This is a genomic window from Bradyrhizobium sp. UFLA03-84 (genome assembly GCF_002289535.1).
GTDB lineage: Bacteria > Pseudomonadota > Alphaproteobacteria > Rhizobiales > Xanthobacteraceae > Bradyrhizobium > Bradyrhizobium viridifuturi.
Genome location: NZ_NSJY01000005.1, coordinates 111,121 through 339,144 on the forward strand (window position 1 = coordinate 111,121; position 228,024 = coordinate 339,144).

The 228,024-nt window shown below is 64.4% G+C and carries 218 protein-coding genes, 3 pseudogenes and 1 riboswitch (1 of these 222 only partly in view); of the genes and pseudogenes, 84 read left to right on the forward strand and 137 right to left on the reverse strand.

The genetic code is table 11. The features are described 5' to 3' along the window. Positions 1-695 precede the first annotated feature (695 nt). The gene (locus CK489_RS42580) at positions 696-830 is read right to left on the reverse strand and encodes a hypothetical protein (RefSeq protein WP_283807245.1); all 135 of its coding nucleotides are present in this window, start codon (positions 828-830) and stop codon (positions 696-698) included. A gap of 440 nt (positions 831-1,270) precedes the next feature. Further along, positions 1,271-2,374, reverse strand: coding sequence for a DUF1236 domain-containing protein (locus CK489_RS03300; protein ID WP_095731300.1), 1,104 nt, complete (start codon positions 2,372-2,374; stop codon positions 1,271-1,273). A gap of 866 nt (positions 2,375-3,240) precedes the next feature. Here CK489_RS03300 and CK489_RS42100 point away from each other — a divergent pair. After that, positions 3,241-3,444 (forward strand): annotated as a pseudogene (locus CK489_RS42100) (hypothetical protein); the annotation flags it as partial. A 219-nt stretch (positions 3,445-3,663) separates the two neighbouring features. Here CK489_RS42100 and CK489_RS03310 read toward each other — a convergent pair. From CK489_RS03310 to CK489_RS03345, 7 genes are all read right to left on the reverse strand, one after another. Next, a complete protein-coding gene (locus CK489_RS03310) occupies positions 3,664-4,860 on the reverse strand; it encodes an ATP-binding protein (protein WP_143278091.1) in 1,197 nt (398 codons plus the stop codon). A 398-nt stretch (positions 4,861-5,258) separates the two neighbouring features. Beyond that, complete coding sequence (locus CK489_RS03315) at positions 5,259-6,365, reverse strand: hypothetical protein (protein ID WP_143278092.1); 1,107 nt, start codon at positions 6,363-6,365, stop codon at positions 5,259-5,261. A gap of 382 nt (positions 6,366-6,747) precedes the next feature. Continuing rightward, positions 6,748-7,299 (reverse strand): hypothetical protein, encoded by a 552-nt coding sequence (locus tag CK489_RS42860; protein ID WP_502694099.1) that lies wholly within the window; start codon positions 7,297-7,299, stop codon positions 6,748-6,750. Positions 7,300-8,250: 951 nt separating this feature from the next. Beyond that, positions 8,251-9,114, reverse strand: a complete 864-nt coding sequence (locus CK489_RS03330) for an intradiol ring-cleavage dioxygenase (protein WP_095731303.1) — start codon at positions 9,112-9,114, stop codon at positions 8,251-8,253. A gap of 428 nt (positions 9,115-9,542) precedes the next feature. Next, entirely contained in the window at positions 9,543-11,123 is a 1,581-nt protein-coding gene (locus CK489_RS03335) for a 4-hydroxyphenylacetate 3-hydroxylase family protein (protein WP_050629800.1), read from the reverse strand. Between the two features lie 21 nt (positions 11,124-11,144). Beyond that, positions 11,145-11,549 carry a nuclear transport factor 2 family protein gene (locus CK489_RS03340; protein WP_050629801.1) on the reverse strand — a complete coding sequence of 135 codons (405 nt, stop codon included), beginning with the start codon at positions 11,547-11,549 and terminating at the stop codon, positions 11,145-11,147. Continuing rightward, positions 11,546-12,103, reverse strand: coding sequence for a flavin reductase family protein (locus tag CK489_RS03345; RefSeq protein WP_050629802.1), 558 nt, complete (start codon positions 12,101-12,103; stop codon positions 11,546-11,548). The genes CK489_RS03340 and CK489_RS03345 overlap by 4 nt, the downstream gene beginning before the upstream one ends. Positions 12,104-12,390: 287 nt before the next feature. Between CK489_RS03345 and CK489_RS03350 the strand changes: the two genes are divergently transcribed. Together CK489_RS03350 and CK489_RS03355 are read left to right on the forward strand one after the other, a co-directional pair. After that, complete coding sequence (locus tag CK489_RS03350; protein ID WP_198960819.1) at positions 12,391-13,305, forward strand: LysR family transcriptional regulator; 915 nt, start codon at positions 12,391-12,393, stop codon at positions 13,303-13,305. Positions 13,306-14,524: 1,219 nt separating this feature from the next. Then, positions 14,525-15,121: pseudogene (locus CK489_RS03355) on the forward strand (sigma-70 family RNA polymerase sigma factor); the annotation flags it as partial. Between the two features lie 52 nt (positions 15,122-15,173). Here the strand turns inward: CK489_RS03355 and CK489_RS03360 are convergent. After that, positions 15,174-18,026, reverse strand: a complete 2,853-nt coding sequence (locus tag CK489_RS03360) for an ATP-binding protein (RefSeq protein ID WP_095731306.1) — start codon at positions 18,024-18,026, stop codon at positions 15,174-15,176. A gap of 356 nt (positions 18,027-18,382) precedes the next feature. Here CK489_RS03360 and CK489_RS03365 point away from each other — a divergent pair, with 356 nt between their 5' ends. The 17 genes from CK489_RS03365 to CK489_RS03445 all read left to right on the forward strand — a co-directional run bounded on the left by CK489_RS03365 (position 18,383) and on the right by CK489_RS03445 (position 37,302). Further along, on the forward strand, positions 18,383-18,778 hold the full coding sequence (locus CK489_RS03365) for a DUF302 domain-containing protein (protein WP_094194125.1): 396 nt from the start codon (positions 18,383-18,385) through the stop codon (positions 18,776-18,778). An 88-nt stretch (positions 18,779-18,866) separates the two neighbouring features. Beyond that, positions 18,867-19,580 (forward strand): response regulator transcription factor, encoded by a 714-nt coding sequence (locus CK489_RS03370; protein ID WP_502694100.1) that lies wholly within the window; start codon positions 18,867-18,869, stop codon positions 19,578-19,580. 58 nt (positions 19,581-19,638) lie between these two features. Then, complete coding sequence (locus tag CK489_RS03375) at positions 19,639-20,076, forward strand: response regulator transcription factor (protein WP_050629898.1); 438 nt, start codon at positions 19,639-19,641, stop codon at positions 20,074-20,076. Beyond that, a complete protein-coding gene (locus CK489_RS03380; protein WP_095731307.1) occupies positions 20,069-22,180 on the forward strand; it encodes a PAS domain-containing sensor histidine kinase in 2,112 nt (703 codons plus the stop codon). Before CK489_RS03375 ends, CK489_RS03380 begins: the two co-directional genes overlap by 8 nt. Positions 22,181-22,361: 181 nt before the next feature. Beyond that, entirely contained in the window at positions 22,362-23,312 is a 951-nt protein-coding gene (locus tag CK489_RS03385) for a helix-turn-helix transcriptional regulator (RefSeq protein ID WP_050629896.1), read from the forward strand. Between the two features lie 49 nt (positions 23,313-23,361). Further along, positions 23,362-24,312, forward strand: coding sequence for a helix-turn-helix domain-containing protein (locus tag CK489_RS03390; RefSeq protein WP_198960821.1), 951 nt, complete (start codon positions 23,362-23,364; stop codon positions 24,310-24,312). A gap of 102 nt (positions 24,313-24,414) precedes the next feature. Beyond that, positions 24,415-24,711 carry a hypothetical protein gene (locus CK489_RS03395; protein ID WP_094194122.1) on the forward strand — a complete coding sequence of 99 codons (297 nt, stop codon included), beginning with the start codon at positions 24,415-24,417 and terminating at the stop codon, positions 24,709-24,711. Positions 24,712-24,825: 114 nt separating this feature from the next. Continuing rightward, the gene (locus CK489_RS03400) at positions 24,826-26,031 is read left to right on the forward strand and encodes an NAD(P)/FAD-dependent oxidoreductase (protein ID WP_095731309.1); all 1,206 of its coding nucleotides are present in this window, start codon (positions 24,826-24,828) and stop codon (positions 26,029-26,031) included. Positions 26,032-26,103: 72 nt separating this feature from the next. Continuing rightward, on the forward strand, positions 26,104-26,898 hold the full coding sequence (locus CK489_RS03405) for an acetoacetate decarboxylase (RefSeq protein WP_095731310.1): 795 nt from the start codon (positions 26,104-26,106) through the stop codon (positions 26,896-26,898). A gap of 32 nt (positions 26,899-26,930) precedes the next feature. Then, the gene (locus CK489_RS03410; RefSeq protein ID WP_095731311.1) at positions 26,931-28,112 is read left to right on the forward strand and encodes a DUF3734 domain-containing protein; all 1,182 of its coding nucleotides are present in this window, start codon (positions 26,931-26,933) and stop codon (positions 28,110-28,112) included. 26 nt (positions 28,113-28,138) lie between these two features. Then, positions 28,139-29,287, forward strand: a complete 1,149-nt coding sequence (locus tag CK489_RS03415; protein ID WP_095731312.1) for an HlyD family secretion protein — start codon at positions 28,139-28,141, stop codon at positions 29,285-29,287. A 40-nt stretch (positions 29,288-29,327) separates the two neighbouring features. After that, entirely contained in the window at positions 29,328-30,947 is a 1,620-nt protein-coding gene (locus CK489_RS03420) for an MDR family MFS transporter (RefSeq protein ID WP_095731886.1), read from the forward strand. A 27-nt stretch (positions 30,948-30,974) separates the two neighbouring features. After that, a complete protein-coding gene (locus CK489_RS03425; protein WP_095731313.1) occupies positions 30,975-31,439 on the forward strand; it encodes a carboxymuconolactone decarboxylase family protein in 465 nt (154 codons plus the stop codon). 42 nt (positions 31,440-31,481) lie between these two features. Continuing rightward, complete coding sequence (locus CK489_RS03430; RefSeq protein WP_050629890.1) at positions 31,482-32,264, forward strand: 3-hydroxybutyrate dehydrogenase; 783 nt, start codon at positions 31,482-31,484, stop codon at positions 32,262-32,264. A 53-nt stretch (positions 32,265-32,317) separates the two neighbouring features. Further along, positions 32,318-33,028 (forward strand): SDR family NAD(P)-dependent oxidoreductase, encoded by a 711-nt coding sequence (locus tag CK489_RS03435; protein WP_050629889.1) that lies wholly within the window; start codon positions 32,318-32,320, stop codon positions 33,026-33,028. 126 nt (positions 33,029-33,154) lie between these two features. Then, a complete protein-coding gene (locus tag CK489_RS03440) occupies positions 33,155-34,360 on the forward strand; it encodes a threonine/serine exporter family protein (RefSeq protein WP_245350242.1) in 1,206 nt (401 codons plus the stop codon). Positions 34,361-35,013: 653 nt separating this feature from the next. Beyond that, positions 35,014-37,302, forward strand: a complete 2,289-nt coding sequence (locus tag CK489_RS03445; RefSeq protein ID WP_095731315.1) for a tetratricopeptide repeat protein — start codon at positions 35,014-35,016, stop codon at positions 37,300-37,302. A gap of 82 nt (positions 37,303-37,384) precedes the next feature. On the opposite strand, the gene CK489_RS03450 is transcribed toward CK489_RS03445, so the two are convergent. The 14 genes from CK489_RS03450 to CK489_RS03515 all read right to left on the reverse strand — a co-directional run bounded on the left by CK489_RS03450 (position 37,385) and on the right by CK489_RS03515 (position 50,259). Next, positions 37,385-37,828, reverse strand: coding sequence for a nuclear transport factor 2 family protein (locus tag CK489_RS03450; protein WP_050419411.1), 444 nt, complete (start codon positions 37,826-37,828; stop codon positions 37,385-37,387). Positions 37,829-37,868: 40 nt separating this feature from the next. Then, on the reverse strand, positions 37,869-38,606 hold the full coding sequence (locus CK489_RS03455) for an alpha/beta fold hydrolase (protein ID WP_095731316.1): 738 nt from the start codon (positions 38,604-38,606) through the stop codon (positions 37,869-37,871). 85 nt (positions 38,607-38,691) lie between these two features. After that, entirely contained in the window at positions 38,692-39,690 is a 999-nt protein-coding gene (locus tag CK489_RS03460; RefSeq protein WP_158226404.1) for a SphA family protein, read from the reverse strand. A gap of 149 nt (positions 39,691-39,839) precedes the next feature. Beyond that, a complete protein-coding gene (locus tag CK489_RS03465; protein ID WP_095731318.1) occupies positions 39,840-40,838 on the reverse strand; it encodes an AraC family transcriptional regulator in 999 nt (332 codons plus the stop codon). 241 nt (positions 40,839-41,079) lie between these two features. Next, positions 41,080-42,408, reverse strand: coding sequence for an amidase family protein (locus tag CK489_RS03470; protein WP_095731319.1), 1,329 nt, complete (start codon positions 42,406-42,408; stop codon positions 41,080-41,082). Positions 42,409-42,438: 30 nt separating this feature from the next. Next, positions 42,439-43,122: a DUF2848 domain-containing protein gene (locus CK489_RS03475; protein WP_095731320.1), complete on the reverse strand. Its 684-nt coding sequence runs from the start codon at positions 43,120-43,122 to the stop codon at positions 42,439-42,441. Next, complete coding sequence (locus tag CK489_RS03480; RefSeq protein WP_095731321.1) at positions 43,106-43,798, reverse strand: ABC transporter ATP-binding protein; 693 nt, start codon at positions 43,796-43,798, stop codon at positions 43,106-43,108. Before CK489_RS03480 ends, CK489_RS03475 begins: the two co-directional genes overlap by 17 nt. Continuing rightward, a complete protein-coding gene (locus tag CK489_RS03485) occupies positions 43,798-44,544 on the reverse strand; it encodes an ABC transporter ATP-binding protein (RefSeq protein WP_095731322.1) in 747 nt (248 codons plus the stop codon). Before CK489_RS03485 ends, CK489_RS03480 begins: the two co-directional genes overlap by 1 nt. Beyond that, positions 44,541-45,464: a branched-chain amino acid ABC transporter permease gene (locus CK489_RS03490; protein ID WP_095731887.1), complete on the reverse strand. Its 924-nt coding sequence runs from the start codon at positions 45,462-45,464 to the stop codon at positions 44,541-44,543. Before CK489_RS03490 ends, CK489_RS03485 begins: the two co-directional genes overlap by 4 nt. Beyond that, entirely contained in the window at positions 45,464-46,363 is a 900-nt protein-coding gene (locus tag CK489_RS03495; protein WP_095731323.1) for a branched-chain amino acid ABC transporter permease, read from the reverse strand. Before CK489_RS03495 ends, CK489_RS03490 begins: the two co-directional genes overlap by 1 nt. A gap of 36 nt (positions 46,364-46,399) precedes the next feature. After that, the gene (locus CK489_RS03500; protein ID WP_245350243.1) at positions 46,400-47,761 is read right to left on the reverse strand and encodes an ABC transporter substrate-binding protein; all 1,362 of its coding nucleotides are present in this window, start codon (positions 47,759-47,761) and stop codon (positions 46,400-46,402) included. Positions 47,762-47,852: 91 nt separating this feature from the next. After that, positions 47,853-48,233, reverse strand: coding sequence for a cupin (locus CK489_RS03505; protein WP_050629883.1), 381 nt, complete (start codon positions 48,231-48,233; stop codon positions 47,853-47,855). 17 nt (positions 48,234-48,250) lie between these two features. Next, the gene (locus CK489_RS03510; RefSeq protein WP_095731324.1) at positions 48,251-49,720 is read right to left on the reverse strand and encodes a 4-hydroxyphenylacetate 3-hydroxylase family protein; all 1,470 of its coding nucleotides are present in this window, start codon (positions 49,718-49,720) and stop codon (positions 48,251-48,253) included. A gap of 20 nt (positions 49,721-49,740) precedes the next feature. After that, complete coding sequence (locus CK489_RS03515) at positions 49,741-50,259, reverse strand: flavin reductase family protein (RefSeq protein WP_050629881.1); 519 nt, start codon at positions 50,257-50,259, stop codon at positions 49,741-49,743. A gap of 153 nt (positions 50,260-50,412) precedes the next feature. Between CK489_RS03515 and CK489_RS03520 the strand changes: the two genes are divergently transcribed. After that, entirely contained in the window at positions 50,413-51,018 is a 606-nt protein-coding gene (locus CK489_RS03520; RefSeq protein ID WP_050629880.1) for a MarR family winged helix-turn-helix transcriptional regulator, read from the forward strand. Positions 51,019-51,054: 36 nt separating this feature from the next. On the opposite strand, the gene dhaK is transcribed toward CK489_RS03520, so the two are convergent. The 14 genes from dhaK to CK489_RS03590 all read right to left on the reverse strand — a co-directional run bounded on the left by dhaK (position 51,055) and on the right by CK489_RS03590 (position 64,022). Further along, positions 51,055-52,038 (reverse strand): dihydroxyacetone kinase subunit DhaK, encoded by a 984-nt coding sequence (gene dhaK, locus CK489_RS03525; RefSeq protein WP_095731325.1) that lies wholly within the window; start codon positions 52,036-52,038, stop codon positions 51,055-51,057. 32 nt (positions 52,039-52,070) lie between these two features. Then, entirely contained in the window at positions 52,071-52,493 is a 423-nt protein-coding gene (locus CK489_RS03530) for a hypothetical protein (protein WP_074125948.1), read from the reverse strand. After that, positions 52,486-54,105, reverse strand: a complete 1,620-nt coding sequence (gene ptsP, locus CK489_RS03535; RefSeq protein WP_095731326.1) for a phosphoenolpyruvate--protein phosphotransferase — start codon at positions 54,103-54,105, stop codon at positions 52,486-52,488. Before ptsP ends, CK489_RS03530 begins: the two co-directional genes overlap by 8 nt. A gap of 1 nt (position 54,106) precedes the next feature. After that, positions 54,107-54,409: an HPr family phosphocarrier protein gene (locus CK489_RS03540; RefSeq protein WP_430649194.1), complete on the reverse strand. Its 303-nt coding sequence runs from the start codon at positions 54,407-54,409 to the stop codon at positions 54,107-54,109. Positions 54,410-54,441: 32 nt separating this feature from the next. Next, positions 54,442-54,834: a dihydroxyacetone kinase phosphoryl donor subunit DhaM gene (gene dhaM, locus CK489_RS03545; RefSeq protein WP_095731327.1), complete on the reverse strand. Its 393-nt coding sequence runs from the start codon at positions 54,832-54,834 to the stop codon at positions 54,442-54,444. Next, complete coding sequence (gene dhaL / locus CK489_RS03550) at positions 54,831-55,454, reverse strand: dihydroxyacetone kinase subunit DhaL (RefSeq protein WP_050629874.1); 624 nt, start codon at positions 55,452-55,454, stop codon at positions 54,831-54,833. The genes dhaM and dhaL overlap by 4 nt, the downstream gene beginning before the upstream one ends. 21 nt (positions 55,455-55,475) lie before the next feature. Continuing rightward, a complete protein-coding gene (locus tag CK489_RS03555; protein WP_095731328.1) occupies positions 55,476-56,501 on the reverse strand; it encodes an ABC transporter ATP-binding protein in 1,026 nt (341 codons plus the stop codon). Beyond that, the gene (locus tag CK489_RS03560) at positions 56,494-57,591 is read right to left on the reverse strand and encodes an ABC transporter ATP-binding protein (protein WP_095731329.1); all 1,098 of its coding nucleotides are present in this window, start codon (positions 57,589-57,591) and stop codon (positions 56,494-56,496) included. Before CK489_RS03560 ends, CK489_RS03555 begins: the two co-directional genes overlap by 8 nt. Before the next feature lie 4 nt (positions 57,592-57,595). Next, complete coding sequence (locus tag CK489_RS42865) at positions 57,596-57,724, reverse strand: hypothetical protein (RefSeq protein WP_371817950.1); 129 nt, start codon at positions 57,722-57,724, stop codon at positions 57,596-57,598. Between the two features lie 68 nt (positions 57,725-57,792). Further along, the gene (locus tag CK489_RS03570) at positions 57,793-58,755 is read right to left on the reverse strand and encodes a carbohydrate ABC transporter permease (RefSeq protein ID WP_021076440.1); all 963 of its coding nucleotides are present in this window, start codon (positions 58,753-58,755) and stop codon (positions 57,793-57,795) included. Continuing rightward, positions 58,752-59,684 carry a carbohydrate ABC transporter permease gene (locus CK489_RS03575; RefSeq protein ID WP_245350283.1) on the reverse strand — a complete coding sequence of 311 codons (933 nt, stop codon included), beginning with the start codon at positions 59,682-59,684 and terminating at the stop codon, positions 58,752-58,754. The genes CK489_RS03570 and CK489_RS03575 overlap by 4 nt, the downstream gene beginning before the upstream one ends. A 110-nt stretch (positions 59,685-59,794) precedes the next feature. Further along, positions 59,795-61,156 carry an ABC transporter substrate-binding protein gene (locus CK489_RS03580; RefSeq protein WP_095731331.1) on the reverse strand — a complete coding sequence of 454 codons (1,362 nt, stop codon included), beginning with the start codon at positions 61,154-61,156 and terminating at the stop codon, positions 59,795-59,797. 498 nt (positions 61,157-61,654) lie between these two features. Next, complete coding sequence (locus CK489_RS03585) at positions 61,655-62,038, reverse strand: c-type cytochrome (protein WP_095731332.1); 384 nt, start codon at positions 62,036-62,038, stop codon at positions 61,655-61,657. A 16-nt stretch (positions 62,039-62,054) separates the two neighbouring features. After that, positions 62,055-64,022, reverse strand: a complete 1,968-nt coding sequence (locus tag CK489_RS03590) for a thiamine pyrophosphate-binding protein (RefSeq protein WP_095731333.1) — start codon at positions 64,020-64,022, stop codon at positions 62,055-62,057. A 474-nt stretch (positions 64,023-64,496) separates the two neighbouring features. Here CK489_RS03590 and CK489_RS42110 point away from each other — a divergent pair, with 474 nt between their 5' ends. Next, the gene (locus CK489_RS42110) at positions 64,497-64,886 is read left to right on the forward strand and encodes a C40 family peptidase (protein ID WP_244486277.1); all 390 of its coding nucleotides are present in this window, start codon (positions 64,497-64,499) and stop codon (positions 64,884-64,886) included. Between the two features lie 135 nt (positions 64,887-65,021). Then, complete coding sequence (locus CK489_RS40560; RefSeq protein WP_143278094.1) at positions 65,022-65,201, forward strand: hypothetical protein; 180 nt, start codon at positions 65,022-65,024, stop codon at positions 65,199-65,201. A gap of 4 nt (positions 65,202-65,205) precedes the next feature. Here the strand turns inward: CK489_RS40560 and CK489_RS03600 are convergent, their stop codons facing one another. Then, entirely contained in the window at positions 65,206-65,838 is a 633-nt protein-coding gene (locus tag CK489_RS03600; RefSeq protein ID WP_095731334.1) for a TetR/AcrR family transcriptional regulator, read from the reverse strand. A 106-nt stretch (positions 65,839-65,944) separates the two neighbouring features. Here CK489_RS03600 and CK489_RS03605 point away from each other — a divergent pair, with 106 nt between their 5' ends. Then, positions 65,945-66,613, forward strand: coding sequence for an O-methyltransferase (locus tag CK489_RS03605; protein WP_095731335.1), 669 nt, complete (start codon positions 65,945-65,947; stop codon positions 66,611-66,613). A 25-nt stretch (positions 66,614-66,638) separates the two neighbouring features. Here CK489_RS03605 and CK489_RS03610 read toward each other — a convergent pair whose 3' ends face one another. The 3 genes from CK489_RS03610 to CK489_RS03620 form a co-directional block, all read right to left on the reverse strand. Further along, complete coding sequence (locus CK489_RS03610) at positions 66,639-67,976, reverse strand: TRAFs-binding domain-containing protein (RefSeq protein WP_143278095.1); 1,338 nt, start codon at positions 67,974-67,976, stop codon at positions 66,639-66,641. Positions 67,977-67,988: 12 nt separating this feature from the next. After that, positions 67,989-68,573 carry a hypothetical protein gene (locus CK489_RS03615; RefSeq protein WP_198960822.1) on the reverse strand — a complete coding sequence of 195 codons (585 nt, stop codon included), beginning with the start codon at positions 68,571-68,573 and terminating at the stop codon, positions 67,989-67,991. A 110-nt stretch (positions 68,574-68,683) separates the two neighbouring features. Further along, the gene (locus tag CK489_RS03620; RefSeq protein WP_095731338.1) at positions 68,684-69,823 is read right to left on the reverse strand and encodes a patatin-like phospholipase family protein; all 1,140 of its coding nucleotides are present in this window, start codon (positions 69,821-69,823) and stop codon (positions 68,684-68,686) included. 397 nt (positions 69,824-70,220) lie between these two features. On the opposite strand from CK489_RS03620, the gene CK489_RS03625 reads away from it, so the two are divergent. Continuing rightward, positions 70,221-71,654 carry a toll/interleukin-1 receptor domain-containing protein gene (locus CK489_RS03625; RefSeq protein ID WP_095731339.1) on the forward strand — a complete coding sequence of 478 codons (1,434 nt, stop codon included), beginning with the start codon at positions 70,221-70,223 and terminating at the stop codon, positions 71,652-71,654. Between the two features lie 31 nt (positions 71,655-71,685). Here CK489_RS03625 and CK489_RS03630 read toward each other — a convergent pair whose 3' ends face one another. The 3 genes from CK489_RS03630 to CK489_RS03640 form a co-directional block, all read right to left on the reverse strand. Beyond that, the gene (locus CK489_RS03630) at positions 71,686-72,423 is read right to left on the reverse strand and encodes a hypothetical protein (RefSeq protein WP_095731340.1); all 738 of its coding nucleotides are present in this window, start codon (positions 72,421-72,423) and stop codon (positions 71,686-71,688) included. A gap of 109 nt (positions 72,424-72,532) precedes the next feature. Beyond that, the gene (locus CK489_RS03635; RefSeq protein WP_050629915.1) at positions 72,533-72,775 is read right to left on the reverse strand and encodes a hypothetical protein; all 243 of its coding nucleotides are present in this window, start codon (positions 72,773-72,775) and stop codon (positions 72,533-72,535) included. Positions 72,776-72,913: 138 nt separating this feature from the next. Continuing rightward, entirely contained in the window at positions 72,914-73,912 is a 999-nt protein-coding gene (locus tag CK489_RS03640) for an NAD(P)H-dependent flavin oxidoreductase (protein ID WP_502694101.1), read from the reverse strand. 65 nt (positions 73,913-73,977) lie between these two features. Here CK489_RS03640 and CK489_RS03645 point away from each other — a divergent pair, with 65 nt between their 5' ends. After that, positions 73,978-75,540, forward strand: coding sequence for an AMP-binding protein (locus CK489_RS03645; protein ID WP_050629858.1), 1,563 nt, complete (start codon positions 73,978-73,980; stop codon positions 75,538-75,540). Between the two features lie 78 nt (positions 75,541-75,618). Here the strand turns inward: CK489_RS03645 and CK489_RS03650 are convergent, their stop codons facing one another. From CK489_RS03650 to CK489_RS03685, 8 genes are all read right to left on the reverse strand, one after another. Beyond that, entirely contained in the window at positions 75,619-76,569 is a 951-nt protein-coding gene (locus tag CK489_RS03650) for an alpha/beta fold hydrolase (RefSeq protein WP_095731890.1), read from the reverse strand. Positions 76,570-76,770: 201 nt separating this feature from the next. Beyond that, complete coding sequence (locus tag CK489_RS03655) at positions 76,771-78,936, reverse strand: hybrid sensor histidine kinase/response regulator (protein WP_245350244.1); 2,166 nt, start codon at positions 78,934-78,936, stop codon at positions 76,771-76,773. Positions 78,937-79,396: 460 nt separating this feature from the next. Continuing rightward, positions 79,397-80,170 (reverse strand): thioesterase family protein, encoded by a 774-nt coding sequence (locus CK489_RS03660; RefSeq protein ID WP_095731341.1) that lies wholly within the window; start codon positions 80,168-80,170, stop codon positions 79,397-79,399. 95 nt (positions 80,171-80,265) lie between these two features. Beyond that, on the reverse strand, positions 80,266-81,237 hold the full coding sequence (locus tag CK489_RS03665; protein ID WP_095731342.1) for an NAD(P)H-dependent flavin oxidoreductase: 972 nt from the start codon (positions 81,235-81,237) through the stop codon (positions 80,266-80,268). 180 nt (positions 81,238-81,417) lie between these two features. Beyond that, positions 81,418-81,912 (reverse strand): hypothetical protein, encoded by a 495-nt coding sequence (locus CK489_RS03670; protein ID WP_198960861.1) that lies wholly within the window; start codon positions 81,910-81,912, stop codon positions 81,418-81,420. Positions 81,913-82,036: 124 nt separating this feature from the next. Beyond that, positions 82,037-82,618 carry a YqaA family protein gene (locus CK489_RS03675; protein ID WP_095731344.1) on the reverse strand — a complete coding sequence of 194 codons (582 nt, stop codon included), beginning with the start codon at positions 82,616-82,618 and terminating at the stop codon, positions 82,037-82,039. A gap of 63 nt (positions 82,619-82,681) precedes the next feature. After that, positions 82,682-83,095: a phosphoribosyl-ATP diphosphatase gene (gene hisE / locus CK489_RS03680; protein ID WP_095731345.1), complete on the reverse strand. Its 414-nt coding sequence runs from the start codon at positions 83,093-83,095 to the stop codon at positions 82,682-82,684. Between the two features lie 123 nt (positions 83,096-83,218). Then, positions 83,219-83,653 carry a hypothetical protein gene (locus CK489_RS03685; RefSeq protein WP_050629852.1) on the reverse strand — a complete coding sequence of 145 codons (435 nt, stop codon included), beginning with the start codon at positions 83,651-83,653 and terminating at the stop codon, positions 83,219-83,221. Positions 83,654-83,962: 309 nt separating this feature from the next. On the opposite strand from CK489_RS03685, the gene CK489_RS03690 reads away from it, so the two are divergent. The 6 genes from CK489_RS03690 to CK489_RS03715 all read left to right on the forward strand — a co-directional run bounded on the left by CK489_RS03690 (position 83,963) and on the right by CK489_RS03715 (position 91,718). Beyond that, entirely contained in the window at positions 83,963-84,973 is a 1,011-nt protein-coding gene (locus CK489_RS03690) for an ABC transporter substrate-binding protein (protein ID WP_245350245.1), read from the forward strand. A 301-nt stretch (positions 84,974-85,274) separates the two neighbouring features. Continuing rightward, positions 85,275-87,053 carry a glucan ABC transporter ATP-binding protein/ permease gene (locus CK489_RS03695; RefSeq protein ID WP_095731347.1) on the forward strand — a complete coding sequence of 593 codons (1,779 nt, stop codon included), beginning with the start codon at positions 85,275-85,277 and terminating at the stop codon, positions 87,051-87,053. Between the two features lie 202 nt (positions 87,054-87,255). Continuing rightward, complete coding sequence (locus CK489_RS03700) at positions 87,256-88,680, forward strand: D-alanyl-D-alanine carboxypeptidase family protein (RefSeq protein ID WP_095731348.1); 1,425 nt, start codon at positions 87,256-87,258, stop codon at positions 88,678-88,680. 178 nt (positions 88,681-88,858) lie between these two features. Further along, a complete protein-coding gene (locus tag CK489_RS03705) occupies positions 88,859-90,541 on the forward strand; it encodes a long-chain fatty acid--CoA ligase (protein WP_095731349.1) in 1,683 nt (560 codons plus the stop codon). A 25-nt stretch (positions 90,542-90,566) separates the two neighbouring features. Then, the gene (locus CK489_RS03710) at positions 90,567-91,124 is read left to right on the forward strand and encodes a DUF924 family protein (protein ID WP_095731891.1); all 558 of its coding nucleotides are present in this window, start codon (positions 90,567-90,569) and stop codon (positions 91,122-91,124) included. A 108-nt stretch (positions 91,125-91,232) separates the two neighbouring features. Next, positions 91,233-91,718: a peroxiredoxin gene (locus tag CK489_RS03715; protein ID WP_024579081.1), complete on the forward strand. Its 486-nt coding sequence runs from the start codon at positions 91,233-91,235 to the stop codon at positions 91,716-91,718. 209 nt (positions 91,719-91,927) lie between these two features. Here CK489_RS03715 and CK489_RS03720 read toward each other — a convergent pair whose 3' ends face one another. Continuing rightward, the gene (locus CK489_RS03720) at positions 91,928-93,508 is read right to left on the reverse strand and encodes an MFS transporter (RefSeq protein ID WP_198960824.1); all 1,581 of its coding nucleotides are present in this window, start codon (positions 93,506-93,508) and stop codon (positions 91,928-91,930) included. A 179-nt stretch (positions 93,509-93,687) separates the two neighbouring features. Between CK489_RS03720 and CK489_RS03725 the strand changes: the two genes are divergently transcribed. Beyond that, entirely contained in the window at positions 93,688-94,518 is an 831-nt protein-coding gene (locus tag CK489_RS03725; RefSeq protein WP_095731351.1) for an IclR family transcriptional regulator, read from the forward strand. Between the two features lie 41 nt (positions 94,519-94,559). On the opposite strand, the gene rnhA is transcribed toward CK489_RS03725, so the two are convergent. From rnhA to ispH, 3 genes are read right to left on the reverse strand one after another with little or no spacing between them, the layout of a single operon-like run. Next, positions 94,560-95,021 carry a ribonuclease HI gene (rnhA, locus tag CK489_RS03730; protein WP_430649192.1) on the reverse strand — a complete coding sequence of 154 codons (462 nt, stop codon included), beginning with the start codon at positions 95,019-95,021 and terminating at the stop codon, positions 94,560-94,562. Continuing rightward, the gene (locus CK489_RS03735) at positions 95,009-95,989 is read right to left on the reverse strand and encodes a homoserine kinase (RefSeq protein ID WP_095731352.1); all 981 of its coding nucleotides are present in this window, start codon (positions 95,987-95,989) and stop codon (positions 95,009-95,011) included. The genes rnhA and CK489_RS03735 overlap by 13 nt, the downstream gene beginning before the upstream one ends. Before the next feature lie 5 nt (positions 95,990-95,994). After that, on the reverse strand, positions 95,995-96,969 hold the full coding sequence (gene ispH, locus CK489_RS03740) for a 4-hydroxy-3-methylbut-2-enyl diphosphate reductase (protein WP_050629849.1): 975 nt from the start codon (positions 96,967-96,969) through the stop codon (positions 95,995-95,997). Positions 96,970-97,210: 241 nt separating this feature from the next. Between ispH and CK489_RS03745 the strand changes: the two genes are divergently transcribed. Beyond that, positions 97,211-97,903, forward strand: a complete 693-nt coding sequence (locus CK489_RS03745; protein WP_198960825.1) for a DUF1013 domain-containing protein — start codon at positions 97,211-97,213, stop codon at positions 97,901-97,903. A 105-nt stretch (positions 97,904-98,008) separates the two neighbouring features. Here the strand turns inward: CK489_RS03745 and CK489_RS03750 are convergent, their stop codons facing one another. From CK489_RS03750 to CK489_RS03765, 4 genes are all read right to left on the reverse strand, one after another. Then, complete coding sequence (locus CK489_RS03750; protein ID WP_158226405.1) at positions 98,009-99,100, reverse strand: acyltransferase family protein; 1,092 nt, start codon at positions 99,098-99,100, stop codon at positions 98,009-98,011. A gap of 4 nt (positions 99,101-99,104) precedes the next feature. Then, complete coding sequence (locus CK489_RS03755; RefSeq protein ID WP_095731355.1) at positions 99,105-99,377, reverse strand: hypothetical protein; 273 nt, start codon at positions 99,375-99,377, stop codon at positions 99,105-99,107. Between the two features lie 369 nt (positions 99,378-99,746). Next, entirely contained in the window at positions 99,747-101,654 is a 1,908-nt protein-coding gene (locus CK489_RS03760; protein WP_050629846.1) for a propionyl-CoA synthetase, read from the reverse strand. 128 nt (positions 101,655-101,782) lie between these two features. Beyond that, positions 101,783-102,553 carry a hypothetical protein gene (locus tag CK489_RS03765; protein ID WP_502694107.1) on the reverse strand — a complete coding sequence of 257 codons (771 nt, stop codon included), beginning with the start codon at positions 102,551-102,553 and terminating at the stop codon, positions 101,783-101,785. 161 nt (positions 102,554-102,714) lie between these two features. On the opposite strand from CK489_RS03765, the gene CK489_RS03770 reads away from it, so the two are divergent. Then, on the forward strand, positions 102,715-104,259 hold the full coding sequence (locus CK489_RS03770) for a cation:proton antiporter (protein ID WP_095731356.1): 1,545 nt from the start codon (positions 102,715-102,717) through the stop codon (positions 104,257-104,259). A 71-nt stretch (positions 104,260-104,330) separates the two neighbouring features. Then, positions 104,331-105,101 (forward strand): hypothetical protein, encoded by a 771-nt coding sequence (locus CK489_RS03775; RefSeq protein ID WP_095731357.1) that lies wholly within the window; start codon positions 104,331-104,333, stop codon positions 105,099-105,101. Positions 105,102-105,107: 6 nt separating this feature from the next. On the opposite strand, the gene CK489_RS03780 is transcribed toward CK489_RS03775, so the two are convergent. From CK489_RS03780 to CK489_RS03795, 4 genes are all read right to left on the reverse strand, one after another. Continuing rightward, a complete protein-coding gene (locus CK489_RS03780; protein WP_095731358.1) occupies positions 105,108-105,914 on the reverse strand; it encodes an SDR family NAD(P)-dependent oxidoreductase in 807 nt (268 codons plus the stop codon). A 93-nt stretch (positions 105,915-106,007) separates the two neighbouring features. After that, positions 106,008-106,421 carry a DUF1850 domain-containing protein gene (locus CK489_RS03785; protein WP_095731359.1) on the reverse strand — a complete coding sequence of 138 codons (414 nt, stop codon included), beginning with the start codon at positions 106,419-106,421 and terminating at the stop codon, positions 106,008-106,010. Next, the gene (locus CK489_RS03790) at positions 106,382-108,490 is read right to left on the reverse strand and encodes a TRAP transporter permease (protein ID WP_095731360.1); all 2,109 of its coding nucleotides are present in this window, start codon (positions 108,488-108,490) and stop codon (positions 106,382-106,384) included. The genes CK489_RS03785 and CK489_RS03790 overlap by 40 nt, the downstream gene beginning before the upstream one ends. A gap of 151 nt (positions 108,491-108,641) precedes the next feature. Beyond that, positions 108,642-109,589 (reverse strand): TAXI family TRAP transporter solute-binding subunit, encoded by a 948-nt coding sequence (locus CK489_RS03795; protein WP_095731893.1) that lies wholly within the window; start codon positions 109,587-109,589, stop codon positions 108,642-108,644. Positions 109,590-109,736: 147 nt separating this feature from the next. On the opposite strand from CK489_RS03795, the gene CK489_RS03800 reads away from it, so the two are divergent. After that, a complete protein-coding gene (locus tag CK489_RS03800) occupies positions 109,737-111,032 on the forward strand; it encodes an MFS transporter (protein WP_095731361.1) in 1,296 nt (431 codons plus the stop codon). 356 nt (positions 111,033-111,388) lie between these two features. Then, the gene (locus tag CK489_RS03805; protein WP_050629842.1) at positions 111,389-112,603 is read left to right on the forward strand and encodes an EAL domain-containing response regulator; all 1,215 of its coding nucleotides are present in this window, start codon (positions 111,389-111,391) and stop codon (positions 112,601-112,603) included. 14 nt (positions 112,604-112,617) lie between these two features. Here the strand turns inward: CK489_RS03805 and CK489_RS03810 are convergent, their stop codons facing one another. Next, positions 112,618-113,520 (reverse strand): HpcH/HpaI aldolase/citrate lyase family protein, encoded by a 903-nt coding sequence (locus CK489_RS03810; RefSeq protein WP_245350246.1) that lies wholly within the window; start codon positions 113,518-113,520, stop codon positions 112,618-112,620. A 19-nt stretch (positions 113,521-113,539) separates the two neighbouring features. Then, a complete protein-coding gene (locus CK489_RS03815; RefSeq protein ID WP_050629905.1) occupies positions 113,540-114,019 on the reverse strand; it encodes a hypothetical protein in 480 nt (159 codons plus the stop codon). Between the two features lie 204 nt (positions 114,020-114,223). Between CK489_RS03815 and CK489_RS03820 the strand changes: the two genes are divergently transcribed. Next, positions 114,224-114,523 (forward strand): hypothetical protein, encoded by a 300-nt coding sequence (locus tag CK489_RS03820; RefSeq protein ID WP_095731894.1) that lies wholly within the window; start codon positions 114,224-114,226, stop codon positions 114,521-114,523. Positions 114,524-114,638: 115 nt separating this feature from the next. Here the strand turns inward: CK489_RS03820 and CK489_RS03825 are convergent, their stop codons facing one another. Beyond that, positions 114,639-115,835, reverse strand: coding sequence for a hypothetical protein (locus CK489_RS03825; protein WP_095731363.1), 1,197 nt, complete (start codon positions 115,833-115,835; stop codon positions 114,639-114,641). Positions 115,836-116,211: 376 nt separating this feature from the next. Continuing rightward, positions 116,212-116,840: pseudogene (locus CK489_RS03835) on the reverse strand (NUDIX hydrolase). Positions 116,841-116,945: 105 nt separating this feature from the next. On the opposite strand from CK489_RS03835, the gene CK489_RS03840 reads away from it, so the two are divergent. The 3 genes from CK489_RS03840 (at position 116,946) to CK489_RS03850 (ending at position 118,899) form a co-directional block, all read left to right on the forward strand. Continuing rightward, the gene (locus CK489_RS03840; RefSeq protein WP_050629838.1) at positions 116,946-117,371 is read left to right on the forward strand and encodes a PaaI family thioesterase; all 426 of its coding nucleotides are present in this window, start codon (positions 116,946-116,948) and stop codon (positions 117,369-117,371) included. 24 nt (positions 117,372-117,395) lie between these two features. After that, a complete protein-coding gene (locus CK489_RS03845) occupies positions 117,396-118,406 on the forward strand; it encodes an aldo/keto reductase (RefSeq protein ID WP_095731364.1) in 1,011 nt (336 codons plus the stop codon). 292 nt (positions 118,407-118,698) lie between these two features. Further along, entirely contained in the window at positions 118,699-118,899 is a 201-nt protein-coding gene (locus CK489_RS03850) for a hypothetical protein (protein ID WP_050629836.1), read from the forward strand. Between the two features lie 99 nt (positions 118,900-118,998). On the opposite strand, the gene katG is transcribed toward CK489_RS03850, so the two are convergent. Continuing rightward, the gene (gene katG / locus CK489_RS03855; protein WP_095731365.1) at positions 118,999-121,164 is read right to left on the reverse strand and encodes a catalase/peroxidase HPI; all 2,166 of its coding nucleotides are present in this window, start codon (positions 121,162-121,164) and stop codon (positions 118,999-119,001) included. Positions 121,165-121,282: 118 nt separating this feature from the next. Between katG and CK489_RS03860 the strand changes: the two genes are divergently transcribed. Further along, on the forward strand, positions 121,283-122,239 hold the full coding sequence (locus CK489_RS03860; RefSeq protein WP_050629834.1) for a hydrogen peroxide-inducible genes activator: 957 nt from the start codon (positions 121,283-121,285) through the stop codon (positions 122,237-122,239). A gap of 229 nt (positions 122,240-122,468) precedes the next feature. Here the strand turns inward: CK489_RS03860 and galU are convergent, their stop codons facing one another. Continuing rightward, a complete protein-coding gene (gene galU, locus CK489_RS03865) occupies positions 122,469-123,344 on the reverse strand; it encodes a UTP--glucose-1-phosphate uridylyltransferase GalU (protein ID WP_050629833.1) in 876 nt (291 codons plus the stop codon). Positions 123,345-123,494: 150 nt separating this feature from the next. Next, the gene (locus CK489_RS03870; RefSeq protein WP_095731895.1) at positions 123,495-124,784 is read right to left on the reverse strand and encodes an NADH:flavin oxidoreductase/NADH oxidase family protein; all 1,290 of its coding nucleotides are present in this window, start codon (positions 124,782-124,784) and stop codon (positions 123,495-123,497) included. Positions 124,785-124,861: 77 nt separating this feature from the next. Here CK489_RS03870 and CK489_RS03875 point away from each other — a divergent pair, with 77 nt between their 5' ends. The 3 genes from CK489_RS03875 (at position 124,862) to CK489_RS03885 (ending at position 128,700) form a co-directional block, all read left to right on the forward strand. Then, positions 124,862-125,281, forward strand: a complete 420-nt coding sequence (locus tag CK489_RS03875) for a MerR family transcriptional regulator (protein WP_095731366.1) — start codon at positions 124,862-124,864, stop codon at positions 125,279-125,281. 133 nt (positions 125,282-125,414) lie between these two features. Further along, complete coding sequence (locus CK489_RS03880; protein WP_095731367.1) at positions 125,415-126,794, forward strand: lytic murein transglycosylase; 1,380 nt, start codon at positions 125,415-125,417, stop codon at positions 126,792-126,794. 181 nt (positions 126,795-126,975) lie between these two features. Continuing rightward, complete coding sequence (locus CK489_RS03885) at positions 126,976-128,700, forward strand: SGNH/GDSL hydrolase family protein (RefSeq protein WP_095731368.1); 1,725 nt, start codon at positions 126,976-126,978, stop codon at positions 128,698-128,700. 193 nt (positions 128,701-128,893) lie between these two features. On the opposite strand, the gene CK489_RS03890 is transcribed toward CK489_RS03885, so the two are convergent. After that, entirely contained in the window at positions 128,894-129,271 is a 378-nt protein-coding gene (locus CK489_RS03890; RefSeq protein ID WP_050629830.1) for a CsbD family protein, read from the reverse strand. Between the two features lie 61 nt (positions 129,272-129,332). Next, the gene (locus CK489_RS03895; RefSeq protein WP_095731369.1) at positions 129,333-130,067 is read right to left on the reverse strand and encodes an SDR family NAD(P)-dependent oxidoreductase; all 735 of its coding nucleotides are present in this window, start codon (positions 130,065-130,067) and stop codon (positions 129,333-129,335) included. 175 nt (positions 130,068-130,242) lie between these two features. Between CK489_RS03895 and CK489_RS03900 the strand changes: the two genes are divergently transcribed. Both CK489_RS03900 and CK489_RS03905 read left to right on the forward strand, forming a co-directional pair. After that, positions 130,243-131,022 (forward strand): SDR family NAD(P)-dependent oxidoreductase, encoded by a 780-nt coding sequence (locus tag CK489_RS03900; protein WP_198960826.1) that lies wholly within the window; start codon positions 130,243-130,245, stop codon positions 131,020-131,022. A gap of 116 nt (positions 131,023-131,138) precedes the next feature. Next, positions 131,139-132,026, forward strand: a complete 888-nt coding sequence (locus tag CK489_RS03905) for a TauD/TfdA dioxygenase family protein (RefSeq protein WP_050629827.1) — start codon at positions 131,139-131,141, stop codon at positions 132,024-132,026. Positions 132,027-132,240: 214 nt separating this feature from the next. Here CK489_RS03905 and CK489_RS03910 read toward each other — a convergent pair whose 3' ends face one another. After that, on the reverse strand, positions 132,241-132,900 hold the full coding sequence (locus tag CK489_RS03910; protein WP_095731370.1) for a YqgE/AlgH family protein: 660 nt from the start codon (positions 132,898-132,900) through the stop codon (positions 132,241-132,243). 136 nt (positions 132,901-133,036) lie between these two features. On the opposite strand from CK489_RS03910, the gene CK489_RS03915 reads away from it, so the two are divergent. The 3 genes from CK489_RS03915 (at position 133,037) to CK489_RS03925 (ending at position 135,867) form a co-directional block, all read left to right on the forward strand. Then, positions 133,037-133,873 carry a protein-disulfide reductase DsbD domain-containing protein gene (locus CK489_RS03915; protein ID WP_050629825.1) on the forward strand — a complete coding sequence of 279 codons (837 nt, stop codon included), beginning with the start codon at positions 133,037-133,039 and terminating at the stop codon, positions 133,871-133,873. A 280-nt stretch (positions 133,874-134,153) separates the two neighbouring features. Then, positions 134,154-135,548 (forward strand): oligosaccharide flippase family protein, encoded by a 1,395-nt coding sequence (locus CK489_RS03920; RefSeq protein WP_095731371.1) that lies wholly within the window; start codon positions 134,154-134,156, stop codon positions 135,546-135,548. Positions 135,549-135,582: 34 nt separating this feature from the next. Further along, entirely contained in the window at positions 135,583-135,867 is a 285-nt protein-coding gene (locus CK489_RS03925) for a hypothetical protein (RefSeq protein WP_095731372.1), read from the forward strand. An 84-nt stretch (positions 135,868-135,951) separates the two neighbouring features. Here the strand turns inward: CK489_RS03925 and CK489_RS03930 are convergent, their stop codons facing one another. From CK489_RS03930 to cysG, 12 genes are all read right to left on the reverse strand, one after another. Beyond that, the gene (locus tag CK489_RS03930; protein ID WP_021076374.1) at positions 135,952-136,740 is read right to left on the reverse strand and encodes a 3-hydroxybutyrate dehydrogenase; all 789 of its coding nucleotides are present in this window, start codon (positions 136,738-136,740) and stop codon (positions 135,952-135,954) included. Positions 136,741-136,753: 13 nt separating this feature from the next. Further along, positions 136,754-137,923, reverse strand: coding sequence for a DUF3734 domain-containing protein (locus tag CK489_RS03935; RefSeq protein WP_095731373.1), 1,170 nt, complete (start codon positions 137,921-137,923; stop codon positions 136,754-136,756). Positions 137,924-138,029: 106 nt separating this feature from the next. Continuing rightward, on the reverse strand, positions 138,030-138,527 hold the full coding sequence (locus tag CK489_RS03940) for a CAP domain-containing protein (protein WP_050629821.1): 498 nt from the start codon (positions 138,525-138,527) through the stop codon (positions 138,030-138,032). Between the two features lie 278 nt (positions 138,528-138,805). Beyond that, the gene (locus tag CK489_RS03945) at positions 138,806-139,855 is read right to left on the reverse strand and encodes a sulfate/molybdate ABC transporter ATP-binding protein (protein WP_095731374.1); all 1,050 of its coding nucleotides are present in this window, start codon (positions 139,853-139,855) and stop codon (positions 138,806-138,808) included. Continuing rightward, the gene (gene cysW, locus CK489_RS03950) at positions 139,845-140,807 is read right to left on the reverse strand and encodes a sulfate ABC transporter permease subunit CysW (protein ID WP_198960827.1); all 963 of its coding nucleotides are present in this window, start codon (positions 140,805-140,807) and stop codon (positions 139,845-139,847) included. Before cysW ends, CK489_RS03945 begins: the two co-directional genes overlap by 11 nt. Before the next feature lie 8 nt (positions 140,808-140,815). After that, positions 140,816-141,655, reverse strand: coding sequence for a sulfate ABC transporter permease subunit CysT (gene cysT / locus CK489_RS03955; RefSeq protein WP_095731375.1), 840 nt, complete (start codon positions 141,653-141,655; stop codon positions 140,816-140,818). Between the two features lie 13 nt (positions 141,656-141,668). Beyond that, complete coding sequence (locus CK489_RS03960; RefSeq protein ID WP_050628331.1) at positions 141,669-142,658, reverse strand: sulfate ABC transporter substrate-binding protein; 990 nt, start codon at positions 142,656-142,658, stop codon at positions 141,669-141,671. Positions 142,659-142,947: 289 nt separating this feature from the next. Next, on the reverse strand, positions 142,948-143,676 hold the full coding sequence (locus CK489_RS03965) for a phosphoadenylyl-sulfate reductase (protein ID WP_050628315.1): 729 nt from the start codon (positions 143,674-143,676) through the stop codon (positions 142,948-142,950). Beyond that, entirely contained in the window at positions 143,673-144,188 is a 516-nt protein-coding gene (locus CK489_RS03970) for a DUF934 domain-containing protein (RefSeq protein WP_050628314.1), read from the reverse strand. The genes CK489_RS03965 and CK489_RS03970 overlap by 4 nt, the downstream gene beginning before the upstream one ends. Continuing rightward, a complete protein-coding gene (locus CK489_RS03975; RefSeq protein ID WP_095731376.1) occupies positions 144,175-145,830 on the reverse strand; it encodes a nitrite/sulfite reductase in 1,656 nt (551 codons plus the stop codon). Before CK489_RS03975 ends, CK489_RS03970 begins: the two co-directional genes overlap by 14 nt. Before the next feature lie 28 nt (positions 145,831-145,858). Continuing rightward, positions 145,859-146,176, reverse strand: a complete 318-nt coding sequence (locus CK489_RS03980) for a DUF2849 domain-containing protein (protein WP_050628312.1) — start codon at positions 146,174-146,176, stop codon at positions 145,859-145,861. Further along, complete coding sequence (cysG, locus tag CK489_RS03985; RefSeq protein ID WP_095731377.1) at positions 146,173-147,624, reverse strand: siroheme synthase CysG; 1,452 nt, start codon at positions 147,622-147,624, stop codon at positions 146,173-146,175. Before cysG ends, CK489_RS03980 begins: the two co-directional genes overlap by 4 nt. A gap of 244 nt (positions 147,625-147,868) precedes the next feature. Between cysG and cysD the strand changes: the two genes are divergently transcribed. The 3 genes from cysD (at position 147,869) to CK489_RS04000 (ending at position 153,029) form a co-directional block, all read left to right on the forward strand. Next, a complete protein-coding gene (cysD, locus tag CK489_RS03990) occupies positions 147,869-148,663 on the forward strand; it encodes a sulfate adenylyltransferase subunit CysD (protein ID WP_050425832.1) in 795 nt (264 codons plus the stop codon). Between the two features lie 24 nt (positions 148,664-148,687). Then, positions 148,688-150,607 carry an adenylyl-sulfate kinase gene (gene cysC, locus CK489_RS03995; protein ID WP_095731378.1) on the forward strand — a complete coding sequence of 640 codons (1,920 nt, stop codon included), beginning with the start codon at positions 148,688-148,690 and terminating at the stop codon, positions 150,605-150,607. A gap of 259 nt (positions 150,608-150,866) precedes the next feature. Continuing rightward, positions 150,867-153,029 carry a malate synthase G gene (locus CK489_RS04000; protein ID WP_050628309.1) on the forward strand — a complete coding sequence of 721 codons (2,163 nt, stop codon included), beginning with the start codon at positions 150,867-150,869 and terminating at the stop codon, positions 153,027-153,029. Between the two features lie 164 nt (positions 153,030-153,193). Here CK489_RS04000 and CK489_RS04005 read toward each other — a convergent pair whose 3' ends face one another. The 3 genes from CK489_RS04005 to CK489_RS04015 form a co-directional block, all read right to left on the reverse strand. Further along, complete coding sequence (locus tag CK489_RS04005) at positions 153,194-153,349, reverse strand: Thivi_2564 family membrane protein (RefSeq protein WP_021076357.1); 156 nt, start codon at positions 153,347-153,349, stop codon at positions 153,194-153,196. A gap of 113 nt (positions 153,350-153,462) precedes the next feature. Beyond that, entirely contained in the window at positions 153,463-154,092 is a 630-nt protein-coding gene (locus tag CK489_RS04010; RefSeq protein WP_050628308.1) for a DUF2865 domain-containing protein, read from the reverse strand. A gap of 26 nt (positions 154,093-154,118) precedes the next feature. Next, positions 154,119-154,937, reverse strand: a complete 819-nt coding sequence (locus CK489_RS04015) for a L,D-transpeptidase (RefSeq protein ID WP_095731898.1) — start codon at positions 154,935-154,937, stop codon at positions 154,119-154,121. 209 nt (positions 154,938-155,146) lie between these two features. Here CK489_RS04015 and CK489_RS04020 point away from each other — a divergent pair, with 209 nt between their 5' ends. From CK489_RS04020 to CK489_RS04030, 3 genes are all read left to right on the forward strand, one after another. Next, on the forward strand, positions 155,147-156,259 hold the full coding sequence (locus tag CK489_RS04020; protein WP_095731379.1) for an AI-2E family transporter: 1,113 nt from the start codon (positions 155,147-155,149) through the stop codon (positions 156,257-156,259). 144 nt (positions 156,260-156,403) lie between these two features. Continuing rightward, positions 156,404-156,775: an ElaB/YgaM/YqjD family protein gene (locus CK489_RS04025; protein ID WP_050628306.1), complete on the forward strand. Its 372-nt coding sequence runs from the start codon at positions 156,404-156,406 to the stop codon at positions 156,773-156,775. Positions 156,776-156,916: 141 nt separating this feature from the next. After that, complete coding sequence (locus tag CK489_RS04030; protein WP_095731380.1) at positions 156,917-157,366, forward strand: hypothetical protein; 450 nt, start codon at positions 156,917-156,919, stop codon at positions 157,364-157,366. 152 nt (positions 157,367-157,518) lie between these two features. On the opposite strand, the gene CK489_RS04035 is transcribed toward CK489_RS04030, so the two are convergent. From CK489_RS04035 to CK489_RS04055, 6 genes are all read right to left on the reverse strand, one after another. Next, the gene (locus CK489_RS04035; RefSeq protein WP_095731899.1) at positions 157,519-157,911 is read right to left on the reverse strand and encodes a hypothetical protein; all 393 of its coding nucleotides are present in this window, start codon (positions 157,909-157,911) and stop codon (positions 157,519-157,521) included. Positions 157,912-158,265: 354 nt separating this feature from the next. Next, a complete protein-coding gene (locus CK489_RS41655) occupies positions 158,266-158,439 on the reverse strand; it encodes a hypothetical protein (protein WP_167350152.1) in 174 nt (57 codons plus the stop codon). A 136-nt stretch (positions 158,440-158,575) separates the two neighbouring features. Next, positions 158,576-158,761, reverse strand: a complete 186-nt coding sequence (locus CK489_RS04040) for a hypothetical protein (protein WP_050628304.1) — start codon at positions 158,759-158,761, stop codon at positions 158,576-158,578. 80 nt (positions 158,762-158,841) lie between these two features. Further along, a complete protein-coding gene (locus CK489_RS04045; protein WP_245350247.1) occupies positions 158,842-159,756 on the reverse strand; it encodes a DMT family transporter in 915 nt (304 codons plus the stop codon). Positions 159,757-159,833: 77 nt separating this feature from the next. Next, entirely contained in the window at positions 159,834-160,514 is a 681-nt protein-coding gene (locus CK489_RS04050; RefSeq protein ID WP_095731382.1) for a transglutaminase-like domain-containing protein, read from the reverse strand. A gap of 72 nt (positions 160,515-160,586) precedes the next feature. Next, positions 160,587-160,808: a hypothetical protein gene (locus tag CK489_RS04055; protein ID WP_050628302.1), complete on the reverse strand. Its 222-nt coding sequence runs from the start codon at positions 160,806-160,808 to the stop codon at positions 160,587-160,589. A 161-nt stretch (positions 160,809-160,969) separates the two neighbouring features. Between CK489_RS04055 and CK489_RS04060 the strand changes: the two genes are divergently transcribed. Beyond that, positions 160,970-161,224 (forward strand): hypothetical protein, encoded by a 255-nt coding sequence (locus CK489_RS04060; RefSeq protein WP_095731383.1) that lies wholly within the window; start codon positions 160,970-160,972, stop codon positions 161,222-161,224. A 104-nt stretch (positions 161,225-161,328) separates the two neighbouring features. Here CK489_RS04060 and crcB read toward each other — a convergent pair whose 3' ends face one another. Then, positions 161,329-161,715: a fluoride efflux transporter CrcB gene (gene crcB / locus CK489_RS04065; protein WP_050628300.1), complete on the reverse strand. Its 387-nt coding sequence runs from the start codon at positions 161,713-161,715 to the stop codon at positions 161,329-161,331. A gap of 242 nt (positions 161,716-161,957) precedes the next feature. Continuing rightward, positions 161,958-162,018: riboswitch (Fluoride riboswitch) on the reverse strand. Positions 162,019-162,169: 151 nt separating this feature from the next. Between crcB and CK489_RS04070 the strand changes: the two genes are divergently transcribed. After that, positions 162,170-162,601: an energy transducer TonB family protein gene (locus CK489_RS04070; RefSeq protein WP_095731384.1), complete on the forward strand. Its 432-nt coding sequence runs from the start codon at positions 162,170-162,172 to the stop codon at positions 162,599-162,601. Between the two features lie 32 nt (positions 162,602-162,633). Here the strand turns inward: CK489_RS04070 and CK489_RS40570 are convergent, their stop codons facing one another. Both CK489_RS40570 and CK489_RS41660 read right to left on the reverse strand, forming a co-directional pair. Next, positions 162,634-162,828 (reverse strand): hypothetical protein, encoded by a 195-nt coding sequence (locus CK489_RS40570; protein ID WP_128089531.1) that lies wholly within the window; start codon positions 162,826-162,828, stop codon positions 162,634-162,636. After that, complete coding sequence (locus CK489_RS41660) at positions 162,794-162,970, reverse strand: hypothetical protein (RefSeq protein ID WP_167350151.1); 177 nt, start codon at positions 162,968-162,970, stop codon at positions 162,794-162,796. Before CK489_RS41660 ends, CK489_RS40570 begins: the two co-directional genes overlap by 35 nt. Positions 162,971-163,148: 178 nt before the next feature. On the opposite strand from CK489_RS41660, the gene CK489_RS04075 reads away from it, so the two are divergent. Continuing rightward, a complete protein-coding gene (locus CK489_RS04075; RefSeq protein WP_050628298.1) occupies positions 163,149-163,394 on the forward strand; it encodes a hypothetical protein in 246 nt (81 codons plus the stop codon). A gap of 22 nt (positions 163,395-163,416) precedes the next feature. Here CK489_RS04075 and CK489_RS04080 read toward each other — a convergent pair whose 3' ends face one another. The 3 genes from CK489_RS04080 to CK489_RS04090 form a co-directional block, all read right to left on the reverse strand. Beyond that, entirely contained in the window at positions 163,417-163,557 is a 141-nt protein-coding gene (locus CK489_RS04080) for a hypothetical protein (RefSeq protein ID WP_245350248.1), read from the reverse strand. Positions 163,558-164,283: 726 nt separating this feature from the next. Beyond that, positions 164,284-165,165 carry a DMT family transporter gene (locus CK489_RS04085; protein WP_095731385.1) on the reverse strand — a complete coding sequence of 294 codons (882 nt, stop codon included), beginning with the start codon at positions 165,163-165,165 and terminating at the stop codon, positions 164,284-164,286. 64 nt (positions 165,166-165,229) lie between these two features. Next, positions 165,230-165,955 (reverse strand): TetR/AcrR family transcriptional regulator, encoded by a 726-nt coding sequence (locus tag CK489_RS04090; RefSeq protein ID WP_050628296.1) that lies wholly within the window; start codon positions 165,953-165,955, stop codon positions 165,230-165,232. Between the two features lie 116 nt (positions 165,956-166,071). On the opposite strand from CK489_RS04090, the gene CK489_RS04095 reads away from it, so the two are divergent. Further along, the gene (locus CK489_RS04095) at positions 166,072-167,283 is read left to right on the forward strand and encodes a cytochrome P450 (RefSeq protein WP_095731386.1); all 1,212 of its coding nucleotides are present in this window, start codon (positions 166,072-166,074) and stop codon (positions 167,281-167,283) included. 23 nt (positions 167,284-167,306) lie between these two features. On the opposite strand, the gene CK489_RS04100 is transcribed toward CK489_RS04095, so the two are convergent. Both CK489_RS04100 and CK489_RS04105 read right to left on the reverse strand, forming a co-directional pair. Beyond that, the gene (locus CK489_RS04100) at positions 167,307-171,404 is read right to left on the reverse strand and encodes an ATP-binding protein (RefSeq protein ID WP_245350249.1); all 4,098 of its coding nucleotides are present in this window, start codon (positions 171,402-171,404) and stop codon (positions 167,307-167,309) included. Positions 171,405-171,562: 158 nt separating this feature from the next. Next, positions 171,563-172,375, reverse strand: coding sequence for a response regulator (locus CK489_RS04105; protein ID WP_016847263.1), 813 nt, complete (start codon positions 172,373-172,375; stop codon positions 171,563-171,565). A 296-nt stretch (positions 172,376-172,671) separates the two neighbouring features. Between CK489_RS04105 and CK489_RS04110 the strand changes: the two genes are divergently transcribed. Together CK489_RS04110 and CK489_RS04115 are read left to right on the forward strand one after the other, a co-directional pair. Beyond that, positions 172,672-172,875 (forward strand): NepR family anti-sigma factor, encoded by a 204-nt coding sequence (locus CK489_RS04110; protein ID WP_018269610.1) that lies wholly within the window; start codon positions 172,672-172,674, stop codon positions 172,873-172,875. Further along, positions 172,875-173,423, forward strand: coding sequence for a sigma-70 family RNA polymerase sigma factor (locus tag CK489_RS04115; protein WP_024581885.1), 549 nt, complete (start codon positions 172,875-172,877; stop codon positions 173,421-173,423). Before CK489_RS04110 ends, CK489_RS04115 begins: the two co-directional genes overlap by 1 nt. A 114-nt stretch (positions 173,424-173,537) precedes the next feature. On the opposite strand, the gene CK489_RS04120 is transcribed toward CK489_RS04115, so the two are convergent. Then, positions 173,538-176,447 (reverse strand): EAL domain-containing protein, encoded by a 2,910-nt coding sequence (locus tag CK489_RS04120; RefSeq protein WP_095731387.1) that lies wholly within the window; start codon positions 176,445-176,447, stop codon positions 173,538-173,540. Positions 176,448-176,666: 219 nt separating this feature from the next. Here CK489_RS04120 and CK489_RS04125 point away from each other — a divergent pair, with 219 nt between their 5' ends. Further along, positions 176,667-177,032: a methylamine utilization protein gene (locus tag CK489_RS04125; protein ID WP_095731388.1), complete on the forward strand. Its 366-nt coding sequence runs from the start codon at positions 176,667-176,669 to the stop codon at positions 177,030-177,032. A gap of 12 nt (positions 177,033-177,044) precedes the next feature. On the opposite strand, the gene CK489_RS04130 is transcribed toward CK489_RS04125, so the two are convergent. Next, positions 177,045-178,100, reverse strand: a complete 1,056-nt coding sequence (locus CK489_RS04130; RefSeq protein WP_245350250.1) for a hypothetical protein — start codon at positions 178,098-178,100, stop codon at positions 177,045-177,047. Positions 178,101-178,337: 237 nt separating this feature from the next. Here CK489_RS04130 and CK489_RS41220 point away from each other — a divergent pair, with 237 nt between their 5' ends. Then, entirely contained in the window at positions 178,338-178,499 is a 162-nt protein-coding gene (locus CK489_RS41220) for a hypothetical protein (RefSeq protein ID WP_158226406.1), read from the forward strand. Between the two features lie 28 nt (positions 178,500-178,527). Here CK489_RS41220 and CK489_RS04135 read toward each other — a convergent pair whose 3' ends face one another. After that, positions 178,528-179,556 carry a cytochrome-c peroxidase gene (locus CK489_RS04135; RefSeq protein WP_050628292.1) on the reverse strand — a complete coding sequence of 343 codons (1,029 nt, stop codon included), beginning with the start codon at positions 179,554-179,556 and terminating at the stop codon, positions 178,528-178,530. 187 nt (positions 179,557-179,743) lie between these two features. Beyond that, the gene (locus CK489_RS04140; protein WP_095731390.1) at positions 179,744-181,405 is read right to left on the reverse strand and encodes a CHASE domain-containing protein; all 1,662 of its coding nucleotides are present in this window, start codon (positions 181,403-181,405) and stop codon (positions 179,744-179,746) included. Between the two features lie 110 nt (positions 181,406-181,515). Between CK489_RS04140 and CK489_RS41225 the strand changes: the two genes are divergently transcribed. After that, positions 181,516-181,689, forward strand: coding sequence for a hypothetical protein (locus CK489_RS41225; protein WP_157860911.1), 174 nt, complete (start codon positions 181,516-181,518; stop codon positions 181,687-181,689). A gap of 133 nt (positions 181,690-181,822) precedes the next feature. Here the strand turns inward: CK489_RS41225 and ureG are convergent, their stop codons facing one another. The 16 genes from ureG to urtA form a co-directional block, all read right to left on the reverse strand. Continuing rightward, positions 181,823-182,470, reverse strand: coding sequence for an urease accessory protein UreG (ureG, locus tag CK489_RS04145; protein ID WP_050628290.1), 648 nt, complete (start codon positions 182,468-182,470; stop codon positions 181,823-181,825). 159 nt (positions 182,471-182,629) lie between these two features. Then, entirely contained in the window at positions 182,630-183,367 is a 738-nt protein-coding gene (locus tag CK489_RS04150; protein WP_095731391.1) for an urease accessory protein UreF, read from the reverse strand. Continuing rightward, positions 183,348-183,965 carry an urease accessory protein UreE gene (locus tag CK489_RS04155; RefSeq protein WP_095731392.1) on the reverse strand — a complete coding sequence of 206 codons (618 nt, stop codon included), beginning with the start codon at positions 183,963-183,965 and terminating at the stop codon, positions 183,348-183,350. The genes CK489_RS04150 and CK489_RS04155 overlap by 20 nt, the downstream gene beginning before the upstream one ends. A gap of 7 nt (positions 183,966-183,972) precedes the next feature. Beyond that, the gene (locus tag CK489_RS04160) at positions 183,973-184,272 is read right to left on the reverse strand and encodes a putative quinol monooxygenase (protein WP_050628287.1); all 300 of its coding nucleotides are present in this window, start codon (positions 184,270-184,272) and stop codon (positions 183,973-183,975) included. Positions 184,273-184,298: 26 nt separating this feature from the next. Next, positions 184,299-184,598: a putative quinol monooxygenase gene (locus CK489_RS04165; RefSeq protein ID WP_095731393.1), complete on the reverse strand. Its 300-nt coding sequence runs from the start codon at positions 184,596-184,598 to the stop codon at positions 184,299-184,301. Positions 184,599-184,646: 48 nt separating this feature from the next. After that, on the reverse strand, positions 184,647-186,362 hold the full coding sequence (gene ureC, locus CK489_RS04170) for an urease subunit alpha (protein WP_095731394.1): 1,716 nt from the start codon (positions 186,360-186,362) through the stop codon (positions 184,647-184,649). A 36-nt stretch (positions 186,363-186,398) separates the two neighbouring features. After that, the gene (locus tag CK489_RS04175; RefSeq protein WP_095731395.1) at positions 186,399-186,938 is read right to left on the reverse strand and encodes an HD domain-containing protein; all 540 of its coding nucleotides are present in this window, start codon (positions 186,936-186,938) and stop codon (positions 186,399-186,401) included. 167 nt (positions 186,939-187,105) lie between these two features. Next, positions 187,106-187,546: an endonuclease domain-containing protein gene (locus tag CK489_RS04180; RefSeq protein WP_245350251.1), complete on the reverse strand. Its 441-nt coding sequence runs from the start codon at positions 187,544-187,546 to the stop codon at positions 187,106-187,108. A gap of 116 nt (positions 187,547-187,662) precedes the next feature. Beyond that, complete coding sequence (locus CK489_RS04185; RefSeq protein ID WP_076860840.1) at positions 187,663-187,968, reverse strand: urease subunit beta; 306 nt, start codon at positions 187,966-187,968, stop codon at positions 187,663-187,665. Positions 187,969-187,977: 9 nt separating this feature from the next. Next, positions 187,978-188,280: an urease subunit gamma gene (locus CK489_RS04190; protein ID WP_050628284.1), complete on the reverse strand. Its 303-nt coding sequence runs from the start codon at positions 188,278-188,280 to the stop codon at positions 187,978-187,980. 28 nt (positions 188,281-188,308) lie between these two features. Further along, a complete protein-coding gene (locus CK489_RS04195) occupies positions 188,309-189,145 on the reverse strand; it encodes an urease accessory protein UreD (protein WP_095731397.1) in 837 nt (278 codons plus the stop codon). Between the two features lie 50 nt (positions 189,146-189,195). Continuing rightward, positions 189,196-189,891, reverse strand: a complete 696-nt coding sequence (urtE, locus tag CK489_RS04200; protein WP_095731398.1) for an urea ABC transporter ATP-binding subunit UrtE — start codon at positions 189,889-189,891, stop codon at positions 189,196-189,198. A gap of 2 nt (positions 189,892-189,893) precedes the next feature. Further along, the gene (gene urtD, locus CK489_RS04205) at positions 189,894-190,655 is read right to left on the reverse strand and encodes an urea ABC transporter ATP-binding protein UrtD (RefSeq protein ID WP_050628281.1); all 762 of its coding nucleotides are present in this window, start codon (positions 190,653-190,655) and stop codon (positions 189,894-189,896) included. A 4-nt stretch (positions 190,656-190,659) separates the two neighbouring features. Then, entirely contained in the window at positions 190,660-191,829 is a 1,170-nt protein-coding gene (gene urtC / locus CK489_RS04210; RefSeq protein ID WP_095731399.1) for an urea ABC transporter permease subunit UrtC, read from the reverse strand. Continuing rightward, positions 191,826-193,421 (reverse strand): urea ABC transporter permease subunit UrtB, encoded by a 1,596-nt coding sequence (urtB, locus tag CK489_RS04215; RefSeq protein ID WP_095731901.1) that lies wholly within the window; start codon positions 193,419-193,421, stop codon positions 191,826-191,828. The genes urtC and urtB overlap by 4 nt, the downstream gene beginning before the upstream one ends. A gap of 112 nt (positions 193,422-193,533) precedes the next feature. Then, on the reverse strand, positions 193,534-194,862 hold the full coding sequence (gene urtA / locus CK489_RS04220) for an urea ABC transporter substrate-binding protein (protein WP_050628279.1): 1,329 nt from the start codon (positions 194,860-194,862) through the stop codon (positions 193,534-193,536). Positions 194,863-195,395: 533 nt separating this feature from the next. Here urtA and CK489_RS04225 point away from each other — a divergent pair. From CK489_RS04225 to CK489_RS04235, 3 genes are all read left to right on the forward strand, one after another. Continuing rightward, entirely contained in the window at positions 195,396-196,817 is a 1,422-nt protein-coding gene (locus CK489_RS04225; protein ID WP_095731400.1) for a DEAD/DEAH box helicase, read from the forward strand. Between the two features lie 24 nt (positions 196,818-196,841). Continuing rightward, positions 196,842-197,135 (forward strand): translation initiation factor IF-1, encoded by a 294-nt coding sequence (infA, locus tag CK489_RS04230; protein WP_016842649.1) that lies wholly within the window; start codon positions 196,842-196,844, stop codon positions 197,133-197,135. Positions 197,136-197,403: 268 nt separating this feature from the next. Next, entirely contained in the window at positions 197,404-197,616 is a 213-nt protein-coding gene (locus tag CK489_RS04235) for a cold-shock protein (protein WP_016842648.1), read from the forward strand. Positions 197,617-197,790: 174 nt separating this feature from the next. On the opposite strand, the gene CK489_RS04240 is transcribed toward CK489_RS04235, so the two are convergent. The 3 genes from CK489_RS04240 to CK489_RS04250 form a co-directional block, all read right to left on the reverse strand. Then, complete coding sequence (locus CK489_RS04240; protein WP_095731401.1) at positions 197,791-198,438, reverse strand: TadE/TadG family type IV pilus assembly protein; 648 nt, start codon at positions 198,436-198,438, stop codon at positions 197,791-197,793. After that, positions 198,429-198,983, reverse strand: coding sequence for a TadE/TadG family type IV pilus assembly protein (locus CK489_RS04245; protein WP_050628276.1), 555 nt, complete (start codon positions 198,981-198,983; stop codon positions 198,429-198,431). Before CK489_RS04245 ends, CK489_RS04240 begins: the two co-directional genes overlap by 10 nt. Before the next feature lie 158 nt (positions 198,984-199,141). Beyond that, positions 199,142-199,648 (reverse strand): pilus assembly protein N-terminal domain-containing protein, encoded by a 507-nt coding sequence (locus tag CK489_RS04250; RefSeq protein WP_050628275.1) that lies wholly within the window; start codon positions 199,646-199,648, stop codon positions 199,142-199,144. Between the two features lie 303 nt (positions 199,649-199,951). Here CK489_RS04250 and CK489_RS04255 point away from each other — a divergent pair, with 303 nt between their 5' ends. Then, positions 199,952-201,025 carry a phosphatase PAP2 family protein gene (locus CK489_RS04255; protein WP_143278097.1) on the forward strand — a complete coding sequence of 358 codons (1,074 nt, stop codon included), beginning with the start codon at positions 199,952-199,954 and terminating at the stop codon, positions 201,023-201,025. Between the two features lie 42 nt (positions 201,026-201,067). On the opposite strand, the gene CK489_RS04260 is transcribed toward CK489_RS04255, so the two are convergent. Further along, positions 201,068-202,513, reverse strand: coding sequence for a hypothetical protein (locus CK489_RS04260; RefSeq protein WP_095731403.1), 1,446 nt, complete (start codon positions 202,511-202,513; stop codon positions 201,068-201,070). A 24-nt stretch (positions 202,514-202,537) separates the two neighbouring features. Then, entirely contained in the window at positions 202,538-203,368 is an 831-nt protein-coding gene (locus CK489_RS04265) for a sterol desaturase family protein (protein WP_050628327.1), read from the reverse strand. A 279-nt stretch (positions 203,369-203,647) separates the two neighbouring features. Here CK489_RS04265 and CK489_RS04270 point away from each other — a divergent pair, with 279 nt between their 5' ends. From CK489_RS04270 to CK489_RS04310, 9 genes are all read left to right on the forward strand, one after another. Further along, positions 203,648-203,812, forward strand: a complete 165-nt coding sequence (locus tag CK489_RS04270; protein WP_050422174.1) for a Flp family type IVb pilin — start codon at positions 203,648-203,650, stop codon at positions 203,810-203,812. Positions 203,813-203,982: 170 nt separating this feature from the next. Next, the gene (locus CK489_RS04275) at positions 203,983-204,507 is read left to right on the forward strand and encodes an A24 family peptidase (RefSeq protein ID WP_074126882.1); all 525 of its coding nucleotides are present in this window, start codon (positions 203,983-203,985) and stop codon (positions 204,505-204,507) included. Positions 204,508-204,634: 127 nt separating this feature from the next. Next, positions 204,635-205,429 (forward strand): Flp pilus assembly protein CpaB, encoded by a 795-nt coding sequence (gene cpaB, locus CK489_RS04280; RefSeq protein WP_050628271.1) that lies wholly within the window; start codon positions 204,635-204,637, stop codon positions 205,427-205,429. A 17-nt stretch (positions 205,430-205,446) separates the two neighbouring features. Next, a complete protein-coding gene (locus CK489_RS04285; RefSeq protein ID WP_245350253.1) occupies positions 205,447-206,916 on the forward strand; it encodes a type II and III secretion system protein family protein in 1,470 nt (489 codons plus the stop codon). Between the two features lie 8 nt (positions 206,917-206,924). Continuing rightward, positions 206,925-207,677: a CpaD family pilus assembly protein gene (locus CK489_RS04290; RefSeq protein ID WP_095731405.1), complete on the forward strand. Its 753-nt coding sequence runs from the start codon at positions 206,925-206,927 to the stop codon at positions 207,675-207,677. Beyond that, positions 207,674-208,942 (forward strand): CpaE/TadZ family protein, encoded by a 1,269-nt coding sequence (locus tag CK489_RS04295; protein ID WP_095731406.1) that lies wholly within the window; start codon positions 207,674-207,676, stop codon positions 208,940-208,942. The genes CK489_RS04290 and CK489_RS04295 overlap by 4 nt, the downstream gene beginning before the upstream one ends. A 24-nt stretch (positions 208,943-208,966) precedes the next feature. Further along, positions 208,967-210,433 carry a TadA family conjugal transfer-associated ATPase gene (locus CK489_RS04300; RefSeq protein WP_094193933.1) on the forward strand — a complete coding sequence of 489 codons (1,467 nt, stop codon included), beginning with the start codon at positions 208,967-208,969 and terminating at the stop codon, positions 210,431-210,433. 11 nt (positions 210,434-210,444) lie between these two features. Then, positions 210,445-211,422 carry a type II secretion system F family protein gene (locus CK489_RS04305; protein WP_050628268.1) on the forward strand — a complete coding sequence of 326 codons (978 nt, stop codon included), beginning with the start codon at positions 210,445-210,447 and terminating at the stop codon, positions 211,420-211,422. Between the two features lie 9 nt (positions 211,423-211,431). Next, positions 211,432-212,406, forward strand: coding sequence for a type II secretion system F family protein (locus CK489_RS04310; protein WP_095731407.1), 975 nt, complete (start codon positions 211,432-211,434; stop codon positions 212,404-212,406). A gap of 113 nt (positions 212,407-212,519) precedes the next feature. Here CK489_RS04310 and CK489_RS04315 read toward each other — a convergent pair whose 3' ends face one another. Beyond that, the gene (locus CK489_RS04315) at positions 212,520-213,317 is read right to left on the reverse strand and encodes a tetratricopeptide repeat protein (RefSeq protein ID WP_095731408.1); all 798 of its coding nucleotides are present in this window, start codon (positions 213,315-213,317) and stop codon (positions 212,520-212,522) included. A gap of 208 nt (positions 213,318-213,525) precedes the next feature. Between CK489_RS04315 and CK489_RS04320 the strand changes: the two genes are divergently transcribed. After that, on the forward strand, positions 213,526-214,905 hold the full coding sequence (locus CK489_RS04320; protein ID WP_095731409.1) for a leucyl aminopeptidase family protein: 1,380 nt from the start codon (positions 213,526-213,528) through the stop codon (positions 214,903-214,905). Continuing rightward, on the forward strand, positions 214,898-215,740 hold the full coding sequence (locus tag CK489_RS04325; RefSeq protein WP_095731410.1) for a C40 family peptidase: 843 nt from the start codon (positions 214,898-214,900) through the stop codon (positions 215,738-215,740). The genes CK489_RS04320 and CK489_RS04325 overlap by 8 nt, the downstream gene beginning before the upstream one ends. 115 nt (positions 215,741-215,855) lie before the next feature. Here the strand turns inward: CK489_RS04325 and CK489_RS04330 are convergent, their stop codons facing one another. The 6 genes from CK489_RS04330 to CK489_RS04355 all read right to left on the reverse strand — a co-directional run bounded on the left by CK489_RS04330 (position 215,856) and on the right by CK489_RS04355 (position 224,339). Then, positions 215,856-217,481: an ABC transporter ATP-binding protein gene (locus tag CK489_RS04330; RefSeq protein ID WP_095731411.1), complete on the reverse strand. Its 1,626-nt coding sequence runs from the start codon at positions 217,479-217,481 to the stop codon at positions 215,856-215,858. A gap of 3 nt (positions 217,482-217,484) precedes the next feature. Further along, positions 217,485-218,669: an ABC transporter permease gene (locus CK489_RS04335; protein ID WP_095731412.1), complete on the reverse strand. Its 1,185-nt coding sequence runs from the start codon at positions 218,667-218,669 to the stop codon at positions 217,485-217,487. After that, positions 218,669-219,778, reverse strand: a complete 1,110-nt coding sequence (locus CK489_RS04340) for a microcin C ABC transporter permease YejB (protein WP_050628263.1) — start codon at positions 219,776-219,778, stop codon at positions 218,669-218,671. The genes CK489_RS04335 and CK489_RS04340 overlap by 1 nt, the downstream gene beginning before the upstream one ends. A gap of 3 nt (positions 219,779-219,781) precedes the next feature. Further along, positions 219,782-221,653 (reverse strand): extracellular solute-binding protein, encoded by a 1,872-nt coding sequence (locus CK489_RS04345; RefSeq protein ID WP_095731413.1) that lies wholly within the window; start codon positions 221,651-221,653, stop codon positions 219,782-219,784. Positions 221,654-221,670: 17 nt separating this feature from the next. Continuing rightward, positions 221,671-223,575 (reverse strand): extracellular solute-binding protein, encoded by a 1,905-nt coding sequence (locus tag CK489_RS04350; RefSeq protein ID WP_198960828.1) that lies wholly within the window; start codon positions 223,573-223,575, stop codon positions 221,671-221,673. 215 nt (positions 223,576-223,790) lie between these two features. Continuing rightward, positions 223,791-224,339 carry a c-type cytochrome gene (locus tag CK489_RS04355; RefSeq protein ID WP_095731414.1) on the reverse strand — a complete coding sequence of 183 codons (549 nt, stop codon included), beginning with the start codon at positions 224,337-224,339 and terminating at the stop codon, positions 223,791-223,793. A gap of 201 nt (positions 224,340-224,540) precedes the next feature. Here CK489_RS04355 and CK489_RS04360 point away from each other — a divergent pair, with 201 nt between their 5' ends. Beyond that, positions 224,541-225,281, forward strand: a complete 741-nt coding sequence (locus tag CK489_RS04360) for a 3-deoxy-manno-octulosonate cytidylyltransferase (RefSeq protein ID WP_095731415.1) — start codon at positions 224,541-224,543, stop codon at positions 225,279-225,281. Positions 225,282-225,314: 33 nt separating this feature from the next. Then, positions 225,315-226,175 carry a prephenate dehydratase gene (locus CK489_RS04365; RefSeq protein WP_095731416.1) on the forward strand — a complete coding sequence of 287 codons (861 nt, stop codon included), beginning with the start codon at positions 225,315-225,317 and terminating at the stop codon, positions 226,173-226,175. Positions 226,176-226,324: 149 nt separating this feature from the next. On the opposite strand, the gene CK489_RS04370 is transcribed toward CK489_RS04365, so the two are convergent. Next, on the reverse strand, positions 226,325-227,344 hold the full coding sequence (locus CK489_RS04370; protein WP_095731417.1) for an LLM class flavin-dependent oxidoreductase: 1,020 nt from the start codon (positions 227,342-227,344) through the stop codon (positions 226,325-226,327). A gap of 390 nt (positions 227,345-227,734) precedes the next feature. Here CK489_RS04370 and metF point away from each other — a divergent pair, with 390 nt between their 5' ends. Further along, on the forward strand, positions 227,735-228,024 hold the 5' portion of the coding sequence (gene metF, locus CK489_RS04375) for a methylenetetrahydrofolate reductase [NAD(P)H] (protein WP_095731903.1). The gene runs 625 nt beyond the window's last position; 290 of the gene's 915 nt are visible here — the first part of the coding sequence; it begins with the start codon at positions 227,735-227,737; its stop codon lies beyond the right edge, outside the window.

A 228,024-nucleotide genomic window follows, 5' to 3' on the forward strand; every position in this document is an offset into this window, starting at 1 on the left:
AGGATCATGGAGCACGCCCGAGCGTTCGAGCCCATACAGGATGGCCGGATCTACATCGAGAAGATCAAATGGGTAGCAAACGGGGCGAGAAGCTAAATACCTCCGCCAAGCGGACCAGATCCAGGTTGCGCGAGTTGCTTGCCAAATCAAAGCTGGCAAAGCAGGCAGCACCGAAGAAAAAACAGCCCGACCGACGACGTCAGGAGAACAACGACACAAAAAAGTAAGGCCGCCTATTGTGATTCTGTGTGGAAAAGTGGGCCATAAGTTCAACCCATCCCCAAAGAAACGGCCCCAGCGAGGGGCACGCTGAGGCCGCTGTTGTGCTCATCAGTTCAGATGCCGCCCGGCAGGGCGCAGCACCCGAACGCAAGAACAACTCGGCGCGCGCCGCGCCCGTTCCTAAAAGAAAGAAAAGGCCCCAGAGCTTGGAAGCGCCGGGGGCCAAGTTTACACTTTGCGTCCCAACGCTGTCTGGACTGCGCTGGGAGATCAGACAACCCGAGGCGTGCCGCGCCTGTTCCTGTGGTCAAAAAGAAGCGGCCCCAGCACCTCTGGGGGCCGAGAGGCCGGTGCGGGGGCCGTCACTTGATCCGCCGATCATAGTTCTTGGAGGTCGGCAGCCTCGATATTGCGCCCCTCTCTCAGCCTCCCGCAATAGCGCGCTTGCAACAGTGTCCTAGTTCCAACGCCGCTCAATCCTCGGGATGGGGTGTTGCGCCGAAGAACGCAGGGTCCTCTGCGAGGTAGTCGAACACCTCGCCGTAGCTGAGGCCGAGCTTTTCATGGATCAAAGCCCAATGGGCGCCATTCGGGAAGGTCCAGCGCATCGACCTCCTGGATGACCTCACGCACTCGCTCTTTCGACGGGTTGCCCATCCTCCCATCATCAGCGGAAAGGGCGGCTCCGTGAAGAGCCCAAAGCGAGCCTGCGGGAGTGATATCTCTATGCCGCTCTACATCAGGGCCCGCGGCCGAAATGGCTGAACACGCGATCACCCTTGGTTAGTGCTAGTGAGGGACATCCATAGCTGGTGGTCTGCAGTTCAGACCATAGGTCCTGCCGAGCATCCACCCAGAGCGAGAGAAGAGAGAAACGGAGTCATCGCCGCGCTGTTGAGCGACAAAGGCCCGCGAGGCATGCCGCTCCCAAGCACGGCCCTTCGGCGAGGGTACTTTCTCGCGGCCCCCCGCGCCTGCCAGGCTCCAGTCACATGCGAAGGGCCGCTGCGGGCGGCCCTTCCTCGTTCATCCTTTCAGGCCCGAAGGATCAGTCGATCTCTTCGATGATGCGACGCTGATGGGGTTCAACGATGTAGGTGTGACTGTCTCGGTTGATGTATCGGTACTCCCGGAGGGTCGGAGCATCGCGGTAGACCTCTTCCGGGAATGCCTCGATCTCGACATCCTCTGGCACGCGCTCTCCGGTCCGGATTTCGGTCCTAACGGTGCTGCCCGTCGTGCGACGCTCGTGCTCGACCGGACGCGCCTTAACGTGCTTGCGGATCACGTCGCGATCTCGGTCGCTGAACTTCGCCTTGCGCTCCTCGGTGCGCGCCGGCGCGGAAGCGGTCGAACGCCCGGAGTAAGGCAGGACGGTCACGATCTTGTAGCTGGACGGCTCCACGATAACGATCTCGTCCTTCACAAGGACGAAGTCGTAGCCACGATACTGTGGCAGGATTTCTACGACTTCGGCGGGCAGCGGTTGCAGGCGGACGTCGCGCGGCACGACGGTGCCCGCCGAGAGTGAGAAGTTTACGTTGGTCAGCGGCTGAACGTTCAGGTGTGAGATCGACGTGTTGATCCGGGTACGCTGCTGATCGTTGATGTTCACCGATGCGTTCACGTTGGTATTCGCCGAGCGCTCGGCCGTACTCTGCTGATTGTTCGGCTGCTGGGCCGTATTGGTCGACCCGGTACCAGTCGGTGACTGCGCCTGATTGGTTCCTGCGGCGGGCGGATTGGCGCTCTGCGTCTGGGTATTTGAAGGCGTATTGGTCTGCGCCTGGTTGGAAGGCGTCGTGGTCTGGTTGGCTGGCTGGTTGGTCTGAGCCTGGTTCGCCGAGTTGTTCGAGGCCGGGGCTTGCGTGGTATTGGTGGTCGTACCGGAACTGGACGACTGGCTTGCGGCGGGTTGACCATTCGAAGGAGGGGACTGCGTCTGCGCCGAATTCGTCGAAGGGTTGGTCTGCGAAGACGAGCTCGAAGACGGGGTTGATGGCGAAGACGAAGGCGACGTGGTCGATGTGGGATCGTGCTGATGCTGCGCCGTCGGTGCATTCGAAGTTGACGCCGGTGGAGAAGACTGTGCAAAGGCCGAGGTCGCCAGGGCGACTGCGGCGGTCGTGGCCAGGAATAAACGCTTGTTCATGTGAAAACCTCCTAATGCGATCGTTGATCAAACCCTCGACGAGACGCGCGGTTCCTCTTGGGAATTCTCGGCGAAGCCGGATTAAGCCTTCAACGGAAATAGGAGGCGTAACTGCTTTGGCGAACGAGCTAAATTCGGGAATAACAGGAACTTCACTTCGTGCTCCTCGCTTGACCGCCGAGGAGCAATTGCAGCACGCCTTTGCCGATGCCTACGCCGCTCTAAGTCAACGCTTCATTGTGGATGAAGACCGGTTCGACCGGCGCCGCAGTCGCAACTACCGGCGGGCTCGAGAAGGAGCGACCGGAAAACTAGCGAATGCCGGGACCTGCATTCCGCATGCGGGGACAGACAAGCCAATCACCTCGCTAGACAATCAAGCAGCACCGGGGGCTGACGAGCTCGGCGAAGATATAGCTCACGCTGCGTGCCCGGCGGGAGCTGCGCTGCAGCTTCCGTGAAGCGCCTCCTCGGCTAGTCTCTCTTCGAATGTCTTCGTACGTTTGGTTCGATTGCGACGCCTGATAAACATAACGCGGTCCTTCCGCTGGATGACGGCGGGAACGCGGTGACAGCGATCTCATCATTGATGGATGCCGGGGGCTGCACGGTGATGACGAAGCATACGGAGGCTCGCGCCGAATTTCTCCTACCTATGCTAATAAGCAATTGTTTTATTGCGACATACTCAAAAATCTCAAAACACTAATTTCCCGTCTAGTGATGCGGTTGAGCTGGCGGCGTGCGCGGCCGCGGATTCTCCTCGTCGTCCAGCCACCTTTTAAGCGCAGCCATCTGGTGGCAGTGATCTCAATGATGAACCCGCCCTCGACGTGGTGGCCTGGAGAGCGGTAGCTGGCGGCGCCTGCGACACCCATCAGACGGTCGCGCTCGACATCGTGCGCCGGCCGAAGTGGACGCCTATCCATGAGTTGGAGCGATAAATGCGTTTCAAGAACTGCTCGCGCCGGCCTCGGCACCCATTCAAACGGAGCCATCTCGTGGCCTTGCGGACGAACAAGATCTCAACGATGAACCCGCCCTCGACTTGGTGGCCGGGAGAGCGATGAAAGCGCTAACGCTCGTCTCGCATATATGGACTTCGCTGGGAGACGAATCTCAAGTCTTGATCCACCGCCATCGTCTGGAGCCCGTGCATATGCGGCACGTTCACCGGATTGCCCCAAAAGGTTCAAGCGATAGCACCAGTCGCAAGTATTCCGCCACAGATAGCCAAAAGGTCCCGCCTCATTGCGCTTCCTCCCTGTACGGCTATCTCAAAGCATAAATCAGGCTTCAAGCTGCTGCGCATAAGGGACAACGCCGACCCGGACCGCCGGTCCCAGAGCCTTATTGAGAGCGCTGACCATCCGCTCACGGTCTTTCGTACGCGCTTCGCGGGATGCCTCCTGCTGCGCCAGCAGTTTCGTGCGCTGCGTTGCAAGCTGTTTCACACGCGCCTCCCGTTCTTTTCGCAGATCGACTAGGGACATCAGGACGGAAATTTGCTGCGTAAGGTCACTGATGCGCTTGTCGATCGCGCTCGCGCCTTTCTGCTTTTCCTCGATTTTCTGGCGAATATCACGTGCGCGATTTTCGAATCCCGCCTTTTGGCTGGCCGCAGTGGTCTTCCTACGCTCCAATTCGGACGCGATAGACAAGTATTCTTCAAGCGCACCGCGTAGTCGATCGCCGGCCTGCCGTTCCCGCTTTCGTAGGTCCGCCAATTCATCAGCGGTGCCGGCCTGGGCGGGCCACGGCTCGAGGTCCGGCTTGCGCTCGATTATTTCGTCTAGTCGTTGGCTCCAGGTGCCAAGCTGATCAGCGGCACGACCGATCGCCTCGGCACGGACACGCGCTGCGGCAAGTTGCGGCGTAACCTCACCCAAGGCCTTGCGCTGTGCCTCGATTTCCTTGTGCACCTGACTCTGGGCTGCGCTCTGCGCCTTGACCGTCGTCAACTGCGCCTGAAGTTTCGGGAGCTCAGCAGTCTTCTCGGCAATGTCATCGATCTCCGCCAGTAGCGTTCGGATCTCTGACGTAGCCGACCGGATTCGTGCCGCGCCCGTACTCTCAGCAAGCCGTTGCGCCTCGGGCGCGAGGAAGCCATCCACCAGACGCAGGCGCGATTGCGCTTGGAGGCCGATGGTCTCGATCTCAGCCTGCGAAAATACGAAGGGGCTCGAGAATTCGTCAGAAGCATCGGGTTCGATATCTTGGGCCGTTCGGGAAACCTCTACGCGGTATTTGCCATCTGTCAGCACAATCGAGACACGTCCGTCGCCCAGAACACCCAAGGCGTGCTCTGCCGCCTCCTGCTCCCCAGGGTCGGTGTACGAACTCGCGCCCAGGCAGAAGCGCAACAGCTCGATAACCGAGCTCTTGCCGGTTCCACGTCCGCCAATAAGTACGTTCAGCTTCGGATCAAATTGCTGATCGAAGCCATTGAGGATACCACCCTCAATCCGCACCGATTCAATCCACACGAAATGTCCCTTCTTGCCTTAAGGGGCCTGACTGCCAAAGCCACGAGTCGAGTCGTCGCTGCAAAATCCTACCTCGATAGGCGGCCACATTGGAATGGCCAGAAATCCCCGTATTTTCATCTACATGCTAACTCCGACCCCGGATAGCCAACGCCAATTGCCTCCCTGCGAGTTGCGCAGCGCGTTGTCAATCGGCGCGCAAGCGTGTCTTGGCCTCCGACCTCGCGTTGGTCAGTTTTGTCTCGTCTACCCGTTTATCGACGGGCCAGGCGGTCCATCATTCATCTATAGGATCGAACATAACAAGTACGAATGTGCGCGCTTGCACATGCCTGCTGCGACCACGCTCTTGGTTTTCCGATTGGCCGCACGAAAAAACGCGACGCAAGACCCGTCGTCTAGCGCGCCGCCTCTATCGAGAGGGCCATCTCGTCGACGGTGCTCTTGAAGCGCGCCGGATCGTGTAGGGCGGCCTTCACTTCTTCCGCCCATTCCGATCTCGTCGACATCCACTCGACCATCTTGTCGGCATTGATTCCGCGGTTGCGGACAAGATAGAGCGACGAGATCTTAGCCGGCACCGACTCGCGCACAAAGTTGGCGCTCTCTGGATGGATCATTGAGAACACGCGCCAAGCCCGGGAAACGGCAATCAGTTGCCCATCTCCCGCGAGCTTGGACAACATCTCGAGAATGGGCCCCGACGGCGTGATGTGCATCTCGGAACCTTTGCCGAGGACGGCCTCCGCCACACGCATAGCCTGCTCGACTCCGGTTGCGGAGAGCGCCACGGCGAGCGCTTCGATCGCCTCGTCGCCTCCGACGCCAGCGAAATACTGCGCGCGGTCGGTGAACCCTCTGGCCGCGTGCGCGGCGACCTCGTCCTTGTCCGCAGGCAAAACCCGCAGGATGCCGTCTTCGTATTCGAATATGCCGGCCGCTACGAGGGAGGCCAAATCCTTCTCGAACCGAGGATGCTCCGCATCGACGCCGAAAAGACTTGCCGTGTCGCCGGAAACGACGAGCGCTAAGGTGTCCGGTTCGAGCTGCGGGATCAGTCTCTTGCTGCCTTTTCCTCCGAGCAAGAGAGAGACGACCATCGATTCCCGCAACCGCTGTCCCGGACCGGAGCCAGGCCGAAGCAGAGCTGACTTGCTTCGGTGAATGACGGACGACGAGAACACGTAGGGCACGACGGCGCGATAGTAGTTGTGCGAGAGTCCTTCGCCGTCCACTGTCTCCTGATTCCTCTCATCCAACCAAAACAATACGGGTATCCAGCATGGCTGGGGCAGAAACGCGATCAGCCTGCGGCGAAATGCGCCGGGATCGACGGGTCGATCCGTCCCTGCCAACGATCTGCCGAGGTCGTGCCAATCTCGAAAGCCGCCTGCGATCGCGGCGGCTTGCTGGCAGCGATTAAGAGGGAAAATGATCCCGCTGTCGTCAAACAACGATTTGAGCTTCTTGGAAAAATTCTTCGCGCCTTCGAGCGTCGAGAACATGCGAGCGTCCTTCATCTCGGCCGGGTCAAGACGCGCTGCTCGTCTCATCGGCCGAATGATGGGAATCGGTCGCGAGAGCTAGGAGAAGGAGTAGTCGTTGGACCAAAAGTCCTTTGCCAAGGCAGCGGCCTAGCCGACGAAGGCGGCATAGCCCGAATCTAGATCCGTTCGTCGATCTTTTCAAGAATTAGAAGTGAACTGTCCCGCGATCTTTGCTCGTCCGGAGTCCTGTCCCGAGGAAGCTTCCGAGGTTCGTCTCACCGGGACAGTATTTCGTTTCAGCAATCCGATAAGGCTCCGCTTAGAGATTGACAACGCTGCTTGTCGGGTAATGGTTTTGCGCCGCCTCTAGACTGGACGACCGCCTTCGAACCGTTTGCATTCAAGCGTTCGAAACCGAACCTTGTCGAGACGTATTACGCCAAAAGAGTCCGTCCAAACTCTTCGCCATTGTTTCCGTTCCTACTACGCCTTTCGAATTTCCTTTTAGCAGCAGATGCGGTTCGGCAGGCTTGATCCGATCGTGGCAGAGATCATCGAAGCGCGTGCAGGAACCATGGCTGACAATGATAGCAATAAGCGGCGTCGGCTCGTCGAACTCAAGGATGGCTGTCGCTATGGCAAATTCGGAAGGACGACGGCTTATGAGCTGATCGCCCGCGACAAGATCAAGGCTTACAAGATGGGAGGCAAGACCATGATCGACCTCGACAGCGTAGATGAATATCACGCCTCGCTGCCAAGGGTAGAAACGAGAGTAAGTTAGCCACCGGTCTGCGCAGCGGTGCATCGTCGCGAGCCATCGAGCGATCAGATCAATGCGGTGTGGGACGCAGGCGGTCGGCCTAATAGGTTGCACAATATAGATGCCGCGGATCTTGTTCTTCTGGCGCTGCGAAGCTGCCGCCGCACCACCTCTTACCATCATCGACAATTCTTCTCCGGGTCGTGGGTGAGTTGGGCTTCCACCGCATCATCGTCAATCGCGTCCTCTTCCGTGAGGAGCGTCTCATCGGCCATGCGGAAGACTGTGCGCCGTGGCGCCAGAAACGCTGCCCATGACCTGCACGGCATTGTTCAATGTGTTCGGCACTCAATGATCGTCGAGTAGATCGAAGATCAGCGCGCTAGATCACCCCGCTCGGCGCGGGTCTCGCGCCAGACCGCCAACCAACCTCCCGAAATCGTCCAGCACGAGGGGAGTGTCTCGCTCGGCATCGTGGGCGCAATGGGAGGAGTGGTAAGCAGGACAGGCCCCCCAATGACCTTGCGAAAGAATAGTTAGGTCGATCCACTAGGATCTTGAGCCAAGGTTCGATTCCGGTCGGGGCGATCACGCAGATGGAAGCATGGCGCGTGCCTGCTGCGGAGATCCTGCCGGATTATTTTTTTGCCAGCTAGTTGCGTAGTCCACCTGTCGGTATTTCTGTCGGTATCGGCAGCGATATGAGATAAAAAGTACTTTTACTTTAAGTACTTACGCGGTTAGGCGACTGCCGGCCAGGGGCACCAACCAGGCTGTTCGCGCCCGTTCTTCCCAGACGTCCGCGGCCGTCCGCGAAGCGCTCGAATCCCTTGAAAAATAGGCATTCCGCATAGGTCGGTGTTCGTCACCGCTTGTTCTCGTGCAGTCGCAGCCGGCCGGTAAGGCAGCGATCCGAGCACCGAGAAGCAGTTCGATAAGCACAGGCAGGCGGCCGCTCGGCTTTTCGGGCAATGGGCCGGTGAATGGCTCGCAAAGGGGAAAGTCAAAAGGGGCAGGATCGTCGCGGTGCGCAACCGCAACCATCGAGGTGCTCGAGCTTCGCTTCCTGACTGAGGGAAGGTGAACGAGGTGATCGCTGGTGCCCAATCCGGTGCGCATCGACTGATCGAAAGTCGAGCCTCATGATAAGTGCAAGCCGAAGTCGTAGTGCAGATGGAAAAAGGGCGAGTTCTGGATAAGGCCGTCCGGCGCCTGCCCTGCCGGCATCTCGATAAATTCGCGCACCAGGCTGTCCTTGACGCCGAAGACGACGTCGGTGTCGAGATACTTGTCGCCTTCCGCGAATACGTGCGTCACCAGCTTTCGATAGCCAGGCGCCGAAATCATGAAGTGGATGTGCGCCGGTCGCCACGGATGCCGTCCCTGCTTCTCCAGCATGGCTCCGACAGGACCGTCGTGAGGAATGGGATATGCCGCCGGCCTAATACTCCAGAAACTGAACTTGCCATCTCCGTCCGTCGAGAACCGGGCCCTCATGGCCAAGCCACCAGTCTCCTCGAATTGCTGGACGTCGTAGTAGCCATCGCCGTCCGAATGCCAGACATCGACGACGGCGCCCCTAATCGGCGTGCCGTCTGGAGCATTGACTGTTCCCGTGACGATGAGCGGGTCACCTACGAGACCGCCAGAGATATTTTCCCCGGACCCTTTCTCGGGTGGTCCCTCCACGTAGAAGGGTCCAAGCACTGTCGACTCCGTGACCCCCTGGGCTGCTCCGTGATTAATCGCATCCACGAGCATTGAGACGCCGAGCGTATCCGACAGAAGCACGAACTCTTGGCGTGTGTTCGTGCACATCTTTCCTGTATCGGTCAGGAACGCGATCCCCCGCTCCCATTCCTCGATGGTCGGCCGCACCTCCCTCACGAATGCATGGAGATGCCGGACCAACGCGGCGCTGACCTCAGCCGCTCGCCTGTCGCTTGCACCTGAAAGACGGTCGATGACCGCGTCAGTGATCGTGATCTCGTCAAAGTTTCGCATAGTTCCCCGTCCAATTCATCTTTGATGAAGTCACGTCAAATCCTGTAATCGTCCACCCGGATTGTCTTCGCCGGACGACCGCCACACGCCGCGCGCAGTATCTCGCGGATCGACGAGTGGTCGAAGGGGCGCGGATTCGCTTGTCGGAGTGTGCAGGACGGCGCCCGAATAGACGTCGCTGCAGGAGCGACCGAGATGGTCGCGCAGCATTTCGCCTTCACGCCGCCGGGCTGGACTGCAAACCACGAATGCCCGCCTTCGATCCAGCCGTTCAACCTCGCTGCCAATCGACACGATTGTCCGCGAACCAAACATCACACGTGTCGGCACGACAGAAAACGTGAAGCGTGGCACGATTCACCTTCGAAAGGCACTGAAGGGACCGCGAAAGCCCACTGTGGCTTCCGCGATCTTGGGTGACGCTTCGCCTAACCGGCCGCGTCGTTCATGTAGGACTTCTTAACATCCTGGGCTTTCGCGTAGTCAGGCTGGAAGCGGACGCTGGCGTAGTGGGACTTCTGCTCGGCTTCCTGCGCACGCTTCCCTAGCTCCGCTGTGTCGCCAAAGCCGAGCACCTGCCGCGCCAGCTCGGTCAGCGGTCCATCGACCTGATACTCGGTGCGCTGCATCGTCAGCAAGTTGATGAGATAGAGAGGCGTGCCGTTGAACTTTTCGAACATCTCGTGGCGGTTGCCCCATTCGCTCAGGAATCGCTCGCTGATCTGGCGGAAGATCTTGATGCGGTCGTAGGCGCTGATCTCCGCGCCGCGGAGGGCCTCGGCGAGCTTCGGACCGATGTATGGATCTTCCATCTCGCGCTTCGACGGTTGGATAACGACACCGCGACCGCAGAAGTCGATCAGCGTGTTCACCATCTTGGCCTGGTTCTCGAGGTAGTAGGCGCGGCCGAAGTCGATGTAGATATTGTTCGGCTTGAACAATCCACCGGGGGTCGCGAATCCGGTCTCTTCAGCGGCGATCATGAAGGCCCGGCAGGTCTCGCGGAAGCGAATGAGCTCAGCGAGCTGCGCCGCGACGACCGGGTTGGTGCTGGTGCCCAGCGATTGAGTCAAGAGCAGAGCGAGACCGACCATCAGCTCGGCATGGACACAATGACGGATCTGGGTCTCGAGATGCACCCAGTCGAATTGCCGTTGCGGATACCATTTCGCGTGGTCAGGATTGCCAACGTGCTGCACCCGGTCCCACGGAATGAGGACGTCGTCGAAGTAGACCATCGCGTCGAGTTCGTCACCGATCGTGGCCAACGGGCGATCGTACGGATCTGCGTCCGGCTGCGCGTTCGACTTGCGGGCCACGACCGAAATGCCTTTGGTAGCGATCGGCACGAGCGCGTAGACAGTCTGCTCCGCGGTCTGGCCGGGGCGCCACAAGTTTCCAATAAGAAGATGATTGACGAAAGGAACGGACGTACCGATCGCCTTCCAGCCGCGGACAAGGATGCCGTCGTCGCGTTCTTCGATGATCTTCAGCATCGGCGTCTCGGCCATCGCATTGTCACGGCCGCGATCGAACTGGACATCGAGGAACATCGGCGAGATAGCCAGATCCTGAGCCGTGACCTCTTCCCACTGACGCTGAATATTTCCGGAGAGATCGCGCTTCTTGCCGCTGAAGCGCGAGTTCTCCGACCAAGGCCTCTGGTCGTCCACCTGGGTGAACATAACCACATTCATGCCGGCCGGCGGCCGTGTGAAGATGCCGCCCTTGAAGTGACGGCAAAGGAAGTCGCAGTACTGGCGGCGTTTGACCACATCTTCCTTTGATCGCGGAAGGAACCAGTGCATCGACTGGCGCTTGCCGTCCTCATCGATGAAAGTCGCAATGTCTTGATGCTTCGGGTCGAGATGAAGATCGTAGTATTCGGCGATGGCATTCGCATACCCCTTCGTCATGGGATGCGTGGTCACGTCCTCGATCAGCTCACCACCGACGTAGACGCGACGGCCGTCTCGTAGAGACTGAAGATACTCGGCACCGGTTCTCATAGCTCACTCCTTGTCATGTTTTTAGGAAACTTGCCGCTGGAACGTCGCTGCGTCCCAGTAATCTTCGCTGTGGCGTATCCGGCCGTCCGCGACTTGGACCAACTGGACGCCGCGCAACGAAATGACCTTCGCCTCAGTCGTGCCGCTCTTCCGCGGCGCGGTCGCATGCATGACGTAGGCGACGGCAACTACTCCATCGCCTCCTACAATCATGGACTTCACCTCCCAGCGGACGTCAGGAAGCCAGCTGAACAGCTTCTGCATGCCCACCGCGATCTCAGCGGAGCCCTGCTTTGTCTTGAGTTGCGCGACTTCGTCGTGCGACGCATCATCGCAATAGAGCGCGAGGATCGCGCGGTGATCGCGCCTCCCGTAGGCATCGTAGAGCGCGGTAACGACTTCCTTTGGGGTTGATGCTGACATCATGCGCGCGCCTCCAGATCGACGCCATACATGTAGCGTCCCTGTCCGTAGAGTAACGGCGGACCGGCGGCCGGTGCGTGAATGCTCTCGATCACGGCGATGGCGATGCGATGGCTTCCGACCAAGAGTTGCTCGACCGTCCGACATTCGAACACAACCGACGCCTCGCGTAGCCGCGGAAGTCCTTTTCCGCCGGAAACGTCGGTCGATAGCAGGACGTGTTCGTCAATGAATTTGTCGACGCTAGGACGCGAGCAGAGCTCCGAAAGGTGAAGCTGATCCTGCGTGAGGAGGTTCACCGCGAAGCCCCCGCCTTCTCGTACGTGCGCGGCGGTCACGGTCTTGCTGTTCAGGCAGATCAGTATCGTCGGCGGCTCGGTGCAGACTGAAGTAAACGAACTGATCGTCATGCCCCAGGGTCTATCGCCATGCCAAGTTGTCACGACGCTCACGCTTCCGACGAAATGCCGCATCGCCGCCCGGAATGCCGCCGCATCCGCAGTCGTCAGCGAGGGCAGAACTCCGCGATCGTTTCCAATTCCCGAGTTGTTCTTCATGGTAAGCCTCGTAGCGACTTATTCGTGTCACAGAGGCTAAGTGGCGCGCCTGGCCGACGTCTAATCGATAATAAATATTCCAGCTATCCGCCGGATCGATCCATCCGCCTCATGCGCCGTTCAGGGGACGTTGGAAGCCAAGAGCCCAGCACATCGCACGGCAACATCTCGCAACCGCAACATGAGAGATTCCGCCGATCGAAATACGCAAAGGACGAGCTCATTCCGATAGTGCATGGCGAGGCAAATTGTTACGGTCCGAGGTCGCATGCATCGGGAGACCTGGGGTGAACCTCCGAAGTATTGACCTCAACTTACTCGTGATACTCGACGCGCTCCTTACCGAGCGCAACGTAAGTCGGGCTGGCGAGCGCATCGGTCTCAGCCAATCGGCGATGAGCGCGGCTCTCGCGCGACTCCGCGAAGTCTTCCACGACCCATTGCTGGTGCGCGTTGGACGCGATCTGGCTCTCACACGAAATGCGGAGGACCTCATCGTCCCGCTGAAGGAATCGCTTAGCAAGGTCGAACAGCTGCTGCTGCGTCGTCCTGGATTTGACCCGGCGAACGATGCGCGGACGTTCTCGATCAGTGCGTCCGACTATGCGGGGCTGGTCCTGCTCACGCCGCTCGTGAGGATTATCTCCAACGAGGCTCCAAACGTGACAATTCATCTACTGCCTCGTGCTCGCGACGCCGCGCGCGTGCTGCAGACGAACCAGGCGGACATTGTCATCGAGCCGATCGAACTCTTCGGACCGAACGACTATCCGTCAGCGTCGCTGCTAAGCGATCGATGGCTCTGCGCCGTCGATGCAAATCACCCCGACGTCACCGGCGATACGTTGACCGAGACGCAGTTTCTCGAACTTCCGCATCTCGTCTACGGCATCGGAGACGATCGGCAGCTGAACCTCGCCGACCAACATCTTGCCAATGCCGGCGTGCAACGGCGCATAGAGGTGACCGTCGAAAGCTTTCTGTTGAACCCGTTTCTTATCAAGGGGACGCGGCTCGTCAGCCTCGTGCTGGAACGGGCGGCCAGGAGACTGATTGGCACGATCGACATCAAGCTACTGGAGTCCCCAATATCTGTTCCGGACATCCACGAGGCCATGTACTGGCACCCACGCCATACGACCGATCCAGGACACAAGTGGCTCAGAGAGAAGCTGCTCAACGTCGCGCAGCAACTGGATTGAGGCTCATCCGCGCTCACATCCCGCATGGCGAATGATCTCGCACGAGGTGCGCTCGGAGGGCGGTCGCATTTTATGTGATTTCAACGGGTTGCGGAGGTAAATGCCGGGCTTGGGTGCATGTCCGGCGTCAAGGCGGAACTAGTGTGCCGGCCTGGGCGCCAGCTCTTTCTTCCAACTGTGTGAAGCAGGTAACAGCCGCTTGGCACAGGCGGTGCTAGATTGTCGTTGCTGGGGATTTCAGGGCCCAGAGGCTGGAAGAACAGGGCGCCGCCGGGACAAACCATTTCGGGCCTGGCGGCGTACTTTTGAGATTTGCCGACCGAGCGCGTGAGGCGTCGCCAGGATGAATGGCAATAAAATCGCTACCAAGACCGTATTGATCGCGCTGGTCATCGGCATTGCCGTATGGGCCACGATTGGCGCTCCCCAGCCAGGCACAAACTCGAACGTTCACCTCGCCAGCAGGCGATGAGCCCGGCGGCACAGGCCATGCAGCTGGATTGACGCCGGGAATTCTAGTGTCCCGGTCCAGGAAGGAAACGCCGCCGGGCCTGTATTTGTGAGACCGGTGAAGACGACGATCAGGGATCGGGCCCGCTCCGCCGGCGCAAGATCATCCATGTCGGACATGGATGCGTTCTATGCACCGGTCGAGCCGCGGGATAATCCGGACCTGCGCGGGAGTGCGAGCGCCGACGGGCGTGAGGCAACTACCAATACCGACATTCGGTTCGGGTCGCGATCTGACCGACGACTTCTTCCTTTCTCAAACGACTGGCGAAAGGGCAAATCGCCGTCGTTCCCTCAGGTCAAAGCGGAAATGCTATCGCGTCATCCTACCTTCGGACTAATTCACCTAGACGAGGAGACTAGGGATAGGACCCCCGCGTAGGATAGTGCGTGCGCGGTCATGAGACGCACTCTTCCGCCATCTCGTCGGAACTGGACGGAGGTGACGATGTCGATCATCGAGGGACGCCAGGAAGCGGAGAACCCGGCTCGATTGCGCCGCCGGCCCCGGACAGTTCCGCCGGCCGGGCCTGCGCCGATTCTCACCACCGCGCCCTTGCCGAGCCGCGTCGACAACGCCTCTCGCCCTCGAAGCGGAGGGACCGATGCGATCAGCCGAGAGCATCTCGCCTACGCCGTCTACCCGGCAGCAGAGCCGCCGTGTCTTTCGCGACCTGCCTCGTGCGAACGGAAGCAGGCCCCCCGCTTTGCGCAGGAAGACGTCTCTGACGAGATGTTGCTGAGGAACGTCGCGGAAGGCGACAAGGCGGCGATGCATATCATGTTCGCCCGCCATCGCGGAAAAGTATCGCACATGATCCGGGGCCTGGTCCGCAACCCCTCCGTTATCGAAGACCTCGTCAGCCAGGTCTTCCTCGATGTTTGGCGTTCTGCGAACAGGTTTGAGAGTCGCGCGCGGGTTTCGACGTGGCTGCTCTCGATCGCCCGCTTCAAGGCCATCAACTCGCGGCGCGAGCGTACCCATGAGACGATCGATCGAAGCGGCGTGCTTGACTTCGCAGACACCGGCGACACGCCCGAAGCGGCGCTCGACCGCAAGGAAACCAGCGGCATCCTGTACGCATGCCTGGACAAGCTGTCGCCGGCGCATCGCGAAATCATCGAGCTGTTTTACTATCGCGAGAAGTCGGTCGCCGAGCTCAGCACGATTGTCGGCATCCCGCAGGCCACCGCCAAGAGCCGGATCTTCTACGCCCGCAAACAGCTTGCCAAGATCCTTGTCGATGCCGGGTTCGAGGCAAAACGGTACCGCGACCCGGACACGGTAAATCGTAGTTTGGCGTAGAGAAGATGGTTCTGCGAGCACTCGGACCGACGCCTGGCGTTTAGTCGCGCGTTCAAACCAGCGATGCCAGCATCGCCTTGGCGCGCACGAGATCCGGTGTGTCCAAGCCTTCCCTGAAGCGGGCATAAACCGGTGCAAGTACCTGCCGTGCCTCTGTTAGTCTCTGCTGGTCACCCCTGAGCCGAGCCATGCTCAAGGCTGCTCGCAACTCCCATGACAGGGCACCTTGCCTGCCCGCGAGATCCAACGCCCGTTCGAAACAGCTCGAAGCGTCCGCTGGATCTCCGCCATGCTTGAGAAGCAATTCGCCTTGTACGCGGTGCAATTCAGGAACGCACCATTGCTCTTTTCCTTCACCGACGGCGGCGAATCCCCGCGTGATCGCGACCGTCGCTTCCGTTGTGCGGCCAAGCTCGGATAGCCCCAGCGCGAGCGAGCTGAAAAATTCCGGATGCGAGATCCGCCAACCGCCTCGATCGCAAGCGTCCAGTGTGGAACCGAGCAGATCTACGCCCTCGTCATAGGCACCACGCGCGATCAACAGCTTGCCCCGCAGACAGCCGGCAACTGTCCCCCAGATTCCCGACGGCAGCCCTGTCGCTGGATCGGTCAGCATTGATATCGTATGCTCCGCCGCGTCAAAATCGGCAGTCATCAGCGCCACGGGAAATGCGCCATAGTAGATCACCCAGCACAACGAAAACGGGTCGCCCATACCTTTGACAATCTCGATGCCGGCGCGAGCCTCCTGGATCGCCCGATCCACGGCGCCTCGCAACCACAGCACTCGAGCCAACATTCCACGCGCCATGGCATGGTTGTCGTAGCGGAAAAGAAGCGGCCCGCGCTGGTCGAGCGGTTTACTGGCTCTTTCCAACACACGTTCCAGACGCATCTGGGCGTACGACAATTTTCCCGCGAACAATAGCGCGTTCCCGAGCAGCCGTTGGCCAATCTGCTGAGCCGCTGCATCGCCCATGGCCGAAGCACTTCTGATGAAACGGCGGATGCTCGATCGCGCAGCATCGCTCTCACCGTTGATGAACTGCATAGCGATTAGCGCGCCGAGCGCCCGAAGCTCGATGTCTTTGCTGCTTGCCTTCTGTGCAAGCGCCAGCGCGGTGCTCAGCACGAATTGCGTTCGCTCGATCGGACCCATCGTGAACACCAAGGCGAAGCCGAGGGCGCTGTACAGATCCATCAGAATCTTTTCGCCGGGTGCATCGCCAGGACTAGTACGGCTCAATGCATATTCGCAGCGCTCGCGGCATTCGTGCAGAAGGTGCGCATGCAGCCAAACCGGTGCATAGGCAGCCGTCAGGCGCACACCCAGCCCGACGTCTCCATCCTGGGAGAAGCACCAATCGAGCGCCGCGCGGACGTCATCGAGCTCATGATAGTACGGAATGACATCCTGGATGCCGGGGGTTGTGCGCGAGCCGATGGCGACGCCAGCCAGATGGGCTCGAAGAAAATTTGCATGGCGTCGCGCGATCTCCGAGGCCTCTCCGCTCTCGATCAGCTTCTCCCGCGCGTAGACGCGGATTGTCTCCAGCAATCGCCACCTATCTTTTGACCCCGAGGTGTCATGACTGACGAGCGACTTGACCACCAGGTTGGCAAGTCCATCAGCAGTCGCGATATCGCTGTTCGCTTCTTCGCTCGCCACACGCAGTGCCGCCTCAAGGGTAAAGCCACCAGCAAAGACAGATAAGCGGCGCAAGAGCGACCGTTCGCCGTCTGTCAGGAGGCGATAGCTCCAGTCCAGCGTCGCCCGAAGAGTCTGGTTACGCGGGAGCGCAGTTCGCCGACCTCCCGTCAAGACCGAGAAGCGATCGTCCAACCGGGCGGCGACCTGCTCGAGACCGAGCGTTGCAACACGGGCAGCGGCAAACTCGATTGCGAGCGGAATGCCGTCAAGCCTCCGGCAGATCGCGGCTACTGCGCGAAGCTGGTCGCCATGCGGGGAGAAATCCTGTTGATGCGCACGGACGCGTGCGAGTAGAAGCTGCGCTGCGCTGTGAGCAAGAACACTGGCAGCTTCGCCTTGATAGTCGGGTGGAACATCGAGCGGCGGCACGCGATAAACGCATTCCCCGTCAATCCGCAACACCTCACGGCTGGTGGCAAGGATCGACAAATGAGGACATTTGCTGATCAAGGTCTCAGAAAATTCGGCTGTGGCGTCGATAACATGTTCACAATTGTCGAGTACGAGGAGCATCCGGCTCGATCCGATCGCCCTCGCAACGGCTTCCGACGTGACACTTCGGCCGCCTAGTTTCAACCCGAGGCTACTCGCGACCGTCGATGGCACCAAGCCGGAGTCGGAAATGGACGCCAGTTCGACGAGCATGCCGTCGCCTTGAAAACTTGCGAACAGGTTTCGGGCGACTTCCAGCGCCAGCGCCGTCTTGCCGATTCCGGCCGGCCCTGTGAGGGTCACCGTTCGGTAAGATGAGAGGAGTTCCAACAATTCCGCCAGGGCAGCGGATCGGCCGATCAGCGTGCTCGCAGCTGCAGGAAAATTCGTCAGAAAACTCGAAGCCGAACCAAGTGGAATGTGGTCTGCCGCGCTCGACTGCCGTTGGCTCCAGTCTCCGAGCAGGAGATAGCCGCGGCCCGCGACGGTTTTCAATAACTCACGGTCGTCACCCAAAGCCCTGCGAACGGCCGATATTTGCGCCTGCAGCGTGTTTTCTTCGACCGCCGCTCCCGGCCATACGCGCCCCATCAAGTCGTACTTGTCGACAACTTCGCCGGCTAGTTGCACAAGAACCTCGACGACCTCGAAGGCGCGGCTGCCAAGGGCCCTTGGAAGGCCACGGAAGCGCAGTTCGCGCCGAACGAGATCGATTTCCCACTCTCCTGACTTGTAAACCGACGGTCGCACTTGCGCTGGCATCTTTGCAACCCATTGTGACGCCGGGACTATTTAGAACAATCGATCCACGTATGGAACCGGCTAGCCGGTTCCCCTTTTCAGAACTTTTCAGAACTGCATCAAGGTGTCGATGCAATGCAAGGGATACGCTCTGTCCGTCGATCATCTTTTAGAGATCGAAGAGATCGAGATGCCTGATCAGCTGGGATTTCACCTACACCCCGTATCGTGGCGGCACTTCACGGCATCATCGACCTGTTCGGTTGGCGCCGTTGTGTTCGACCTGACGGCAGCCTCAAGAATTGCCAGGGATGGAACTGGCAGGGGTCGCCGCTTTTCCGTTGATCTCGCTGATATGGTTACGGGGAGTGCCCACAATGGCGGCCGACGGACTGACCACGCTGCGCAGCAACTTCGGGCCGGAAGACACCATGAATCGACTCGAAGCGGAGGTGCGCGCCAAGGGCATGACAGTGTTTGCCCATATCGATCACGCGGCCGGCGCGGCTGGCCTGTCGTTGCGGCCGACGGATCTTCTAATCTTCGGCGCGGCCAAAGTTGGGACGCCGCTGATGGACGCGGTGCAGACGATCGGCATCGATCTGCCTTTGAAAGCGTTGGTCTGGCAAGACGAAAAAGGCACGACATGGCTGTCGTACAACGATCCGTCCTATATCGCACAGCGCCATGGCCTCAGCGAGCAGGTCGACGGCCCCATTACGACGATGACTGCGGCACTCAACGCAGTCGCGGCCAAGGCGACGACGCCTTGAAGCTGCAATGCATCCTATTGGGGGAGCGAGATGCAGCACGCGTCCCCACATTGCAGCTCGAGGAAGTCCGAAGCGACCGGGAGGCTGCATGATGATCGGAACAGCAGCATTCGTCACGTCACGCGCCTTGCCACCCTTACCGCGCTTCCCCATGAATACGACTGCCGACAAGAAGGACCAACCGCTCGTCGTGATCGTGGACGATGACGAGGAGATCCGTTCCGCGCTTCGAGAACTCCTGCTGTCCGTTGGAATCGAGGCCTGTTGCTTTGGATCGACTTACGACCTTTTGAACGCCGACCTCCCCGAGCGACCAGGCTGTCTCATCCTCGACGTTCGCATGCCAGGAGCAAGCGGCCTGGACCTGCAGCAGCATCTCGTTTCGAACGGTAATGCCAGGCCAATTATCTTCCTCACCGGGCATGGCGACATCCCGATGTCTGTGCAAGCAATCAAAGCCGGAGCCGTCGATTTCCTTACCAAGCCTGTAAGAGATCAGACGCTGCTCGACGCAGTCGCGGCTGGAATCGAAAAGGATATCTCGCAAAGAAACACGGCCCGGCTCGTGAAGCAACATACCGACCGTTACGCGACGTTGACGCCGCGCGAGCGCGACGTTTTGCGCGCAGTAGCCAAGGGTCGTCTGAACAAGCAGATCGCGTTCGAGCTCGGCATCAGCGAGGTCACCGTAAAGCTGCACCGCGGCAACGTGTCCAGGAAGATGCAGGCAACCTCGGCCAGCCAGCTCATTCGCATCTGGGAATTGTTGCCTGCGAAGGTCCGAGAGGAAAAATCACCCTAGACCGAAGGATAGTTACGTTCCCGCCAGCATTGGGCCAGAGCTAGTGGCCGTATGGGCCATGCTAGCGAAGGTCATAGGTTTGTCCAAGGCGCCCGTAGTCGCAATCGTAGATGACGATGAAGCCGTGCGAGAGGCCCTTTCCGATCTCCTTCTGGTGCAGGATGTGTCATGTCGCGCGTTCGATCGAGCAGAGGCCTTCATGGCGGAATACGTCCCGGGCAGGTTCGATTGCCTGATAACCGATGTCAGCATGCCGGGCCGTAGCGGCATCGACCTATTGCAGGGGTTAAAGAGCATCGGCTCGTCGATCCCGGTCATCGTCGTCACTGCCGATACGAGCAAGGTGTCTCGGTCTCGCGCGATGAAGGGCGGCGCACACGCCTATCTGGCAAAACCAATCAGCAGCGAAGCTCTCCTTCGCCACCTGCGGTCGGCCCTGAACCAAGCGCGCCCTGCCCCGGGCGGCGACGGACAAGGAACGAATTCCGATGGTTAGCCTGCCCGATCAGGCCACGACGGATGGCGAGCATCCCTTCGCGTCACCGTCCGGATTACAGCTGTCGGACTTCGCTTCTGAAAGCGTGATCGTGCGCAACGCGCAGGGGATCATTCGGTATTGGAACGCTGCTTCCGAAGCGCTTTATGGATGGCCGGCCATGGCCATGATCGGGCGGAGTTATGATGCGTTCTGTGAAGACCATGCCGGGCACATCGCTACGCTGCTGCGGGAGGGTCGATGGGAGGGCGTGGTTCATCGCCGCAGTCTGGCCGGGGCCAGAGTGACGGTGGCTGTACGGCAAATCGCCCGACGCGACTCGAATGGCGCTGTTTTCGATCTGGTTGAATTCGGGCGAAATGCAGGAGGACTTGCCGAGGCGGAAACGCTGCGTCTGGACGCCGAACTGCAAGCCGGCCTCACCGCCTGTTGGGAACTCGACACCTCTCCAGCCCGACGCGTGCTCGATGCAATCGCAGAACTAAGACGTCGTGGAACAAGTATCGATCTCGATCAGCACCCGGAGTGGGTCGAGGAGTTGCTGAGCGCAACTCGAATCCTGGCCGTGAACGATCGCGCGGTGCGCATGTTCGGAATGCACGCCGGTCACGAGCAGATGATCGGTCATCGCGTCGGCGCGTTCTGGCCAGCGGAGAGTCGTGCCGTGCTCGCCACCTTGCTCGAAAGCGTGGCAAGCGATCGCTCGCGTCTGGAGACGCGCAAGATGGTGCTGAGCGGATCCGTACGCGATCCCGTCATCAGGGCATGGCACGCGGCAGAGCCAAAGTCTTTGGGCTCGGTGTTTGTGACAATTAATGGCGCGCCAAGCGACGATCGCAGCTCCTGGGAACTGCAGGCCAGCGAAGAGAGATATCGCAAGCTGATCCAATATCTACCGACCGCTCTCTGGCAAGTCGATTCGCGTCGGGCGGACGAGGTTTTTGACCAATTGAAGGCTAACGGCGTCCGCGACATTGCAACCTATCTTGAGGAGAATCCGGAACTGGTCGAGCACGCGAAGGATGTCGTCCACGTCACCGAAGTGAATCGAGACGCAGTATCACTGTTTCGCGCCAACAACGGCGCCGATCTCGTCCAGCCTGTGCGCTACCTTTTTGCCGCCGCCCCGGGGCTCGCGAACCGGGTCATGGTTGCCCATTTCGAACGTCGACGAAACTTCATCGAGCAAACCAAGATTCTCGCCTTCGATGGCACGGTTATCGACGTCTTGTTTACCGTCACCTATCCGGTGCCGCCCGAGCAGCTGGATACAACTTTCATCACCATTCAGGACATCAGTGAACGGCTGAATACAGAACGGCAACTGCGAAAATTGCAGGCCGACTTCACGCATGCCGGACGCATCGCAACCCTGGGCGAGCTGGCGACCTCGATCGCCCATGAGATCAACCAGCCGCTCACGGCAATCGTGACCAACGGCGAGACGAGCCTGCGATGGCTGGCGCGCGCGGACCAGAACATCGAAAAGGTGACGCAGCTGACGTCCAGAATCGTATCTAACGCCCGTCGCGCCGCCGAGATCATCCAGCGGATCCGGGATATGGCCATGAAACAGGAACCGCAGAAGCGCCTGATCGACCTCAATGAGGTCGTCGAAGAAGCCCTCCTGTTCAGTCGCCACGATATCGAGTCGAGGTCGATCGCCTTGTCGGCAACATTTGGCTCCGGGCTTCCCCCCGTGATGGGCGATCGCATTCAATTGCAGCAGGTGATCATCAACCTGCTCGTCAATAGTGCCCAGGCGATCGCGCAGTCGGGCCAGCCAATTCCGCGGATCGAGATTCAGACTTCGATCGATGACGACGCTTCGGCCGTCTTCTCCATCTCCGACAATGGGCCGGGTATCGCAGCTGCGAATCTCGATCGCATCTTCGACCGCTTCTTCAGCACAAAAGATTCGGGCATCGGTATTGGGCTCGCAATCTGCCAATCGATCATTGCGGCCCATGGCGGCAGCATTTCGGGTTCAAATCGTTCCAGCGGCGGCGCTTACTTTCGCTTCACACTCCCGGTGCCGGAGGAGCATGGCGACCCGTCCAATGTTGCCAGCATCATCCAGCGGTCCCATCCGCCGATTCAATGAGCGTCGACCTAGCCCAAGGTACAGGTCGACCTATCCGTTTGAAACGAGAGCCATAGACCCGCCGCATGATACCGTCCGCGGCACCTTCCGTCGATATTGCGAGCGCGCCACCGGCAATAGCCACGACTGCACGGCGGCCAATGCAATCTATGCCGTGCATTTCTGACGTAGGGACAAGTCCATGAACGAACCGAGCTTGCAGGATCCTTCGAGAGCTCCGTCGGCACCGCCCAGCCGCCACGAAATTGACTTTCCGGCCTCCGATCGACGAGCGGCCGATGCCGAGATGGCACGGGTGCTCGGAACGACGCCGTTTCACATGGCATTGGACGCCTCCGGCGCCGGGATCGCTCATTGGAAACACGAACCGTTGCACGACGTCGTGGAGCCCATGAGCCACCACGTCATCATGGCCTACAACGGCATGACGCAGCGTATGGAACGGCGGTCCGGCAGATCGGTTGCGATCGGAACGTTTCGTCGCGGAGTCGTGATCATCATTCCGGAAGGATCCAGCTCCCGGTGGGATATTCCAAAGCCGGTCGACGTCGTTCAACTCTATCTTCCGCATCGAACGCTGATGCGCGTTGCCGACGAAGCCGGGACCGCCACATCGACGGACCTCCTCGAGCGAACGGCGCATCCCGACTCCATTACATCCCGATTGCTGTTGAGCGCGGCCAGTGCGCTGGAAGGCAATGGAGCTCTCGATATGCTGTTCAGGCATCAACTAACGGAGCTCCTGGCCGCCCGCCTCCTGGCAGCCCACAGCGGTTCGCCGACCACGTTCCAGCCAACCATGGGCGGACTTTCGCCCAAGGTGCTGCTCCGTGCCATCGAGCGCTTGCGTTCGGACAGCGAGGTCGACGTTTCCCTCGATGCCTTGGCTGCGGAAGCCAATCTGTCGCGCTTCCACTTCTGCCGCGCGTTCAAGGAAAGCACCGGCCTCTCCCCTCACGCGTGGTTGCGCCAACACCAGCTTGAGCGGGCGATGCAGATGCTGCGCGACACCGATGAATCGATCGCCATGGTTGCGGCCGAGCTTGGCTATGCCTCGCAAACAGCGTTCGCTGCTGCGTTCCGGCGATTGACGGGAGAGGCACCGAGCGATTGGCGGCGGCGCGTGCGTTAGCGGCAATCGCACTGCAAGCAGAATGTCTTCAGAACGCGAGGTCAGCTCGATGAGCAAGACGGTCCTGCACGATCCTATGAAGGCTCTGTTTGCCGAACCGGGTACGCACCGCAGCAGCTCGCCAGCCGTCGAACGGCGCCCTGCCGACGCCGAGATGGCGCGGGTTCTCAAGACGGCGCCGCTCCAGATGACGTCAGGCTCCAGCAATGGAGTCATCGCGCACTGGAAGCATGGGGCACTGCACGACGTGGTCCAGCCGATGATCGATCATGTCGTCATGACCTACCCAACAGGCATTCAACGCCTGGAGCGGCGCACCGGAAACTCGATCGCGATTGGAACGGCTCGCTCCGGAGTCGTGACCATCATTCCAGCTGGATCAAGCGCCAGATGGGATATTCCTGGCGACGTCGATGTCATCCAGCTTTACCTTCCCCACGCAACGCTCGAACGCGTTGCCCGCGAAGCCGACACGTCCACACCCGGCGATCTTCTGGAGCGGACGGGGCATGCTGACGCCGTCATATCCGGATTGCTGATGAGTACAACGGAGCTGCCGGACGGCAATGCCGTCCTGGACGCCCTATTCAGGGACCGACTGACAGATATCTTGGCCACGCGCCTGCTGGCCGGACACAGTGGCGCGCCAACCGCCTTCGAACCGGTTTCAGGCGGGCTGTCTCCCGGCGCCCTGCGGCGCGCGATCGAGCGTCTGCGCTCGGACAGTCTTGCCGACGTGTCGCTTGCTGCGCTCGCATCCGATGCTGGTCTGTCGCGCTTTCACTTCTGCCGCGCCTTCAAGGAGAGCACCGGGCTTTCACCTCACGCCTGGCTGCGCCAGCTGCGGCTCGAGCAAGCCATGACCATGCTTCGCACCACCGACGTGTCGATCGCGTTAGTGGCAGCAAGGCTTGGCTATGCCTCTCAGGGGGCGTTTACCGCGGCCTTCAGACGGCTGACAGGTGAAACACCGAGCGATTGGCGGCGACGCATACGCTAACAGCAATCGCGCTGAAGGCACCGCAATCGCTCTGGCGCCGGTGCAGCTTTGGTAGGGTAGATAAACAGGGTACCCCGCGCTCTCCAATGACGGAGATAGACGATGATCTCGAAGACCTTCGTTAGCCTTCTTGCAATCCCGCCGCGGCGCAAGCTGGTCGCCCCCACAATCCTGTACGGACTATCGTTGGCAATTCGCTTCACCTCGGCAACTGGTGAAGAGGTGGAAATTCCTGCGCAATCACTGCAAAGGACGTCTCCGGAAATTTCCATGATGGCCAACAATGGCGCACCGCTTCCCTACGTCGGCTGGGGCAGTCCGAATGCCGCTGAACCGCTGTTCTTTCGTCGCCGCCTGCCGCCGCAGGCGTCGTCTCCGCCGAGTTGCGCATCTCCTTAGCGCCTGAGGACTCGTTTCACGTCTTCGCGTCGTCGTCAATCACGAGGAGCCGCTACCTGGGAGCGGCGGCGGCCGCGCGCCTATGCCCGAAGATCAACCACAGGAGAAGATCAAATGCGACTTGTCATCATAGGCGCCGGCTTCGCCGGCATGTATGCTGCGCTTTCCGCCGCTCGGCTCCGCGACATCCAGGGCGTTTCGCCTCGAGACCTCGAGATCGCGCTGGTAGCGCCCGAGCCGACACTAGTGGTTCGCCCCCGGCTCTACGAGCAGAAGCCCGAGACGCTGACGGCACCTCTCCAGGAAGTCCTCAAGGCGATCGACGTTGTCTATGTGCAAGGTAGCGCCGAGACTGTCGACACCAAGTCCCGCATGGTAGACATCTGCGACGCCAAGGGCGCGAAGACGAGCCTCTCCTATGACCGGCTGGTCGTAGCGACCGGCAGTCGTTTATTCCGCCCGAATATTCCCGGTCTTGCCGAGCACGCCTTCAGCGTTGACCAGCTCGACGATGCGATTGCGCTCGACCGTCATCTCCACAGCCTGACCGAACGGCCGGCAAGGAACGGGCGCGACACGGTCGTCGTCGCCGGCGGCGGATTCACTGGAATCGAGACGGCGACGGAGATGCCCGCGCGGCTTCGATCGATCTTCGGCAATAGCGCCAAGCTGCGCGTGGTCATCGTCGATAGGAACAACGCGATTGCTCCCGACATGGGCGCAGGCCCGCGCCCCGTCATCGAAGGCGCATTGCGCAAGCTCGGTGTCGAAACGCGGCTCGGCGCCGGCGTCGCCTCGCTGGACAAGACGGGCGTCACGTTGACTTCCGGCGAGCATATCGAAGCGGAGACCGTGATTTGGGCCGCGGGCATGCGCGCCGCGCCGCTGACGGCGCAGATCCCCGCCGAGCGCGACAGTTTCGGCCGGCTGCTTGTCGACCGCGACTTGCGGGTCCCCGGAGTACCCGGCGTTTTCGCAACCGGCGACGCGGCCAGAGCGGCGTGCGATGACGTCGGCAATTACGCGCTGATGTCCTGCCAGCATGCCGTACGCATGGGTGCCTTCGCCGGCAACAATGCCGCCGCCGAACTCCTGGGAGTTGCGCCCAAGCACTATCACCAGGAGGTCTACGCGACCTGTCTCGACCTCGGAGAAGCCGGCGCGATCTTCACGCGAGGCTGGGATCGAAAGCTCGAGTTGGTCGGCGGCGAAGCGAAGAAGACCAAGCAGCAGATTAACACCGTGTGGATCTATCCCCCGCAGGCCAAGCGCGCCGCCGCACTGGCATCCGCCGATCCGGAGCGTGTCGGCGAAGTGTGAAGCCTGACTCGACAGCGGACCGCGCCGAGAGACGCGGTCCGCCCTGCAAAGATCAACCTGGAGCCTGCCCCGATGAAACACGAGACCGTGCGCGCGACCGCACTCGCGATGCCACTGACGAACCCGGCGTTTCCGCCCGGCCCCTACCGCTTCGTCAACCGCGAGTACTTCATCATCCAGTACCGGACCGATCCTGAGGTGCTGCGCCGCATCGTACCGGAGCCACTCGAGCTGACCGAACCGGTGGTGAATTACGAATTCATCCGCATGCCTGACTCGACCGGCTTCGGCGACTACACCGAAAGCGGCCAGGTCGTCCCCGTTTCCTATCAGGGTCAGGTCGGCAGCTTCACCCATCAGATGTTCCTCAACGACCATCCCCCGATCGCGGGCGGACGTGAGCTCTGGGGCTTTCCCAAGAAGCTGGCGCAACCGAAGCTCGCGGTCGAGATCGATACGCTGGTCGGCACTTTGAACTACGGCTCGGTCCGCATCGCGACGGGCACCATGGGTTACAAGCACCGTGCCCTCGACCTCGAGGTCGAGGCGAGAAAGCTCTCCGCGCCCAACTTCCTGCTCAAGATCATCCCGCATGTCGACGGCACAGCGCGCATCTGCGAGCTAGTGCGCTACCACCTCGAAGATATCACCGTGAAGGGCGCATGGACGGGACCGGCTGCGCTGGACCTTTTTTCGCATGCGCTGGCCCCCGTCGCTGAACTCCCGGTGCTCCAGGTGCTGTCGGCCAAGCACGTCGTTGCCGACCTGACACTCGGGCTCGGCACCGTGGTGCACGACTACCTGTCTGCCGACCGGGCTCTGCGGCGCCAAGAGCCCGAATTCTTGATCGAAGCAACCGCCGGCTGACTGGATCGGCCGCAATATCGGGAGTCCGCAACATGCTTAACGTCATGCGCGAGCAAATCAGTCCTGCGCCGCAGCGAGCCAACTCGCTGCCCTACGATGTCGTCGCCTTGGTGCTGCAGGGCGGCGGAGCGCTCGGAGCTTATCAGGCCGGTGTCTACGAGGGCCTGCACGAAGCCGGCATTCGACCCAACTGGTTGGCGGGCATCTCGATCGGTGCGCTCAATGCGGCCATCATCGTCGGCTCGCCAGAAGGCGAGCGGGTCGAACGGCTACGCCAGTTTTGGGAGACCATCTGCGCCAGTCCGGTCGGGTGGCCCGCCGGCGAAGGGCTGGCGGATGCCCTGCCGTATGCGTTCGATCTTCGCTCGCTGCACAACACCTTTGCCGCGATGAGGGCCCTGTTCCAGGGGCAGCCCGGTTTTTTCAAGCCGCGCTTCCCATCGCCGCTCTGGTCACCGTTTTCGGGCGACGCCGCGACCAGCTTCTACGACACCGCACCGTTGCAACGGACACTGGAGCAGCTCGTCGATTTCGACCGGTTGAACTCGGGCGAGGTACGCGTCAGCGTCGGCGCGGTCAACGTTCGCACCGGAAACCTGACCTACTTTGACACCACCGAACGCAGGCTGGGACCGAAGCATTTCATGGCGTCGGGCGCACTGCCACCGGGCTTCCCTTCGATCGAGATCGAAGGCGAACACTACTGGGACGGCGGCGTCGTTTGGAATACGCCGCTCTCGCGCGTGCTGTCCAGTGAGCCGCGCGACACGCTGACATTCCAGGTCGATCTCTGGTCGGCACGCGGACGTGTCCCTCACGACATGATGGAAGTGTCAAGCCGGCAGAAGGACATCCAATACTCCAGCCGGACCCGCGCCATCACGGATCAGGCCTTGCGGATGCAGAAGATGCGTCAGGCATTGCAGCGAACGATCGAACGGCTGCCGGAAAGCGCGAAGGCGGATCCGGAGATCCGCGCCATCGCCGAGATGGCTCGTCATCGCTCCTGCAACATCATCCACCTGATCTATCAGTCCAAGGTCTACGAGGGCCAGTCCAAGGACTACGAGTTCGGGCTGAACGCAATGCGGGCCCACTGGCAGAGCGGGTTGGAAGACATCCGCCGGACCCTGTGCGACCCACGTCGCCTCGACCTGCCGGCTCCCGAGCTCGGCATCATCACGCACGACATCCATCGGCCGATCGAACTCTAGCTCCCACCTGGTTTCGGAGAAGCGCCATGTCTTCCCTTTCCTTTGCGCCTGAACAGTCAACCAAGAGCACTCTGCGCCCGTCGCGCAGGGCGATCCGGCGGGGAGCGCTGGCATTCGGCGCGGCCCTTGGAGTCGCCGGGGCCGCCGCTTTCGGTCACTACTACATGACGACCGGCCGCTACCTGGAGACGACCGACGACGCCTATGTCAAAGCCGACTCCACCATCATCGCGCCGAAGGTTTCCGGCTACATTGCCGAGGTCCTGGTCGCAGACAACGAGCCGGTGAAAGCCGGTCAGCTGCTGGCCCGGATCGACGACCGCGATTTCGCCACGGCCCTGAACCAGGCGACAGCCGACGTTGCGGCCTCCCAGGCAGCGGTGAAGAACCTCGACGCGCAGATCGAATTGCAGGAGCCGCTCGTTCAACAGCAGGCGGCCGAGGTCGACGCGACCGAAGCCAATCTGAAATTCGCCCAGCAGGAGCGCGCCCGGTACGACGAGCTCATGAAGTCGGGTTCAGGCACGGTTCAGCGCGCCCAGCAAACCGACGCGATGCTGCGCTCGCAGACCGCGCAGTTGCAGCAAGGCAAGGCGGGGTTGATCGCTGCCAACAAGAAGATCGAGGTGCTCTCGACCCAACGCGCCCAGGCGCTCGCCCAGCTTGATCACGCCCGCGCGCTCCAGCAGCAGGCGGCGCTCAACCTGTCCTACACGCAAGTCACCGCGCCGATCGACGGCACGGTCGGCGCGCGCACGCTGCGCGTCGGTCAATTCGTCCAGGCCGGCACGCAACTGATGGCGGTCGTCCCGCTGGATGCCGTCTACGTCGTCGCGAACTTCAAGGAAACCCAACTCACCCATGTGCGCAATGGCCAGCCGGTCGAGCTGCGCATCGACAGCTTCCACGCGATCAGGCTGAGGGGCCATGTCGACAGCCTCTCGCCGGCAAGCGGCCTGGAGTTCGCGCTGCTGCCTCCCGACAACGCCACCGGCAATTTCACCAAGATCGTGCAGCGCGTGCCGGTGAAGATCGTGCTCGACGATCGCAACCTGAAGGGCCTGCTGCGTCCAGGGATGTCGGCGGTGCCCACGATCGATACCAAATCGGAAGCCGTTGCCGCACGCGAAGCCGAAAGACATCTCGCGTCGCGCGGCCGGCAACCTCGCGGCTGACCGTCCGCGCATATCCCTGCTTGTTTGCAAGGAGACCACCATGACGACGTTGCAGAACACCGCCGGCGCCTTGCCCGCGAACGAGCCTTTGCCGTCCCCCGCGGCGCCGGTGGCGCAGACCGTCACGGCAAAGACCTGGCTCGCGGTAACCGGCGCGACGCTTGGCGCCTTCATGGCGGTGCTCAATATCCAGATCGTCAACGCCTCGCTCGCCGACATTCAGGGCGGGATCGGCGCAGGCATCGACGACGGCGGCTGGATCTCGACCTCCTACCTGATCGCCGAGATCGTGGTCATTCCGCTCAGCGGCTGGCTTGCCCAGGTGTTTTCGGTCCGCATCTATCTGCTGACCAACGCCTTCCTGTTCCTGGTGTTCTCCGCGGCGTGTGCGATGGCGCAGGATTTGCCGCAGATGATCGCGCTGCGCGCAGTGCAGGGTTTTACAGGCGGCGTCCTGATCCCGATGGCGTTCACGCTGATCATCACTCTGCTGCCAAAGGCAAAGCAGCCGATCGGGTTGGCGATGTTCGCGATCTCCGCGACCTTTGCTCCCGCGATCGGACCGACCATCGGCGGCTATCTCACCGAGAACTTCGGCTGGAAATACATCTTTTATGTCAACGCCGTGCCCGGCGCGGCGATGATCGCGATGCTGTTCTTCTCGCTGGAAGCGAATCCGATGAAGTTGTCGCTGCTCCGCGAAGGCGACTGGGCAGGCATCATCACCATGGCGATCGGACTCGCCGCCCTGCAGACCGTGCTGGAAGAGGGCAACAAGGACGACTGGTTCGGCTCGCCTTTCATCGTTCGGCTGACTCTGATCGCCGCGGTTGCGCTGACCCTGTTCCTCGCAATCGAGCTGACCGTGAGCAGACCCCTCTTGAACCTGCGCATCCTGGCCCGCCGCAATTTCGGCTTCGGCGTGCTCGCGAACTTCCTGCTCGGCGTCTCGCTCTATGGTTCGGTCTACGTCCTTCCGGTCTATCTGTCCCGGATCCAGGGCTACAATTCCGAGCAGATCGGCATGGTGCTGGCATGGACCGGCCTGCCACAGCTCGTGCTGATACCGCTGGTTCCGCGCCTGATGAAGAACTTCGACCCGCGCCTCGTCATCGGTGTCGGCTTTGTGCTGTTCGGCGGTTCCAACTTCTTCAACATCCACATGACGAATGACTACGCCGCCGATCAGCTGTTCTGGCCGAATGTCATCCGCGCGCTTGGCCAGGCCCTCGTCTTTGCGCCACTGTCCGCTGTTGCAACGGCGGGAATGGAGGCGGAGAACGCCGGCTCGGCATCTGCGCTCTTCAACATGATGCGCAATCTCGGAGGCGCGATCGGCATCGCCGCCCTGCAGACGCTGCTGACGAAGCGCGAGCAATTTCATTCCAACGTGCTCTCGCAGCAGGTGACATTGTTCGAGCAGGCGACCCGTACCCGGCTCGATCAACTCACCCAGTATTTCATGAATCACGGCGTGATCGATCGCGTCGATGCCGTCCACCGCGCCTACGTCGCGATCGGAAAGATTGTCCAGAAGCAGGCTTTCATCCTCGGCTTCAGCGACACCTTCTATCTGCTCGGCATCTCGCAGATCGTAGCCCTGATGGCAGCACTGATGCTCACCAAGCCCGACCGCCTCGATGCCGGCGGCGGTCATTGACCATCCCATCCCCAGAGGAGAACGATCATGAAACCCCGCATGAATTTCTACCAGGCCGCCCCCGAGACCATCAAGGCGCTGACCGCGGTGGAGAATCAAATCCAGTCATCCGGCCTCGAACTGTCGTTGATCGAGCTCGTCAGGGCCCGTGCCTCGCAGATCAACCGCTGCGCCTTCTGCATCAACATGCACACGCAGGATGCACGCAAGCACGGCGAAACCGAGCAGCGGCTCTATCTCCTGAACGCCTGGCGCGAAGCGCCACTCTACAGCGACCGCGAACGCGCCGCACTGGCCTGGACCGAGGCGGTCACGCTGATCTCCGAAACGCACGCGCCCGACGACGTCTATGACGAGCTCTGCCAGCACTTCTCCGACGCCGAGGCGGCGAACCTGACCATCCTGATCGGAACGATCAACGCGTGGAATCGCCTTGCCATCGCTTTCCGCGCCATACCGCCAAGCAGGGCCAGGGCGGCGTCGGCCGCCTGAGTCTCTACGTACATCAACTCTCTCACATCGAAAGGAACTGCCATGCTGAAGGGAAAAGTAGCAATCGTCACCGGGTCAACCAGCGGCATCGGACTGGGCATCGCCAAGGAATTGGCCGGCCTCGGCGCCGACCTGGTGCTGAACGGATTTGGCGACGCCGCCGAGATCGAGTCGATTCGCGGCGGCATCGAGCGTGAGAGTGCCGTGCGTGTCATTTACGACGGCGCCGATATGTCGAAAGGAGACGCCGTACGCGGGATGATCGCGGCCGCGTTCGAGAAATTCGGACGCATCGACATCCTGGTGAACAATGCCGGCATCCAGTTCACCGCTCCGGTAGAGGAATTTCCCGCCGCCAAGTGGGACGCGATCCTTGGGATCAATCTGTCCGCGGCATTCCACGGCATCGCCGCCGCGGTGCCCCGGATGAAGAAGCAGCGCTGGGGGCGGATCATCAACATTGCCTCGACGCACGGCCTTGTCGCCTCAACCCATAAGGCCGCTTATGTTGCGGCCAAGCACGGGCTGGTTGGCCTGACGAAGGTGGTCGGTCTCGAGACCGCCGGCAGCGGCGTCACCTGCAATGCGGTCTGTCCGGGCTGGGTGAGAACGCCCTTGGTCGAAAAGCAGATCAGCGACATGGCCGCGCGACGAGGCATCACCCAAAAGGAAGCGGCCAATGAGCTGCTGGCCGAGAAGCAGCCGTCTCTGGATTTCGTGTCTCCCTCACAGCTTGGCGGCACGGTTGCCTTCCTCTGTTCACCCGCGGCGGACCAGATCACCGGCACGACGATTTCCGTCGATGGCGGCTGGACCGCGCAGTAGCTGAGACGAGACCGGCGGCGTCGCCGCTTCAACAGAGGATATGAAGGCACATCATGGGTACAGAACGGAAAGTGGCTATCATCACCGGCGCGTCGCAAGGTATCGGCGAGGCGTTGGTCGGCGCCTACCGCGATCGCAACTTTCGCGTGGTCGCGAATTCCCGCTCGATCAGGCAGTCGTCCGATCCGGATATCCTGGCCGTTGCCGGGGACATCGCCGATCCGAGCACCGCTGAGCGCATCGTGTCGCAGGCGATCGACCGTTTCGGTCGTATCGATACCCTCGTCAACAATGCCGGCATCTTCGTCGCAAAGCCATTTACCGAATATTCGGACGACGACTATGCCAACCTGCTGGGGATCAATCTCGACGGTTTCTTCCATGTTACCCGCCGCGCAGCCAAGGAAATGCTGAAGCGGGGATCCGGGCATATCGTGCAGATCACAAGCAGCCTCGACGAACACGCCTTCAGCAGCGTGCCTTCGGCGCTGGCAGCTCTCACGAAAGGCGGCTTGAACGCAGCAACGAAGTCGCTCGCGATCGAATATGCGCGCAAGGGTATCCGCGTCAACGCTGTCGCGCCCGGCGCGGTCAAGACGCCGATGCACGCACCCGAATCCTACGACTTCCTGGCCAAGCTGCATCCGGTCGAACGAATGGGCGAGGTGCGCGATGTCGTCGATGCGGTGCTGTACCTCGAAGGAGCCAACTTCACCACGGGCGAGATCCTGCACGTCGACGGCGGACAGAGCGCCGGACACTAGGGAGAGCACCGCGCCGTCCGAATCGACGGCGCGGAACGGCATCCGGAATTTCGAGGCCAGCTTGTAATGACGGTCGTACCTCAATCGTCCCGGTCGGACTCTGAGGCTGCAGCGCGCGAAGCGGCATTGGACACTGTCGCGCTGGCAGCCAGGCTGCTGTTTGTCCACGGGCAAACCACGGAGCGGATGGTGGTGACTGCCGAACGCCTTGGGGCAGCCATGGGCGTGCCGGCGAAGGTGCTGCCGGACTGGGACAAGCTTACGGTCGAGTTCGACGGTACGTCGTTGTCCGAGGTCGTCCCTGCGAAGCCGCTCGCCGTAGACATGCACAGGGTGCTCGCCATCACCGTCATTGTGGACCGGCTATGCAACGGCACCCTGCCGGCGGATCAAGCACGGCCCGCGCTGCTTTCGGCCGGAAACAAACCCACCGCGAGCACGCTCCAATTCACTTCGGCTGCAGCCATCGGCGCGGCGTCTCTCGGGGTAATCTTCGGCGCGCTCGACATCGCGAGCCTGATGCTCATTGCATCGAGCGCCGCCATCGGCGCCCTCGTCCGACGTAGGCTGTCAACCCTGAGCACCAACCCCTTTGTCCAACCGCTTTGCGCCGGCCTGATTGCCGGCCTCATCGCGGCCGTTTCGGCCAACCTTCATTTGCGGATTGCGACAGCGCTCGTCGCATTCTGTCCTTGCATGATGCTGGTGCCGGGCCCGCATCTCCTCAACGGCGCGATCGATCTCGCCCGGACGCGGATTGCACTTGGCATCGCTCGCCTGACCTATGCCGCCATCATCGTGCTCATGATCTGTTTCGGCCTGCTGCTGGGGTTCGCGGCCAGCGGGGCCGCACCCCCAGCCGCCGGACCATCCGCGCCCGTGCCACTCATGGCCGACGCGATCGCGGCAGGATGCGCCGTCGCCTCCTTCGGGGCGTTGTTCTCGATGCCATGGCGCATGCTGCCATTCCCGGTTGCGGCCGGCGTGCTCGGGCATGCGGCACGGTGGGCACTGATCTCGCTCGCAGGGACGAATGTCGCGACCGGAGCGCTCATCGCCTGCATTCTGGTCAGCATCATCGTGACGCCGGTGGTAGACCGCCTGCATCTGCCCTTCGCCGCACTGGGCTTTTCCGCGGTCGTCTCCATGATGCCGGGCTTCTTTCTGTTCCAGGCCGCGAGCGGCCTCGTCGAATTGGTCTCGATGGGAGCTCGTGCGCCGACCACTCTGCTGACGAATGTCGCCGCGGATGGCACCACGGCATTTCTGGTCGTCTTGGCGATGACGTTCGGGTTGATCCTGCCGCGCATGCTGCTGGAATCTCGCTTGTGACATGGCACGCATCGTCCAAGGGACGGTAATCCAATTGACTTTCTGGCTGTGAAGGCGCCGCCGATCAGTTCGCCGTCACGGGCGTGGATTTCGACGGGAAAGCAACGCCGAGTTATTCCGCTACGCGAGGCCCGGCGCGCAGGGTACCAGGAGATCAGGGCCGTCCGGTTCTCGATACTGTCGATGCGGTGGAGCTCCCGACGTCGAGTGTCCAGACCGAAACGGCTTGGAGACAGCCTGCGCCCGGGGAGCCTGAATCTTTTTCAACTAATGCCGCGCATCGGTTGTTGGCATTCTTGTCGGCATCGGCACAATCCGAAGACAAAAATTATTTCAATTTCAGATGGTTACACCATTAGACTGCTATCGGCCCTGGGGCACCACGCTTCGCCCTTGCGGGCTTCGCTTGGCGCAGCCACGCGAAAGGCTGCAAGGGCGAAGCGTGTCCGGCGAAGCTTGAGCGAAGCGAGAGCGACGGACGGCCTGGGCCCCATCTGGCAACGTTCGATCTTTCCAGATCAGATGCGGTCTTCCTTGCGGCATTCACGGCCGTGCGCCCGCTTTTGCTGCTATGCGGCGGTATCCGTGCTGGTAGATTGCAATGCTGCTGGTATTGCGATTTTTGGAGTGAACGGAGCACGTGACGAGGTCGGATGCCCGAAACAGGTGAGCCCTCCCAGCCCGCGTTCGCGCAGGCTCTCGCGCTGCATCAGCGGGGGCAGTTGGCGGCGGCAGAGAAGATCTATGAAGATATTCTCCGGCGACAGCCAAGCAACTTCGATGCGCTGCATCTGTTAGGCCTGATTTCCGCACAGACCGGCCGCAGCGAGCGCGGTGTTGACCTGATCCGGCGAGCGATCAGGCTCAACGGCAACGTTGCGGACGCGCACAACAATCTGGGTAACGCGCTGCGCGATTTGCGCCGCTTCGACGAAGCGCTCGCGAGCTTCGACCGGGCGACCGCGCTCAGGCAAAACCTCGCGCCGGCGCTCTACAATCGCGGATTGACGCTCGCAGACCTTGGCCGCCACGAGGAGGCGCTCGCCAGCTACGATCGCGTGATCGCACTGGTGCCGGGCCATGCAGATGCCCATCGGAACAAGGGCGCCGCGCTGAGAAAGCTCGGGCGGTTCGAGGAGGCCCTGGCGAGCCTGGACAAGGCGATTGCGCTCAAGCCCAACGACGCCGGTGCACACAACGATCGTGGCAACGTGCTCAATGATCTCGAGAGGTTCGATGAGGCGCTCGCGAGCTACGACTTGGCGCCGGGAATTGCCGGCGCGTGCTACAACCGCGGCAACGTGCTGACCAGACTGGATCGTCTCGAAGAGGCGATCGCGAGTTTCGACAAGGCGATCGCGCTGCGGCCCGACTATGGCGAAGCCTACAACAACCGCGGCACGGCGCTGCTCAAGCTCAGGCAGCCCGAGGCGGCGCTCGCCAGCATCGACAAGGCGATCCAGTACAAGGGCGACGATGCGGCGGCCCATGCCAACCGCGGCAAGGTTCTATCCATGCTGGCGCGCTACGACGAGGCCCTCGCTGCCTATGACAGGGCCGTCGCGCTCAAGCCGGACCAGGCCGACATCGAAGGCTATCGTCTGCACGCCAAATCTCACCTTTGCGACTGGGACAACTTCCGCGCCGATTGCGCCCAACTGATCGAGTCGATCAGGGAGCGGAACGCGACGACGGCGCCATTCCTGTTTTGCAGCGTTCCTTCATCGGCCGCCGACCAGCTGCTGTGCGCCACGCGATGGACCGCGAAGAACCATCCGCCGTCCGAGAACCAGCGCTGGCGGGGCGAGCGCTATCATCACGATCGAATTCGCATCGGCTATTTCTCATCGGATTTCTGCAATCACGCGACATCGCATTTGATGGCAGGGATGTTCGAGTGCCACGACCGGTCGAAATTCGAGACGGTGGCCATCTCATGGTCACCCACCGACCCCACGGAGATGCGTCGACGGCTTGAGGCGACGTTCGATCGCCTTGTCGAGGTCGGGGACATGAACGACGATGAAGTCGCCGACCTGATCCGACGATTGGAGATCGACATCCTGGTCGATTTGAAGGGCTTTACCGGGGGATCCCGCACCAGAGTCCTGGGCCGCCGGCCCGCCCCTATCCAGGTCAGTTATCTGGGTTACCCCGGAACACTCGGTGCCCCGTTCGTCGACTACATCATCGCCGATCGGACCGTGATCCCGGACCACCATCGCGAATTCTACAGCGAAAAGGTGGTCGCGCTGCCCGACACCTATCAGGCCAACGACGACAAGCGCGCTATTGCCGATCGGATCTTTACGCGCGGTGACGTGGGGCTGGCACCGGCGGGCTTCGTGTTTTGTTGCTTCAACAACAACTACAAGATCACGCCCGACATGTTCGATCGGTGGATGAGGATCCTCGGCCGCGTCGAGGGCAGCATGTTGTGGCTGCTCGAAGCCAGCGCCGAGTCTGCCGCAAATCTGCGCAAGGAGGCGGTCGCGCGTGGCGTCGCTGCGGAACGCCTTGTGTTCGCACAGCGTGCGTCGTTACCCGACCATCTCGCACGCCACCGCCTCGCCGACCTGTTCCTCGACAGCACGCCCTACAACGCCCACACGACCGCCAGCGATGCGCTATGGGCCGGGCTGCCGGTGCTGACCGTTCTCGGCGAAACGTTTGCCAGCCGGGTCGCGGCAAGCTTGCTCCACGCGGTCGGCCTACCCGAGCTTATTGCGGAATCGCCGGAGGCCTACGAGCAGATGGCGGTCGATCTTGCAATCCATCCCTCGAGGCTCGCGGCGCTCAAGACCAGGCTGACGGCCAACCGGCAGACGGCACCGTTGTTCGATACCAAACGTTTCACGGGGCATATCGAGGCCGCTTACACCGCGATGCATGAGCGCCACCGGACGGGCCTCGCGCCGGACCATATCGTCGTCCCGGCGTGATCGTTGCGGCGTCGCCAACTTTCGCGGCCGCCGTGGTTTCGACGCGCGAACCGCGCCGAGCAAGGTCCTGATAATGATGCTTTCACGCACTCTTGGCGACTGGCGCAACCACCGGCTTGGCGTCGCCGAACATCGCCGGATCGATCGTCAACTGAAAGCGCTTGAAGCGCCAGCCCTGGCCCGTTCGCTTCACGATGCAATCGCCGCCCGCAGTGGCGATTGCAACCGGCCCGGTCGCGATGTTCATCTTGGTGATGTAGAAGCGATAGCGTGCGCCCTCCTCATGGGCATCGACGACGTGGTTGGTAAGGAAATGCCGCACGCCGTCTTCCTTGCCGGCGGCGATGTGCTTGGTGATGAATTCCTTCACCGCGGCGGGACCGACGAACTCGCCGTAGGGGGCAACGAAGACGCCGTCGTCGGCAAAGCCGGAGGCGAACCCGCCGGCATCCTCACTGTCGAGCCCGATATAGGTGCGCGCGGTGAGTTCCTGGATATCGATCTTGTCTTCGGTCGTGATGGTCATCGATAGTCTCCCTTGGGTTTCAGTATTTGAATGAATGGACTCAGGCGGACGCGATGTGCCGCCGCAGCAGCGCGTTGAAGGGCTCGCCAACCTTCTGGACTGCGTGACCGGCCCCTTGCAGGCAGTGGCATTCGACGTTGAACAGGTCAGCGAGCCGCCCGCTGATGCCGTCAAATGCTTCACTCCATCCGCCGGCGACGACGAGCTTCGGAAAGCGCGCGTCGGCGACCGCGCCGACCGGCGCATCGACGCTCCAGGGACGCTCGGTGACGAGGACGCCGGCCGCAGCGTTCACCGGCGGGGGAAGCGGATCGGGCATCGGCATGTTCATCTCGAGCGCCGCCAGGAAACCGGTCACGAAGGCGTGGCGCTTCGTCCGATCGGCGGTGGCCCAATGCTTGCGCATCGCCTCCGCCACGCGGCGCACCGGGGCGAGATCGGACGCCAGCGCGAAGGCCGGCGGCTCAATCACCGTGAGCGAACGCACGAGGTCGGGACGCCGGCCGGCGGCGTTCATCGCAACGATCCCTCCCATCGACGTGCCGACCAGATGGGCGCCGTCGCCGAGCAACTCGATGACATCAGCCGCATCGCGAAGGACATCCACCGCATCGATCGGCGCGGTGTCGCCGTAGCCGCGGCGGGTCATGACTGCCAGGGCGAAGGTGTCGGCCAGCGGCTTCTGCTCGCCGAATGCAGCGGCACCGACGCCAAGGCTGCCGTGGACAAGGACGATCCGGTCCGCTCCACTACCCCAATTTTCAACTGCATAGGACATCAATGGTCTCCAATTTTCGATGGCGCGATGTGCGGTCGCACGGCCGCGCGGTGCGGTGTCGAGCGTTGCGGGGTCGCGAATGCTGCTATTTGCGAAACGATGTACGCGTTGGCGCGGGGGCCGGCGCTTCGGGCGCCCACAGCCGGTGGCTCAGGTTGGCGAATACCGTGAAACCGCGCGAGACGGCCGCGCTGTCGATACCAGGCATCGCCGTCCCTCCGGAAACGTTGGCTGACAGCTCGTGCGTCGCCCACACGCTCAACGCGGCAGGACCGAAATTGTATCCGACCAGCGCGCCGGCGGCCCAGATGTCGTAACGCTTGAGATTGACCGCCCCGCCATAGAATGCGCTGGACTTGTCGTCGCTCACTTGTCCGACGTAGTAGCCGACGGGACCGAACGTCCAGTTGCCGATGGTTTTGGTCGCGGTGAATTCGGCATGCAGCACGTTGCCGCTGGTGTAGCCGGTCACCGAGCTCGCGGTGTTGATTTCCTCGAATAGGTTGGCGGTGAGATTCCAACCGTCCTTGAAATAGGAGGCGACGAGGTTCGGCTGGAAAGTCCACCAGGGCGCGCCGACATTTCCAAGCCCGTTGGGGCCTGAGGTGGTGCCGGTCGGCATCCACATGCCGAAGCCCGACTTGACGTACACACCGCTGTCGCCGAGCTTCCAGCTCAGCTCCGCCGGCGCCAGGAACGTATTGTGCATGCCGAGCGGATTGACGTTCACCGGCGATCCGACGTCGAGCATCATGAACGGTTGCACGATCACCGCATCGTAGGTTGCGCCGAATACTGTCCATCCGGGCACCCAGAGCAATCCTGCGGCCCCGGCCGCGATGTGAACGGAGGTCTTGCCGCCGCCTGCGGCGGTGGGCGCGCCCGGACCGACGATCGATCCCGAATAGGCCACCGCCTGATCGAACATATAGAGGCCGGCCGGCGGCGTGATCGCGGCATTTCCAAGTACGAGGCCCGGCTTCTGCGCCGAGCCGATATAGCCGGCCTCGAACGCTGAGGCCTGCGTGCAAGCTACCGTCAGGCCGACCGTCAATCCTGTAATAAATATCCGTGTAGAAAACATGTCCCCTCCGATCCAATGCCTCCTGCTCTCATCACCGGATGGCGGCGGCAGGTTTCGTTGGCTGGAATGTTGGACAGAGGACGGCGCGGCGCTATCGCACGCGCGAAGACGGCTATCGGAATCGCGAAAATTTTCGTGGACGCGCGGCGCTACGAGCGGCGTTTTGCCAGCACGACGGACGGCTTCTCGCCGAATCGCTGCTTGAATCGCACCGAGAAATCGCCAAGGTGGAAGAAGCCGCATTGCAGCGCGACGTCGGTCACCGCAACACTGCCGGGTTCGGATGACAACAGAATGGCGTGCACCCGGTCGAGCCGTTGCGCGCGCAGCCATCGGCTCGGCGACGTCCCGAGATCGCGCTGGAACCCGGCCTGGAGGCTGCGCAGGCTGAGCCCGCAGTGCCGTGCGACCTGCCCCAGGCTGACCGCATCGGCGATGTGCTGGCGCATATAGTCCATCGCCTTGCGCACCTGCGCCGACGGCGCTGCCCCGTTCGCCGCAGCGATCGCGCCGCTGAAATTGTTCGGCTGCGCCATCAGCAGCGATTCGATGATCAGTTCCTCGAGCCGCACCAGCATCTTCGGATGCGCCAGCGCCTCGCTGAACATCGACAGGCTGGCGGCGGCCTCTAGCAGCTTGTGCCAGAACGCCGGGACACCGCGCAACGCGAGATCGAAATGAACCGGCATCGCCTTGTCGAGGCCGAGAAAGTTCGCGCAGGCCACCTCGACCCGCCGGCGGTCGAGCCGCAACAGGATCTGGTCGAACGCGCCATCGATGTCGAGGCGAAATTCCCGGTATGGCCCTACGATCGTGCCGTGGCCCGGTGTCACCTCGGCAACTGCCGAGCCATAGCGAAACAGCGCGCTGCCCTGCACCGGCAGCGTGACGAGGAAATTCCCCTCCTCCGACAATTCGGGCACCACCGTGACGTCGCCGCCATAGCGCAGCCGGTTCAGCGAAATCGGTCCTATTGGCAGATGATGCAGGCGCGCGGCGAGCTTCGCGCGCCGCCCCCGCATAGCCAGGTCGTGCGGCCGGAGCATCCTGCTGCATCCGTCGACGACCTCGTCAAGGTCACCGCTTGCAAGAACCAAGTGCTTGGCGTCGAACAGACGACCTGCGATGAACGAGGTCGACACGGCCATCACTGCTGCTCCTCTCCAATCGTCGGCGACGCCTTGACATCACAACCATAGCGCAATCGGGTGATTGGCGCACGGTATCGTCGTTATCGGCAACATGGTTCTGCCGCATCGCAAAACCCGCTATTGGCCACCGCCGCAGAAGCGCCCTGCTTCGGCGCCGATGCCCGAAATCGACAATCGACAGGTTCACACGCGCTCTTGCACAACCTCTTCGCTCAAACAGATACGACGGTCGAAAGTCCTAAACGGCATTCGAATGGCCACGCAGCAGCGCCTCGACACAGGACGCGATCTCCAGCAGGCGCCGGTCGGCATTCCTGCGGCCGATCAGCATCAGGCCGACCGGAAGCCCGTCTACGGGTATCGGCAATGAGATCGACGGACAATCGAGCAGATTGGCGACCCGTGGATTGCGAAGCACGAGACCATTGGCCTGATGGAACGCAGCGTCCTCTTCAACCGACGACAACAACGGCGCGCGGATCGGCGTCGTCGGCAGGATGAAAACCTCATCATTGCCGAAGGACTGCTCGAAGAACCGGATGGCGGCTTGCCGCAGCCGCACCATGCGCACATAGTCGATACCGAGGATACCGGCGCCCGCCTCGATGCGAACGCGGGTCTTCGGATCGACTCCATCCAGGCTCGACAGGCCGAGACCACGCAACGTCGCGCCGACCTCGATCGACGGAAACGTGCCGATCCCATCGATCTCGGCGACATCGTCGAGAGCGGCCTCGATCGATCCATCCGCAATCTGCAATCCACCTGATCGAAGCCGCTCGACGGCATTCTTAAACGCGCCGAGCACCTCCGGCTCGCAACTATCAAACAGGCGACCGCGAGCGACCGTGAGACGAAAGGTGTAGGGAGAGGCCGGCTGCGGCCGCGACGCCACGTCTCCACCCGACAGCACCTGATCGGCCATGAAGCAGTCCGCGACGCTCAAGGCGATCGGACCGATGGTATCGAGGCTCGACGACAGCGAGAACGCGCCGGCAGTCGGCACGAAGCCGCTCGTCGGCTTGAAGCCGGTCGCCCCCGACAGCGCCGCCGGAATTCGGATCGACCCTCCGGTGTCGCTCCCGATGGCGATTTCGGCCATGCCGTCAACAACCGAGACGACCGCCCCTGACGAGGATCCTCCCGGCGCGCGCCGGCGGTCGCGGGGGTTGCCAGGCACCCCATCGTGCGGATTGGTGCCGAGTGCGGAAAAGGCAAACTCGGTCATCTGCGTCTTGCCGATGATCACCGCTCCCGCCGCGCGCAAACGCTTCACGACCAGCGCGTCTTCAGCGGCGGGCGGCAAGGCGCGCAATACGGCGGAGCCCGAGCTCGTCACGGTGCCGGCGACGTCGAACAGAGCCTTGACCGAGACAATGCGACCGTCGAGCGGGCCGCGCGTCGTCCCGGCGGCGACTCGTCGATCGGCGGCTTCGGCCTCGCACCTAGCGCTCTCCTCGAACAAAGCGGTGAAGGTATTCGCTGCGTCAGATGATCGCGCGCGTGTCAGCGCGGCTTCCAATCGTGCCACGGCGGTGGGTTGAGATTGGTCGTTAGCTAACGTCATCGGTCGACGCTCCTCACCGGACGCTGGCGGTCACGAGACGACCGGAAGCACATCGATGTCGTAACCGTGGATCAGGGAGCGCCTGAGAACCGGATCGCTCAGCTCCATTTCGAAGCGCGCTGCCGGTCGAATTCCGCCGATCGCACCCGGCGTGCCGCAGAACATCAAGGTCCCGGCCGGAAGGATGTCGGCGTTCGCGTAGCGGCGAATCAGATCGCGCGGGGTTCTCAGCGAGGAAACCGGGCTCTCCTGATAGAGCACCCGCCTCCCATCAATCGTCGCCCACGAGCGAAGCACGAGTTCATCCCAGTGCGGCTCGACGTCAGCGTAGGACCAGAGCTGCCGGCCGACCGGCTTGCCGCAGAGCTGCTTCGAAAGTGCGATGCCCGCGGCTTCCGCCTTGCGATCGGTATGGTCGGATCCGATTCCGATCCAGAGGCCGTCGGCCATGGCGACCACGACGGGCTCGACCTCACCGGAACTGTCCGGACCGAGCACGGTCAAGCGATCCGCCTGCGTCAGCGTCTGCGCCGCGACACGGTAGTAGAGCGGCGTCGTCGACGGGCGCGGGATTCCGAGCGCCGCGAGCTCCTCGATATGGTGCTCGATCGCCGCCGCGTTCCTGCCCGCCCAGCCCGCGATCACGAGCGATTCGATTTCGACGCCGACGTGGTCGGTCCGATCCTTCGCGATGCGGTCAAACTTCATGAACATGGGCTTTGTCATCCTTGGTAGACGGAACGAGAATCTCGCCGCGCTCGATCTGCAACGTGCGATCCGCGACGCGGTCGAGCAGGACCGGCGAGGATTCCGTGATCAGCAGGGCGAGCTCCGGCCGGTGCTTGCGCAGCTCACCGAGAGTTCGTGCATAATCGAGCGCCAGGGCCGGCGCCAGCCCCTGGAACGGTTCGTCGAGCAACAGGACCTTGCGCGCGACCGTCAGCGCACGGCCCAGCGCAACCATCTTGCCCTGCCCGCCGGAAACGCCGCCCGCGGGCCGGGCCCGCATTGCATGCAGTTCGGGCAGTAGCGCATAGATCTCGTCCAGCCTGCGAACGATCTCCGGCTTGGCAAGGTTCAGCGCCAGTGCCGGAAGGCGGATGTTCTCCTCGACGCTCAACTCCGGTATCAGCCGGCGATCCTCCGGCGCATATCCGATGCCGGCCCGGGCGCGCGTGTAGGCCGGCCGGCGGCCGAGATCGTCGGCATCGAGGTGGATCGAGCCCTCGTCGTGCGCGATGAGGCCCATGATCGCGCGAAGCGTCGTGGTCTTGCCGGCGCCATTGCGGCCGATCAACACCGTGGTCTTGCGCGCGACGATGTCGCAGCTGACCTTGCGCAGCACGCGGACGCCCTCGATCGAGACGCTGACCTTGTCGAGCCTGAGCATCAGGCCACCCCCACAACGCGTTCGCGGACCTGCGCGTTGCCGAACACCTCATCTGGTGGCCCTTCGGCCATGATGTTCCCGGCATTCCACACCAGGACGCGGCTTGCGTAACGTGCAACCACGTCCATGTCGTGCTCGACAAAGAGAGCGGTGATGCGGCGCTGGCGCAGCGCGCTCATCAGCGCCTCCATCAGCGGGAAGCGTTCCAGCGCACTCACGCCGCTGGTCGGCTCGTCCAGCAGCAGCAGCCGCGGCTTGAGCGCCAACGCAACGGCGATGTCCAGTAGCTTGCGATGACCCTCCGGCAGGGTGCTGCTGATCCGCTCGGCATCGCCGTCGAGACCGACCAGTTCGAGCAGGGCCATGGCCTCCTCGCGCCGTTTCGCTGTTTCAAGCGGCCGGACCGCGCTCCACAGTCCGTCGGTTGCCGCAAGCGCGAGCATCATGTTGTCGATCACGCGCTGTGCGGAGAACAGTTGCGGGATCTGAAAGGCGCGTGCGACGCCTCGCCGCGCAATGGCGCGCGGCGACAGCCGGGTGATATCGGTGCCGTCGAGCAGAACGCTGCCTGAAACCGGGCGGATATAACCCGTGCAGATGTTGAGCAGCGTCGTCTTGCCCGAGCCGTTCGGACCGATGATCGCGAGAAACTCGCCGTCGTGGATCGCGATGCTCGCCCCGTCGGCGGCCTTGACCCCGTTGAATGCGACACAGAGGTTCTTGGCCTCCAGGATGGGACGCCTCATGGGCTCGACGCCTCCTTGCGCGCGAATAGTCCATAGATGCCCTGCGGCATGAACATGATCACGATGATCAGAGCCATGCCCACGATCAGATTCCAGGCATCGGTTACGGTCACGGCTGCGCTGTGCAGCAGTTCGAGGAACAAGGCGCCGATGAACGCGCCCGGCACGCCACCGATGCCGCCAAGCACGGCGATCAGGACGAGATGGCCGGATGCCGTCCAGAACGCGAAGTCGGGGACCACGCGGCCGATCGCAAGAGCGGAGATCGCGCCACCGAGGCCGGCGAGGGCCGCCGATATCACGTAGGCGATCAGCAGCACCGCCCAGACCGGAATGCCCAGATATTCGAGCCTGATCTCGTTGGTATGGACGGCCGAGAGCGCATGCCCCAGCGGACTGTCGAGGTATCGCTGGACGGCGAGACCGACGAGCACCATCAGCGCCAGGCTGAGGTAGAACAGCATGCTCTTGAACATCGGCTCGGCGAAGACCACGCCGAACACCGCCGGAATCGGAACCGGCATCCCGTCCGTTCCACCCGTGACTCCGTAGAGTTTGGCGCACAGCGCGTAAAACACCATGGAGACCGCGAGATTCAACATCGCGAAGAAGATCGCGCGATAGCGGACCAGGAACGCACCGGCGATCACGCCGGTCAGCGCAGCGACCAGCACCGAGAGCACCAGAAGCAATCCGAGGTCGCTGACGCCGCACCCCGCCAGGAAGGCGACGCCGTAGGCGCTGGCGGCGAAGAACATCGCGTGACCGATCGAGATCAGCCCGGCACGCAGCAGCACGGCGACACCGAGCGCCGCAAAGCCCTTGGCGATCGCAAGCGTCAACACGAATTGAAGCCACGGCGCGGCGACAGGGAGCACCGCGAGCGTGAGAACCGCGGCCGCGGCCAGGATGATCCGCATCATATCCTCCGCGCCGTTACCGATCCGAACAGGCCGTAGGGGCGGATCAGAAGCACGATCAGCATTGCTGCATAGGGCGCAACCGCGTCCAGCGAGGGCGCCAGATAGATCGCGAGCACGCGCGCTAGCCCGACGATCAGCGAGGCGACCGCGGCACCCTCGATTTGCCCGAGCCCTCCGATCGCCGCCACCGCAAAAGCGAGCACCATGGTGTCGGCCCCGAGCCCCGGGGCAATGCCCGATGTCGGCGTCGCCAGAGCGCCCCCGAGTGCGGCAAGGAACACGCCGAGCGAGAATGCCAGGATGAATATCCGGTTGGTATCGATACCGATCGACTGCGCCATTTCACGGTCGGTCACGACGGCCGTGATCAGGCGCCCGAGCCGCGTGTGGTTGATCAGGAGCCGCAACCCGACGACGACGAGGACCGCCATCCCGACCAGCAGAATCTGGTAGTTGAGATAAACGACGCCACCGATGCTCGACGTGCCAAGCAGTCGCATCGGCGCGTCCTCGTAGAGGGATTGCACGCCGAAGATCAGGCGCTGCAGGTCCTCGAGGATGAGGAACAATCCGAACGTGATCAGGATCTGGACGGCTTCGGACTTGCCGTAGGTCCAGCGGACCAGGCTGCGCTCGATCAGCGGACCGAAAACGGCGGCGACGAAGACCGCACTGAACAGCAACGCAACGAACGACAGATAGGGGTTGAGCTGCCGGCTCGCGATGAACAGGCAGGCCGACGCGGCGACGTAGCCACCGATCGAGTAGAGACTGCCGTGGGCCACGTTGAGGACACGCAGCACGCTGAACACCAGCGTCAGGCCGACTGCCGCGAAGAAGATCAACGCGGCGCTGGCCAGGCTATCCAGCAACAAGGGAATGATTGCATTCGACATCGGCTTAACGCCTGCTTGATTGGTTGCGAGCAAACGCTACCGTTCGCCGATCTTGTAGCTCCCCGGCTTCGGAAGGCTCTTCGCGAATTCGGGCTTGAGCGTCGAAATCCAGGCCAGCGGATCCTGGCCGGCCTGCGGCATCAGGCTGTCGCCCTTGTAGCGGACCATGTCGCCGATCACCGGAAACGGCTGCGCCGACGTCTTCATGGTGACCCCGACGATCTGGTCGACGAGACCGTCATTGTCGGCCCGCGTCTGCGCGGTGCCGGTCAAGGTAGCGACCTTGCTCCCCTTCATGGCGGCCGCAAGCTCGACGCGCGTCGGCCACTTGCCGCCATTCTTCTGCATGGCGGCCTCATAGGCGGCCTTCACGTAGATCAGCGCATTGGCCATCTTGATGGACGGAAACACCGGATACTCGCCGAAGCGCGCCTTGTAGGCCTCGGCAAACTTCACCGTCTCGGGATTGGCCTTGGCGTCCGGCGACATCCACCAGCCGTCGCCCAGAACCCCGACGATCACGCCATCCGGCAACGGTACGCGCTGCAGCACGGTCTCGCCGAGCGCGAGGACCACCTGGCTGGACGTGAACAGCCCGCGCGGCGTCGCCTGACGAACGAAGTTTTCGAGGTCGGCGCCCCAGAGGTTGGAGAAGACGACGTCCGGGCGCGCGGTCGTGAGGCGCGATATCTCGGTCTGGTAGTTCGGCGAGCCGAGCTTCGGATAGAGTTCGGCGACGATCTCGACGTCCGGCTTCAGTGCCTTGAGCGCCGCGGTGAAGATCTTGGCCGCGTCGTGGCCGAACGCGTAGTCCGGATTGATGATCGCCACCGTCTTCACGTCCGGCTTGCGATCCAGAAGGTAGATCGCATAGGCGATGAACTCGGGCACGGTGTTGCCGTTGGGCCGGAACACATACTTGCTCTTGCCGTCCATGAGCAGCTGGTGGGTATCGCAGTTCCAGCCGACGGTCGGAACCTCCAGTTGCTCCGCGATCGGCGCCAGCGCGAGGCAGGTGGCGCTCGACAAGGCGGCGACCATCACCTGGTTCTTCGTATCTCCGGCCAGCCGCCGATATTCCGCGATCACGCCTTGCGCACCCTGCGCCTCGTCGACGAAGGTCGCGGTGACCGGAACCCCTCCGATGCCGCCCTTGGCATTGATCTCGTCGATCATGAGATCGGCGGCGTTCTTGCCGGGCATGCCATAGGCCGCGGCGGGACCGGACGTGAACGTGAAGATGCCCAGTCCCATCGAGCCCGGTCTGTCCTGCGCCGCGACCGGAGTGGCCGCCACGACGCCGATCACAAGAGCGCCCGCCAGGCCATCGACCACCACCCGGAGGCGCGCGTGCGGCAATTCCCAATTGAACCGGAGCAGCGGTTGAAGCGAGGACATGCAACCCGCGAATGCGAGCGAGATATTCTTGAACGCCATATTTTCCCCCTTGAAGCGGTCGAACGATGTTGTCGGTGCCGGCGGAACGGCCTCAGACCGGATCGAAATAGTGGATTTCGAGAAGCAGGCAGCCGTTGACGGACTTGAACGGACCGTGCGGCGCGTGCGGCGGCCGGCAGGCATAGGTGTTCGGCGGGAAGCTCTTGCCGCCCTCGCCCTTCTCGTCATTGCCGACGATCAGGTCGCCCGAGACGAGATAGACCTCTTCCCAATACTCGTGCGAAAACGGTGCGGTCGTGTAGACGCCTGGGGCAAAACGCAGCAGCCGGGTTCTCGTCCCGCGCCGGTTCTCCTCGTCGAGCGCGCCCGCAAGGATCTTCTGCTGGATGCCGGCGGGATAGCCTGCGGGCGTTTCCCAACCGGTGGTCATGTCGAGCGTGTAGAACTCGTCGTGCTTCTTGTTGACGGGCATGGATTGTCTCCGTTGATTCAGGCGGCTTTGCTGGCGGTCGAGACGCCGTTGAGGTCGTAGGAATCGAGCATGGTCTGGACCAGCCGATCGGCGCCGGCCCAGTCGTAGGTGCGATAGGAATGTCCCTTGGTGACGAAGGTCGCGCCGGCGTAGAACATCTCGTATTGCTGGTGGCGGGAGCCGAACTCTGATCCGACCGCATCCCAGGCGAGCTTGTAGAACTTCACCCGGTCGTGCGAATTGGCCTTCGGCGACTGCTGGGTCTTGCCGATCAAGGCCGCAATCTCGGGATTGTCGAAATCGGCGACCGACGACGGCAGCATGATCATGCCTCCGCCGGCTAGTTCGCGCAGCGTATTGATGATGTGCGCGTAGAGCTGCTGCGTCAGCACTTGCGCGGAATAGAGCGTGTGCCGGTCCGGGATGAAGTAGGGACCGACCAGCGCCCCCTTCGCCTCCATCGCCGCCACCAGGGCGTCGACCATGCCGGTCTCGGCGGCAAGCTGGCCGAGCATCTCGCGCACCTGCGGGAATTGGGTGACGCCGTTCATTTCGGCGGTCCGGTGCGCAAGGCCGGCCAGGAACTTGAGCTTCACGCTCAGCCGCACCATCGCCTGGTAGTTCTGATAGACGTGGCAGGGCGTGGCGTGAAACTGCTTCTGGCACATTTCGACGTTGCCCTCGATGAAGACGCGATCCCAGGGAACCTTCACGTCATCGAAGTAGAGGACCGAGTCGTTCTCGTCGAAGCGGCTCGACAACGGATTGTCGAACACCGCGCCGGCCGCATCTTCGTAGGACTTGCGCGACAGCATCTTGAGGCCCTTCGCGTTCATCGGGATCGCGAAGGACATCGCATAGCGCTCTTCGCCCGGACGCATCGGCTGGATGGTCGTGACGAATACCTCGTCGGCAACGACGCCTCCGGTCGCGAGCATCTTGGCGCCGCGGATCGTGATCCCTTCTGCATCGCGATCGACGACGCCGGCGGTGAGGAACGGATCCGACTGCTCGGCGGCTCCCTTCGAACGATCGGCCTGCGGATTGATGATCACGTAGGTAAGGTAGAGGTCCTTGTCGCGCGCATAGCGGTAGTAGCTCTCGAGCGCGCCCGCGCGCGCCGGATCGTGCGCCTTGAAGACGTCGAGCCCCATGTAGAGACCAGCGATGCACGACGCGACATGGTCCGGGGCCCGGCCCATGAAACCTGCATGCAGTGCAGCCCATGCTTCCAGCGCCTTCCGCCGCTGGACAAGATCGGCGTAGGACGTCGGCAGCTGCCAGATCCGGTTGGCACGTCCGGCATCGGTCTCGAACGTCATGAGATCGACGTTCTCCCTGGCGCTCGCGAAGTCGAACAGCCCCGCCATCGAACCGGCGAGATTTCGATAGGCGCGATGCGCGGTCACATCGCCGACCGCAGCTCCGTTGATGTAGATGGTCCGCCCGTCCTTCAGTCCAGACAGATACTCCTTGGCACTACGCATCGCGGTTCTCCGGTTCGGATCTAGTAATGAATGGGAAGCGGCCAGGTCGGCTCGCGCTCGGTTTCGTCGACGAGGTCGCGATAGCGGCCCCGGAAGAAGATCAACGGCGTAGCGGGCTCGCTGCGCGTCGAGTGACGGACGACGCGAACCACGAAGATCACGTGATCGCCGCCGTCGTAGCTTGCGAATGGCGCGCATTCGAAATGAGCCAGGGCGCCCGATATCAGCGGGGCCTCGGCGTGGCCGACCGACGTCTTGACCTGATTCCACTTGTCCGACAGGGCACGCGCGAACTGATTGGAGATCTGTTCCTGATCGCGGGCGAGGATGTTGACGGCGAAGCCCTTGGCTTCGAGCATCGCGGGCAGGCTCTTGGCCTTGCGGTCGACGCTGAACAGGACCAGCGGCGGATCGAGCGAAACGGAATTGAACGAGCTCATGGTCATGCCGATGAGCTCTTCGCCGTGGCCCCGCGCGGTCACCACCGCAACGCCGGTCGCGAATTCTCCCAGCACTCGCCTGAATGCGCGGTCCTCCATGGGACGCCTGCCTCGCTGCTTCGACCCTGCTTTATAATCTTCAGATAGCTTTCTGACAAAGCTATTTAGCGATGTCAAGCCCCCTTGATGGGCGCGCGCCTGCGTGCTTCTTAGGCAAATTCGCAAGCCGATGATTTCGCGGGGAGAACGACCGTGACCGAAGCGCTTTTGACGGCGTCGAAGCCCGAACTGCTCGACAAGGAAGGAGACCGGACGCTTCGCGGCCTGCTCTACGACTATTTCGCCTTCGGACGCAGCCTTGAAGCCTGCCGGGAAATATTCGCGAACTTCGTCGACCTGTCGACCACGCAGTATCTGATCCTGATCGCAATCAAGAATTCGACGGCGGAAGAGCCGATGGGAGTCAATCAGGTCGCCGAACGGCTGTATCTGAGCGGCGCCTTCGTCACCAACGAGATCAACAAGCTGGTCTCCGACGATCTGCTCGAGAAGAGTCCGCATCCCGACGACCGGCGCCGGGTGCAGCTTGCGCTCACCCAGCACGGCCTCAGCCTGTTGACCCGTCTTGCCGCCCTGCAACGGCCGGTCAACGATGCGCTGTTCGGGATGCTGACGCGCGAGGAGTTCAAGATGCTGGCTCAGTTGCTATCGCGTCTTGCGTCGAACGCGGACAGCGCGGTGCGGCTCGCCGAGCATGTCAAGGCGACCCTCAAGTTCCAGGAGGATCAGCGAGCTTCCACAACGAATTCGCCGTCCCCGCGCAAGAAGGGACGCGCGACGCTTCGCAATCCCCGGTGAGGCCCCGCTGCAGCGAGGCGCTGCCGGTGCCGGAGATCACCAGTTCAGTGCGGCCGTACGCACCGGGGCGTCCCACAGCGCCGTCGTCTCGGCGTCGAGCAGGCTCACCGTGAGCGAGCAGCCGGCCATATCCAGCGAGGTGACGTAGCTGCCGACCAGCGAGCGCGCGATGCGCAGGCCGCGCTGCTCGAGCATGCGGCGCGCCGCGTTATACATCAGATAGAGCTCGATCGTTGGCGTGCCGCCGAAGCCGTTGACCAGCAGCAGGGCCTCGGAGCCGGCGGGGGCAGCGAGATCCTCCGCAATGGCTGTCGTCATCTCCGATGCGATCGCGTCGGCCTGTGCGAGCTTGACGCGGCGACGGCCCGGCTCGCCGTGGATGCCGACGCCCATCTCCATCTCGTCCCCGCCAAGCGCGAAGGTCGGCGTACCCGCGGCAGGCACCGTGCAGCTGGTCAGCGCCACGCCCATCGAGCGGGTCCGCGCGTTGACACGCTCGCCGAGCACCACGCAGGTCGCAAGATCGGCCCCCTTCTCGGCGGCGGCGCCGACGATCTTCTCGACGATCAAGGTGCCGGCGACGCCGCGACGCCCGATGCTGTAGGTCGATTTCTCGACCGCAACATCGTCATCGGTCACGATGGTGGCGGTGCGGCCTTCGGCGATCTCCGCCGCCATCTCGAAGTTCATACGGTCGCCGGCATAGTTCTTGACGATGAAGAGGACCCCGGCATCGCCCGCGACCGCCTGCGCGGCCTCGACGATCTGGTCCGGCGTCGGCGAGGTGAACACCTGTCCGGGACAGGCGGCATCCAGCATGCCGTGGCCGACGAAGCCGGCATGCAGCGGCTCATGCCCGCTGCCGCCGCCCGAGACCAGCGCAACCTTGTTGCGGTTCAATTCGCGGCGGCGAACGAATTTACGCTCGGCGCCCAGCGCGACCAGATCGGCATGCGCGGCCGCAAAGCCGTCGAGGCTCTCGGCGAGCACATTGTCGACCGCATTGATGAACTTCTTCATGGTGTCCTCCCCGCTTCGTTCGGCGTTTTCGCCTATTTTTCCCGCATGATGCCGATCAGGCGCCGCGTGAATTCCTGCAGCAGCGCGTCGAGCTCGGCATTGCGCTTGGCGCTGCCGAGATCCGGCAGATGCAGCGTCAGGGTCCGCTCGTGCGAACCTTCGCTCAGCCGGCCGACGCGGCGCGGATGCGCCCGCGCATAGGCGCGCAAGAAGGCGGCCTTGGCCTGCGGCGGGAAGTGGCAGACATCGAAGATCGTGTTGAGATGCTGCACCGGGATCGGCACCGGATAGGCCGGATTGCTGATCTGGCTGACGAAGCTGCGGTTCTTGCCCATGGCATGCGCCAGGCGCAGCCGCATCCCTGACGGGCGGCTCTCAAGCACTTCCTTGAAGATGCGCTTGTAGGCCGCAACCGCGCCGGCCTCGGGCGCTTCATCGGCCGCCGTGTCAGCCAACACCGCCTCCGCCGCTCAGCCGGTCGATGGTCTGCTTGATCTGCGCCAGCGCCGAGGCGTTCACCGACAATTCGCGCAGGCCGCAATTCAGCAGCGCGGGAAGACAGCGCGGATCGCCCGCCATGTCGCCGCACAGGCTGACACTGACGCCGGCGCGGCGGCCATGCTCCGCGGTCCGCGAAATCAGTTCGAGCACTGCGGGATGCAGGGGGTCCATCAGGGGGGCAAGAGCTCCGTTGGAACGATCGCAAGCTAGAACATATTGCGCGAGATCGTTCGAGCCGATCGAGAAGAACGCGGCCTTGAAGCTCGAGATCGTCAGGGCCGCCGCCGGAACCTCGACCATGATTCCGAGCTCCGGGAGCATCGCGGCAATGCCGTCCGCCTGCAAGCGTTGCACGACGTCGGCGAACAGCTTCTTGCTCGCCTCGAGCTCGTCGGCCTGCGTCACCATCGGGAACATGACCTTGAGATTGCCGCGCAGCGCGGCGCGGGCCAGCGCGCGGAGCTGAACGGCAAAGATCTCGGGCCGGGCGAGGCAAAGCCGCAAGCCGCGAACGCCGAGGAACGGATTGGCTTCGCCATCGAAGGTAAAGCCGGGCACCGGCTTGTCGCCGCCGGCATCGAAGGTGCGGATCGTCACGGGCCGCTGGCCGGCCCAGCGCAACACCGCATCATAGGCCTGGAATTGAGTCTCCTCGTCCGGCAGCTCGCTCCGCCCGGCGAGCAGGAATTCCGTCCGCATCAGGCCGATGCCGTCGGCGTATTGCGCATCCGCATGCTCGAGATCGTCGACGCGCTGGATGTTGATCAGGAGCTTGATGTGCTCGCCGCGCCACGAGGCCGTCGGCCGCCGCAGGATCGCGCGGGCCGATGCCCGGCTCTTGCGATGGCTCTCGCGCCGCTTCTCGAAGATGCGCACCTGCTCGGCGCTAGGATCGAGCTCCAGCGTCGCGCCTTCGCCGTCGAGCAGCGCCATGGCGCCGGCATCCGGAATGGCGCCGAGCTGCACGACCATCGGGATGCCGCGCGCACGCGCCAGCATCGCAACATGGCTGGTCGGACTGCCGTGCAGCAGCGCCAGGCCGCCGCCACCTGACCAGTCGATCTCCAGGAAGCGCGACGGCGGCAGGTCGTCGGCGCAGACAACGCCTCCGCTCGGGATCTTGAGCGGCTCGCCCGCGTCGCCGCGCAGGATGTGGATCACGCGGTCGCGCAGGTCGGCAAGGTCCGACGAGCGCGCCTGCAGATACTCATCGGCCGCCGAATTGTACTCCGCAATCTGCTCGTCGAGCGTCGAACGCCAGGCGACATCGGCCGGCCGGCCATCGCCGATCGACGCGAAGATCTGTTCGATCAGGTCCTCGTCCTCCAGCAACGCGACCTGGAATTCGAGGATCTGCGCAGCCTCGCCGCCGGCGCTGGCGGCAAGATCGGCGATCTGCCCGCTGGCGAGATCGATCGCCCTGCGCAGAGCGAGCGCCTCCTCGACCAGCGTGCCGGCCACCCGCTCGCCGCCCGCGCCCGCATCGACGCGAACCAGCGGACCATGGGCAAAGCCGATCGAGGCGGTCCTGCCGCGGTAGGCCGATCCTGCAGCGCCGCCCTGCATGCTAGCCTGCTCCATCCGGAAAATCGCTGGCGACCAGATCGACCAGCGCCGCCACGGCGGCCTCGGCGTCAGTGCCGGAGGCCTTGATCTCGATCGTGCTGCCGTGCGCGGCGCGCATCGCCATGATCTTGGCTACGCTCTTGGCGTTGATCCATTCGGGCGCCCCCGCGACGCGCACCGAGATCTGGGCCTGGAACTTCTTGGCGAGCTTGGTCAGCTTGACCGCCGGGCGCGCGTGCATGCCGACCGCATGCACCAGCCGCACATTGCCGGTGAAGATCTGTCCGTCCGCTCTATCAAGCATGCTCATCATCCATTCATCGCATCGCCGACATCTCAATCGGCAGAGAGTTCCTCGGCCACCGCCTTGACTTGGGCCAGCGTGCTGCCGCCCGCCGCCTCGGTCGCCGCCATCACGGCGCCTTCGACGATCGGCGCGTTGCAGACGACAACGAGATCGCGCCGCGCAGGCTCCAGCATCTCGACCGCCATTTCGCTGTTGGTCTCGGCGCCACCGAGATCGACCAGCACCGCGACACCCTTCGGAGACCAGGCGGCATTGATGGCGTCGATGATCAGCGGCACGCTGGTGCCCAATCCGCCGTCGGGATTGCCGCCGCAGAACGCCACCTTGACCTCGCTGCCGACCATCTGCCGCACCATGTCGGCGGTTCCCTTGGCGATGTCGCTGGAATGCGAGACGATCACGATCCCCACGGTCTCGGTCATGCCCGTGCCTCCAGGCCGGCGCACACCGCCTGCACCAGTACGCAGCTCGACCGCGCGCCGGGATCGACATGCCCGACGCTGCGCGCGCCGAGAAACGACGCGCGGCCCTTGGTGGCCTGCATCGGCGCGGTGCGTTCGACCGCATCGGTCGCCGTCGCACGCACCCGCGCGATCAGGTCCGGCTGGCCCGCCGCGGTCTTCAACGTCTCCAGCACGGGCACCAGCACATCCAGCATCGTCTTCTCGCCGACATGCGAGCGGCCGCGCGCGCTCACCGCGTTCACGGCGCTGCCGAACACGTCGGCGAGATCCTCGGGCAGGTGCTTGTCGTGCGAAAGCGCCTCGCCGGCGGCGAGGAAGAAGCTGCCATAGAGCGGCCCGGAGGCGCCGCCGACCGTCATCACCAGGGTCTTGCCGATCATCTTGAACGCTTCATCGAGCGGCTGCGCCGAGATGGCGTCGAGCTTGCCGAGCACGGCTTCGCAACCGCGCTTCATGTTGGTTCCGTGGTCGCCGTCGCCGATCGCCTGATCGAGGCTCGTCAGCTCCGGCGCGCTGGCGATGACCTGTTCTGCGGCCGCCTTGACCAACGATTTGAATGTCTCTGATGGCACCGACATTTCTTCGATCCTCTCGCCCCTCTAATGAACCGCCGCGGCAATGCGCTGCCCCGCACGGTCGAAACACAACGGATGCACCAGATGCAAGTCGACCTCCTGGCCGGCCTGCAGCGGCTGATGCGGATCCGCCAGCGTCACCAGCGTCTCGCCCTTATAGTCCAGATGAATATGATTCTGCTCGCCGAGGTGCTCGACCCGGTGCACGCGGGCGACCATCTGCCCGCCATTGCGCGCCGCGACCTGAAGATGCTCGGTGCGGATGCCGACCGTCTCGGTTCCCTGCGGCATTGCCACATCGGAGAGCAGGCGCGCCGGCAGGAAGTTGATCTGCGGCGTGCCGAGCCGCGAGGCGACGTAGCTGCTGGACGGGCTTTCGTAGATCTCGCGGGGCGTGCCGAGCTGAAGCAGTCGGCCGTCTTTGATCACGCCAATGCGCGAGGCCATCGTCATGGCCTCGACCTGATCGTGGGTGACATAGAGGATGGTCGCGCCGAGCTCGATCTGGATCCGCTTGAGTTCCAGGCGAAGCTCGCTGCGGAGCTTTGCGTCCAGCGAGGACAGCGGCTCGTCCATCAGATAGATCGAGGGATCGCGGACCAGGGCGCGGCCGATCGCCACCCGCTGCATCTCGCCGCCGGACAGCCGGGTGGCACGGTTGTTCAGCTTGCTGGCGATATGCAACAGCTCCGCGGTCTGCTCGACGCGCTTGCGGATGATCGGCTCCGCCACCCGCCGCGCCGGAGAGCGCAGCGGAAATGCCAGATTGTCGTAGACCGTCAGATGCGGATACAGCGAGTATTGCTGGAATACGAAGGCGATGTCCCGCGAGCCCGGCGGATCGTGGGTCACGTCGCGCCCGTCGATCATGACCGAGCCGGTATCAGGCTTTTCCAATCCGGTGATCAGCCGCAGCGTCGTGGTCTTGCCGGCGCCGCTCGGTCCGAGCAGCACCAGGAACTCGCCGTCGCCCACCGTCAGCGAGAGATCGCGGACCGCTTCCACTGCGCCGAAACGCTTGGTGACATTGCGCAGCGTGACGTCAGCCATGGCGCAGGCCCTCCCCAACGGCGGTTCGGATCGCAAGGCCGCTGCCGATGTCGAACAGCGCCAGCCGCTCGGCGTTGAATTCAAGACCGATGGTCTCGCCGATCCGCACCGATGCGCTGGAGGGCAGCCGCGCCGCGACCCGGCCATAGGCCGTGTCGACGGTGACGATCTGGGTGGTGCCGAGATATTCCGCACCGAACACCTCGCCGCGCACGGCGCCCGCGTCGGCGAAGCGGATATGCTCCGGACGGACGCCGAGCGCCAGCGGCGCGCTGGCGCGGTCCTCGCGGATCTCCGGCACCGCAAGCCTGGTGTCGTGGAAGCTGACCGCACGATCGCCGGAACGCAGGCCGCCCTCGAAGCGCAGGAAGTTCATCGGCGGCGACCCGATGAAATCGGCGACGAACATGCTGGCGGGCCGATCATAGACCTCCTGCGGCGTCCCGATCTGCTCGACCCGCCCCTTGTTCATGACGGCGATCTGGTCGGCCATCGACATCGCCTCGAGCTGGTCGTGCGTGACATAGACCGTGGTCGCCTTGATGCGATCATGCAGGTCACGCAGCTCGCCGCACATCAGATGGCGAAACTCGGCGTCGAGTGCGCCGAGCGGCTCGTCCATCAGGAACGCCTTCGGCCGGCGTACCATGGCGCGCCCGAGCGCGACGCGCTGGCGGTCGCCGCCGGACAGTTTCGAGGTCTTGCTCGACAGCAGATGCTCGATCCGCAGCATCCGCGCCGTCTCCTGCACCCGCTCGCGGATCTCGCGCCTCGCCATGCCCTGGCACTTCAGCGGGAAGCCGATGTTCTCTCCGACATTCATGTGCGGGTAGAGCGCGAACAGCTGGAACACGAAGGCGATGTCGCGGGCGGCGGCGCGGTGGAACGTAACGTCCTCGCCGTCGAGCAGGATCTTGCCTTCGGTCGGCAGCTCAAGGCCGGCGATCATGCGCAAGGTGGTGGTCTTGCCGCAGCCGGAGGGCCCGAGCATCGCGAAGAACGTGCCGTCATCGATCGTGAAGGTCGAGCCTTCCACCGCCGTGAACTGATCGAACGACTTGCGCAGGTTTTCAATGCGGATCTGTGCCATGGCCCTATTCCGGAAAATGGCTGACGATGACGAAGCCGACCGTGCCGGCCAGGATCGTCACGAAGGAGTAGCTGTAGAGGTCGATCGACCAGGGCTGCACCAGCATGATGATGCCGCCTCCGATCAGGGTCATCGCGACGGCCTCCCACGGCCCGCGCCGGAACCAGCGCGCTACGCCACTCCTGGCAACAACAGCGCCGCTCATTTGCGCACCGCTCCGAAGGTGATGCCGCGCAGCAGGTGCTTGCGAAGCAGCACGGTGAACATGACGATCGGGACGACGAACAGCGTGGTCGCGGCGGCAACCGCCGGCCAGTCCTGCCCGCCCTCGCCGATGATGAAGGGGATGAAGGGCGGCATAGTCTGCGCCTCACCGCTGGTCAGCAGCACCGCGAAGGCATACTCGTTCCAGGAGAAGATCAGGCAGAAGATCGCGGTCGCGGCTATGCCCGTGACGGCCTGCGGCAACACCACCTTGCGCAGCGCCTGCAGCCGCGTATAGCCGTCGACCAAAGCGGCCTCCTCATACTCGCGCGGGATCTCGTCGATGAAGCCCTTGAGCAGCCAGACCGCGAGCGAGACGTTGACCGCGGTATAGAGCAGGATCATGCCGAGCCGAGTGTCGGTCAGGTTGAGCTGCCGGTACATCAGATAGATCGGGATCGCGACCGCGACCGGCGGCATCATGCGCGTCGAGAGGATGAAGAACAGCAGGTCGTCGGCCAGCGGTATGCGGAAGCGCGAGAACGCGTAGGCCGCGAGCGTGCCGAGGAAGACCGCGAGGAAGGTCGAGCCGAAGCCGATGATCAGCGAGTTGACGAAGCGCGGCACGACCTTCGAGGGACCTGCGATCACCATGTCCCGCTTGCGCACCAGCTGGTCGTACCAGGTCTCCGGCGGCGGCAGCTTGGCGATGAAGTCCGGCGTCTGCCGCGTCCGCACGGTGAACAGGTTGACATAGCCTTCGAGGGTCGGCTCGAAGATCACCTTGGGCGGATAGGCGATCGCGTCGCTCTGCGACTTGAATGCGGTGGCGACGATCCACAGCAGCGGCAGGATCGTGATCACAGCGTACAGGATGACGAGGCCGCCGGCGAACGCCTTGGTGCGCGGCGAGGCTTCGACGATCGAATGCGCGGTGGATCTGGTGGCGGCAGCGGTCATCGTTGCTTCACCTTATTGAGCGTCTTGACGTAAATGTTGGCGGCGCCGAACACGGTCACGAACAGGATGATGGCGAGCGCCGAGGAATAGCCGGTGCGCCACTTCTCGAACGCCGCGCGCTTTAGCGAGATCGATACCAGCTCGGTGGTCGAGCCCGGCCCGCCCGAGGTCAGGAGATTGACCATGTCGAACATCTTGAAGTTCTCGATGGCGCGGAACAACACCGCGAGCATCAGGAACGGCACCGTCATCGGCAGCGTGATCGACCAGAACTGCCGCCACGCCGAGGCGCGATCGACTTCCGCGGCCTCATAGATGTAATCGGGGATCGAGCGCAGCCCGGCGAGGCAGATCAGCATGACGTAAGGCGCCCACATCCAGGTATCGACCAGCACGATGGTCCACGGCGCGAGCGACACCTGCCCGGTCATGCTGAACGAGCTCGGCGGTACGCCGGTGAACAGGCTGATCAGATAGTTGAACGGGCCGATCTGCGGCTGCAGCAGCAGCGTCCAGAAGTTGCCGACCACCGCGGGCGACAGCATCATCGGCAGCAGGATGATCGTGGTCCAGAAGCTGTGGCCGCGAAACTGACGGTTGATCAGGAGCGCGAGACCGAAGCCGACGACCACCTGCAGCGCCACCGACGAGATCACGAACTGCGCCGTGGTCTGCAGCCGGAACCAGACGTCCTCGTCGGTGAGGATGTCCCTGAAATTGTCGAGGCCGACGAACCGCAGCGGCAGATAGGACATGCTGAGGTTGAGGTTGGTGAACGACAGCCTGATCATCCAGATCAGCGGAAAGATGTTGATCGCGAGCAGCAGCGCGATCGTCGGCGCGACGAACAGCCAGGCAATGGCCCGGTCCGACAGGCCGCGGACGCGCCGGGCGTCGCGGGATTTGGCAGGCGTGCTCACACCTGGCATCGTAGCATGATCGGGTTGCAGGATCGTCGTCATCGTGTCCATCGGCTGGGCTGGTCGGCTTCCCCGAGATGGGCTCGGGGAAGCCAGTTCAGGCGGAGTGCTGGCGCCTTCTACTGCGAGGAGGCGACTTCCTTGCCCTGCTCCTTGAAGACCTTGGTCCAGTCCTTGACCAGGAGATCCAGCGCCTGCTGCGCCGTGCCCTTGTCGGCGACGACGTAGTCATGCACCCGCTTCTGCATGTCGAGCAGCAGCTGCGCATAGGACGGCTCGGCCCAGAAGTCCTTGACGATCCCCATCGACTCCAGGAACTGCGGCGCGAACGCCGCGCTCTTCGGGAAGTCGGGCGCGTCGACCACGGCCTTGAGAGCGGAGTAGCCGCCGATCTGCCACCATTTCTGCTGAACGGCGGGCTGCGCGAACCACTTGATGTAGGCGAGCGCGTCGTCCTTGTGGTCGGAGGTCGCCACCACCGAGATGCCTTGTCCGCCGAGCTGCGTGAAATGACCCTCCGGACCGGCCGGATTGACGAAGAAGCCGATCTTGTCGCCGCCGACGTTCGGATCCTTGTAGAGGCCGGGGAAGAACGCGAACCAGTTCATCTGCATCGCGACCTGGCCGGACTTGAAGGCATCGAGGCCTTCCTGCATGTAGGCGTTGGTCATGCCCGGCGCGGTGCAGCACTTGTAGAGCTCCTTGTAGAACTCGAGCCCCTTGGCCGCGTCGGCGGAATTGACGATGCCCTGCATCTGGTACGGCTTCTTCGGATTGTCGTAGGCGAAGCCGTAATTGTAGAGCACGTTGGTCACGCCCATCGTGATGCCTTCCGAGCCGCGCTCGGTGAAGATGTAGGCGCCATAAACCTTCTTGCCGTCGATCTCGCGGCCCTGGAAGAACTCGGCGATCTGCTTCAGCTCGTCATAGGTCTTCGGCGGCGCCAGGTCGCGGCCGTACTTGGCCTTGAACGCGGATTGAATCTCGGGCCGCGAGAACCAGTCCTTGCGGTAGGTCCAGCCCACCGCATCGGCCATGGCCGGCAGCGCCCAGTAGTTCGGCGTGTTCTTCGGCCATTGCGAGTAGCCGACCACGGTCGCCGGGACGAAATCGTCCATCGAGATCTTCTCCTTGTCGAAGAAGTCGTTGAGCTTGACGTACCACTTGTTCTCGGCGGCGCCGCCGATCCACTGGCTGTCGCCGATGATCAGGTCGCAGAGCTTGCCGTGGGAGTTGAGCTCGTTGAGGAAGCGATCGGCGTAGCTCGTCCAGGGGACGAACTCGTATTTCATCTCGATGCCGGATTGCTTGGTGAAGTCCTTGCCCAACTCGACCAGCGCGTTGGCCGGATCCCACGCCGCCCAGCACAGCGTGAGCTGCTTGCCTTGTGCCGCAGCTTGCCCGCCGCCGAAAGCTCCGAGGGCCGCAACCGCAACGACCGCGGACGCCGCCGTACTACGCAACCATCCCAATGTTCGCATAATCCATTTCCTCCCTATCGTTGAAGCACCTGACCCGCTCGGCGCGCCCTGCCGGAGCGACGCCGAGATCTCGAAACCGAGTTGATGAGCGATGATGGAGAGCGAGACGGAACGCGTCCGGACATTGCGGTCCGGATGGCTGGGCTCCTCCCACACATCGGCTCGATGCGTGATGTTTATCGTTCTTGTAATACTAAACGTATTACTAAATTACGGAACCCGTCAAGCGGGTTTCTGACGGGCGATGGTGAAGGCCGGATTCCTGCGCAATCATAGGTCATTCCTTCGCACCGCAGCAATACCGAATGACGGAAGACACCAGCGCGAGCTCGGCCTGATGTTTAGTGCTTGGTTTTACTGAACGTTCAGCGCAGGAATGGCGCGGCTTGCCCATGGGGCATTACGTCATCGGAAGCGAGCGATGGCCAACACGCACGCGTCTCGCATCAGCGCGCGCGAGCGAGAGCGCAACAGTCCGGCGCCTCGCGGACTGCCTCACTAGTTCAGGATCGGCGGAATATCCTTGGCCGCCTTCGGTCCCGGCAGCGAGCTGAGATAGGCGTGGATGTCGGCGGCATCCTTGTCCGACAGCACGTCGGCGGAGAATGACGGCATATCGTTCGGCGCCTCGCGCAGGAACGCGGTGAAGGACTCCACCGGCAGCGCGATCTGCGCCAGCGCCGGTGTCAGATAGTTGAAGCGGCCGCCCTGCCCGGCGCGGCCGTGGCATTCGAAGCAGCCGTCGGCGAGATAGAGCCGCTTGCCGTTGACGGGATCGCCGGCCGGCGCGTCCTCGGCCCGCGATGCGACGACGCCCGCAACGAAAGCTCCCGCGATCGCGGCGATGGCTGCAAGGCACTTCAGCGTTCGACTGATTGTCATGACCGCCACCCCCGCTTCACCGCTGATCCATCACGACGTCGAGCAGCGCCGGCTGGCCGCTCTTGACCATGGCGATCGCGCGCTTCAGCGCGGGCGCCAGCGCATTCGGATCGCTGATCGGCCCTTCGCCATAAACGCCGAACCCCTTGGCAAGGGTCGCATAGTCGACGAACGGATCCTTGATCGTGGTGCCGACATCGGCATTGGTGATGCCGCGGCCGTGGCGCGCCGCCATCGCCTGCAGGTACATGTATTCCTGATGATAGGCGCGGTTGTTGTGCACGATGTAGAGCAGCGGGATCTGGTGGTGCGCGGCGGTCCACAGCGTCGACGGCACGAACATGAAGTCGCCGTCGCCGCCGATCGCAACCGTCAATCGTCCGTGCCGCTTGTTGGCGAGCGCGGCTCCGAGCGAGGCCGGCAAGGTGTAGCCGACACCGCCGCCGCCGGCGACGCCGTTCCACTGATGCGGCTTGGTGAAATTCCATAAGCGATGCGGCCATGCGAGGCCGATCGAGGTTCCGACCAGCGACCAGTCCTCATCCTTGATCTGGCTGTAGAGTTCGGCGCACAGCCGCGCCGTGGTGATCGGGCTCGCGTCCCAGCCGATCGTGGCGTCGAGCTTGGCCTGCTCGACGGTGGCGAGCTTGGCGGCCGCGAGCTTCTTGCCGCGGGCGTCGAACGCGGCCTTGCGGCCCTCGTCGACCAGCCGCTTCACCTGCTCGGTCAGCGCTGGCAGGCTGGCCTCGGCGTCGCCCGTGATGTCGAGGTCGACGTCCTGGTAGCGGCCGAAATCCTGGTAGTTGGCCTTCAGGTAGAGGCCGCGGGTGCCGAGCGTGACGATCTTGGCTGTCTTCTTGTAGCGCGGCTCGGACGTGCGCACGATGCGATCGTGGAAATCGCTGAGCGAGCCCCAGATGTCGTTGACCTCCATCGCCAGGATCAGATCGGCCTGCGACAGGATCGAGCGGCGGAACGACTGATTCAACGGATGGCGCGACGGGAAATTCATCCGCCCGTAATTGTCGATCACTGCGCATTGCAGGGTTTCCGCAAGCTCCACCAGGCGCGGCATGCCGGCCGGCGTGCGCGCCATCCGGTCGCACAGGATCACGGGGTTTTCCGCCGCCACAAGCATCTTCGCAAGCTGCGCCAGCGCCGCGTCGTCGCCCTGCGGAGGGGTCGCCGGGGTGAATTTCGGAATCCGCAGGCGGTCGCGATTCTCGATCGGGTTCTCCTGCAGCTCCTGGTCGAGCGACAGCATCACCGGCGCCATCGGCGGCGTGATCGAGATCTTGTAGGCGCGCACCGCCGATTCCGCGAAGTGCTGCAGCGAGGCCGGCTGGTCGTCCCACTTGACGAAGTCGCGCGTGAGCGCCGCGGGGTCGATCGCCGAATGCGGCCATTCCGCGCCCGGCGCGCGCTTGTCGGCTTCCATGATGTTGCCGCCCATCACGATGACGGGGACACGATCGCACCAGGCATTGTACATCGCCATCGATGCATGCTGCAGCCCGACCACGCCGTGACAGATCATGGCGAGCGGCTTGCCTTCCATCTTGGCGTAGCCCTGGCCCATATGCACCGCGATCTCTTCATGCGGGCAGGTGATGATCTCGGGCTTCTTGTTGCCGCCATGATTGATGACGGCCTCGTGCAGTCCGCGGAAGCTCGAGGCGCAGTTCATCGCGAGGTAATCGATGTCGAGCGTTTTCAGGACGTCGACCATGAAGTCGCCGCCACTCGAGGTCTGATTGACCGGATCGGCCGGCGGCGGCATCGCGTCCGCGGCCGCGAGCCTCGGCCCGGGAGGGGCAGCCTTGAGCGCTTGCCTGGGACGCGGCTCCGGAGACGCCGACATCGCCGTGTTGGCCGCAGCCGGCGTACCCAGCGCTGCGGCACCCGCGATCGTTGCACCTTTCAGGAAATTTCGGCGGCCGGGATCGAGCGCGCCTGGGCGGCGCGAGTCGCTGCGTTTCGACATGGCTTCCTCTCCGGGAACTTAGACCAGATGCCTACGAGCTCATTGCTTGTTGTTGGCACGAGTGTCGTCCCGACGCTCAGGAGCCGTCAATACACAGACGCGTAAGCGCGGCGCTTTTGACTGAGGTGCTCCGCGAAATTGGCATGGGCAGAGAGACAACGCGGTCACGCATTGTTACAGGCAGTGCGAATTGCACCGATGGCCGCAGCGCCGCGCGAGACCGTTGAGACGGGCACAGAACATCGCCGCCGTCGCAAGGCCCACATCCGGCGCCTTCGGCAAGATCTCGGCTGCCAGCCGGAAATTGCCGCCATATTTTGGCCATAGCCCGTTTCTTAAAGGCTTGGGCGGGCCATGTCCCCGCCTCTGTTTGCGCCGTCCGGCCGATGCGGTCGCTTCGCAACCAAATCGCAGATCATCGCTGCGCCTCCCCCCACAACAAGGATGGTCTGCCAACAACAAGAGGACTTTGTAATGCGTAAAACTCTCGCGGCTGTCGCCGTGCTCCTGGCGTTCGCCTCGTCTGCTGCCGAAGCGCGCGGCCGTCATCACCATCATCGGCACTATGCACACGGACATTCCGGTCGCCCCGCTGCGTGGTGCGGCTGGTTCATGCGCACGCAGGTCGGCAGCGACCCGGGCCCGCAATACAATCTGGCGCGATCCTGGGCGCGATACGGCACCAATGCCGGCGGCCCTTCGGTCGGCGCGATCGTCGTCTGGCGTCACCACGTCGGCAAGATCGTGGGTCATGAGAACGGCCAGTGGATCGTGCAGAGCGGCAACGATGGACACGCCGTGCGCACGCGGCCGCGTTCGCTCGCCGGCGCCATCGCGTTCCGCAACGCCTACGCTCAGTTCTAGGGAACTTGGCTTCAGCGCCGACATCCGGGCGCGCGACGCCGAGCGGTATAACGAACCGTTCATCATCGCGGCTTACGCTCAAGCGGGGTTTCGCCCTGAAGCCCTCAGACGGGCGCCGTCACCTGTGTTGACCAGGTGGCGGCGCTTTTTCAGGAATCCACCAGCTTGCCTCAGAAACCGAAAAAAGCCGCGGCCGTCTCCACCACTGCTTCCTATTGGTCGGCCGCCTACGTCAGTTTCCGAAATGGCGTGACTGTCTTCGCCGTGACGGGCGGCGTGCTCGGGTTCCTGTTGGTCGCCAGGCACTATCTCTGAACCGTCACCGCTTTCCGAGACTTCTCAGATACGCGCAGAACATGTCCGCCATGGCGTCGGCGTAAGCCTTGATCTCTGCTCGCGTTCGCGGACTCTCCGAAAAATCCTTGCCCACCGTGCTCAATGTCGTCGTGATCAGATCGCCCGCGATCGCGCAGTCCGCATCGGACGCCTTCGGCAACGCCTCGCGCATGAAAACCTCGACGACGCGCTCGGCGGAGGCTCGCGCCTCGCGGGCCTCGGGCGCGTCGCGGTACAGCGGCGCGGCGTCGTTCAGCGCGACGCGCACCGCGGCCTCCTCGCATTCGGAGCGGATGAAGGCATGCACCAGCGCGCGCAGCCGGTCCAATGGCGGCCGCCCGGCATCCTCTAGGATGTCGCGCAGCAGGCGGGCGGTTTGCCGCCACTCGTCACTTTGCAGACGGAACAGGATCGACGCCTTGTTCGGGAAATACTGGTACAGCGAGCCGACGCTGACGCCGGCCCTCTCGGCCACCCGCGCCGTGGTGAAGCGCTGCGCGCCTTCCTTCGTCAAAACCTGAACAGCAGCATCGAGAATCGCCGCGACGAGGTCGGCCGAGCGGGCCTGTTGCGGCTGCTTTCGCGAGGAAATTGAAGAGCTTCGCCGCTTGGCCATGGACGCCTCAAGGACACCTTCGGAAATGCGATTAGCGAATGCGACTAATTATTCGTATTTCTGACGCGGCGCAAGGACGCGCCGATTTTTGGACCTGGAGACCCACATGACCACCCTTACCTCACCCAGGCTCGCGGGCGTGCTCGACCGCCTGTTCGCGCAAGCCTCCGCCGCGGTGGAGGAGACCCAGCTCGCGGTGGCCGACCTTTCCGACGGGGAACGGACCCGCCTGATGCGAAGCAGGACCGACTACCGCGCGCTCTACGGCCGCCTGAACAATGTGCCGCTCGCCGTCTCGCGCGAGACCGGCGCGCTGCTCTACATGCTGGCGCGCGGCACGCGGGCGCGGAACATCGTCGAATTTGGGACATCGTTCGGCATCTCGACGCTGCATCTTGCCGCGGCGCTGCGCGACAATGGCGGCGACGGCCGGCTGATCACCAGCGAGTTCGAGCAGTCCAAGGTGGTGCGCGCCCGTCACAATCTCGTCGCCGGCGGACTGGATGACCTGGTCGAGATCCGCGAGGGCGATGCGCTCGAGACGCTGCGCTCCGGCCTGCCCGATGCGATCGATCTCGTGCTGCTCGACGGCGCCAAGGCGCTCTATCCCGATATCCTCGATCTCGTGGAGAGCCGCCTGAAGCCCGGCGCCTTCGTCGTCGCCGACAATGCCGACTACAGCCCCGACTATCTGGCGCGGGTGCGCTCGCCGGCGAATGGCTACATCTCGACGCCGTTCGGCGAGGACGTCGAACTGTCGATGCGGCTCGGCTGACGTGAACGCCAGCAGAGCTGCGCGATCAGGCCGCCTTGATCTTGTCGATGACGACGGACAATCGCGCACGCTTTGCGGCGTCGGTGACCTGCGTGACGCTGGCCTCGAGATCACCGAGCACGCTGTCGATCTTCCACGCTGCGGGGCCTTCATCGATCACCGCGTCGGCCAGTTCGTCGGCCTTGTCGGGATCGCCGAGGTCGAAAGCCGCGGCGAGCAAGGTCTGACGCGTCCATTCGTCGCCGACCTGAAGCAGTCTCGCACGATCGCAGGCGGCGATCGTCAGCCGCAATGCAGTCTGCGCGCGCTCCTCGTCGCCAGCCCGGGCGCGCGCGCGATAGAGCCGCGGCAGGTTGCTCGAGCAATAATAGGCGTTGAGGTCGAGCTGCATGCCCTGCTCATAATATTCGATCGCCTTCGCCTGGGCTTGCCGCTTGTCTGTCGCCAGCGTCGCTGCCCTTGCCAGGCGCTTGTAGCGACCGCCCATCAGACCGAGCCGCTCGGGTGTCGGCCCCGCCCTCCTGATCAGCGTCTCGAGCGCCGCAATGGCCTGGAGATTGTTGCCGGCATAGGCGGCGGCGAATTCACGGATCTCCTGGATTTCAGGGACGTCCTTGAACTTTGCCGGAAGGCCCGCCGCAAAGTCGAGGACGCTGTTCCAGTCCGTGGTCTTGTCGACGCTGTCGCGCAATAGCAGCAGCAAGGCGAGCGCAATCGGATAGGTCGCGGGCGGTCTCCCATCCCTGGCGATCAGCGCCTGCGCGCGCTGCATGCGCTCGGCGTGCGGTGCGGCACGCACCTCGCGCACCTTGGTCTGGAACGTCGCGAGTTCGGCAAGCTGCTCCTTGGTCGTCGTCGCCTTGGTCGGATCGACATCTTCCGGGTAGCCCGGGATCGATTGGGGCATCGGCGAGAGCCCGTCACGCAGCGACACGATGCCCTCCTTGATCCTGGGCCGGAGGCCGGCTGCGGTGTCGTCGGAGATGTTGCCCTCGGGGAGCGGGTAGCGCACGGTGCGCATCTGCACGACGTCGAACAGCTGCTTCGACCAGTCGGCGGCAAGCAGAACACAGCCGGTCTTCTGCGCCGCATGGCGGATGCCGACCTCGTAATAGACGTTGCCGTTCGGGATCGTCATGTCCGCCAGCACGAGATCGGCGAAATAGAGCCGCTCCAGCATCTGGCCGACGATCAGCGCACCGGTGTCCTGGTCGGCGCGAACCGGTTCATAGCCCAGCTCCTTGATCACCGGAACGTAGCCGCGATCCCACAGCGCGTTAAAATCGATTTCGGCCGGACCAAGCTTGGAATCCGCCTGGGTCGGCTTGCGGCCGTAGGGCATGATCATGAAACACGACGGCATCCTGCAATTCCTTCAGTCCCATAATTTTCTCGTATCCAGCCAGTAAACCCACGTCGTCTTGCGCCCCGCTTCATCCATCAAGTGCTTGGCGCCGCCGGGGCCATCGCCGCCTTCGCCGTTCCACAGGCAGACAAAGGCGAGCTTCTTGCCGCCGAACCTGGCGGCCCGCTGCAGCATCCATTGATTGTCGCGCTCATAGGCGTTTTCGCCGGCCGGCAGCGGGCCGAGCTCGTCCGGCATGACATGGAGCACCGCGCGCGATTTCGCCGCGAGATAGCGCGCGCGCCAATTGCCGCCGGCGAAATCGACCGAGCCGGCAAGGAAGGTCGGCTCGTCGAACGGGATGTAGATCTCAAGCCCCATGCCATGCGCGAGAGCAGCCTCCGCAAACAGCAGGTCGCCGCCGCAAGCGCCGCCGCAGATCGCGAGGTCGCCTTCGGCGACGCCGATCTTCGCAAGTGCATCGGCGATCGCAGCGGCCGCGACAGGCTCCCTGTCCGGCGGAAAGCGTGGCGTTTTTCGATCTGGCGCATCGATCATGTGACCGCTGAAGAGAACCACTATGTTGGGCGATCCGGCGCGTTGTTCCGTGGTCATCGTGACACCCGACTAATGATTGGATCATTGTGTCTCGATGACAAACCTAGCTGAAGGCGAATCTCCTGTCGAAGCCGGGACCGAGTGTCAGGACACCGCGCTACGAGGCATCAAACGATGTCGAAGGCCGGCGGGAAATGTTCCGGCCTGATCTGCACCTTCGCGGCGAGCGCTCCGATCTCGGCGAGCTCGTCCATGTTGGACGGGTCGTCCATCGCCGCGATCTTGGCAAGCGCCTCCGGCGTACGGTCGATGGCGACCGTCGTCTTCAGCCAGCCCGTCTCCAGCAATACGTTGTAGCGCGCATAGGTCGCAAGTTGCGGCCCGCCCCGGCTGTCCGCCGCCATGTCTTCCACCGCGCGATCGATCGGCCATGGCGTCAGGCAGTTCGTCAACCATTGCAGCATGCCGTGATTGAGCCGTCCGCAATCGTCCATGAGCGATTGCAGCGACCGCACGCCCTGCTCCGCCGCCGGCATGTGGACGATCTGGTCGGTCGAAAATGTCGACTTGAAGACGCCGGTCCCCGCCGAGATCAGCAGGAGCTCGTCCTTGCCACCATGCCACCGGAAACCATGGCCGTGAAGTGCCGCGAGCATCAATAGCTGCAGCGCCGGATCGTTGAACGGGCTGACGCCGCCGTCGACGAAGGCGCCGCTGACCGTGTGACCGTCGCGCGCGGAGATCTTGATCTCCTCGGGCTTGAAATAGGTTGGGGCGGCAGTGCTGGCGCGAACCACTTCCGTCAGCCGCAACGCGCCATCCTGCCTGGCGTAGGTCGCGTCTGGATGATTGTGCAGCGGCCAGGGGCTGCCGGTATCAAGCCGCTTGGTCATGATCATCAAGCCGGTGCGGACGTGATCGCCGCCGAGCGCCGTGTCGGCGCCGAGCTGCGCATCGAGCGCGTGCTGCAGGGCATCGGAATCGAATTTCGGCGCCAGCAGGCCCCGCCGCCAGAACGACTCCTGAAAGATGTCCGTGCCGATTCCGCGATAGAGCTTCTTCAAGGCGTCCACGGTCATCCCGCAGGCAAGCCCGGCCGCGATGATCGATCCGGTCGAGGTGCCTCCGATCAGGTCGAAATAGTCGCAGAGCAGCAGGTCATCCTTGCCGTACCGCCTGCGCAGCATCGCCTCGATGGCGCCGATATATTCGAGCGTCAGAATGCCGCGAATGCCGCCGCCATCGAGCGCCAATATCCGCTTCGGCCCGGCGTCCCGGTCGAGATGCTGCTGCTTGGTCTTCGGCACGGCTGGCCCTCCGACTATGACTGTTGCTGATCTCGACACGGCCGGCCGATCACGGCCGAAGGCTCAATTGGTCGCCCTCGCGAGCGTACGGCGCCGGGGCATGCAATGAAGCGATGTGCTCATCGTCGACACATCGGCTGATGTTTCGAAAAATTTTAGTCAGTACATTCGGAGCAGGACGAGCATCGCACGCCGGCCCCTGCGCATTCTGCACATGATACATCCTAAGGTATAGTGAGATACTTCACTGGCAGGCGGTTTTTCTTTTTCTCGGCCGGCGATCGCAGATTTCACAGACGGGTTATCATCGGTGCGCGGCGAGACGTGCAGCCGCGGCATCCGGCCGATGATTGACGGCCAGCCGTCGCATAGAAATTCATGCAGATCGGATTTTGCCATGCCAAACGATTTCTCGGTGTTTATCAGCCATCGCGCCGAAGACAGATTTCTCGCGCGCCTCCTGAAGGCTCGGCTCGAATATCTCAGCAGCCTGGACGGACAGCGTTCGGTGGAATGCTACGTGTGCGAGGAGATTCCCGGCGGCGCGGAATGGCGCCAATGGATGATCGACAACACGGCGAAGGCGGACTGCCTGATCTTCATCCATACCAACGCGGAACATAACTGGACGTGGTGCGCGTCCGAGATTTCCCAGTTCGACGGCTACAAGCGCGCACTGAAGCTCACGTCGAAGGTGCTGTGGTTCTCGGTCGATAGCTCGCCCTCGTTTCCGATGCTGGCGGAGAACGAGTTCTACGGGATCGGCGACGACGAGGTGCGGCGGTTTCTCGAGGATCTGTTCGTCCGGCCGACCTTCGGTCCGGTGCCGCTGCGGCCGAAACTGAACGCCAATCACGCGCGCGACTTCAACGAGGCGGTGAAGGACCTGCACGCGCAGTTCATGCAAATCACCCGCCCGGAAGAGCTGTTTCGCCTGCGGCTCCGCGTCGTGTTCAGCGACGAGTTGTCGTTTCGCCAGAAGGCCGATGCGCTGAAGGCATTGCCGCCTGCGGAGCGTGCGCGCGGATTCCTGACGGATGCCAGGCTGGAGGCGGATCCCGCCACCACCACGCTGCTGTCGGGTCCCGATGCGGCCGGCCTCGACTGGGAGGACCTGCTCAGCGCGCAGAACCGCTACGACAGCGGCGCCTGGCTCGACGAGCTGACGAGCTATGTCGCGAATTCGTTCTCGGACGTGGATGTTGCCAGCCGGCGAAGCCGCGAGCAGGTCCTCAGTCCGATCTTCCGCGATCTGAAGCTGTATCAACCGGTCATCGCCCGGCTCGAATATCTCGACAACACGCCGTTCTCGGTCGTCATCATCTTCGTGCCGATGCCGCCGTTCAGCGAGGATCCAAGGCTGATGGTCGCGCAGAACATGCCGAAGGACATCGTGTTCCTGTCGATCCTGCTGCGACTGGCGCGGCGCTTCCGATGGTCGTTTCTCGAGCCGCTCTACAACGCGGTCGAGGACCTCGACGATGACTTCAGCGCCAAGCGATGGGACGACCTGTTGCAGCGCTACCACGAATGCCTGGAAAACCTCGATTCGATCCTGCGACAGGGCAACATGCGCGAGCTCGAAACCGTCGGCGACATCAAGTCGACGATCAACATCTCCGACGATGCGCTCCTGAAGGAAATGTTCAAGGATTGGGGGACGTTTCAGACCCGGCTCGCTCAGGCCATCGAGAAGAAGTCGCCGGGCGATGTGCGGCAAACGCTGGAGCCCTGGCTCAAGCGCAACAAGGACTTCATGAAGCAACTGCTGGTCGAAACCCAGGGCAAGGTGGAGAAGCTGCGGCCGCAGGAAGTTCACCAGGGGCCGTAGACCGCAGGGTTCGGGTCGACCGCTCCTGCGCTCAGATCATCGACGCAACGCGTTCGAGGCCGATCAGGCGCGCCAGCGAGCGAACCTCGTTCTTCTGGTCTTCGCGGAGTTGGAACAGCAGCGGCATCGCCGCCGACTTCAGCTGCTGCACTTCCTCGGAATCCGGATCGATCGGCATGGTGCCGGCAGCGGGATCGCCCTGGCGCTTGGCGTGGATCTTGCGGGCGACGGCGCGCAACGCGGTCTCGACCGCCGGCCAGTAGTATTCCTGCGACGACGACAGCTTGAGCCGGTCCTTGATGCCGGCGATCTGGGCATCGCTGAGCAAGGCGTAGGTCTTCTGCGGCGCCGGCTTGGCGGCAGCCTTGGGCTTCGGCGGTGCGAGGGGGGCCGGCGCAGGGGCTGGAGCGGGCTCGGCGATCTGCGGCTGGGCCGCGTCGACGGGGTCATTGAGCTTCGGCAGGCCGATGTCGGCGGGCTCGGCGGACGCATAGGCCTGGCGTACCGTGTCGGTCGCGCCCGGGATCGCGGCTTGCGCCCGCAGCAGGAGCGGCGACGGATTGGCGGGGGGCTCGGCCGGCTGCGGCGCTTCAAAGGAGGCGGCGGCAAGCGTCGTGACCGCGAGCTTGTCCTGCTTGCTGGCGCGATTGGCGACCGGGCCGACGTCGGCCTGCGCTGCCGGCAGGCTGTCACGGCCCAAAATGGCTGTGATCGCGGCGCCGGCGAGGAGGAGGCATGTCAGCGCGGCGAGGGTGATGGCTCTGGTCAAAAACTACTCCATTCCCGGCCGGTGTCACCGCAAACTGCGCGGCAAATGCGGCGTTAGCGTGCCATGACCGCGCCAAATAGGTGAAATCGTCCCGAAACGGCCCGAAAAATCAGGCCGCGGCGTCAAGCTCATAGGCTTCCTGGATGTCGGCAACGATCTCGTGCGCCGTCCAGAGGGCGCCAGGCTGGACCGCGTGCAGGCTGACCGTCCAGTTGGTCCGGCGGGTGCGCGGCGTGCTGACGATGTCGAATTCGACCTGACGGCACAGCGGATGCCGCTGCAGGGCATAAAACACCCGGGTCCGGAGCTCGTTGAGCGATGCCGGGGTCTTGGAGAGCGCCTCAAAAGCCATGTCGCATTCCCACAACTGCCGGGCGGCCCAGCCGTATTGGCGGACCATCCCTGGCGCATAGTTGGGACTGGCATGGTTAATGCCGAGTTAAGCAGACAGGCGGGTTTTGGCGGCTAAGCGGCCGCCGTTCGCGATGGCTCAGCCGAGCCGCACCCGCGCGCTCGCCGCCTCGTACTCCGCGATCGTCCGCGCCACGAGTTCGTCGACCGCGAGCACCCCGGTCACCCCCGACGTGGAATGACCGCCGCTCCAGATGTCGCGCCAGCGCTTGGGGCGGCTTTCGCGGGCGCCGATGTCGATGTCCTTGCCGATGTCGATCGCGCCGCGGGCCGGCAGGTCGTCGGGATCGAGACCTGCGGCTTCGATCGAGGGCCGCAGCATGTTGGTCTGCAAGCCGGTGAACGCGGTCGTGAGCAGGATGTCGTCGGCGGTCGCCTCGACCAGCATCTGCTTGTACCTGTTGTCCGCCATGCTCTCGCGCGTCGCGATGAACTTGGTGCCCATATAGGCGAGATCGCACCCGAGCGCTTCCGCGGCGCGCAGCGCATGGCCATCGCTGATGCCGCCGGCCAGCACGATCGGGCCGTCGAAGAATGCGCGCACCGCGCGGACGAACACGAACGGATTGAGCCAGCCGGTCTGCCCGCCGGCGCCGGCAGTGAGCAGCACGAGCCCGTCGGCGCCGGCCGCGACCGCGCGCTCGGCATGGCGGATCGAAGCGACATCGGCGAACACCAGCGCGCCGGCATCGTGCAGGGGGCCAAGCACCGGCGCGGGCGAGCCGACCGAGGTGATCACGAGCTCGGGCTTGTGCCGCAGCAGCACGACGAGGTCCTGCTGTAGCCGCGTGTTGGAGCGGTGCACGATCAGGTTCGGACAGATCGGCGCGGTCGCCCTCCCGCTCGCATCGGCATGCGCTTGCACGCGGTTGTCAATTTCGCCGAGCCATGCATCCAGCTGTTCCGTCTCACGGCAATTCACCGTCGGAAATGAGCCGATCACGCCGTTGCGGCAGGCGGCTACCACCAGTTCGACGCCCGACACCAGAAACATCGGCGCCGCGATCAGCGGCAACCGGAGACGATCGCGAAAGCGCGCGAGAAGATCTGCGGACAAGTTGTTTCTTCCCATCATCATTGTGTTAGCGTTGCGCCAACATTGGCACGCGAGAAGCCAAAGACAAAGCGGGAGGAGACCACGAGATGAGCAATCCGCTCTATGCATTTCCGGCGGTCTGCGAGCAGACCTTGCGGGCGCTGGCGCGCTATCCGTCGCGCACCGCCTTCGCATGGCCGGGCGGCTCGCTCAGCTATCAGGGCGCGACCGACCTGATCGGGCGGATGCAGGGCGTGTTCATGCGGCTCGGCTTTGCGCCGGGCACTCGCGTCGCCTTCCTTACCGCCAACCGCGCCGACAGCTGGTGCGCCGGCGTCGCCGCGCAATTGTCGCGGCTCGCGATCACCTGGCTGCATCCGCTCGGCTCGCTCGACGACCAGCTGTTCCAGCTCGAGGACTCCGAGGCGCAGATGCTGATCGTCGACGGCATCACGTTTCGCGACCGCGGTGGCGAGCTCGCGGCAAAAGCGCCGGGGCTGAAGACCGTGTTCACGCTCGGCCCGGCGGATTACGGCGCCGACCTCTTGCAGACGGTCGAAGACGCCGGCAGCGCGAGCGCGAAAAACTTCGCGCGCGAGGACGACATCTCGACCCTGAACTACACCGGCGGCACGACCGGCAAATCCAAGGGCGCGTTGCGCTATCACCGCGAATATGGCGGCTTCGCCGCCGCCATCCTCGCCGACTTCGAAATCCCGGAGACGCCGCGCTACCTCACCGTGGCCCCCATCAGCCACGTCGCGGGGACAAAAGTGCTGCCGACATTGATGCGCGGCGGCACCGTGCACATGCTGAAGGGGTTCGATCCGGAGGCGGTGTTCAAGACCATCGAGCGCGAGAAGATCAACTTCACGCTGTTCGTGCCGACCATGATCTACGTGATGCTGGATCATCCCGCGCTGCCCAAGACCGACCTCTCCTCGCTCGAGCTGTTGCTGTACGGGGCGTCCGCGATGTCGCCGAGCCGGCTGGTCGAAGGCATCGAGCGGATCGGCCCGGTGTTCTCGCAGCTCTATGGCCAGACCGAATGCTATCCGGTTTCGGTGCTGCGCAAGGCCGACCACGATCCGAAGACGCCGGAGCTGTTCCTGTCCTGCGGCTTCCCGATCACCGCCTGCCAGGTGAAGATCCTCGATCAGGACGATCAGGAGGTCGCGACCGGCGAGGCCGGCGAGATCTGCGTGCGCGCCACGCATGTGATGGCCGAATACTGGAAGCGGCCCGACATCACGGCGGAGACGCTGAAGAGCGGCTGGCTGCACACCGGCGACATCGCGCGCAAGGACGAGCGCGGCTATATGTTCATCCTAGACCGCAAGAAGGACATGATCGTGTCCGGCGGCTTCAACATCTTCCCGCGCGAAGTCGAGGACGTGCTGTCGCAGCACGCCGACGTCGCGATGGTCGCCGTCGTCGGCGTGCCCGACGACAAATGGGGCGAGGCGGTCACCGCCGTCGTAGTGGCACGCGAGGGCACTTCGCCCAATGCCGACGAGCTGATCGGCCTCGTCAAGGCGAAAAAGGGCTCGGCGCATGCGCCGAAGCAGATCCAGTTCGTCAAGGAGCTGCCGATGACCGGCGTCGGCAAGGTCGACAAGAAGGTGCTGAAGGCAGGCTTCTGGACCGGCCGCGACCGCATGGTGGGGTGAGGTATCGCAGCGAAAGGCTTGGCGCCGTTCCCACGTTCGTCCTGGCCCGGCCCAATGTGGGCCGCGCCATATTCGGCGTCATTCCTTGCGCTGGTCGAGCCGGGCAAGGAAGTCGCGCACCAGTATCGCGATCTCATCGGTCGCTTCGTCAAGCGCGAAATGTCCCGCGTCCAGGATGTGGACCTCGGCTGCCGGAACGTCGGCGGCATAGGCGGTGGCACCGGCGACGGTAAACGACGGATCGTATCTGCCCCAGACCACGAGGGTTCGCGGCTGCGTCTCGCGAAGCCATTTCTGCCATTGCGGGTAGGAGGCAACGTTGGTGCGGTAATCCAGGAACAGCGTGGTCTGGATATCGGCCTGGCCCGGGCGGGACAGAAACGCGGATTCGTCGACCCACAGATCCGGGTCGTAACGTTCGGGATGCGGGCTCGTCCCGACATGACGCTGGCGCGTTGCCTCGAACGACGTGAAATTGGCCTTGAGCTTGTCGATCTCGTGCACCGGATCCGCCCAGAATTTCCGGCGCGCCTCCCAAAGCGGACTCAAGCCCGGTTCGTGCGCGACCGCATTCTGGATAATGATGGCGCGGACCCGTTCAGGATGCGCGAGCGCCAGGCGGAAGCCGACGGGCCCGCCATAGTCCTGCATGAACAGCACATAGTTGGTGAGGCCGAGCTTCGTCGTGAACTCGTTCGTCACGCGCGCGAGATTGTCGAAGCTGTATTCGAAACCGGACGGAGCCGGCGCGCTGCTGTTGCCGAATCCCGGATAATCGGGGGCGATCAGATGATATTTATCGGCGAGAAGCGGCAGTATCGGCTCCCACATCCGCGATGAGGATGGAAAGCCGTGGAGCAGCAGCACGACAGGTGCGTCGGCCGGACCCGCTTCGCGATAGAAGACGTTGACGCCCTGGACGTCCACCGTGTGATACGAGACCGACCGTCGGCTCGACTGCAGATCGTTTGCCGAAGCCTGCATGGCCATGCCGGTCAGAACCGCAGACATCGCGAGCCGGGTGGACATCTTCATCGATCAGCTCCTGTGTGGTGCGCGGCATTCTGCAACGACCTATGGCCAATACGTGTTCGAACGGTGTGAGAAACACCGGCGGCGCGCTCACCCTTCCCGCGTCGCCGGCGCGCGCTGATCACATTTCCGACATTGTCAGCCACGCGGCGAAGACCGGAGCCGTTGCCCTTCGAGCCGCCACCCGAGCGCCACTCTTCAGGGTGGCGGGGGGAGAATCAGTGGGCCAGCGTCCTCGGCGGCAACACGCAGGTCGCTCGCCGCTCCCCGGCCCAATAGCTGGTCGAGCCGCTCGCGCAGCTGATCCTGGTGGTAGGGCTTGGCCAGCCGCGGCAGGTCGACGTGGGTGCCGTCGGGCAGTTCGGCATAGCCGGTGGCGAGCAGGACGACGAGCTGCGGCCGCACCTCACGCGAGGCCGCGGCGAGCTCGATGCCGGTCATGCCGGGCATCACATGATCGGTCATCATCAGGTCGATCTCCTGATCGCTCCTGAGGATATCGAGCGCGTGCGGCCCCGAATTGGCGCCGATCACGCGATGGCCGAGGTCCTCCAGCATCTCCATGGTCGACATCGCGATCAGCGGATCGTCGTCGACCAGCAGGATCACCGCAGAGCGCTTGACCGGCTGCGCCACGGGTACGGGACTTGCGGCTTCCGGCGCGGCAGTTGCGACCGGCAGCACCAGCACCGCCGTGGTGCCCTCGCCGACCGCGCTCGACAGCTGCAACGCGCCGCCGAGCTGCACCGCGAGCCCATGCACCATCGACAGGCCGAGCCCGGTGCCCTTGCCCACCGGCTTCGACGAGAAGAACGGCTCGATCGCCCGCTTCAACACCTCCGGCGTCATGCCGGTGCCGCTGTCGATCACCGACAGTTTCAGGTAGTTGCCCGGATGCAGCGCCGGATCGCTCTTGGTCTGCTCGTTCCCGATCTGCTCGTTCTTGGTCTGCTCATTCTTGGCCTGCCAGGCCGCGAGGCGGATCTCGATCGCGCCGCCATCCGGCATCGCATCGCGTGCATTGATCGCAAGGTTGAGCACCGCGAGCTCGAGCTGGTTGGTATCGACGCAGGCCAGCGGCAATCCGTCGGGAATGTCGAGCCGCAGCACGATGCGCGGTCCGAGCGAGCGCTCGAGCAATTCACTCATGTCACGCACCAGCGCACCGAGATCGACCGGCACCGCGCGCAGATCCTGCTGCCGCGCGAATGCCAGCAGCCGCTGCGTCAGCGAGGCGCCGCGCTCGGCGCCCTGCAGCGCGCCGTCGACCAGCCGCTGCAGCCGCGGGTCCTCCGGCATCCGCTTGCGCAGCAGGTCGAGATTGCCCATCACCGCCATCAGGAGATTGTTGAAGTCGTGCGCGACGCCGCCGGTGAGCTGGCCGATCGCCTCCAGCTTCTGCGCATGGCGGAGCTGCTCCTGCGCCCGCTCGCGCGCGGCGACCTCCCTCATCAAATCGGCGGTGCGCTGCTCGACCCGCTGCTCCAGCGTCGCGGTGAGCTCGGCAAGCGCGGAACGCTCGGCGGCGAGCTGCGCCAGCAGCGCCTCGCGCTCGATCTCCGCGGTCTTGCGCGCGGTGATGTCGGAGCAGACCCCGACCAGCGACCGGATGCTGCCGTCGGGCCGGCGCACCGCGCGGGCACGCACGTCGACCCAGTGCTGGCTGCCGTCGGGCCAGATGTTGCGATACTCGATCTTGTAGTCGGCGCCGGTCTTGAGCGTGTGCTCGACGACCTCCTGTCGCCGCGCGCGGTCGTCGGGATGAACCGCGTCGAGCAGGTCCTGATAGGTGAACGGCAGGTCCGCGGCGCGCCCGAAGAAGCGCTTGCAGGTCGCGGAGGCCTCCAGCTCGAAGCCCGGTACGTGCAGTTCGAGCGCGCCGAGATGGCCGGCATCGAGCGCCGTCTGCAGCAGGCTTTCGCTCTCGGTGAGGTCTTCGAGAATCGCGCGGGTCTGGTATTGGCGGCGGCGACCTCGCACCGCCGCCGCGACCAGGCTCACCAGCGTGGTCGGATGGAACGGGCGCTCGATGAAGGTCACATTGCCGAGCGCGCGGCCGAGCCGCGCCGCTTCCGGGCTGCGCTCGGGCCCGCCGCCCTCGCTCATCAGCACGATCGGGAAGTCCGACCATGACGGCTGCTCGTTCAGCCAGCGCGTCAGGCCGGCGAGATCCGCGGTCCCGATCGCCTCGTCCGCGATGATGGCAAGGCCGGCGCCGCTTGCGACCTGGCGCTCGAGCTCGGCGATGTCGCCGCAGATATTGGCGTAGTAGCCGGCCTCCTTGATCAGATGGGCAGTCCTGACGGCGTCCCGCTCGCTCGCGGCAAGGATGACCGCGCGTTCCGAGGACGGGCCGGGTTTCATCGCGAAGGTCCCCGCGACGGCCGGGGGTCGGCAGCGGCCGGCACAACACAAGGCCGCCGGGTGGCCATGGCCACGGTGCCGGCGGCGGGATCGATACGCGTCATGGGGCCCCCTAACGGGAGCGAAACTCGCTCGTGCCGCCAACCGTTCCCGCGGCATGAGTTAATTTTTGCCCAAGGGGCAGCCACGCCTCAAAATATCGAAAACAACCCCATGCAAAGGAGCCGGTGGGCTGCCGCGCTTCGACACGACAACTTGACGCGTCAGGCAAATCAGGGATATATTTCTAATATTCCGAAATCATCTAGTACCGCCGCGCCCGAGCTGAAAAGGGGAAGGGCCGGATCGGGTCAGCCGCAGGCGATGCTGTATGCGGAGGGCGCAGACCGCCACCCGCGTTGCTCGGACGCGCGAAGCGACCTCCCCTTTTCAAGGGAAGGTTGGAGCAGCGCAGTGCTGGCTAGCGCGGTTCGATCACCAGGCTCTGCACCGCCCGGCCGAAATAGCCCCGCACGTCGGCGAGCCGCGACATCGCAAGCCCGGCGCCGTCAGGCCCGATCCAGGACTCGCCGTCGAGCAGGACCCAGTCGCCGACCGGCTCGCGCGCCAGGCTCACGGTGAGATCGGCGTTGATGAAGGTCCATTGGTCGAAATCGAGCGCCGGCGAGGTGCCGTTGGAGAAGTCGGAGGCGACCACGGCGCGCATCGCCTGCGAGACGGCAGCCCCCGCGATCAGCGGTCGATCGACACGGAACCAGATCGCGCCCGGGCCCTTCACGCCGAAGCGGCCGCGCGCGGCCCGCATCGAGATGCATTTGACGAACGGGCTGTTCGCAAGATTACCCGGCTCGACCATGCTTTCGTCGGGGCCGGGCAGATCGACCGGAAGCGCTGCGATGTCGGGCGGCAGCTCGGCCGCCTGCTGCTTGATCTTCAGCACGGTGGCCGAGACGACGAGGACGCCATCGGCGAGCAGCCTGACGCCGCAGAGCTGGATCTTGCGGCCGTCGCGCAGGATTTCGCTCGAGACCGTCAGCGGCGCCACCGGTACCGGACGCATCAGATCGATCGTGACCCGCGCGACCCGCATCGGCACCGGCGTCGGAATGGCTTCGGCAGCCCATACCACCAGCGCCGCCGGCGCAGAGCCGTGCTGCATCCGCGGATCCCAGGGACCCGCGGCGTCGGGACTGGTGACGACGCGGTCGCCGTCAACGCGAAAGATCGGCTCCATTAGAGCATGATCCGGAAGAGTGTGGAGCGGTTTTCCGAAGAGACCATGCTCAAACAGAAAGCTGAAGCGCGGTGGTTCATCCTGATCACCGCGCTTTAGCCAAGCGCCGGATCGACCGCTTCGTCGTATTCCTTCTTGAAACGGCCAATCAACTCGGCCGCCGGCACCACCTTGGAGATGCTGCCGACGCCCTGGCCGGAGCCCCAGATCTCCTTCCAGGCTTTCGGCTTGGCGCGCTCGCCGGACGCATCGGTGCCGAAGCTCATCTTCGAGGGATCTGATGTCGGCAGGTTTTCCGGATCCATGCCGGCCGCAACGATCGACGGCTTCAAATAGTTGCCGTGCACGCCGGTGAACAGATTGGAGTAGACGATGTCCTCGGCGGACGAATTGGTGATCATGCTCTTGTAGCCCTCGACCGCATTCGCCTCCTTGGTCGCAATGAAGGCGGAGCCGATATAGGCGAAGTCGGCGCCGATGATGCGCGCGGCGCGAATGGCGCGGCCGTTGGCGATGGTGCCCGACAGCGCGATCGGCCCGTCGAACCACTGCCGCGTCTCCGACACGAACGGGAACGGCGACAGCGTGCCGGCATGGCCGCCGGCACCGGCCGCGACCAGGATCAGGCCGTCGGCACCCTTCTCGATCGCCTTGTGCGCGAACTTCTGATTGATCACGTCGTGGAACACGATGCCGCCCCAGCCGTGGACGGCCTGGTTGAGCTCCTCACGCGCGCCGAGCGAGGAGATGATCATGGGCACCTTGTGCTTCTCGCAAAGCGCCATGTCGTGATCGAGCCGGTTGTTCGACTTGTGCACGATCTGGTTCACCGCGAACGGCGCCGACGGCCGCTCCGGATGCGCCTTGTCATAAGCCGCGAGCTCTTCCTTGATCCGGTACAGCCATTCGTCGAGCAGTTCCGGCGGCCGCGCATTCAGCGCCGGAAACGAGCCGACCACGCCGGCCTTGCACTGGGCGATGACGAGGTCGGGCACGGAGATGATGAACAGCGGTGCCCCGATCACGGGAAGAGACAGGCGGCCCTTGAACAGAGCAGGCATGGACATTGGCGGCGGATCCTCAATTTGATCGATTGGTTGGTCTCGAATGCTGACCGTCATACCAACAAGGCAATCTTTCCAGTGTCAAGTATTGCGTTATGGCGCTGCAAAAAGGATGACAAAACCTCATCTAAGGAGCGTATTTTCCGGCCGCATCTGGCATCCCAGGCGCAAGCTTCGCCGCTGCTATTGGCAGACCGCCCGTGTCACGAAATTTTCCGTCCTGCAGTCGTTCGGGCCGCGCTTGTGGCCCGGCAAATAGACCAGCGGCGAACATTTCTCCGACGTGTCGATATCGATGCCCTTGCCTTCCTTGAACCCCTTGCTCTGGCATAGCCGGTCGGCGCCGCTCTTGCAGTCGGGCGCCCCGTTCGCGGCCACCGCGCAGACGGCGCGCCCGGTCACCATGGTCGAGGGGCGCGCCAGGTTCGACAGGTCGTTGAAGGTCTCGCTGGGGCTCTTCAGCTGTGGCAGCGCCGACTTCGACTTCTCGAACAGCTTTCCGATTTCGTTGATCAGTCCGGGATTCTCGCGCTCGACCGGCGTCGGCGGCAACTCGATCTGCTGCTGAGACTCAATAGGCTGCTGCGCCGGCGACTGCACGCCGAGCGAGGGCGACGCAGTCTGCGCCCACCCGCCCTCGATCGCAGGCAGCGCCATCGACAGCGCAAGGCCTGCCATTGCGACGCGCGCCTTGGCGGGATTGAGCCGCACGAGGTTCACCGGTGGTCGCTTCCATCAGCCATCGCAGCAAGGGTAGTCCGAAGCTGCCCTCGGGCAAAGACGCGAGCAGCTTGAACTTTGGTCAGATCAGCTTGAATGCGACGACGAAGCCCAGCACCAGCACGATCGCGCCGAGCGCGACCCACAGGCCGAGCCGCTTCTCGAGCTCGGCGCGGATGACATCGCCGTAGCGGTTGAGCAGCACCGCCACGATGAAGAAGCGGCCGCCGCGCGTAATGATCGAGCACAGGATGAACAGCCAGATGTTGTAGCCGGCAAAACCCGAGGTGATCGTCACCAGTTTGAAGGGGATCGGCGTGATCCCCTTCGCCAGGATAATCAACGCGCCATACTGGGCGTAGGAAGCGCGGAATGCGTCGACCTTGTCCTCGAGGCCGTAGAGATGGATCAGCCACTGCCCGAGCGAGTCGTAGAGCAGCGCGCCGATCGCATAGCCGAGCACGCCGCCGGCAACCGACGCGATGGTGCAGACCGTCGCGAACCACCACGCCCGCTTTGGCCGCGCCAGCGACATCGGCAGCAGCATGATGTCGGGAGGGATCGGGAAGAACGAGCTCTCGGCGAAGGCGACGGCCGCGAGAATCCAGAGTGCGTAGGGCTTGTCGGCCGCCTCGACGCACCAGTCATAAATCCGTTTCAACATGGGCGCGATGAACCATCATGGAGCGGATTTGTCCATGCCGGGGATGGGCCGAATTTGGTTGATTTACGGCTGCCGTTTGCGCAGCCGGTTCTCCAGCGCGACAATTCGACGTCGCACCACCGGGACCGGCGCGGTCTTGGACAGGCCCTTGGGGACCTTGACCGGTGACTTCGGCAGCTTCTCGGCGATCCCGAGCAGCCGTTCGCGCCGCTCCATCTCGCGCCAGACATCGTCCGGCTTCACGCCGGCCGAAGCCCAGAGCACCGTGAGATTGTAGAGCAGGTCCGCGCTCTCGCGGACGACGGCATCCGGCTTGCCGCTGACGGCGTCGATCACGACCTCGACCGCTTCCTCGGCGAGCTTCTTGGCCATCTTGGCCGGCCCGCGCTGGAACAGCCGTGCCGTGCGCGACGTCGCTGGATCAAGATCCCTCGCCGCGATCACCGCCCGGTAAAGCCGTTCGATCGAATCACTCATCCTTCGAGCCTAATCGAAACGCGTCGCCAGCGTGTTAACGGCCGGACCGACAACAAAAAATCCACCGGCCCCGCGGCCGGTGGATTGGATGTTTGTGACAGTTTCGAGAACCGATGATGAGGGTCAGTACGGCGTATAGGGCAGTGTCGAGCGGCGCCCGTAATAGCCGTGATAACCATAATACGGTCCGCCGCCGTAATAGACCGGGCCACCGCCATAATAGGCGGGACCGCCGTAATAGCCGGGGCCGCCGTAGTAACCATAGGAGTCGTAGTAGTCGCGGCGGCTCTGGGCCGCGGCGATCGCAAGACCGGTGCCGACGATGCCGGCGAACGCAGCCGCAGCGGCCGCGCCACCACCGCCATAGTAGCGACGGCGCGCGCTGATGTCGGTCGCGCCGCTCGTGCCGTGTGATGTGGTCACTGCGGTTGCCTTGCCCGCCGGAGCGGAGCCTGCGAACGCCATCGTCGGCTCAACGGCCGTCAACGCCACCGCGGCAACCGTTGCCAATGTGGCTGCGCGGCCAACAGACGAAAAAACACCTTTTCGCGCAAACATTGCAGTCATCCTTTGTGGAAGCCGGCCCGTCGGGCCTTGGTGAGCTAACCACTCTCCTCAAATTAGGTTCCCGAAACCGAATGCAAGCTGAACAACCCAAGGTGAAATCGAGGCAGTCATCGGCCGTTCACCTTGCCCGAGGCAGAATGCCTGCAAATAACGCCTGAATTTGCAGCTTGAAATGGCCGTTGCCTTGGCGCATTCGATGTTGTGAACACGGCGCGCAGCCGGCGCGGCACTTTGTCTCGCCTCCCGGATGTCATGATGCAGGTAAGTCGGACCACCGTTCTCCGCTGGATACTGGCCGGCATGACCGGCCTCTCGGGCGGCGCGTGGCCGGCGCTGACGCCGTCGCACGCCGGCGACCAGCCGCAGCCGCTCACCGTCCAGTTCACGCTCGACCGTCCGCTTGACGCTGCCGCAGCACCATTCGTGATGGCGTCGGTCGGCGGCCTGTTCGGCGCCGAGGGCCTCAACGTCGGCACCAACATTGCCACCAGTTCGGCGGACGCAATCGCGCGCGTCGCCGACGGCTCGAGCGACTTCGCGCTCGTCGACATCAACTCGCTGATCCGCTTTCGCGACAAGCCTGGCGCAGCCCCGGTCAAGGCGGTGTTCGTGCTGTTCAACCAGGCGCCCTATGCGATCATTGCCCGCAAGAGCCGCGGCATCAAGGCACTGGCGGATATGGAGGGCAAGAACCTCGGCGTCGCCGAAGGCGATCTCTCGATCCGGCTGTGGCCCGCGGTCGCCAAGCAGAACGGCATCAAGCAGGGAAGCGTGAAGCAGAACACGATCAGCGCTGCGGTGCGCGAGCCGATGCTCTCCGCAGGCCAGGTCGATGCCGTGACCGGCTTCTCCTATCTCTCGGCGATCAATCTGCGCGATCGCGGCGTGCCTGCCGACGATCTTGCGGTGCTCCGCTTCGCCGACTATGGCTGCGAGGCCTACGGCTTTGCCGTGATCGTCAGCCCGCGCCTTGCCGCGGCCAAGCCGGACGCAGTGAAAGGCTTCGTGCGCGCGGCGGTCGGCGGCACCAATCTCGCGGTCAAGGACCCGGCGCGCGCCGCAGGCGAGGTGGTGAGCCGGATGGACGGCGGCTCGCGCGATCTGGAGCTCGAGCGGCTCACCGCCATCATCCGCGACAACGTCCTGACCGGCGAGGTGAAGCGCAACGGCCTCGGCGGCATCGAGCGGGAGCGCTTCGAGCGCTCGGTCGACCAGCTCGCCGAAGACTTCAAATTCCAGAAGCGGCCGCACGCCGCCGACATCTTCGACGACCAATTCCTGCCGCCGATCGACGGCCGGCTGGTGAATTGAAGGCCATGTGAGAGCAAGATTGACGCGCGGCACCAAGCATTTGGTGTCGTCCCTGCGAAAGCAGGGACCCATAACCACCGAGGATCATTGTTACGCGGCGCTGGGGCCGCAACCTTCTTCGACAATTGAATTCTGTGGTTATGGGTCCCTGCTTTCGTAGGGACGACACTTGATATGTTGTACGGCGATTCAACCCGTCACCCTGAGCATGACGCGCTGTCACCGCTGGCCCTGCATCGCGAACCCTGATTAAATTACATCCCGCCTGACCGGGCGCCCATCGTTCGAGAGTCCCCCCGGCATGTCCATGCTCCGCCTCTATACCCGCGTCCTCGAACTGCTCGGCAAGGAGGCGCGGCTCGGCTGGATCCTCGCTGTCGCCAACATGCTGCTCGCCGGCGCGCAATTCGCCGAGCCGGTGCTGTTCGGCAAGATCGTCGACGTGCTGTCGGGGCGGCCGGTCACCGGGCTGTTCGCGACGAATTCGGCATGGCCGCTGCTAGTGGCCTGGGCGGCATTCGGCCTGTTCACGATCGGCTGCAGCGCGATCGTCGCGTTGCAGGCGGACCGGCTGGCGCACCGCCAGCGCCAGGCGGTGCTGACCGGCTATTTCGAGCACATCCTGCAGCTGCCGCTGACCTTCCATTCCGGCACCCATTCCGGACGGCTGATGAAGGTGATGCTGAACGGCACCGACGCGCTGTGGCGGCTCTGGCTCGGCTTCTTCCGCGAGCATTTCGCCGCGATCATGTCGCTGGTCGTGCTGCTGCCGCTCGCGCTCTACATCAACTGGCGGCTGGCGATCCTGCTGTTCGTGCTCTGCGTCGTGTTCACCGTGCTGACCACGATGGTGGTGCGCAAGACCTACGGCATGCAGAGCGAGGTCGAAGCCTATTACAGCGACCTCTCGGCGCGCGCCTCCGACGCGCTCGGCAACGTCGCGCTGGTGCAGAGCTTCGTGCGGATCGATTCCGAGGTGCAGGGCCTGCGCTACGTCGCCGACAAGCTGCTCGCGGTGCAGATGCCGGTGCTGTCGTGGTGGGCGTTGGTCACCGTGATCACGCGCGCGTCGACCACCATCACGGTGCTCGCGATCTTCACCGTCGGCATCGCGCTGCACAACCAGGACCTCACCACGGTCGGCGAGATCGTGATGTTCGTCTCCTTCGCCACCATGCTGATCCAGAAGCTCGAGCAGGTGGTGAGCTTCATCAACAACGTGTTCATGGAAGCGCCGCGGCTGCAGGAATTCTTCGACGTGCTCGACGCGGTGCCGGCGGTGCGCGACCGGCCCGGCGCGATCGACCCCGGACGGCTGTCCGGCCTGGTCGAGTTCAACGACGTGTCGTTCTCCTATGACGGCAAGCGGCCGGCGATCGAGGATCTCAGCTTCACCGCACTGCCGGGCCAGACCATCGCGCTGGTCGGCTCGACCGGCGCGGGCAAGTCCACCGCGATCGCGCTGTTGCATCGCGCGTTCGATCCGCAATCCGGCATCATCGAGATCGACGGTATGGACATCCGCGCGATGAAGCTGACGGCGCTGCGGCGGAACATCGGCGTGGTGTTCCAGGAGGCGCTGCTGTTCAACCGTTCGCTCGCTGAGAACCTGCGCGTCGGCAAACCGGACGCGACCGATGAGGAGCTGCGCGCCGCCGCGGCCCGTGCCCAGGCGCTGGATTTCATCGAGCGCAGCGAGAAGAAATTCGATACCCATGCCGGCGAACGCGGCCGCATGCTGTCCGGCGGCGAGCGCCAGCGATTGTCGATCGCGCGTGCGCTGCTCAAGGATCCGCCGATCCTGATCCTCGACGAGGCGACCAGCGCGCTCGATGCCGTCACCGAGGCCAAGGTGAACGCTGCTCTCGACGAAGTGATGAAGGGCCGCACCACCTTCGTGATCGCGCACCGCCTCTCCACCATCCGCCACGCCACCCGTATCCTGCTGTTCGACCAGGGACGGGTGATCGAAAGCGGAACTTTCGATGAACTGGTGGCAAAAGGCGGGCGTTTTGCCGAACTCGCGCGCGCCCAGTTCATGGTCCAGGAACAGGCGCGCGCCGGCATCGAGGCACCATAATCCTCCCCTTTCCAATTGAGGCGGCTGCCGAAATTCAGCCGATTTCGTCCACGATATAATCCGCCGGCCTCTGTTCTCTATTGGCAAGCCGGTATAGGGTTTGCATCGCCGCAACGCGGCGCCGGACACGCTTGAAACCCGTACGTCACATCGCAAGACCTCCTTTTTCGAAGGCGGGTCTCAAAGGACCGGAACCGGACTCGTGCATTTTCCTCGCCCGCTGCGCCCGTCGTTGAAATGGATTCTGGCCGTCGCGATGCTCGCCATCGCAACGCCGCAGGTCGCGCACGCCGAGGCGCTGCTGGTTGTCGAGGCCGATACCGGGAAGGTGCTGCAGGCCGACAATGCGACGATGCCGTGGTATCCGGCTTCGCTCAGCAAGCTGATGACGGCCTATGTGACGCTGAAGGCGGTCAAGGACGGCCGCGTCTCGCTCGACACGCTGCTCACGGTGTCACCGACCGCCGCGTCGCAGTCGCCCTCGAAGATGGGCTTCCGGCCCGGCACCCAGGTCACCGTCGACAACGCGCTGAAGATGATGCTGGTGAAGTCGGCCAACGACATGGCCGTGGTGCTGGCCGAAGGCATCGGCGGCTCGATCGACGGCTTTGCCGGCGAGATGAACCAGACCGCGCGGAAGCTCGGCATGACGCAGACCAGCTACGTCAACCCGAACGGCCTGCCGGCCGACGGCCAGATCACCTCGGCGCGCGACATGGCGATCCTCGCCCGCGCCATCATCCGCGACCTGCCGGAATACGAGTATTTCGTCCACATCCCCTCGATCCGCTTCGGCCGCCGCATCACCCAGAACTTCAACAAGCTGATCGGCCGCTATCCCGGCGCCGACGGCTTCAAGACCGGCTTCATCTGCGCCTCCGGCTACAACCTGGTGGCGTCGGCGACGCGCGACGGCAAGCGGCTGATCGCCGTGGTGCTGGGCGCCTCCTCGGGCCGCATGCGCGCGATCCGCGCCGCGCAGCTCCTGGATCGCGGCTTTGCCAATAACGGGCTGGCATGGCTGCGGCCCTCGCTCGGCACCGTCGACAATCTGGTGCCGATCGATTCCACGCCGCCGAACCTGCGCGAGGAGATGTGCGGCGCCAAGCACAAGCGGCCGGCCAGCGACGAGGACGGAGAGGACACCGTCGCCAGCGCCGGCGCGAGCACCAATGGCGACAGCGGCGTCAGCTTCTTCGCCTCGGGCCTGCAGGCCGCGATGCCGATCAAGCCGGCCGACATGCTGGCGCAGCCGGCGGCGGCGTCCGAGCCGGTCGTGGTCTACACCGGACCGACCAAGACCGGCGCTGCGCTGATCGCCGCGGTCGAGGCCGACACCGAGAAGCTGCAGCCGGTCAAGCGCGGCAAGGGCAAGCACACCCGCGTCGCGGGCAAGAAGCCCGATGCGGCCGACGACGCGAAGGGCGACGCCAAGAGCGCCGCCAAATCCGATGGCAAGCCGGCCGCAAAGCCGGTGCGTCACGCCAACGCCAAGCCGGATGCCGCAGCTGCGAAGCCGGACAAGCCGGCCGCCGCGAAGCCTGCCGGCAAGCCGGCGGCGGCAAAGCCTGCTGCGAAGCCCAAATCTGCTGACAAGCCGAAAGCCGACGCCAAGCCGGCCGGCTAGCAGCGCCTAAACCCCCTCTGACCTCCCAATGCGTCGATAGCGCGCAGCGGCTTGCCATTGGCCGCGGCATCGCTCAATACTGCCTGAAATACCGCGTCCAAGAATAATACGACCAAGGGTCGAAAAACCCGGAAACAATCCGGGACATCAGCCAATTTTGAGAGAGGGAAAGACCATTATGGAGCGCATCTGGCTCAAGCATTATCCGGCCGGCGTGCCCGCCGATATCGACGTCACGCAATATGCCTCGCTGGTCGAATTGCTGGAAGAGAGCTTCAAGAAGTTCGCCGATCGCAAGGCGTTCATCTGCATGGACAAGGCGATCACCTATCGCGAGCTCGACGAGATGTCGTCGGCGCTCGGCGCCTATCTGCAGAGCAAGGGCCTGCAGAAGGGCGCGCGGGTCGCACTGATGATGCCGAACGTGCTGCAATACCCGATCGCGACCGCAGCCGTGCTGCGCGCCGGCTATGCCGTGGTCAACGTCAACCCGCTCTATACCCCGCGCGAGCTCGAGCACCAGCTGAAGGATTCCGGCGCCGAAGCGATCGTCGTGTTGGAGAACTTTGCCACCACCGTGCAGAAGGTGCTGCCCAACGTTTCGGTCAAGCATGTCATCGTCGGCAGCATGGGCGATCTGCTTGGCCTCAAGGGCGTGATCGTCAATGTGGTGGTGCGCCGGGTGAAGAAGATGGTGCCGGCCTGGTCGATCCCGGGCGCGGTTTCATTCAACGAGGCGCTGTCGGCCGGCCGCGCCACCAAGCTCAACAAGCCGAAGTTGACGCTCGATGACGTCGCCTTCCTGCAATACACCGGCGGCACCACCGGCGTCTCCAAGGGCGCGACCCTGCTCCATCGCAACATCCTGGCCAACGTGCTGCAGAACGACGCCTGGCTGCAGCCGGCGCTGGCGAAGCCGCCGATCGTCGAGCAGATGGTCATCGTCTGCGCGCTGCCGCTGTATCACGTGTTCGCGCTCACCGCGTGCTATCTGCTCGGCATGCGGTGCGGCGGCACCAACCTCTTGATTCCGAACCCGCGCGACATGGCCGGCTTCGTCAAGGAACTGTCGAAGTACCAGGTCAGCTTCTTCCCGGCGGTCAACACCCTCTACAACGGCCTGCTCAACACGCCGGGCTTCGACAAGCTCGACTTCTCCAAGCTGAAGATCGCCAATGGCGGCGGCATGGCGACGCAACGGCCGGTCGCCGAGAAGTGGTTGAAGGTCACGGGCGTCTCGTTGTCGGAAGGCTACGGCCTGTCGGAGACCTCGCCGACCCTGACGTGCAATCCCGCCACGATCGAGGAGTTCTCCGGCACGATCGGCCTTCCCGTCCCGTCGACCTGGCTCTCGATCCGCGACGACGACGGCAATGAACTGCCGATCGGCGAGGCCGGCGAAATCTGCGCCAAGGGTCCGCAGGTGATGTCAGGCTACTGGAACAGGCCCGACGAGACCGCGCGCGTGATGACCGCCGACGGCTATTTCCGCACCGGCGACATCGGCGTGATGGACGAGAAGGGCTACACCAAGATCGTCGACCGCAAGAAGGACATGATCCTGGTCTCCGGCTTCAACGTCTATCCGAACGAGATCGAGGAAGTGATCGCGAGCCATCCGGGCGTACTGGAATGCGCCGTGATCGGCGTGCCCGATGCCAAGTCCGGCGAGGCGGTGAAGGCCTTCGTGGTCAAGAAGGACCCGAACGTCACGGCCGAGGACATCATCAAGTTCAGCGCCACCCAGCTCACCGCCTACAAGGTGCCGAAGCAGATCGAGTTCAGGACCGATTTGCCGAAGACCAATGTCGGCAAGATCCTGCGTCGCGAATTGCGCGACGAGAAGAAGGCCGCAGCCTAGAGCGCGAGTGGGACTGACGCTGGATATGACTGACGCGCGCATTGCGACGCCGGCCGACGTGCTCGCCTTTTGGCAGGACGCCGGCCGTGACCGCTGGTACACACGCAACGACGCCTTCGATGCCGAGATCCGCAGCCGCTTCCTCGCCACCTGGCAGAAGGCGGCAGCCGGTGAACTGTCGTCATGGGAGGCGAGCGACGAGGGCGCGCTGGCGCTGACCATCGTGCTCGACCAGTTTCCGCGAAACCTGTTTCGCGGCGACGCCAAGACCTTCTCGAGCGATGCGCTGGCGCGTGAGGTGGCAAGCCGCGCCATCGACCGCGGCGTCGATGCGCGGACCGACCCGCTGCTGCGCGAATTCCTCTATCTGCCGTTCGAGCATTCCGAGGGCCTCGACGACCAGCAGCGCTGCGTGGCGCTGTTCAGGCAATATGACTGCCATCCCGACAACCTGAAATACGCCGAGGACCACGCCGACATCATCCGCCGGTTCGGCCGCTTCCCGCACCGGAATCGCGTGCTGGGCCGGCAGACCACGGTCGAGGAGCAGGCTTTCCTCGACGCTGGCGGGTTTTCCGGCTGATGACGGAACGGTGACTGCGCTCCCGCATTGCCGTTCTCGCTGTAGCTCGTATTGTGCCGTCCGAGCGCCGGGTCTAAGACAGGTCAGCTTCACCGAGGGAGAACACCGATGACGATCAATGTTGGCGACAAGCTGCCGGAAACCAAGTTTCGCGTGATGACCGCCGAGGGGCCGCAGGTCAAAACCACCGACGACATTTTCAAGGGCAAGAAGGTCGCCCTGTTCGCGGTGCCCGGCGCCTACACCGGCACCTGCCACAAGATGCATCTGCCGAGCATCTTCCTCAACGCCTACGCCATGAAGAACAAGGGCGTCGACACCATCGCGATCGTCTCGGTCAACGACGCCTTCGTGATGAACGCCTGGAAGCGCGACACCGACCAGCGCGACGAGGCGGTCTTTTTGGCCGACGGCAATGCCGACTTCGCCAAGGCGATCGGCATGGAGCTCGACGCCTCCGGCAACGGCCTCGGCATCCGCTCCCACCGCTACTCGATGCTGGTCGAGGACGGCGTGGTGAAGAAGCTCAACAAGGAGCCGGCTCCGGGCAAGGTCGAAGTCTCCGGCGGCGACACGCTGCTCGGACAGCTCTGATCAACCGCGGCCCCTTCTCTCCTTGTGAGAGAAGGTGGCGCGGATGAAATCCGCGCCGGATAAGGGGTCTCCATCCGCGGCAACAGCCCCCAAACCGTCCCATAACGATCAGGCCAAACTGGCCTCGATTGCGGATGTCGCGTCGCCCTCCCCTCATGGGAGAGGGGACGCGATGCGTGTCGACGCAAATTGCCCGAGGGCGACATCTCCTAATCGATCGTGCGATCCTTGGTTTCCGGCAGGAAGATCAGGCCAACGACTGCGGTGGCGAGCGCAATGCTGACCGGATACCAGAGCCCGGCGAAAATGTTTCCCTGGTAGATGACAAGCGCCGAGGCTGCGAACGGCAGGAAGCCGCCGAGAATGCCAACGCCGAGATGATACGGCAGGGATAGCGACGTCGTGCGAATGCTGGCCGGGAACATCTCCACCAGGAAGGCGGCCATCGGGCCATACACCATCCCGATCAACGCCGAGAGCCAGACCACGACCGCAACCGCGCCGGCCAAATTGATGGCCGCAGGTACAGCCCTGAATCCGGCCTCATCGAGCGCCTTCTTGTAAGTCGCCTCGTCGAAGCCGATCAGCTGCGTGTCTCCGACGGTGGTGACGACACCGGTGCCCGGCACGGAAACATATGACAGGCCGTTGCGGCTGAAGAAATTGCGCGCCCGATCGCAGTCCGACACCGGCTTGGCGAACAGCGAGAAGGTGCAGCCGTCGCCAGCGATGGTGATTGGATTTTGTCGAGAGAAGGCCACCAGGCCCGGATTGGTGAAATCGGCGAGCGCATGGAAAGCAGGGACAAGGGTCACCGCGCCCAGCAGCATTCCCGCGACCATCACCGGTTTGCGGCCAATGCGATCGGACAGCGCTCCGAATATCACGATCAGGGGCATGCCGACGGTCAATCCGATCGCAAAGATGGCGTAGCTCGTCTTGTAGTCGACCTGGAGCACAGCCTGCATGAAGAACAGCGCATAAAACTGCGACGTGTACCAGATCACCGTCATGCCTGTGGTGATGCCGAACAGCGTGATCAACACGCGCTTGAGATTATTGCGGTCGGCAAAGCTATCCTTGATCGGCGCACGGGAAATGCGCCCCTGCGATTTCATCCGTTCGAAGATCGGCGATTCCTCGAGTTTGAGCCGGATGTAGAGCGAGACGAGGAGCAGGACGATCGACGTCAGGAACGGAAGCCGCCAGCCCCACATCCTGAACGCGTCGTCGCCGAGCGTGACCCGGCAGGCGAGGATCACGACAAGCGACATCAGGAAGCCGATCGTCGCCGTGGTCTGCAGCCAGCTGGTGGCATAGCCGCGCGAGACGGCAGGTGCATGCTCCGCCACATAGGTTGCGGCACCGCCATATTCACCGCCCACCGCAAGGCCCTGCGCCAGTCGCGAGGTCACCAGGAGGATCGGCGCCCATAGCCCGACTTGTTCATAGGTCGGAAGCAGACCAACAATCAGGGTCGCAAGACCCATGATCACCATCGTGATCAGAAAGGAACGCTTGCGTCCGATGCGGTCGCCCAGCGCTCCGAACACCAACGCGCCGAGAGGCCGCACCGCGAAGCCCGCGCCGAATGTCGCGAGGCTGGCCAGAAAGGCTGCGGTCTCATTGCCCGGCGGAAAAAACAAGGCGCTGAAGAAGACGGCAAGGCTGCCGTAGAGGAAGAAGTCATACCACTCAAAGACCGTTCCGAGCGACGCCGCGACCACCACGAGGCGCATCCGGCCGGCGTCTTCACCACGACTTTCCTCGACCAGACCAGCGATCGTCATATTCATCCTCCTGGCGTTCCCCCTGCGGCGCCGATGACGAGACCGGGGATCACCGGTCTTTTCGCCGGTTGATCTTGCGCGCCGCACGCGCGCGGCAGGCCTTTGCCATTAAGCGCCGGCGCGAGCGACCGAGCGAGGAATTTTCGGGATAGCCGTTCCTCAATGCGGAACACCGCACTATGCTGCGCTGGCCGATTTCCAGGGAATGGTGCCGCAGCGTTTCGCATTGCGATATGCGGGAGGAACACTGGATGAAGGTCGAAGATCGTAGGGGAATCAAGGCGGTCGAGGTCGCCGGGCATATCCTCGACCACCTTGCGCGCGCACAGCCGCCGGTTGCCCTGCGCGAACTCGCGGCCGCCGGCCACATGTCTCCCGGCAAAATCCATCGCTACCTGTCCAGTTTTCTCGTGACCGGCCTGGCGCGTCAGGATCCCGATACACGCCAGTACGCGCTCGGTCCGCTCGCCGTGAAGCTTGGACTTGCGGCGCTCAACTCATATCAGCCGCTCAAGGATGCCATTGCGCTCCAGCGCGAGTTGCGCGACCGCATCGACGAAACTCTGGTCCTGTCAGTGTGGGGCGCACAAGGCCCGACCATCGTCCACATCGAGGAAAGCAGCCAGCCGATCATCATGACGATGCGGATCGGCGCGGTGCTGCCGATACTCGCGACCGCGACCGGGCTGGCCTTTGCCTCGTTCCTGCCGCGGCATTTCAGCGACCCCTTGATCAGAACCGAACTCGACGCCGTCGGCGGCTTGAACCTGTTTGCGCGCGATCCCGCTGCGATCGATCGGTTGATCACAGAGGTCCGCGACCAAGGTTACGCCTACAACGAGGGACACTTGATGCAAGGCGTGAGTGCTGCCGCGTTTCCCTTGTTCGATCGAACGGCGACACTGGTTGGGGTGATCGCGGTGATGGGTCGGCAGGAGCGGGTCAATCCCCGCGACGGCGCACAAATGATCGCGTGTCTTAAGAAGGAAACGCGAAACTTCAGCCACTGAACATCGCCCGGTTTGACCAGGCGATCCGGCACGTCGCGTCCCTATCCCTTCAGCCTCGCCATCGCGACGCCCTCACGCGCCAGCTCGTCGGCGCGTTCGTTCTCGGCGTGGCCGGCATGGCCCTTGATCCAGTGCCAGCGCACCTCGTGCGGCTTCAGCGCGGCGTCGAGGCGCTGCCACAGCTCGACATTCTTGACCGGCTTCTTGTCGGCGGTGCGCCAGCCATTGCGCTTCCAGCCATGGATCCAGCCGGTAATGCCCTGGCGGACATACTGGCTGTCGGTGGTGAGGTCGACCACGCACGGCTTCTTCAGGGCTTCCAGCGCCGAGATCGCCGCCATCAGCTCCATGCGGTTGTTGGTCGTGTGCGCCTCGCCGCCCTTCAGTTCCTTTTCCTTGTCGCCGAACCTGAGGATCGCGCCCCAGCCGCCCGGGCCCGGATTTCCGGAGCAGGCACCATCGGTGAAGACAATCACATGCGGCTTGTCGTTCACGCCGCGCATCCGGCCGGCGTGATGCCGTAGTCGTTCAAGCTTGCGACATTCTGCTGGAAGCGCAGCTTGCGGACATATTCCAGCGGGTCCTTCGGTTGCACCAGCGCGCCCTCGGGCACGTTGAGGAAATCGACCAGCCGCGTCAGCAGGAAGCGCATCGACGCACCGCGCGCCAGCAGCGGCAGCGCCGCCTCCTCCGCCGCCGACAATGGCCGCTCGCGGCCATAGGCGTTGAGCAGCGCGCGGGCCTTGGTGACGTTGAAGGAATGATCCGGCTCGAAGCACCAGGCGTTGAGGCAGATCGCTACGTCGTAGGCCAGGATGTCGTTGCAGGCGAACGGAAAGTCGATCAGGCCCGAAAGCTTGTCGCCGAGAAAGAACACGTTGTCGGGAAACAAATCGGCATGGATCACGCCGACCGGCAAATCGGACGGCCAGGCGGCTTCGAGATGATCGAGCTCGCGCGCGATGAAGTCGTGCAGGCCCACCTGCACGCTGTCGGCGCGCGCGGCGGCGAGATCGAACAGCGGCCGCCAGCCGGAGACCGACAGCGGGTTCTTGCGTACCAGCGGAAAGTCGGCACCCGCGAGATGCATTTTCGCCAGCGCCTCGCCGACCCCGGAGCAATGCGCGACGTTCGGCCGCCGCGGCCACACGCCCTCGAGGAAGTTGATGATCGCCGCGGGCCGGCCGGCAAGCCGGCTCGTGACCTCGCCATTGCGGTTGCGCGCCGGTTGCGGGCACGACACGCCGCGCGCGGCGAGATGCGCCATCAGCGACAGGAAATACGGCAGGTCATCCTCCGCCACACGCTTCTCATAGAGCGTGAGGATGTAGGCGCCCTGGCTGGTGTGCAGCAGGAAGTTCGAATTCTCGACACCCTCGGCGATGCCCTTGTAGGAGAGCAATTCGCCGATGTCGTAGCTTTTGAGGAATTCCGCGAGATCTTCGGCGGCAACGTCGGTGTAGACCGCCATATGGTCTATTCCGCCGCGGCAGCGTCGGGCCGCAGCGAACGCGGCAGCGGGAAGAACTCGTTCTCTTCCGCGGCCGAGACCGTCTCCACGTGCAGTTCATAACGCTCGGCGAAGGCGCCCATGATCTCCTCGACGATCACCTCCGGCGCCGAAGCGCCCGCGGTGATGCCTAGGCTCCTGATGCCTTCGAAACGCGCCCAGTCGATGTCGCTGGCCCGCTGGGCAAGAATTGCAATGGGGCAGCCCTCGCGCTCGGCGACCTCGCGCAGGCGCTGCGAGTTCGACGAGTTCGGCGCGCCGACCACGATCAGGGCATCGACCACCGGCGCCACCTTCTTGACCGCAAGCTGGCGGTTGGTGGTGGCGTAGCAGATGTCTTCCTTGTGCGGACCGTTGACGTTCGGGAAGCGCTCCTTGAGCAGCGCCACGATCTCCGCGGTGTCGTCGATCGACAGCGTGGTCTGGGTCACGAAGGCGAGATTGTCAGGGTCCTTCGGCACGAAGGTTTTGGCATCCTCGGCGGTCTCGATCAGGGTCACGGCGCCCTCGGGCAGCTGGCCCAGGGTGCCGACCACCTCCGGATGGTGGGAATGCCCGATCAAGAGGATCTCGCGGCCGCGCTTGAAATGGATCGCCGCCTCGCGGTGGACCTTGGTCACCAGCGGGCAGGTCGCGTCCAGCGAGAAGAAATTGCGGGATTTGGCCTCGGCCGGAACCGACTTGGGAACACCATGGGCCGAGAACACCACCGGGGCGTTGGTTTCGTCGGGAATTTCGGACAATTCCTCGACGAAAATGGCGCCTTTGGTCTTCAGGCTGTCCACCACGTATTTGTTATGGACGATCTCGTGCCGGACATAGACCGGGGCGCCATAAATGGTGAGGGCGCGCTCGACCGTGTCGATGGCGCGGACCACCCCGGCGCAAAAGCCGCGGGGGGAACAAAGCACGATTTTAAGATCGGGTTTTTTCGCTGACATCGGGCTGGTCTCGGGGCTGTGTCGGGGCAATTTCGGGACCGAATCACCCCTCGCCGGCGGGCGGGGAACGGCCAGTTAAGGTAAGGACTTGGGACTGCTTTCGGGCGCTGTCAAGGCGATTTTGCTGGCCCATTGCGCCATTCCCCCCTGAGGGCTTATATAGGCCCTATAATTCCCGTCATCGCCGATGACTACCAGCTTCGCCTCGACAGAGGTGGGCGAAGCACAAAGGAGATTTGCCATGAGCAACGCACCGCTGATGCCGAAGGCGACTGCCGTGTGGTTGGTCGACAATACCGCCCTGACCTTCGATCAGGTGGCCGATTTTACCAAAATGCACCCCCTCGAGGTTCGCGCTATCGCCGACGGCGACGCCGCCCAGGGCATCAAGGGCATGGATCCGATTTCCAACGGCCAGCTGACCCGCGAGGAGATCGAGCGCGGCGAGCGCGACCAGAACTACCGCCTCAAGCTCCAGGAGAGCAAGGTGGTGCTGCCGTCCGCCGCCAAGAAGAAGGGCCCGCGCTACACCCCGGTGTCGCGCCGCCATGAGCGGCCGAGCGCGATCCTCTGGCTGGTGCGCAACCACCCCGAGTTGAAGGATGCCCAGATCATGCGGCTGGTCGGCACCACCAAGACCACGATCGCGAGCGTGCGCGACCGCACCCACTGGAACGCATCGACCTTGACGCCGATGGACCCGGTGACGCTCGGCCTGTGCTCGCAGATCGAGCTCGATTTCGAGGTCCAGCGCGCCGCCAAGGAGAAGCCGACCACGACCGTCTACGGCGGCGCCACGCTGCTGCCGGCCTCCGAGACCACGCGCAAGGAAGAGGACGATCAGCCGATCGAGCGCCACGACGATCTCAACGTTGATGCCGTGTTCGCCAAGCTGAAGACGATCGGCGGCAAGAAGGCCGACGACGAAGAGTAAGCGCGAACGTCGCAACACGACGAACGGATACGAAACGCGGCGAGCCACCCCGCCGCGTTTTCATTTGGGCGCACGAATGGCCTTGATCCCCGCGCGCGCCTTCGCTCAGGCGAACGAGAAGCGCCGGTGGGCGAAGTCGAGCAGCGGACGTTCGAAGTAGCGATAGCTCAGGGCACACAGCCCAAAGGTCAGCACGAGCGCGCCGAAGGTCAGCGAGATGCCGGCGAGGCTCTCGATCGTTCTCGGCTCATGGAGCACGGCGAACAGCAGGTACACGATGACGTGGTGGGTGAGATACGCCGCGTAGGAAGTTCTGGCGAAGAAGGTCGCGGCCGAACTGCGCAGCAGTGCGAGCCTTGGCGAACCGCGATTTTCCAGAACGACGAACAGCAGGGCACCGAAGAAGATCTCGACCTGGGTGTGCGAGAACGCCACCGACCAGCGCTTCCATCCGAACAGCCACAGCAGCGGCAGCGAGAAGCTCGACCATTTGAGGATGTTTGCGACAAGCCTCGATATCTCGGCATCCGGCTTGCGATAGAGGCGCCACCAGGCGATCAGCGCGCCGATCGCGAGCGAATCGATCCTGAATTGCGGCAGCACGTACCAGCCATAGGCGTCCGGCAGCGCGCTATCGATCAGCCGCCCGATCGGGCAGATCAGGATCGGCACCAGCAGGATCGCGAACAGCCGCTCGGGCGGGATGTTCCGGACCAGCAATGGAAACAGCAGATAGAACTGCTCCTCGATTGCAAGCGACCAGGTGACGGCCAGAAAGTAGGCGCCATCGGTCTGCGCCTTGGCCATGCCGAAATTCTGCAGGCCGAACAGATACAGCCAGCCGGGCACGCCCCTGGTGTCGAACAGATCGGGGCTTAACGCGAAGTACCAGCCGATCACGGCGCCGGCGCACATCAGATAATAGAGCGGCCAGATGCGGAACGCGCGCCTGCCGTAGAACGCCGAGTAGTATCGTTCGGCTGCGCGGTGGCGCAGCAGGATATCGGTGATGAGATAGCCGGACAGGATGAAGAACAGGTCGACGCCGAAGCGGCCGACATGCAGCAATTTCCACGGCCAGCTCTCTGGTCCGTCCGGCGTGCCGAAATAGTGCCAGATGACGACGATCAGAAGCGCGATCGCGCGCAGCCCGTCGAGCTCTCCGATCCTGTCCCGTCCCGGCAGGGCCGCAATCACCGCGCTAGTGCCGGTCCGGATTGTTCATCATGTATTCGCCGAGATCGCGCTGCCGCCGATCGGTGCGGGCTTCGGCGTTCTGTCGCTGGACGTCGCGGTCCTTGCGGCAGGCGACATATTCGGGCGAGCCGACCGCAACCTTGCCGCCCCCCTGGCAATACTGATCGTCGTCGCCCATGCTCTCCGCGATCGGCGATCGCCCGCGTTCGAGGCAACCTGCCAGCAGCGGCAGTGCGAGCAGCAGGGCGAGGGGCGCGCGTGCGGAAATGGATCGCATCCGGTGGTCCGTATCTGGTGGCCTGTGAGTCTGAAAGGCCGGGATGACCCGGCAATCCATCAAAATCAAGGCCATTTTGCTTCCGGATGCGTTCCGATGGTGAGCGTCCCGATTGTACGGTTCGCGCCCTGATCGATCATCTTGCTCGGGGCCACCCCTCTCCCCAGCCCTCCCCCGCAAGCGGGAGGGAGCCTGACCCGCGTGCTTACCTCACGCGGCGCAGGGCCAACTGCACGCACCTCAACTCATCTTACGTGAGGGAGCCAATGGCGGAAGGGTTCCCTCCCCCCTTGCGGGGGTGGGTTAGGGAGAGGGGTGCACACGGCACACTCTCTCCATCGAACCTAGCACAGCGCTTGCGACGTCGAGCTACGCCTTGCCCTTCAGCGCCTCGCCGATCTCGTCGAGCACCTTCGGGTCCTCGATCGTCGCCGGCATGGTCCACGGCTCGGCGTCGGCGATCTTCTTGATGGTGCCACGCAGGATCTTGCCGGAGCGGGTCTTCGGCAGCCGCGCCACGGTGATCGCGAGCTTGAATGCGGCGACTGGGCCGAGCTTCTCGCGCACCAGCGCCACCACTTCCTTCTCGACCTGGTCCGGCGCCTTGGTCACGCCGGCCTTCAGCACCAGGAAGCCGCAGGGCACCTCGCCCTTGATCGTGTCCTTGACACCGAGCACGGCGCATTCGGCGACATCGGGATGCGAAGCCAGGATCTCTTCCATGCCGCCGGTGGAAAGCCGGTGACCGGCGACATTGATGATGTCGTCGGTGCGGCCCATCACCCAGACATAGCCGTCCTCATCCTTGTAGCCGGCATCCGAGGTCTTGTAGTAGCCGGGGAATTCCGAGAGATAGGCGTCCTTGAAGCGATCGTCCTGCTGCCACAGCGTCGGCAGGCAGGCCGGCGGCATCGGCAGCTTGATCACAATCGAGCCCATGGTGCCCGCCGGCACAGGCTTCGCCGCCTCGTCGACGATGTCGACCTGATAGCCCGGCATCGGCACCGTCGGCGAACCGTGCTTGACCGGCAGCATGCCGAGGCCAACCGGATTGCCGGCGATGCACCAGCCGGTCTCGGTCTGCCACCAGTGATCGATGACAGGCACCTTCAGCTGCTGCTCCGCCCACTCCACCGTCGGCGGATCGGCGCGCTCGCCGGCAAGGAACAGGGTGCGGAAGCTGGAGAGATCGTAGTTCCGGATGAACTTGCCCTCGGGATCTTCCTTCTTGATCGCGCGGAACGCGGTCGGCGCGGTGAAGAGGGCGACCGCCTTGTGCTCACTGATCACGCGCCAGAACGCGCCGGCATCCGGCGTGCCGACCGGCTTGCCTTCATACATGATCGTGGTCGCGCCGTGGATCAGCGGGCCATAGACGATGTAGGAGTGGCCGACCACCCAGCCGATGTCGGATCCGCACCACCAGATCTCGCCCGGCTTGACGCCGTAGAGATTTTCCATCGACCATTTCAGCGCGACGAGATGGCCGCCATTGTCGCGCACCACGCCCTTCGGGATTCCGGTCGTGCCCGAGGTGTAGAGAATGTAGAGCGGATCGGTCGCGGCGACCGGCACGCAGGGCGCGGCCTTGCCGGCGTCGAGCGCGGCACGGCGCAGCGTCGCCCAGTCATGGTCGCGGCCCGCAGTGAGCTCGCACGCCTGCTGCGGCCGCTGCAGGATGATGCAGGTCTCCGGCTTGACGGCGGCAAGGCGGATCGCCTCGTCGAGCAGCGGCTTGTACTGCACGATGCGCCCGGGTTCGATGCCACAGCTCGCCGAGAAGATCAGCTTCGGCTTGGCGTCGTCGATACGGGTCGCGAGTTCCTTGGCCGCAAAGCCGCCGAACACCACGCTGTGCACCGCGCCGATCCGCGCGCAGGCGAGCATCGCGACCACGGCCTCCGGCACCATCGGCATATAGAGGATGACGCGATCGCCCTTGGCCACGCCGAAATCCTGCATGATCGCGGCGAGCGTCTGCACCTCCTTCAGCAGCTCCGAATAGGTGAATTTGGTGATCGAGTTGGTGAGTGGGGAATCGTGGATCAGCGCGACCTGGTCAGCGCGACCTCCGGCGACATGGCGGTCCAGCGCGTTGTGGCAGGTGTTGACCACGGCGCCGGTGAACCAGCGTCCATAGGCGCCCATCGAGGGATCGAAGATCTTCTTCGCCGGCTCGATCCAGTCGATCTCGCGCGCTGCCTCGGCCCAAAACCCCTCGGGGTCCCGAAGCGAGCGGGCATGCACCTCATGATACCGGCTCTGCTGAATGTTCATCGCGCTTCTCCCTCGCCTCGCTCCATCGTCATGGCCGGGCATGACGAAGCTGGATGGTTGGCTCTCTTTAGCGGTCATTGTCATTGGCTCGACCGATAATTCAAGCCGCAAACTTACCGACGTTAGCACTAGTAGCCGTCGACCCCGTTGATCTGCCGCAACCGCTCCCGCATCGCCTTTTGCAGGTCATAGCCCGGCTTGCCGAATTCGGCATTGCGGCGGGCGATGAAATCATCCTGCGCGCGTTGCAGTTCGCGCGCCTGGCGCGGATCCCCGGCCTCGCGCACCGTCCGAAAGGTCGATGCGCCGATCTCGCGATCGAGATCGGCAAGCTCAGGATTGGCGCAGATCGCCTTTTCGACCGGCCGGCGCGCCTTGCGGCAGTCGAAGCTCGGCTTGCCGGCGACCGCCATCATGGCGCCAATCCGCTCCAGCTCCAGCGACAGCGATTTGTAGTTGGCCTTTGCGGCTGCGTGATCCGGATTGAGCTTGACGGCGGCGCCGAAATCCATGATCGCCTTCGGCCGGTCGCCCTTGCGCCGCCACAGCTCGCCGCGCGCATTGTGGGCATCGGCAAGCGCCGGATCGAGCTTGAGCACGGTGTCGTAGTCGGCGATCGCGCGATCGATCAGCTGCTTGCGGTCATAGGCACCGGCGCGCGCGGTCAGGGCCTTGACGCGATCGGGCTTCGTCGCCTTCTCATTGTCGATCAGCGCGCCGCAGGCCTCGATGATCTTGTCGTCATCGGCTGCCGCAACCGCCGCATTGCAGGGGCCAGGATCGGCCTGCACATCCTTGCCGGGCTCGCTGCCGGTCGCGTACGCAACGCCCGATGCGACCGACAGGCATGCGCAGGTCAGCGCGACAGCCAGCTTTGCAGAGTTGCGTCGTATTCCCATCACCGACAAGACATCCCGCGCCTGAACCGCCGGCCCCGATTTTCCGGCAGCGCCATTTGCCGCCAAACCACACGCTGGACTATACGTCAATTGCGACGATCGGCTGCAATGGGTGTCGCGCTCGCGGCAGCACGTCGCGCGCCGCACTTTGGGGGTTCGCCTTGCTCACGTTTGAATGGATCATCGGCCTGTTGCTCGCAGCGGTGGCGCTGTCGGCGCTGGCACGGCGGATCAAGGTGCCCTACCCGACCTTCCTGGCGATCGGCGGCGTGCTGCTGACCCTGCTGCCGTGGGCGCCGACCTGGGCGCTGGAACCGGAGCTGGCGCTGGCGCTGTTCGTTGCGCCCGTGCTGCTCGACGCCGCCTTCGACACCTCGCTGCGCGATCTCCGCAACAACTGGCTGCCGGTCTCGACGCTGGTCGTGGTCGCGGTCGGCGTCACCACGACGGCGGTCGCCGTGGTTGCGCACTGGCTGCGGCCGGACATGCCTTGGCCGGTTGCGATCGCGCTCGGCGCCATCGTGGCGCCGCCGGATGCCGCGGCCGCCACCGCGATCCTGCGCCAGGTCAAGCTGCCCTACCGGATCCAGAAGATCCTCGAGGGCGAAAGCCTGCTCAACGATGCCAGCGCATTGCTGATCTATCGGGTCGCGGTCGGCCTGGTCGCCGCCGAGCACATGAAGATCCGCGAATTCGTGCCGTCGATCACGATCGCGCTGGTCGGCAGCCTTGCCGCCGGTTATCTGTTCGCGCAGGTCTGGATGGTGATCACCCGCCGCATCACCGAGGCGCCGAGCGCGATCATCACCCAGTTCGGCGGCACCTTCATGGTGTGGATCGTGGCCGAGCATCTTGGGCTGTCCGGCATCCTCACCATCATCGCCTATGCGATCACCATTGCCCGCACCGCGCCGGCGCGCACTTCCGCGCGGCTGCGGGTGTCGTCCTATGCGGTGTGGGAAACCGTGGTGTTCGTACTCAACGTGCTGGCCTTCATGCTGATCGGCCTGCAACTGCGCCCGATCTGGTCCGAGCTCGACGCCGAGGTGCGGTGGAAATATTGCAGCTTTGCCGCCGCGATCCTTGCCGTCGTGATTCTCGCCCGCATCCTCTGGGTGATGCCCTACGGCGCGCTATTGCGCACGCTGAAGGCGCGCCATTGGCTGCCCGCCCACGTGGTGGACGCGGTGCCGACCCTGAAGCGCGGCTTCATCGTGTCCTGGTGCGGGATGCGCGGCATCGTCACCTTGGCAGCCGCGTTTGCGCTGCCCGAATGGTTTCCGTTTCGCGACCTGATCCTGCTGACCGCGTTTGCCGTGGTGCTGGGCTCGCTGGTGCTCCAGGGCCTGACCTTGCGGCCGCTGATCCTGGCGCTGAATTTCGCTGACGACGACCCGGTCGGACGCGAGGCGGCCCATGCCCGCGGCGTCGCGTTTCGCGCCGCGCTCGAGGCGATCGATACGGATCCTTCGGAGGAAGCCGAAATCCTCCGGCTCGAATACCGCGCCGTGCTGCTGCGCGCCGAGAGCGACCCGGACGGCGGCCTGTCCTCGCGCGAGCTGCCGGCCGATCCGCTGCGGCGCCGCGCCATCGCGGCAGCGCGGCAGGCGCTGCTCGGCCTGCGGCGCACCGAGACCATCGGTGACGACGCCTTCCACCTGGTCGAGGAAGAGCTCGACCGCGCCGAGCTCAGCGTCGAGGCCTAGCGCATGACAGCGGGCATAGATCGCGAGTTGAGATAATTTGAACCATCACGGGGTTTGTCAGACCCAACATCATGACAATCCTCGTTGATCGCAACTCACCCCGCACTTCGGCGAAAGTCGAGGCACAGTTCTTCTACTTCTACATGGCGCTGTCGTGCATGGCGGTCGCCTTCCTCGGCTTTGCGCCGACCTATTGGATGCCGATGGCGAAAGGCTCGCTGTCGACGCCTCCCGTCGTGCATCTGCATGGGCTGCTGTTCTTCGCCTGGACGCTCTATTTCGTGTTTCAGAGCTGGCTTGCCGCCTCGGGACGGATCGCACGGCATCGCAGCGTCGGAATGATCGGCATATCGCTGGCGACCGCAATGACGATGATGGGCATCGTGGCCTCGATCAGCGTCATGAAGCGTTCGGCGGCGATCGGACAGATCAATGAAGGCCTGGCCTTTGCGATCGTTCCGCTCAGCGGCATCCTGTTCTTTGCTGTCGTGTTCGCGCTTGCGATCGTCTACCTGCGCGACCGCGAAATGCACAAGCGGCTGATGCTGCTTGCGTCGATTTCGATCCTCGATGCCGCGGTGGCGCGCTGGTTCCTGACCTTTCTCGCCCCGCCCGGAGCTGTCGGCCCGCCTCCGGTGCCGGTCACGATTGCGCCCGCGTTCGTCGCCTATCTGCTGCTGGTCGTCGCGATCGTGTTCGACTGGCGCACCCGCGGCCGTCCGCACCCGGTCTACATCTGCGGCGGGCTGGCGCTGATCGCCGTGAAGCTGTTGAACTGGCCGATCAGCACCTCGGCGGCGTGGCATTCGCTGGCCGGAAGCATCCTGGCCCTCGCGCAATAGTGCCGCTCACGCACCCGACTTGGAGGTGATGCCGCCGTCGACCACGAGCTCGATGCCGGTGACATATTTCGATTCGTCCGAGGCGAGGAACAACGCCGCATTGGCGACGTCCCAGGCGTCGCCCATGTGCCCCATCGGCACCTGTGCGTCGCGGGCGCGCCACATCGCCTCGACATCGCCCTTGGCGTAGCTCTGCGCGAGCCCGGCCGAATGCGCGACCATCGGCGTCTTCATCAGCCCGGGCAGGATCGCATTGACGCGGACATGCTTGGAGGCGAACTCGACCGCGGTCGAGCGCGTCATCTGGTTCATCGCCGCCTTGCTGGCATTGTAGCTGACATAGGAAATGCCGACATGGCGGATCGAGGCGATCGAGGAGATGTTGATGATCGAGCCGCCGCCCTGCTTGATCATGACCGGAATGACGTGCTTCATCGACAGATAGGCGCTCTTCAAATTGACCGCGAACACGCGATCCCACTCGGCTTCCGCCACCTCGACCACGCTGCCGACCTCGGCAATGCCGACATTGTTGTCGAGCACGTCGATGCGGCCATAGGCCTTCAGGCAGGCCGCGACCATCGCCTCGACCTCGCCGGCGCGCGAGACATCGGCGGTGAAGGCGATCGCCTTGCCGCCCTCTTCGGTGATGATCTTGACCGTCTCCTCGGCCGCCGCGCCGTTGCGATCGACGCAGAACACGCTGGCGCCCTCGCGCGCGAAGGTGACGGCGGTCGCCTTGCCATTGCCCCAGCCCGGCCCGATCGAGCCCGCGCCGACCACCATCGCAACCTTGCCCTTGAGCCGATCCATCGGTCTTTCTCCCTTGTTGTTGTCATTGTAGCCCGGACGGAGCGGAGCGAATTCCGGGGCGGTGCTCCCGGATTGCGCTGACGTTTCACCGGGCTACGGATCGCGACACACACTCATCGTGGTGACATTAGCACCGATCGGATGCTCGAAAATCTCCGATAGCGTCTGGCAGCGTCCCGCATGGCACAGATGCCATTCGCCCGCCGCGCCGGAATTGCCGAGCACGACCTCCGCCCTCGGCACCGGCGGCGGCGACCATTGAAACCAGCCGCCGATGAGCTTCGCCTCCGGCGGCGGCTCCATGCCGGCGCCGGTGCCCTTGATGCGCGCCTGTTGCAGCGTGAGCCCGGCCGTCGTGACCTGCCAGTCTTCCTGCCAGGCGGTCTTCTCGATCGAATGCGTCCAGGCGAGCGTGAAGGCCGCGATCTGCAGCGTCTTCACCACACCCGCGGAGGCGAGGCAGAGGCTCAAGCCGTCGCCACCGCGTCGCGCGGGCGCTGCCGCCATTGCCACAGCACGACCGCGGCCGCGAGCGTGAAGCCCGCGGTGTCCGAGAAGCGGAAATCGCCGAGCAGGCAGAGCGCAGCCCCGAATGCGACCGCGATCTCGATCAGGGTCAGCCGGGTGAACAGGAAGCCGATCGCGACGATGCCGAACAGCGCGATCGCCACCAGCGCCTTGAAGGTCGCCAGCGCCACTGCGCCGTAGAAGCCGAGTTGGGCCGCCATCGGGTCCCCGCCCTGCAACATCAGCGCTGGCGAATAGACGAAGATGAAGGGAATGACGTAGCCCGCGAGCGCGATCCGCATCGCCTCCCAGCCGATCTTGTCCGGATTCTCCTTGGCGATCGGCGCCGCCGCCAGTGCGGCGAGCGCCACCGGCGGCGAGAGGTCGGCCATGATGCCGTAGTAGAACGCGAACATGTGGCTTGCGATCAGCGGCACGCCGAGCTTGGCGAGCGCCGGCGCCGCCAGCGCCGCTGTGATGATGTAGGTCGGGATCGTCGGGATGCCGGTGCCGAGCAGGATCGACAGCAGCATGGTCATGATCAGCGCCAGGAACAGGCTCTTGGCGCCGAGCCCGATGATCCAGCTGCCGAAGATGGTGCCGACGCCGGTCTGGGTCATCATGCCGATGATGGTGCCGACGATGGCGCAGGCCATGCCGACGGTCAGTGCCGACTTGGCGCTGTCGGCAAGCGAGTCACGGCAGGCCCTGAGCGTGGCGCGGCCGCCGCGCGTGATCGCGGCGATCACGATCAGCCCGGCGACGATGCTGATGACCGGGACGATCTCGAGCCCGTGGCGCGACACCGCGGCAACCACCAGCGCAAGGCCGATCCAGAAGATGTATCGCACGACGGTGTTGGAGAGGCCGAGCGTGATGCTGGCGCCGAGGATCAGCGCAACCGTCAGCGCCAGCCCCATGCTGCCGGCATAGAGCGGCGTGAAGCCTTCGAACAGCATGTAGACCAGTGCCGCGAGCGGCAACACCAGGTACCAGCGCGCCACCAGCGCCTTCCACGCGCTCGGGATCTCCGAGCGCTTCATGCCGACGAGGCCATGCTTGCCGGCCTCCAGATGCACCATCCAGAACGCCGAGGCGAAATACAGGATCGCCGGGATCACCGCGGCTTTGACGATCTCCGAATAGGGCACGCCGAGCGTCTCCGCCATGATGAAGGCGACTGCGCCCATCACCGGCGGCATGATCTGGCCGCCCATCGAGGCGGTGGCCTCGACGCCGGCGGCGAACGCGCGGCGGTAGCCGAACTTGATCATCAAGGGAATCGTGAACTGGCCGACGGTGACGACGTTGGCGACGCCGGAGCCGGAGATCGTGCCCATCATGCCGGAGGCGAACACCGCGACCTTGGCCGGGCCGCCGCGGGTGCGGCCGAACAGGCCGAGCGAGACGTCGGTGAACAGCTGGATCATGCCGGCGCGTTCCAGGAACGAGCCGAACAGGATGAACAGGAAGATGTAGGTCGCCGAGACGTAGATCGGCACGCCGTAGAAGCCTTCGGTACCGAACGAGAGATGGGTGACGATCTGGTCGTAGTCATAGCCGCGATGATTGAACGGCGACGGCAGATACTGCCCGAAGAACCAGTACAGCAGACAGGCGCCGCACATCAGCGGCAGCGCCGCCCCCATCAGCCGCCGCGTGCCCTCGAAGATCAGGACCGCGAGCAGCGTGCCGACCGCAAGGTCCATGTTGGTCGGATCGCCGTCGCGGGCGATCAGGTCGGCATAGAAGATCCACTGATAGAGCCCGCAGAGGAAACCGGCAGCGCCGACGATCCAGCTCACCGCGCGGCCGAAATCAGTCTTGGCGGTGAAATTGCCGATCAGGCCGAAGGTCAGGAGAATCAGGAAACCGACATGGACGCCGCGCACCACCTGGCTCGGCAGGTAGTTGAAAGCCGCGACATAGAGCTGGAACACCGCAAAGGCGAGGCCGATGGCGTAAGCCAGATGCCCCCAGGCGCCCGGGCCAAATCCTTCCGGAAAGCCATGCTCGAAATTGTCGAATTCGACCTTGATCGGCTCAACGCCCTCAGCCTGCTGCTGCATTGAATCAGTCCCCCGCCGTGCCCGCGAGGTTTATAGCGCCCCACCGCACGTCATGCGCGGGCCCGACCTGCGTATCCATCGAAATATCAACGTCTTTGGAAAGATGCGTGGCCGGGTCCAGCCCGGCCATGCACGCTCGAAGCAACCGGCCTTACTTGATCAGGCCCTTTTCCTTGTAATAGCGGATCGCGCCGGGATGCAGCGGCACCGGGCTGCCGGTCGCGGCGGCCTCGAGCTTGATCTCCTTGCCCGCGGCGTGGGCATTGGCGAGTTCCGGCAGTGATTCGTAGACCAGCTTGGTCATCTGATAGGCCAGATCGTCCGACACCGCGCTCGAGGTGACGAGGTAGTTCACGACCGCAGCGGTCGGCACGTCCTTGTCCTGGCCGGTATAGGTGTTGGCCGGAATGATCACGGAGACGAAGGGCGATCCGATCTTGTCGACGGTCTCCTTCGGCACGGCGACCACGGTGATCTCGCTCGAGGTCGAGAGGTCCTTCAGCGAGGCGACGCCGAGGCCGGCGGATTGCAGCGTGGCGTTGAGCTGGCGGTTCTTCATCAGGTCGACCGATTCGGCGAACGGCAGATACTCGACCTTGCCGAGATCCTTGTAGCTCATGCCGGCGGCCGCCAGGATCGCGCGGGAGTTGAGCTCGGTGCCGGATTTCGGCGCGCCGACCGACAGGCTCTTGCCCTTGAGGTCGGCCAGCGTCTTGATGCCGCTCTCGGCGGTCGCGACGATCTGGATGTAGTTCGGATAGATCGCGCCGATCGTGCGCAGCTTGTCGAGCTTGGTCTTGAAGCCGGCCTCGGTGTCGCCTTCCCAGGCCGCCTTCAGCGAATCGCCGAGCGTGAAGGCAATCTCGCCGCGGCCCTGCTGCAGCAGCACCAGGTTCTCGACCGAGGCCTTGGTTGCCTGCACCTGGGTCTTCACGCCGGAGATCTTTTCGCCGTAGATCTTCCCGATCGCGACGCCGAGCGGATAATAGACGCCGGAAGTGCCGCCGGTGAGCACATTAATGAACTGCTCGGCTTGCGCGACGGGCGCAGCCAAAACGCTGGCCGCCACGATCGCAGCAGCCATCAACCTTGAATTCATGAGCATTATTCTCCCCTAAGCCGGGCCGGAAATTGGCCGCACAACCCTGCCGGGTCAACCCATCCAAATGACGCATGCGCGGCCAAAATCCCTGATGGCAGCACCACTTTACCTGCCCGGGAACTCGGCGCGTGCAAGCGGGTTGAAATGCGCAATCCCGCCGCGAGGTATCACTTGCAGCCGTCCGGGACGACGACCGTTGAGCGCGCGCTTGATGCGTTGAACTTCTTCCTCGCCGACGTGCGGGACGGGCTCGGCCCGTATCTTGCGATCTACCTGCTGACCGAACGGAAGTGGGACGAGGCATCGATCGGGTCGGTGATGTCGATCGCGGCGATCGCCGGGATCGTCGCCCAGACGCCGGCCGGCGCCCTGATCGATCGCAGCCGCGCCAAACGTGGCCTGATGATATCAGCCGCCATGGCCGTGACCGTCGCGTGCCTGCTGCTGCCGCTGCTCGACCACTTTGCGCTGGTCGCCGCCACCCAGGCGCTTGCCGCGGCGAGCGGCTCGGTGTTCGCGCCGGCGATCGCCGCGGTGACGCTCGGCATTGTCGGTCCCAAGGCGTTCGCGGCGCGCACCGGCCGCAACGAGGCGTTCAACCATGCCGGCAACGCCGTGGCCGCCGCGATCGCCGGCGGCACGGCGTACTGGTTCGGCCCGGTCGTCGTGTTCTGGCTGCTTGCGGCGATGGCACTCGCGAGCATCGCCGCGACGCTGTCGATCCCGCCAGCTGCGATCGACCATCAGGTCGCCCGCGGGCTCGACGATAGCGCGGAGGAGCATGGCGCGCGGCATGACCGGCCATCCGGCTTTCGCGTGCTGGTGACCTGCAAGCCCTTGCTGATCTTTGCGGTCTCGACCGTGGTCTTTCATTTCGCCAATGCCGCGATGCTGCCGCTGGTCGGCCAGAAGCTCGCCTTGGTCAATCGCAACCTCGGCACATCGTTGATGTCGGTCTGCATCATTGCGGCGCAGATCGTGATGGTGCCGGTTGCGATGCTGGTCGGACGCAAGGCCGACGTCTGGGGCCGCAAGCCGATCTTCGCGACCGCGCTCGCGGTCCTGGCTGTGCGCGGCGCGCTCTATCCGCTGTCGGACAACCCGTACTGGCTGGTGTCGGTGCAGTTGCTCGACGGCATCGGCGCCGGAATCTTCGGCGCGCTGTTTCCGCTCGTGGTTGCCGATCTCACGCACGGTACCGGGCATTTCAACATCAGCCAGGGCGCGATCGCCACCGCAACCGGTCTCGGCGGCGCGCTGAGCACGGCGGTCGCCGGATTCATCATTGTCCACGCCGGCTACAGCGCCGCATTTCTTTTCCTTGCCGCCGTCGCTGGTGCCGGGCTGATCGGCTTCTGCGCGTTGATGCCGGAGACGCTGCGCACCGCAACGGCGACGTCACACACATCTACTTTGACGTCACAAAAATGGATGACCTGATTCGCCGGCGACGCGCCGCGGATCACCGCGCGTGATGCGATCTGATGTCCGACAATGATGCAGTTCCGCATCTGCATCGACACAGCACCACAGTCATTAACATCGTCTCTCGATGACACACTCGCTCAATGTTTCTGCATGCGTCCAGAGTCGAGCGCAATCGCGCTCATGAAGGTCAGATGACGCATTTGTTGCACGTGTAACCGCGGCGAGATGCGCCGATTCCGGCATCATTTGATTCGAATTGAATGCTTTAAGGTTAGCGAGCCAATCAATGTATGAACCAGAAATTTCCATGATTGCCGGGGTTCTTAGATGTACGAGTCAAGCCGGGGTAATTACGGACAAGGCGGGGCATGAATCACATCAGCCACATCACACAACCACGAGCCGGATGGTTCGGACATCGCAAGCTGACCCCGCGCGCATGCATTGCGGACAGCAAAAAGCACCTTCGAACCTTCCTTGCAGAGGCGCTGGAAGATCTCGGCTTTATCACCAGCGAATGCGGCCAGGCGCTGGAACTCGAGACCGTGCTGGACGCGGAACGGCCCGATCTTCTGGTGCTCGGCGTGTCCGTGGACGGCATCGAAGTCAGTAAAATTCTCGAGACTTTGGTGAGAAAGGACTATCGCGGCAAGGTCCTCGTCATCGGGCAACCGGACTCGATCATCGTCAAGGCGGTCCGGCAGATCGGCGATGAATACGGCATCGCCATGCTGCCGGCCCTGTCCACGCCGTTCAGCGCCGGAACCCTTCGTGACAGTCTCGCGTCATTGCTGCCGCTCGAGCCGGCACCGAGCCCCGCGGTGGACGTGCCCGAGGCGCTGAAGGCCGGCTGGCTCGAACTGTGGTATCAGCAGAAAATTCATCTCCGGACGCTCGTTCCGAGCGGAGCCGAGGCACTGATCCGGATGCGCCATCCTGCGTGGGGCGTCGTGCCGCCGGCCTACTTCATCCCCGACGAAAGCGATCCGCATTTTCACGCGCTGTCCGAGTTCGTGATCGAGCGCGCGATCGAGGACTGGCGTTATCTCCTCGAACAGATCGGGCCGGTCAATCTCTCGATCAACCTGCCGATCTCGTTTCTCGCTGACGATGATGCGGTGCGCGAACTCTGTTACCGGATTCCGGACCACGCGGCCTTCGCCGGCCTGCTGATCGAGATCGACAGCACCGAGGTGGTCGATCATCTCGACCTTGCGATCGAGGTCGCCAGGCGCGTCCGCCTGCACAATATCGGCATCTCGATCGACAATGTCGGCGCCAACTGGCCGTCCTTGCTCGGACTGCCGAACTTTCCGTTCGTCCAGCTCAAGGTCGATCATCAATACGTCACCGGCTGCGCCGATCAGCGCCTGAAGCAGACGGTGTGCCGGCGTATCGTCGAGCTCGCCCACGATGCCGGCGCGCAGGTCGTGGCCCAGGGGGTCGAGACGCGCGCGGATTTTCTCGCCGCGCATGAGATGGACTTCGATCAGGTCCAGGGTTACCTGTTCGGCAAGCCGATGGGCGTCAAGAAGTTCGCCCGCTCGCGCATGCATTTCTCGGAGAAAGAGTCGGCCTCCTGAGGCACCGCCTCGGGTCAGGCTCGAGCTTGGCGATCGATCGCGCGCAGCGCCTCGCCGCGCGCGATCAACCGCTTTGCGTTGGAATAAGTCGGGACTTCCAGCAGCGAGCCGTCGAGCTCGACGCGCCCAAGGCCCTGCGTTCGCGCCGCTTCGAAGGCTGCAACGATCCTGCCCGCCTGGCGCATTTCGTCCTCGCTCGGGGTGAGAACGCCGTTGACGATCGCCGCATGCGCGGGATCGACCAGGCTCTTTGCGGTGTATCCGAGCCGTCGCGCCCAGATCGTGTCGCGCGCGACGCCGGCCGCGTCGCTCCAAGTGTAGGGACAATCGACCGCGACGACATCGGCCGCGCGACACTCGACGATGAAGCGCTGCCGCGCGTAGGCGAGCTCCAGGCCGTCGCTGCCACGCTCGGCACCAAGATCGGCGGCGAGGTCTTCGGAGGCCATCAGGCAGCCGACGGTGCGCCGGCTCGCCGCAGCGATCGCACCGGTCTGCACGAGGCCGCGCGCGAATTCGATGTTCGGCAGCAGCGACGTCGATCCCGCAGCGATGCCGTAGTCGCGTTCGAATCGCGTCACCGCCTCGTCGAGCCCGATAACGTGGTGCGGCTCGGCGACCTTCGGCAGCGCGACGATATCAGGACGGCCGCGCATCACGGCAGCAAGATCGTCCATGCCGTCCTGGTCCAGCGGGTTGACGCGAACCGCGACCACCGCGCCCTGGTCGCGCCAGGCTGCGTAGAGCTCGGCCGCCAGCGCCCGCGCCTTCGGACGCAGTGACGGCGGGGTGAAATCCTCGAGCTCGTGGATCAGCACATCGGCGCCGCTGGCGGCCGCGTGCTGCAGGACCTGTTCGTTGGCGCCTTCGAGAAACAGCCAGGAGCGGCAGAGCGGGGCTGGGCGCAGCTTGCGCATCACACGGCCCGCGCCGTCGTCACTGAAACGTCATGTCGAGGCATTTCGAGATGTCGGAGCCGAGGCCGGACGAGATGGTGATGCAGCCGCGGATCTTCTGGGTGGTGGTGTCGCTGGCCCAGATCGCATAGCCACCGGTGCCGAAGAACGAGTTGGTGTTCGGCGGCTCGGTCTCGGTGGCATCGAAGCTGTAATTGCCGTCGGTATCGAAGATGCGCGGCTTCTTGGTGCAGCTGCCGTCGGCCTGGACGTTGATGACCTCCTTGTTGTCCTGCGTCAGCGCCAGCGAGACCTGGCAGCGGAAGTATTCCGAGGTCTTGGCATTGAACAGATAGGCGTAGGACTTGCAGGTCGACGTCTTGAGCTTGCCGGCCGACAGGCCGCGGCTGCAGGAGATGCGCTGGTTGTTGGACAGTTTGAATTCGTCCGCCTGCGCAACTGACGCCAGCGCCATGAACGACAGAGCGACACCGATACCAATCTTCATGACGTGCTTCATCCTGATCATCCCCAGCTCGTGTTTCCGGCAATCGAAGCGTTTGTAGACGGTAACGCGAAAATAGTCGCCAAGCTTGACGCGGGAAATCACAAAGTCGCTGATGTCAGCGAGCGGTCGCGCCGATTGTCGTATTGACGCGCGAACGCCGTTCGTGATTTGTTCAAGAACGTGGGGACGACGCCGTTTTTCGGCCGGAGGTGGATCATGACGCATTTTTTGACCAAGACCTTTATTGCGACCGCGACCCTTGCTGCGATGACGACATGCGCATTCGCGCAGGAAGCCGCGCCCTGGGAGCTGAAGACCGACATGGGCTACGCCTATGACAAGGACGGCAAGACCTGGACCTACAAGATGGGGACCAGCAATGCCGGCACGCTGCTGAAGGGCGCCAAGAAGGTGCCGAAGGGGACGCTGTTCTTCATCGGCCACAACGGCCAGCTCTACATGCGTCCCGGCCCCTATCTCGAGGGCGACGGCAAGTTCATGTTCGGCTCGAATTAAAGCGTCTTCGAGCGAAGTGGACGCCGGTTCTCCTGAAGAAAGCGCGTCAAAGGAAGAGACAGAGCTCCGGTTCTGATTCAGTCAGAACCGGAGCTCTGACGTTATTCGGCAGACCTCAGAACGCCGCAGCCAATTCCTTCGCGCCGGGCTTGTTGCTGTTGAAATCCATCCGCTCGTTGGTGACGGCAAGCAGCCTGGCCACGGTGTTGTGACGGATCGCGACCGGGTTGCGCTCGTAGCCCGAGCGCTGGAAGAAGTTCGCGGTCGGCACCTGCTCGCGCATCGCCTGCGGCATGGTCACCATGTCGAGCCCGGTGCCGTCGCCGGTCAGGTTCATCATCTCGAGCTCGGCCGCGGTGAGCGGCCGGCCGTAGCCCTTGTTGCGGGCGAAGATCACCGAGGTCAGCAACTTGTGGGTCTGCAGCATCGGACCGACATCGATGTCGAGCACCATGGCGTGACACGCCCAGCCCTGCGGCGTATCGGCGAGGCGCTGATGTGCCGACCAGTCGTCGGGCACGGTCCGCGTGAACGCGACCATCTTCTTCAGCACCGCGAGCTTGTGCTCCATGGCCTTGCGCGCCGGCCCCTGCGTCCTCGCGACGCGCTCGGTCAGATCCCGCACGAATTCATGGCCCTGCTCGGCCAACAGCTCGACGGTGTTGGTGGTGAGCAGTTGGTTGTAGCCCATCGCCGTGGAGATGGCGCGCTTGCCGCCATGCTCGATGCCTGCCTGCACGTCGTAATTGCCGGTGCCGCCGGTCTCGAATGAATAGACCCGCACCGCCTGCTCCGGCGTCAGCCCCGCCGCGCGCGCGTAGCGGGCATAGGCGCGCTTGAACTCGACCTCGCTCGACGGCCGCTGCGGCGCGAACTGGAATTGTTCGGCCGCCGCCCTGACCAGATCCGAGACCACCGGGATCGTCTTGGGCGGACGCGGCGGCTTGCCGCCCTCCTCCTCGGGAGCCGGATTGACCGGCCGCTTCGGTCCCTCATAGACCGGCGGCTGCTGCAGCACGTAGTCGTCGAGCGTGATCTGCACGCGGTCGCGCCGCTTCGCATTGCGGCCGCGCCGCTTGTCGGCGATCGCGCTCCAATAGGCGCCGGCGTCCTGCTCGAAGGCGGCGCGCGCCTCCTCGTATTCCTGCAGCTTGCGGCGGTAGTCCATGATCGCCTGCGGCGAGGCCTGCGCCATCGCATTGGCGACGGACGGCGGCAACGCATCGGCCTCACCGGCCGATACAGACGGCGCGCTGGCGACAAGCGCGAGCGCGACAAATCCTGACGAGAGGCGAATCAATTGCGGGCGCATGGCCTCGTTGTAGCAAGCACTGCCGCGAAGTCAGCCCGGAAATGTCCGGATCGAAGGCGGCCGGATGCCGCGATCAAGTCCAGAATTTTCGCCACAATGCGGTGTTCTTCGAAGAATGCGTGTCCCGGGAAGGCCTTGGAGATTGCGATGAGGACGGCACTGTGGCTCGCCGCCGCTGGCGCTCTGATACTCGCCGCCCCGGCGCGCGCCGAGCGTCCGGACTGCGGGTCGTTTCCGGATACGCGTTCACGGTTGTCTTGTTACGAGAATGTGTCGCGCGCGCCTCCGGAACCCGCGACCGCGACTCATCCGCCTGTTGCGCAGGGCAAGGCAATGAAGATGAACGCCCGCAAGCGGCATCACAGGTAGCGTCGGCCTACTTCCATGCGAACACCGGCTGTTCGAGATCGGCGACGCGGGTGCTGCGCCCGGCGAGCACCTCACGGAACTGATAAATCAGCGCGGCGGTCGGCGCATGGATCTGCTGGCCGCCGAGCCGGAAGCGGATCACCCGCCGCGTGCTCTCGGGGATCGTCACGAAGCTGAACGCGTCATCGAGCTCGATCGTATCGAGGCCGACGCGGTGGACGGATGCGACCTCGTCCGGGTTCGGCGTGAGTGCCGCATGCGCGCCGGCCCAGACCACGACCGGCGTGATCAGATAGCCGGACCGCGTCGGATAATCGTCGAGCATGCCGAGCACATCGCGCTCGGACAGCGCAAGGCCGAGCTCCTCGTGCAGCTCGCGCAGCGCGGCTTCCGCCTGCGTCTCGCCGGCATCGCAGCGCCCGCCCGGCAGCGCCCATTGCGCGCTGTGGGCGCGCAGCCGTGCGCTGCGCGGGTCAGCAGGAAGGCGGCGCTGCTGCTGTCCTCACCTGCGGTCAGCGCGATCGCGACCGCCGCGCGCTTCAGCGTCGGCGCCGCATCGGCCGCGGCCTGGCGCGCGAACGCGGCACAGAGCTCTGCGATATTCCGCCGGGTGGCATCGTCAAATGTGCGGACCATTGAGCTTGACTACAACACATCAGCGTTTGATGAAATGAGCCGAACGGCATGCCTCCCGCGACCAAACTCACGATCAATCAATTGCAGGCAAGGGATCCTCACCTCATGACGGCCAAGGCCGCGGACAAGCTCAAATCCGACGGCTGGAAGGTCGCCGACACCACGGGTTTCCTGACGCTGATCGGTCCCTTGTGGGAACGGTTGAAGGACGGCGCGCTCGAGCTTGCGCTGATCACCGAGGACAAGCACCACAACCGCCGCGGCCTGGTGCAGGGCGGCGTGATCATGACCTTCGCCGACCGCGCCTGCGGCATGGCCGCGCGCTTCGTCTCGGGCAAGCCGACGCTTGCGACGGTGCAGCTCGACACCCATTTCGTCGAGGCCGGCAAGATCGGCGAGATCCTGACGACGCGGCCGCGCGTGGTACGCTCCACCCGCAGCCTGATCTTCATCACGGCCGAGGTGACGGTCGACAAGCGCTGTATCGCGATGGCCAACGGCGTGTTCAAGATCTTGAAGAACGAGAGTTGACGCCTCATTCCGGAGGAACGATCGATGCAATATCGCCAGCTCGGCCGCAGCGGCCTGAAGGTTTCGCCGATCTGCCTGGGCACCATGATGTTCGGCGGACCGACCGATGAGGCGACCTCGTCGCGGATCGTGGCCAAGGCGCGCGAGGCCGGCATCAACTTCATCGACAGCGCCGACGCCTACAATGGGGGCAAGTCCGAGGAGGTCGTCGGCCGCGCGATCTCGAACAGAAGGTCGAACTGGGTGCTCGCGACCAAGCTCGCCAATCCGATCGGCGACGATCCCAACCATGGCGGCCTGTCGCGGCGCTGGGTGTTGCAGGCCGCCGACGAGAGCCTGAAGCGGCTCGGCACCGACTACATCGATGTGTACTACCTGCACAAGGAAGACCATGCGACGCCGCTCGACGAGACGGTGCGCGCGATCGGCGACCTGATCCGCGCCGGCAAGGTGCGCTATTTCGGCGTCTCGAACTACCGCGCCTGGCGCGTCGCCGAGATCTGCAACATCTGCGACCGGCTCGGCATCGACCGCCCGGTCGCGAGCCAGCCCTATTACAACGCAATGAACCGGATGCCGGAGGTCGAGCATTTCCCGGCCTGCGCCTATTACGGGCTCGGCATCGTGCCCTATAGCCCGCTGGCGCGCGGCGTCTTGACCGGCAAATACGCGCCCGATGCGGCGCCGCCCGCGGACACCCGCGCGGGACGCAACGACAAGCGCATGATGCAGACCGAGTGGCGGCCGGAATCCCTGCGGCTCGCGCAGGAGATCAAGCGTCACGCCGAGAGCCGCGGCATCACCGCCGGGCAGTTCGCAGTGTCCTGGGTATTGAACTCGTCGTTCGTCAGCGCCGTGATCGCCGGCCCGCGCACCGAAGCGCAATGGGACGATTACATCCGCGCGCTCGATTACAGCTTCACCGCCGAGGACGAGGCCCTGATCGACCGCCTCGTCGTGTCAGGCCATCCCTCGACGCCGGGCTTCAACGATCCGGCATACCCGATCGAGGGACGGCGGGCGCGGACTGGATAGCACGAGCGGCGGCGACGAAGTCAGGTTGCATCGCTTCGGCCGCAGACTAGCTGCACCTCTCCCGCTTGCGGGGGAGGTCGCATCGCATGGCATGCGATGCGGGTGGGGGCTCTCTCCGCGATGCGACTCGTGGAGAGACCCCCACCCCAACCCTCCCCCGCAAGCGGGAGAGGGAGCGCACTTCCGATGCGGCTCTCGGTTTTGCCGAAGTTGCGTTTCGTAGCTTCCGAATTGCGCAAGGGACACGTCGGCTGCACCATCAGCATATGACAATGCTGATGCTGGTGCCGCCATGACGGCAACCAATGTACTGGACTGGATCGTAGCGCTGTTCGTCTGCTGGGCCAGCCTGACCGCAATCCTCGAGCCTCGGCGCGACGCCTCGCAGTGTGACGGTCCCACCGTAGCAAGCAGCGCGCAGCAAGCACCGTTGGCGGTGCCGACGCGGGCGGAGTTCGAGGAGATGATCCGGGATATGAAACTGCACGACTGAGGAAAGCGCGGAAGGCCCTTCGCCTTCAAACCAGCGTCCCCGAAACGAAACAGGGCGGCGCCGAAGCACCGCCCTGTCCCTACTGCCGTTGCCGGCCGCTTACTTCACGAGGTCGAAGCGATCGGCGTTCATCACCTTGGCCCAGGCCGCGACGAAGTCGTTCACGAACTGCTCCTTGGCATCCGACGAGCCGTAGACTTCGGCGAACGCGCGCAGCTGCGAGTGCGAGCCGAAGATCAGGTCGGCGCGGGTGCCGGTCCACTTCACCGCCTTGGTCTTGCGGTCGCGGCCCTCATAGACGCCCTCGCCGGCATCGCTCCACACCGTGCCCATGTCGAGCAGGTTGAGGAAGAAGTCGTTGGTCAGCGTCCCCGGCTTGCCGGTGAAGACGCCATGCTTCGACTTCTTGGCATTGGCGCCGAGCACACGCAGGCCGCCGACCAGAACCGTCAACTCCGGTCCGGTCAGCCGCAACAACTGCGCGCGATCGACCAACGCCTCCTCGGGCAGCATGAACTGACGCTTGCCGCTGATGTAGTTGCGGAAGCCGTCAGCCAGCGGCTCGAGCGGAGCGAAGGAGTGGGCGTCGGTCTGCTCCTGCGTCGCATCGGTACGGCCAGGCGTGAACGGAACCTTCACAATGGTGCCGCCGTCCTTTGCCGCCTTCTCGATCGCAGCCGCGCCGCCGAGCACGATCAGATCGGCGAGCGAGACCTTCTTGCCGAACTCCTTCTGGATGGCTTCGAGCTTGGACAGCACGGTCTTGAGCTGTGCCGGCTCGTTGACATCCCAGTCCTTCTGCGGGGCGAGACGGATGCGCGCACCGTTGGCGCCGCCGCGCTTGTCCGAACCGCGGAACGTGGAGGCCGACGCCCAGGCGGTCGACACCAGTTCGGAGACCGACAGACCCGAGGCTGTTATCTTCGCCTTGAGCACCTCGATATCCTTGTCGTCGATCACGGCGTGATCGAGCGCCGGAACCGGGTCCTGCCAGATCAGCGTCTCCTTCGGCACCAGCGGGCCGAGGTAGCGCTGGATCGGGCCCATGTCGCGATGCGTGAGCTTGAACCAGGCGCGGGCGAAGGCATCCGCGAACTGATCCGGATGCTCGTAGAACCGGCGCGAGATCTTCTCATAGGCCGGATCGAAGCGCAGCGAGAGGTCCGTGGTCAGCATCGTCGGGACGTGCTTCTTCGACGGATCGAACGCGTCCGGAATGTCGGCAGCCGCGCCCTTCGCCTTCCACTGCTTCGCACCCGCCGGGCTCTTGGTCAGCTCCCATTCGTACTTGAACAGGTTGTCGAAGAAGTGATTGCTCCACTTCGTCGGCGTCTGGGTCCAGGTGACCTCGGGGCCGCCGGTGATCGCATCCGCGCCGACGCCGGTGCCGAACTTGCTCTTCCAGCCGAGGCCCTGATCCTCGAGCGCGCCGCCTTCCGGCTCCGGCCCGATCAGCGACGGATCACCCGCGCCGTGGGTCTTGCCGAAGGTGTGGCCGCCGGCGATCAGCGCGACGGTCTCCTCGTCGTTCATCGCCATGCGGAAGAACGTCTCGCGGATGTCCTTCGCGGCAGCGACCGGATCGGGGTTGCCGTTCGGGCCTTCCGGATTGACGTAGATCAGGCCCATCTGCACGGCGCCGAGCGGCTCGGAGAGCTGGCGCTCGCCGCTGTAGCGCTCGTCGCCGAGCCAGGTGCCTTCCGGCCCCCAATACAGCTCTTCCGGCTCCCACACGTCGGCGCGGCCACCGGCAAAACCGAAGGTCTTGAAGCCCATCGATTCCAGCGCGACGTTGCCGGCGAGGACATACAGGTCGGCCCACGAGATCTTGCGGCCGTATTTCTGCTTGATCGGCCACAGCAGCCGGCGCGCCTTGTCGAGGTTGGCGTTGTCGGGCCAGCTGTTGAGCGGGGCGAAGCGCTGCTGACCGGCACCGGCGCCGCCGCGGCCGTCGCTGATGCGGTAGGTGCCCGCCGAGTGCCAGGCCATGCGGATCATCAGGCCGCCGTAATGGCCGAAGTCCGCCGGCCACCATTCCTGCGACGTCGTCATCAGGGCCGTCAGGTCCTTGATCACGGCGTTAAGGTCGAGGGTCTTGAATTCCTTGGCGTAGTCGAAGCCCTTGCCCATCGGATCGGACAGGCTGGAGTTGTGATGCAGCACCTGAACGTCGAGCGTCTCCGGCCACCAGTCACGATTCGTGTGTCCGCGAGGGGCTGCCGAAAATGGGCATTTCCCCGCGCCTTCGTCGGTTTTTGCGTCCATGTTTTTTCTCCGAGGTGATGGATTCTGGAATGTGCTGGAGCTCTTCCAAGAAGGATTCTACGCGCCTCAATCCATCAGGTGAAATTGACTTTAATGATCGCGGCAATAAGATAATCTGATGATAAATGTCACACTCCGGCAACTGAGGTATTTCGATGCGCTGGCGCGGCACGGGCATTTCGGGCGCGCCGCGGACGCCTGCGCGGTGTCGCAGCCGGCGCTGTCGATGCAGATCCGCGAGATGGAACAGGCGGTCGGCGGCGTCCTGATCGAGCGCAGCGCGCGCCAGGTCACGCTGACGAGCTTCGGCGAGGAACTTTTGCATCGCGTGCGCGACATCCTGCGCTCGGTCGACGAGCTCGGCGACTTCGCGCGCGCCTCGCGCGACAAGCTCGCCGGACGGCTGCGCGTCGGCATGATCCCGACCATCGCGCCGTATCTGCTGCCGAAGGTGATCGAGACGCTGGCGCGGCTGCATCCCGAGCTCGACATCCATGTCCGCGAGACGCTGACGCCGAAGCTGATCAAGGAGGTCGCCGAGGGCCGGCTCGACACCGCGATCGTGGCGCTGCCGGTGTCGGAGCCGTCGCTGACCGAGGTCGCGCTGTTCTCGGAGAATTTCCTGCTGGTGCGGCCGGGCGAGGATGCCAAGACGCCGGTGCCGAGCGCCGAGATGCTGCGCGAGATGCGGCTGTTGCTGCTCGAGGAAGGCCATTGCTTCCGCGACCAGGCGCTGTCGTTCTGCAACATGCAGTCCTCGCCGCCGCGCGAGGTGCTGGATGCGAGCTCGCTGTCGACGCTGGTGCAGATGGTCGGCGCGGGCATCGGCGTCACCCTGATTCCCGAGATGGCGGTGATGGTGGAGACCCGATCGGCCCCGGTCACGGTCTCGCGCTTCAAGCATCCGCAGCCCTCGCGCACCATCGGCATGGTCTGGCGCAAGACCTCGCCGTTGGCCTCGCAGCTGCAGCAGATCGCCGAGGTGGTTTCGCTCGCGGCCCGCGAGCTGCGCGCGCCGAAGCAGGACGGCGCGAAGGAGCCGGCGAAGCGCGCGGCGCGACGCAAGGCCGGGTGATCGCGGCTGGGTCTTGGAGTGGACGCCGCCCATACTCCGCGGCGGATGTTGTGAACGGGACTCGTCGTTCCAGCATCGCGCAACAATGAGATTCGGTGGTTATGGGTCCCTGCTTTCGCAGGGACGACACCGAATTTGTGGGCGCAGTCCCTAGCAACCGTCAGATCATGATGGTTGCTACGAAGCTGTCGTTCCGGCGCCCATGGCAGGGCCCCGGATCTACGCCCCCCTACTTCTCCAGATACTTTTTCATCTCGGCGATCAGGCCGTCGCGCAGTTCGGGGCGCTTGAGGCCGAAGGCGATGTTGGCGCGGAGGAAGCCGGGCTTGGAGCCGCAATCGTGGCGTTCGCCCTCGAACTCGACGCCGTAGAATTTCTGCGTCTTGGCGAGCCCGATCATCGCGTCGGTGAGCTGGATCTCGCCGCCGGCGCCGCGCTCCTGCGTCGCCAGGATGTTGAAGATCTCGGGCTGCAGGATATAGCGGCCGGTGATCGACAGGTTCGACGGCGCGGTGCCCTTCGGCGGCTTCTCGACCATGCCGTCGACCTCGAAGATGTTGCCGGTGCGTTTGCCGACGCCGCAGATGCCGTATTGATGGGTGAGCTCGTCCGGCACCGCTTCGACCGCGATCACGTTCGACTTCTCGCCGAGCTTGTTTGCCGCCTCGACCATCTGCTTCAGGCAGCCCGGCGTGTTCAGCACCAGCTCATCGGGCAGCACCACGGCGAACGGCTCGTTGCCGACGATGTCGCGCGCGCACCACACCGCATGGCCGAGCCCGAGCGGCGCCTGCTGCCGGGTGAAGCTCATCGCGCCGGCTTCCGGCTGGTTCTGCGCCAGGATGTCCTGCTCGGTCTTCTTGCCGCGCTGCGCGAGCGTGGTGTCGAGCTCGAACATGCGGTCGAAATGATCCTCGATGACGCCCTTGTTGCGGCCGGTGACGAACACGAAGTGCTCGATGCCGGCTTCCCTCGCCTCGTCGACCACGTACTGGATCAGCGGCTTGTCGACGATCGTCAGCATCTCCTTCGGCATCGCCTTGGTGGCGGGCAGCACGCGGGTACCGAGACCGGCGACGGGAAATACGGCTTTGCGGATCTTCATGGGATTATCGGAGGCCTTGAAAACGGGTGGGACGGCGGCGCGGGATTTAATCGCACCTTGGTAACCGTTTTTGCAGCCGAGAACAAAGGCGGATGTGTGATGCACGCGTTCCGCATTTCCACCCCAGCGGTGTCCGCCCGAGTGTTCCGTCTATCGCGGCATCCCGACCGCGCGCGACGGGACCGGCACGCCGCCGGATTCGGCGGTCGCGGCAGCGGATGACGCGATCCAGCGACGATATTTGCGGGTGAGCGATGCGGTGCGGAGTTGGGCTAACAACAACGCCTTCAGCGGCGAAACGTTCGGATTGGCCGTGCGGCCCCGGCTCAACCGCCGCAACTGGAATTTCACGACGGCCATCGCGGCCAGCGAGGCCATCGGCTTGCTCTTCCAGTTGATCGGCGCGACTTCTGGCCGCAGATCCTCACCCCGACGCCAGGCGTTCGGCAGGTCCGGCCGGATCGCCAGCGCGGTGGCGATGCCGGCGACGGCGACGCCGCTGTCGAGCACCTGCTGCACGACGCCGATCCGGCGAATGCCGCCGGTGACCATGACCGGCATTTTGGCGACCGCGGCGATATCGCGCGCGAAGTCGAGGAAATAGGCCTCGCGCGCCAGCGTGCGGCCATCGCGCGCATCGCCCTGCATCGCCGGCGCCTCGTAACTGCCGCCCGACAACTCCACGAGATCAACGGACAACCCGTTCAACATCTCGACGACGGACTTCGCATCGAGCGCATCGAAGCCGCCGCGCTGGAAATCGGCCGAGTTCAATTTGACCGCAACGGAGAAACCCGGCGACACCGCCGCGCGCACCGCCTTGACGGTCTCGATCAACAGTCGCGCCCGGTTCTCGAGCGAGCCACCCCAGCGGTCGGTACGCTGGTTGGTCAATGGCGACAGGAACTGGCTGAGCAGATAGCCGTGCGCAGCATGGATTTGCGCGCCGGAGAAGCCGGCGCGCTCGGCAAGGCGCGCGGCGCTGACGAAGCGGGCGATCACCTCATGGATGTCCTGCTCGGTCATCGCCCTTGGCATCGCAAACAGGTTCGAATGCTTGCCGAGGTCGAGCGCCACGGCGGACGGCGCCAGGGTTTGCTGGCCGAGATTCTTCATCATCTGGCGGCCCGGATGATTGAGCTGCATCCAGATTTGCGCGCCCTTGGCCCGACCGATGCGCGCCCAGTTTCGAAACGGCTCGAGCCCGGTGCCGTCCTCCAGTACGACACCGCCGGGCCCGGTCATGGCGCGGCGATCGATCATGACGTTGCCGGTGATGATGAGGCCGGCGCCGCCGTCGGCCCAGGCTTGGTAGAGGCGCAGCAATTCGGCCGACGGGAAATGCTCGCCGTCAGCCATGTTCTCCTCCATCGCCGCCTTGGCGATGCGGTTCGGAATGCTGCTTCCGTTGGGCAGGGACAGGGACTCGAAGGGCGACATCAGCCAATTTCCTCGTTGATCGCCGCGGACCATAACCTTAAAGTTAACTTTAAGGTCAAGCCACAAGGGGATTAGCAGTGAAGATCGGGGAACTGGCTCGGGAGTCCGGCCTCGCGCCGTCGCGCATCCGCTTCTATGAGCGGCAGGGCCTGATCGGTTCGATCGATCGGGGTTTGAACGGCTATCGGCAGTATTCGCGCGGGACCAGGCAGGTCCTCGAGATCATCGTGATGGCCCAGCAGGCCGGATTTTCGCTCGACGAGATCCGGAACCTGTTGCCGCCGCACGGCAAGGGAGATTGGAGCAAGGACAGGCTGGTGGTCGCGCTGAAGACCAAGGTGGCCGAGGTCGAGGCCTTGCGCTGCCGATTATCTGAAACCCAGGCCGGGCTCGAGGCCGTGATCGCCCGGATCGAAGCCACGCCACCCGGCGGCGACTGCTTTGAGAATGCCGAAGGTATTTTGGCCGGCCTCAGAGACCAGACGAAGACCGGTTGATGACGTCAGACAATTTGTCCCGGTCAAACAACTGCGCGCGATTTCGTCACGCCCAAAATGCCGCCCATTGTTAAGATATTGGAAACCGTGACGGGGCCTTCTGAGGCGGCACGATTTTGACAGGCACACGATAATGCGCTCGACCGGAACACCGCGGACCAAGCTTTTCAGCACGAGCCTTGTCGCGCTGGCCCTGCTGCTGCCGGGCAGCACCCAAGCGCAGTCGGCGGGCAACGGCCTGACCAACCTGATCGACAGCATCTTCTCGGGACCGAACGCCACGCCGCCGCAGGCCGCGACCGGTCAGGACGGTGCTGCCCCACCCTGGAGCGGCGAGGACGGCGCCTCTGGCCATCCGCTGATGATCGCCGCCGCGATCCGCCAGGCCGCATCGGACTTCCCGAACTGCGTCGCGGCGATGTGGCCGGATGCTGCGCGGCGCAACATCACGCAGCAGAATTTCGAGCGCTTCACCGCGGGTCTGCAGCCCGATCTGCGCATCATGGATCTGCTGGATTCGCAGCCGGAGTTCACCAAGGCGATCTGGGACTATCTCGACATCCTGGTGAGCGACGCGCGGCTCGCCAAGGGGCGCGAGGTCCTTGCGAAGTACAAGCCGCAGTTCGACGCCACCGAGAAGGCCTATGGCGTCGATCGCTATATCATCGCGGCGATCTGGGGCATCGAGTCGAACTATTCGACCCAGATGGGCGATCGCAGCGTGGTGCAGTCGACCGCGACGCTCGCCTGCATCGGTCGCCGCCAGGCCTATTTCAAGGACGAGTTCCTCTCGGCGCTGGAGATCCTCAACCGCGGCGATCTCAGGCCCGAGCAGATGCGCGGCTCCTGGGCCGGCGCATTTGGCCCGACCCAGTTCATGCCGACCGCGTTCAAGCGCTATGCCGTCGACGGCGATGGCGACGGCCGCCGCGACGTCGTCGATAATCCCAGCGACCTGATCGCCTCGACCGCAAACAATCTGAAGAAGGACGGCTGGCAGACCGGCGCGAGCTGGGGCTACGAGGTCGTGCTGCCGCAAGGCCTGAACTACATGCTGGCCGACCGAGCCAAGGCGATGCCGCTCTCGCAATGGGAGCAACTCGGCGTCAAGCGACCGAACGGCCAGCCGTTCCCGCGGCCCTCCGACAAGGCCTATCTGCTGGCGCCGGCGGGCGCCGAGGGTCCGGGCTTCCTGATGCTGCAGAACTTCCGGGTGATCATGAAGTACAACCCGGCCGAGGCCTACGCGCTCGCGATCGGTCATTTCGCCGATCGGCTGCGCGGCGGTCAGCCCTTCGTGCAGCCCTGGCCGCGCCAGGAGCGGGTGCTGTCGCGCGCCGAGCGGCTGGAACTGCAGCAGCTGCTCGCCCAGCGCGGCTTCTACAAAGGCACGCCCGACGGCCAGTTCGGCGGCCAGACCCGCGAGGCGCTGCGCGGATTCCAGGTCTCGATCGGGGCGCCGGCCGACGGCTTTGCCACCGCTGAAGTGCTGGAGCGGCTGCGGGGGCGGTAGGCCGGCGGCCATATTGCCCCATAGGCCCCCTCTCCCCCGAAAAGTAACTGTGAAATCCGATATTTGCCGCTCGCCTTGACGGCGGCCGGAGGCACCCGATTTATGGTGGAAAAGCTGCCCGCTTGCGGCCCGATTCCGCTAATATGCTCGCCTGCTTCCAGATCATTTGCGACCGAACCCGATGCGAGAGCCGAAGTCCTTCCTGCGCCTATTCACCGAAGCCGGGCCGCTGGTCGCGCTGGCGGTGGCGCTCGCGCTGTTGATCGGCATCGCGCAGCCCGCCTCGGCGCAGTTCTTCGGCTTCCCCGGCTTCGGCGGTGGACAGCCTCAGCCACAGCGCCGCGCTCCGCCGCAGCACGGCGGTGGCGGCTGGTTCGGCGGTGATTTCTTTGCACCGTTCCAGCAGCAAGCGCCGCAATCACAGCCCCAACGACCGCGCGAGGATTTCTCGCGGGCGCCGCCGCCGGCCAAGCGCGAAGCTGCAGCCGAGCGCAACGTGCTGGTGATCGGCGACGCCATGGCCGACTGGCTCGCCTACGGCCTGGAGGATGCCTATTCCGATCAGCCCGATATGGGCGTGATCCGCAAGCACAAGACGGTCTCCGGCCTGATCCGCTATCAGCCCAAGGGCGACCCGGCGGACTGGGCGGCCGCCGCCAAGGGCATTCTCGCCACCGAGAACCCCGACGCCATCGTCGTGATGCTCGGCCTCAACGACCGCACCGCGATCCGCGAATCGGCGGTGGAGAAGAAGGTCGACAAGAAGGACGAGAAGAAGGACGCGCGCGGCAAGCCGGACGCCAAGCCGGGCGACAAGCCCGATGCCGCCGCCAAGACCGACGGCAAGGCTGATGCCAAGGCCGACAACAAGCCGGCCGAGACCGAGCCGCCGGCAGACGACGCCGAGAGCGACTCGCAGGCCGCGCCGGAAAAGACCGCGCGTTCGCCCAACGGCCTCTACGAATTCCGCGACGACCGCTGGGTCGAGCTCTACGGCAAGAAGATCGAAGAGCTGATCAACGTGCTGAAGAGCAAGGGCGTGCCGGTGCTGTGGGTTGGTCTGCCTGCGATCCGCGGCCAGAAGGGCACGTCGGACATGCTGTTCCTCGACGCGCTGTATCGCGACGGCGCCGGCAAGGCCGGCATCACCTATGTCGACGTCTGGGACGGGTTTGTCGACGAGGCCGGCCGCTTCATGCCGAAGGGCCCCGACTTCGAAGGCCAGCCGCGCAAGCTGCGCTCCGACGACGGCGTGTTCTTCACCAAGGCCGGCGCGCGCAAGCTCGCGCATTATGTCGAACGCGAGGTGACCCGCCTGCTCGCAGTGCGAACCGGCCCGATCGCGCTGCCGAGCGAACCGGCAACACCGGAGACCAGCACCGAGCCCGGCAAGCCGGCGCCGCGGCCATTGGCGGGCCCCGTGCTGCCGCTGGTCGCCTCCACGGTCGGCACCGATCAATTGCTCGGCGGTCCCGGCTCGCGGCCTGCCGCCGTCGATGCGCTCGCCGCGCGCACGCTGGTGAAGGGCGAGGCCTTGGCGCCGCCGGCCGGCCGCGCCGACGATTTCGCCTGGCCACGCCGTGAGATCGGGCGCGAGCAGGCCAAGGGCGACGTGCCGGTTGCCGCGGTGACGCCGGCTGCGCCTGCGGCCGGAGGACCTGCCAACCCGCCGCCCTCGACCACGGCGATCGCGCCCGACGGTTCGATCATCACCGCGCCGAAGCCGCAGAGGCGCGTGTTCCGTCCGGCCCAGGCTCAACCGCAACAGCAGCCGCAGACGCAGCCCTGGCTGCGCGACTTCTTCGGCTTCGGCGCGCCGCAGCAGCGCCCGCTGGTGGCCCCGCCACCGCGTCCGCCACGCAGCGTCGGACAGCGCGCCGCAGGGCCGGGAAATCCCTGGCAGTAAGCGGCGGAAGCGAAGTTACATCCGATTCATTGCGAGCCGCCCGGTCTGCGCGAAGCGCCGCCCGATGACAGGCTCCGCGAAGCAATCCATCGCTCCGCCAGTGGAGAAATGGATTGCTTCGTCGCGGAGCCTGTCATCCGGCGCGCCTACGCGCGACCCGTTGGCTCCTCGCAATGACGGTGGGTGAGATATCTCAGCCGTAGTAGCGCCAGCGTGACGGCGGCGGGCGGCGCGGCTGGCGCGTCATCAACAGCGCGAGCGCAAAGCCGATGCCGCCGGCGATCAAGAGCGCGCCGAGCGGATTGTCCTGCACCGATCTTGCCATGGCCTTTTGTCCACCGCGGATGGTCTCGCCGCGATGCTCATACGCATCCTTGGCATAATTGACCGCGGTGTCGGCGGCGTCGCGCGCGGCATCCTTGGCCTGGCCGTAGAGATCCTGCACGGTGCCGGCGGCTTCGCGCGCGCGCCCCGAAGCCTGCGTCTGCGCGTCGCCGGTCGCATCGCCGATTGCGCCTTCGGCCTTGCCCGCGAACTCCTTCGCCGTCCCGAAAATCCGATCCTTGTCCATCACGACTGCTCCCTGAAATTGTCAGGGAGCCAACCGCCGAACCCCGCGCAAGTTCCTGCGGCTAAAGGATCAGCCCGCCGTCGACGACGATGGTCTGGCCGACGATGTAGGAAGCGAGCGGCGAGGCCAGGAACAAAGCGGCGCCGGCCATGTCGGCGGGCGTGCCGAGGCGCTTCAGCGGAATGCGCCCGAGCGCGCCTTCGAGCCGCTTGGGATTGGCGGTCGTCGCCTTGGTCATCTTGGTGTCGACGAGGCCCGGCGCGATGCCGTTGACGCGGATGCCGTTCTCCGCCCACGCCTCGCCCAGCGTGCGCGTCAGCCCGACCGCGCCGGTCTTCGAGGCGTTGTAGGCCGGATTGCCCATGGTGGAATGATAGGCCGCGGTCGAGCTCACGATGATCAGCGAGCCTTTGCTGACGGTGAGCATCGCGTGGAATTTGGTGGCGCAGGCCATCAGGCTCATCAGATTGACTTCGAGCACCTTGCGGAAGCCCTCCATCTCGAATTCCCCGCGGCGGTAAATCACCGCGCCTTGCGCCAACACCAGCACGTCAAGCCGATCGAATGACGGTGCGAGGGTCTCGATCGCGTGCGGATCAGAGACATCGAGCTGCGCATAGGCAAGGCCATCGAGATGCGAGCCTTCCTCAGCGGAATAGTCGCTCGCCTGCGCGCGGGTGCCGTACACCGCGACGCGCGCGCCCTTGGCACGGAAGGCCTGCGCGATGCCGTTGCCGATGCCGCTGGAGCCGCCGACCACCAGTACCTGCTTGCCGCTGAAATCGAGCTCGTTCATCGCATTTCCTCTCTGCTGTTTTCTTGATTGAGCATGATCCTTTGCGAAAAGCCAACGGCGGACTTGCGTTAACGCGCTGCGTGCGCGGCAATCAGGCAACGCCGGTTTGACGTCTCTGCGGATCGGTGCCAGCGTTGCCGGTCTCACAACGCAAGAAATCAACGGGAGGTCCGTCGTGTCCGAATACAAGCAGCTCAGCCGTTCGGTGAAGGGCCTCACCGTTCTCGTCACGGGCGCCGCCAGCGGCATGGGCCGCGCCACCGCGCGCGTGTTCGCCGATGAAGGCGCCAATGTCGCGGTCACCGATCTCACCGAAGAAGGCACGCAGGCGGTGGCGAAAGAGATTTCGGCGAGCGGCGGCTCGGCGAAGGCCTGGACTCTCGACGTCAGCGATCGCGACGCCATCACGCGGGTCGTCAACGACGTCGCCGCGCATTTCGGCGGGCTCGACATCGTCATCAACAATGCCGGCATCTCGGTGCGGGTGCCGATCGACGATCCCGGTTACGAGGACGCCTGGGCCAAGGGCATCGCCGTGATGCTGACGGCGCATCCGCGCATCATCCGCGCCGCACTGCCGTACCTGCGCAAGTCGCGCTCGCCGCGCATCGTCAACATCGCCTCGACCGAAGCTCTGGGTGCGACGGGCCTGCACAGCCCCTATTCCGCGGCCAAGGGCGGCGTCACCAGCTTGACCCGCTCGCTGGCGGTGGAACTGGGACGCGAAGGCATCACGGTGAACTGCATCTGTCCGGGCCCGATCCGCACCGCCATCACCGACCGCATCTCCGAGGAGCACAAGACGATCTACGCCAAGCGCCGCACCGCGCTGGCGCGCTACGGCGATCCGGAAGAGGTCGCACACATGACGCTGAGCCTGTGCCTGCCCGCGGCATCGTTCCTGACCGGCGCCGTGATCCCGGTCGACGGCGGGTTGATGGCGCGGAATGCCTGACCCGCATTCGCTGCCGGCTCGGCCGCGAAGCGTTGACAGCGCGCGCGTCGGGAGTAGCCTTTCCGTCAAATCAGACGAAGCGGGACAACAGCCCGCACGATACGGGAGATGCGCCAATGACGGTCCTGATCCGGCAGCTTCACAAGCACTTCGTCGGCGAGGTTTCCGGCGTCGATCTGCGCAAGCCGCTGACGAAGCAGGAAGCGACCGACATCGAGGCCGGCATGGACAAATACGCCGTGCTCGTCTTCCACGGCCAGGACATCACGGACGAACAGCAGATGGCGTTCGCGCTGAATTTCGGCGAGCGCGAGCACTCGCGCGGCGGCACGGTGACGAAGAAGGAGGACTACCGCCTTTCGTCCGGGCTCAACGATGTCGGCAACCTCGGCAAGGACGGCAAGCCGCTGCCGAAGGATCATCGCACCCATCTGTTCAATCTCGGCAACTGCCTGTGGCACTCCGACAGTTCGTTCCGGCCGATTCCGGCAAAATTCTCGCTGCTGTCGGCACGCGTCGTGAACCCGAAGGGCGGCAACACCGAATTCGCCGACATGCGCGCCGCCTATGACGCGCTCGACGACGAAGCCAAGGCCGAGATCGAGGACATGATCTGCGAGCACTCGCTGATGTATTCGCGCGGTTCGCTCGGCTTCCTCGACTACACCGAGGAAGAGAAGCAGATGTTCAAGCCGGTGCTGCAGCGCCTGGTGCGCACCCATCCGGTGCACGGCCGCAAGTCGCTGTACCTGTCGTCGCATGCCGGCGCCATCAAGGGCATGAGCGTGCCGGAGGCTCGGGTGCTGCTGCGCGACCTCACCGAGCATGCGACGCAGAGCGAGTTCGTCTATGTGCACAAATGGACGCTGCATGACCTCGTGATGTGGGACAACCGCCAGACCGTGCACCGCGTGCGCCGCTACGACCAGTCGCAGCCCCGCGACATGCGCCGCGCCACGGTCGCCGGCACCCAGCCGACGGTGGCGCAGGAAGCGGCGGAGTAGCAGCGACACTCGTAGCTCAACCAACGGCCATCGTCCCGGGCAAGCGACTTGTCCGCCGTAGCTCAACGAGCCCGGGACCCATAACCACAGGGCGTGGTTGTTGCGCGACGCTGTGACCCCAACTCGCTTCATCCCACGTCCTGTGGTTATGGGTCCCTGCTTTCGCAGGGACGACAGCGGGAATGTGGAGAGGTCGTCGATACGTCAGCGTAGCCTACGCGTGCCCGGCGTCGTTCGACAGCATGCCGGCCTCGATGCCGATCTTGCGCAAGGCGCGGGCGTATTTCTCGTCGACGTCGGTGCCGAAGATCAGCTCCGGATCGGCGTCGCAATGCAGCCAGCCATTGTGCTGGATCTCGTTCTCGAGCTGGCCCGGCGCCCAGCCGGCATAGCCGAGCGCGAGGATCGCGTGCTTGGGACCGGCGCCCTTGGCGATCGCTTTCAGGATATCGACGGTCGCGGTCAGCGAGATGCCGTCATCGATGTTGAGCGTCGCGTCCTGAATGTAGAAGTCGCTGGAATGCAGCACGAAGCCGCGGCCGGTGTCGACCGGGCCGCCCTTCATCACCTTCATCATCTCGGCGTTCTCGGGCAGCTGGATCTGGTCCGACTTCTGGATGATGTCGAGCTGCACCAGCAGTCCGGGGAAATCGATGCTGCCGGCCGGGCGATTGACGATGATGCCCATAGCGCCTTCCGACGAATGCGCACACATGTAGATCACGGAGCGCTCGAAGCGCGGGTCGTTCATCACAGGCATCGCGATCAGCATCTGGCCATCGAGATAGCCATCTTCGGTGGCATGGGGACCGACGGCCGGATTTCTGCCGGCGGTGGTCTTGCGAGTCTTGCCTGTTTTGCCTTCAGGGCGCATCCGCAAAGGCCTCTCCTGCTGATTTGGCATCCTGATATTGGGTGGCGGTTCTGTCAATCAACCATCGGCCGCAGTGCGGCGGTGCATCACAAGCAATTCAATGGTTTGCAACCAAAGTTGCAGGTAAAGACGTCTCATGATCGTCACAGTTCCCATGCGTGCCGCATTTGGCGTTGCCGCCTTGATATCCGTCGCATCCGTGGCAGCGGAGGTTCGTGCCGACGACGCCTCGCCGTGGCAGCAGGACACCCATTCCGCGGTGCGGCTGCTGGCGGGATCGCGCAGCGGCGCGGTGCTGCTCGGCGGCATCGCTTTCCAGTTGCAGGACGGCTGGAAAACCTACTGGAGGACGCCGGGCGATTCCGGCGTGCCGCCGCGGTTCGATTTCTCCAAATCGGACAATGTCGACGCGGTCACGGTGATGTGGCCGGCGCCGCGCCGGTTCGACGACGGTGCCGGCGGCACCTCGCTCGGCTACAAGCACCAGGTGGTGCTGCCACTGCGCATCGTCGCGAAGAATCCCGACAAGCCGTTGGTGCTGCGCGCCGACATCAGCTACGCGGTGTGCGAGAAGCTGTGCGTGCCGGTGGAAGCGAAAGCCGAGCTTGCGTTCGCGAGCGTCGCCTCGACCGAGGACGCGGCGCTGTCGGAAGCGCTCAACGCGGTGCCGAAGCCCGCCAATATCGGCGATCCCACGCCGTTCACGATCCGCGACGTCAAGCGCGAGGGCAACAACGTGCTGGTCGATGTCACCGCGCCGGAGAGCAAGGACCTCAGCCTGTTCGCCGAGGGGCCGACGCCGGACTGGGCGCTGCCGGTGCCAAAACTCGTCGAGCACGCGCCGCCGGGCGTGAAGCGCTTCTCGTTCGAGCTCGACGGCCTGCCGCCCGGCGCCAAGGCGGACGGCGCCGCGCTGAAGCTGACCCTGGTCGGCGGCGACAAGAGCTACGAATTCAATATCAATTTGAACTGACGCCCACCTCTCCAATCGTCGTCCTGGCCTCGTGCGCAATTGCGCACAGGAGCCGGGACCCATAGTCCGCGGCGGCTGATTGAGGCAGGCTGGGGATGAAGCTGTGCGCACAAACTGTTCCCCGTGGTTATGGATCCCGGCTCCCGTGCGCAATTGCGCACTAGGCCGGGATGACGCAAGGCGGGAACAGCGCTCACCCAACCCAATCTTAACGTTTCGTTGATAGATCGGGGGCCATTGCCGCCTTGCGGCGTTTTGGGAATTTTCCGCCTTGGCCGTGATGGAGACACAATCCGGATCCTCTGCCGAATCCTCTGCGCCATCGGGCGTGGTCGCACGCCTGCGGGATCTCGTCGCGCGCCTGCTCGGCGGCACCAAGGAGGCGTCGGTCACCAAGCGTCTCGCGGGCATGATCTTCATCATCCGCGTCGTCAGCGCCGCGATCGCCTATCTCGCGCAGATCCTGCTGGCGCGCTGGATGAGCGGCTCGGACTACGGCATCTATGTCTATGTCTGGACCTGGGTGCTGCTGCTCGGCAGCACGATGGATTTCGGCATCGCGCCGTCCTCGCAGAAGATCATCCCGGAATATCGCGCGCGCGGCGACCTCGCCGCATTGCGCGGCTTCCTCTCCGGCGGTCGCTGGGTGGTGCTTGCCGCATCCAGCACGGTGGCGCTGCTGCTCGCCGGCGTGATCCACCTTGCCTCGCCGTGGATCGATCCCAACGCGATCGTGCCACTCTACATAGGCTGCCTGACCTTGCCGCCCTTCGTGGTCGCCAACACCCAGGACGGCATCTCGCGCGCGCATGACTGGATGCAGCTCGGCCTGATGCCGCAATTCATCGTGCGGCAGGGGCTGATCATCGCGCTCACCGCCGGCGCGCTGGCGCTCGGCCTCAATCTCGGCGCCACCGCCGCGATGATCGCGAGCGCAGCCGCCGTCTACATCGCAGCGATCGGCCAGATGATCGTGCTGAACCGCCGCCTCGCAGCCCATCACGGTCCGGGCGAGAAGACCTACGACGTCAAGGGCTGGTTTAAGATCTCGCTGCCGATCATGCTGGTCGAGAGCTTCTATTTGCTGCTCGGCTACACCGACGTGCTGATGCTGCAGCAATTCCGCTCCTCCGAGGAGGTCGGCATCTATTTCGCCGTGGTGAAGACGCTGGCGCTGGTGTCGTTCGTGCACTACGCGATGTCGGCGACGACGGCGCACCGCTTCGCCGAGTACCATGCGCTCGGCGACAAGGACCGGCTGTCGGCCTATGTCGCGCACGCCATCAGCTGGACGTTCTGGCCATCGCTGCTTGCAACCATCGCGCTGCTCGCGTTCGGCAAGCCGCTGCTCTGGCTGTTCGGCCCGAAATTCGTCGACGGCTACAGCATCATGTTCGTCGCCGCGATCGGCCTCGTGGTGCGCTCGGCGATCGGGCCGGTGGAGCGGCTGTTGAACATGCTCGGCCACCAGAGCATTTGCGCGACCGCCTATGCGGTGTCATTTCTCATGAATGTCGGGCTCTGCATCGCGCTGGTGCCGCGCTACGGCGGCATGGGCGCCGCCGCCTCGACCTCGCTATCGCTGACCTTCGAGACCATCCTGTTGTTCTACGTGGTGCGCTCGCGCCTCGGTCTGCACGTGCTGGCATTCGGGAAGCGGCAGGCGGCGGCATAGCTTTCGGCCGGACGCGGCGGTATACAGTTGCCGCATGACCGCCACTGAGCTGAAAGACCTGTTTGATCGCGTCCTATCCTGGCCGAAGGCGGCGCAGGACGAATTGCTGTCGATGGCGAATGCGATCGAAAACGCATTGCACGGCCACCAGCACGTCGCCTCCGAAGTTGAGCTGCAGATCACTGAAGCCGCGATCACATCCATCGAAGTCACCCCCGACGCGAGCTCCACTGCGGACGAGGTTGATATCCTGAAGAGCATGGAGCGGCTGGTAGCCGCGAAACAAAAGCCTGCGAAAGAGAGTGGATCGGACGCCTGACGGCAAGCCTGCCGATCATCCGATAAGAAAAGCCGGCCCTGATCCAATCAGGGCCGGCCCTTCACCGCCAAATCCTGGCGAGGATCACTCCGCGGTCCAGCCGCCGTCGATCGAGAGGTTGGCGCCGGTGATCTGCGCGGCGTCGTCGCCGCACAGGAACAGCGCCAGCGCTGCGACCTGCTCCGAGGTCACGAACTCCTTGGTCGGCTGGGCGGCGAGCAACACGTCCTTGATGACCTGCTCCTTGGTCATGTTGCGCGCCTTCATGGTCTCCGGAATCTGGTGCTCGACCAGCGGCGTCCAGACATAGCCCGGCGAGATGCAGTTGCAGGTGATCTTGAACTGCGCGAGCTCCAGTGCCGCGGTCTTGGTGAGGCCGGCGATGCCGTGCTTGGCCGAGACATAGGCCGACTTGAACGGCGAGGCGACCAGCGAGTGCGCCGACGCGGTGTTGATGATGCGGCCCCAGCCGCGCTTCTTCATGCCGGGCACCGCGGCACGGATGCCGTAGAACGCCGACGACAGATTGATCGCGATGATCGCTTCCCACTTCTCCGGCGGGAATTCCTCGATCGGCGACACGAACTGGATGCCGGCATTGTTGACCAGGATGTCGACCGAACCGAAGGTCTTCTCGCCGAGCGCGATCATGTCGGCGATCTCCGCCGGCTTGGTCATGTCGGCCGGCGAATGCACGGCTTTCACCTTGAAGTCGGTCTCGATGCCGGAACGTTCCTTCTCGATGTCGGCCGGAACGCCCATGCCATTGAGGACGATATTGGCGCCGGCGCCCGCGAAGGCGCGAGCGTAAGCCAATCCGATGCCGCTGGTCGAGCCGGTCACAACGGCGGTCTTGCCTGTCAATGTACCCATTATTCGGTCGCTCCTATTTTGCCTGCGGGGGCGTGGGTTCGTCCCCCGTGAGATCGTAAGTCACCATGGTTTCCCCGGACTGTGGCCGTTCTAGCCATTCTTTGTGACGCATCGACAAATGCACGTCGCGGACGCCCGCGCCCCAGTGCTCGACCATCCCGACATGGGAGAAGTCGTAATCCTTCGAGGAGCTCTCGTAATTCTTGCTCTTGTAGATCAGGTGAACCACCGTGACGGTGTTCTCTTTGGATGCCTTGCGCAGCAGTTCGACCGACGGATCGTTCTTAAGGTAATCGGGCAGCTTGCTGATCAGGTCGCGCACCGCCATGCGGGCATTGTGGACCTGCTTGTTCTTGTCGGTGTTCATCCGCGTCCGGCTGGAATAGCGGATGTCCTTCTCGCGCTCGGCAGCCTCCAGCAGCGTCTCCGGCAACGGGCCGCGGGCGCTGAACAGATCGACCTGGAAGATCAGGAGATCGCGGCTGGTCTCCTCGTCGAGCACGAAGTCGAGCGGCGTGTTGGAGGCGATGCCGCCGTCCCAGTAGTGCTCGCCCTCGATCACCACGGCGGGAAAGCCCGGCGGCAGGGCGCCGGAGGCCATGATGTGCTCGGGGCCGATTTTCTTGCCGCGCTTCTTGAACTCGTAATTGTCGAAATAGCAGAAATTGCCCGAGGTCACGCCGACCGCGCCGACCGACAGCCGCGTTTTCAGATTGTTGATGCGATCGAAATCGACGAGACGCTCCAGCGTCTTCTTCAGCGGCGCGGTGTCGTAGTAGCTCAGCGATTGCGAGCTGCCGGGCGGCCACAGCGGCGCCGGCGGAATCCGCGGCGTGAAAAAGCCGGGCACGCCGAAGGTCGCGATGATGGCGGCAGAGGTCTCGTTGAACAGCGAGCGGGCGCGCTCATGGTTCGAGACCGGATTCCACGGCACCGGCGCCGAGACCATCTCCCAGAATTCCTTCAGCTTCGGCACGCGCTTGTCCGGCTCGTTGCCGGCGATGATCGCGGCGTTGATGGCGCCGATCGAGATGCCGGCGATCCATTCCGGCTCGAAGCCTGCGTGACAGAGCGCCTGAAAGGCGCCGGCCTGATAAGAGCCGAGCGCGCCGCCGCCCTGAAGGACCAGCACCCGCTGCGCTTGCGCGGGCGTCGAGGCCGGCGCGGAATCCGAAGTATCCATTCGTAACCGTTCGCTCAAAGACGATTTGAGCCGCAACCGTGGCGGCTGTTCGCCGCGGCGTCAATCAGCGAGATGAAGGGGTTAGATCACGCGGAATTTATCGAAATCAGGTTGCCGCCAGAATGAGCGTCCAGAACACCTTGTACTTAGTGTTGGGCGCATAGACGGCCGCGATGCCCATTTTTGTGACACCGCTCTTGAGCATATTCGCCTTGTGCGGCGGCGAGTCGCGCCAGCCTGAAAAGGCTTCCGCGAGCGTGTGATAGCCCGCCGAGATGTTCTCGACCGCTACGGTCGCCGGGTAGCCGCCCGCTTCCAGCCGCTTGCCGAGCGGGGCCTTCACGTCATGGTCCATCTTGTTGCGGGCGGCCATCGCCTGCGACTGCTGCTCGGCGAGCCTGGTCAGGTCCGGATCGACCACGACGATGCCGAGACCGTTGTTCTGGCGGTATTGCGAAAACAGGATCGCGGCGGCCTGGCTATCCAGAACGGCACCGGGCTGCGCCATGTTGAGATACATCGCCGGTTCTTCCGGGATTTTGGTGTCCGCGGCGCAGCCGGCAAGCACCAGAAGCCCGAACAGGGCTACCGTCGTCCGTTTCACAGGTGAAAACCCCCAAGGTTGGCCCGCCGTTGTTGCATACCAACCGTGGCTGAATGGTGAACAGGGGCTAACTTTTGGCCAGCAAAGGCCACCAATGTCCGGGCTATGCAGTTCCGGCGGCCGGCCGCTTCCCCTTCCCCGCGAAAGGGGGAAGGTCGGGATGGGGGTCGGCCCACGGGCTCCGCTGCACTTGGAGGGAGCAGATCCCCACCCGCTTTGCTCTCACGAGCAAAGCGACCTGCCCTTTTCAAGGGGAGGTTTGAATCCGGCGGCTAGTCCTACTCCTGCGCGGCGAAGATCCGGTAGCGACGGGGTTGCAGCGAAACGATTTCGCCGGCCTGCAATTCGCGATCGCGCGGGGCGTCGATCTCGATCACGGTCTTGCCCTCGCTGCCCGACAGAGCCACCTCGGCGCGCTGGATCGGGCCGAACGAACGAACATGCCGGACGGCGCCTTCCAGGGCGCCGGCTCCCGCTGGGCCGACCGCCATGTCGTGGCGGCGGACGAACAGCTTGGCCGCGCCGGACGCCGCGCCCTGCGCCGGAATGTTGAGGGGACGGCCGTCGAGCCGCACCGCATCGCCCGCCACATCGACCGGGAGCACGATGGATTCGCCGATGAAGCCGTGCACGAACGCGGTCGCCGGATTGTCATAGACCTCGCCGGGCGAACCGATCTGCTCGATCCTGCCCTTGTCCATCACCACGACGCGGTTGGCGACCTCGAGCGCCTCCTCCTGGTCGTGGGTGACGAAGATCGAGGTGACGTGGATCTCGTTGTGCAGCGAGCGCAACCATTGCCTGAGCTCCTTGCGCACCTTGGCATCGAGCGCGCCGAACGGCTCGTCGAGCAGCAGGATGCGCGGCTCGATCGCAAGCGCGCGCGCCAGCGCGATGCGCTGCCGCTGGCCGCCGGACAGCTGGCTCGGATAGCGGTTGGCGAGCCAGTCGAGCTGCACCAGATCGAGCAAATTCTTGACGCGGGCGCGGATCGTCGCCTCGTCCTTGCGGATCGCGCGTGGCTGCACGCGCAGGCCGAAGGCGACGTTCTCGAACACCGTCATGTGGCGGAACAGCGCGTAGTGCTGGAACACGAAGCCGACCTGGCGCTCGCTGGCGCCGCGCGACAGCGCATTCTCGCCGTCGATCGCGACCTCGCCCGAGTCGGGCCAGTCGAGACCCGCGATGATCCGCAGCAGCGTCGTCTTGCCGGAGCCGGAGGGCCCGAGCAGCGCCAAGAGCTCGCCGTCGGCGACCTTGAGATCGACATTGTCGAGCGCGGCAAAGCTGCCGAACTTCTTCACGATATTCCTGACTTCAATCGCCATCGGGCACCTCTGCCTCGTCGAGCCGCCGCTCGAGCACGGTCTTCGCCACCAGCGTGATCAGCGCCAGCATCGCGAGCAGCGATGCGATCGCGAACGACGCGACGAACTGGTATTCGTTGTAAAGAATCTCGACCAGCAGCGGCATCGTGTTGGTCTCGCCGCGGATGTGGCCTGACACCACCGACACCGCGCCGAACTCACCCATCGCGCGCGCATTGCAGAGCAGGACGCCGTAGAGCAGGCCCCATTTGATATTGGGCAGGGTGACGCGGAAGAAGGTCTGCAGGCCGGAGGCGCCGAGCGAGATCGCGGCCTCTTCCTCCTGGGTGCCTTGCTCCTGCATCAGCGGGATCAGCGCGCGCGCCACGAAGGGAAAGGTGACGAAGATGGTCGCCAGCGCGATGCCGGGCACCGCGAACAGGATGTGGACGTTGTGCGCCTGCAGCCATGACCCGAAATAGCCCTGCGCGCCGAACAGCAGCACGAAGACCAGGCCCGAGATCACGGGCGAGACCGAGAATGGCAGGTCGATCAGCGTGATCAGGAAAGTCTTGCCGGCGAACTCGAACTTCGAGATCGCCCAGGCCGCGACCACGCCGAACACGAGGTTGAGCGTGACCGAGATCGCGGCGATCAGGAGCGTCAGCTTGATCGCGGCGAGCGCCTCGGGCTCCGCCAGCGCTGCGAAATAGGCGACGACGCCTTTCGAGAACGCCGAGGCGAACACGACGACGAGCGGCAGCACGACGAAGACGCTGAGGAAAGTGATCGCCAGCGCGATGATAATGAGGCGGATCGGACCCGGCTCGGTGCGCGGGTTATGCCGCGCGGCGACCGGCTCGGCGCGCGCGATCTCAAGCTGCGGCGCCGGCGCTGCCACGCTGACATCGGTCGCGGGCGCGTAGCTCCGCAGTTGTGTGGTCGAGGTCGCCAATCCCGTCTGCATCGACATCTCGGACCTCAATGCACGGGAATGCGGGCCTGCGCCCAGCGCTGCAGCCGGTTGATCAGGAAGATGATCAGGAACGAGGCCACCAGCATCACGACCGCGATCGCGGTGGCATCGGCGTAGCGGAATTCGGACAGCCGGATCACGATCAATAGCGGCGCGATCTCGGAGACATTGGGCAGGTTGCCGGCGATGAAGATCACCGAGCCGTATTCACCGATGGCACGGGCGAAGGCGAGCGCAAAGCCGGTGAGCAGCGCCGGGATCAGGCTCGGCAGAATGACGCGGAACACTGTGTGCCAGCGATTGGCGCCAAGGCTCGCCGCCGCCTCCTCGATCTCGGGATCAAGATCGATCAGCACCGGCTGCACCGTCCGTACCACGAAGGGAATGCCGATGAAGATCATCGCGATGAAGATGCCGATCGGCGTGAACGCGACCTTGATGCCGAGCTCGGCGAGCGGCGCACCGAGCCAACCCTTCTGCGCGAACAGCTGCGTCAACGCGACGCCGGCGACCGCGGTCGGCAAGGCAAAGGGAATATCGACGATGGCGTCGAACAGCCGCCGGCCCGGAAAGCGGTAGCGCACCAGCGCCCAGACGATGATGGTGCCCATCACCAGATTGACGCAGGCGGCCGCAAACGACAGCCCGAACGAAATCTTCAGCGCATTCAGGGTGCGGCGGCTGGTGACGATGTTCCAGAACTGATCGAGGCTGAGCTCTGATGTCTTGAGGAACAGCGCGCCCAGCGGGATCAGGATGATGACGGAGAGCCATGTCAGGGTCAGTCCCATGGTGAGACCGAACCCCGGCAGCGTACTGCGTCGTGCGACCGCTGTGCTCACCATCCCCCCTTGTCAATCAGTTCTTGTAGATCTGATCGAAGATGCCGCCCTCGGCGAAGTGCTCCTTCTGCGCCTTGGTCCAACCGCCGAAAACGTCGTCGATCGTGAAGAGCTCAACCTTGGCGAAGGATTTTTCGTACTCCTTGGCGATCTCGGGATCGCGCGGCCGGTAGGAGTTGCGCGCGGCGATCTCCTGACCTTCCTTGGTGTACCAGTACTTCAGATAGGCCTCGGCGACGGCGCGGGTGCCCTTCTGGTCAGCAACCTTGTCGACGATGGCGACCGGCGGCTCAGCGAGGATCGACTGCGGCGGCGCCACGATCTCGAACTTGTCCGCGCCGAATTCGCGCAGCGCCAGGAACGCCTCGTTCTCCCACGCCAGCAGCACGTCGCCGACGCCGCGCTCGACGAACGTGACCGTCGAGCCGCGCGCGCCGGTGTCGAGCACCGGGACGTTCTGGTAGAGGTCGGCGACGAACTTCTTCGCCTTGTCGGCTGAGCCGAACTTCTTCTGCGCATAGCCCCAGGCGGCGAGATAGTTCCAGCGCGCGCCGCCCGAGGTCTTCGGGTTCGGCGTGATCACGGCAACGCCGGGCTTGATCAAATCGTCCCAATCCTTGATGCCCTTGGGATTGCCCTTGCGGACCAGGAACACGATGGTCGAGGTATAGGGCGAAGCGTTGAGCGCAAGGCGCTTCTGCCAGTCCGCGGCGATGAGACCCTTGCCGGCGATCGCGTCGATGTCATAGGCGAGCGCCAGCGTAACGACATCGGCCTGCAATCCGTCGATCACCGAGCGCGCCTGCGAGCCCGAACCGCCATGCGACTGCTTGATCTCGACGCTCTTGCCGGTGTCCTTCTGATAGGCTGCCGCGAACGCCTTGTTGAAGTCGACATAGAGCTCGCGCGTCGGATCGTAGGACACGTTGAGCAGCGAATAGTCGGCCGCGAAGGCCGAGCTCGCCCACAACAGTCCCGCGACCAGCGGCAGCACACGACGGATCATTTCGGTCTCCATTCAACCTGAGAATGTCAGGGAACACGTCAGACATAACTCACGGTGAAGTGGCCTGAAGTCAACGAAACCGGTTTTCTTTGTTTGCGGCCGTGCAGCGCGCCTGTGCTACGAAGCCGCCGCGCTGCGAAGGCTTTGTCACGTCACCAAGTCGCGATGAAACGTCATCGCGATCTGGCGCGTTATCTGAGCATGATCTCCGCGCAAACGCTTCGCGCTTGTCGCAGGGAAAACCGCTTCGCACTTTGCGCTAACGCGGCCCTCCGGGTCCGGATCATGCTCACGACATCTTCATCGTGTGGATGCCGCACTCGGTCTTCGCGCGGCCACGCCAGCGGCCGTCGCGTGCATCCTCGCCGGTTGCGGACCGGCTCGAGCAAGGCATACACCCGACCGACTGATATCCCGATGCGACAAGAGGATGCGGCGGCAGCTTGCCGAGCGCGTAGATCGCCTCGATCTCCTCGCGCGAGACATGGGCGAACGGGTTGAATTTCAGCCTGGCACCGTCGTGCTCGACGACGGGGATGTCGGCACGGGCGTTGCCCTGGAACCGCTTGCGGCCGTTGATCCAGCCGGCGAACGGCTTCAGCGCCCGCGCTAGCGGCTCGACCTTGCGGATGCGGCAGCAGGCATCGGGATCGGTGAACCACAGCTCGCGGTCCGGATCCTGGCGCGACAGCGCGTCCTCATCCGGCTTGATCGAGCGCACATCGGTCAGGCCGAGCGTCTTGATCAGCGTATCGCGATAGGCGAGCGTCTCCTCGAACAGCCAGCCGGTGTCGAGGAACACCACCGGAATCGCCGGATCGACATCCGCCATCACCTTGAGCAGCGCGGCGGACTCGGTGCCGAACGACGACACCAGCGCCAATTTCTCGCGGCCGACCGTCTGCAAAGCAGCCGCGATCACTTCGGCGGGCGATGCGGTGCGCAGCGCACGGTCGAGCTCATCGGCCGCGGGCAACGCGACCGGCGCCGCCGGGAGCTGTCGTACGTGCGTGCTCACTGGCCGGCGCTCTCCGAATGGCGCAGCTGCATACGGCGGTTGAGCGCGGTGACGCGGCCGTCGCCGGTCGGCTGGTAGAACACCGAATAGCGCTTCATGGTCTGGGCGAACGCGTCGGCGTCGGCATCCTTCTTCACCTCGAAGGCGTCGAAGCCGGCGCGCGTCATGAACACGAACTGGTCGCGCAGAATCTGCCCGGTGGCGCGCAGCTCGCCGTCATAGCCGTAGCGCTCGCGCAGCAGACGCGCCTGACTGTAGGCGCGGCCGTCGCGGAAGGTCGGGAACACCAGCGCTACCGTGGCGAGGCGATCGAGATGCGGCACCAATTCGTCGAGGTTACGGTTGTTCGGCCAGATCACGCCGACCTTGCCAGCGCGGCGCAGCAGCGCCTCGGGATCGGCGAGAAAACGCTCGGCCGTCACCAGCACCGCGCCATCGCCGGGCAGCTCGGCGCCGTCGGCGACATGCACGAACAAATCGGTCGTTAGTCTTCCCTGCTTAACGAGTGGCATAAACGCGCTCCCTGATCGGCTCGACGCCCAGACGCTTCACCGTATCGACGAACAATTCCTCGGGACGGTCGCGCAGCGCGAGATAAGCTTCGACAATGTCTTCGATCACGTCGGCGACTTCCGCGTAGGGAACGGCCGGGCCGATCAAGGTGCCCAACTGCGCGTTCTCATCGGCGCGGCCGCCGATCGTGATCTGGTAGAATTCCTCACCGTTCTTCTCAACACCGAGAATGCCGATGTGGCCGACATGGTGATGGCCGCAGGCATTGATGCAGCCGGAGATGTTGATGTGCAGCCGGCCGATCAGGTCGGCGGTGTCGTGGTTGGCGAAGCGCCGCGTCAGCTCCTGCGCGATCGGGATCGAGCGCGCATTGGCCAGCGAGCAGTAGTCCAGCCCCGGGCAGGCGATGATGTCGGTGACCAGGTTGACGTTCGGCGTCGCAAGGCCGAGGCGATCGAGCGCCTTGAACAGTTGCGGCAGATCGCGCTTGGCGACGTGCGGCAGCGCCAGGTTCTGCTCATGGCCGACGCGGATCTCGCCGAACGAATATTTGTCGGCGAGGTCGGCGACCGCATCCATCTGCTCGGCGGTGGCATCACCCGGAGGGCCACCGACCGGCTTCAGCGACAGCGTCACGATCGAATAGCCCTGCACCTTGTGCGCCGACACCGAGTTCTTGCGCCAGCGCTCGAACAGCGGATCGTGCGCGGCTTGCTTCAGCTCGTCCGGCATGTGGGGCAGCTTTTCGTAGGCCGGATAGGAGAAGCGCGAGCGGACCTCCTCGATGGCGGCGTGGTCGAGCGTCAGCCCGACATCGCCCATCGCCTTCCACTCCTCCTCGACTTCCTTGGCGAACTTCTCGATGCCGAGCTCGTGCACGAGGATCTTGATGCGCGCCTTGTAGATGTTGTCGCGGCGGCCGTACTGGTTGTAGACCCGCAGGATAGCCTCGATGTAGCTCAGGATATCGCGGCCGGGGACGAACGGCTTGATGGTCTTGGCGATGAACGGCGTGCGACCGAGGCCGCCGCCGACCAGCACCTCGAAGCCGGTCTCGCCGTCGGCGTTCTTGTGCAGCCTGAGCCCAATGTCATGGATCTTGATCGCGGCGCGGTCGTGCTCGGCGGCGGTGATCGCGATCTTGAACTTGCGCGGCAGGAACGAGAACTCCGGATGCAGCGTGGTGTGCTGGCGAATCAGCTCCGACCAGATCCGCGGATCCTCGATCTCGCCCGGCGCGACGCCGGCCCACTGGTCCGAGGTGACGTTGCGCATGTTGTTGCCTGAGGTCTGCATCGCGTGGATGCCGACTTCGGCGAGATCGGACAGCGCATCCGGCAGCTCGGCAAGCTTGATCCAGTTGAACTGGATGTTCTGCCGGGTGGTGAAATGGCCGTAGCCGCGATCGTAGCGGCGCGCGACATGGGCGAGCCGGCGCAGCTGCTTCGACGACAGCGTGCCGTAGGGGATCGCGACCCGGAACATGTAGGCGTGCAGCTGCAAGTACACGCCGTTCTGCAGGCGGAGGATCTTGAATTCGTCCTCGGTGAGCTCGCCGGAGAGTCGGCGCTTCACCTGGTCGCGGAATTCCGAAACACGCTCGTTGATCAGCGTGCGGTCGAGTTCGTCATAAGCATACATGTTCGGTGAGCCTTACGCCGTCGGCGCCTTACGCGGGAACCTGGAGATCGATGGTGACGCCCTTGGCGCGGATATGTTCGCGCAGATTGCCGGGCTTGACCTTGCCGCCGTCCTTGAGCTCGACCGGCGCGATGTAGGGGCCGACCGCCCCGACGTCGTCGGCGGTGGCTTCCGCCAGCAGCGCGCGGGCCTCGTCGGACGTGGTCACGATCGCCGAGTCGGCGAGTTCGGTGGACCAGCCTTGCCTGGCGGTTCGGTACACCACGGCACCGTCCCAGGTCCGGTTGGCGGTGACCATCGAGGGGCCCGTGATCCTGATTTTCTTCTGTTCAAGCGGAGAGGTCATTCGGCAGCTTTCAGCAGTTCGGAGAACATCTGGTTGGAGAACAGTTGGGTGACGTTGGATCGGCTCCACGGCGCGGAATGCGCGACCACGTCGCCGATGATGAGAACAGCGGGACCGCCGTCGACCTGTTTGACCAGTTCGGGCAGCCGCGCCAGCGTGCCGACCGCGGCCTTGGCGTCGGGTCGCGTCACGCGCGCAAACACGCCGACCGGCGTCTCCGGCGAGCGGCCCGCAGCGAGCAGGCCTTCACGGATCGACGGCGCGGCGGTCATGCCCATGTAGACCACGACGGTCATCTTGGTATCGGTCAGCACCGACCAGTCGACGACCTCGGCATCGCGCGCCTTGTGCGCGGTCAGGAAGGTGATGCGCAGCGCCTCGTGCCGGAAGGTCAGCGGCACCTCGAATTGCGCGGCCGCGCCGAGACCGGCAGAGACCCCGGGAATGATGGAGTACGCGACACCGGCGTCGCGCAGCATCTCGATCTCCTCGCCGCCGCGACCGAAGATGAAGGGATCGCCGCCCTTCAGCCGAACCGCACGCTGGCCCGACTGCGCCGCCTCGATCATCAGGCGGTTGGTGGCGTCCTGGCCGATGCCGGGCTTGCCGACGCGGCGGCCGACCGGAATCCGCGCGGCATCGCGCCGGATGCGGTCGAGAATTTCGGGCGACACCAATTCGTCGTAGAACACGACGTCGGCATCCTGCAGCGCGCGCAGCGCCTTCACGGTGAGCAGATCCGGATCGCCGGGACCCGCGCCGACCAGCGTCACATGACCGACAGCCTTGCCTTCGGTATCGGCACCGGCGAATGCAGCGGGATCTTCGATCGCATTCAGCGCCTGCTCGGCTTGGTCCGTGCGGCCGGCCAGCACCAGCGCGCCGATCGGGCCGTCGATGATGCGCTCCCAGAAGCGGCGGCGCAGCGGAAATTCCTCGATGCGGGCATGCATCGATTTGCGGAAGCGGCCGATGAAGCCGGCGAGATCGCCGATCCGTGCAGGCAACACCGCCTCGATCTTCTCGCGGATGCGGCGCGCCACCACCGGCGACGTGCCGCCGGTGCCGACCGCGACCACGACATCGCCGCGATCGACGATCGCCGGCATGATGAAGGTGGAGTGCACGAGGTCGTCCATCACGTTGACCGGCAGCCCAATCGCCTTGGCGCGCACCGACATCGCAACACCAACCTCGCCTGCGCCGGCACAGAGCACGGCGATGACGTCGGAGAGATCGGCTGCAAGCGGATCGCCATCGGCGTGCTCGATGCGCGCGGCGTCCTCCGCCGCGATTCCTGCGAGCTCATGGTCGCCGTCGGTCGCGTACCAGCGAACCGCGGCGCCGGCGGCTGCGAGCAGCCGCAACTTGGCGCGCACGAGCTCGCCCGCTCCAACGAGCAGCACCTTGCCGCTTTGCAGATCCAGAAACACCGGCAGATATCGCATCAGACACTCGCTTCCCCAATTTGGGGGTTGACTGAAATTATTTTCTATTTATCTCTCGATCAAGCCCAGCAAAGAGAAAATTATTTCTTCTCTATTGCAGCGCAACTTTAGAATTTTCAACTCCACAGGCCAAGGCCAAGAGATGCATCTTCTCGACAACGAATCCGCCGCCGCCAGGACGCGGTCCGCAGCCCTTGCACAAGCATCTTCCGTGCCGGGAATTCCGGCGGCTCTGCCGCCGTCGATGGATCATCTCGACGAGTTGGAGGCGCAGAGCATCTACATTTTGCGCGAGGCGTTCGCCCGGCTGAAGAAGCTCGCGCTGCTGTGGTCGCTCGGCAAGGATTCCAACGTGATGATCTGGCTGGCGCGCAAGGCGTTCTTCGGCCGCGTCCCGTTCCCGGCGCTGCATGTCGACACCGGCAAGAAGTTTCCGGAGATGTATGCGTTCCGCGATCGCTTCGGCAAGGAATGGGATCTCGACCTGCGCGTCGAGCCCTGCCCGCCGATCGACGCCGTCGACCCCACCCTGCCGCCGGCGGCGCGCTCCGCTGCGCGCAAGACGGAGGGGCTTAAATGGGCGCTGAACAAATACGGCTTTGACGGATTGATCGCCGGCATCCGGCGCGACGAAGAAGCGACCCGCGCCAAGGAGCGCGTGTTCTCGCCGCGCGGCCTCGAGGGCGAATGGGACGTGCGCGACCAGCCGCCGGAATTCTGGGATCACTTCAATGCCTCGCCGCCGCAGGGCGCGCATTTGCGCATCCATCCGATCCTGCATTGGACCGAGGCCGACATCTGGGCCTACACCAAGCGCGAAGGCATTCCGATCATCCCGCTCTATCTCGCAAAGGACGGCAAGCGCTATCGCTCGCTGGGGGATCAGGACATCACCAACCCGGTGGCCTCGACCGCATCCAACATCGACGAGATCCTCGCCGAGCTCGACGCCACCAAGATCCCGGAGCGCGCCGGCCGCGCGCTCGATCACGAGACCGAGGATGCGTTCGAGCGGCTGCGTGTCGCCGGCTATCTCTGATCCCAGTTTGGCGTGAGCACTCTGATGAACATGATCCTTCCCACCGCCTCGATCTCGGCGACCCCCAACGGCACCACCCGTCCCCAGGTGCGCATCGTCATCGTCGGCCATGTCGACCACGGCAAGTCCACTCTGGTGGGCCGCTTGCTGCATGAGACCGGCAGCCTGCCGGACGGCAAGCTGGAGATGCTGAAGGCGGTCAGCGCACGGCGCGGCATGCCGTTCGAATGGTCGTTCCTGCTCGACGCGCTGCAGACCGAGCGCGACCAGGGCATTACCATCGACACCACCCAGATCCGCTTCCGCACCCGCTCGCGCGACGTCGTGCTGATCGACGCGCCCGGCCACGCGGAGTTCTTGCGCAACATGATCACCGGCGCCTCGCAGGCCGACGGCGCGGTACTGATCATCGACGCGCTCGAAGGCGTCCGCTCGCAGACCCGGCGACACGGCTATCTCTTGCACCTGCTCGGCGTGAAGCAGGTCGCGGTGGTCGTCAACAAGATGGACCGGGTCGATTTCAGCGCGGCGCGATTCAACGAGATCAGCGCGGAAATTTCGGCGCATCTGATCGGCCTCGGCGTGACGCCGACCGCGGTGGTGCCGATCTCGGCGCGCGATGGCGACGGCGTCGCCGAGCACACCCCGCGGATCGACTGGTACAAGGGACCGACCGTGGTCGAGGCGCTCGACGCGCTCGAGCCGGCAAAGCCGCTGGCTGAGCTGCCGCTGCGGCTGCCGGTGCAGGCGATCTACAAGTTCGACGACCGCCGCATCGTGGCGGGCCGCGTCGAGTCCGGCAGCCTGAAGGCCGGCGACGAGATCGTCATCATGCCGACCGGCAAGATCGCGAAGATCAAGACGGTGGAGAGCTGGCCTGTGACGCCGGTGCAGGGACCGCAGGGCGCCGGCCGCTCGGTCGGCATCACGCTCGACCGCGAATTGTTCCTCGAGCGCGGCGACATCATCGGACATTCCGGGCAGAGCCCGCGCGACACCCGACGCATCCGCGCCCGGATATTCTGGCTGCACGACAAGCCGCTGACCAAGGGCGAGCAGATCCTGATCCGGCTCGGCAGCAAGGAAAGCCGCGCCACCGTGGTCGCGATCGAAAAGGCGATCGATCCCGGCGCGCTGTCCAACGAAGAGAACTCAGCGATCGCGCGCAACCATGTCGGCGAGATCGACATCTCGCTGGCGCAGCCGGTCGCGACCGATCCCTACACCGACAATCCGCGCACCGGCCGCCTGGTGATCGAGGTCAACGGCCGCATCGCCGGCGGCGGCCTCGTGCTGTCGGTCGACGCCGGCCGCCCTGCGGTGCCGATCGACATCGTGCCGGTGGAGTCAGCGCTGCGGCCCGACGAGCGCTCGGCGCGCTACCACCACAATGGCGCGGTGATCTGGCTGACCGGCCTGCCCGGCTCGGGCAAGTCGACGCTGGCGCGGGCGCTGGAGCGGCGCCTGTTCAGCAACGGCGGCTCGCCGATCCTGCTCGATGGCGACACCTTCCGCGCCGGGCTCAACAGCGACCTCGGCTTCTCGCCGCAGGATCGCACCGAGAACATCCGCCGCCTCGCCGAGGTCGCGACCCACCTGGCGCGCAACGGCCATATCGCGATCGTCGCCGCGGTGTCGCCGTCGACAGCCGACCGCGCGGCCGCGCGCCGCATCGCCGACAGCGCGTTCCGCGAGATCTATGTCGCCACCCCGGCCGAGGTCTGCGAGACCCGCGATCCCAAGGGCCACTACGCCAAGGCACGCGCCGGCGGATTGCCGTCGTTTACCGGCATCACCAACGACTACCAGGCGCCGGCCGGCAACGAACTGACCATCGACACCTCGAACCGCTCGGTCAGCGATGCCACCGACGAGATCGAGCGGATGCTGGCCACCACCGGCATCCTGTTCGACGAACTGACCGACCTCGCGGCGAATATCTGATCTTGCTCACCTGTCATCGTCCGGCTTGACCGGGCGATCCAGCATTCCAGAGACAGCAATTATTGAGCCGATGGGCCGCGGCGTACTGGATGCCCCGCTTCAAGCGGGGCATGACACCAGAGGGCGTGGCGGCAGGGGGCCTTCTCAGAGCCGTAGCTTTAGGGCTAAAAGGGCCGTGAACGCGGCCCTTTGGCGCGTTTTTTGCTGATTTCTTGGGAAAACAGCCCCTAAACGCCCCATTTCGTTGAGAAAGCCCATCATGACTCGTGTCGATGCCCATGGATTGAAGATCGCCCCTGTCCTGTTCGATTTCATCGCCAAGGAGGCGACACCGAAAACCGGGATCGCGCCGGACGCGTTCTGGGCAGGACTCGCCGCCATCATCCAGAAGCTCGGCCCGAAGAACCGCGAACTGCTCGCGGTCCGCGACACCTTGCAGGCCAAGATCGACGACTGGCATCGCGCCCACAAGGGCAAGGCGTTCGACATCAACGCCTACACCGCGTTCCTCAAGGAGATCGGCTATCTGCTGCCGGAGCCCGCGACCCACAAGGTCGAGACCGCAAATGTCGACGAGGAAATCGGCAAGATCTGCGGCCCGCAGCTCGTGGTGCCGCTCACCAACGCCCGCTACGCGCTGAACGCCGCCAATGCGCGGTGGGGTTCGCTGTACGACGCCTTCTACGGCACCGACGCGATCCCGCATGATCCGAGCGAGAGCGGCAAGGGTTACAACAAGGCGCGGGGCGACAAGGTGATTGCGAAGGCCAAGGCGTTCCTCGACGCCGCCGTGCCGCTCGCGACCGGAAGCCACACCGACGTGACGTCCTACGCCGTGATCGCGGGCCAGCTCTCGGTCAAGCTGAAGAGCGGCAACTCGACCGCGCTGAAGAACGGCGCCCAGTTCGCCGGCTATCTTGGCGACGCCGCCCAGCCGACCGCGATCCTGCTCGTCAACAACGGCATGCATGTCGAGGTCAAGATCGACCGCAGCAACGTCATCGGCAAGGACGATCCGGCCGGCGTCGCCGACATGATCCTGGAATCGGCGGTCTCCACCATTCTCGACATGGAAGACTCGGTCGCCGCCGTCGACGCCGAAGACAAGGTGCTGGTCTATCGCAACACGCTCGGCTTGATGAACGGCACGCTGTCGGCCGATTTCGACAAGGGCGGCAAGACGCTGACCCGCTCGCTCAATGCCGACCGCGTCTACAAGAAGCCCGACGGCAGCGAGCTGAAGCTGCACGGCCGCAGCCTGCTGCTGATGCGCAATGTCGGTCACCACATGTTCACCGACGCGGTGCTCGACGCCAAGGGCGAGGAAATCCCCGAAGGGCTGCTCGATGCCGCGGTCGCCGGCCTGCTCGCGATCCACGACCTCAAGGGAAATTCGAAGGTCAAGAACAGCCGCACCGGCTCGGCCTACATCGTCAAGCCGAAGATGCACGGCCCCGACGAGGTGACGCTGACCTGCGATCTGTTCGCCGAGGTCGAGAAAATGCTCTCGCTGCCGGAGAACACGCTGAAGGTCGGCATCATGGACGAGGAACGCCGCACCACGGTCAACCTCAAGGCCTGCATCCAGCGCGCCTCCAAGCGCATCATGTTCATCAACACCGGCTTCCTCGACCGCACCGGCGACGAGATCCACACCTCGATGGAAGCGGGTCCGATGATCCGCAAGAACGACATGAAGGCCCAGCCGTGGATCAAGGCCTATGAGGACTGGAACGTCGACAACGGCCTGATCGACGGCCTGCCCGGCCATGCCCAGATCGGCAAGGGCATGTGGGCCGCGCCCGACAAGATGGCCGACATGCTGGCGCAGAAGATCGGCCATCCGCAGGCCGGCGCCACCACCGCCTGGGTGCCGTCGCCGACCGCCGCGACGCTGCACGCGCTGCACTATCACCAGGTCAACGTGACCGCCCGCCAGCAGGAACTCGCCAAGGGCGGACCGCGCGCAAAGCTCTCCGACATCCTCACCATTCCGGTGTCGCAGTCGAACTGGGCGCCCGACGATGTGAAGCAGGAGATCGACAACAACTGCCAGGGCATCCTCGGCTACGTCGTGCGCTGGATCGACCAGGGCGTCGGCTGCTCCAAGGTGCCCGACATCCACGATGTCGGCCTGATGGAAGACCGCGCCACGCTGCGCATCTCGAGCCAGCATCTGGCCAACTGGCTGCATCAGGGCGTCATCACCCGGGATCAGGTGATGGAATCGCTGAAGCGCATGGCCGTCGTGGTCGACAAGCAAAACGCCGGCGACAGCCTCTACAAGCCGATGGCGCCGTCGTTCGACGGTGTCGCCTTCAAGGCGGCCTGCGACCTGATCTTCGAGGGCCGCACCCAGCCGAACGGCTACACCGAATACATCCTCACCGCGCGCCGCCGCGAGGCCAAGGCCGCCGGCTGATCTCGGGATCGCGACGACAAGTAAAAGCCCCGGCGATGAGCCGGGGCTTTTTTGTTGAGGTCAGATCTAGACGCGTCGTCATTGCGAGCGGAGCGAAGCAATCCATGCTTCAGCATAGCGGACGGATGGATTGCTTCGTCGCTTCGCTCCTCGCAATGACGAGGCTAGAACACCGCGAGATATTTCAGCAGCGAGACGATGCCGATGATGATGACGACGACGCGCGCGATCTGCTTGGCGCGGCCGTCGAGCGGCAGCATGTTGATCAGATAAAGAACGAGAATAATGACAAGGAAAGTGACGAGTACGCCGACGAGCATGCGGGGCCCCCTGATGGCATCGGTGAATGTGCTGTTCGCATTCACCTAACGTGCGAGAGGGAGGCCGGTTCCTGACGCCGGAACCGGATCTGGCTGGACTCATCCGGGCGACGCTATTCGCGCGCCAGCACCGGCGTGCGCTCATATTTGGCGCGGATGCGCTCCGGCGCCGGCGTGAAGTTGAGAGAGGCTCCGCGACGGTCGGGGCGGCTGACCGACATCAGCCCGTCCTTGCCGGCGACGATGTCGCCCTTGCGCAAGGTCGGATCGTCCTCGATCTTCACTGCAGCGAGCCCGACGGGATCCTTGCCGTTGCAGGTGCAGCCGGAGACGATCTCGTCGCGATAGCGGAATGCGTTCGGCAGCTCGGAGTACGGCTTGCCGTCTTCCGTCGCGGCGTTGTCGATGTTGCCGCCATAGACCACTTCGGTCGCGCTCGCCGGGCAGAAGCTGTTGCAGCTCTCCGCCTTGCTCTGGTTGCCGGTCGCAGCCAGCGGGAAATAGCGGCCGTCGCAGGTGCGCACGCAATAGGCCTGCCCGCCGTCATAGCGCGCACGTCGCTCGGCCCGCGGCACAGGCGCCGGACCGTCGTCGAACGGCACCCGGATCACCGGCGGACGGCCCTGCATGAAGCCGCCGAACAATTGCGAGAAGAAATCCTGGGCTTGCGCCGCGGGCGCAAGGGACAGGCCGAGCAATGCCGCCGTCCCGTACACCCACCGCCTGGAATTGAACTTCATCATACCGATCCCCGGTCCAACGCCGATGCTCAGTACAACGAAGAACCCGCCGGGATGTTCATCGCCTGCCGGCCGGAAGGCAGCGTCATCACCGCGGGGCGCGGCTGCAGCGGCGCCGGCCGGACCGAGATCTGCGTCGTGCTCGGACCGAGCTCACGCGCGGCGAGATGGGGCGCGTTCTTCGGCAGCACCACAACCTTGGTGCCGACATCGACCCGGCTGAACAGGTCGGAGACGTCTTCATTGGTCAGCCGGATGCAGCCCGACGAGACGAACTTGCCGATCGTCGACGGATCGTTGGTGCCGTGGATGCGGTACTCGCTGGAGCCGAGATACATGGCGCGCGCACCGAGCGGGTTGCCCGGGCCGCCGGCCATGAAGCGCGGCAGATAGGGCTGGCGCTTGATCATCTCGGCCGGCGGATGCCAATCCGGCCACTCCGCCTTGCGGCTGATGGTCTGGGTACCGGCCCAGGTGAAGCCCTCGCGGCCGACGCCGACGCCGTAGCGGATCGCCCGCCCGCCGCCGAGCACGTAATAGAGCGCGGTTTTGCCCGTATCGATGATGATGGTGCCGGGTGCCTCGGACGTGTTGAGCGCGACGGTGGTGCGGCGCAGCCGCTCCGGCAGCGCGCCGTCCTCGGTGGCCTCGGTCGAGGGATCGGTCATCGCCTCGTCGGACGGGAATGCGCCCGGCTGCGTCGACGCATAGCCGAGCGCCTGCGCGTTTGCCGAAGTGGTGACAATGAATGGCGTCACAAACAGGACGCTGGCGAAGGCGAGAGTGCGGGCATGGATGAACGCAACGCGCGACGCAAGCCGGCGGCTGGAGAGAGACGGATGTGTCATGTGCTGCCCCTGGACGGGATGCGCATCGTGGTGATGCGATGCCAAGCCAACGCGCGTGGCGGCCAGAGAGTTCCGGAGCGAATCGTCTCGAAGTCGCGATTGTCAACCCGCCAGGTCTCACGAACCCGCGATGGAACCTTTGCCGCGACGCGCCGTTGTCACGCGCAATTTGACACGAAATTCATTTGTCCTCGTGCGGGAGGAAACTGGTGCGCGCCTTTCCGGGTGAACGTCTGCTTGGCAACGCCCCCGAAGGCACGCCCCTCCCCGACAGCAAGGCTGAACTGCCGCCGCTGATCAGCCGCGCCGAGGTCGTCGCCTTCACGCTGGTCGCCCTGCTCATCATCGTCATCGTCGGGGTGCTCTATCTGGCGCGCGCCTTCTTCCTGCCGATCACCATGGCTTTCATTGTCGGGACCATGCTGTCGCCGGCGGCGGGCCAGCTCGAGCGCTACCGGATTCCCCGCGCGCTCGGCGCCGTGCTGATCGTGATCGCGGTCGGCGCCGCCGTCGCCTTCATGGTCGGGCTGATCGCCTCGCCTGTCATGGAATGGAGTTCGCGGCTGCCCGAGCTCGGCGCGATCCTGAGGCAGAAGCTGCACGTGTTCGACCGGCCGCTCGCACTATGGCAGGAGCTGCAGAGCATGGTCGGCGGCTCCGACACCCTCGCCAGCTTCCAGATGCCGAAATTCGAGTGGGTGCAGCCGACGCTGGAATTCCTGTCGCCGACTTTCGCCGAATTCCTGCTGTTCGTCGCCACCCTGATCCTGTTCATCGCGAGCTGGAAGGATCTGCGCCGCGCGCTGGTCATGACCTTCAGCGAACGTGCGGCGCGGCTGCGCACGCTTCGTATGCTCAACGAGATCGAGATCCATCTCGGCAATTATCTGCTGACGGTGACGATGATCAATGTCGGCGTCGGCATCGTCACCGGTGTGATCTGCGCCGCGACGAACATGCCCAATCCGGCCGGGCTCGGTGCGCTCGCCGCGACGCTGAACTTCGTTCCGATCATCGGCCCGGTCGCGATGTTTGTGACGCTGGTCGTGGTCGGCATCATCTCTGCGCCGACCATCGGCGCCGGGCTGATCGCGCCGGCCTGCTTTGCCGTCGTGACCTTCGTGGAAGGGCATTTCGTGACGCCGACGATCGTCGGCCGCAGGCTGTCGCTGAACGCGCTCGCGGTCTTTCTCGCGCTCGCGTTCTGGACCTGGTTGTGGGGCCCGATGGGCGCCTTCCTGTCGTCGCCGCTGCTGATCGTGGCATTGATCGTGAAGGAGCATTTGATGCCGGTCAATTCGCCGCAGCTGCCCGAAGGGTAGCAAAGCGTTTTCAAGCGAAGTGGACACCGGTTCGCGTGGATAAAACGCGTCGAACAAAAAGCTACAGTTTCGCATCTGGAACCTTGCGAGATGCGAGGCGTTTTTCATGCAACACGCGACACGCGAATGATGCGGGAGCCTCCGATGTCGAACACGGACAGCGTATTTGGGATCAAGAACATGACCGACAAAGCGACCTACGAACGCCTGGAAAAGGATGTCACCGCCGTGAAGAACGACATTGCAGCCCTCACCGAACAGATCACCGACGCGCTCAACTCGTTTGCCAACAACGCCGGCAAGCAGGCTCGCCGCCGCTACAAGGATGCGCGCGCCAACGCGGAAGATGCGCTCGACGACATGTCGGAGCGCGGCAGCGCGATGATGGGCGCGGCGCAGGAGGCCGCATCCTCGATCGAGGAGTCGCTGGAAGAGGTGATCACGCAGCGGCCGCTGGCGACCGTCGGCCTGGCGCTCGGCCTCGGCTTTTTGATCGGCGTCACCTGGCGGCGCTAGGCGCTGCTCAACCCCGGCGGATGAAGCCTGCGATGGCGGTCATGCGCAAACCACCGTTCTGGACGAGATGGCAGCGCTGGCGCGCCGCCGCCTCGTTTGTCGATGCGCTTTTCACGGCAAGGTCGAAAACAAGGCTGGTCAATGCTTCAGCGGCTGATCGATGACGTCAAGCAATCCACCGGCAGCGCGCTGCGGCTGACGTCGCTGGCCGCGGCCGCCGCGATCCTGCTGTTCATCACCCTCGCCTTCCTGTGTGCGGCCGCCTTCGTCTATGTGCTGCAGCATTACGGGCCGGTGGAGGCGTGCCTCGCCGGCGCCGCGCTGTTCCTGGTCGTCACCTTGATCGTCGTCGCCGTGTACATGGCGCACAAGCGCGAGATGCAGCGGCGCGCAGAGAAGGCGGCCAAGGCCGCGAAATCGGCTGCGGCAACCATGTTCGCCGATCCGGCCTTGGTCGCCACCGGACTGCAGATCGTCCGCGCCGTCGGCGTCAAGCGGCTGGTCCCGATCCTGCTGGTCGGCGGCTTGGCGCTCGGCCTGATGGCCAGCCGCGGCGCTGCGAGCAACAGCAGCGAGCCAGAGGAGGAGTAACCTCTTCATCGCCGTCATTCCGGGGCTCGCGAAGCGAGAGCCCGGAATCGTGCCGCACATCTCGTGGTGCAATGGATTCCGGGCTCGCTCCACGTGGCGCGCCCTCAGGTGTGCAATTGCACACCAGGGAATGACGGTGAGATAGTTGGTTCTCAGGTCACGCAGCGGCCGGGCTGCAGCAGCTTGGCCACTTCGGTCAGGACGCTGACCACCGGTTCACAGGCCACCTTGCGGGTGTCACCGGGCCGCGCGCGGACGGGCGCTGCGGGGTGATTGCGGGCCTCTTCCCGCGCCACGGGAACGCGGACCAGGACCGACGTATCGGGCAGCCGGTCGACCTTCAGCGCCACGGTCCGGCTCGGCAGGCCGCTCATCGGAACCGCGGCGCGGTCGGTCTTCGCGGCGCGATTGACCGCGCTCTCCGGCGCCAGTGCGGTGGTGACCTGCTGGCCGCCGATCAGATCGTGGCCGGATGCCAACTGGACCGCGCCAAGCGTCAGTCCGACCGCCAACGCAGCGAAAATTCCCTTTTGAATCTTTGGCATGGTGATGTCCCTCGCCCCATGGAAATTCCCGTTGGCGATCACGGACACAACGCGAACGAAACCTGTGCGGTTCTCGCGCCCGGCCATCACTTAACCGTGTACGAAATAATTTTGATTCTCGCGGAACGAGTCCGGGGGTCTGCGAGTCATTGCAAGAGCCGGTTATTCCCCCTGCCCCATTGACCGGCGACGTAGGGCGCGACCGTGGTGATGCCGGTCGCGCCCTGCTCTTTTTTGGAGGTTCGTCTTTCGCGCCCTGCCGGCGAACGATATGTCAGCCGACCTGTCACGCAGGCGTCGCATTCGAAGTCCGTCGCGAAGCACTGTCCTGCCGCCGGCGAGAGGAATCCGGCTTCAGGCATCGTCGCTCGATGGCGTGTCCTGGGATCGAACAACCGTCACTTCACGGCATGACGGGCAACGACCAACATGAAACTTGATCCCGGTCGTCTGGTCGTCGACGAGCATCAACTCGCTGAGGGGTTCACCGCATTTGCAGGTGACCGTTTTCTTATCGGCAAAATACATCTGACGTCCTCCATAAGCCTGGAGATTTCATCTCGTCATCGGGGCGAGCCCGCTTGCGTCGAGCTCGCCCCCTTGTCCTGCTCCTTCTCAATCTGTCAGACCCGGGCAATCCGGATGGTGGGTGTGCTCCCTGCCGTTACTTTGAAGCGGATTGCGCCCCCACTCCTGACTCCGCGGCTTCGCGCGCCTGGCGCTCGGCCTTGAGGCGCTGGAAATTGTCGTAGAAGGCCTTCTCGTTGGCGCGGTGCTCCTTCATCGCCTGCGACGCCTCTTGCTGACGCTGCGCATCACGCTCTTTCCGTTGCTGGGGAGTCAGATTCATGCGGCCTCCAACTAAGTTCTTGAATCAACGCTGGATTCAACGCACGAGGCCGGGAAAAGTTGCACTGGAGGGGAGCCGGCCTATTTGCGCAGGCTGGCCCAGACGCCGCCGAGGATCAGCAAGCCGCCGACCAGATGGATCAGCTTCGGCGGCTCGCCGAGGATGATCCAGGACAACAGCGCGCTCGCGATCGGCGCGACGTAGAGCACGAGCGACGTCCGCACCGAGCCGAACCGCGCGCCGAGCCAGGCGAAGCCGGCATAGGCGATCAGGCCGGGCACCAGGCCCGCAAAGACATAGGCCTCGAATGCCCGCGCGTTGAACACCGCGGCCGGCGTCGCCCACATTTCCTGCAGCGCCGGCGGCAGCGAGCACAGCGCGCCGGCCGCCGAGAACAGGCTGACCCGCGCCAGCAGCGAGGCGCGCGGCGCGACCCGCGACTGCACCAGAGTGTAGCCCGACCAGCCGAGCATCGCACCCACCACCAGCAGATCGCCCCAGGCCGCGCTCGACTGGGTCAGCGTTTCCAGATGGCCGCCCGAGACGATCAAGAGCGCGCCGGCGAGCGCCAGCGCCGTGCCGAGCCATTGCAGCGGGCCGATATGCTCGATGCCGAGCGCGGCCGAGATCAGCAGCACCATGATCGGCGACAGCGCGAAGATCAGCGCGATATGGATCGCCGTGGTGGTGATGCCGGCGATGTAGACCGGGCCGCCGCAGAGGAACATGCCGAGGAAGCCCGCGGCGAGGATCGGCCAGAGGTTCTGCGCCAGCGGGATCTTGCCGTCGCGGATCGCCGTGATCGCAAACGGCGCCAGGCCGACGGCGATGATGCTCCAGCGGAAGAACGCCAGCGAAAACGGCGGCACCGAGCCGGCAAGGCCGCGCGCCAGAACCTGGTTGGAGGCCTGCCCGACCGCGACCAGGATGAAGCCGGTCAGCGCGACCGCATCCTCCCAGCCCATCGCCGGGCGGCCGATTGGCGCTTTCGGCAACTCCGCATCCATGACACCGCCCCCTCAGCCGGTGCGCAATTGACCAGGACGGCTTGCGCCGTCGCTGCCCGTGCCCGCTACTGCTCGGCCGCCTCGCGCTCCATGTCGCGGCCGGTCATGTCCTCGCCCTGCATGTTGGCGTATTCGCGCGCCATCTCGCGCATCAGGAACTTGGCGGGGACGTCGTGATAGCTGCCGTGGTCGTTGACATATTGCATGTAGGCGCGCCCGGCGCCGTCGAACGGATGCAGCAGCGCATCGGAATGGCCGTCGAAATCGAGCGGCGCAACGCCGAGCTTGGCGCACAGCGTGTCGTTGAAGGTCGGGGTCGCCTTGCGCCAGGCGCCGTCGACGAACACTTCGGTGAAGCCGTGCCAGGTGAACAGGTCCGAGCCCATGCTCTGGCGCAGCTTCTCGGTGGTGAGATGGTTGCGGACATCGGCGAAGCCGACCCGGGCGGGGATGCCGTGGACCCGGCAGGCCGCCGCATAGAGCGCCGCCTTGCCGACGCAATAGCCGTTGCCGGCGGCGAGCACGCTGGAAGCCCGGTAGCTCTCCGCCGAGCGCATGCTGACATAGGGGTTGTAGCGGATGCCGTCGCGCACCGCGGTGTAGAGCCGGCTCGCGATCTCGCGGGTGCTGGCGCCGGGCGGGACGGCGGCGCGGGCGAACGACTCGACGGCGGGATGGTCGCTGTCGACATATTCGCCGGGGTCGGTGTAGAGGCGGCTGATCGTGTCGGGGAGATGTTCGGTCATGGCCCAAGCTTAGCAAGCCATGGGCGCGGTTCAATGCAGCTGACGCAGCCCTGACCAGCTCGCCGCCCCGTTCTAGTTCTTGAAGTGTTCGTCCAGTTGCGGCGGCCGGTAGCTGCGCCGCTTGGCCTTGAAATATTCGCGCGCGAAATGGATGCCGATCCCGATCAGGAACGGCGGGGCAAGGGCTGCGGCAATCATCAGCGCGGTGATCGACTTCGGCGTCAGGATGTCCAGCACCATCGACGCCAGCAGCCACAGCGTGGCAGCAATCACCGCGACGTCGACATGCTTCATTCCCTCGGTCTTTCTCTTGGTCGTCCCAGGTTCCATCCTACCGGCTGGCCCAGCATGCGCCAAGGATTCCGGTGGCAGAGGATACCTCCGGCCCTTCACTTTTTTGGAACGGTGCCCGCGCGGGCAATGTTGGTCCCGACAAACCGAACCCGGAGGCCGCGATGAGTAACTCCAGTGACATCCACAACGGCGTCGACCATCCCGCGAGCCGGCACGGCGTCAATGACCCGGTCAGCGGGGTCGACGTGAAGCGGACTTTCGACGACAACCAGACGCCCCACGAACGCGCGCAATGGGCCGCCGACGTCCGCGCCGACGCCTCGCCCAGGAGTGGCGAGCCGTTCCTGCCCGAAGCGCTGCGTCGGCGGCCGACGTCGCCGATCAATCCGCGCACCGGCCGGTATCCCACCGACTAGCGAGAGCGATATGAAGTCATGGGGGCCGGCGCAGGGGCGTGCTGCCAAAATATCGAAAACAACCCCATGCAAAGCAGCCGGGGCGCGGGGATGACGGTCGGCCATCAAGCCGCGAAGGTCCGCACCAGCAGCAGGCCGCCGAACAGCGCCAGGATCGAGAGCGCGACGGAGGCTGCGATATAGGCCCCGGCCACCCACAGCTCGCCGCGCTGCATCAGCACGATCGCGTCGAGCGAGAAGGTCGAGAAGGTGGTGAAGCCGCCGCAGATGCCGACGGTGAGAAACACCCGCACCGCTTGGCTGACATTCCAGCTCAGCGCGAAGGACTCCGCGAACGCGCCGATCAGGAACGAGCCCGCGATATTGATCACCAGCGTGCCCCACGGAAATTCCGTGCCGACCAGGCGCCCGGCGCCGATCGCCACCAGATAGCGCGCGACCGATCCCAGCGAACCGCCGATCGCGACCGCCGCCAACAATTGTGCGTTCAATTTCTCACCCTTCCGGCCCGCCACTCGACGATGCCTGTCACAAGCCCAACAGCGAAAGTCGCGGCGACCAGCCCGCCCGGCGCGCCGACCAGCAGGGCGACGACACCGACGAGCCAGATGGCCCCGACCAGCGACAATGCGATTGAGAGTGAACCAGGAAGACCCGTCATGCTCTTGCCCACATCTCATTCGCGGGGGGCGCGGCGGGTCGGCAGTTGCGCATGCTCCTACCGACGCTGTCGCGCCCGGTAGGAGTCATCAGCCTTGCGGCGGTTATCGGGGGACTCCATCCCCATCAACGTGCGCGATGGTACGGTGCGCGGCAAATACGGGCAAGCCGTTTTCGCGGGCAACTGCCTGACGGAGCTCCGCCGCATGACGAGCGACGCGCTTTGCAATCAACCGACGCGCGAATACAATGATTGCAGATTGTCGAAGTGGACTGACTTCCCCGATGTTGCCATGGCTCGTTGTCTGTATTGCGCTGCTCTTTGCTGCCACAGCTCCCGCCCTCGCCAAGAACAGCGCAGCCCCAAAACTCTCCCCTTCAGCCGCCGCATGGAGACAGGATTTTTCGAACCGTGTGCTCCAGGCCCGGCGTTCCCCTCCGCTGGCGTCCGGGCAGCGAGGCACCGCCAAAGTCGGCTTCAGGATCGATCGCGCAGGTCATCTCATGTCGAGTTGGCTGGTCGAGGCCACCGGCATCCCGGCGATAGACGCAGAGGCATTGGCAATCGTTGAGCGCGCCCAGCCGTTCCCGCCATTCCCTGCGGACACGGCGGGCGAGGACTTCCAGTTTATCTTGCCGATTACCTTCGATCCCGTCGCACCCTGGGACAGTCCCGCCCTCAAGGCAAAGCTGAATTCGGTCTGCCGAGGATGCTAAGCGGCCCGCCGGACGGCGTGGCCGCTATCCGTCTATGCGGTCGTCGAGAGCATCGCATTGAGCTCCACCGCCGTCTTCAGCTGCTCGATCCGCGCGGCGATCTGCTCGCGCTCGGCGCCGCGCGGCAACTGAGCGAGCAGGTTTTCAAGCCGTACGCGGTGTTCCTCGAGGCGCTGCTCGAACGTGTGGGGCTCAGATCGCTTCCGTCGTCGAATCGTCCTCTCCATCGTCCATCCTTGGCGGTTGCAGACCGGGACTATTGGCCCAGCGGTCGAGTTGATCGATGACCCGAGCGTGGCTCGGGCGCCGCGGTTCCGGCGCGCTCGGCTCCTCGGATAGCTTGCGGGGAAGCTTGACGTTGTTGGTCATGGCATCACTCCCGCAACATAACGAAACAGGCCGCCGGATCGTTCCCATATTTTTAAATAAGCTATTGATTTTGCTTGATAAAATTACTCAATCGACGTTTTTGTCTCAACCGGTGGAACCGGACACAAATTGGTTCGTTTAGCAAATTACTCATTCAGCTAAGTTTGGGTGTTTTGCGATGAACGAGCTGCGTGCCGAACGATTGCAAGTGATGTTGTCGCCTGAGGAATTGGCTGCCCTCGATGATTTCCGCTTCAAGCACCGCATGCCGACCCGTGCCGCGGCGGTTCGCGAGCTGCTCAAGCTCGGTCTGGCCAGCGTCGGCACCGATGCCGCGGCGGGGGTGAAGTCCAGCGATTACGGGGTGTTCGATCGAGGGCCCGAAGGCCACACGCAGGGAGAGGACGCGCCAAACGACAAGTGACGGCGCGCAGTCACGGGGCGGTTCAACCGCCGACGAGGAGGTCCACGACGGCCTTCAGCGTGCAAACCACGAGCGCCGCGGTGAACATCGCCGTACCGAGATCCGCGAGATAGAGCAGCTGCGCCTTCTGCTCCGCATCAAGCCGCGCGATCGCCTTGCGCATGGCCAAGCTCCCTTTTCAGGAGAACGCGATGTGCCGATGTCCGTTCCTTCGGCCGCCGTACCCGACCGGACGCCGGCTTCCCGAAAACCCGCGCGTGCCCTTGCTAGTCGGCGTGCTCGACAGCCACTTTGATTTCATCAAAGCTTCGGCAGGGTCGGCCCCTCGCAAGAGACGAAGCAATAGCTCCGAGCCTCGCAAAGAGACGGCCCCAGCGAGGGGGCACAAGCTGAGGCCGCGCAGTTGCACTTTGATCGTCCTGATACTGCCCGGCAGGTGCAGCACCCGGACGCAAGAACAACTCGGCGCGCGCCGCGCCCGTTCCTAAATGAAAAACGGCCCCAGCTAGCAGGCGCTAGCTGAGGCCGTTCTGTAGTCCCATTCTCACGCCGAACCGCCGCTTGCCGAAAATTGACGGCCCTTTCTGGGCTCGTATTTTGATCTTAATGAAATAGCCCTGCCCAGTGACCGGGATGATTCGCGATGGGCGCCTGTTCCAGAAATCACATGTGTGAATCGCGCTCGAATTTTTGCAGGGATTTCCCGAGAGCACCAAAGAAAAGACCCCGAGCTGGAAAGCGCCGGGGTCAATTGCTTCCTATGCTGCCAGGCGTGACCCGACGTGTTCAATCGCAAACACGCCGATCACGAATTGCCGCTTCTTCCTGATTGGGGTGAGTATCCTGATCCCCCGAAGCGAGTGTCATAGCCAGGACGGCATCCAAGGCCTCAGGCTCGTTGCAGCGCCAGCGTCACGCCGCCGAGCGTCAGCGCCATGGCGCCGATCTCGCGCAGGCCCAGCGGCTCGCCGAGGATGATCGCCGCCGACACCACGCCGATGACAGGCACCAGCAGCATCCCCGTCGACGCCGAGGTCGGCGGCAGGCGGCGCAGCGTCTCGAACCAGGTGAGATAGCAGATGCCCATCGGCATCAGCGTCATGTAGGCGAAGCAGCCGAGGCCGAGCGGGGTGATCGCCGTGTAATTCGGATGCTCGAAGCAAACGCCGAGCAGCAGCATGACGAGGCAGCCGATGCCGACCTGCCAGGCGACCACGGCGAGCGGCGGCATCGGCAGTGGCTTGCGGTTCAGCACATTGCCCAGCGCGAACAGGATGGCGCAGGCGAGCGCCAGCGCGATGCCGGTGAGCTTGCCGGCGCTGAACGCAAAGCCGCCTCCGCCGAGCAAGAGGGCAACGCCGGCGACGCCGAGCGCCAGCGCGGCCAGGTCCCGCAAGGTCGGGCGGCTGTGCAGCACCGGCCAGGCGAACAGCATCGCCCAGATCGGCATGGTGTAGGCGAGCAGCGCGCCCTCGCCGACCGTGACGAACTTCATCGCGATGGTGCCGAAGCCCATCCAGGCAAAGACGTTGGTGAAGGAGGCGAACAACAGCCGCGGGATCGCCTCGCGCGGCACCGCGAGCGACTGGCCGCGGGCCAGCGCCAGCGTGCCGAGGATCACCGCCGCGCAGGTGCCGGCGAGCCCGCGCGCGAACAACGGCGGCCATTGCTGCAGCAGCAGCTTCATCAGCGGCCAGTTCAGCGCCCAGCCGAACGCCGTCACCACCAGGCAGAGGAAACCGATTGTTCGATCGCGTTGCGTCGTGTCCATCGGCCGCGCTTAGCAGGCGGACACCCACGATTCCACATCGCATCGCGCATGCCGTATCGCCCTGTCAGGCAAAGGTGCCGGTCGAAATCCGCGGCCAGCCCTCGCTTTTCCGCGCCGCGGCAAGCTTGCTGGTCCAGGCATCGATCAGGCTTGCGATCAGGAGACGGCCGGTGCCGCGCATGTCGGGCAGTTTCATGGTCGGCGTGCCCAGCGTCAGCGCGACCACGCCATGGGTTGCCGCGAGCAGCGCGGTCGCCAGCCGCTGCGGCAGGCCCGGCCCCGGCTCGGCGCCATGTGCGGCGAGAAATTCCCGCACCGAGACCACGAACAGCTCGTAGCTACGGCGCGCGATCTCGGTCTCGCCGAAATAGACGCCGTCCGGAAACCGGCGGTCCTCGACCGAGCCGGACATCGAGAACAGCGACCGGAAGTGATCGGGATTGTCGGCCCAGTAGTCGAGATAGGTTTCCATCACCCGCCGCAGCCGCAGATCGCTGTCGGCGGTCTGCGCGCGGACCCGTTCGAGCGCTGCGGCAACCGCCTCGAGATTCTGCTGCTTCACCGCAAGCAGCAGCAGCAGCTTGGTCGGATAATATTTGAGGACGGTGCCCTTCGAATAGCCGATCGCGTCGGCGATCTTCTGGATCGAGACGGTCTCGAGCGTGCCGGCGGCGAACTCCTTGCGCGCGGTCTCCAGGATCAGCGCCTTCAGCGCCTCCTTGTCCGCCTCCTGGCGCGCCCTGCGCTGAAAGCGCCGCGCACCCTTGCCGGGCCGCTCCTCGATCGACATGGCCGTCTCCCTTGGTGCCTCCATGCCGTGTGCCTGCCTGGATGGCAACCTGCCCCTTGCCATATCCCAGTTAATTGACTATGGTCAATTAACTGATCACAAGACGGGAGGATGCAATGAGCGCCCCTGTGAGCCCTCTTGCCGGCGACATTGTCCGCAGTGACTTCGATCCGTTCAGCCCGGCGACGCGGGCCGATCCGTATGGCACCTACGCGAAGCTGCGTGCCGCCGCGCCGGTCGTTCGCCTGACGCGCTACGACATCTGGGCCGTGCCGCGCTTTGCCGAAGTCAAGACGATCTTCGGAGACCATTTCAATTTCAGCAACGCCGGCGGCGCCGGGCTTGCGAACCACTTCAAGGAAAAGCCGTGGCGGCCGCCGAGCATCGTGCTGGAAGCCGATCCGCCGCTGCACACCCGGACCCGTGCGGTGCTGGCGCGGATCCTGTCGCCCGGCGCGATGCGGCGGCTTGCCGATGACTTCAAGGCAAAGGCTGCAACGCTGATTGACGGGCTAATCGAACGCGGATCATTCGACGCCATCAAGGACATCGCCGAGGTGTTTCCGGTCAGCGTATTCCCCGACGCGCTCGGCATCGACCAAGAGGGCCGCGAGAACTTCCTGACCTATGGCGCGATGGTGTTCGCCGGGTTCGGACCCGAGAACGATTATTTCCGCAACCTGATGCAGGAGGCACCGCGGGTGCTGCCCTGGGTCGCGGCACGTTGTCAGCGCGAGGCGCTGCGCCCGGGCAGCTTTGGCGCAGAGGTCTTCGAGGCGGCCGACACCGGCGAGATCAGCGCCGAGGAAGCGCAGCTCTTGGTGCGCTCGCTGCTCTCGGCCGGGCTCGACACCACGATCAGCGCCATCGGCATGGCACTGTACACGCTGGCGCGGCACCCCGAGCAATGGGGGTTGCTCGCCGCCGATCCGTCGCTGTCGCGCGCGGCGTTCGACGAGACGTTGCGGTTCGATTCGCCGGCGCCGTTCGTCTTCCGCACCACGCCGCATGAGACCGAGATCGCGGGCGTTGCGATCGGCAAGCATGAGAAGGTGCTGCTGCTGCTCGCCTCCGCCAACCGCGACGAGACGCGCTGGGAGCATGCCGACCAGTTCGACATCAGGCGGCGGCTGTCCGGGCATATGGGCTTCGGCGTCGGCATCCACGGCTGCGTCGGACAGATGGTGGCGCGGCTGGAGGCCGAGGCCGTGATCGCAGCGCTCGCTGGCCGCGTGAAGCAGTTCGAGATTGCAGGCCCGGTCACCTTCCGCGACAGCTCGGGGCTGCGGGCACTCAGCACCATGCAGATCCACGTCACGCCGAAGTAATTGCGGAGGAACGGGATCAATCGCTAGATCCCGTCCAGCACCCCGCGGACCTTGGTCGCCAGCTCGTCGATCGAAAACGGCTTCGGCAGCAGGTTGGTGCCGGGGTCGAGGATGCCGTTGTGGACGATGGCGTTGCGGGTGTAACCGGTGGTGTAGAGCACTTTGAGCCCCGGGATGCGCTCGCGAGCCTGCACGGCGAGCTCGCGACCGGACATGCTGGGCATCACCACGTCGGTGAACAGCAACGCCACCGAGACCCCGCCATCGAGCAGTTGCAGCGCTTCGCGGGGACTGGCGGCACTGACCACGGTGTAGCCGAGCTCTCGCAGCGCCTCGACCGAAACGCCGCGCACGCGATCCTCATCCTCGACCACCAGGATGACCTCGTTCTTCCGCCCGCGATAAGAGGCGATCGGCACACGCCTGACCACGTCCGGACCGGCCTCGCCAAGGTGCCGCGGCAGATAGATCTTGACGGTCGTGCCGACGCCAACCTCCGAATAGATTTTCACATGGCCGCCCGACTGGCGTACGAAGCCATAGACCTGGCTGAGGCCAAGGCCGGTGCCCTTGCCGACGCCCTTGGTGGTGAAGAAGGGATCGAACGCCTTGGCGATGACGTCTTCGCTCATGCCGGAGCCGTTATCGGCCACCGCGATCATCACGTATTGACCTGACGGAATTGAGTATACCCTCGCCGCGGCCTCATCGACATAGCTGTTGGCGGTCTCCAGCGTAAGCTTGCCGCCGCCCGGCATCGCGTCGCGGCCGTTGACGCAGAGGTTGAGAATGGCATTCTCGAGCTGTCCGGAATCGGCACGCACCCGCCACAGTCCCGCGGCCAGCACGGTTTCGAGGCTGATGGTCTCGCCAAGCGTGCGCGCGAGCAGCTCGGCCATACCTGATATCATCTTGTTGCCGTCGAGCGTGACCGGCGCGAGCGGCTGCTGGCGGGAGAAGGCGAGCAGACGCTGGGTGAGGCCCGCGGCACGCTGCGCGCCGTCGACCGCGGCCTCGACAAAGCGCTCTACGTCGCTTTCTCCCTTGGCGAGCTTGCGCTGGATCAGATTGAGGCCGGCGATGATTACCGCCAGCATGTTGTTGAAGTCGTGAGCGATGCCGCCGGTCAGCTGGCCAACGGCCTCCATCTTCTGGATCTGCCGCAGTTGCTCCTCCGCCTTGGTACGCTCCTGGACCTCTTCCACGACGCGCTGCTCCAGCGTCGTGTTGAGGACCTGCAAGGCGGCTTCGGCGCGGCGCCGCTCGGCGACCTCACGCTCCGCGGCCTGGAACAGCCGCGCGGTATCGATCGCGGTCGCCGCCTGCGCGGCGATGCCGGCGATCAGCCGCTCTGCGCGGTCGCCGAATATGCCGGGATCCGGGTGACCGAAGAACAGACCACCCAGCACTTCGCCGGAGCGCGACACCACGGGCGCCGCCAGATAGCTGCGCACCGGCAGATGTCCTTTCGGCATCCCGTAATGCGGATCGCTCTTGCCGTAGCGCGGATCCTTCAGGATATCGTCGGACCGCACGATCCCGTCGCCGTTGAAGGTCGGCGCGAACACCGCGGTATTGCGCGGCATCGGGAATCGCGAGAACGCCTCGCGCGGCGCGCCGGACAGGGTGTAGAGCATGTAGCTCTCGCCCTTGTCGTTGATCACGTTGTAGAAGAACGAACCGAACGCAGCGCCGGTCAGTTCGGTCGCGGCATCGGTAACGATCTGAACGGCGCGATCAAGATTGAGCTCGCCCGCGACTGCGCTGCCGACCTTGTTGAGCAGTTCGAGGACGTGGGCCTCTTCCTCGAGCCGCACGGCGCGCTCCGAGCGGGTGGCCGACAGTTCAAGGTTGGCCGCGACGCGCGCGAGCAGCTCCCGCGCGCTGAAGGGCTTGACGAGATAATCGTCGGCGCCGATCTGCAAGCCTTCGACTTTCGCCTCTTCGCCGGCGCGCGCCGATAGGAAGATCACGGGCAGGCCTTTCAGGTCCTCGTCGGAACGGAGTGCATTGAGAAGGCTGATGCCATCGAGGCGCGGCATCATGATGTCGCTCAACACCAGATCGGGCCGACGCCGCCACGCCGCCTCCAGCGCGGCCTGGCCGTCTTCAACCGCCTCGACGTCGTACAGCGGCGCAAGCAGGCGACGCACATATTCGCGCATGTCTGCATTGTCGTCGGCGAGCAGGATGCGTTGCCGCCGTCCCGCGATCTCCTGCGTCGCGAACCCGAGGTCCTCCGACGACGAGGGATCCGGCCGATCGTCGGCGTCGCCGCCCTCCAGCCATCCCATCGCTTCGTCGAGATAGGCTTGTGCGCGAACACTGCTCTGTGCGGCCAAGCTGCCCGCGCTGATCTGGTCGGCGGGGAGATGCTCCGTTCCAAACGGCAGCGTGATCGTGAAGGTGGTCCCGCGATCGACCTCGCTGTCGACCCGAATCTGCCCGCCATGCTGCTTCACGAGCTCGCGCACCAGCGCGAGGCCGATACCGCTTCCCTCGAACGAGCGGCCCCGCGCGCCCTCGACCCGCTGAAACCGGTCGAAGATGTGCGACAGCGCGGACGGCGGAATGCCGGTCCCCGTGTCACGCACCGCAATCTCGGCCGCAGCGCCGTCGCACGAGGCCTTGATGGAGACAGCAATCCCACCGTCGAACGTGAACTTGAATGCGTTGGAGAGCAGGTTGAGGACGATCTTCTCCCACATGTCGCGATCGACATGGACCTGCTGTGGCAGCGGCTCGGTCTCGATCGTCAAACCCAAGCCGGCTTTCTCGACGGTTGAACGGAAACTCGACGCGAGGTCGGACGTCAGCGCGACGAGGTCGAGCGGTTCGTAGGTGGCCGTTACCCGGCCCGCCTCGATCCGCGCGAAATCGAGCAGCGTATTGACCAACTTCAACAGGCGTTGACCGTTCCGGTGCGCGATATCGAGCAACGAGCGCTGCTGCGGCGGAAGATGGTCGTCTGCCTGGGACAGGACCTCCTCGAGCGGACTCAGCATCAAGGTGAGCGGCGTGCGGAACTCGTGGCTGACATTGGAGAAGAAGGTGGTCTTGGCGCGATCGATCTCGGCCAGCGCTTCGGCCCGCCGGCGTTCCTCCTCGTAGGCCTGAGCATTGCCGATCGCGGCCGCGATCTGCGCCGACGCAAGACCGAGAAAACTTGCATAGCGCTCGTCGTAAAGGCGGAAAGGATTGAGGCCTGCGATCAGGAAGCCCGCGAGCGTGTCGCCGGCAGCGAGAATCGGGAGCACAACCCCCTGCTCCGGCGCCTGGCGCCAGCCGCCGGACGGAAAATCGAGGCCAAACAGGCTCTTCAGGTCTTTGATCAGAACGCCGTCGCGGCTCGCCTGCGCTTCGGCAATCGGCCATACCTCGCCGCCATCGAGCGTGAGCGATGGCTTCACCCCGACATGGTGCCGATCGATGCCGCTCACCGCGGCCAATCGCGCCGCCTGCTCTTGCGGCTCGATCAGATAGATCATCGCAAATGGCAGGTCCTGTGGGTCGGTCGCCAGCGCCGCAGCGCTGCGTTCGCAAGCCTCGCTCACGCTTCTCGCATCAGCCGCGCGACTGGCAAGCTCCCGCAGCAGCGACAACTGCCGCTCGCTGATCACGCGCTGTGTGTCATCGGTATTGGCGCAGAAGATCCCCGCAGGCAAACCATCGGCGTCCGGGATCGGGCTGTAGGAGAATGTGTAGTAGGTCTCCTCGGGAAAGCCGTTGCGCTCCATGATCAGGAGCTGGGCCTCGACATAGGTGCCCTCGCTGCCGCTCATCGCCTTGGTGAGCAGCGGCGCGATGTCATTCCAGATCTCGCGCCAGACCACGCGGGTCGGCTGCCCGAGCGCATGCGGATGCTTGCCGCCGATGATCGACTTGTAGGGATCGTTGTAGAGGAAGGTCAGATCGTCACCCCAGCCGATCCAGATCGGCTGTTGCGAGGTCAGCATGATGCGAACCGCGGTCTTCAGGCTGTCCGGCCACGCCTCGGGTGGACCGATCGAGGTCGCAGTCCAGTCAAGGTCCTTGCTGAGTCCGGCAAGCTCGCTGCTGCCGATGAAAAGACGTTCGGTGGCCTCGCCACGCAATGTCGCCTGAGTTTGCAATCTCGACACAACGGCTCCCGCCAAGCCCGAACAATGAAAAATAAACTCGGTCTGACAATGCCGGTTCCTAGGCGGACAAGCTGTTCGTCCCGAGCATCGGCTCGCAAAAAAACCGGCGTACCTTTCGGTACGCCGGTCTGCATTTTGCCCGCTTGCGTAAACTCAGGTCATGCCGACGCCGCGCGCGGCGTGCGGTTGCGCGAGTTGCGCTGGAAGAACAGCGCCTGGCTCGCCACCGCCGATACCATCGCCGGCTGGAACGGCTTCGAGATCAGGAACGCCGGCTCCGGCCGCTCGCCGGTCAGGAAGCGCTCGGGATAGGCGGTGATGAACACCACCGGCACCTCGAAGGTCCGCAGCAGCTCGTTCACCGCATCGAGGCCCGACGAGCCGTCGGCGAGCTGGATGTCGGCGAGGATCAGGCCGGGCTTCTTGTTCTTGGCGAGCGCCACCGCGTCGGAATGCGTGCGCGCGACACCGATGACGTTATGGCCGAGATTCTTCACCAGGCTCTCGAGATCCATGGCGATGAAGGTTTCGTCCTCGATGATCAGGACGTCGGTGGCGATCTCGGCAGCCATCTCGCGGCCGGCGGCATCGGTCAGCTTGCGCGTCTCGGCGATATCGGTGCCGAGAATGTAGCCGACCTCCTCCTCCGAGAAGCCTTCCAGCGACAGCAGCAGGAAGGCCTGCCGCGGCAGCGGCGTGATGTTGGAGAGTCGGCGCTCCGGCGGCAGCGACAGCGTCGCCACGTCGGCATTGTCGTTGTTGTTCACCGACACCGAATTCCAGATCTGGGTGAATAGCCGGAACAGGCCGGCGCGCGGGCCGTGCGTCTGGTCCAGCAATGATCCGTCCTGCAACAGGGCCTCGAGCATGGCCCCGACATAGGCGTCCCCCGACGCCTGGTTTCCGGTCAGTGCGCGAGCGTAGCGGCGCAGCAACGGAAGATGTTCGGCAACGATCTGCGATCGGGACATTCCCACTCCATCCTTGTTCTTAGGCCTGGGTTGTTGGCCCTGCGGCCTGAAACCCGTCTCTGGGGACGACAGAATCCGGCTCCGAGAGTCCAGTTTCTGGGGCGACCCCGGTTCCCCTGCATGCCCGATTACGCGCGAAAGCCGAAAAAGTTCCACGAAATAGTTCCAGCCTTCCGGAACTTTCTGCGCAACTTTGCATTAGCTCCTGACCGACGAGGCAACGCGGCCAGCCTCTTTTTTCGAGGAAACATCTTGGAAATCAGAGACTTAACTCCCGGGGAAGCGTGGATCAGATCATGAAGGAAGTAAAGAAGCAGGGCGGTCTCAACGCCGAGATTCAATCGAGAATCGGCCACCAGCTGCGCGCCATGTACGACGATGTGGTGCGGCAGGGGGTGCCCGACCGCTTTGCGGAGCTGATCCGCAAACTCGACGGGCCCGAGGCTGCCGCGGCGGCCGTGGCCGGGGGCGATACCGACAAGAACAATGGAGGGGACTAATGCCTCTCACGAATGAACTTCGCGACGACATCCTTGCGTCGGTCCCGAGCCTGCGCGCGTTCGCGATCTCGCTGTCCGGTAATGGTGACCGCGCCGACGATCTGGTGCAGGAGACCCTGTTGCGGGCGATCGCCAACATCGACTCGTTCCAGCCCGGCTCCAACCTTCCCGCGTGGCTGTTCACCATCCTGCGCAACCTGTTTCGCTCCGACTACCGGAAGCGGCGGCGCGAGGTCGAGGACGCCGAGGGCAATTATGCCAAGACGCTGAAGAGCCAGCCGTCGCAGGCCGCGCATCTGGAGTTCGAGGAATTCCGCACGGCGCTCGAAAAGCTGCCGCAGGACCAGCGCGAGGCGCTGATCCTGGTGGGTGCCTCCGGCTTCTCCTACGAGGATGCCGCGGCGATCTGCGGCTGCGCGGTCGGCACCATCAAGAGCCGCGTCAACCGCGCGCGTTCGAAGCTCTCCGCGCTGCTCTATGTCGACAGCGCCGAGGATTTCGGTCCCGACAACACCGTGCGCGCCGTGATCGGCGGCAATGGCGGATAGGCGAAGCCATCACTGAACGCGAAAGGGCGGCCCTCGGATGGCCGCCCTTTTTGCATGGAAAAGCAGGTCGCCCGAAGCGACCGATCTACGCCCGCACCGCTTTGATGCTTGGGTCTAGCCCGCCATCGCCTTCTTGACGGCGGTCGGCTTGAAGCCGCTCCTCAATTCGAGGATCTTGGCGGCGATCTCGGTCACGGGGACCGGATGACTGAACAGGAAGCCCTGGGCCTCGTTGCAGCCTTCGGCCCGCATGTGGTCCAGCTGCTCGACGGTCTCGATGCCTTCGGCGATCGTGGTCATGCCGAGGCTCCTGCCGAGGCTGATGACCGCGCGCACGATCGATTTCGATCCATGCGTCGCGGTCGCGTCGCGTACGAAGGATTTGTCGATCTTGAGCTTGTCGAACGGGAAACTGCGCAGATAGCTCAGCGACGAGTAGCCGGTGCCGAAATCGTCGAGCGCGATGCGCACCCCCTGCGCCTTCAGCTTGTGCAGCGTTGCAAGCGTCTCGCTGCTGTTCGCGAGGAAGACGGATTCGGTGATCTCGAGCTCCAGCCGGCGCGGCGACAATTTCGACGCCGCGAGCGCGTCGACGACGACGTCGGTAAAGTCGGGATCACGGAACTGCACCGCGGAGACGTTGACCGCGAGCTTCATCTCGCTCGGCCAGGTGACGGCCTGCTCGCAGGCGCGGTCGAGCACCCATTCGCCCAGCGGACCGATCAGGCCGATCTCTTCCGCGATCGGAATGAACTGGTCCGGCGGCACCAATCCGCGCTTCGGATGATGCCAGCGCAGCAGCGCCTCGAAGCCGCAGATGCGGTCGAGATGGAGATCGTAGAGCGGCTGGTAGAACAACGAGAACTCGTCCTTGACCATCGCCTCGCGAAGGTCGAGCTCGATCGCCCGGCGCCGCTGCAGGCTGGCGTCCATCGCAGGCTCGAAGAAGCGCCAGGTGCCGCGGCCTTCCATCTTGGCGCGATACAGGGCGACGTCGGCGTTCTTGAGCAGCTTCTCGCCGGTGGTGCCGTCGCCCGGCGACATCGAGATGCCGACGCTGCAACCGACCACGACGCGATGCCCGTTCAGTTCATAGGGCGCGCCGACGCATTCCACGATGCGGCGGGCCAGACGCTCGGCCTCCTCGCCGCCCTGGACACCGCACTGGATGACCGCGAACTCGTCGCCGCCCAAACGGGCAACGGTATCGACCTCGCGGACGCAGGCGTTGAGCCGGTCCGCGACTGCGCACAGCAGTTCATCGCCGACCGGATGTCCGAGCGTATCGTTGACCTGCTTGAAATTGTCGAGGTCGAGGCAGAACACCGCAAAGCCGGATCCGCGGCCGACCTGCGCGACCGCGAGCTCGATCCGCTCCGCCAGCAAGGTCCGGTTCGGCAACTTGGTCAGGGCATCGTGCCGCGCCATGAACGCGATCTGGGACTCGGCCCGCTGCTGTTCGGTGACATCCTCGCAGGTGACCAGCCAGCCGCCGTCGGACGTCGGCCGCTGCGCGATGGCGATGATCCGCCCATCGCTGAGATGCTGCAGATAGTTGCCCTCGTGCTGGGCCATCGATCGCTCGCGTTCGGTCAGCAGGTCGGCGACGGTCCGCTCGCCATGATTGCCGGCGGCGACGCTGAGGCCGAGCACGTCTTCCATGGTCATTCCGGGAACGACCAGCTCCGGCGAAATATCGAAGATTTCGCAGAACCGGCGGTTGGCGACCTGCAGCCGCGCCTCGCTGTTGTAAAGGCACAGCCCCTGCGACATGTGGGTAAGCGCCGCGTCGAGCCGCAGATTGGTCTCATGCAGCTCCGCCTTCTGCTGCTTCAGCGCGGAGATGTCGCTGTAGACCAGGACGACACCGCCCTCCTGGGTCTCGCTGCGGCTGACGCGCAGCCAGCGTCCGTCCGAAAGCTGCGCTTCGCTGGCAAAGCCATCGATGCCGGCGTCGGCCGGCGCAAGGCTCGGAGCATCGATCCGATCCGACTGCAGAAGCTGCGGCGAGAGACGGATGAATTCGCTGGCGCGCGAATTGGCCAGCGCGATCTCGCCGTCCGCATCGAGCAGCACGACGCCCTCGCGCGACGTCTCGAGCGCATCGGACAGCCGCGCCTGCGCGGAGCGGCGTTGCGACACCTCCTGATCGACCATCCGCCTGATGTTGTCGCGCATGGTTTCCATGGCGGTCAGCAGCGTGCCCAGTTCGTCGGTGCCGCCCTTGGGAACGGTCGCGTCGAGGTCGCCGCCGGCGATGCTGCGCGCGGCCCGCGAGGCAATCGCGACCGGGCCGATGATGCGGCGCGCCAGGAGCCACGAGAACAGCGCCGACAGGAACAGCGCAACCGTGAGCCCGGCGACATTGAGCTGCAGGTCGCGCTTGATCGTCGACAGCGCCTTTTGCCGGAACAGAAAGCCGTCGCCCGCCGTGTAGTTGACCAGCAGTTCGACCTGCTGGCTGACGATCTTGGAATAGCGATCGACATCACCGACCGTCGTCCCCGATGCCTGCGGATCGGCCGCCGGCTGTCCATCGGGCGACGTTCCGATCGCGCGGCGATGCAGCGCCATCCAGGCGTCGGCGGCTTCCTGAACCTTTGCCGCGGCTTGCGCGGCCCGCGTGGACTGCGAGCGGTCGGCTGCGATCGTCAGATCCTCCGAGAGCGTCTTCGCGAGCTTCTCGATCTGGCTGTCGAGGCTGGCGCGGATCTCCGGATCGGTGGTCAAGAGGCGCTGCGACGACGCGACCCGCATCGAGGCGAAGTCCGCACCGGCGGCGCGGGCGTAATTGATCGACATCAGGGATTCGTCGAACGTCTTGGCCACGAGATCGCCGGCGTGGCGGATGCCGAGGATGGAATATCCGCCGAGCGCGACGGCAACGGCGCTCATCGCCAGACAGAAGATCAGGATCTGGGTGCGGATCGAACCCTTGGTCAGGGCAAGACGTGACAGGCGGCCGGTCGCGAACCGAATGGCTGCACCGGTCTTCGTCCTGAGGTTGCCTAATAGGCTATCCATACCCGCGTTTCGCCGTAGTGCTCGATGTTCAAGCTACGCAGAAACGCGCAGCGCTGCGGAAAAATGACTGTCTGCTCAAAATTGCCTTAGTAGTGACCGGAACTGATGCTGAAATCGTTAAGATCAGCCGGCGATAATCACCGTTACAGGTATTCCTGGGGCATCACTTGCACGCTGGGGGTGCCGATGTCGGGCATTCGAGGTTCAAGCGGGGGTCTCATGCAGTCAGGCTGGTTGCGCGCTGTGCGCCTGGGCCGGTTCGGCCGCGTGCCATTTGCGGCTGCGATCGTCACCGGAGCGCTGGCCGGAGCAGCTTTGGGCGCAAGTCCTTATGTCATTTCGCAGAAAGATCGTGAATTCAAGCCCGCCGAGATCTCGATCAGGCGCGGCGAGATTTTACGGTTCATTAACGATGATGGCGAGCTGCTGCATCACGCTTATTTGAGCACCGACGCGTTCAGCTTCGACTCCGGCGACCAGCAGCCGGGCAGCAAGTTCGACGTCACTTTTTCCGTGCCCGGCGACTACACCGTGCTGTGCGGCATTCATCCGAAGATGAAGCTCGCCGTCCACGTCGCCAAATAGCGCAACGACGCTCTACAGGACCGAGGTCTTGAACAGCGCGGCGTGGCCGAAATAATAGACGAACAAGGTCAGCGACAGCGCGGCGCACAACGCGACCGGGGCCAGCCATGCCGCGCGATGATCGCGCGGCAGCACCTTGTTGTCGGCGAGGATCGCAATCAGCACGGCGATGATCGCTGAGTGTCCGATCGTGTCGATCTTGCCGAACTCGAAGCAGGCGCTGATGAACATCCCCGTCAGCACGGCCGCAGCACAGCGCCGGATCAGCGGCGTCCAGATCAGGGCGAAGGCGAGCGTGAATTCCACCATGCCGGCGGCGCGCATGTAGAACTCATTGTCGAAGCCGAGGGTCATCGAGGCGTGTTCGATCAGCAGCGGGAAGCTCCACTCCGGATAGGCCCATTTCTCGATCGAGGCCCACATCAACGTGATGGCCGCGGCGTACCGCATCACGTCGATCGGCCGGATGCCGAACAGGTCCTTGTTCAACCCGATCAGCGCAAAATAGGCGGCAACGCCGAGAAAAATCGGGTAGTCGGCGAGATGGAAAATGCCGTAGTCGCGGACACCGATCCCGAACAGGATCGCCATCCCCGCGGCCGACAATGGCAGCGTGCGCCGCGACAGCATGCCGGCGGCGATGCCGAGCTGCAACGCGCCCACGAAGGGTGACGTCGTCTTCAACTCGGGCGTCAGCAGGATGCCGCCGACCGCCCAGATCGAGATGAAGAAGAACCCGGCAACCGCGCGCATCATCAACTCGGTGCGCAGCCGCAGTTGCTCGGTGACGCGGTCCAGCACCCGGATCGTCGCATCACCCAGCGAGGTGGGCTCGATCACGCAGCCCGCGAACAGCCAGAAGACGGCGATGCCGAGCAGCAGTTCAAAGTCGAGGCAAAGAACATTCTCGAGTCCCCGGGGCTGACCGGCAACATCGTAGGCACAGAACCATTTGACATGTGCCTCGGCACTGCGCGCGGCTGTGACGCAAAATACAACCGCTGCAAAGCACGTGGCGAAATAGGAGCGCACAGCCGAGCCGGCATTTCGCTCCTGCCCACTAAACATTGAATCAACCGCCCACACACTTAAGGACTTGTTTAACTTATATCAAATTTTAGGCTTTGCGCCTGCCCATGACAGCCGCTGGTTGCATTGTGGTTAATTGCGGCAGGCAGGCCCCGGCCCGTCCCTTCGTGCCGGGTTTTCCGGCCGGTTCCATCGAATTTTAGCTAATTCCGGCACGGGGGCTCAATTCAACTGTCGTAGTGAAACCCGGACAGATCGGATCGGGAGGCCGGTTACATGTTCGGAGTGTTGAGTGTCGTGAGTATCGGGGTGGGGTCGGCCCTCGCCTACCTGACAAAGCCATCCGCCGCGCGCGCGGCGACGCTGGAGACCTGCGCGGGCGCGCTCCTGATCGTCGGGCTCGGCCTTCTCGGGGCCGCACTGCCGCACCTGGCCTGACCAGCCGGTTCCAAACCCTCTGCGGCGGTCAGCGCGGCAGCTTGGGAACCCCGGCTACCGGCGGGGCGGTGGCGGTCAAGGTTTGCAGGAAGGCGATCAGGTCCTTCTTCTCGCCTGCCGTCAGAGACAACGGCTTGATGTCGGGCGACCGGCTCGGCCGCTCGATCCCGCCCTTGTTGTACAGCTCGATGACATCTTCCAGCGTCGCGACCGACCCGTCGTGCATGTAGGGCGCACGGCGCGCGACGTCGCGCAGCGTCGGGGTCTTGAACGCGTATTTCAGCTTCGCCGAGGTCGGAAAGAAGCGGCCGCGCCCGATGTCATGGCCCTTGGCGGTGCCGATATCCTGAAACGATCCGTCGGAGAAGGACGGGCCGCTGTGGCAGGACGAGCAGCGTCCCTTGCCGTTGAAGAGCGCGAAGCCCTGCTTGGCCGATGCGCTGATCGCGCTCTCGTCACCCTTGATCCAGCGGTCGAACGGCGCCTCGCCGGCAACGATGGAGCGCTCGAAGGTCGCCAGCGACTGCTCGATCCGCGGCCGCGTGATCGCGCCGTCGCCGAACGCGTGGGCGAATGCATCGACATAGCCCGGTATTGCCGAAAGCCGCGCGATCAACTCCGCCTCGGTCATGTTCAGGTTCATCGGACTGAGGATCGGCCCGAACGCAACGGATTCGAGATCCTTGAACTTGCCGTCCCATCCGAGCGGCTCGAAGAAGGCCACGTCGATCAGCGTCGGCGAGCGGATCGGCAGGCCCTTCGGATCCTCGCCGATGGCGCGCGGAAGGCCGTCGGCCCATGACAGGCTCGGCTTGTGACAACTCGCGCAGGCATGCGTCTTGGACCGCGACAGCAACGGATCGAAGAACAGCATCTGGCCGAGCGCGGACTTCGCCTCGGAATAGGGATTGCTGCTCGGGAACGGCACGACGTCCGGCCGACGATAGCTGGCCCGGACAACGGCAGGGTCGCGCGGCGCCGTCGCCGGGGTCAACGCAAGCGACAGCCCCACCGGCAAAACTGCCGCGAGCAAGGTCAGGCTGACCCAAAGCCTCATCGGGGTCCTCAGACGATATCCTGCTCGGTATATGCCCAAGCATGTTCAACGAAGTTTTAACGCTCGGTTGCGGGCAACTACGGATGTGCGACGTTGTCACAGATGAGGCTGGCGTCGTGCCGCACGCCTGATGTCGATCTATCCGCGCAGCGATCGATCGGCACAACCTGTGGCGGCTGCGGCGGCGCTATTTTTTCGCCGGACGGACCGGCGCGGAGAATTGCTCGGTGCGGTCGCGCTCGGTCATGTCGACCACAGTGTCCATCGGCGCGGTGAGTTCGTAGACATAGGAGACGTCGGTGAAGTAGCGCTTTGCGGTGCCGCCGAGCGCCTCGGGCGCGACACGGTCGAGCAGAATCAGGCCGAAATCGCTGTCGGCGCGCCGCGTCGCCTGGCTGGTGTTGAACTCCTCCCAGCGGAAATGGAAGACCGCGTCGGCATCCTCGCCGACCACTTCCCAATTGGCGACGATGTGCGGATGCTTGCCCACCAGCGACAACCCCTCGTCGGAGTGCGAGGCGAGCTCGAAGAACAGCAGCGACAGCGATTGCGCGGCGCGGGCGCTGACGGTGATGTCGGGACCGTTCACCGCGATCCGGTCGGCATGCGGAATCGCGCGGGCTTCGAACAGGCCTTTCAGCTTGACGCCCTGCCACTGGCTCTCGCTGAGCAGCGTGACGACATTCGACATCGCGTGGATGCGTCCGATCAGGAGTTCGCGCGCGACGTCGATGTCGGCGCCGTGCCGCAGCGTGCGGGTGACAATCGACTGGATCACCGCGAGGATGTTCTTGACCCGGTGATTGAGCTCGTCGATGACCGCAGTCAGCCGGCGCTCGAAGCCGATCCGGACCTCGATCTCGCGGCTGAGCCGCAAATTGTTGTAGGCGACATAGCCGAACAGGCCGCAGACGATGCCGGTCAGCGCGAGCCCGATCGCCGCGACGATGGTCGCGGTCTGCTGTGCACGCACCGTCGCATTGCTCTTGGCGTAGTAGTCGAGGGACCAGTCACGGCCGCCGAACGTCACCGTGCGAACCATCGACGGCATCGGGCCATCCTGGCGCACCGCGCGCGAAGTGACGATACCCTGCTCGTTGGCGGTGAACTCGTCGTTGGAATCGCGCGGGTCCTTCAACGCCACCGCGAACAGAGAGGAATCGTCGTTGGTCAGCATCAGCGCCGACAATTCATACGAGAAGGTGATGAAGCCGGCCGGCTCGGACGCGCCCTCCTGGAACACCGGCGCGGCGAGCACGACGCCGACCGGGCCGTTCTGGCGCAGCAGCGGCACCGGGTCCGAGGCCACCGGCTTGCCGCTCGCCATCGCCCGCGCCAGCATCGGACCAACCACCGAGTGACGGTCGAAGGCCCGGCCCGGGATGCTCAGGGTCTCCGGATTGCGCGGCTCGACGTCCATCAGCACGTTGATCGGCTTGTCGAGCGCCTTGAGGTCGAGCGCCTGGTCGTCGAAATCGCGGATGGTCGGATTGGTGAAGCCGTTGGCCTTCAGCTCGGCCTCCGCTGCGGCGAGCTCGTTCGGCTTGAGCCGCGCGATCCAGGCGGCGACGACGAAATCGGTCTTGAAGGCATAGATCGCCGAGCGCAGCGGCTGCAGCATGTTGGCTTTGACCATCGACGGCGTCCGGAACAGCCCCGAGGCCACCCGGGCCAGCAGCTCGCGCTCGGTCAGGCGGTCCTGCACCAGGCTGGCATGGACGTCGATCGCCCGCGCCAGCGCGATGCCGTCGATCGCAAGCTCCTGATCGTGCACCCGATAGGCGGCAAGACCGGAGAGCAGAACTCCGATCAGTGCAATCAGCGCAACGATGAAGCCCAGTCGAACCACACGCTTACTCGGCAATCAGGGGGTGGCGAAAGGGGACGGTAGGCATCTGGCTTCTGCGGGGGCGGCGACAAATCAGGGAGCGATGAACGCCAGCCGCAAAGCAATATGGAATGGCGATCATCGGTACGCAACAGGAGCCGGTCGGCAACATTAACGACGACGCCACCCGGCGGTCTTTGGCGGCGCCAAAGGTTGCTAATCGTCAAAGTTGGAATTTGTTCCGGCGATTGCGCAGCTTTTTTGCGGCGGCCGCGATCCTGCAAGCGGCTATCCCGTCATCCTGAGGAGCCGCGAAGCGGCGTCTCGAAGGATGAACGGCCCGGCTGGTGGCCGATTCATCCTTCGAGGCTCGCCAAAGAGGCTCACACCTCAGGATGACGGGACCGGCACTTGGGGGATGCCACAATGATTAACGCGCTACCTCTTCTTGGCCGCCTTGCCGGTGCCCTGCGACCGAAGGCCGCCCTTGGTCTCGATGAAGCTGATGATGCGATCGAGGCCGTCGCTCTTCTTCAGGTTGGTCATCACGAAGGGCCGCTCGCCGCGCATCCGTCTGGCGTCGGTGTCCATCTTCTCGAGCGACGCACCGACATGGGGCGCGAGGTCGATCTTGTTGATCACGAGGAGGTCGGATCGCGTGATGCCGGGACCGCCCTTGGAGGGGATCTTGTCGCCGGCGGCGACGTCGATGACGTAGATCGTGAGATCGGCCAATTCCGGCGAGAAGGTCGCCGCCAGATTGTCACCGCCGGATTCGATCAGGACCAGATCGAGGTCGGGGAATTTTGCGCGCATGTCGGCGACCGCGGCGAGGTTCATCGAGGCGTCCTCGCGGATCGCAGTGTGCGGGCAGCCGCCGGTCTCGACGCCGGCGATGCGATCCGGCGTCAGCGAGCCGGAGCGTACCAGAAACTCGGCATCCCATTTGGTGTAGATGTCGTTGGTGATCGCAGCGATGTCGTAGCGCTCGCGCATCGATTTGCAGAGCAGGTCCATCAGCGCGGTCTTGCCGGAGCCGACCGGACCGCCGACGCCGACGCGGAGTGGGCCGTGAGAAGTGGGCATGTCAGTGCCTCCGCTATCGTCGTCCCTGCGGAAGCAGGGACCCATAACCACCGAATTCAACTGTTGCGACACGCTGGGGCCACAGCCGTGCATAACCACGAAGGCCTGTGGTTATGGGTCCCCGCTTTCGCGGGGACGACGCGTGGATGGTGTGGCAGATCATGACCGGAACAGCCTCGTGTACTGTGTCTCGTGACGCAGGCTGGCGAGATCGGCCCGAAAGGTCGCGCTGCCGAGATCGTCGAACGAGGCCGCATCGGCCCGCGCCGCAGTCGCGGCGACGACCGGCTCGAGATCGGCCAGCACGCGCTGGCTGTCGGTCTGCCCGAGCGGGATCAGCCGGCTGCCTGCCGAGATCCAGTTCGAAACCACGGCATGCAGGAAGGCATGCAGCGACGGCGCCAGCCGGATGCCGTGTGCAGCGCTGACGATTCCGACCGCGATGGGATAGACGATCGGCCCGTCGCAGGCCGCAATCATGGCGTCGAGCCCGGGCGAATTCCAGGCAGCGCGGGCGATCTCGATGAAGGCGCGCCCCTGCGTCGTGGTCTCGAGCTGCCGCTCGCGCGAGGGCACGAAGGCCGCGGCGAGCTCGGCGATCTCCTTCAGCCCGGCGTAGTCTTGCTCCGCCGCCGCGCGAAAACTTTGCGCGAGAAACACGGCGTCGCAAAATCCGCTGCCGTCGCTGAGCATCGCGGCGAGCCAGTCGCGCAGCGAGGCGGCATCGGTGATGTCACCGGCCTCGACCGCCCATTCGATGCCGCTGGAGTAGGCGAACGCGCCGACCGGAAAGGAGGGCGACAGCCACGTCAGCAGCCGGTACAGCGCCGCCGCCTCGTCCTCCGCCATCCCGCCGCGCATCGCGGCGGGATCGGGCTCATTTGTGGTCATGAGCATGGGAGTGGTCGTGGTGATGATGAGCGTGCTCACAATGCTCATCATGATGGTGATCGTGCTCATGCCCGTGATCATGATCATGGCCGTGGTGATGACCATGGTCATGCGCATGGCTGTGGGCATGATCGTGCCCGGTGTGACCATGCGCGTGCGCGTCGGCGTGCGCATGCTCGGCATAGGCGCCCCCTTCGGGATCGAACGGCGCCTCGATCTCGATGACGCGGGCCCCTAGCCCCTTCACCATCGCCTCGATCACGTGATCCCTGCGGATGCGCAGGCCCTTCGGCATGATCTGCGTCGGCAGATGACGGTTGCCGAGATGCCAGGCGACCCGGATCAGGTGATGCGGATCGCTGCCGCGGATTTCAGCGAGCGGCTCCGGAGCTGCGACCACCTCGACCAGGCGGCCGTCCTCCAGCACCAGCGCATCGCCACCGCGCAACGCGATAGCGTTTTCGAGGTCGAGCAGGAATTCGAGCCCGCGCGTCCCGGTCATCGCCATCCGCCGCCGGTGCCGGTCGTCGAAATCGAGCACGACGGTGTCGGCCGCCGCTTCCTTGAAGCGATGCTGTCCCAGGACCTTGGTTGCGCGGATCATCGATGCCTCAGAGCTTCTGAACCTTGCCGTCGCTGATGATCTCGATCACCGTCGGGCCGGTCTTCATGTCGGCGGAATATTCGCGCCACACCTTCATGTGCGGCGCCTTGCTGTGCGCGGTCAGGTCGTCGCGGGTTTCCCAGCGCTCCACCACCACATACAGATTGGGATCGTTGACGCTGACATGGCCCTCATAGGAGAGGCAGCCCTTCTCCTTGTGGGTCTCGGCGATGCACGCCTTGTGTCCCCTGATGAAGTCGTCCTTGTTTTCCGGCTTCATCGGGGTGGTCGCGATGACATAGATCATGATGTTGCTCCGTTCTTGTTCTTGTTTTAGCGGATGTCGACCTTCTCGGGCGTGATCACCTCGATCTTCGGCGGCGCGGCCATGCACTTCACCGCGACCCGGCCGAACGTCTTCATGTGCTCGGCGGTACGGTGCGGCACCAGCGCGTCGGCATTCTCCCACTGCTCGACGAACACCATCTTGCTGTGGTCGGTGACGCTCTCATGGAGGTCGTAGGCGATGTTGCCGGGCTCCTTGCGGGTTTCCTTGATGCAGGCCGTCGCCGCGGCGATGAATTCGGCGCGGGTCTCGGGCTTGATGGTCAGCGTAGCAACGACGTAAATCACGGAAATTCCTCCCGGTTTTCTTTTCTAGGTAAGTTACCGGGGGTGGTTTTAGAACATAAAGTAGCGCTGTGCCATGGGTAGCACCTCGGCCGGCGCGCAGGTCAGGAGCTCGCCGTCTGCGCGTACCTCATAGGTCTCGGGATCGACCTCGATCTCGGGCGTCGCGTCGTTGTGGATCATGCTCTTCTTGGAGATCTTGCCGCGGGTGTTCTGCACCGCGTAGAGCTTCTTGCTGATACCGAGCTTGCGGGCGAGGCCGCCGGTCACCGCGGCCTTCGAGGTGAACACCACCGACGAGGCGGTGAGCGACTTGCCGAACGCGGCGAACATCGGCTGGTAATGCACCGGCTGCGGTGTCGGGATCGAGGCATTGGGATCGCCCATCGGCGCCGCCACGATCGAACCGGCCTTGATGATGCAATCCGGCTTGACGCCGAAGAATGCCGGCGACCACAGCACGAGGTCCGCCATCTTGCCCTTCTCAACCGAACCGATCAGCTTCGACACGCCATGCGCGATCGCGGGATTGATGGTGTATTTGGCGATGTAGCGCTTGACGCGGAAATTGTCGTTGTCGTTGCCCTTGTCCTGCGGCAAGGCCCCACGCTGCTTCTTCATCTTATCGGCGGTCTGCCAGGTGCGGATGATGACTTCGCCGAGCCGGCCCATCGCTTGCGAGTCCGACGACATCATCGAGAGCGCGCCGAGATCGTGCAGGATGTCTTCGGCGGCGATGGTCTCCTTGCGGATCCGGCTCTCGGCGAAGGCGAGGTCTTCGGCGATCGACGGATCGAGGTGATGGCACACCATCAGCATGTCGAGATGCTCGTCGATGGTGTTGCGGGTGAACGGCCGGGTCGGATTGGTCGACGACGGCAGCACGTTCTTCAAGCCGGCGATCTTGATGATGTCTGGCGCATGACCACCGCCGGCGCCTTCGGTATGGAAGGCGTGGATGGTGCGTCCCTTGAACGCCTTCACGGTGTCCTCGACGAAGCCGGACTCGTTCAGCGTGTCCGAATGCAGCATCACCTGGACGTCGTAATCGTCGGCCACCGAAAGACAGGTGTCGATCGCGGACGGCGTGGTGCCCCAATCCTCGTGCAGCTTCAGCGCGCAGGCGCCGCCCTTGATCATCTCGACCAGCGCCGCCGGACGCGACGCATTGCCCTTGCCGGAGATGCCGAGATTGACCGGGAAGGCGTCGAACGACTGGATCATCCGCCCCATGTGCCACGGGCCGGGCGTGCAGGTGGTGGCGAAGGTACCGTGCGACGGGCCGGTGCCGCCGCCCAGCATCGAGGTGACGCCGGACATCAGCGCATGCTCGATCTGCTGCGGGCAGATGAAATGGATGTGGCTGTCGAATCCGCCGGCGGTGAGGATCTTGCCCTCGCCCGCGATCACATCGGTGCCGGGGCCGATCACGATGGTGACGTTGGGCTGGATGTCGGGATTGCCCGCCTTGCCGATCGCCGCGATCATGCCCCCCTTGATCGCGACGTCGGCCTTCACGATGCCCCAGTGATCGACGATCAGCGCATTGGTGATGACGGTATCGGCCGCGCCCTGCGCGTTGGTCACCTGCGACTGCCCCATACCGTCGCGGATCACCTTGCCGCCACCGAACTTCACCTCCTCGCCATAGGTGGTGAGATCCTTCTCGACCTCGATGATCAGATCGGTGTCGGCGAGCCGCACCCTGTCGCCGGTGGTGGGGCCGAACATGTCGGCATAGACGGAACGCTTGATCTTCACGGACATGTCAGCCCCGTTTGTGTTTGAATTGTTGACCGGCGGTCACAGCGAGCGCCTCGCCCTTCGCACCACGTCGTCGAACTTCGTATCAAGCCAGGAATTGCCGCCACGACAGCCCGCGACCACTTGCTCGGCCCAATCGGTATAGTCGACCAGGTCGTCGCGCTCCTCCGTCGTCGGATCAGACTGAATACGCGCGCCGATATTGCTGATCTTGTCGGCAATCTTGATCAGCTTGGCGTCGGCCGACTTCTTCGGCGCGTCGACGACTTGCAGCCGCCGCCGCTCGGCCTTTGGCAGGCTCATGTCATCGGTGCATTCGATGACGAGGGAGGCCACGCGATCGGAGAACCTCGCCGAGAGCTCTTCGCGCGTGGTGTCGGTGTCCTCCATCGTATCGTGCAGCCAACCGGCCGCAACGGGTTCGGCATCCGTGCCATCGGTCGCGATCGCAAGCAGGTTCGCGACCTCGGCGAGATGGTTGATGTAAGGCTCGTTGCCCCGTCCCTTGCGTGCCATGCCGTTGTGCCGGCGTGCGGCAAGATCGGCAGCTTCGGAGATGAGGCGGATTGCAGGAAGCATCGGCTACGAAGCTCCCTTTTGATCGCGACGGCAATTGGCGTGAGATCGAGAAGCGACTTCGATTGGCGCCCGGGGCTTACCCCTCTCCCCAACCCTCCCCCGCAAGGGGGGAGGGAGCCTGACGAGTGTGCCCACCTCACGTGGCGTCGTTACCTTTCCACGTTCCACTACGGTTTCTCCTCGCCATCAGCGTCAAATGTAAGGGAGCCACCGGCGGAAGGGTTCCCTCCCCCCTTGCGGGGGAGGGTTAGGGAGAGGGGTGCCGCTTGCTCCGCAGCTTCCGCGATGCTCAGGGCCACTCCCTCAAGGTTTTTCATCACGTCGTCATTGGTGAAACGGAGAACGCGATAACCGCGCGACTTGAGCCACGCATCCCGCCGCTCATCATGACAGATGCGCTCCTCAAAATCGTGGCTCTCGCCGTCAACCTCGACGACGAGCTTGCGCGCGTGCGCGACGAAATCGGCGATGTAGTTGCCGATCGGCGCCTGGCGGCGAAAGTTGAGACCGGCTAGGCGATCGGCCTTCAGGTGTCGCCACAGCAAGGTCTCCGCGCGCGTCATCGCGCGGCGGAGATGCTTGGCGCGATCGCGCTGGATGTCGCTCACTCGAGTGTGCGGCATACCCCTCTCCCCACCCTCCCCCGCAAGGGGGGAGGGAGCCCGGCCACGATGCTTACCTCACTATCGATCATTGCCAGAGTTCTCGTCGCGTCAGGTCAAGATCACAGCTTCCCCTTCACCTCGGCGCGGAAGCCGTAGACGACCCGCTTGCCGGCGAGCGCCACGAGCTGGACGTCGCGGGTCTGGCCGGGCTCGAAGCGGACCGCGGTGCCGGCGGCGATGTCGAGGCGCATGCCGCGGGCTTTCTTACGGTCGAATTTCAGCGCTGGATTGGTCTCGAAGAAATGGTAGTGCGAGCCGACCTGGATCGGACGATCGCCGGTGTTGGCGACCGACAACGTCACGGTTTTGCGGCCGGCATTGAGCTCGATCTCGCCGTCCTTGATGAAGAGTTCGCCGGGGATCATGTCGCGCTCCTATCGGATCGGCTCGTGCACGGTGACGAGCTTGGTGCCGTCGGGAAATGTCGCCTCGACCTGGATGTCGTGGATCATCTCGGGGATGCCGGCCATCACCTGATCGCGGGTCAGGACCTTGGCTCCGGCCTGCATCAGCTCGGCGACGGTGCGGCCGTCGCGGGCGCCCTCGACGATGAAATCGGTGATCAGCGCGATGGCCTCGGGATGGTTCAGCTTGACGCCGCGCTCGAGCCGGCGGCGCGCCACCATGGCGGCCATCGATATCAGGAGCTTGTCCTTTTCGCGGGGAGACAAATTCATGCGAGCACTCTGATCGTTCTTGAAAGGTCTAGTTAAGCCACAGCCGTGGCAGCGGGACCATGGAGGCGCGGCCGAGCACCGCCATCATGTCGGCGCGCAACCGGGCCGCATCTTGGGCACAGAAGCGCGCCATTGCAAAGCCATTCCAGGCGGAGATGCCGACCTCGCCACCGAGGCTGTCCGACGCCTCGCGGATCCGCTCGACCAACGCCTCGTCGCCGGGCACGATCAGCGCAGTGCCGATCGCGCAGCCGCCGCCCGCGATCGCGCGTCGCGCCAGCTTCTCGCCGATTTCACCGTCGAGCCTGACGGTCTCGGCAAACACCAGCCGGCCGCCGCGCCGCATCCGCCAGCGGTCGACGAACTCGCCATGGCGCATGGTTTCGCCCATCGCGGCGCGGCCGAACACCACGATCTCGCAGAGCAGGAGCGAGGCGCCTTCGGCAAGGTCGATGTCGAAGCTTCTGACAATACGGGCGCGGTCGAACAGGATGGTCTCCTGCGGCAGCCAGGAGAGATGTGCGCCATCGGCGACTTTCAGCGCGATATCGAGCCGCGCCGCCGCGCCCGGCGCGCGGTAGACTTTTTCCGCCGCCGCTGTGGTCAGGGTCAGGCGGGCGCCCTCGCCGGCTGCAATTGCAATGTCGAAGCGGTCGCCACCGGCGACGCCGCCGGCGGTGTTGACGAACATGGCCGAGAGGCCGTCGTCCTCCGGCGACGGGAAGCGGACGCGCAACGAGCCGGACTCATGGAGATCACCGCGGCGGGTCGCGCCGTCCTTGCGATGCACCGCGAACCGCACCGCACCCTGGGCGCGGTTTGCCGCAAACGTCGCCGCTGCCGCGCCTGCGATCCCGCTCCGCATTCCCCCGACGCTCCCTCACGCACGCCACGAAGCGCGGCGTCACATCCTGTTCACAGCGCCATCTGGCGGCTGATCTCGGCGGGATCGAGGCTTGCGCGGTCGCAGGCGTATTTGACCGCACCCCGGTCCATCACGGCAAAACTGTCGCCGAGTTCACAGGCAAAGTCGAGATATTGTTCGACCAGCACGATAGCGATGTTGCCGAGGTTGCGCAGATAGGAGATGGCGCGGCCGATATCCTTGATGATCGAGGGCTGGATGCCCTCGGTCGGCTCGTCGAGCAGCAGGAGCTTTGGCCGCATCACCAGCGCGCGGCCGATCGCAAGCTGCTGCTGCTGGCCGCCGGAGAGGTCGCCGCCGCGGCGGCCAAGCATGGTCTGCAGCACCGGAAACAGCGAGAACACGTCGTCGGGGATGTTGCGATCCTCGCGCTTCAGCGGGCCGAAGCCGGTCTTCAGATTTTCCTCCACCGTCAGCAGCGGGAAGATCTCGCGGCCCTGCGGCACGAAGCCGATGCCGCGCCGCGCCCGCTCATAAGGCTTCAGCGCGGTGATGTCCTTGCCGTCGAAATTGATCGCGCCGGAGGCGATCGGATACTGCCCGACCATGGCGCGCAGCAGCGAGGTCTTGCCGACGCCGTTGCGGCCGAGCACGCAGGTGACCTTGCCTTGCTCCGCGGTCAGCGACACGCCGCGCAGCGCCTGCGCCGCGCCGTAATAGAGATTGATGTTGTCGACCTTCAGCATCGCTAGCGTCCCAGATACACTTCGACCACCCGCTCGTTCGACGACACCTGGTCGATCGAGCCTTCGGCGAGCACCGAGCCCTCGTGCAGGCAGGTCACCTTGACGCCAAGCTCGCGCACGAAGGTCATGTCGTGCTCGACCACCATGATGGTGTGGTTCTTGTTGATCTCCTTGAGGAGCTCAGCAGTCAGATGGGTCTCGACGTCGGTCATGCCCGCAACCGGCTCGTCGACCAGCAGCACCTTGGGGTCCTGCGCCAGCAGCATGCCGATCTCGAGCCACTGCTTCTGGCCGTGCGACAGGCTGCCGGCGAGGCGGTTGCGCGCGTCGGTCAGGCGGATGGTCTCGAGCACCTTGTCGATCCGCTCGGACTCGGCCTTGCTGCCGCGCCAGAACAGCGTGCCGCGCACCGAATGATCGACATTGAGCGCGAGCAGCAGGTTGTCCTGCACGGTCTGGCTCTCGAACACGGTCGGCTTCTGGAATTTGCGGCCGATGCCGAGTTCGGCGATCCGGGTCTCGTCGAGCCGGGTCAGGTCGACGGTGCCGTCGAACAGCACGGTGCCCTCGTCCGGCTTGGTCTTGCCGGTAATGATGTCCATCATCGTGGTCTTGCCGGCGCCGTTCGGGCCGATGATGGCCCGCATCTCGCCGGGCGCGAGCGTCAGCGACAGATTGTTGATGGCGTGGAAGCCGTCGAACGAGACGTGCACGCCGTCGAGATAGAGCATGGCCGAAGTGGCGCGGGTATCCATCACGTTCATCGGTCTACTCCGCCGGGTTCGGTGCGCCGACGCCGTCTTCGCGCGCGGCGCTTTCGGCGTCGGGAGAGCCGTTCTTTGCCTTTGACGTCTCCCACCAGCTGTTGAAGGTGCCGACGATGCCCTTGGGCAGCAGCAGCGTGACCAGGATGAACAGCGCGCCCAGCATGAACAGCCAGTACGGCGCCAGCGGCCCCGAGGTGAAGAACGTCTTGGCGTAGTTGACCACAACGGCGCCGAGCGCGGCACCGACCAGCGTGCCGCGGCCACCGACCGCGACCCAGATCACCGCCTCGATCGAATTACCCGGCGCGAACTCGCTCGGATTGATGATGCCGACCTGCGGCACATAGAGCGCGCCGGCGACGCCGGCCATGCAGGCCGACAGCGTAAACACGAACAGCTTGTAGGATTCGACGCGATAGCCGAGGAAGCGGGTGCGGCTTTCGGCGTCGCGCACCGCAATCAGCACCTTGCCGAGCTTCGAGGTCACGATCGCGCGGCAGATCAGGAAGGCGACGATCAGCGCCAGGCAGCTCAGCAGGAACAGCGCGGCACGGGTGCCTTCGGCCTGCACATTGAAGCCGAGGATATCCTTGAAGTCGGTCAGGCCGTTATTGCCGCCGAAGCCGAAATCGTTGCGGAAGAACGCCAGCAGCAGCGCGTAGGTCATCGCCTGGGTGATGATCGACAGATAGACGCCGGTGACGCGCGAGCGGAAGGCGAGCCAGCCGAAGCAGAAGGCAAGCAGGCCCGGCACCAGCAGCACCATCAGCGCCGCAAAGGCGAACGTGTCGAAGCCGTACCAGTACCACGGCAGCTTGTCCCAGTTCAGGAACACCATGAAGTCGGGCAGGATCGGGTTGCCGTAGACGCCGCGGCTGCCGATCTGCCGCATCAGGTACATGCCCATCGCATAGCCGCCGAGCGCGAAGAATGCTCCATGACCAAGCGAAAGAATCCCGCAATAGCCCCAGATCAGGTCGATCGAGAGCGCGAGGATGGCGTAGCAGACATATTTGCCCCACAGCGCCACCAGATAGGTCGGCACCTGAAACATCGAGCCCTGCGGCAGCAGCAGGTTCGACAGCGGGATCAGCACGCCGACCGCGGCGACGAGCAGCACGAAAGCGGTCGCGGCGCGATCCAGCGAACGGGTCAGGATGTGCGGCGTCATGCTTCCACCGCCCGGCCCTTGAGCGCGAACAGGCCGCGCGGCCGCTTCTGGATGAACAGGATGATCAAGACCAGGATCGCGATCTTGCCGAGCACTGCACCCGCCACCGGCTCGAGGAACTTGTTGGCGATGCCGAGCGTGAACGCGCCGACCAGCGTGCCCCAGAGATTGCCGACGCCGCCGAACACGACGACCATGAATGAGTCGATGATGTAGCTCTGGCCGAGATTCGGGCTGACATTGTCGATCTGCGACAACGCCACGCCGGCGATGCCGGCGATCCCCGAGCCGAGGCCGAAGGTCAGCGCGTCGACCCGCGAGGTGGCGATGCCCATCGAGGCCGCCATGCGGCGGTTCTGCGTCACCGCCCGCATCTCGAGGCCGAGCGCAGTGTAGCGCAGCATCGCGAGCAGGATTGCGAACACGGCGAGCGTGAAACAGAGGATCCAGAGCCGGTTATAGGTGATGGTGATCTGGCCGAGCTCGAACGCGCCGCTCATCCAGGAGGGATTGCCGACCTCGCGGTTGGTCGGGCCGAACGCGGTGCGCACCGCCTGCTGCAAGACCAGCGACAGGCCCCAGGTCGCGAGCAGCGTCTCCAGCGGGCGGCCGTAGAGGAAGCGGATGATGGTGCGCTCGATCAGGACGCCGATGAAGCCCGCGACCAGGAAAGCGAGCGGCACCGCGATCAAGAGCGAGTAGTCGAACAGCGCGGGATACCGGGTGCGGATCACCTCCTGCACCACGAAGGTAGTGTAGGCCCCGAGCATCACCATCTCGCCATGCGCCATGTTGATGACGCCCATCACGCCGAAGGTAATGGCAAGCCCGATCGCCGCGAGCAGCAGCACCGAGCCGAGCGACAGGCCGTACCAGGCGTTCTGCACCATCGACCACATCGCAAGATTGCTCTGGATCGAGGACACCGCGCTCGCGGCGGCCTTGGCGACCAGCGGCGGCTGATCGCCGAGCCCGGTCAGCAGCGCCAGCGCCTCCTGGTCACCGCGCGACTTGATCACGGCGACCGCGTCGAGCTTGTCGCTGTCGGATGCATCCGACTTGAACAGGATGATCGCAGCGCGCGCCTCGGCGAAGGCCTGCTTGATCGGCTTGACGCTCTCCTTGGCGAGCGCGCTCTCCACTGTCGGCAGCAAATTCTCTTCGTGGCTCTTGAACACTGATTGCGCCGCGGCGAGCCGCTTGGCCGGATCCGGCGACAGCAGCGTCAGGCCGCCAAGCGCGGCCTCCACGGTTCGGCGCAGGCGGTTGTTGAGCCGCACGGCCGCGGCATTGTCAGGCAGCTTGTCGACGGCGGCGCCGGTCGTGGCGTCGACGATCTTGCCGTCGGTCTGCGTGATGAAGACCTTCTTGCTGTCGGGATCGGCCGACAGCCGGCCGTCCTGCAGCGCGCCGATGATGCGCGGAGCCAGCGCGTTGCCCGATGCGGCGACCTCGCCGATCGCAGCCTCGGTGTCGGAGAACTCGTCATTGGCGAATTTGGCGACCGAATCCTCGAACGGGCCGGCCAGCGCCGGCACAGCAAGGCAGCTCAGCAGCAGGATCGAGAGACAAAGCGCGCGAAAGCGATCGATACAATTGGCAAACACGTCAGTACCCCGGCAGGAGTGGGAGGAGAAGGCGGCGAGCGGCGCCGCCTTCTCCGGTGTTGGAAGGTTGTGTTGTGTCGTTGATCAGCTCAGGAGCTTAAGAGCCCTGACCGCCGCACTTGTTGGTCTTGGTGTTGTAGTTGCCGCACTTCTTGCCGACCCAATCGCCGATCAGGTCCTTGGAGCCCTCGAGCTCCTTCGACCAGGCGTCGCCGGCCACCAGGCCCGGGGTCTTCCAGACCACGTCGAACTGGCCGTTGCCCTTGATCTCGCCGATGAACACCGGCTTGGTGATGTGGTGGTTCGGCAGCATCTTCGACACGCCGCCGGTCAGGTTCGGCGCCTCGATGCCCGGGAGCGCGTCGATCACCTTGTCCGGATCGGTCGACTTCACCTTCTCGACCGCCTTCACCCACATGTTGAAGCCGATGTAGTGCGCTTCCATCGGATCGTTGGTCACGCGCTTCGGATTCTTGGTGTAGGCCTGCCACTCCTTGATGAACTTCTCGTTCGCCGGGGTCTTGATCGACTCGAAGTAGTTCCAGGCGGCGAGATGGCCGAGCAACGGCTTGGTGTCGATGCCGGCGAGCTCTTCTTCGCCGACCGAGAACGCCACGACCGGGATGTCGGTCGCCTTGATGCCCTGGTTGCCGAGCTCCTTGTAGAACGGAACGTTGGCATCGCCGTTGATGGTCGAAACCACCGCCGTCTTCTTGCCGGCCGAGCCGAACTTCTTGATGTCGGCCACGATCGTCTGCCAGTCGGAATGACCGAACGGCGTGTAGTTGATCATGATGTCGTCCTGGGCGACGCCCTTCGACTTCAGATAGGCTTCCAGGATCTTGTTGGTGGTGCGCGGATAGACGTAGTCGGTGCCGGCCAGCACCCAGCGCTTCACCTTCTCTTCCTTCATCAGATAGTCGACAGCGGGGATCGCCTGCTGGTTCGGCGCCGCACCCGTGTAGAACACGTTGCGCTCGGACTCCTCGCCCTCATACTGCACGGGGTAGAACAGGATGTTGTTCAGCTCCTTGAACACCGGCAGCACGGATTTGCGCGACACCGAGGTCCAGCAGCCGAACACGACCGCAACCTTGTCCTTGGTGATCAGCTCGCGGGCCTTTTCGGCGAACAGCGGCCAGTTCGAGGCGGGGTCGACGACGACGGGCTCGAGCTTCTTGCCAAGCACGCCGCCCTTCTTGTTCTGCTCGTCGATCAGGAAAAGGATCGTGTCCTTCAGGGTGGTTTCGCTGATGGCCATGGTGCCCGACAACGAGTGAAGGATACCGACCTTGATGGTGTCGTCGGCCGCTTGCGCGGGCGCGAAGGGCGAGGACGCTGCCAGGCCCAAAACCAGGCCGGCCGTCGCCGCGAGCGCGCGGCGGCGGGTCATCGTCGCTATTCCGTGAGTAAGCTGAGTAAGCATGAAATGTCGTCTCCCTGACGCAGGCGTGAACGCTTGCGAAACGGCCGCATGGCCGCCTGCGGTTAAGGGAATCGCAAGAACTGTGCCACGGTGCGTGGACACCGTAAGCCGATGAACCAGCTGGATAATTTCACGAGTTCCGGGCAAATACGGAGAACGACTGCTCAAACATTGAGCCAATGATTTGGCTGCCGAAAGAGCAATCAGGTTATTTTTTGAGCAAGATCCCCTTTCTGGCTAAATTTACGGCACTGATTTGTGACAGTTTGCGCGATGGTTCGGCGCACGTCGGGAGCAGATCCCAGCGATTCCACCTTGAAACCGCCCAGTTCCTGGTCCATATCCTCGCCATGCCCGCGAGAGTCGCGGTGCCTTCGCGAGCTGCGTGTTCTTATGCCGCCCCAAGCGGCTTCTGGCTCGCCTTTCAGCTAACCCAGCTTGATGCCCCAGACACGCGGGTGTCCCGATCGCCTCATGCGATTCCAGCCGATATTGGCTGGGACGACGATGGCTTTTATGGAAAGAACCACCTTTTGACCTCCTTTCAGGATTTCGGCCTCGCCGATCCCATCGCCCGCGCGCTTCGAGAAGAAAACTATCTCACGCCGACCCCCATCCAGGCCCAGACCATCCCGCTCGCACTTGCCGGCCGTGACGTCGTCGGCATCGCCCAGACCGGAACCGGCAAGACCGCGTCCTTCGCGCTTCCGATCCTGCACCGGCTGCTGGAGAACCGCGTCCGCCCGCAGCCCAAGAGCTGCCGCGTACTGGTGCTCTCTCCGACCCGCGAACTGTCCGGGCAGATTCTCGACAGCTTCAACACCTATGGCCGCCACATCCGGCTGTCCTCGACACTCGCCATCGGTGGCGTACCGATGGGCCGCCAGGTGCGCGCCGTGATGCAGGGTGTCGAGGTGCTGGTCGCCACCCCCGGCCGCCTGCTCGATCTCGTGCAGAGCAACGGCCTGAAGCTGAACCAGGTCGAGTTCCTAGTGCTCGACGAAGCCGACCGCATGCTCGACATGGGCTTCATCAACGACATCCGCAAAATCGTCGCCAAGCTGCCAATCCGGCGCCAGACGCTGTTCTTCTCGGCCACCATGCCCAAGGACATCGCCGAGCTCGCCGAGGCGATGCTGCGCGATCCCGCCCGCGTGGCGGTGACGCCGGTCGCCTCGACGGTCGATCGGATCGCCCAGCGCGCGATCCAGGTCGATTTCGCGGCCAAGCCTGCGGTTCTGGCCCAGCTCCTGAAGCAGGAACCGGTCAACCGCGCCCTGGTCTTCACCCGGACCAAGCACGGCGCCGACAAGGTCGTGAAAAGCCTTGCCAAGGCCGGCATCGAGGCCAATGCGATCCACGGCAACAAGTCGCAGAACCACCGCGAGCGCACGCTGGCGGCGTTCCGGTCCGGCGAGATCCGCACGCTGGTGGCGACCGATATCGCCGCCCGCGGCATCGACGTCGACGGCGTCAGCCATGTCGTGAATTTCGACCTGCCCAACGTGCCGGAAACCTATGTCCACCGCATCGGTCGCACCGCGCGCGCCGGTGCCGACGGGGTCGCGATCTCGTTGATCGCCGGCGCCGAGGAGATGGGCTATCTGCGCGATATCGAGCGGCTGATCCGGATTACCGTGCCGCGGGAAGACCGCCGCACACAAGGCGGCAACCGCGAGGCCGCGGCACCGGCGCAGGCCACCCACCCGCACCGGGGCGGCCGCTCTGCGCCCCGCGCGCATAATGTCCGTGGGAATGAGGCCGCTCCTGGCACAAAAGGCCCTCGCCGCCGCCGCCGTCGGGGTGGTAATAATGGCGCGCCGCAGACGAGCCGGGGCGAGTCGCCGCGTCCGTCGCAGGCCGGCAACAGCGAAGGCATCCAGGGCGTCGCCTTCTTGCATCGCGAGAGCCGGCCGAATCCGCAACACAACCGCAACAACCGACCGAAGCACTAGCCGTCGCTCGATCTGGAGAACCATATGGCTAAGGAAGAGCTGATCCAGTTCGAAGGACTGGTGACCGAAATCCTCCCCGACGCTCGTTACCGGGTGCAACTCGATGCCGGACACGAGATCGTCGCCTACACCGCCGGCAAGATGAAGAAAAACCGCATCAAGACGTTGGCCGGCGACCGCGTCACGATCGAAATGTCGCCCTACGATCTGGAAAAGGGCCGCCTGATTTTCCGGCACAAGGACGAACGTCCGAGCGGCGCGCCCGGCGGCCCGCCGCGGGGCGGAGCACAGCGCGGCGGCCAGTTCCGCCGCCGATAGCAGGCGGACTGCAACCGCTGCGCGCATGGTGTCCTGATGTCCTGCGCAACAAATGGCCGGCGGCTGCGCCGGCCAAAAAATCGCGCACGTCAGGATTGTTTTGAAGTCTTCTATCGAATAATATCCTACCCATCGATTTTCGGCCGGACGACATTAGCCAATACCGGTACAGCCGGTTCAGACGCTGACGACCCTTCCAAAAATTCGATCTCACCACCCCGCCGATCAGCGGGTCTTGAACTTGTATATCTGAGAAGGGACTACCCACGTGAGCATGGGAACCGTGAAGTGGTTTAACGCGACCAAGGGCTACGGCTTCATCCAGCCGGATGAAGGCGGGAACGACGTGTTCGTGCACATCAGTGCAGTCGAGCGCGCCGGCCTTGGCACTCTGCGTGAAGGCCAGAAGATCTCCTACGAGATCGTGGCTGACCGCCGTTCCGGCAAATCCTCGGCCGACAATCTGCGCGCCGCTGGATAAGCCGATTTCCCGGGAGCGCACAGCTCCAGGAAATTGTCGTTAAAGCATCAAGGGCCGCACCTTCGGGTGCGGCCCTTTTGTCTGGATCGTTGTTCTGTCGCCATGACCTCAAAGCGCGCAAACCGGCGTTAGCGGCGACAACGCAAAAGCGTCAACGCCGAGAACATCTGCGCCTTAATACGTCGAGCAGGTCGTCGGCATGGTCGCGGATGTCGGGGCATAGTACACGCAAATCGACTGCCGCGGCCGCGTGAAGGCAACGTCGCTGAGAGTAAGGCCAGCCTTGGCCATCACATAGCCGACCGCCGGAACGTATTTGTAGCTCACTTCGCTGAAGATCAGATAGGTACCCGCAACCAGCAGCGCCGACGGAACGACGCTTGTCACGATGTCACCCTGACTGCGGCTCGAGGCCGTCACCGTGGCCTGCGTCGCACCCGAGGCGATCGTCCCGGACTTGCTCCACTGGATATGCGCGATGTTCGAATTATCGACGTAGATTTCCGACAGCGTGACCTTGGTCGGCGATGCATCGTAGGGCGTCATGATGCCGACGCTGGCGCTGAAGAAGTTCTGCAGATCGGCGTCCACCACCTGGGTCGCCTGCGAGGTGAGATCCGACGCGGCGCGCGCCATCAACGTGACCTTGCGGTCGACCGCAACGCCGGACGAAAACTCGACGGTGCCGAAGAACATCACCAGCATCAGCGGCATGATGAAAGCGAACTCGACGGCGGCAAGGCCCCGGCGGTCGCGCGCGAGAGCAGCAACGGAGCGCAGCAAGGCCTCAGGCAGGGCTTTCACGACCTTGTTCATGAGCATGTGGCCCCAGCGGTTCCGGACGGCTCGTTCTTGAACGTCGCAGTCGCGATCAGGAGCCGCTTGCCATTGGGGAGGTTCGAGGCGTTGAAGCCGAGCTGGGTGACAAACAGCTGCCATTGATAGAACAGCCGGACCACCACGACGTCGCCGTCCTTGCCGGGACACCACTTCACCTGCGTGGGATCGGTGATCGGCGTGATGTTGACACTGCTGAAGCCCGTCGCGGACGGATAGCTGCGGACGTCGACGTAGATGCCGTTGTTGCAGTCGAACAGCGTTGTGATCTTGTTACAGACGTACGCCTTGAACTGCGCCTGGGTATAGCTCAAGCCCTGAGCCTGGCCGGTCATGATGAAACGCGACGAATCCTGCGTCACCGTCTCGAGCACTTGGCTGGCGAAGAAGATCATTGCCACTTCGATGATCGCAAAAAGCAATCCGAAGAACAGCGGCGCGACCATCGCGAATTCCACCACGGTTACACCGCGGCGGTCTCGGCGAAAGCGACGGAGGAGGCGTGCGAAAGAATAGGCGGTCAGCGGCATCAACGACCCCGGATCAACATGGCGGCAACAACTACCCAAGAGTCATTGTCGAAGTATTTCGCCGGATCGAGACAGAGCGACCCGATCCGTTAGGCCATTGTTAAGCATGCCGGTGAACGACCTGCGATCGGCCGCGGCGCCGGCGTGTGAAGCGCGCGTCAGTTCTGCGGCTTCGCGGCTCCCCCCGAGCCGGTGGCCTGATTGTTGAGCGTACCGGCCTGTTCCATGGTCGCCCTGAAATAGGTGTCGCCATCGCCGAGGGTGATGCGGCGCTGACAGACCGGCATGCAGCTGTAGGTCTCGCGATCGATGCCGCGGTAGACGGTGACAAGCTGATCGGTCGGACCTTCGACCTGGATCTGGCGATCCACCAGCACCTGGCCGGTGCGGTCGAGTGCGATGAAATTGGTCGCGCCATAGCCCTTGCCGGTCACGACCACGACCCCGCCATTCTGCAGGGTGACGTCGGCAATCAGGGGATTGCCGACCACGATCGTGGCGATGCCGCCGGGCAGCTTGACGAGCTTGGCCTGATCGACGTTGACCGCGATCCGATCCGGATCGGGCGCAGCCGTTGCCAGCGCGGGCCCGAGCAGCACGGCTGCGGCCAGCGAGATGAATCCAATGCGCGCGACGGCGCGAATGCTTTGGGACTGAAACGACATACTCTACCCCGGGACGTGAACAAGCCGGCAAAGGCGATACGCAGCGGACCGGCGCCCGACGCAGGCAAATCTGACGGCAATTCATTTAAGAAGAGCAAAAATCGACCGCCTAATTGCGCGGATGTCACGACTTCCCTGGCCGGCAAGCCTGATGTCCGCGACCTCGCCCGGGAATGCCCGGTCGCCGATGCCGTCATCTTGCCGCCGCGGCAGCGCGTCATCGAATCGCCTGTTCCGGGGTTATCCCAATCTTAAGAGACTCCAAGCAGTTTCTGCGCCAGCCACAAGCACAAAGCGCAGCACGTGTCGTCGGTATCAAGAATCGAAAAGAGCGCCGCCGGCTCCGGCGCCCGCGGCCTGATAGTCGACCCAGCCCGGATCCGTGGCGCCGCGGTGCGCTGGCTGATGTTCAGCGACTTCGGCGACGCCGCGCAGCGCCACATGGCGATCGCATGGTCCTGCATCGTCGCGTGTATCCTGGCCGACGCGATCTGGCTGCCCAACTCCGGGCTCTTGTTCGCGTCCTCGAACTGGATCTCGATCCTGCAAGGCATCGCATATTGCGCGATTGCAGCCGCGTTCCTCGCCATTGCCTCCAACCGGCTTGGCGCCGACCAGCGACGTCCGGCCATCCTGTTGCGGCGCGGCCTGTTCATGACCGAGTTGTTCTGGCGCGCGCTGCTGCCGATCAGCGTGCTCCTGACCGCGGGCAGCACGCTCAGCTATCTGATCGCAGCATCGAAGCTGCCGCTCAGGGACGACGTTCTGGCCGGCGTCGATCATCTGCTGGGCTTCGATTGGCTGACCTTCCTGGCCGCGACCAACTCGCATTCGTTCGTCGCGACGATGCTGACGACGGCCTACCAAAGCACCGGCCTGGTGTCACAACTGGTGCTCGGGTGGCTGATCCTGCAACGGCGCGGCGACCGGCTCGCGGAATTCATCGCCGTTCTCGGCTTGAGCGCGGTTGCGCTGTGCATTGGCATGTGGCTGATCCTCGCCGCGGGCGCGTTCGCCTATTTCCACCCCGCCCCGCAAAGCTACGGGCACTTTGCTGCGCTCGGCGACATGTGGACGTTCGGACGGACCTTCTCGATGTTGCGAGACGGATCGCTGTCGGTGGTCGACATGGCAAGCGTCGACGGCATCGTCAGCTTTCCCTCGTTCCACACCATGCTCGGCGTCATGACGATCTATGCTGCGCGCGATACCCGCTGGCTCGTCGTTCCCGTGTTCGTCGTGAACGCAACTATGATCGTCGCGACGATGCCCGTGGGAGGTCATCACCTCGCCGACGTCCTGGCCGGCGGCGGCCTGACCATTGCCGCCATCCTCATCGCTCGTCGCTCTGCCGGGCCGTCCGTCAGCAGGACTTGAGCGCCACTTCGCGGCGACCCACGTTGTATGACCGCAACGGCTTCAGCTGGCGGTGCGGACGTGAACGACCACGCGATCGTCGGCGTAGAGGCGCTGCCATCCTTCAATATGATCCAGTAATCTGGAGGCCGGCGTGTCCGGCGCCAGCATCACCGCATCGATGTCGCAAGTCTTGAGCAGGCTGAGGAAACCGTTGACGTCCTTGAGCTGAAGCGCGCGGGCGAGGCTCATCCCGAACGCCTCGCCGTAGAGCTCGGCGCGCCCGTCGATGAACACCGGCACCTGACGCCAGATCAGATAGCCGCCGAACTGCAGATCGTTGAGCACCCGCTTGACGTGGTGCGCCTTCATCGCGTCAACCGCGGCAGCCGGCGAATGGGTCGGCGGTGGCGATAGCACCTGACGCGCCGCCGCGATTGAGGTCCATGTGCAAAGTCCGGCGACAAGGATCGCGGCCGGAACGGCCCTCGGGCGAGCGGTGCAAGAGCCGCGCAGCCGGAACTGGGTTGCGACCGGCGTGAGCACAGCGAGCGGCAGCAGCAGCGCGAACAGCTCGAGATTTCTGATGTGGGACAGGGCCATGTGCAGCAAGCCCAGCACCAGGAGGATTCGCGGCAGCGGCAACCTCGCCCCGTAATAGAGCGCCGCGCCGAGCAGGCCGAGGATGGACAGCGCGAACGGGTCGATCTCGCTGAAGGTCGCCGGCCGCCACTCCTGGATGAGATGCAGCAATTCACCGAGACCGAGAATCTTCAGCGAGGCGAGGATCGAGCCCCACCCATAGGGGGTCACGCAGCACGCAGCCAGCGCACCGATGCCGAACGCTGCCCAGCGCAGCGCCAGCGCCGGCCTTTGGGCCGGCAGGGCATTCCACAGCGCATCGAGCGCAAATGCACCGACCAGCACCAGGCCAAACAGAAAGCCGCCATGCAGGTTGGCCCACAGCGCGATCAGAGGGAGCAGCCAGAACGAAGGCGCCTCGCGGCGTTCGCTGGCGGTCATCAGGCCGTTCGCCCAGACCAGCATGATCGGCATCACCAGCACATGCGGACGGGCCAGCAGATGCCCGCACGTCAGGACCAGCGCCGCAAGGGCGATCAGGCTGGCGTAGATTGCCGGCAGCGCGCGGCTGAGGATAGCGGTCAGCAATGCGAAGCTGGCGGCGGCACAGGCCGCGGCCAGCGCCGCCGGGCCGGTCCACCCGGCGAGGTCATCGGCCTTCGCGAACAGAATCTGCGCCAGCCAGGACGACGACACCCACGGCGCACCGGCCTTGGTGTAAGAATAGATGTCGACCGACGGCAGCGTGCGATGGTCGAGGATCCAGCGGCCGACCGCAATCTGCCAGTAGGTATCGGAATCGGCGAGCAGCCGGTCGCCGACGAACAGCAGCAGCGCATAGACGCCGCACGCGATCCAGAACCAGGCCGGGACCTCGGCGAGCGCGGAGGCTTTCGCCCGCGGGAAGGTCGCCGTCTCAATGCTCATGATGGCACCTGGCGGCCACCGGCGTCATTGCCGGAACGGATAGGCCAGCTGTCCGCCGATCTCGCTCGGCACGCCCTGCTCGGCATCGACACCGTAATCTTCCGGAAGCTTGCCTTCAGGCATGCGGAACGTCCCGAACAGAATATCCCAGAGCGGGAACGTGCCAGCGAAATTGGTGTCGCCGCCGTCCTCGAGACCGGTGTGATGCCAGCGGTGAAACACCGGCGTCGCGATCACATATTTGAACGGGCCAAGCGTCCAGTTCAGGTTGGCGTGGACGAATGCCGAGTGGAACGTGGTGAACGGTCCGACCCACAGCATGATGTTCGGCGAGATTCCGGCCATCAGCAGAATCACGTCGACGGTGATCGTGCCGATCAGAAGATTGACGGGATGGAAGCGTGCCGCCGAGATCCATTCAAGATCCTCGGAGGAGTGATGAATGGCGTGGTACTTCCAGAAGTCGCCGCGGTGGAACATCCGGTGCAGCCAGTACAGCATGAAATCGGAGCCGACGAGGAAGATGATCGACTGCAGCCAGAGCGGAAGCTGCGCCAGCGGGCCATGCCCGTTCTCATAGAACGCGATCAAATCGTCGGCGCCGTGGACATTGAACACCGCGGCCGCGCCCACCACCAGGAGCCCGATGCGCAGCACGCGGGCGAACACCGGCACGAAGAACCAGTAACAGATGTCGGTGATCAGCTCACGCTTCTGCCACCACGGCTTGCCGGGATTGCAGGCCCAGAAATGGGCGAGCACCGTGAAGACCAGCGCCAGCGCGATGGTGATCGGCACCACCTTCATCATCGTCTGGCCGATCATCTCGATGACTTCAAAGGGAAGGCTGGGCATGACGGCCTCTTTTGACGGACGCTCCATGGGTACAGATGTGCACTTAAGGAGCCGTGAACAGGTGCCCGCAGCGGGTTCTCAGCAACAACCTGCAATCTGAGCGGTCCGCTTAATCCCAAATTTACTGTGCGCAACAAGTGCGGGTTCCCGCTGTGTTTGTGCGATCAAATTAACTGCACCGAAATTGTCGAACCGTAGGGTGCCGCAATGGTCACGGTGCTGAGAACGCCGACGAGACCAAACCTAGTTCGACCAGCCACGTGTACACAGGAGTTACTTATGAAGAACCTCGTTTCGCGCTTCGTGAAGGACGAGTCGGGCGCGACCGCCATCGAATACGGCCTGATCGCCACCGGTATCGCCATCGCGATCATCGCTGCAGTCAACGGCGTCGGCACCAAGCTCTCGGGCACCTTCAGCACGATCGCCGGTTCGCTGAAGTAAGTCGGTTCCGACGAACTCGCATCAAAGGTCCCGGCAAACCCGGGACCTTTGCTATTTGTCGGGGCTGCCCGGCGACCTCCGTCGCGGCGCCAGCAGTCCTTTCCCGATTGTTCACCATTGGCCGCTAGCGTCGGGTCTCGACCGCAGCTCCAGCTTGACGGCATGAATCCATGATCCTCGACATCGCACGCCTGATGCTGTTTCCGGCCCTGATGGCCTTTGCGGCGGCGAGCGATCTGTTGACCATGACGATCCCGAACCGGATCTCGCTGGCGCTGGTGGCCGGCTTCTTCGTCCTGGCACCGCTGACCGGGATGGGTGTCCACGACATTCTCAGCCATGCCGGCGCCGGCGCGCTGGTGCTGGTGGTCGCATTCGGCATGTTCGCGATGGGCTGGGTCGGCGGCGGAGACGCCAAGGTCGCGGCCGCGGCCGGACTGTGGTTCGGCTTCGAGCATCTGCTCCCCTATCTGGTCTTTGCCTCGCTGTTCGGCGGCGCGCTGACCGTGCTGCTGCTGCAGCTCCGGCAGTGGCCGCTGCCCTACCCGCTCGCGTCCCAAGCCTGGCTCAGCCGCCTGCACGACAAGCAGACCGGCATCCCCTACGGCATCGCACTCGCCCTCGGCGCCCTGCTGATCTATCCGGAGACGGACTGGATCAAGACGATCGATCTCGCGCACTTCGCCTTGCGCTGAGAAAGCAGCGGTAACCGCTCGTTAAGGCGATTTAGATACGCCTCATTAACCATGCTTTGACGAATAGCTGGTCAACTCCCATCACGGCGGCGGCAGCGTCGCGGCGTCATGTGGAAAGTGAAGCGTAATGGATAAGGCCCGCATTCTGGTCCTGGCAATTGCAGGCTGCGCCGGCCTAGCGGCGCTCTATTTGGCGAGCGGAAGCGACGACAAACCGGCGCCGCCTCCGCCGGTCGCGCAGCTGCCCACCGTCGACATCCTGGTCGCGAAAACCGACATCGGTCTCGGCCAGGCCGTGAAGCCCGAGGATCTGCAGTGGCAGACCTGGCCGGCAGCAACCGCCAGCGCCAGCTTCATGCGCAGGGACAGCCACGCCGAAGCGATCAAGGACGTCACCGGTTCGATCGCGCGTGCGCCGTTCATCCAGGGCGAGCCGATTCGCGAGCAGAAGCTCGTCAAGGCCGACGGGAGCGGCTTCATGGCCGCGATCCTACCGACCGGCATGCGGGCGGTATCGACCGAAATCTCGCCCGAGACCGGCGCCGGCGGCTTCATCCTGCCGAATGACCGGGTCGACGTCCTGCTGTCGAAGCGCGACAAGAACCCGGACCGCAACGGCGCCGATATCGTCAATTCCGAGGTGATCCTGACCAATATCCGCGTGCTGGCGATCGACCAGGCGCCGAAGGAAAAGGACGGCACCAACGCACTGATCGGCAAGACGGTGACGCTGGAGCTGAAGCCCGAACAGACCGAAACGCTGGCGCGCGCGCGCCAGAGCGGCGTCCTGTCGCTGGCGCTGCGCAGCATCGCCGACAACAACGCGCCCGAAACCAAGATCGACGACAACCACTCGAGGCGCGGTGAGACGATCAACGTCATCCGCTTCGGCGTTGCCAACCAGGCAACGATGCAGAAGTGACCATGAGGACACACGTGATGAAGGGCGGGGCAACTCAACGGACGATGCGGGCCTTCATGGTCCGCGCATTGTCGTTCTCGGCCGTCACGGCGCTCTCGCTGAACCCAGCGCTGACGCCGGTGGTGGCGAGCGATTATCGCGCCGCGCCTGCCCCTGCCGCATCGGCCGACGGCGGCCAGATGAACGCCCGCTTCCTCTCGCTCGGCGTCGGCAAATCGATCGTGATCGACCTGCCCAGGGACATCAAGGACGTGCTGGTGGCCGATCCCAAGATCGCCAACGCCGTGGTCCGCTCGGCGCAACGCGCCTACATCATCGGCGCAACCGTCGGCCAGACCAACATCGTGTTCTTCGACGCCGCCGGACAGCAGATCGCGGCCTATGACATCGCGGTCAAGCGCGACCTCAACGGCGTACGTCAGGCGCTGCGCGCGGCGCTGCCGAATTCCGATATCCAGATCGAGGGCGTCGGCGACGGCGTGATGCTGACCGGCAGCGCGGCGAGCCCGGTCGATGCGCAGCAGGCCGGCGAGATCGCCACCCGGCTGGTCGGCGGCCCCGACAAGGTCGTGAACTCCATCGCGGTTCGCGGCCGCGACCAGGTGATGCTCAAAGTCACGGTCGCCGAAGTCTCGCGCAGCCTGATCAAGCAGCTCGGCATCGACCTCACCGCCAACCTCAACTACGGCACGACCGTGGTGAAATTCGCCAACAGCAACCCATTCACCGCGAACAGCGGACCGCTGGTGTCCGGCAACAATCTCACCACGCAGTTCGGATCGTCGGTGACGGCGACGCTCCGCGCCATGGAAAGCGCCGGCGTGGTGCGGACGCTCGCCGAACCGAACCTGACCGCGATCTCGGGCGAATCGGCAACCTTCATCTCGGGCGGCGAGTTTCCAATTCCGACCGGCGTGACCTGTCAGACTTCGTCGACCGGCACGATCGGGAATTGCGTTCAGACCGTCAGCTTCAAGAAATTCGGCATTTCGCTCAACTTCACGCCGGTGGTGCTGACCGAAGGCCGGATCAGCCTGCGCGTGATGACCGAAGTGTCGGAAGTCTCGACCGAGAACGCACTGACGGGCGGCGCTGGTGGAACGACGATCCCCTCGATCAAGACCCGCCGCGCCGAGACCACGCTGGAGATTCCCTCGGGCGGCTCGATGGCCATGGCCGGCCTGATCCAGGACCAGACCAAGCAGGCGATCAACGGCCTTCCGGGGCTGGCGTCGCTGCCGGTGCTCGGCACGCTGTTCCGCAGCCGCGACTTCGTCAACAACCAGACCGAACTGATGGTGCTGGTGACGCCCTATGTGGTTCGCGCGGTGGCCCAGAAGGACCTCTCGCGCCCGGATGACGGCTTCGCCAACGCATCCGATCCGCAGGCCGACCTGCTGGGCAGCCTCAATCGCATCTACGGCGTGCCGGGCCGCACCGAGCCGGCGCGGAATTACCGCGGCACCTACGGCTTCATTACCGACTGAGGCGGACGATGACACAGACCACACCCAGACCATCCGCCGATCACAAGCGCACCGTCAGTCTCGCCGGAGCGCTCGTCGGCCTTGCCATGACGCTCGGCGCCTGCCAGCACGCCGCCGACAACAGCTTCGCGATGGTGGATTCGCCGGCGGACTATCGCCTGCGTCACCCGATCGCCGTCACCGAGGCCGACCGCTCGATCGTGGTGTTCGTCGGCCGCAGCCGCGGCGGCCTGACCGCGGAGCAGCGCGCCGAGGTGATGGGAATGGCGCAGGACTGGATGCGCGAAGGCACCGGCGCCGTCACCATCGACGTTCCCGTCGACACGCCGAATGCCCGGCCCGCGCAGGAATCACTGCGCGAGATCCAGGCGACCTTTGCCGCGGCCGGCGTGCCGCCGCGCGGGATCCTCGTGCGCAAGTACCATCCCGAGAACCCGCGCCTGATGCCTGCGATCCGCGTGAACTATCCCAAGATGAAGGCGGAGGCCGGGCCGTGCGGGCTCTGGCCGGAGGATCTCGGCCCGTCGATGCACAACGGGTCCTACATCCAGAACAAGCAGTACTACAATTTCGGCTGCGCCAATCAGCGCAACCTTGCCGCCATGGTCGAAGACCCGACCGACCTCGTGCAGCCGCGCGCGGAGACCCCTGCGTACACGTCGCGCCGCAACATCGCCTTCGACAAGTACCGCAAGGGCACCACCACTGCCACGACGTATCCCGAGGCCGACAGGGCCAAGCTAAGCGACACAGGAAAATGATCACCTACGCGCAGCAAAACTCCGAAGAGCAGACGGACGCCCCGCCGCAGGCCGTGGACGACCATATTGCTCCGGCGCCACGGGTTTCGGTTCAGGCGTTCTGCGAAACGGTCGAGACCGCCGCCGCCGTGCAGTCGGCGGGCGAGGATCGCCGGCTGGCCAAGGCTCACCTCAAGATCCAGATGGGCGGCATGGCGGCCGCCATCGAGGCCTATCGCTCGGCGCCGACGCCCAACGTCATCATCCTCGAAACCGAGGGCCGCAGCGACATTCTGGCCGGCCTCGACCAGCTCGCCACGGTGTGCGACGCCGGCACGAGGGTGGTCGTGATCGGCCGGGTCAACGACGTCACGCTGTACCGCGAGCTGGTGCGCCGCGGCGTCAGCGACTACGTGATTGCGCCGGCACATGCGATCGACGTGGTACGCGCGGTCTGCAACCTGTTCTCGGCGCCGGAAGCCAAGGCGGTCGGCCGCGTCGTCGCCATCGTCGGCGCCAAGGGGGGCGTCGGCGCCTCGACGATCGCGCACAATATTGCCTGGGCGATCGCCCGCGATCTGGCGCTCGATTCCGTGGTCGCCGACCTCGACCTTGCGTTCGGTACCGCCGGCCTCAACTACAACCAGGATCCGGCGCAGGGCATCGCCGATGCCGTGTTCTCGCCGGACCGCGTCGATACCGCCTTCGTCGACCGCCTGCTGTCGAAATGCACCGACCACCTCAGCCTGCTGGCGGCGCCGGCAACGCTCGACAAGGTCTACGATTTCGGCGCCGAAGCATTCGATGCGATCTTCGACACGCTGCGCACCACGATGCCCTGCATCGTGCTCGACGTGCCGCACCAATGGTCCGGCTGGACCAAGCGCGCGCTGATCGCAGCCGACGACATCCTGATCGTGGCGGCGCCCGATCTCGCCAATCTGCGCAACGCCAAGAACATGTTCGACCTCCTGAAGGCGTCACGGCCGAATGACCGGGCGCCGCTGTACTGCCTGAACCAGGTCGGCGTGCCGAAGCGTCCGGAGATCGCAGCGGGTGAATTCGCCAAGGCGATCGAAAGCCAGCCGATCGCCGCCATCCCGTTCGATCCGCAGATCTTCGGTTCAGCCGCCAACAACGGCCAGATGATCGCGGAGATCTCCGCCAATCACCGCGCAGTCGAGATGTTTCTGCAGATGGCGCAGCGGCTGACAGGCCGCGGCGAAACCAAGAAGCCGAGGGGGTCCTTCCTGTCGCCCCTGCTCGAAAAGCTGCGGTCCAAATAGTGGTCCGCGTGGAGTCAAGACGTCGTGTTTGGTAAGCGTAGCGGAAACGATGGGGATTTGCGGGCACCCAAGCCCGCCTTTCAGACGCCGGAGCCTGCCGGATCGTCGCCGATGGCGCGCGAGCCCGCCGCCCCGACGATCTCGTCGCCGCCGCTTGCCCCTGCCAAGCCGCCGCCGCCGGCTCCCGCCGTCGAAGCCCGCCGCTCGGACAACTACTATCAGGTCAAGGCAACGATCTTCGGCGCCCTGATCGAGGCGATCGACCTTGCCCAGCTCGCCAAGCTGGACAGCGAGTCGGCGCGCGAGGAAATCCGCGACATCGTCAACGAGATCATCGCGATCAAGAACATCGTGATGTCGATCGCCGAGCAGGAAGAGCTGCTCGACGACATCTGCAACGACGTGCTCGGCTACGGACCGCTGGAGCCCCTGCTGTCGCGCGACGACATCGCCGACATCATGGTCAACGGCGCAGGCACCGTGTTCATCGAAGTCGCCGGCAAGATCCAGCGCACCGGCATCCGCTTTCGCGACAACCAGCAGCTACTCAACATCTGCCAGCGCATCGTCAGCCAGGTCGGCCGGCGCGTCGACGAATCCTCGCCGATCTGCGACGCCCGCCTCGCCGACGGCTCGCGCGTCAACGCCATCGTGCCGCCGCTGGCGATCGACGGACCCGCGCTCACCATCCGCAAATTCAAGAAGGACAAACTGACGCTGGAGCAGCTCGTCAAGTTCGGCGCGATCACGCCGGAAGGGGCGACCATCCTGCAGATCATCGGCCGGGTCCGCTGCAACGTGATCATCTCGGGCGGTACCGGTTCGGGCAAGACCACGCTGCTGAACTGCCTGACCAACTATATCGAGCACGACGAACGCATCATCACCTGCGAAGACGCCGCCGAACTTCAGCTGCAGCAGCCGCATGTCGTGAGGCTGGAAACCCGGCCACCGAACATCGAAGGCGAGGGCCAGGTCACGATGCGCGAGCTGGTACGCAACTGCCTGCGTATGCGTCCCGAGCGCATCATCGTCGGCGAAGTCCGCGGACCCGAGGCATTCGACCTGTTGCAGGCGATGAACACCGGCCACGACGGCTCGATGGGCACGCTGCACGCCAACAATCCCCGCGAAGCCCTGTCGCGCTGCGAATCCATGATCACGATGGGCGGCTTCTCGCTTCCCTCACGCACCATTCGCGAGATGATCTGCGCCTCGGTCGACATCATCGTGCAGGCCGCGCGCCTGCGCGACGGTTCGCGCCGCATCACCCACATCACCGAGGTGATGGGCATGGAAGGCGACACCATCATCACCCAGGACATCTTCCTCTACGACGTGGTCGGGGAAGACGCCAACGGCAAGATCATCGGCAAGCACCGCTCGACCGGCATCGGCCGGCCGCGCTTCTGGGAGCGGGCGCGCTACTACAATGAAGAGAAGCGGCTGGCGGCGGCGCTGGACGCCTCCGACTCGCCGGCGCCGGTCTAGGGGAGCGCAGGATGCAGACGCAAACGCTCGCTCTGGCCTTCCTCGCCGCCACCACCGTGGGCGGCATCGCCTGGGTCTTCCTGTATCCCTACCTCTCTGGGGAAAAGAAGGCCGAGTCGCGCCGTGCATCAGTGGCGCGCAACGAGCAGTCGACGACACGAGGCAGTGAGCGCACGCAGCGCTCCCGCCGCGAGCAGGTCGAAGGGTCGCTGAAGGAGCTCGAGGCGCGGCGGCAGAAGGACAAGAAAGTCCCGCTCGGCGTCCGCATCTCGCAGGCCGGACTGGAGTGGTCGGAGCAGAAATTCTGGATGATCTCCGGCGCCCTCGGCCTGTTCGGGTTCGGCACGGCCTTCATGGTCGGCGGGGGACTGCTCGGTGCGGCCGGCATCGGCTTCGCAATGGGCCTCGGCGCTCCGCGCTGGCTGCTCGGCTTCCTGAAGAAGCGCCGCGAGAAAGCATTCCTGAAGGCACTGCCCGACGCCGTCGACGTCATCGTGCGCGGCATCAAGGCCGGCCTACCGCTGTTCGAATCGCTCAAGGCGGTGGTCAACGACGCGCCCGAGCCGCTGCGCAGCGAGTTCCTCGCGATCATCGAGACCCAGGCGATCGGCATGCCGCTCGGCGAGGCCTGCGCCCGGCTCTACGAGCGCATGCCGCTGCCGGAGGCGAACTTCTTCGGCATCGTGATCGCGATCCAGCAGAAGTCCGGCGGCAACTTGTCCGAAGCGCTCGGCAATTTGTCGCGGGTGCTGCGCGACCGCAAGAAGATGGCCGAGAAGATCCAGGCAATGTCGATGGAAGCGAAGGCCTCTGCCGCCATCATCGGCTCGCTGCCACCGATCGTGATGATCCTCGTGTTCCTCACGACGCCGGACTACATCGCCCTGCTGTGGACGAACTCGATGGGCCAGCTGATGCTGGTTGGCTGCGCGCTCTGGATGACGTGCGGCGTGCTGGTGATGAAGAAGATGATCAACTTCGATTTCTGACGGTGCAGCATGATTGATATTCTGGTCGCCAAGCTCCACGACGTCAGGTTCATGACCATGCTGCTTGCCTTCTTCGCGGCAAGCGCGACGGTCTACACGCTGGTGATGCCGCTGCTCGCCGGCGGCGACCTCAACAAGCGGATGAAGGCCGTCGCCAGCGAGCGCGAACGCCTCCGGCAGCGCGAACGCGAACGCCTGGCCAAGTCGGAAAAGGTGACGCTGCGCCAGACGCCGAGGCAGGCCGTCTCCAAGATGGTGGATGACCTGAACCTCACCAAATGGCTGGCTCAGGAAGCGGCAATCGAGAAGCTCGTGATGGCCGGCTATCGCGGCCATGCGCCGTATGTCTACTTCCTGGCAGCGCGGGCGATCACGCCGGTTCTGATGCTGATCGCCGCAATCATCTACACTTTCTTCATCGCGGGCGCGACCTGGTCGCTGACGCTCAAGATCGGCATTTGCGTCGGCGCGGCCTATGCCGGCCTGCAGGCGCCGATGCTGTTCCTGAAGAATGCGATCTCCAAGCGCCAACTCCAGATCAAGCGCGCCTTCCCTGATTCACTCGACCTGCTGCTGATCTGCATCGAGTCGGGCATGTCGGTCGAGGTCGCGTTCCGCAAGGTCGCCAACGAGATCGTCGGACAGTCGATCGCGCTGTCGGAGGAGTTCGCGCTGACAACCGCGGAATTGTCCTACCTGCAGGACCGCAAGTCCGCCTACGAGAACCTGGCGCGCCGCACCGGCCTCGAAGGCGTGAAGTCGGTCTGCATGGCCTTGCAGCAATCCGAACGTTACGGCACGCCGCTCGGGCAGAGCCTGCGCGTGATGGCGCAGGAAAACCGCGACATGCGCATGAACGAAGCCGAGAAGAAAGCCGCGGCGCTGCCGCCCAAGCTGACCGTGCCGATGATCCTGTTCTTCCTGCCCTGCCTGTTCATCGTGATCCTCGGGCCGTCCTACATCAAGATCGCCACGATGCACTGAGCTGCACAAGCAGCGCCTACGAAAACGCCCGGCAATGCCGGGCGTTTTCTTTTGTGCGCACATGAGCTTCGCGAGCCGAGAGCTTCGCTATCGAGCGCAGAAAGCGCGGAGAGCTAGTCGTCCTTGGCGACGACAGGTGTGGCGCGTGATGCGGTCCGCGGCCCGTCCTTGCGGTTCAACATGTCGCGGAGATAGGCGACGTTGGCCGCCGCCTCATCCGCCGGCAGGTCGGCCTTGACGATGGTTTCGGCCTCCGTGAAGCGGCCCTGCAGGCCGACCACCAGCGCAAGGTTCTGCCGGATGCGGGTGTCGGCGCGGGCGCTGGCATAGGCCTGGCGCAGCGTCTCTTCTGCCTTCGGCAATTCCTTGGTCAGCATGTAGGAGAGACCGAGATTGGACAGCACCGACGGCTCGTCCGGAGCCAACCGCAGCGCACTCGCGTAATAGCGCCGCGCTTCCTCGTGCCGGTTCAACTTGTCGAGTGTGGTGCCCTGCACCGACAGGATCCGCCAGTCCGGATTGTCCGGGCTGTGCGCACGGCTCAGCACGTCGAACGCGGCCTGCGAATTACCGTTGTCGGCGAGCGCACGGCCATAGGCGGCGAGCAGCGGCTTGCTGCCGGGGCTGGCGAGCGTGGCCTGCTCCAGCACGGCGCAAGCCTGCGAACGCTGTCCGGTCATGCGCAACGCCTGGCCGTAGGCGATCGCCGCGTCGACATCCTTGGGGTTCTTGCGATAGCGCTCGCCATAGAGCTCGACGGCGCGACGTGGATCGTCGGGCGTTGGATCCGAGCGCGACGCGATCGATCCGGTCACGTCGGACATGGTCTGGCAACCGCCAAGCCCGGCGGCCAAGACCGTCATGAGGGCTGCGGAAGCGAGATGCCGGGTCAAATTGGACTGTCGACGCATGGCACTGTGACTCACGAAATCGGGCGAATGGATCCAACTGAGCGTGCCAGCAATAGACTGTTAACCCTAACGTCTGGTTAACTGCCCGGCACCGCCGGCCGGCGCGCCCGGTTCCAATCCCGCAGGTCACGTCAACCGCGGGCGCGCTACCTTCCGCCGTGAAAGGCGTGTAGTAGCGACCCACGACGCCAGAACAGCCGAGAGCCGCATGCCATCCGTATTCGAGACCGCACCCACGACCGCCGTCACGCCGATCACCTTCGTTACCAAGGCGACTTGGGATGCGATCCGCAGCGAATTGCCGGCGCCGGCGCGCCAGTTCGCCGAGGCCAACGGGTTTGAGGCCAAGCCCGGCAAATCCCTTGCCCTGCCGGCGACCGACGGCGGCATTGCGCAGGTGCTGTTCGGCCTCGAGGATGCCGACCACAAGGCGCGCGATCCGTTCCGGCCCGGCGCCCTGCCGGGCCTGCTGCCGCCGGGCGTCTACCGCTTTGCCAATGCGCCGCATGACACGCAACTCGCCGCGCTCGCCTTCGCGCTCGGCTGCTACCGCTTCGGCCGCTATCGCAAGAACAAGGCCCCCGAGGTCCGCCTGATGCCGCCCGACGGCGTCGACACCGCCGAGATCGCGCGGATGGCGGACGCCGCGGCGCTGGCGCGCGACCTCATCAACACGCCGTCCAACGACATGGGCCCAGCCGAGCTCGCCGAAGTGGCGCGCGATCTCGCAAGCCGGTTCGGCGCCACCTTTAATTGCATCGACGGCGACGAGCTCGCGCAGAACTTCCCGCTGATCCACGCCGTCGGCATGGCGTCGACGCGCGCGCCGCGGCTGATCGATCTGAGCTGGGGCGATCCGGCCCATCCCAAGGTGACGCTGGTCGGCAAGGGCGTCTGCTTCGACACCGGCGGGCTCGACCTCAAGCCGTCGAGCGGCATGCTGCTGATGAAGAAGGACATGGGCGGCGCCGCCAATGTGCTGGCGCTGGCACAGATGGTGATGGACGCAAAGCTGAAGGTGCGGCTGCGCGTGCTGATCCCGGCGGTCGAGAATGCGGTTGCCGGCAACGCGTTCCGCCCGCTCGACATCTTCAAGTCGCGCAAGGGCATCACCGTCGAGATCGGCAACACCGACGCCGAGGGACGGCTGGTGCTCGCCGATGCGCTGGCGCTGGCCGACGAGGAAACACCGGATCTGCTGGTCGATCTCGGCACGCTGACCGGCGCGGCGCGGGTGGCGCTGGGCCCGGATTTGCCGCCGTTCTACACCAATGACGAGGCGCTCGCCGGCGACGTCGCGACGTGTGCAAGGAGCGAGAACGACCCGTTGTGGCGGATGCCGCTTTGGCCGGCGTACGATGTTTGGCTCGACTCCAAGACCGCTGACATCACCAACGCGCCATCAGGCGGTTTTGCGGGCTCGATCACCTGCGCGCTGTTCCTGCAGCGCTTCGTCGAGCACGCCAGGAGCTGGCTGCATGTCGACATCTACGGCTGGACGCCATCCGCAAAGCCCGGCCGCCCCGAAGGCGGCGAGTGCCAGGCCGCGCGCGCGATCTACAAGTTGCTGAGTCAGCGTTATGGATGATCCCCGCCTCACTCCCGCCCGCGACGACGTCGCCGCGAAATATCTCGAGGGCAAGGTCAAGGCTGCACGCTTCGTGGAAGGCGAGACCTTCGAGGTCATGGATGCCATCGCGCCGCTGCGGCGGGCGCCGGCGGCCGATGCCGAACAGATGACGCAGGCGCTGCGCGGCGAGCGCGTCACGATCTACGACCGCAACGGCGAAGGCTGGGCTTGGGGCCAGCTCGCCGATGACGGTTATGTCGGCTGGATTCCCGAGGCCACGCTCGCCAAGCCCGGCGCCGCGCCCACGCATAAGGTGACGGCGCTGCGCACGTTGGCGTTTCCGAGGCCGTCGATCAAGCTGCCGCCGGTCGAGGCGCTGGCGCTGGGCAGCAAGCTCGCAATCGTCCGCGAGGACGGCGCCTTCGCGGTGACCCGCGAGGGCTGGCACCTGCCGCGTCGGCATCTCGCGCCGCTCGACACGATGGCGCCGGATTTCGTCGCCATCGCCGAGCAATTCGTCGGCACGCCCTATCTCTGGGGCGGCAAGTCGAGCCTCGGCATCGACTGCTCCGGTCTGGTGCAGATCGCGCTGACGGCCTCAGGCACCGGCTGCCCGCGCGACAGCGACATGCAGCAGGAGGGACTCGGCGGCGAATTGGCTTCAGCAGAATCGAAGCATCTGCAGCGTGGCGATCTGATCTTCTGGAAAGGCCATGTCGCGATTGCGCGCGATGCGACGACGATCGTTCACGCCAATGCGCATCACATGGCGACGGTCGTGGAGAACACGCAGGCCGCGATCGCGCGGATCAAGGCCGCCGGCAGCGAGGTCGTGGCAATCAAGCGGCTTTGATCGCGTCATTTCGGGCGGCGCGCAGCGTCGAGCCCGGAATCCATTCATCCATTGAACGTGCGGCTCGATGGATGCCGGGTTCTCGCTTCGCGAGCCCCGGAATGACGAGCGCAGGCTACGTCGCCACCGTCCCTCCGCCCTCCGCTTCATGCCGGAACGCAGCGGCGAACAGCGCGCGGGTGTAGTCGCTCTTCGGATTCTTGAACAGCTCGGAGGCCGGCCCCTCCTCCTCGACCTTGCCGGACTTCATCACGATCAGATGGCTCGCCAGCGAGGCAACCACGCGCAGATCGTGCGAGATGAACATGTAGGTGAGATCGCGCTTGCGCTGCAGGTCGCGCAGCAGATCGACCATCTGGGCCTGGAACAGCATGTCGAGCGCACTGGTCGGCTCGTCCAGCACGACGAAGTTCGGCTCCAGCACGACCGCGCGGGCGATCGAGATGCGCTGGCGCTGGCCGCCGGAGAATTCATGCGGATAGCGAAACCGCCATTCCGGATCGAGCCCGACATCCTTCAATGCCTTGATCACCCGCACCTCGCGCTCCTCGCGCGAGAGCTGTGTCTGGTGCACCTCGAGCCCTTCGGCGATGATGTCGGCCACCGACATGCGCGGGCTGAGCGAGCCGAACGGGTCCTGGAACACGATCTGCATGTCGCGGCGGAACGGCCGCATCTGCTTGAAGCGCAGCCCCTGGATATCGTTGCCGAGGAACACGATCGGGCCGTCGGACGAAATCAGCCTGAGCAGCGCGAGCCCGAGCGTGGTCTTGCCGGAGCCGGATTCACCGACCACGCCGAGCGTCTCGCCCTTGCGCACCGCGAGGCTGACGCCATCGACCGCCTTGATGTGGCCGACGGTCGAGCGCAGCAGCCCGCGCTTGATCGGAAACCAGACCTTGAGATTGTCCGCCGACATCACGACCGGCGCGCCGGGCTGCGGCGGCGCCGGATCCGGCTTCGGCTCGGCCGCCAGCAGCGCCTTGGTATAGGCGTGCTGCGGGGCGGTGAAGACCTGCTCGACCGGGCCCTGCTCGACGATCTTGCCGCTGTTCATCACGCAGACCGTGTCGGCGATGCGGCGGACGATGCCGAGATCGTGGGTGATGAACAAGAGGCTCATGCCGAGCCGAGCACGGATCTCGGCCAATAGCGCCAGGATCTGCGCCTGCACGGTGACGTCTAGCGCGGTGGTCGGCTCGTCCGCGATCAAGAGATCGGGCTCGTTGGCGAGCGCCATCGCGATCATCACGCGCTGGCGCTGGCCGCCGGACAATTGGTGCGGATAGCTCTTCAGCCGGGTCTCCGGCTCGGGGATGCCGACCTGGCCGAGCAGTTCCAGCGTCCGCGCCCGCGCCGCCGTGCCACTGACGCCCCGATGCAGCGACAGGATCTCGCCGATCTGGGTCTCGATGGTCTGGAGCGGATTGAGCGAGGTCATCGGCTCCTGGAAGATGATCGAGATGTCGTTGCCGCGGACCTCGCGCATCTCCTGGTCGGATGCGGCCAGCAGATCGCGGCCGCGGAACCGGATCGCGCCGGAGGGATGCGAGGCCGTCGGATAGGGCAGCAGCTTCAGCACCGACAGCGCACTGACGGATTTCCCCGAACCGGATTCGCCGACCAGCGCGACGCACTCGCCGCGCTTGATCGAGAACGAGATGCCGTCGACCGCAAGCGAACGGCCGAAGGCGACCGAGAGGTCACGGACATCGAGCAGCGGCTGGTTGATCGCGTCCATGCCTCAGCCCTTCGAGAACGTCTTGCGCGGATCGAAGGCGTCGCGCGCGGCTTCGCCGATGAAGATCAAGAGCGACAGCATGATCGCGACCGAGAAGAAGCCGGTGAGGCCGAGCCATGGCGCCTGCACATTGGCCTTGCCCTGCGACAGCAATTCACCGAGCGAGGGCGAACCGGGCGGCAGCCCGAAGCCGAGGAAGTCCAGCGCCGTCAGCGTCATCACCGACGACGAGACGATGAAGGGCAGAAACGTCATGGTCGCGACCATCGCGTTGGGCAGCAAATGGCGGAACATGATGACGCCGTTGGAGACGCCGAGCGCGCGCGCCGCCTGGATGTATTCGAAGTTGCGACCGCGCAGGAATTCGGCGCGCACGAGGCCGACCAGCGAGACCCATGAGAACAGCAGGAGGATGCCGAGCAGGATGAAGAAACCGGGCGGCAGCACCGCCGAGATGATCAGGAGCAGATAAAGTGAGGGGATCGCGGTCCAGATCTCGATCAGCCGCTGGAAGATCAGATCGGTCCAGCCGCCGAAATAGCCCTGCACGCCGCCGGCGGCGATGCCAATGATCGAGGACAGGATGGTCAGAATCAGGCCGAACAGCACCGAGATGCGGAAGCCGTAGATCAGCCGCGCGACCACGTCGCGACCCTGATCGTCGGTGCCGAGCCAATTGTATTCGAGGTCGCGGCAGCCGGTCAGGCCCTTGCGCTTCACCACGTCCGCGCACTCCTTCTCGGTCAGCAGCCAGGTCGGCTTCGACGGCACCGCCGTCGGCGGGTCGAGGTTGCGGCTGTCATAGGAGTAGCGGATCGGCGGCCAGATCATGCTGCCGCCCTTGGCGGCAATCTGCTTCTGCAGATAAGGATCGCGATAGTCGGCCGCGGTCTCGAAGTCGCCGCCGAACGTAGTCTCGGCATAGGTGAAGATCACCGGCCAGTACAGACGCCCGTCATATTTGACGACCAGCGGCTTGTCGTTGGCGATGACATTGGCGAACAGCGACGCCACGAACAGGAAGAGGAATATCCAGAACGACCAGTAGCCGCGGCGGTTCGCCTTGAAGTTCTGCCAGCGCCGCTTGTTCAGCGGCGACGGCGAGAAGCCGTGGCGCGTGGCGGGCACGGCCTCGCCGAGCGGCGATTGCGTCGAGGTCTCGACCGGCTGGGGCGCGAGCAGCGTCATCAGACCTCCCGCGCCTCGAAGTCGATCCGGGGATCGATCCACATATAGGCGAGATCGGAGATCAGATTGACCACCAGTCCGACCAGCGAGAAGATGAACAGCGTTCCGAACACCACCGGATAGTCGCGGTTCAGGACGCTCTCGAAGCCGAGCAGGCCGAGCCCATCGAGTGAAAAGATCGTCTCGATCAGCAGCGAGCCCGAGAAGAACGCGTGGATGAACGCGCCCGGGAAACCCGCGATCACGATCAACATCGCATTGCGGAAGACATGGCCGTACAGCACCTGGCGCTCGCTGCAGCCCTTGGCGCGCGCGGTCATCACATATTGCTTGCGGATCTCGTCGAGGAACGAGTTCTTGGTCAGCAGCGTCATGGTGGCGAAGGCGCCGAGCGCCATCGACACCAGCGGCAGCGTGAGATGCCAGAAATAGTCGATGATCTTCCAGTACCAGGGGAATTGCGACCAACCGTCCGAGGTCAGGCCGCGCAGCGGGAAGATGTTGAGGAACGAGCCGCCCGCGAACAGCACGATCAGCAGGATCGCGAACAGGAAGCCGGGAATCGCGAAGCCGATGATGATCACGGCCGAGGTCCAGGTATCGAACCGCGAGCCGTCCTTCACCGCCTTGCGAATGCCGAGCGGGATCGAGATCAGGTAGGTCAGGAGCGTCATCCAGATGCCGAGCGACATCGAGACCGGCAGCTTTTCCTTGATCAGCTGCAGCACGCTGACGCTGCGGAAATAGCTGTTGCCGAAGTCGAACCGCGCGAAATTCCACACCATCAGCGCGAACCGCTCCGGCGCCGGCTTGTCGAAACCGAACTGCACCTCGAGCTTCTTGATGAAGTCAGGGTCGAGCCCCTGCGCGCCGCGATACTTCGAGTTGACGGCGCCGGCCGCTGCGGCGCCCTGGCCACGCTGCGCGCCGAAATCGCCACCGCCACCCGACACGCGCGAGGTGCCGCCGGTGTCGGCGCCGTTGATCTGCGCGATGACACGCTCGACCGGACCGCCAGGGGCAAACTGCACGACGACGAACGAGACAAACAAGATGCCGAGCAGCGTCGGCAGCATCAGCAGGACACGTCGGGCGATATAGGCGCTCATCGGCTACTTCGACTGCTCGAGCTTCGCGGCCTTGGCCGCATCGTACCACCAATTCTCCGGCGCACCGACGCCCTGGGTATATTTCGCCAGCTTCTCGGTATGACCGAACTGATCCCAATAGGCGATCGGATGCGTGTTGCGGTACCACTGCGGCACCCAGTAACGGCCGGCGCGGAACACGCGGTCGAAGGCTCGGCAGGCGACCGTCAGTTCATGGCGGCTGTTCGCGCCGATGATCTTCTCGATCAACGCATCGATCGCCGGGTTGGAGATGCCTGCGAGATTGTAGGAGCCCTTGGTCTTCGCCGCCTGCGAGGAGAAGAACGGCCGCATGCTGTCGCCGGGCGTCGCCGAGAAGCTGAAGCGCTGCATGGTCATGTCGAAATCGAAGTCTTCCACCCGGGCGCGGTACTGCACCGCGTCGACCAGGCGGAACGTCGCCTCGATGCCGAGCGTTCCGAGATTCTTGATGTAAGGCCCGTGGTGCGGCTGCAGCGAGGGCTCGTCGTTGAGGAATTCGATGGTGATCGGCTCGCCGTTCGGCAGCACGCGCTTGCCGTCCTTGACGACACAACCGGCTTCGTTGAGCAGTTGCACTGCCCTGCGCAGCAAAGCGCGGTCCTGGCCGGAACCATCGGACATCGGCGGCACGAACGGCAGGCCGAACACCTCGTCGGGAATGTGGCCGCGGAACGGTTCGAGCAACGCGAGTTCCTCCGGCGAGGGTGGCCCCTCCGCGACCATGTCCGAATTCTGGAACGGCGAGACGGTGCGCGCATACGCATCGTACATGATGGTCTTGTTGGTCCACTCGAAGTCGAAGGCGCAGATCAGCGCCTCGCGCAGGCGCGGGTCCTTGAACTTGTCGCGGCGCATGTTGATGAACCAGCCCTGCGCGCCGGACGGGGTGTCGTCGGGCAGCGTTTCGCGCTTGACGCGGCCATCCTTCACCGCCGGGAAATCGTAGCGTGTCGCCCAGACGCGCGCCGTGAACTCCTCGCGGAACAGATAGCTCTTCGAGGTGAAGCCCTCGAACGCCACATCGCGGTCGCGATAGAATTCGTAGCGCACGGTGTCGAAATTGTAGCTGCCGCGGTTGACCGGAAGGTCCGCGCCCCACCAATCCTTGACGCGGTCGTACTCGACATAGCGATTGACCTCGTACCGGCCGACCTTGTACGGCCCCGAGCCGAGCGGCGCATCGAGCGTCGAGTCCTCGAACGACCTGGTCGCGTAATAGGCCTTGGAGAAGATCGGCAGGCTCGCGACAAACAGCGGCACGTCGCGCGCGCGCCCCGCCGCGAAGGTCACCACCACGGTCGCGTCATCGGGCGCCTCGGCCTTGACGAAGTCGCGGAGTTGCACCTGGATCAGCGGGTGACCCTTTTCCTTCAGCGTAGCGAGCGAGAAGACCACGTCCTGCGCAGTCAGCTTCGAGCCGTCATGGAAGCGTGCCTCGGGACGCATGGCGAAGCGGTAGACCAGCTTGTCCGGCGAGATCTGGACCGACTTCGCGGCAAAGCCGTACATCGCGTCGGGCTCGTCGTTGGCGCGCGACATCAGCGCCGCGAACGTCATGTCCATGCCCTGCGCGCCTTCACCCTTCAGGACATAGGCGTTCAGCGAGTTGAACGTGTAGTAGGACTGGTTGTAGGCGCGCACCCATGGGATCACGGAGAAGGCGCCGCCCTTCGGCGCTTTCGGATTGACGTAGTCGAAGATCTGGAAATCCGCCGGGTATTTCAGGTCGCCGAAAACCGACATGCCGTGCATCTCGGCTCCGTTGTCGGCCGCTGCCGGTGCGACACGCAAGCCTGCAGCACTCAGCGCACCGATGCCGAGACCGAGTGCGTGCCGACGGGAGAATAGCGCCATGCGCGAATCCTTCGATCTTATGAACGCTTGAGCTTGGCCGCCTTGTCGGCGTCAAACCACCAAAGATTTGGGAATCCTGCAACGGCGTATTTCGGCAGTGGGTCGGGATGGCTGAAGCGATCCCAATAGACGTAGCGCTGCTTGTCGTAGTTGAAGTGCGGAACGCAGTAGAAGTTCCAGAGCAGCACCCGGTCCAGCGCCTTGGCGGCGGCGACCTGATCGGCGCGGCTGCCGGCGAAGATGATGCGCTCGATGATGGCATCGACGGCCGGATTCTTGATGCCGGGCAGATTGTTCGAGCCCGTCCGGTCGGCCGCCTGCGAGCCGAAATTGTCGCGCTGCTCGTTGCCGGGCGAGATCGACTGTCCCCATACCTGGGTGACGATCTCGAAATCGAAATCGCGCACCCGGTTCTGGTACTGCACGGTGTCGACGGCGCGCAGATTGACGGTGATGCCGAGACGCTCAAGGCTCGGCTTGTAGAACAGCGCGATCCGCTCCATGCCGGAATCGCCGCTGATGCCGAGGATCTCGACCGTGAACGGCTGACCGGAGGAATCGACCAGCTTGCGGTCGCGGATCTCGAAGCCGGCTTCCTTCAACAGCCGCGTCGCCTCGCGCAGATTGGCGCGCACGTTTTCAGGCGTGCCACCGACCGGATCCTTGTATGGCGTCGTGAAGACTTCCGGCGGCAACTTGTCGCGCACGGTCTCCAGGATCTCGAGCTCCTTGCCTTCCGGCAGGCCGGTCGCCATCAGATCGGGGATGCCGTCGAAATAGCTGGAATCGCGATGATACTCGCCGGTCGACAGCACGCGGTTCATCTCTTCGAAGTCGAACGCGTAGTTGAAAGCGCGGCGCAGCCGGGGATCGGTGAATTTCGGGCGCCTCAGATTGAACACCCAGCCCTGCATCCGGCCCTGATTGCGGACGGTGAAGAGCTCCTTGAGCAGCCGCTTCTCGCGCACCGCCGGCACGTCGTAGGCCGACGCCCATTCCTTCGCGCTACGCTCGCCGTACCAATCGAACTGGTCCGCCTTCAGTGCCTCGCGCGCAACCGTGTCGTCGCGGAAATACTCGTAGCGCAGCTCATCGAAATTGTTCTGCCCGATCGCGATCGGAATATCCTTGCCCCAATAGTCCTTGACGCGCTCGAGCACCACGGACCGCCCGGCCACGAATTCCTTGATCTTGTAGGGACCGGACCCGAGCGGCGGCTCCAGCGTGCTCGCGGTGATGTCGCGCTTCTTGCCCTGCGCGTCGGTGCCTTCCCACCAATGCTTGGGCAGGATGATGAGCTGGCCGGTGATCATCGGCAGCTCGCGGTTGCCGGGACTGTCGAAGGTGAACTTGATGTCGCGGTCGCCGACCTTCTCGGCCTTGGCGATATGCCGGTAGTAGCCGCTGAACATCGGGCTGTTGGCTTTCCACGCCTCGAACGAGAAAATCACGTCCTCGGGCGTGACCGGTTTGCCGTCGTGCCAGCGCGACCCCGGCCGCAGGCGGTAGATCACATAGGAGAAGTCATCGGGAAAGGTCGCACGCTCGGCGAGCTCGCCATAATACGTATCGGGCTCGTCGAGCGAGGCTTCCATCAGCGAATCGTAGATCCGGCTGACGGCCGCCGAAACCGTGCCCTTCAAGCCCGCAACCACGAGGTTGAAGCTGTCATAGGTGCCGGGCTGGAACAGCCGCACGACGCCCCCCTTGGGAGCGTCCGGATTGACGTAGTCGTAGCGCTTGAAGTCGGCCGGGTATTTGATTTCGCCGTATGTCGAGAGGCCGTGGCGCCATTTCAGCCCGCTCGGGGCGTCGTCGGCGAGGGCCGGCGTGATCGCCGACAGGTTGGCGTTGAGTCCGAGCGCCGGAGCGATTGCCGCCAGTGCGCTGCCTTGAAGGAGATGTCGTCGGGTGATCGCCAAATTCGCTCTTCCTGCTTGCGGCCCCGGTTACATGGGACCCAATATAAGGCAACGGTTCGACAAATTACGTTGCTTTTTCCTCATGATATTGACCCGGGAACAATATCGGTGCGGCGAAACGTCCCGATAACAACCCCGCGACAGCGGATTGCCCATGCGAAAACGGCCAGGCATTGCCTGGCCGTTTCGTCCGCATGCTTGCGCGAAGCAATTCGCTACTTCGAAGCGGTCGGGAGCGGAGCCGGATGCTCCGAGTTCGAATTCAGATAGGCGATGATATCGGCGCGTTCGCTGTCCTTCGGCACGCCCGCGAAGCCCATCGCGGTGCCGGGGACGAAGCCCTTCGGATTGGTCAGGAACTTGTTGAGGTCGTCAAACGACCAATCGCCGCCCTTGCCCTTCATCGCAGCCGAGAAATTGAAGCCGCGGCCCTCGCCCTTCTTCTCGCCGACGATGCCGTAGAGGTTCGGACCGACGCGGTTGGGGCCACCCTTTTCGAAGGTATGGCAGGCCTGGCACTTCTTGGCGGCCGCCGCGCCCTTCTCGGCCGAGGCGGTCTGCAGCAGCTTCTCGATCGGCTCGGATGCGGCCGCAGCGGCCTCGCCGCCACCGCCATGGGACTCTTCCTTCACCGCGATCTCAAAACCCGGCTTCTCCGGCTGCTTCGCAGAAAACACCGATCCGGCGGTAAAGCTCATCACCAGGACGACGATGCAGGTGCCGAGGACCGCACCGAGGATTTTGTTGAGTTCGAAGGAGTCCATTTTGGGTCAGGCTCCGGGCCTTGAATGTCGACTTCAGGCCGGGAATACGGCCGCGGGGAAAGACCCGGGAATCGACCTTTCGTGCCTCCCCCCAGGCAGGGTTGAGATATCGGTTTGCCCGCGCTCTGGCAACCCGTATAAACGCGCCGAATTCAACCTCCTCCCCGGCAATTTCCGCAGCCCGGACGGGCCCCGAGACGAATGACGCAATCCCGTACCTTGGTGCTGATTCCGGCCCGCATGGCCGCCACCCGTCTGCCCGGCAAGCCGCTTCTCGATATCGCAGGCGCGCCGATGATCGTCCACGTGCTGCGGCGGGCCGAGGCAGCCGGGATCGGCCGGGTCGCGGTTGCCACCGACTCGGCCGAGATCGCAGCGGCGGTGAAGGCTGCCGGCGGCGAGGTCGTGATGACCCGCTCCGACCATCCCTCCGGCTCGGACCGGATCTATGAGGCGATGACGACCCTCGATCCGGACCGGACTGCCGAGATCGTGGTCAATCTGCAGGGCGATTTCCCCACCATCACGCCCGAGACCATCCAGAGCGTGATGCCGGCGCTCGACGATCCCTCGGTCGATATCTCGACCCTGGCCTCGCGGATCCATACCGAGGAGGAGGATCAGGCGCCGAGCGTCGTCAAGGCCGTCGGCTCCCCGATTGGCGCGAACCGATTGCGCGCGCTGTATTTCACCCGCGCCACCGCGCCCTATGGCGACGGGCCGCGCTACCACCATATCGGCCTCTACGCCTACCGCCGCGCCGCGCTGGAGCGGTTCGTGCAGCTGCCGCCCTCGCCGCTGGAGCAGCAGGAGAAGCTCGAGCAACTGCGCGCGCTGGAGGCCGGGATGCGGATCGATATCACCATCGTCGACACCGTCCCGCGCGGCGTCGACACCCCGGCCGACCTCGAAACCGCCCGCAGAATACTTTCCAAGGCCTGAGCGGGTGCTAAAAGGCCCCGCAGGAAAGAACCCATGACCAAGAAGCTGAAAATCGCGTTCCAGGGCGAGCCTGGCGCCAATTCCCACATCGCGATCGCCGAGGCCTATCCCGACGCCGAGCCGATGCCCTGCCCGACCTTCGAGGACGCGCTGGCCGCGATCTCCTCGGGCGAGGCCGATCTCGGCATGATCCCGATCGAGAACTCGGTCGCCGGCCGCGTCGCCGACATCCATCACCTCTTGCCCGCTTCCGGCCTGTTCATCGTCGGCGAATGGTTCTTGCCGATCCGCCATCAGCTGATGGCGCTCAAGGGCGTCAAGCTCGCCGACATCAAGAGCGTGGAAAGCCACGTGCAGGCGCTCGGCCAGTGCCGGCGCACGATCCGCAAGCTCGGCATCAAGCCGATCGTCGCCGGCGACACCGCCGGCAGCGCCCGCGACGTCTCCGAACGCGGCGACAGGACCGTGGCCGCGATCGCCTCGCGCCTCGCCGCCGAGATCTACGGTCTCGACATTCTCGCCGAGGACATCGAGGACGAAGCCCACAACACCACCCGCTTCGTGGTGCTGGCGCGCGAGGCCAAATGGGCCGCGCAGGGTTCGGGGCCGCTGGTCACCAGCTTTGTCTTCCGGGTGCGCAATTTGCCGGCCGCGCTCTACAAGGCGCTGGGCGGCTTTGCCACCAATGGCGTCAACATGACCAAGCTCGAGAGCTACATGGTCGACGGCAATTTCTTCGCCACGCAATTCTATGCCGATGTCGACGGCCACCCCGACGACCGCGGGCTCGCCTTCGCGCTCGAGGAATTGAAATTCTTCTCGCGCGAATTCCGCATCCTCGGCGTCTATCCCGGCAACCCGTTCCGCGCGACGTTCAGCGAGACGCAGGACTGAACCGAGCACGCAGCCTTTTCGTCCGTCGTCCCGGCGAAAGCCGGGACCACAACCACCGGCTTGGGTTGTGGGAGGAATAGCGGCCCCAGCGATGCGTAACAACTTTGATCCGTGGTAATGGGTCCCGGCTTTCGCCGGGACGACAATCGTTATGCGACCGCCTTCTTCTGCAGCCCGAACGCCTCGGCCAGCAGGCTGTAGGACTTCTTGCGCGCCGCGTGGTCGTAGACCGCGGTGATCACCATCAACTCGTCCGCCTGGCTTGCCGCGATCAGCGGCTGCAGCTTCGTCATCACCGTTGCAGGACTGCCGACGAACAGCCGCGCGCGGTTGCGTGCAATCGAGGCGCGCTCGGCGTCGCTGTAAGGGTAGGCCTCGGCCTCCTCGACGCTCGGCAGGGGCAGATACTGACCGCGGTCGCGGCGCAGCCGGTTGAGATCCATCGACATCGCAAGCCGCTCGGCTTCCGCATCGGTGTCCGCGGCAATGACGGCGACCGCCAGGATCGATTGCGGCGTGGCGCGCCAGCCTGACGGCTTGAAATGCGCCCGATAATTCGTCATCGCCGCGATCGCGTCGTGCGTGGCAAAATGATGCGCGAAAGCAAAGCCCATCCCGACCTGGGCTGCGAGCTCGGCGGAATAGTCGCTCGAGCCGAGCAGCCAGATCGGCGGCAGCGGCGAATCATCCGGCATCGCCACCACATTGTTGTAGGGGTGGCCGGTCGGGAAATCGCGCGTCTCCCACAAGGTCAGCTCATGCAGCCGCTCGAGGAAATCGTCGCCCTCGCGGCGATCGAGCCGGCTGCGCAGCGCGTAGGCGGTGGCACCGTCGGTGCCGGGCGCGCGGCCGAGGCCGAGATCGATGCGGCCGGGAAACAGCGCCTCCAGCATCTTGAAGCGCTCGGCGACAACGAGCGGCGCATGGTTGGGCAGCATCACGCCGCCGGAGCCGACGCGGACGTGCTGGGTCACCGCCGCGATCTGCCCGATCATCAGATCGGGCGCTGGGCTTGCGACCGAGGCGAGGTTGTGGTGCTCGGCGAGCCAGTAGCGGACATAGCCGAGGCCATCGACATGGCGCGCCAGATCGATGCTGTTGCGGAGTGCGGCGGCGGGCTTGGTGCCTGTTGTGACGACGGACAGGTCGAGGACAGAAAGCGGGATCATGGCCGACAGCCTAGTGTGACGTCACGAGGCGACAAAGACCCCGGCCGCGCAGAGCAGTCCCGCTGCGGAAAGCTGGAAGAGGCTGCGCAAGGCATTGGGACGAAACGAGACGATTCATTGACGCACCTCTTGGCCCACATTGCGTTCCGGCGGTATGCATATCGCCAAGATATAATTTAAGATAAATATATCAATACAATAGCAATCTATTTTGGCCGCCATCCCGCCGCCCACCACACGTGCCCCGCAGCCGATTTTTCTCGTTTCCTTGCCAACAATGGGCAATTTCCCATATCCGATGGGCTGTTTCAGCCCACCGGTTTCGCTTATCTTAGGGCCTCCATATCCAGGCCGGACGTCGCCCCTCCAGTTGCGGAGCCCTTGCGTATCATGACCCAGACCATTTCCTCCGTGCCGAACGGCCAGCGCGCGCCAAAGGCGCCGAAAATCTCCTTCGAGTTCTTCCCGCCGAAGACCGAGGAGATGGAGCGCAATCTCTGGGAGACCATCAATCGGCTGGCGCCGCTGACGCCGAACTTCGTCTCGGTGACCTACGGCGCCGGGGGTTCGACCCGCGAGCGCACCCATTCGACCATCAGCCGCATCCTGCGCGAGACCGATCTGCTGCCGGCCGCGCATCTGACCTGCGTCAGCGCCTCGCGCGGCGAGATCGACGACAT

Bases quoted from the DNA above. Each gene is read 5' to 3' on its own strand.
- CK489_RS04080 (WP_245350248.1), bottom strand. From the start codon at position 163,557: ATGCGCAAGGCGATCGCGCGGCTTGATGCGGAGCAGAAGGCGCAGCTG.
- CK489_RS03470 (WP_095731319.1), bottom strand. From the start codon at position 42,408: ATGACGTTAGCTAACGACCAATCTCAACCCACCGCCGTGGCACGATTG.
- CK489_RS03725 (WP_095731351.1), top strand. From the start codon at position 93,688: ATGCTGCGCTGGCCGATTTCCAGGGAATGGTGCCGCAGCGTTTCGCAT.
- CK489_RS03465 (WP_095731318.1), bottom strand. From the start codon at position 40,838: ATGGCCGTGTCGACCTCGTTCATCGCAGGTCGTCTGTTCGACGCCAAG.
- CK489_RS03780 (WP_095731358.1), bottom strand. From the start codon at position 105,914: ATGGATCGGCTCAAGGGCAAGGTTGCGATGGTGGTCGGCGCGGGCTCG.
- CK489_RS03895 (WP_095731369.1), bottom strand. From the start codon at position 130,067: ATGAACGAGCTCGATTTCAGCGGCAAGCAGGTACTGGTGGTCGGCGGC.
- CK489_RS04090 (WP_050628296.1), bottom strand. From the start codon at position 165,955: ATGTCGATCGAGGAGCGGCCCGGCAAGGGTGCGCGGCGCTTTCAGCGC.
- CK489_RS03445 (WP_095731315.1), top strand. From the start codon at position 35,014: ATGCCCGAAACAGGTGAGCCCTCCCAGCCCGCGTTCGCGCAGGCTCTC.
- cysT (WP_095731375.1), bottom strand. From the start codon at position 141,655: ATGGTGAGCACAGCGGTCGCACGACGCAGTACGCTGCCGGGGTTCGGT.
- CK489_RS03910 (WP_095731370.1), bottom strand. From the start codon at position 132,900: ATGCGCCCTGAAGGCAAAACAGGCAAGACTCGCAAGACCACCGCCGGC.
- CK489_RS03605 (WP_095731335.1), top strand. From the start codon at position 65,945: ATGACCACCCTTACCTCACCCAGGCTCGCGGGCGTGCTCGACCGCCTG.
- urtE (WP_095731398.1), bottom strand. From the start codon at position 189,891: ATGCTGAAGGTCGACAACATCAATCTCTATTACGGCGCGGCGCAGGCG.
- CK489_RS03315 (WP_143278092.1), bottom strand. From the start codon at position 6,365: ATGTTCTCGACGCTCGAAGGCGCGAAGAATTTTTCCAAGAAGCTCAAA.
- katG (WP_095731365.1), bottom strand. From the start codon at position 121,164: ATGGACGCAAAAACCGACGAAGGCGCGGGGAAATGCCCATTTTCGGCA.
- CK489_RS03685 (WP_050629852.1), bottom strand. From the start codon at position 83,653: ATGTTTGCGCGAAAAGGTGTTTTTTCGTCTGTTGGCCGCGCAGCCACA.
- CK489_RS03415 (WP_095731312.1), top strand. From the start codon at position 28,139: ATGTCTTCCCTTTCCTTTGCGCCTGAACAGTCAACCAAGAGCACTCTG.
- CK489_RS03505 (WP_050629883.1), bottom strand. From the start codon at position 48,233: ATGCCCGTCAACAAGAAGCACGACGAGTTCTACACGCTCGACATGACC.
- CK489_RS04000 (WP_050628309.1), top strand. From the start codon at position 150,867: ATGACTCGTGTCGATGCCCATGGATTGAAGATCGCCCCTGTCCTGTTC.
- CK489_RS04070 (WP_095731384.1), top strand. From the start codon at position 162,170: ATGTTGCCATGGCTCGTTGTCTGTATTGCGCTGCTCTTTGCTGCCACA.
- CK489_RS03815 (WP_050629905.1), bottom strand. From the start codon at position 114,019: ATGAAGCACGTCATGAAGATTGGTATCGGTGTCGCTCTGTCGTTCATG.
- ptsP (WP_095731326.1), bottom strand. From the start codon at position 54,105: ATGCAGGGCGGCGCTGCAGGATCGGCCTACCGCGGCAGGACCGCCTCG.
- CK489_RS04050 (WP_095731382.1), bottom strand. From the start codon at position 160,514: ATGACCGAACATCTCCCCGACACGATCAGCCGCCTCTACACCGACCCC.
- CK489_RS03710 (WP_095731891.1), top strand. From the start codon at position 90,567: ATGACTGACGCGCGCATTGCGACGCCGGCCGACGTGCTCGCCTTTTGG.
- CK489_RS03825 (WP_095731363.1), bottom strand. From the start codon at position 115,835: ATGCGCCCGCAATTGATTCGCCTCTCGTCAGGATTTGTCGCGCTCGCG.
- CK489_RS03510 (WP_095731324.1), bottom strand. From the start codon at position 49,720: ATGCGTAGTGCCAAGGAGTATCTGTCTGGACTGAAGGACGGGCGGACC.
- CK489_RS04105 (WP_016847263.1), bottom strand. From the start codon at position 172,375: ATGTCCCGATCGCAGATCGTTGCCGAACATCTTCCGTTGCTGCGCCGC.
- CK489_RS03970 (WP_050628314.1), bottom strand. From the start codon at position 144,188: ATGCCACTCGTTAAGCAGGGAAGACTAACGACCGATTTGTTCGTGCAT.
- CK489_RS03380 (WP_095731307.1), top strand. From the start codon at position 20,069: ATGGTTAGCCTGCCCGATCAGGCCACGACGGATGGCGAGCATCCCTTC.
- cpaB (WP_050628271.1), top strand. From the start codon at position 204,635: ATGGATAAGGCCCGCATTCTGGTCCTGGCAATTGCAGGCTGCGCCGGC.
- CK489_RS03880 (WP_095731367.1), top strand. From the start codon at position 125,415: ATGCGCTCGACCGGAACACCGCGGACCAAGCTTTTCAGCACGAGCCTT.
- CK489_RS04305 (WP_050628268.1), top strand. From the start codon at position 210,445: ATGCAGACGCAAACGCTCGCTCTGGCCTTCCTCGCCGCCACCACCGTG.
- CK489_RS03420 (WP_095731886.1), top strand. From the start codon at position 29,328: ATGACGACGTTGCAGAACACCGCCGGCGCCTTGCCCGCGAACGAGCCT.
- CK489_RS03615 (WP_198960822.1), bottom strand. From the start codon at position 68,573: ATGACCACGGAACAACGCGCCGGATCGCCCAACATAGTGGTTCTCTTC.
- CK489_RS03925 (WP_095731372.1), top strand. From the start codon at position 135,583: ATGACCGCCACTGAGCTGAAAGACCTGTTTGATCGCGTCCTATCCTGG.
- CK489_RS03430 (WP_050629890.1), top strand. From the start codon at position 31,482: ATGCTGAAGGGAAAAGTAGCAATCGTCACCGGGTCAACCAGCGGCATC.
- CK489_RS03845 (WP_095731364.1), top strand. From the start codon at position 117,396: ATGCAATATCGCCAGCTCGGCCGCAGCGGCCTGAAGGTTTCGCCGATC.
- CK489_RS03570 (WP_021076440.1), bottom strand. From the start codon at position 58,755: ATGACCGCTGCCGCCACCAGATCCACCGCGCATTCGATCGTCGAAGCC.
- CK489_RS04335 (WP_095731412.1), bottom strand. From the start codon at position 218,669: ATGACGCTGCTCGCGCCCCAGCCGGTCGAGACCTCGACGCAATCGCCG.
- CK489_RS04345 (WP_095731413.1), bottom strand. From the start codon at position 221,653: ATGGCGCTATTCTCCCGTCGGCACGCACTCGGTCTCGGCATCGGTGCG.
- CK489_RS04290 (WP_095731405.1), top strand. From the start codon at position 206,925: ATGACACAGACCACACCCAGACCATCCGCCGATCACAAGCGCACCGTC.
- CK489_RS04085 (WP_095731385.1), bottom strand. From the start codon at position 165,165: ATGGACACGACGCAACGCGATCGAACAATCGGTTTCCTCTGCCTGGTG.
- CK489_RS03930 (WP_021076374.1), bottom strand. From the start codon at position 136,740: ATGGGTACATTGACAGGCAAGACCGCCGTTGTGACCGGCTCGACCAGC.
- CK489_RS03600 (WP_095731334.1), bottom strand. From the start codon at position 65,838: ATGGCCAAGCGGCGAAGCTCTTCAATTTCCTCGCGAAAGCAGCCGCAA.
- CK489_RS04195 (WP_095731397.1), bottom strand. From the start codon at position 189,145: ATGCGGAGCGGGATCGCAGGCGCGGCAGCGGCGACGTTTGCGGCAAAC.
- CK489_RS03675 (WP_095731344.1), bottom strand. From the start codon at position 82,618: ATGTTGAAACGGATTTATGACTGGTGCGTCGAGGCGGCCGACAAGCCC.
- CK489_RS42110 (WP_244486277.1), top strand. From the start codon at position 64,497: ATGCGTAAAACTCTCGCGGCTGTCGCCGTGCTCCTGGCGTTCGCCTCG.
- CK489_RS03690 (WP_245350245.1), top strand. From the start codon at position 83,963: ATGACCGGCCTCTCGGGCGGCGCGTGGCCGGCGCTGACGCCGTCGCAC.
- CK489_RS03860 (WP_050629834.1), top strand. From the start codon at position 121,283: ATGATAAATGTCACACTCCGGCAACTGAGGTATTTCGATGCGCTGGCG.
- CK489_RS03660 (WP_095731341.1), bottom strand. From the start codon at position 80,170: ATGGAGCCGATCTTTCGCGTTGACGGCGACCGCGTCGTCACCAGTCCC.
- CK489_RS03455 (WP_095731316.1), bottom strand. From the start codon at position 38,606: ATGTCCTATGCAGTTGAAAATTGGGGTAGTGGAGCGGACCGGATCGTC.
- CK489_RS03890 (WP_050629830.1), bottom strand. From the start codon at position 129,271: ATGGACAAGGATCGGATTTTCGGGACGGCGAAGGAGTTCGCGGGCAAG.
- CK489_RS03840 (WP_050629838.1), top strand. From the start codon at position 116,946: ATGACGGCCAAGGCCGCGGACAAGCTCAAATCCGACGGCTGGAAGGTC.
- CK489_RS03495 (WP_095731323.1), bottom strand. From the start codon at position 46,363: ATGTCGAATGCAATCATTCCCTTGTTGCTGGATAGCCTGGCCAGCGCC.
- CK489_RS03360 (WP_095731306.1), bottom strand. From the start codon at position 18,026: ATGCCAGCGCAAGTGCGACCGTCGGTTTACAAGTCAGGAGAGTGGGAA.
- CK489_RS03640 (WP_502694101.1), bottom strand. From the start codon at position 73,912: ATGATGATGGGAAGAAACAACTTGTCCGCAGATCTTCTCGCGCGCTTT.
- CK489_RS04320 (WP_095731409.1), top strand. From the start codon at position 213,526: ATGCCATCCGTATTCGAGACCGCACCCACGACCGCCGTCACGCCGATC.
- CK489_RS03390 (WP_198960821.1), top strand. From the start codon at position 23,362: ATGAGCAAGACGGTCCTGCACGATCCTATGAAGGCTCTGTTTGCCGAA.
- CK489_RS04075 (WP_050628298.1), top strand. From the start codon at position 163,149: ATGAACGAGCTGCGTGCCGAACGATTGCAAGTGATGTTGTCGCCTGAG.
- CK489_RS04310 (WP_095731407.1), top strand. From the start codon at position 211,432: ATGATTGATATTCTGGTCGCCAAGCTCCACGACGTCAGGTTCATGACC.
- CK489_RS04015 (WP_095731898.1), bottom strand. From the start codon at position 154,937: ATGACACATCCGTCTCTCTCCAGCCGCCGGCTTGCGTCGCGCGTTGCG.
- CK489_RS03945 (WP_095731374.1), bottom strand. From the start codon at position 139,855: ATGGCGATTGAAGTCAGGAATATCGTGAAGAAGTTCGGCAGCTTTGCC.
- cysG (WP_095731377.1), bottom strand. From the start codon at position 147,624: ATGCGATATCTGCCGGTGTTTCTGGATCTGCAAAGCGGCAAGGTGCTG.
- CK489_RS03670 (WP_198960861.1), bottom strand. From the start codon at position 81,912: ATGGCAGGCCTTGCGCTGTCGATGGCGCTGCCTGCGATCGAGGGCGGG.
- CK489_RS04245 (WP_050628276.1), bottom strand. From the start codon at position 198,983: ATGCCGCTGACCGCCTATTCTTTCGCACGCCTCCTCCGTCGCTTTCGC.
- CK489_RS03705 (WP_095731349.1), top strand. From the start codon at position 88,859: ATGGAGCGCATCTGGCTCAAGCATTATCCGGCCGGCGTGCCCGCCGAT.
- CK489_RS04240 (WP_095731401.1), bottom strand. From the start codon at position 198,438: ATGCTCATGAACAAGGTCGTGAAAGCCCTGCCTGAGGCCTTGCTGCGC.
- CK489_RS03800 (WP_095731361.1), top strand. From the start codon at position 109,737: ATGCGCAATCCCGCCGCGAGGTATCACTTGCAGCCGTCCGGGACGACG.
- CK489_RS04130 (WP_245350250.1), bottom strand. From the start codon at position 178,100: ATGTTTAGTGGGCAGGAGCGAAATGCCGGCTCGGCTGTGCGCTCCTAT.
- CK489_RS03695 (WP_095731347.1), top strand. From the start codon at position 85,275: ATGTCCATGCTCCGCCTCTATACCCGCGTCCTCGAACTGCTCGGCAAG.
- CK489_RS04010 (WP_050628308.1), bottom strand. From the start codon at position 154,092: ATGATGAAGTTCAATTCCAGGCGGTGGGTGTACGGGACGGCGGCATTG.
- CK489_RS03590 (WP_095731333.1), bottom strand. From the start codon at position 64,022: ATGTCGAAACGCAGCGACTCGCGCCGCCCAGGCGCGCTCGATCCCGGC.
- ureG (WP_050628290.1), bottom strand. From the start codon at position 182,470: ATGCCCACTTCTCACGGCCCACTCCGCGTCGGCGTCGGCGGTCCGGTC.
- CK489_RS04120 (WP_095731387.1), bottom strand. From the start codon at position 176,447: ATGGATAGCCTATTAGGCAACCTCAGGACGAAGACCGGTGCAGCCATT.
- CK489_RS04040 (WP_050628304.1), bottom strand. From the start codon at position 158,761: ATGAATCTGACTCCCCAGCAACGGAAAGAGCGTGATGCGCAGCGTCAG.
- CK489_RS03935 (WP_095731373.1), bottom strand. From the start codon at position 137,923: ATGGATACTTCGGATTCCGCGCCGGCCTCGACGCCCGCGCAAGCGCAG.
- dhaL (WP_050629874.1), bottom strand. From the start codon at position 55,454: ATGTCGGTGCCATCAGAGACATTCAAATCGTTGGTCAAGGCGGCCGCA.
- CK489_RS03375 (WP_050629898.1), top strand. From the start codon at position 19,639: ATGCTAGCGAAGGTCATAGGTTTGTCCAAGGCGCCCGTAGTCGCAATC.
- CK489_RS03555 (WP_095731328.1), bottom strand. From the start codon at position 56,501: ATGGCTGACGTCACGCTGCGCAATGTCACCAAGCGTTTCGGCGCAGTG.
- CK489_RS03575 (WP_245350283.1), bottom strand. From the start codon at position 59,684: ATGCCAGGTGTGAGCACGCCTGCCAAATCCCGCGACGCCCGGCGCGTC.
- CK489_RS03720 (WP_198960824.1), bottom strand. From the start codon at position 93,508: ATGACGATCGCTGGTCTGGTCGAGGAAAGTCGTGGTGAAGACGCCGGC.
- CK489_RS03405 (WP_095731310.1), top strand. From the start codon at position 26,104: ATGAAACACGAGACCGTGCGCGCGACCGCACTCGCGATGCCACTGACG.
- CK489_RS03385 (WP_050629896.1), top strand. From the start codon at position 22,362: ATGAACGAACCGAGCTTGCAGGATCCTTCGAGAGCTCCGTCGGCACCG.
- CK489_RS03920 (WP_095731371.1), top strand. From the start codon at position 134,154: ATGGAGACACAATCCGGATCCTCTGCCGAATCCTCTGCGCCATCGGGC.
- dhaM (WP_095731327.1), bottom strand. From the start codon at position 54,834: ATGACCGAGACCGTGGGGATCGTGATCGTCTCGCATTCCAGCGACATC.
- CK489_RS03335 (WP_050629800.1), bottom strand. From the start codon at position 11,123: ATGAGAACCGGTGCCGAGTATCTTCAGTCTCTACGAGACGGCCGTCGC.
- galU (WP_050629833.1), bottom strand. From the start codon at position 123,344: ATGAAGATCCGCAAAGCCGTATTTCCCGTCGCCGGTCTCGGTACCCGC.
- CK489_RS04150 (WP_095731391.1), bottom strand. From the start codon at position 183,367: ATGCTCATGACCACAAATGAGCCCGATCCCGCCGCGATGCGCGGCGGG.
- CK489_RS03810 (WP_245350246.1), bottom strand. From the start codon at position 113,520: ATGCGCAAGCTGCGCCCAGCCCCGCTCTGCCGCTCCTGGCTGTTTCTC.
- urtD (WP_050628281.1), bottom strand. From the start codon at position 190,655: ATGAACGTGATGGATACCCGCGCCACTTCGGCCATGCTCTATCTCGAC.
- infA (WP_016842649.1), top strand. From the start codon at position 196,842: ATGGCTAAGGAAGAGCTGATCCAGTTCGAAGGACTGGTGACCGAAATC.
- CK489_RS03475 (WP_095731320.1), bottom strand. From the start codon at position 43,122: ATGTTCATGAAGTTTGACCGCATCGCGAAGGATCGGACCGACCACGTC.
- CK489_RS04035 (WP_095731899.1), bottom strand. From the start codon at position 157,911: ATGCCAAAGATTCAAAAGGGAATTTTCGCTGCGTTGGCGGTCGGACTG.
- CK489_RS04175 (WP_095731395.1), bottom strand. From the start codon at position 186,938: ATGCTTCCTGCAATCCGCCTCATCTCCGAAGCTGCCGATCTTGCCGCA.
- CK489_RS03365 (WP_094194125.1), top strand. From the start codon at position 18,383: ATGGCGGCCGACGGACTGACCACGCTGCGCAGCAACTTCGGGCCGGAA.
- CK489_RS04030 (WP_095731380.1), top strand. From the start codon at position 156,917: ATGCTTCAGCGGCTGATCGATGACGTCAAGCAATCCACCGGCAGCGCG.
- CK489_RS03745 (WP_198960825.1), top strand. From the start codon at position 97,211: ATGAGCAACGCACCGCTGATGCCGAAGGCGACTGCCGTGTGGTTGGTC.
- CK489_RS04340 (WP_050628263.1), bottom strand. From the start codon at position 219,778: ATGAGCGCCTATATCGCCCGACGTGTCCTGCTGATGCTGCCGACGCTG.
- CK489_RS03425 (WP_095731313.1), top strand. From the start codon at position 30,975: ATGAAACCCCGCATGAATTTCTACCAGGCCGCCCCCGAGACCATCAAG.
- urtC (WP_095731399.1), bottom strand. From the start codon at position 191,829: ATGACGCCGCACATCCTGACCCGTTCGCTGGATCGCGCCGCGACCGCT.
- CK489_RS04285 (WP_245350253.1), top strand. From the start codon at position 205,447: ATGAAGGGCGGGGCAACTCAACGGACGATGCGGGCCTTCATGGTCCGC.
- CK489_RS03460 (WP_158226404.1), bottom strand. From the start codon at position 39,690: ATGTTTTCTACACGGATATTTATTACAGGATTGACGGTCGGCCTGACG.
- CK489_RS04025 (WP_050628306.1), top strand. From the start codon at position 156,404: ATGTCGAACACGGACAGCGTATTTGGGATCAAGAACATGACCGACAAA.
- CK489_RS03975 (WP_095731376.1), bottom strand. From the start codon at position 145,830: ATGTATGCTTATGACGAACTCGACCGCACGCTGATCAACGAGCGTGTT.
- CK489_RS04315 (WP_095731408.1), bottom strand. From the start codon at position 213,317: ATGCGTCGACAGTCCAATTTGACCCGGCATCTCGCTTCCGCAGCCCTC.
- CK489_RS04260 (WP_095731403.1), bottom strand. From the start codon at position 202,513: ATGAGCATTGAGACGGCGACCTTCCCGCGGGCGAAAGCCTCCGCGCTC.
- CK489_RS03915 (WP_050629825.1), top strand. From the start codon at position 133,037: ATGATCGTCACAGTTCCCATGCGTGCCGCATTTGGCGTTGCCGCCTTG.
- CK489_RS04060 (WP_095731383.1), top strand. From the start codon at position 160,970: ATGAGTAACTCCAGTGACATCCACAACGGCGTCGACCATCCCGCGAGC.
- CK489_RS03340 (WP_050629801.1), bottom strand. From the start codon at position 11,549: ATGATGTCAGCATCAACCCCAAAGGAAGTCGTTACCGCGCTCTACGAT.
- CK489_RS03650 (WP_095731890.1), bottom strand. From the start codon at position 76,569: ATGTCCACCCGGCTCGCGATGTCTGCGGTTCTGACCGGCATGGCCATG.
- CK489_RS03775 (WP_095731357.1), top strand. From the start codon at position 104,331: ATGACAATCCTCGTTGATCGCAACTCACCCCGCACTTCGGCGAAAGTC.
- CK489_RS04095 (WP_095731386.1), top strand. From the start codon at position 166,072: ATGAGCGCCCCTGTGAGCCCTCTTGCCGGCGACATTGTCCGCAGTGAC.
- CK489_RS03490 (WP_095731887.1), bottom strand. From the start codon at position 45,464: ATGCGGATCATCCTGGCCGCGGCCGCGGTTCTCACGCTCGCGGTGCTC.
- CK489_RS03560 (WP_095731329.1), bottom strand. From the start codon at position 57,591: ATGGCACAGATCCGCATTGAAAACCTGCGCAAGTCGTTCGATCAGTTC.
- CK489_RS04185 (WP_076860840.1), bottom strand. From the start codon at position 187,968: ATGATCCCCGGCGAACTCTTCATCAAGGACGGCGAGATCGAGCTCAAT.
- CK489_RS03515 (WP_050629881.1), bottom strand. From the start codon at position 50,259: ATGGAGGACCGCGCATTCAGGCGAGTGCTGGGAGAATTCGCGACCGGC.
- cysD (WP_050425832.1), top strand. From the start codon at position 147,869: ATGGATCATCTCGACGAGTTGGAGGCGCAGAGCATCTACATTTTGCGC.
- CK489_RS04155 (WP_095731392.1), bottom strand. From the start codon at position 183,965: ATGATCCGCGCAACCAAGGTCCTGGGACAGCATCGCTTCAAGGAAGCG.
- urtA (WP_050628279.1), bottom strand. From the start codon at position 194,862: ATGCTTACTCAGCTTACTCACGGAATAGCGACGATGACCCGCCGCCGC.
- CK489_RS03330 (WP_095731303.1), bottom strand. From the start codon at position 9,114: ATGCGAAACTTTGACGAGATCACGATCACTGACGCGGTCATCGACCGT.
- CK489_RS04365 (WP_095731416.1), top strand. From the start codon at position 225,315: ATGACCAAGAAGCTGAAAATCGCGTTCCAGGGCGAGCCTGGCGCCAAT.
- CK489_RS03960 (WP_050628331.1), bottom strand. From the start codon at position 142,658: ATGATCCGTCGTGTGCTGCCGCTGGTCGCGGGACTGTTGTGGGCGAGC.
- CK489_RS03785 (WP_095731359.1), bottom strand. From the start codon at position 106,421: ATGGCGGCAGCGCCCGCGCGACGCGGTGGCGACGGCTTGAGCCTCTGC.
- CK489_RS03345 (WP_050629802.1), bottom strand. From the start codon at position 12,103: ATGAAGAACAACTCGGGAATTGGAAACGATCGCGGAGTTCTGCCCTCG.
- CK489_RS03635 (WP_050629915.1), bottom strand. From the start codon at position 72,775: ATGGCTTTTGAGGCGCTCTCCAAGACCCCGGCATCGCTCAACGAGCTC.
- CK489_RS04110 (WP_018269610.1), top strand. From the start codon at position 172,672: ATGAAGGAAGTAAAGAAGCAGGGCGGTCTCAACGCCGAGATTCAATCG.
- CK489_RS04190 (WP_050628284.1), bottom strand. From the start codon at position 188,280: ATGAATTTGTCTCCCCGCGAAAAGGACAAGCTCCTGATATCGATGGCC.
- CK489_RS03760 (WP_050629846.1), bottom strand. From the start codon at position 101,654: ATGAACATTCAGCAGAGCCGGTATCATGAGGTGCATGCCCGCTCGCTT.
- CK489_RS03485 (WP_095731322.1), bottom strand. From the start codon at position 44,544: ATGAGGCGTCCCATCCTGGAGGCCAAGAACCTCTGTGTCGCATTCAAC.
- CK489_RS41225 (WP_157860911.1), top strand. From the start codon at position 181,516: ATGGCGATCATCGGTACGCAACAGGAGCCGGTCGGCAACATTAACGAC.
- CK489_RS04055 (WP_050628302.1), bottom strand. From the start codon at position 160,808: ATGAAGCATGTCGACGTCGCGGTGATTGCTGCCACGCTGTGGCTGCTG.
- CK489_RS04270 (WP_050422174.1), top strand. From the start codon at position 203,648: ATGAAGAACCTCGTTTCGCGCTTCGTGAAGGACGAGTCGGGCGCGACC.
- CK489_RS03580 (WP_095731331.1), bottom strand. From the start codon at position 61,156: ATGCGAACATTGGGATGGTTGCGTAGTACGGCGGCGTCCGCGGTCGTT.
- CK489_RS04360 (WP_095731415.1), top strand. From the start codon at position 224,541: ATGACGCAATCCCGTACCTTGGTGCTGATTCCGGCCCGCATGGCCGCC.
- CK489_RS03370 (WP_502694100.1), top strand. From the start codon at position 18,867: ATGATGATCGGAACAGCAGCATTCGTCACGTCACGCGCCTTGCCACCC.
- CK489_RS03885 (WP_095731368.1), top strand. From the start codon at position 126,976: ATGCGAGAGCCGAAGTCCTTCCTGCGCCTATTCACCGAAGCCGGGCCG.
- CK489_RS04160 (WP_050628287.1), bottom strand. From the start codon at position 184,272: ATGATCTATGTCATCGCGACCACCCCGATGAAGCCGGAAAACAAGGAC.
- ispH (WP_050629849.1), bottom strand. From the start codon at position 96,969: ATGTCAGCGAAAAAACCCGATCTTAAAATCGTGCTTTGTTCCCCCCGC.
- CK489_RS03395 (WP_094194122.1), top strand. From the start codon at position 24,415: ATGATCTCGAAGACCTTCGTTAGCCTTCTTGCAATCCCGCCGCGGCGC.
- CK489_RS03715 (WP_024579081.1), top strand. From the start codon at position 91,233: ATGACGATCAATGTTGGCGACAAGCTGCCGGAAACCAAGTTTCGCGTG.
- CK489_RS03870 (WP_095731895.1), bottom strand. From the start codon at position 124,784: ATGTCGCCCTTCGAGTCCCTGTCCCTGCCCAACGGAAGCAGCATTCCG.
- CK489_RS41655 (WP_167350152.1), bottom strand. From the start codon at position 158,439: ATGTATTTTGCCGATAAGAAAACGGTCACCTGCAAATGCGGTGAACCC.
- CK489_RS03735 (WP_095731352.1), bottom strand. From the start codon at position 95,989: ATGGCGGTCTACACCGACGTTGCCGCCGAAGATCTCGCGGAATTCCTC.
- CK489_RS03805 (WP_050629842.1), top strand. From the start codon at position 111,389: ATGAATCACATCAGCCACATCACACAACCACGAGCCGGATGGTTCGGA.
- CK489_RS04370 (WP_095731417.1), bottom strand. From the start codon at position 227,344: ATGATCCCGCTTTCTGTCCTCGACCTGTCCGTCGTCACAACAGGCACC.
- CK489_RS42580 (WP_283807245.1), bottom strand. From the start codon at position 830: ATGCGCTGGACCTTCCCGAATGGCGCCCATTGGGCTTTGATCCATGAA.
- CK489_RS41220 (WP_158226406.1), top strand. From the start codon at position 178,338: ATGTTCGGAGTGTTGAGTGTCGTGAGTATCGGGGTGGGGTCGGCCCTC.
- CK489_RS04135 (WP_050628292.1), bottom strand. From the start codon at position 179,556: ATGAGGCTTTGGGTCAGCCTGACCTTGCTCGCGGCAGTTTTGCCGGTG.
- CK489_RS03820 (WP_095731894.1), top strand. From the start codon at position 114,224: ATGACGCATTTTTTGACCAAGACCTTTATTGCGACCGCGACCCTTGCT.
- CK489_RS03585 (WP_095731332.1), bottom strand. From the start codon at position 62,038: ATGACAATCAGTCGAACGCTGAAGTGCCTTGCAGCCATCGCCGCGATC.
- CK489_RS04265 (WP_050628327.1), bottom strand. From the start codon at position 203,368: ATGCCCAGCCTTCCCTTTGAAGTCATCGAGATGATCGGCCAGACGATG.
- CK489_RS03765 (WP_502694107.1), bottom strand. From the start codon at position 102,553: ATGGGAATACGACGCAACTCTGCAAAGCTGGCTGTCGCGCTGACCTGC.
- CK489_RS04275 (WP_074126882.1), top strand. From the start codon at position 203,983: ATGATCCTCGACATCGCACGCCTGATGCTGTTTCCGGCCCTGATGGCC.
- CK489_RS03850 (WP_050629836.1), top strand. From the start codon at position 118,699: ATGACGGCAACCAATGTACTGGACTGGATCGTAGCGCTGTTCGTCTGC.
- CK489_RS04330 (WP_095731411.1), bottom strand. From the start codon at position 217,481: ATGGACGCGATCAACCAGCCGCTGCTCGATGTCCGTGACCTCTCGGTC.
- CK489_RS04295 (WP_095731406.1), top strand. From the start codon at position 207,674: ATGATCACCTACGCGCAGCAAAACTCCGAAGAGCAGACGGACGCCCCG.
- CK489_RS04250 (WP_050628275.1), bottom strand. From the start codon at position 199,648: ATGTCGTTTCAGTCCCAAAGCATTCGCGCCGTCGCGCGCATTGGATTC.
- hisE (WP_095731345.1), bottom strand. From the start codon at position 83,095: ATGAGTGATTCGATCGAACGGCTTTACCGGGCGGTGATCGCGGCGAGG.
- CK489_RS03610 (WP_143278095.1), bottom strand. From the start codon at position 67,976: ATGCCGTCGTGTTTCATGATCATGCCCTACGGCCGCAAGCCGACCCAG.
- CK489_RS03400 (WP_095731309.1), top strand. From the start codon at position 24,826: ATGCGACTTGTCATCATAGGCGCCGGCTTCGCCGGCATGTATGCTGCG.
- CK489_RS04355 (WP_095731414.1), bottom strand. From the start codon at position 224,339: ATGGACTCCTTCGAACTCAACAAAATCCTCGGTGCGGTCCTCGGCACC.
- CK489_RS03540 (WP_430649194.1), bottom strand. From the start codon at position 54,409: ATGCTTGATAGAGCGGACGGACAGATCTTCACCGGCAATGTGCGGCTG.
- CK489_RS03435 (WP_050629889.1), top strand. From the start codon at position 32,318: ATGGGTACAGAACGGAAAGTGGCTATCATCACCGGCGCGTCGCAAGGT.
- CK489_RS04115 (WP_024581885.1), top strand. From the start codon at position 172,875: ATGCCTCTCACGAATGAACTTCGCGACGACATCCTTGCGTCGGTCCCG.
- CK489_RS03980 (WP_050628312.1), bottom strand. From the start codon at position 146,176: ATGACCTCTCCGCTTGAACAGAAGAAAATCAGGATCACGGGCCCCTCG.
- dhaK (WP_095731325.1), bottom strand. From the start codon at position 52,038: ATGAAGAAGTTCATCAATGCGGTCGACAATGTGCTCGCCGAGAGCCTC.
- CK489_RS04005 (WP_021076357.1), bottom strand. From the start codon at position 153,349: ATGCTCGTCGGCGTACTCGTCACTTTCCTTGTCATTATTCTCGTTCTT.
- CK489_RS03795 (WP_095731893.1), bottom strand. From the start codon at position 109,589: ATGAATTCAAGGTTGATGGCTGCTGCGATCGTGGCGGCCAGCGTTTTG.
- CK489_RS03410 (WP_095731311.1), top strand. From the start codon at position 26,931: ATGCTTAACGTCATGCGCGAGCAAATCAGTCCTGCGCCGCAGCGAGCC.
- CK489_RS03665 (WP_095731342.1), bottom strand. From the start codon at position 81,237: ATGTCCATGCCTGCTCTGTTCAAGGGCCGCCTGTCTCTTCCCGTGATC.
- CK489_RS03905 (WP_050629827.1), top strand. From the start codon at position 131,139: ATGACGGTCCTGATCCGGCAGCTTCACAAGCACTTCGTCGGCGAGGTT.
- CK489_RS03500 (WP_245350243.1), bottom strand. From the start codon at position 47,761: ATGTCCTCGCTTCAACCGCTGCTCCGGTTCAATTGGGAATTGCCGCAC.
- CK489_RS40570 (WP_128089531.1), bottom strand. From the start codon at position 162,828: ATGGAGAGGACGATTCGACGACGGAAGCGATCTGAGCCCCACACGTTC.
- CK489_RS41660 (WP_167350151.1), bottom strand. From the start codon at position 162,970: ATGACCAACAACGTCAAGCTTCCCCGCAAGCTATCCGAGGAGCCGAGC.
- CK489_RS03480 (WP_095731321.1), bottom strand. From the start codon at position 43,798: ATGCTCAGGCTCGACAAGGTCAGCGTCTCGATCGAGGGCGTCCGCGTG.
- CK489_RS03790 (WP_095731360.1), bottom strand. From the start codon at position 108,490: ATGCAGCAGCAGGCTGAGGGCGTTGAGCCGATCAAGGTCGAATTCGAC.
- rnhA (WP_430649192.1), bottom strand. From the start codon at position 95,021: ATGCGCGGCGTGAACGACAAGCCGCATGTGATTGTCTTCACCGATGGT.
- CK489_RS03625 (WP_095731339.1), top strand. From the start codon at position 70,221: ATGCCAAACGATTTCTCGGTGTTTATCAGCCATCGCGCCGAAGACAGA.
- CK489_RS04125 (WP_095731388.1), top strand. From the start codon at position 176,667: ATGCAGTCAGGCTGGTTGCGCGCTGTGCGCCTGGGCCGGTTCGGCCGC.
- CK489_RS04325 (WP_095731410.1), top strand. From the start codon at position 214,898: ATGGATGATCCCCGCCTCACTCCCGCCCGCGACGACGTCGCCGCGAAA.
- CK489_RS03755 (WP_095731355.1), bottom strand. From the start codon at position 99,377: ATGCGATCCATTTCCGCACGCGCGCCCCTCGCCCTGCTGCTCGCACTG.
- CK489_RS03655 (WP_245350244.1), bottom strand. From the start codon at position 78,936: ATGAAACCCGGCCCGTCCTCGGAACGCGCGGTCATCCTTGCCGCGAGC.
- cysW (WP_198960827.1), bottom strand. From the start codon at position 140,807: ATGTCGATGCAGACGGGATTGGCGACCTCGACCACACAACTGCGGAGC.
- CK489_RS03450 (WP_050419411.1), bottom strand. From the start codon at position 37,828: ATGACCATCACGACCGAAGACAAGATCGATATCCAGGAACTCACCGCG.
- CK489_RS03300 (WP_095731300.1), bottom strand. From the start codon at position 2,374: ATGAACAAGCGTTTATTCCTGGCCACGACCGCCGCAGTCGCCCTGGCG.
- CK489_RS03645 (WP_050629858.1), top strand. From the start codon at position 73,978: ATGAGCAATCCGCTCTATGCATTTCCGGCGGTCTGCGAGCAGACCTTG.
- CK489_RS42865 (WP_371817950.1), bottom strand. From the start codon at position 57,724: ATGACCCTGATCGGAGGCGGCATCATCATGCTGGTGCAGCCCTGGTCG.
- cysC (WP_095731378.1), top strand. From the start codon at position 148,688: ATGAACATGATCCTTCCCACCGCCTCGATCTCGGCGACCCCCAACGGC.
- ureC (WP_095731394.1), bottom strand. From the start codon at position 186,362: ATGTCCGTGAAGATCAAGCGTTCCGTCTATGCCGACATGTTCGGCCCC.